The sequence below is a fragment of the Pseudarthrobacter sp. MM222 genome (genome assembly GCF_947090775.1).
Lineage (GTDB): Bacteria > Actinomycetota > Actinomycetes > Actinomycetales > Micrococcaceae > Arthrobacter.
In genome coordinates this window covers 3,840,627-4,071,312 of record NZ_OX352321.1, presented here as the reverse complement: position 1 = coordinate 4,071,312, position 230,686 = coordinate 3,840,627, and the positions used below count along the sequence as shown (strand labels likewise).

At 66.2% G+C, this 230,686-nt stretch carries 205 protein-coding genes, 1 tRNA gene, 6 pseudogenes and 3 riboswitches (2 of these 215 only partly in view); of the genes and pseudogenes, 112 read left to right on the top strand and 100 right to left on the bottom strand.

Going from position 1 to position 230,686, the window contains the following annotated elements:
* Positions 1–798, top strand: the 3' portion of a protein-coding gene (locus tag OM977_RS18650) for a right-handed parallel beta-helix repeat-containing protein (protein WP_264355362.1). It extends 582 nt beyond the left edge of the window; 798 of the gene's 1,380 nt are visible here — the last part of the coding sequence; the start codon falls outside the window, past its left edge; it ends in the stop codon at positions 796–798.
* 137 nt (positions 799–935) lie between these two features.
* The gene (locus OM977_RS18645) at positions 936–3,563 is read left to right on the top strand and encodes a trehalase-like domain-containing protein (protein ID WP_264355361.1); all 2,628 of its coding nucleotides are present in this window, start codon (positions 936–938) and stop codon (positions 3,561–3,563) included.
* Here the strand turns inward: OM977_RS18645 and OM977_RS18640 are convergent.
* The 5 genes from OM977_RS18640 to OM977_RS18620 all read right to left on the bottom strand — a co-directional run bounded on the left by OM977_RS18640 (position 3,560) and on the right by OM977_RS18620 (position 7,951).
* Complete coding sequence (locus OM977_RS18640) at positions 3,560–4,264, bottom strand: HNH endonuclease family protein (RefSeq protein ID WP_264355360.1); 705 nt, start codon at positions 4,262–4,264, stop codon at positions 3,560–3,562. The genes OM977_RS18645 and OM977_RS18640 overlap by 4 nt on opposite strands.
* A 38-nt stretch (positions 4,265–4,302) precedes the next feature.
* Complete coding sequence (locus OM977_RS18635; RefSeq protein ID WP_264355359.1) at positions 4,303–5,433, bottom strand: FAD-dependent oxidoreductase; 1,131 nt, start codon at positions 5,431–5,433, stop codon at positions 4,303–4,305.
* A 56-nt stretch (positions 5,434–5,489) separates the two neighbouring features.
* Positions 5,490–6,416 (bottom strand): AEC family transporter, encoded by a 927-nt coding sequence (locus OM977_RS18630; RefSeq protein WP_264355358.1) that lies wholly within the window; start codon positions 6,414–6,416, stop codon positions 5,490–5,492.
* 120 nt (positions 6,417–6,536) lie between these two features.
* Positions 6,537–6,968: an aspartate 1-decarboxylase gene (panD, locus tag OM977_RS18625; protein WP_264355357.1), complete on the bottom strand. Its 432-nt coding sequence runs from the start codon at positions 6,966–6,968 to the stop codon at positions 6,537–6,539.
* 59 nt (positions 6,969–7,027) lie between these two features.
* On the bottom strand, positions 7,028–7,951 hold the full coding sequence (locus OM977_RS18620) for a LysR family transcriptional regulator (protein ID WP_264357478.1): 924 nt from the start codon (positions 7,949–7,951) through the stop codon (positions 7,028–7,030).
* A gap of 140 nt (positions 7,952–8,091) precedes the next feature.
* Here OM977_RS18620 and OM977_RS18615 point away from each other — a divergent pair, with 140 nt between their 5' ends.
* Together OM977_RS18615 and OM977_RS18610 are read left to right on the top strand one after the other, a co-directional pair.
* The gene (locus OM977_RS18615; protein ID WP_264355356.1) at positions 8,092–9,555 is read left to right on the top strand and encodes an amino acid permease; all 1,464 of its coding nucleotides are present in this window, start codon (positions 8,092–8,094) and stop codon (positions 9,553–9,555) included.
* 315 nt (positions 9,556–9,870) lie between these two features.
* Complete coding sequence (locus OM977_RS18610) at positions 9,871–13,389, top strand: bifunctional proline dehydrogenase/L-glutamate gamma-semialdehyde dehydrogenase (RefSeq protein WP_264355355.1); 3,519 nt, start codon at positions 9,871–9,873, stop codon at positions 13,387–13,389.
* Positions 13,390–13,491: 102 nt separating this feature from the next.
* On the opposite strand, the gene OM977_RS18605 is transcribed toward OM977_RS18610, so the two are convergent.
* On the bottom strand, positions 13,492–13,788 hold the full coding sequence (locus tag OM977_RS18605; protein ID WP_264357477.1) for a hypothetical protein: 297 nt from the start codon (positions 13,786–13,788) through the stop codon (positions 13,492–13,494).
* Between the two features lie 284 nt (positions 13,789–14,072).
* On the bottom strand, positions 14,073–14,927 hold the full coding sequence (locus OM977_RS18600; protein ID WP_264355354.1) for a LysR substrate-binding domain-containing protein: 855 nt from the start codon (positions 14,925–14,927) through the stop codon (positions 14,073–14,075).
* 137 nt (positions 14,928–15,064) lie between these two features.
* On the opposite strand from OM977_RS18600, the gene OM977_RS18595 reads away from it, so the two are divergent.
* Complete coding sequence (locus OM977_RS18595; protein ID WP_264355353.1) at positions 15,065–16,438, top strand: MFS transporter; 1,374 nt, start codon at positions 15,065–15,067, stop codon at positions 16,436–16,438.
* A 90-nt stretch (positions 16,439–16,528) separates the two neighbouring features.
* Here the strand turns inward: OM977_RS18595 and OM977_RS18590 are convergent, their stop codons facing one another.
* The 3 genes from OM977_RS18590 to OM977_RS18580 all read right to left on the bottom strand — a co-directional run bounded on the left by OM977_RS18590 (position 16,529) and on the right by OM977_RS18580 (position 18,021).
* On the bottom strand, positions 16,529–17,689 hold the full coding sequence (locus tag OM977_RS18590; protein ID WP_264355352.1) for a N(5)-(carboxyethyl)ornithine synthase: 1,161 nt from the start codon (positions 17,687–17,689) through the stop codon (positions 16,529–16,531).
* Positions 17,686–17,835: a hypothetical protein gene (locus OM977_RS18585; RefSeq protein WP_192815748.1), complete on the bottom strand. Its 150-nt coding sequence runs from the start codon at positions 17,833–17,835 to the stop codon at positions 17,686–17,688. The genes OM977_RS18590 and OM977_RS18585 overlap by 4 nt, the downstream gene beginning before the upstream one ends.
* Before the next feature lie 112 nt (positions 17,836–17,947).
* A tRNA-Gly gene (locus tag OM977_RS18580) sits at positions 17,948–18,021 on the bottom strand.
* A 442-nt stretch (positions 18,022–18,463) separates the two neighbouring features.
* Here OM977_RS18580 and OM977_RS18575 point away from each other — a divergent pair.
* Complete coding sequence (locus tag OM977_RS18575) at positions 18,464–20,083, top strand: sugar transferase (RefSeq protein WP_264355351.1); 1,620 nt, start codon at positions 18,464–18,466, stop codon at positions 20,081–20,083.
* A 328-nt stretch (positions 20,084–20,411) separates the two neighbouring features.
* Positions 20,412–20,840 (top strand): acetyltransferase, encoded by a 429-nt coding sequence (locus tag OM977_RS18570; protein WP_264355350.1) that lies wholly within the window; start codon positions 20,412–20,414, stop codon positions 20,838–20,840.
* Between the two features lie 14 nt (positions 20,841–20,854).
* Here OM977_RS18570 and OM977_RS18565 read toward each other — a convergent pair whose 3' ends face one another.
* A complete protein-coding gene (locus OM977_RS18565) occupies positions 20,855–21,637 on the bottom strand; it encodes an SGNH/GDSL hydrolase family protein (protein ID WP_264355349.1) in 783 nt (260 codons plus the stop codon).
* A gap of 41 nt (positions 21,638–21,678) precedes the next feature.
* Between OM977_RS18565 and OM977_RS18560 the strand changes: the two genes are divergently transcribed.
* The 5 genes from OM977_RS18560 (at position 21,679) to OM977_RS18540 (ending at position 27,112) form a co-directional block, all read left to right on the top strand.
* A complete protein-coding gene (locus OM977_RS18560; RefSeq protein ID WP_264355348.1) occupies positions 21,679–22,527 on the top strand; it encodes a glycosyltransferase family 2 protein in 849 nt (282 codons plus the stop codon).
* A gap of 97 nt (positions 22,528–22,624) precedes the next feature.
* Positions 22,625–23,674 (top strand): glycosyltransferase, encoded by a 1,050-nt coding sequence (locus OM977_RS18555; RefSeq protein WP_264355347.1) that lies wholly within the window; start codon positions 22,625–22,627, stop codon positions 23,672–23,674.
* Positions 23,675–23,783: 109 nt separating this feature from the next.
* On the top strand, positions 23,784–25,097 hold the full coding sequence (locus tag OM977_RS18550) for a hypothetical protein (protein WP_264355346.1): 1,314 nt from the start codon (positions 23,784–23,786) through the stop codon (positions 25,095–25,097).
* A complete protein-coding gene (locus OM977_RS18545) occupies positions 25,097–25,855 on the top strand; it encodes a CDP-alcohol phosphatidyltransferase family protein (protein ID WP_264355345.1) in 759 nt (252 codons plus the stop codon). Before OM977_RS18550 ends, OM977_RS18545 begins: the two co-directional genes overlap by 1 nt.
* A 69-nt stretch (positions 25,856–25,924) precedes the next feature.
* On the top strand, positions 25,925–27,112 hold the full coding sequence (locus OM977_RS18540) for a hypothetical protein (RefSeq protein ID WP_264355344.1): 1,188 nt from the start codon (positions 25,925–25,927) through the stop codon (positions 27,110–27,112).
* A gap of 74 nt (positions 27,113–27,186) precedes the next feature.
* Here the strand turns inward: OM977_RS18540 and OM977_RS18535 are convergent, their stop codons facing one another.
* Together OM977_RS18535 and OM977_RS18530 are read right to left on the bottom strand one after the other, a co-directional pair.
* The gene (locus OM977_RS18535; protein ID WP_264355343.1) at positions 27,187–28,467 is read right to left on the bottom strand and encodes a glycerophosphodiester phosphodiesterase; all 1,281 of its coding nucleotides are present in this window, start codon (positions 28,465–28,467) and stop codon (positions 27,187–27,189) included.
* 202 nt (positions 28,468–28,669) lie between these two features.
* Positions 28,670–29,122 (bottom strand): adenylyltransferase/cytidyltransferase family protein, encoded by a 453-nt coding sequence (locus OM977_RS18530; RefSeq protein WP_264355342.1) that lies wholly within the window; start codon positions 29,120–29,122, stop codon positions 28,670–28,672.
* A gap of 382 nt (positions 29,123–29,504) precedes the next feature.
* On the opposite strand from OM977_RS18530, the gene OM977_RS18525 reads away from it, so the two are divergent.
* From OM977_RS18525 to dcd, 5 genes are all read left to right on the top strand, one after another.
* Positions 29,505–32,483 (top strand): LamG-like jellyroll fold domain-containing protein, encoded by a 2,979-nt coding sequence (locus OM977_RS18525; protein WP_264355340.1) that lies wholly within the window; start codon positions 29,505–29,507, stop codon positions 32,481–32,483.
* A gap of 334 nt (positions 32,484–32,817) precedes the next feature.
* Positions 32,818–33,240, top strand: coding sequence for a hypothetical protein (locus OM977_RS18520; protein WP_264355339.1), 423 nt, complete (start codon positions 32,818–32,820; stop codon positions 33,238–33,240).
* A gap of 54 nt (positions 33,241–33,294) precedes the next feature.
* The gene (locus OM977_RS18515; protein WP_264355338.1) at positions 33,295–34,746 is read left to right on the top strand and encodes a polysaccharide biosynthesis tyrosine autokinase; all 1,452 of its coding nucleotides are present in this window, start codon (positions 33,295–33,297) and stop codon (positions 34,744–34,746) included.
* Between the two features lie 176 nt (positions 34,747–34,922).
* On the top strand, positions 34,923–35,369 hold the full coding sequence (locus OM977_RS18510; RefSeq protein WP_264355337.1) for an SRPBCC family protein: 447 nt from the start codon (positions 34,923–34,925) through the stop codon (positions 35,367–35,369).
* A gap of 115 nt (positions 35,370–35,484) precedes the next feature.
* Positions 35,485–36,060 carry a dCTP deaminase gene (gene dcd, locus OM977_RS18505; protein ID WP_264355336.1) on the top strand — a complete coding sequence of 192 codons (576 nt, stop codon included), beginning with the start codon at positions 35,485–35,487 and terminating at the stop codon, positions 36,058–36,060.
* A 38-nt stretch (positions 36,061–36,098) separates the two neighbouring features.
* Here the strand turns inward: dcd and OM977_RS18500 are convergent, their stop codons facing one another.
* Genes OM977_RS18500 through OM977_RS18490 form a run of 3 tightly spaced genes read right to left on the bottom strand, consistent with a single transcriptional unit; the run spans position 36,099 to position 39,235 of the window.
* Positions 36,099–37,295 carry a cation:proton antiporter gene (locus tag OM977_RS18500; protein ID WP_264355335.1) on the bottom strand — a complete coding sequence of 399 codons (1,197 nt, stop codon included), beginning with the start codon at positions 37,293–37,295 and terminating at the stop codon, positions 36,099–36,101.
* A 5-nt stretch (positions 37,296–37,300) separates the two neighbouring features.
* Entirely contained in the window at positions 37,301–37,783 is a 483-nt protein-coding gene (locus OM977_RS18495) for a cation:proton antiporter regulatory subunit (RefSeq protein ID WP_264355334.1), read from the bottom strand.
* Between the two features lie 39 nt (positions 37,784–37,822).
* Complete coding sequence (locus OM977_RS18490; RefSeq protein ID WP_264355333.1) at positions 37,823–39,235, bottom strand: MFS transporter; 1,413 nt, start codon at positions 39,233–39,235, stop codon at positions 37,823–37,825.
* A gap of 127 nt (positions 39,236–39,362) precedes the next feature.
* Between OM977_RS18490 and OM977_RS18485 the strand changes: the two genes are divergently transcribed.
* Genes OM977_RS18485 through mnhG form a run of 6 tightly spaced genes read left to right on the top strand, consistent with a single transcriptional unit; the run spans position 39,363 to position 45,875 of the window.
* Entirely contained in the window at positions 39,363–42,437 is a 3,075-nt protein-coding gene (locus tag OM977_RS18485; RefSeq protein ID WP_264355332.1) for a Na+/H+ antiporter subunit A, read from the top strand.
* A complete protein-coding gene (locus OM977_RS18480) occupies positions 42,434–43,015 on the top strand; it encodes a Na(+)/H(+) antiporter subunit C (protein ID WP_264355331.1) in 582 nt (193 codons plus the stop codon). The genes OM977_RS18485 and OM977_RS18480 overlap by 4 nt, the downstream gene beginning before the upstream one ends.
* The gene (locus OM977_RS18475; RefSeq protein ID WP_264355330.1) at positions 43,012–44,652 is read left to right on the top strand and encodes a Na+/H+ antiporter subunit D; all 1,641 of its coding nucleotides are present in this window, start codon (positions 43,012–43,014) and stop codon (positions 44,650–44,652) included. The genes OM977_RS18480 and OM977_RS18475 overlap by 4 nt, the downstream gene beginning before the upstream one ends.
* A complete protein-coding gene (locus OM977_RS18470) occupies positions 44,649–45,194 on the top strand; it encodes a Na+/H+ antiporter subunit E (protein ID WP_264355329.1) in 546 nt (181 codons plus the stop codon). Before OM977_RS18475 ends, OM977_RS18470 begins: the two co-directional genes overlap by 4 nt.
* Positions 45,191–45,469, top strand: a complete 279-nt coding sequence (locus OM977_RS18465) for a monovalent cation/H+ antiporter complex subunit F (protein WP_264355328.1) — start codon at positions 45,191–45,193, stop codon at positions 45,467–45,469. Before OM977_RS18470 ends, OM977_RS18465 begins: the two co-directional genes overlap by 4 nt.
* Positions 45,459–45,875 carry a monovalent cation/H(+) antiporter subunit G gene (gene mnhG, locus OM977_RS18460; protein ID WP_264355327.1) on the top strand — a complete coding sequence of 139 codons (417 nt, stop codon included), beginning with the start codon at positions 45,459–45,461 and terminating at the stop codon, positions 45,873–45,875. Before OM977_RS18465 ends, mnhG begins: the two co-directional genes overlap by 11 nt.
* Before the next feature lie 57 nt (positions 45,876–45,932).
* Here the strand turns inward: mnhG and OM977_RS18455 are convergent, their stop codons facing one another.
* Positions 45,933–46,196 (bottom strand): DUF4235 domain-containing protein, encoded by a 264-nt coding sequence (locus OM977_RS18455; protein WP_264355326.1) that lies wholly within the window; start codon positions 46,194–46,196, stop codon positions 45,933–45,935.
* A 188-nt stretch (positions 46,197–46,384) separates the two neighbouring features.
* Positions 46,385–46,523, top strand: a riboswitch (TPP riboswitch).
* A gap of 67 nt (positions 46,524–46,590) precedes the next feature.
* On the opposite strand from OM977_RS18455, the gene OM977_RS18450 reads away from it, so the two are divergent.
* The 5 genes from OM977_RS18450 (at position 46,591) to OM977_RS18430 (ending at position 52,692) form a co-directional block, all read left to right on the top strand.
* The gene (locus OM977_RS18450) at positions 46,591–47,223 is read left to right on the top strand and encodes an ECF transporter S component (protein ID WP_264355325.1); all 633 of its coding nucleotides are present in this window, start codon (positions 46,591–46,593) and stop codon (positions 47,221–47,223) included.
* Between the two features lie 43 nt (positions 47,224–47,266).
* Positions 47,267–48,928, top strand: a complete 1,662-nt coding sequence (locus OM977_RS18445; RefSeq protein ID WP_264355324.1) for an ABC transporter ATP-binding protein — start codon at positions 47,267–47,269, stop codon at positions 48,926–48,928.
* Entirely contained in the window at positions 48,925–49,728 is an 804-nt protein-coding gene (locus tag OM977_RS18440) for an energy-coupling factor transporter transmembrane component T family protein (protein WP_264355323.1), read from the top strand. The genes OM977_RS18445 and OM977_RS18440 overlap by 4 nt, the downstream gene beginning before the upstream one ends.
* 132 nt (positions 49,729–49,860) lie before the next feature.
* Positions 49,861–51,384 carry a UDP-N-acetylglucosamine 1-carboxyvinyltransferase gene (locus OM977_RS18435; RefSeq protein WP_264355322.1) on the top strand — a complete coding sequence of 508 codons (1,524 nt, stop codon included), beginning with the start codon at positions 49,861–49,863 and terminating at the stop codon, positions 51,382–51,384.
* Between the two features lie 126 nt (positions 51,385–51,510).
* Positions 51,511–52,692 (top strand): glutamate--cysteine ligase 2, encoded by a 1,182-nt coding sequence (locus OM977_RS18430; RefSeq protein WP_264355321.1) that lies wholly within the window; start codon positions 51,511–51,513, stop codon positions 52,690–52,692.
* Between the two features lie 88 nt (positions 52,693–52,780).
* Here OM977_RS18430 and OM977_RS18425 read toward each other — a convergent pair whose 3' ends face one another.
* Genes OM977_RS18425 through OM977_RS18415 form a run of 3 tightly spaced genes read right to left on the bottom strand, consistent with a single transcriptional unit; the run spans position 52,781 to position 54,645 of the window.
* Complete coding sequence (locus OM977_RS18425; RefSeq protein WP_264355320.1) at positions 52,781–53,989, bottom strand: O-succinylhomoserine sulfhydrylase; 1,209 nt, start codon at positions 53,987–53,989, stop codon at positions 52,781–52,783.
* A complete protein-coding gene (locus tag OM977_RS18420; RefSeq protein WP_264355319.1) occupies positions 53,990–54,400 on the bottom strand; it encodes a rhodanese-like domain-containing protein in 411 nt (136 codons plus the stop codon). It abuts the gene before it with no gap.
* The gene (locus OM977_RS18415) at positions 54,397–54,645 is read right to left on the bottom strand and encodes a DUF1737 domain-containing protein (protein ID WP_264357476.1); all 249 of its coding nucleotides are present in this window, start codon (positions 54,643–54,645) and stop codon (positions 54,397–54,399) included. Before OM977_RS18415 ends, OM977_RS18420 begins: the two co-directional genes overlap by 4 nt.
* Before the next feature lie 91 nt (positions 54,646–54,736).
* Positions 54,737–54,852, bottom strand: a riboswitch (SAM riboswitch).
* 651 nt (positions 54,853–55,503) lie between these two features.
* On the opposite strand from OM977_RS18415, the gene OM977_RS18410 reads away from it, so the two are divergent.
* Together OM977_RS18410 and OM977_RS18405 are read left to right on the top strand one after the other, a co-directional pair.
* A complete protein-coding gene (locus OM977_RS18410) occupies positions 55,504–56,451 on the top strand; it encodes an ATP-grasp domain-containing protein (RefSeq protein ID WP_264355318.1) in 948 nt (315 codons plus the stop codon).
* A 4-nt stretch (positions 56,452–56,455) separates the two neighbouring features.
* Positions 56,456–57,544 (top strand): glycosyltransferase, encoded by a 1,089-nt coding sequence (locus tag OM977_RS18405; protein ID WP_264355317.1) that lies wholly within the window; start codon positions 56,456–56,458, stop codon positions 57,542–57,544.
* Positions 57,545–57,560: 16 nt separating this feature from the next.
* Here the strand turns inward: OM977_RS18405 and OM977_RS18400 are convergent, their stop codons facing one another.
* Positions 57,561–58,526, bottom strand: coding sequence for an aminodeoxychorismate lyase (locus tag OM977_RS18400; RefSeq protein ID WP_264355316.1), 966 nt, complete (start codon positions 58,524–58,526; stop codon positions 57,561–57,563).
* Between the two features lie 93 nt (positions 58,527–58,619).
* Between OM977_RS18400 and cls the strand changes: the two genes are divergently transcribed.
* Positions 58,620–60,095, top strand: a complete 1,476-nt coding sequence (gene cls / locus OM977_RS18395; protein WP_442960669.1) for a cardiolipin synthase — start codon at positions 58,620–58,622, stop codon at positions 60,093–60,095.
* A 7-nt stretch (positions 60,096–60,102) separates the two neighbouring features.
* On the opposite strand, the gene pabB is transcribed toward cls, so the two are convergent.
* From pabB to OM977_RS18365, 6 genes are all read right to left on the bottom strand, one after another.
* Positions 60,103–62,238 carry an aminodeoxychorismate synthase component I gene (gene pabB, locus OM977_RS18390; RefSeq protein WP_264355315.1) on the bottom strand — a complete coding sequence of 712 codons (2,136 nt, stop codon included), beginning with the start codon at positions 62,236–62,238 and terminating at the stop codon, positions 60,103–60,105.
* Positions 62,235–62,795, bottom strand: coding sequence for a low molecular weight protein-tyrosine-phosphatase (locus OM977_RS18385; RefSeq protein ID WP_264355314.1), 561 nt, complete (start codon positions 62,793–62,795; stop codon positions 62,235–62,237). The genes pabB and OM977_RS18385 overlap by 4 nt, the downstream gene beginning before the upstream one ends.
* Positions 62,796–62,959: 164 nt before the next feature.
* On the bottom strand, positions 62,960–63,583 hold the full coding sequence (locus tag OM977_RS18380) for a LysE family transporter (RefSeq protein ID WP_264355313.1): 624 nt from the start codon (positions 63,581–63,583) through the stop codon (positions 62,960–62,962).
* 50 nt (positions 63,584–63,633) lie between these two features.
* A complete protein-coding gene (locus OM977_RS18375; RefSeq protein ID WP_264355312.1) occupies positions 63,634–64,185 on the bottom strand; it encodes a dihydrofolate reductase family protein in 552 nt (183 codons plus the stop codon).
* A gap of 310 nt (positions 64,186–64,495) precedes the next feature.
* Positions 64,496–65,311, bottom strand: a complete 816-nt coding sequence (locus tag OM977_RS18370; RefSeq protein ID WP_264355311.1) for a class I SAM-dependent methyltransferase — start codon at positions 65,309–65,311, stop codon at positions 64,496–64,498.
* A 25-nt stretch (positions 65,312–65,336) separates the two neighbouring features.
* Complete coding sequence (locus OM977_RS18365) at positions 65,337–65,792, bottom strand: MarR family winged helix-turn-helix transcriptional regulator (RefSeq protein ID WP_264357474.1); 456 nt, start codon at positions 65,790–65,792, stop codon at positions 65,337–65,339.
* Positions 65,793–66,145: 353 nt separating this feature from the next.
* Between OM977_RS18365 and OM977_RS18360 the strand changes: the two genes are divergently transcribed.
* Positions 66,146–68,365, top strand: coding sequence for an MMPL family transporter (locus tag OM977_RS18360; protein ID WP_264355310.1), 2,220 nt, complete (start codon positions 66,146–66,148; stop codon positions 68,363–68,365).
* A 40-nt stretch (positions 68,366–68,405) separates the two neighbouring features.
* On the opposite strand, the gene OM977_RS18355 is transcribed toward OM977_RS18360, so the two are convergent.
* Complete coding sequence (locus OM977_RS18355; RefSeq protein WP_264355309.1) at positions 68,406–69,368, bottom strand: NAD-dependent epimerase/dehydratase family protein; 963 nt, start codon at positions 69,366–69,368, stop codon at positions 68,406–68,408.
* A gap of 123 nt (positions 69,369–69,491) precedes the next feature.
* Between OM977_RS18355 and OM977_RS18350 the strand changes: the two genes are divergently transcribed.
* The 11 genes from OM977_RS18350 to urtE all read left to right on the top strand — a co-directional run bounded on the left by OM977_RS18350 (position 69,492) and on the right by urtE (position 80,346).
* Positions 69,492–70,262 (top strand): TetR/AcrR family transcriptional regulator, encoded by a 771-nt coding sequence (locus OM977_RS18350; protein WP_264355308.1) that lies wholly within the window; start codon positions 69,492–69,494, stop codon positions 70,260–70,262.
* Between the two features lie 92 nt (positions 70,263–70,354).
* Positions 70,355–70,771, top strand: coding sequence for a hypothetical protein (locus OM977_RS18345; protein ID WP_264355307.1), 417 nt, complete (start codon positions 70,355–70,357; stop codon positions 70,769–70,771).
* A 252-nt stretch (positions 70,772–71,023) separates the two neighbouring features.
* Positions 71,024–72,886, top strand: coding sequence for a molecular chaperone DnaK (dnaK, locus tag OM977_RS18340; RefSeq protein ID WP_264355306.1), 1,863 nt, complete (start codon positions 71,024–71,026; stop codon positions 72,884–72,886).
* 2 nt (positions 72,887–72,888) lie between these two features.
* Entirely contained in the window at positions 72,889–73,560 is a 672-nt protein-coding gene (locus OM977_RS18335) for a nucleotide exchange factor GrpE (protein ID WP_264355305.1), read from the top strand.
* 147 nt (positions 73,561–73,707) lie between these two features.
* Positions 73,708–74,694, top strand: coding sequence for a DnaJ C-terminal domain-containing protein (locus OM977_RS18330; protein WP_264355304.1), 987 nt, complete (start codon positions 73,708–73,710; stop codon positions 74,692–74,694).
* Positions 74,695–74,709: 15 nt separating this feature from the next.
* Positions 74,710–75,132 (top strand): heat shock protein transcriptional repressor HspR, encoded by a 423-nt coding sequence (locus OM977_RS18325; protein WP_270103050.1) that lies wholly within the window; start codon positions 74,710–74,712, stop codon positions 75,130–75,132.
* A gap of 359 nt (positions 75,133–75,491) precedes the next feature.
* Positions 75,492–76,757: an urea ABC transporter substrate-binding protein gene (gene urtA, locus OM977_RS18320; protein WP_264355303.1), complete on the top strand. Its 1,266-nt coding sequence runs from the start codon at positions 75,492–75,494 to the stop codon at positions 76,755–76,757.
* Between the two features lie 43 nt (positions 76,758–76,800).
* The gene (gene urtB / locus OM977_RS18315; RefSeq protein ID WP_264355302.1) at positions 76,801–77,685 is read left to right on the top strand and encodes an urea ABC transporter permease subunit UrtB; all 885 of its coding nucleotides are present in this window, start codon (positions 76,801–76,803) and stop codon (positions 77,683–77,685) included.
* Positions 77,682–78,854 (top strand): urea ABC transporter permease subunit UrtC, encoded by a 1,173-nt coding sequence (gene urtC, locus OM977_RS18310; protein ID WP_264355301.1) that lies wholly within the window; start codon positions 77,682–77,684, stop codon positions 78,852–78,854. Before urtB ends, urtC begins: the two co-directional genes overlap by 4 nt.
* The gene (urtD, locus tag OM977_RS18305; protein ID WP_264355300.1) at positions 78,851–79,654 is read left to right on the top strand and encodes an urea ABC transporter ATP-binding protein UrtD; all 804 of its coding nucleotides are present in this window, start codon (positions 78,851–78,853) and stop codon (positions 79,652–79,654) included. Before urtC ends, urtD begins: the two co-directional genes overlap by 4 nt.
* A complete protein-coding gene (gene urtE / locus OM977_RS18300; protein WP_264355299.1) occupies positions 79,654–80,346 on the top strand; it encodes an urea ABC transporter ATP-binding subunit UrtE in 693 nt (230 codons plus the stop codon). The genes urtD and urtE overlap by 1 nt, the downstream gene beginning before the upstream one ends.
* 42 nt (positions 80,347–80,388) lie before the next feature.
* On the opposite strand, the gene OM977_RS18295 is transcribed toward urtE, so the two are convergent.
* From OM977_RS18295 to OM977_RS18285, 3 genes are all read right to left on the bottom strand, one after another.
* Positions 80,389–83,916: a DEAD/DEAH box helicase gene (locus OM977_RS18295; protein ID WP_264355298.1), complete on the bottom strand. Its 3,528-nt coding sequence runs from the start codon at positions 83,914–83,916 to the stop codon at positions 80,389–80,391.
* 101 nt (positions 83,917–84,017) lie between these two features.
* Entirely contained in the window at positions 84,018–84,608 is a 591-nt protein-coding gene (locus tag OM977_RS18290; RefSeq protein WP_264355297.1) for a DUF5655 domain-containing protein, read from the bottom strand.
* 65 nt (positions 84,609–84,673) lie between these two features.
* Positions 84,674–85,198, bottom strand: a complete 525-nt coding sequence (locus tag OM977_RS18285) for a COG4315 family predicted lipoprotein (protein WP_264355296.1) — start codon at positions 85,196–85,198, stop codon at positions 84,674–84,676.
* A gap of 182 nt (positions 85,199–85,380) precedes the next feature.
* On the opposite strand from OM977_RS18285, the gene OM977_RS18280 reads away from it, so the two are divergent.
* The 3 genes from OM977_RS18280 to OM977_RS18270 all read left to right on the top strand — a co-directional run bounded on the left by OM977_RS18280 (position 85,381) and on the right by OM977_RS18270 (position 88,474).
* The gene (locus OM977_RS18280) at positions 85,381–85,881 is read left to right on the top strand and encodes a sigma-70 family RNA polymerase sigma factor (protein WP_264355295.1); all 501 of its coding nucleotides are present in this window, start codon (positions 85,381–85,383) and stop codon (positions 85,879–85,881) included.
* Positions 85,878–86,564 carry an anti-sigma factor family protein gene (locus OM977_RS18275; protein WP_264355294.1) on the top strand — a complete coding sequence of 229 codons (687 nt, stop codon included), beginning with the start codon at positions 85,878–85,880 and terminating at the stop codon, positions 86,562–86,564. The genes OM977_RS18280 and OM977_RS18275 overlap by 4 nt, the downstream gene beginning before the upstream one ends.
* A 101-nt stretch (positions 86,565–86,665) precedes the next feature.
* Complete coding sequence (locus OM977_RS18270) at positions 86,666–88,474, top strand: hypothetical protein (protein WP_264355293.1); 1,809 nt, start codon at positions 86,666–86,668, stop codon at positions 88,472–88,474.
* A gap of 79 nt (positions 88,475–88,553) precedes the next feature.
* On the opposite strand, the gene OM977_RS18265 is transcribed toward OM977_RS18270, so the two are convergent.
* Together OM977_RS18265 and trmB are read right to left on the bottom strand one after the other, a co-directional pair.
* Positions 88,554–89,360 (bottom strand): DUF1206 domain-containing protein, encoded by an 807-nt coding sequence (locus tag OM977_RS18265; RefSeq protein WP_264357472.1) that lies wholly within the window; start codon positions 89,358–89,360, stop codon positions 88,554–88,556.
* 188 nt (positions 89,361–89,548) lie between these two features.
* Positions 89,549–90,472, bottom strand: a complete 924-nt coding sequence (gene trmB / locus OM977_RS18260) for a tRNA (guanosine(46)-N7)-methyltransferase TrmB (RefSeq protein WP_264355292.1) — start codon at positions 90,470–90,472, stop codon at positions 89,549–89,551.
* Positions 90,473–90,635: 163 nt separating this feature from the next.
* Between trmB and OM977_RS18255 the strand changes: the two genes are divergently transcribed.
* Both OM977_RS18255 and OM977_RS18250 read left to right on the top strand, forming a co-directional pair.
* On the top strand, positions 90,636–91,868 hold the full coding sequence (locus tag OM977_RS18255) for an MFS transporter (protein ID WP_264357471.1): 1,233 nt from the start codon (positions 90,636–90,638) through the stop codon (positions 91,866–91,868).
* A gap of 177 nt (positions 91,869–92,045) precedes the next feature.
* On the top strand, positions 92,046–93,479 hold the full coding sequence (locus OM977_RS18250; protein ID WP_442960668.1) for an MFS transporter: 1,434 nt from the start codon (positions 92,046–92,048) through the stop codon (positions 93,477–93,479).
* 48 nt (positions 93,480–93,527) lie between these two features.
* On the opposite strand, the gene OM977_RS18245 is transcribed toward OM977_RS18250, so the two are convergent.
* A complete protein-coding gene (locus OM977_RS18245) occupies positions 93,528–94,193 on the bottom strand; it encodes an SAM-dependent methyltransferase (RefSeq protein WP_264355291.1) in 666 nt (221 codons plus the stop codon).
* Between the two features lie 148 nt (positions 94,194–94,341).
* On the opposite strand from OM977_RS18245, the gene OM977_RS18240 reads away from it, so the two are divergent.
* Together OM977_RS18240 and OM977_RS18235 are read left to right on the top strand one after the other, a co-directional pair.
* Positions 94,342–94,782, top strand: coding sequence for a hypothetical protein (locus tag OM977_RS18240; protein ID WP_264355290.1), 441 nt, complete (start codon positions 94,342–94,344; stop codon positions 94,780–94,782).
* Between the two features lie 467 nt (positions 94,783–95,249).
* On the top strand, positions 95,250–97,133 hold the full coding sequence (locus OM977_RS18235; protein ID WP_264355289.1) for a DEAD/DEAH box helicase: 1,884 nt from the start codon (positions 95,250–95,252) through the stop codon (positions 97,131–97,133).
* Positions 97,134–97,248: 115 nt separating this feature from the next.
* On the opposite strand, the gene OM977_RS18230 is transcribed toward OM977_RS18235, so the two are convergent.
* From OM977_RS18230 to OM977_RS18210, 5 genes are all read right to left on the bottom strand, one after another.
* Complete coding sequence (locus OM977_RS18230) at positions 97,249–97,899, bottom strand: MBL fold metallo-hydrolase (RefSeq protein ID WP_264355288.1); 651 nt, start codon at positions 97,897–97,899, stop codon at positions 97,249–97,251.
* Positions 97,900–97,920: 21 nt separating this feature from the next.
* Positions 97,921–98,934, bottom strand: a complete 1,014-nt coding sequence (locus OM977_RS18225) for an aldo/keto reductase (RefSeq protein WP_264355287.1) — start codon at positions 98,932–98,934, stop codon at positions 97,921–97,923.
* 172 nt (positions 98,935–99,106) lie between these two features.
* Entirely contained in the window at positions 99,107–99,493 is a 387-nt protein-coding gene (locus OM977_RS18220) for a DMT family transporter (protein ID WP_264357469.1), read from the bottom strand.
* A 2-nt stretch (positions 99,494–99,495) separates the two neighbouring features.
* Complete coding sequence (locus tag OM977_RS18215; protein WP_264355286.1) at positions 99,496–99,819, bottom strand: DMT family transporter; 324 nt, start codon at positions 99,817–99,819, stop codon at positions 99,496–99,498.
* A gap of 9 nt (positions 99,820–99,828) precedes the next feature.
* A riboswitch (guanidine-III (ykkC-III) riboswitch) is annotated at positions 99,829–99,897 on the bottom strand.
* Between the two features lie 21 nt (positions 99,898–99,918).
* Entirely contained in the window at positions 99,919–100,593 is a 675-nt protein-coding gene (locus OM977_RS18210; RefSeq protein ID WP_264355285.1) for a HutD/Ves family protein, read from the bottom strand.
* 118 nt (positions 100,594–100,711) lie between these two features.
* Here OM977_RS18210 and OM977_RS18205 point away from each other — a divergent pair, with 118 nt between their 5' ends.
* Entirely contained in the window at positions 100,712–101,332 is a 621-nt protein-coding gene (locus OM977_RS18205; protein ID WP_264355284.1) for a phosphoribosylanthranilate isomerase, read from the top strand.
* A 61-nt stretch (positions 101,333–101,393) separates the two neighbouring features.
* Here the strand turns inward: OM977_RS18205 and OM977_RS18200 are convergent, their stop codons facing one another.
* From OM977_RS18200 to OM977_RS18165, 8 genes are all read right to left on the bottom strand, one after another.
* Positions 101,394–101,921 (bottom strand): LamG domain-containing protein, encoded by a 528-nt coding sequence (locus OM977_RS18200; protein WP_264355283.1) that lies wholly within the window; start codon positions 101,919–101,921, stop codon positions 101,394–101,396.
* A gap of 473 nt (positions 101,922–102,394) precedes the next feature.
* Entirely contained in the window at positions 102,395–102,772 is a 378-nt protein-coding gene (locus OM977_RS18195; RefSeq protein WP_264355282.1) for a hypothetical protein, read from the bottom strand.
* Entirely contained in the window at positions 102,762–104,642 is a 1,881-nt protein-coding gene (locus OM977_RS18190; protein ID WP_264355281.1) for a hypothetical protein, read from the bottom strand. Before OM977_RS18190 ends, OM977_RS18195 begins: the two co-directional genes overlap by 11 nt.
* Positions 104,639–106,747 (bottom strand): glycosyltransferase, encoded by a 2,109-nt coding sequence (locus OM977_RS18185; protein ID WP_264355280.1) that lies wholly within the window; start codon positions 106,745–106,747, stop codon positions 104,639–104,641. Before OM977_RS18185 ends, OM977_RS18190 begins: the two co-directional genes overlap by 4 nt.
* 11 nt (positions 106,748–106,758) lie before the next feature.
* Positions 106,759–107,403, bottom strand: a complete 645-nt coding sequence (locus OM977_RS18180; protein ID WP_264355279.1) for a hypothetical protein — start codon at positions 107,401–107,403, stop codon at positions 106,759–106,761.
* Positions 107,404–107,417: 14 nt separating this feature from the next.
* A complete protein-coding gene (locus tag OM977_RS18175) occupies positions 107,418–107,855 on the bottom strand; it encodes a hypothetical protein (protein ID WP_264355278.1) in 438 nt (145 codons plus the stop codon).
* A gap of 69 nt (positions 107,856–107,924) precedes the next feature.
* Positions 107,925–108,923, bottom strand: a complete 999-nt coding sequence (locus OM977_RS18170) for a glycosyltransferase family 2 protein (protein WP_264355277.1) — start codon at positions 108,921–108,923, stop codon at positions 107,925–107,927.
* 1 nt (position 108,924) lies between these two features.
* Positions 108,925–109,710: a glycosyltransferase family 2 protein gene (locus OM977_RS18165; RefSeq protein ID WP_264355276.1), complete on the bottom strand. Its 786-nt coding sequence runs from the start codon at positions 109,708–109,710 to the stop codon at positions 108,925–108,927.
* 622 nt (positions 109,711–110,332) lie between these two features.
* Here OM977_RS18165 and OM977_RS18160 point away from each other — a divergent pair.
* Positions 110,333–111,025: a glycoside hydrolase family 16 protein gene (locus tag OM977_RS18160; protein WP_264355275.1), complete on the top strand. Its 693-nt coding sequence runs from the start codon at positions 110,333–110,335 to the stop codon at positions 111,023–111,025.
* Between the two features lie 308 nt (positions 111,026–111,333).
* Positions 111,334–111,879: a YceI family protein gene (locus OM977_RS18155; protein ID WP_264355274.1), complete on the top strand. Its 546-nt coding sequence runs from the start codon at positions 111,334–111,336 to the stop codon at positions 111,877–111,879.
* A gap of 19 nt (positions 111,880–111,898) precedes the next feature.
* On the opposite strand, the gene OM977_RS18150 is transcribed toward OM977_RS18155, so the two are convergent.
* Positions 111,899–112,291 (bottom strand): hypothetical protein, encoded by a 393-nt coding sequence (locus tag OM977_RS18150; protein WP_264355273.1) that lies wholly within the window; start codon positions 112,289–112,291, stop codon positions 111,899–111,901.
* Between the two features lie 31 nt (positions 112,292–112,322).
* Positions 112,323–112,481 carry an LPXTG cell wall anchor domain-containing protein gene (locus OM977_RS18145; RefSeq protein ID WP_264355272.1) on the bottom strand — a complete coding sequence of 53 codons (159 nt, stop codon included), beginning with the start codon at positions 112,479–112,481 and terminating at the stop codon, positions 112,323–112,325.
* 132 nt (positions 112,482–112,613) lie between these two features.
* Here OM977_RS18145 and OM977_RS18140 point away from each other — a divergent pair, with 132 nt between their 5' ends.
* Positions 112,614–113,027 (top strand): YccF domain-containing protein, encoded by a 414-nt coding sequence (locus OM977_RS18140; RefSeq protein WP_264355271.1) that lies wholly within the window; start codon positions 112,614–112,616, stop codon positions 113,025–113,027.
* Positions 113,028–113,049: 22 nt separating this feature from the next.
* Complete coding sequence (locus OM977_RS18135; protein ID WP_264355270.1) at positions 113,050–113,568, top strand: SRPBCC family protein; 519 nt, start codon at positions 113,050–113,052, stop codon at positions 113,566–113,568.
* Here OM977_RS18135 and OM977_RS18130 read toward each other — a convergent pair.
* From OM977_RS18130 to OM977_RS18120, 3 genes are all read right to left on the bottom strand, one after another.
* Positions 113,527–114,453, bottom strand: coding sequence for a DUF4031 domain-containing protein (locus OM977_RS18130; RefSeq protein ID WP_264355269.1), 927 nt, complete (start codon positions 114,451–114,453; stop codon positions 113,527–113,529). The genes OM977_RS18135 and OM977_RS18130 overlap by 42 nt on opposite strands.
* 25 nt (positions 114,454–114,478) lie before the next feature.
* A complete protein-coding gene (locus tag OM977_RS18125; RefSeq protein WP_264355268.1) occupies positions 114,479–115,684 on the bottom strand; it encodes an AI-2E family transporter in 1,206 nt (401 codons plus the stop codon).
* Positions 115,685–115,785: 101 nt separating this feature from the next.
* Entirely contained in the window at positions 115,786–117,117 is a 1,332-nt protein-coding gene (locus OM977_RS18120; protein WP_264355267.1) for an FAD-binding oxidoreductase, read from the bottom strand.
* A gap of 158 nt (positions 117,118–117,275) precedes the next feature.
* Between OM977_RS18120 and OM977_RS18115 the strand changes: the two genes are divergently transcribed.
* From OM977_RS18115 to OM977_RS18100, 4 genes are read left to right on the top strand one after another with little or no spacing between them, the layout of a single operon-like run.
* Positions 117,276–117,686, top strand: a complete 411-nt coding sequence (locus OM977_RS18115; RefSeq protein ID WP_264355266.1) for a TOBE domain-containing protein — start codon at positions 117,276–117,278, stop codon at positions 117,684–117,686.
* Entirely contained in the window at positions 117,683–118,507 is an 825-nt protein-coding gene (gene modA / locus OM977_RS18110) for a molybdate ABC transporter substrate-binding protein (RefSeq protein WP_264355265.1), read from the top strand. The genes OM977_RS18115 and modA overlap by 4 nt, the downstream gene beginning before the upstream one ends.
* On the top strand, positions 118,504–119,340 hold the full coding sequence (locus tag OM977_RS18105) for an ABC transporter permease (protein WP_264355264.1): 837 nt from the start codon (positions 118,504–118,506) through the stop codon (positions 119,338–119,340). Before modA ends, OM977_RS18105 begins: the two co-directional genes overlap by 4 nt.
* Entirely contained in the window at positions 119,337–120,398 is a 1,062-nt protein-coding gene (locus tag OM977_RS18100) for a sulfate/molybdate ABC transporter ATP-binding protein (RefSeq protein WP_264355263.1), read from the top strand. Before OM977_RS18105 ends, OM977_RS18100 begins: the two co-directional genes overlap by 4 nt.
* A gap of 15 nt (positions 120,399–120,413) precedes the next feature.
* On the opposite strand, the gene OM977_RS18095 is transcribed toward OM977_RS18100, so the two are convergent.
* Entirely contained in the window at positions 120,414–120,857 is a 444-nt protein-coding gene (locus tag OM977_RS18095; RefSeq protein ID WP_264355262.1) for a carboxymuconolactone decarboxylase family protein, read from the bottom strand.
* Between the two features lie 812 nt (positions 120,858–121,669).
* Here OM977_RS18095 and clpB point away from each other — a divergent pair.
* The gene (gene clpB / locus OM977_RS18090) at positions 121,670–124,327 is read left to right on the top strand and encodes an ATP-dependent chaperone ClpB (protein ID WP_264355261.1); all 2,658 of its coding nucleotides are present in this window, start codon (positions 121,670–121,672) and stop codon (positions 124,325–124,327) included.
* Between the two features lie 80 nt (positions 124,328–124,407).
* On the opposite strand, the gene OM977_RS18085 is transcribed toward clpB, so the two are convergent.
* Positions 124,408–125,388, bottom strand: coding sequence for a septum formation family protein (locus OM977_RS18085; RefSeq protein WP_264355260.1), 981 nt, complete (start codon positions 125,386–125,388; stop codon positions 124,408–124,410).
* 289 nt (positions 125,389–125,677) lie between these two features.
* Between OM977_RS18085 and OM977_RS18080 the strand changes: the two genes are divergently transcribed.
* A complete protein-coding gene (locus tag OM977_RS18080) occupies positions 125,678–125,911 on the top strand; it encodes a DUF3073 domain-containing protein (RefSeq protein ID WP_264357468.1) in 234 nt (77 codons plus the stop codon).
* A 299-nt stretch (positions 125,912–126,210) separates the two neighbouring features.
* Positions 126,211–126,993 carry a VOC family protein gene (locus OM977_RS18075; protein ID WP_264355259.1) on the top strand — a complete coding sequence of 261 codons (783 nt, stop codon included), beginning with the start codon at positions 126,211–126,213 and terminating at the stop codon, positions 126,991–126,993.
* A 92-nt stretch (positions 126,994–127,085) separates the two neighbouring features.
* Here the strand turns inward: OM977_RS18075 and purM are convergent, their stop codons facing one another.
* The 3 genes from purM to OM977_RS18060 form a co-directional block, all read right to left on the bottom strand.
* On the bottom strand, positions 127,086–128,249 hold the full coding sequence (gene purM, locus OM977_RS18070; protein WP_264355258.1) for a phosphoribosylformylglycinamidine cyclo-ligase: 1,164 nt from the start codon (positions 128,247–128,249) through the stop codon (positions 127,086–127,088).
* Positions 128,246–129,937, bottom strand: a complete 1,692-nt coding sequence (gene purF, locus OM977_RS18065; protein WP_264355257.1) for an amidophosphoribosyltransferase — start codon at positions 129,935–129,937, stop codon at positions 128,246–128,248. Before purF ends, purM begins: the two co-directional genes overlap by 4 nt.
* 64 nt (positions 129,938–130,001) lie before the next feature.
* Positions 130,002–130,361, bottom strand: coding sequence for a hypothetical protein (locus tag OM977_RS18060; protein WP_264355256.1), 360 nt, complete (start codon positions 130,359–130,361; stop codon positions 130,002–130,004).
* A 125-nt stretch (positions 130,362–130,486) separates the two neighbouring features.
* On the opposite strand from OM977_RS18060, the gene OM977_RS18055 reads away from it, so the two are divergent.
* Positions 130,487–131,335, top strand: a complete 849-nt coding sequence (locus OM977_RS18055) for a class I SAM-dependent methyltransferase (RefSeq protein ID WP_264355255.1) — start codon at positions 130,487–130,489, stop codon at positions 131,333–131,335.
* Between the two features lie 20 nt (positions 131,336–131,355).
* Here the strand turns inward: OM977_RS18055 and OM977_RS18050 are convergent, their stop codons facing one another.
* Complete coding sequence (locus OM977_RS18050; RefSeq protein WP_264355254.1) at positions 131,356–131,790, bottom strand: DUF6855 family protein; 435 nt, start codon at positions 131,788–131,790, stop codon at positions 131,356–131,358.
* Positions 131,791–132,055: 265 nt separating this feature from the next.
* Between OM977_RS18050 and OM977_RS18045 the strand changes: the two genes are divergently transcribed.
* Positions 132,056–133,834: a sensor domain-containing diguanylate cyclase gene (locus OM977_RS18045; RefSeq protein ID WP_264355253.1), complete on the top strand. Its 1,779-nt coding sequence runs from the start codon at positions 132,056–132,058 to the stop codon at positions 133,832–133,834.
* On the opposite strand, the gene bcp is transcribed toward OM977_RS18045, so the two are convergent.
* On the bottom strand, positions 133,831–134,310 hold the full coding sequence (bcp, locus tag OM977_RS18040; protein ID WP_264355252.1) for a thioredoxin-dependent thiol peroxidase: 480 nt from the start codon (positions 134,308–134,310) through the stop codon (positions 133,831–133,833). The two genes, OM977_RS18045 and bcp, sit on opposite strands and share 4 nt — an antisense overlap.
* A 197-nt stretch (positions 134,311–134,507) precedes the next feature.
* Between bcp and OM977_RS18035 the strand changes: the two genes are divergently transcribed.
* Positions 134,508–134,747: a hypothetical protein gene (locus OM977_RS18035; protein ID WP_264355251.1), complete on the top strand. Its 240-nt coding sequence runs from the start codon at positions 134,508–134,510 to the stop codon at positions 134,745–134,747.
* A gap of 73 nt (positions 134,748–134,820) precedes the next feature.
* The gene (locus OM977_RS18030) at positions 134,821–135,771 is read left to right on the top strand and encodes a serine hydrolase (protein WP_264355250.1); all 951 of its coding nucleotides are present in this window, start codon (positions 134,821–134,823) and stop codon (positions 135,769–135,771) included.
* Between the two features lie 55 nt (positions 135,772–135,826).
* Here OM977_RS18030 and OM977_RS18025 read toward each other — a convergent pair whose 3' ends face one another.
* From OM977_RS18025 to OM977_RS17965, 13 genes are all read right to left on the bottom strand, one after another.
* Positions 135,827–136,663 carry an alpha/beta fold hydrolase gene (locus OM977_RS18025; RefSeq protein WP_264355249.1) on the bottom strand — a complete coding sequence of 279 codons (837 nt, stop codon included), beginning with the start codon at positions 136,661–136,663 and terminating at the stop codon, positions 135,827–135,829.
* 137 nt (positions 136,664–136,800) lie between these two features.
* Complete coding sequence (locus OM977_RS18020; RefSeq protein ID WP_264355248.1) at positions 136,801–137,925, bottom strand: phosphotransferase; 1,125 nt, start codon at positions 137,923–137,925, stop codon at positions 136,801–136,803.
* Complete coding sequence (locus tag OM977_RS18015; protein WP_264355247.1) at positions 137,922–139,028, bottom strand: aminoglycoside phosphotransferase family protein; 1,107 nt, start codon at positions 139,026–139,028, stop codon at positions 137,922–137,924. Before OM977_RS18015 ends, OM977_RS18020 begins: the two co-directional genes overlap by 4 nt.
* The gene (locus OM977_RS18010) at positions 139,025–140,287 is read right to left on the bottom strand and encodes a phosphotransferase (RefSeq protein WP_264355246.1); all 1,263 of its coding nucleotides are present in this window, start codon (positions 140,285–140,287) and stop codon (positions 139,025–139,027) included. The genes OM977_RS18015 and OM977_RS18010 overlap by 4 nt, the downstream gene beginning before the upstream one ends.
* Entirely contained in the window at positions 140,284–142,077 is a 1,794-nt protein-coding gene (locus OM977_RS18005; RefSeq protein WP_264355245.1) for an ABC transporter ATP-binding protein, read from the bottom strand. The genes OM977_RS18010 and OM977_RS18005 overlap by 4 nt, the downstream gene beginning before the upstream one ends.
* A gap of 110 nt (positions 142,078–142,187) precedes the next feature.
* A complete protein-coding gene (locus OM977_RS18000) occupies positions 142,188–143,366 on the bottom strand; it encodes a glycosyltransferase family 4 protein (RefSeq protein WP_264355244.1) in 1,179 nt (392 codons plus the stop codon).
* Entirely contained in the window at positions 143,363–144,583 is a 1,221-nt protein-coding gene (locus OM977_RS17995; protein ID WP_264355243.1) for a glycosyltransferase, read from the bottom strand. Before OM977_RS17995 ends, OM977_RS18000 begins: the two co-directional genes overlap by 4 nt.
* Complete coding sequence (locus OM977_RS17990; protein ID WP_264355242.1) at positions 144,570–145,817, bottom strand: glycosyltransferase family protein; 1,248 nt, start codon at positions 145,815–145,817, stop codon at positions 144,570–144,572. The genes OM977_RS17995 and OM977_RS17990 overlap by 14 nt, the downstream gene beginning before the upstream one ends.
* A gap of 109 nt (positions 145,818–145,926) precedes the next feature.
* On the bottom strand, positions 145,927–147,504 hold the full coding sequence (locus tag OM977_RS17985) for a sensor histidine kinase (RefSeq protein WP_264355241.1): 1,578 nt from the start codon (positions 147,502–147,504) through the stop codon (positions 145,927–145,929).
* 15 nt (positions 147,505–147,519) lie between these two features.
* Positions 147,520–148,185: a response regulator transcription factor gene (locus OM977_RS17980; RefSeq protein WP_264355240.1), complete on the bottom strand. Its 666-nt coding sequence runs from the start codon at positions 148,183–148,185 to the stop codon at positions 147,520–147,522.
* Positions 148,186–148,546: 361 nt separating this feature from the next.
* The gene (locus tag OM977_RS17975; protein ID WP_264355239.1) at positions 148,547–149,356 is read right to left on the bottom strand and encodes an SDR family oxidoreductase; all 810 of its coding nucleotides are present in this window, start codon (positions 149,354–149,356) and stop codon (positions 148,547–148,549) included.
* Positions 149,357–149,490: 134 nt separating this feature from the next.
* Positions 149,491–150,399 carry a class A beta-lactamase-related serine hydrolase gene (locus OM977_RS17970; protein ID WP_264355238.1) on the bottom strand — a complete coding sequence of 303 codons (909 nt, stop codon included), beginning with the start codon at positions 150,397–150,399 and terminating at the stop codon, positions 149,491–149,493.
* Positions 150,400–150,510: 111 nt separating this feature from the next.
* Positions 150,511–150,759, bottom strand: coding sequence for a hypothetical protein (locus OM977_RS17965; RefSeq protein ID WP_264355237.1), 249 nt, complete (start codon positions 150,757–150,759; stop codon positions 150,511–150,513).
* 404 nt (positions 150,760–151,163) lie between these two features.
* On the opposite strand from OM977_RS17965, the gene OM977_RS17960 reads away from it, so the two are divergent.
* On the top strand, positions 151,164–152,903 hold the full coding sequence (locus tag OM977_RS17960; protein WP_264355236.1) for an ABC transporter ATP-binding protein: 1,740 nt from the start codon (positions 151,164–151,166) through the stop codon (positions 152,901–152,903).
* Positions 152,900–154,939 carry an ABC transporter ATP-binding protein gene (locus tag OM977_RS17955; RefSeq protein WP_270103046.1) on the top strand — a complete coding sequence of 680 codons (2,040 nt, stop codon included), beginning with the start codon at positions 152,900–152,902 and terminating at the stop codon, positions 154,937–154,939. Before OM977_RS17960 ends, OM977_RS17955 begins: the two co-directional genes overlap by 4 nt.
* Positions 154,940–155,101: 162 nt before the next feature.
* Here the strand turns inward: OM977_RS17955 and OM977_RS17950 are convergent, their stop codons facing one another.
* Positions 155,102–156,355, bottom strand: a complete 1,254-nt coding sequence (locus OM977_RS17950; protein ID WP_264355235.1) for a hypothetical protein — start codon at positions 156,353–156,355, stop codon at positions 155,102–155,104.
* Positions 156,356–157,009: 654 nt separating this feature from the next.
* Between OM977_RS17950 and OM977_RS19780 the strand changes: the two genes are divergently transcribed.
* The 6 genes from OM977_RS19780 (at position 157,010) to OM977_RS17925 (ending at position 162,534) form a co-directional block, all read left to right on the top strand.
* Entirely contained in the window at positions 157,010–157,393 is a 384-nt protein-coding gene (locus OM977_RS19780; protein WP_442960667.1) for a homocysteine S-methyltransferase family protein, read from the top strand.
* Positions 157,291–157,803, top strand: coding sequence for a homocysteine S-methyltransferase family protein (locus OM977_RS17945; protein ID WP_442960735.1), 513 nt, complete (start codon positions 157,291–157,293; stop codon positions 157,801–157,803). Before OM977_RS19780 ends, OM977_RS17945 begins: the two co-directional genes overlap by 103 nt.
* 246 nt (positions 157,804–158,049) lie before the next feature.
* A complete protein-coding gene (locus tag OM977_RS17940) occupies positions 158,050–158,238 on the top strand; it encodes a hypothetical protein (RefSeq protein WP_264355234.1) in 189 nt (62 codons plus the stop codon).
* Between the two features lie 532 nt (positions 158,239–158,770).
* Positions 158,771–159,859, top strand: coding sequence for a hypothetical protein (locus tag OM977_RS17935; RefSeq protein ID WP_264355233.1), 1,089 nt, complete (start codon positions 158,771–158,773; stop codon positions 159,857–159,859).
* Positions 159,856–160,461 carry a hypothetical protein gene (locus OM977_RS17930; protein WP_264355232.1) on the top strand — a complete coding sequence of 202 codons (606 nt, stop codon included), beginning with the start codon at positions 159,856–159,858 and terminating at the stop codon, positions 160,459–160,461. Before OM977_RS17935 ends, OM977_RS17930 begins: the two co-directional genes overlap by 4 nt.
* 15 nt (positions 160,462–160,476) lie before the next feature.
* A complete protein-coding gene (locus tag OM977_RS17925; protein WP_264355231.1) occupies positions 160,477–162,534 on the top strand; it encodes a hypothetical protein in 2,058 nt (685 codons plus the stop codon).
* Positions 162,535–163,023: 489 nt separating this feature from the next.
* Here the strand turns inward: OM977_RS17925 and OM977_RS17915 are convergent.
* Both OM977_RS17915 and OM977_RS17910 read right to left on the bottom strand, forming a co-directional pair.
* Positions 163,024–163,577: pseudogene (locus OM977_RS17915) on the bottom strand (SCO1664 family protein); the annotation flags it as partial.
* A gap of 351 nt (positions 163,578–163,928) precedes the next feature.
* Complete coding sequence (locus OM977_RS17910; RefSeq protein ID WP_264355230.1) at positions 163,929–164,246, bottom strand: hypothetical protein; 318 nt, start codon at positions 164,244–164,246, stop codon at positions 163,929–163,931.
* 193 nt (positions 164,247–164,439) lie between these two features.
* On the opposite strand from OM977_RS17910, the gene OM977_RS17905 reads away from it, so the two are divergent.
* Entirely contained in the window at positions 164,440–165,042 is a 603-nt protein-coding gene (locus tag OM977_RS17905; protein WP_264355229.1) for a hypothetical protein, read from the top strand.
* A 173-nt stretch (positions 165,043–165,215) separates the two neighbouring features.
* Positions 165,216–165,845 carry a DUF1345 domain-containing protein gene (locus OM977_RS17900; protein ID WP_264355228.1) on the top strand — a complete coding sequence of 210 codons (630 nt, stop codon included), beginning with the start codon at positions 165,216–165,218 and terminating at the stop codon, positions 165,843–165,845.
* Between the two features lie 394 nt (positions 165,846–166,239).
* On the opposite strand, the gene OM977_RS17895 is transcribed toward OM977_RS17900, so the two are convergent.
* Positions 166,240–167,331, bottom strand: a complete 1,092-nt coding sequence (locus OM977_RS17895) for a type I restriction endonuclease (RefSeq protein ID WP_264355227.1) — start codon at positions 167,329–167,331, stop codon at positions 166,240–166,242.
* A 90-nt stretch (positions 167,332–167,421) separates the two neighbouring features.
* Between OM977_RS17895 and OM977_RS17890 the strand changes: the two are divergent.
* Positions 167,422–167,526: pseudogene (locus OM977_RS17890) on the top strand (short-chain dehydrogenase); the annotation flags it as partial.
* A 294-nt stretch (positions 167,527–167,820) separates the two neighbouring features.
* Here the strand turns inward: OM977_RS17890 and OM977_RS17885 are convergent.
* The 4 genes from OM977_RS17885 to OM977_RS17870 form a co-directional block, all read right to left on the bottom strand.
* A complete protein-coding gene (locus tag OM977_RS17885) occupies positions 167,821–168,513 on the bottom strand; it encodes a hypothetical protein (protein ID WP_264355226.1) in 693 nt (230 codons plus the stop codon).
* A gap of 173 nt (positions 168,514–168,686) precedes the next feature.
* A complete protein-coding gene (locus OM977_RS17880; RefSeq protein ID WP_264355225.1) occupies positions 168,687–169,454 on the bottom strand; it encodes an SCO1664 family protein in 768 nt (255 codons plus the stop codon).
* Positions 169,454–170,008: a DUF3090 domain-containing protein gene (locus OM977_RS17875; RefSeq protein WP_264355224.1), complete on the bottom strand. Its 555-nt coding sequence runs from the start codon at positions 170,006–170,008 to the stop codon at positions 169,454–169,456. The genes OM977_RS17880 and OM977_RS17875 overlap by 1 nt, the downstream gene beginning before the upstream one ends.
* A gap of 24 nt (positions 170,009–170,032) precedes the next feature.
* Positions 170,033–170,725 (bottom strand): MSMEG_4193 family putative phosphomutase, encoded by a 693-nt coding sequence (locus tag OM977_RS17870; protein ID WP_264355223.1) that lies wholly within the window; start codon positions 170,723–170,725, stop codon positions 170,033–170,035.
* 190 nt (positions 170,726–170,915) lie between these two features.
* Between OM977_RS17870 and OM977_RS17865 the strand changes: the two genes are divergently transcribed.
* Positions 170,916–172,217, top strand: coding sequence for a sugar phosphate isomerase/epimerase (locus OM977_RS17865; protein WP_264357466.1), 1,302 nt, complete (start codon positions 170,916–170,918; stop codon positions 172,215–172,217).
* A 31-nt stretch (positions 172,218–172,248) separates the two neighbouring features.
* Positions 172,249–173,727, top strand: a complete 1,479-nt coding sequence (locus tag OM977_RS17860) for a C-glycoside deglycosidase beta subunit domain-containing protein (protein ID WP_264355222.1) — start codon at positions 172,249–172,251, stop codon at positions 173,725–173,727.
* A 64-nt stretch (positions 173,728–173,791) separates the two neighbouring features.
* Here the strand turns inward: OM977_RS17860 and OM977_RS17855 are convergent, their stop codons facing one another.
* Positions 173,792–174,736, bottom strand: coding sequence for a LysR family transcriptional regulator (locus tag OM977_RS17855; RefSeq protein ID WP_264355221.1), 945 nt, complete (start codon positions 174,734–174,736; stop codon positions 173,792–173,794).
* 243 nt (positions 174,737–174,979) lie between these two features.
* Here OM977_RS17855 and OM977_RS17850 point away from each other — a divergent pair, with 243 nt between their 5' ends.
* The 11 genes from OM977_RS17850 to OM977_RS17800 all read left to right on the top strand — a co-directional run bounded on the left by OM977_RS17850 (position 174,980) and on the right by OM977_RS17800 (position 185,854).
* Positions 174,980–176,269: an ABC transporter substrate-binding protein gene (locus OM977_RS17850; RefSeq protein ID WP_264355220.1), complete on the top strand. Its 1,290-nt coding sequence runs from the start codon at positions 174,980–174,982 to the stop codon at positions 176,267–176,269.
* A 52-nt stretch (positions 176,270–176,321) separates the two neighbouring features.
* Positions 176,322–177,281, top strand: coding sequence for a carbohydrate ABC transporter permease (locus tag OM977_RS17845; protein ID WP_264355219.1), 960 nt, complete (start codon positions 176,322–176,324; stop codon positions 177,279–177,281).
* 3 nt (positions 177,282–177,284) lie between these two features.
* Positions 177,285–178,121, top strand: coding sequence for a carbohydrate ABC transporter permease (locus OM977_RS17840; RefSeq protein WP_264355218.1), 837 nt, complete (start codon positions 177,285–177,287; stop codon positions 178,119–178,121).
* Positions 178,122–178,240: 119 nt separating this feature from the next.
* On the top strand, positions 178,241–179,017 hold the full coding sequence (locus OM977_RS17835) for a sugar phosphate isomerase/epimerase (protein WP_264355217.1): 777 nt from the start codon (positions 178,241–178,243) through the stop codon (positions 179,015–179,017).
* Positions 179,014–180,573, top strand: a complete 1,560-nt coding sequence (locus tag OM977_RS17830; RefSeq protein ID WP_264355216.1) for a GMC oxidoreductase — start codon at positions 179,014–179,016, stop codon at positions 180,571–180,573. The genes OM977_RS17835 and OM977_RS17830 overlap by 4 nt, the downstream gene beginning before the upstream one ends.
* Positions 180,574–180,658: 85 nt before the next feature.
* On the top strand, positions 180,659–181,054 hold the full coding sequence (locus OM977_RS17825; protein ID WP_264355215.1) for a C-glycoside deglycosidase beta subunit domain-containing protein: 396 nt from the start codon (positions 180,659–180,661) through the stop codon (positions 181,052–181,054).
* On the top strand, positions 181,051–182,154 hold the full coding sequence (locus tag OM977_RS17820) for a sugar phosphate isomerase/epimerase family protein (protein WP_264355214.1): 1,104 nt from the start codon (positions 181,051–181,053) through the stop codon (positions 182,152–182,154). Before OM977_RS17825 ends, OM977_RS17820 begins: the two co-directional genes overlap by 4 nt.
* A gap of 19 nt (positions 182,155–182,173) precedes the next feature.
* Positions 182,174–183,232, top strand: coding sequence for a sugar phosphate isomerase/epimerase family protein (locus OM977_RS17815; RefSeq protein ID WP_264355213.1), 1,059 nt, complete (start codon positions 182,174–182,176; stop codon positions 183,230–183,232).
* An 8-nt stretch (positions 183,233–183,240) separates the two neighbouring features.
* Positions 183,241–183,639 (top strand): C-glycoside deglycosidase beta subunit domain-containing protein, encoded by a 399-nt coding sequence (locus OM977_RS17810; RefSeq protein WP_264355212.1) that lies wholly within the window; start codon positions 183,241–183,243, stop codon positions 183,637–183,639.
* Complete coding sequence (locus OM977_RS17805; RefSeq protein ID WP_264355211.1) at positions 183,636–184,838, top strand: Gfo/Idh/MocA family protein; 1,203 nt, start codon at positions 183,636–183,638, stop codon at positions 184,836–184,838. The genes OM977_RS17810 and OM977_RS17805 overlap by 4 nt, the downstream gene beginning before the upstream one ends.
* An 11-nt stretch (positions 184,839–184,849) precedes the next feature.
* Positions 184,850–185,854: a sugar phosphate isomerase/epimerase family protein gene (locus tag OM977_RS17800; protein WP_264355210.1), complete on the top strand. Its 1,005-nt coding sequence runs from the start codon at positions 184,850–184,852 to the stop codon at positions 185,852–185,854.
* 92 nt (positions 185,855–185,946) lie between these two features.
* Here OM977_RS17800 and OM977_RS17795 read toward each other — a convergent pair whose 3' ends face one another.
* On the bottom strand, positions 185,947–186,957 hold the full coding sequence (locus OM977_RS17795) for a sugar phosphate isomerase/epimerase (RefSeq protein ID WP_264355209.1): 1,011 nt from the start codon (positions 186,955–186,957) through the stop codon (positions 185,947–185,949).
* A 68-nt stretch (positions 186,958–187,025) separates the two neighbouring features.
* Here OM977_RS17795 and OM977_RS17790 point away from each other — a divergent pair, with 68 nt between their 5' ends.
* Positions 187,026–187,442 carry a C-glycoside deglycosidase beta subunit domain-containing protein gene (locus OM977_RS17790; RefSeq protein WP_264355208.1) on the top strand — a complete coding sequence of 139 codons (417 nt, stop codon included), beginning with the start codon at positions 187,026–187,028 and terminating at the stop codon, positions 187,440–187,442.
* Positions 187,443–187,468: 26 nt separating this feature from the next.
* Here OM977_RS17790 and OM977_RS17785 read toward each other — a convergent pair whose 3' ends face one another.
* Positions 187,469–188,731, bottom strand: coding sequence for an ROK family protein (locus tag OM977_RS17785; RefSeq protein WP_264355207.1), 1,263 nt, complete (start codon positions 188,729–188,731; stop codon positions 187,469–187,471).
* A 107-nt stretch (positions 188,732–188,838) separates the two neighbouring features.
* Here OM977_RS17785 and OM977_RS17780 point away from each other — a divergent pair, with 107 nt between their 5' ends.
* The 7 genes and pseudogenes from OM977_RS17780 to OM977_RS17750 all read left to right on the top strand — a co-directional run bounded on the left by OM977_RS17780 (position 188,839) and on the right by OM977_RS17750 (position 196,531).
* Entirely contained in the window at positions 188,839–189,879 is a 1,041-nt protein-coding gene (locus OM977_RS17780; protein WP_264355206.1) for a Gfo/Idh/MocA family protein, read from the top strand.
* The gene (locus tag OM977_RS17775) at positions 189,876–190,670 is read left to right on the top strand and encodes a hypothetical protein (RefSeq protein WP_264355205.1); all 795 of its coding nucleotides are present in this window, start codon (positions 189,876–189,878) and stop codon (positions 190,668–190,670) included. Before OM977_RS17780 ends, OM977_RS17775 begins: the two co-directional genes overlap by 4 nt.
* Before the next feature lie 256 nt (positions 190,671–190,926).
* Entirely contained in the window at positions 190,927–192,339 is a 1,413-nt protein-coding gene (locus tag OM977_RS17770; RefSeq protein ID WP_264355204.1) for an MFS transporter, read from the top strand.
* Positions 192,340–192,355: 16 nt separating this feature from the next.
* Entirely contained in the window at positions 192,356–193,924 is a 1,569-nt protein-coding gene (locus OM977_RS17765; RefSeq protein ID WP_264355203.1) for a GMC oxidoreductase, read from the top strand.
* A gap of 54 nt (positions 193,925–193,978) precedes the next feature.
* Positions 193,979–194,941 carry a LysR family transcriptional regulator gene (locus tag OM977_RS17760; protein WP_264355202.1) on the top strand — a complete coding sequence of 321 codons (963 nt, stop codon included), beginning with the start codon at positions 193,979–193,981 and terminating at the stop codon, positions 194,939–194,941.
* A gap of 131 nt (positions 194,942–195,072) precedes the next feature.
* The gene (locus tag OM977_RS17755) at positions 195,073–195,636 is read left to right on the top strand and encodes a DoxX family protein (protein ID WP_264355201.1); all 564 of its coding nucleotides are present in this window, start codon (positions 195,073–195,075) and stop codon (positions 195,634–195,636) included.
* Positions 195,637–195,748: 112 nt separating this feature from the next.
* A pseudogene (locus OM977_RS17750) lies at positions 195,749–196,531 on the top strand (SDR family NAD(P)-dependent oxidoreductase).
* Positions 196,532–196,539: 8 nt separating this feature from the next.
* Here OM977_RS17750 and OM977_RS17745 read toward each other — a convergent pair.
* The 8 genes from OM977_RS17745 to OM977_RS17710 form a co-directional block, all read right to left on the bottom strand.
* The gene (locus tag OM977_RS17745) at positions 196,540–197,316 is read right to left on the bottom strand and encodes an SDR family NAD(P)-dependent oxidoreductase (RefSeq protein WP_264355200.1); all 777 of its coding nucleotides are present in this window, start codon (positions 197,314–197,316) and stop codon (positions 196,540–196,542) included.
* 1 nt (position 197,317) lies between these two features.
* Positions 197,318–198,316 (bottom strand): fumarylacetoacetate hydrolase family protein, encoded by a 999-nt coding sequence (locus OM977_RS17740; RefSeq protein ID WP_264355199.1) that lies wholly within the window; start codon positions 198,314–198,316, stop codon positions 197,318–197,320.
* An 11-nt stretch (positions 198,317–198,327) separates the two neighbouring features.
* On the bottom strand, positions 198,328–199,407 hold the full coding sequence (locus OM977_RS17735) for an amidohydrolase family protein (RefSeq protein ID WP_264355198.1): 1,080 nt from the start codon (positions 199,405–199,407) through the stop codon (positions 198,328–198,330).
* Positions 199,404–200,528, bottom strand: a complete 1,125-nt coding sequence (locus OM977_RS17730) for an FAD-dependent oxidoreductase (protein WP_264355197.1) — start codon at positions 200,526–200,528, stop codon at positions 199,404–199,406. Before OM977_RS17730 ends, OM977_RS17735 begins: the two co-directional genes overlap by 4 nt.
* 52 nt (positions 200,529–200,580) lie before the next feature.
* A complete protein-coding gene (locus OM977_RS17725) occupies positions 200,581–201,630 on the bottom strand; it encodes a cyclase family protein (protein WP_264355196.1) in 1,050 nt (349 codons plus the stop codon).
* Positions 201,627–202,589, bottom strand: coding sequence for a fumarylacetoacetate hydrolase family protein (locus OM977_RS17720; protein WP_264355195.1), 963 nt, complete (start codon positions 202,587–202,589; stop codon positions 201,627–201,629). The genes OM977_RS17725 and OM977_RS17720 overlap by 4 nt, the downstream gene beginning before the upstream one ends.
* Positions 202,590–202,596: 7 nt before the next feature.
* Positions 202,597–203,616, bottom strand: coding sequence for a VOC family protein (locus OM977_RS17715; protein ID WP_264355194.1), 1,020 nt, complete (start codon positions 203,614–203,616; stop codon positions 202,597–202,599).
* 106 nt (positions 203,617–203,722) lie between these two features.
* Entirely contained in the window at positions 203,723–204,937 is a 1,215-nt protein-coding gene (locus tag OM977_RS17710; RefSeq protein ID WP_264355193.1) for an ROK family transcriptional regulator, read from the bottom strand.
* Between the two features lie 240 nt (positions 204,938–205,177).
* On the opposite strand from OM977_RS17710, the gene xylA reads away from it, so the two are divergent.
* From xylA to OM977_RS17680, 6 genes and pseudogenes are all read left to right on the top strand, one after another.
* Positions 205,178–206,368 (top strand): xylose isomerase, encoded by a 1,191-nt coding sequence (gene xylA / locus OM977_RS17705; protein ID WP_264355192.1) that lies wholly within the window; start codon positions 205,178–205,180, stop codon positions 206,366–206,368.
* A 19-nt stretch (positions 206,369–206,387) separates the two neighbouring features.
* Positions 206,388–207,901 (top strand): annotated as a pseudogene (gene xylB / locus OM977_RS17700) (xylulokinase).
* A gap of 209 nt (positions 207,902–208,110) precedes the next feature.
* Entirely contained in the window at positions 208,111–208,419 is a 309-nt protein-coding gene (locus OM977_RS17695) for a hypothetical protein (RefSeq protein ID WP_264355191.1), read from the top strand.
* Positions 208,420–208,622: 203 nt separating this feature from the next.
* Entirely contained in the window at positions 208,623–209,498 is an 876-nt protein-coding gene (locus OM977_RS17690) for an aminoglycoside phosphotransferase family protein (protein WP_264355190.1), read from the top strand.
* 184 nt (positions 209,499–209,682) lie between these two features.
* Positions 209,683–210,537: a phosphatidylinositol-specific phospholipase C/glycerophosphodiester phosphodiesterase family protein gene (locus OM977_RS17685; protein ID WP_264355189.1), complete on the top strand. Its 855-nt coding sequence runs from the start codon at positions 209,683–209,685 to the stop codon at positions 210,535–210,537.
* A gap of 46 nt (positions 210,538–210,583) precedes the next feature.
* Positions 210,584–211,624 (top strand): metallophosphoesterase, encoded by a 1,041-nt coding sequence (locus tag OM977_RS17680; RefSeq protein ID WP_264355188.1) that lies wholly within the window; start codon positions 210,584–210,586, stop codon positions 211,622–211,624.
* An 87-nt stretch (positions 211,625–211,711) separates the two neighbouring features.
* Here OM977_RS17680 and OM977_RS17675 read toward each other — a convergent pair whose 3' ends face one another.
* Complete coding sequence (locus OM977_RS17675) at positions 211,712–211,960, bottom strand: hypothetical protein (RefSeq protein ID WP_264355187.1); 249 nt, start codon at positions 211,958–211,960, stop codon at positions 211,712–211,714.
* Positions 211,961–212,562: 602 nt separating this feature from the next.
* Here OM977_RS17675 and OM977_RS17670 point away from each other — a divergent pair.
* The 7 genes and pseudogenes from OM977_RS17670 to OM977_RS17640 all read left to right on the top strand — a co-directional run bounded on the left by OM977_RS17670 (position 212,563) and on the right by OM977_RS17640 (position 221,121).
* On the top strand, positions 212,563–213,843 hold the full coding sequence (locus tag OM977_RS17670; RefSeq protein ID WP_264357465.1) for an ABC transporter substrate-binding protein: 1,281 nt from the start codon (positions 212,563–212,565) through the stop codon (positions 213,841–213,843).
* A gap of 65 nt (positions 213,844–213,908) precedes the next feature.
* Positions 213,909–214,796: a carbohydrate ABC transporter permease gene (locus OM977_RS17665; RefSeq protein ID WP_141139131.1), complete on the top strand. Its 888-nt coding sequence runs from the start codon at positions 213,909–213,911 to the stop codon at positions 214,794–214,796.
* Between the two features lie 50 nt (positions 214,797–214,846).
* A pseudogene (locus tag OM977_RS17660) lies at positions 214,847–215,763 on the top strand (carbohydrate ABC transporter permease).
* A 282-nt stretch (positions 215,764–216,045) separates the two neighbouring features.
* Complete coding sequence (locus tag OM977_RS17655; RefSeq protein WP_264355186.1) at positions 216,046–217,089, top strand: LacI family DNA-binding transcriptional regulator; 1,044 nt, start codon at positions 216,046–216,048, stop codon at positions 217,087–217,089.
* Between the two features lie 39 nt (positions 217,090–217,128).
* Positions 217,129–218,712 carry a glycoside hydrolase family 32 protein gene (locus tag OM977_RS17650; RefSeq protein WP_264355185.1) on the top strand — a complete coding sequence of 528 codons (1,584 nt, stop codon included), beginning with the start codon at positions 217,129–217,131 and terminating at the stop codon, positions 218,710–218,712.
* Positions 218,713–218,749: 37 nt separating this feature from the next.
* Positions 218,750–219,700, top strand: coding sequence for a carbohydrate kinase family protein (locus tag OM977_RS17645; RefSeq protein WP_264355184.1), 951 nt, complete (start codon positions 218,750–218,752; stop codon positions 219,698–219,700).
* Positions 219,701–219,780: 80 nt separating this feature from the next.
* On the top strand, positions 219,781–221,121 hold the full coding sequence (locus tag OM977_RS17640) for a NosD domain-containing protein (protein WP_264355183.1): 1,341 nt from the start codon (positions 219,781–219,783) through the stop codon (positions 221,119–221,121).
* Positions 221,122–221,155: 34 nt separating this feature from the next.
* Here the strand turns inward: OM977_RS17640 and OM977_RS19775 are convergent.
* From OM977_RS19775 to glyA, 8 genes and pseudogenes are all read right to left on the bottom strand, one after another.
* Positions 221,156–221,320: pseudogene (locus tag OM977_RS19775) on the bottom strand (pyridoxal 5'-phosphate synthase lyase subunit PdxS); the annotation flags it as partial.
* Positions 221,263–222,144, bottom strand: coding sequence for a formyltetrahydrofolate deformylase (gene purU, locus OM977_RS17630; protein ID WP_264355182.1), 882 nt, complete (start codon positions 222,142–222,144; stop codon positions 221,263–221,265). The pseudogene OM977_RS19775 and the gene purU, both read right to left, overlap by 58 nt.
* Before the next feature lie 3 nt (positions 222,145–222,147).
* Entirely contained in the window at positions 222,148–223,563 is a 1,416-nt protein-coding gene (locus tag OM977_RS17625; RefSeq protein WP_264355181.1) for an L-serine ammonia-lyase, read from the bottom strand.
* Positions 223,564–224,199, bottom strand: coding sequence for a sarcosine oxidase subunit gamma (locus OM977_RS17620; protein ID WP_264355180.1), 636 nt, complete (start codon positions 224,197–224,199; stop codon positions 223,564–223,566).
* On the bottom strand, positions 224,192–227,161 hold the full coding sequence (locus OM977_RS17615) for a 2Fe-2S iron-sulfur cluster-binding protein (RefSeq protein WP_264355179.1): 2,970 nt from the start codon (positions 227,159–227,161) through the stop codon (positions 224,192–224,194). The genes OM977_RS17620 and OM977_RS17615 overlap by 8 nt, the downstream gene beginning before the upstream one ends.
* Positions 227,158–227,487, bottom strand: coding sequence for a sarcosine oxidase subunit delta (locus OM977_RS17610; RefSeq protein ID WP_264355178.1), 330 nt, complete (start codon positions 227,485–227,487; stop codon positions 227,158–227,160). Before OM977_RS17610 ends, OM977_RS17615 begins: the two co-directional genes overlap by 4 nt.
* Before the next feature lie 14 nt (positions 227,488–227,501).
* Positions 227,502–228,722, bottom strand: coding sequence for a sarcosine oxidase subunit beta family protein (locus tag OM977_RS17605; RefSeq protein WP_264355177.1), 1,221 nt, complete (start codon positions 228,720–228,722; stop codon positions 227,502–227,504).
* On the bottom strand, positions 228,719–230,029 hold the full coding sequence (gene glyA / locus OM977_RS17600) for a serine hydroxymethyltransferase (protein ID WP_264355176.1): 1,311 nt from the start codon (positions 230,027–230,029) through the stop codon (positions 228,719–228,721). Before glyA ends, OM977_RS17605 begins: the two co-directional genes overlap by 4 nt.
* Positions 230,030–230,270: 241 nt before the next feature.
* Between glyA and OM977_RS17595 the strand changes: the two genes are divergently transcribed.
* On the top strand, positions 230,271–230,686 hold the 5' portion of the coding sequence (locus tag OM977_RS17595; RefSeq protein WP_264355175.1) for an aminopeptidase P family protein. Its footprint extends 841 nt past the window's final position; only the first 416 of its 1,257 coding nucleotides appear in the window; the start codon lies at positions 230,271–230,273; its stop codon lies beyond the right edge, outside the window.

Below are 230,686 nucleotides of genomic sequence, written 5' to 3'. Positions count from 1 at the left end.
ACCCTGACGGGCAACAACATCATGAACGTCAACACTCCTGGCGTAGGCTGCGGAACCCCGGGCGCCGTCTACTGTAATGACGATTCCGGCGCGTTCGGGGTGCTCATCAACGGTAGCGACAACGAATTTTCCGGCAATACCATCACCGGTTCCACTGCGAAGTCCAACGACTTCAGTCACGACGGTGCGGCCTTTGAAATCTTCAACGGCAGCCGCAACAAGATCCACCACAACGTGTCCGTGGATAACAACGTATTTTCCGAAATCGGCCGGTCCAGCGGAACGGCTGACGGCAACACGTTCAGTTACAACCTCATCCGCGCCAGCTGCGGCGTGGAGTGCTCCCAGGCGACCGGGCTGATCGCCCGCGGTCCGACTTCTTCCTTCGGCCCCACCAACGGCACCGTTTTTGAACACAACACCGTCTGGCTGGACGGCGCTGAATCCAAGGCCGTGGTCTGCCACGCATCCTGTCCCTCCTCCACGGTGATCAGGGCGAACATCCTGGTGGGAGTGAGCAACTCTTTGTGGATGGACGGCTCCGGCTGGACCGAGACGCAGAACGTCCTCAACGGCCCCACCAACATCTCCCCGAGCGCCAGCTCCAGCACTGCGGCGGCGCGGTTCGTGGACGCGCCCGCTGACCTGCGTTTGGCGGCGGGCAGCCCCGCAATCGACCGGGCCGGCCCAAACGCGGAGGGCCTCGACCTCTCCGGGCAGACACCGCAAAACGGTGACTGTGCCGGAACCAGCGCGGCCGATGCGGGCGCTTACGAATACGCCGCCCCGAGCTGCTAAGCCGGGCCGGCCGCAGACGTTACATAGCTGCAACAGACGGGACATCCGGCCGAAATGGCCGAGGGGAATACTCGAGATGTGTCCTTTTGCAGGACGATTCTCATGCTGGCATTGGGGACTATCGAAGGACTCCGCGCATGCCCACCCCGCTCAATCAGTCCCTCGCTGACTCTGCACTTTTGACGAAATCCTTGCCGTTGGGCCTGCTTCGTGCTTTCGTGCAGACGAACGCCTCCGACGACGGGCTGACCCCGCACTTGCTTGCGGAGCTCAAGATCCTGGCCCGCACGCCGGGACTCCTCGTGGCCTGCAACTACGGCGGGACGCTGTGCTCGGCGGAAGGAATTTCCACCGAGACACTTCCGCTGGGCAGCGCGGCCATTGCGCTGCGGGCGCTGGCCGCCCTCCCAAACACCCACGCCGCCGTCATCTCCGGCCGCTCACTGCGGGATCTGGCCGCCGTCTCCCGCCTCCCCGCGGAGGTGCACCTTGTCGGCTCGCACGGGGCTGAGTTCGACATGGGCTACGCTCACGGCCTGTCCCTTGCCACCGAATTGGTGCTCCAGCAGGCCAGCCAGGCGCTCGCCGAAACCGTCGGCGCCTACCGCGGCATCACCATCGAGCGGAAGCCGGTCGCCGTGTCCGTACACACCCGCCCGGCCGAACCCGCCGTCGTCGCGCTGGCCACGAGACAGGCTGAAGAGATCGCCCGGACGCACGGGCTTTCCTTTATTGTGGACGGCTCCGTCCTGGACCTGTCGGTGGTGGAACCGTCCAAGGCCTCCGCGCTTGAGCACCTGCGCTCCATGCTCGGTGTGAGCGCCGCGCTGTACGCGGGGGACGCCGCCAGCGACGAACTCGCCATGAGCACGCTCCGCGGTCCTGACATGGGCCTCCGTGTGGGGGAGGGACCGACTGCGGCCGCGCACCGGCTGCGGGACCCGGAGTCGTTCGCCCGGGTCCTTGCCATCCTGTTTGAACTGCGACGGGCCTGGCTGTTCGGGGAGGATGCCGTCGGCCTGGAACGGCATTCCCTGATCGGCAACGGCTCGTCCACGGCCCTCATCACGCCGGACGCCAAGATCTGCTGGATGAGCCACCCGCTGCCGGATTCGGGGTCGCTCTTCGCCCATCTCCTCGGCGGGGACGCGGCCGGGCACTTCTCGGTGGAACCGGTGAAGGCCTCGCAGGTCCTCGGCCAGCGCTATGTGGACAGCACCATGATCGTGGAAACCCGCTGGGCCGAAGTGACCGTCACCGACTATCTTGAGCCGGCCCCCGAGGGCATCACCAGCCTGGTGCGGGTGGTCTCCGGAACGGGCGCGGCGAGAATCGTTTTCGCGCCCCGGCCGGACTACGCGAACGCGCCCTTCAGCATGGAGGCCCGCGGTGCGGACCTGCACGTCGTGGGCACTTCCGATCCCATCATCCTGCTGGCACCGGGCGTCAGCTTCACCATCACGTCCGACGGGCGCCATGCGACGGCGACAGCCGACGTCGAGCTCGGGCACGGCCCGGTCGTACTGAACCTGCGCTGCGGCGACACCGAACCCCGGCGCGCTGCGCCGCCGGACGAAAACTCGCGCCGCGCCGCCGTTGCGCATCACTCCCGGCGCTGGGTGAATGGGCTGCAGCTGCCCGGCGTGAAGCCCTCGCTGGTGCGGCGCTCCGCGTTGGTGCTCCGCGCCCTGGTCCACGAACCCACCGGCGCCGTGCTGGCCGCGCCCACTACTTCGTTGCCGGAGGGAATCGGCGGCACGCGGAACTGGGACTACCGGTACTGCTGGCTGCGGGACGGGTCCATGACGGTCAATGCTCTCGTGGACCTAGGCTCCACCTCGGAGGCGGAAGGATTCCTCGACTGGCTGGGGCGGATCCTGGCGCACGCGCCAGGGCCCGAATGGCTGCACCCGCTGTACTCGGTGACCGGTGCACCGCTATCCACGGAGGCCATTATCGAGAGCCTCCCGGGGTATGCGGGCTCCCGCCCGGTGCGGATCGGCAACGCCGCGGACCATCAGGTGCAGCTGGACGTCTTCGGGCCCATCGCGGAGCTGATCGATGCCCTGGGCAAGCGGAACGGCGCCCTCTCCGACGCGCATTGGGAGCTCATGGTCCAGATGACCTCGGCCGTGCTGGCCCGCTGGCGTGAGCCGGACCATGGGATCTGGGAGGCCCGCCGGGCGCCACGGCACCACATCTACACCAAAGTCATGTGCTGGGTGACGCTGGATAGGGCGCTGCGGGCCGCTGCCCGGCACGGCCGCGCGCCGCTGCCCGCCTGGGAGCCGGAGGCCGCCGCCATCCGGGAGGAAGTCCTGCGCGAGGGCTGGGACGAAGCCGCGGAATCCTACACGGTGGCCTACGACAGCCCTGATCTGGACGCGGCCGTGCTGCACATCGGGCTCTCCGGGCTGCTCGATGTCAGCGACCAGCGCTTCCTGGACACGGTCACCGCCGTGGAACGGGAGCTGAGGGTCGGGCCCACGGTTTTCCGGTACCGGTACGACGACGGCCTGCCGGGACTGGAAGGCGGGTTCCACATCTGCACCACCTGGCTGATCGAGGCCTATGTGGCGGTGGGGCGGATCGATGAGGCCTGGGATCTCTTCGACCAGCTCGTGAACCTGTTCGGGCCGACCGGCCTGCTGCCGGAGGAATACGATCCGGGCACCGAAACGCACCTCGGCAACCATCCCCAGGCCTACTCGCACCTGGGCTTCATCCGCTGTGCGCAGCTGTTGGACGGGCTGCCAAAGGGCTAGGTCGCGCCGGGGCAGTCGCCAAGGACCCGGGCCATCGCATCATGCTCAGCCTGGGTCACCCATAGGGAATAGCTGGACTTCACTGAGATCTGGCGGGCGACGTATTCGCAGCGGAAGGATCTGTTGGGCGGCAGCCAGGTTGCGGCGTCGCCGTCGCTTTTCTGCTGGTTGGCGGGGCCGTCCACCGCCAGGAGGTTCAGGGGATCGTTGGCGAAGGCCGTGCGCTGGGCCGGGCTGAGCTGTTGGGCGCCCTTCTGCCAGGCGTCGCTAAGGGCCACGACGTGGTCGATCTGAACGGCGGTGCTGGTGCTGCTGCCGCGCTGGAAGTTGATCGCGGCCGCCGTGTAGGGGTCGTTCAGAAAGCCGGACAGGACGACGCAATCCCGTGTGCCGGGCTTGACGGCAAGGGAGGTGAGATCACGGCGGAGCATGTCATTCCGGGTGTCACAGCCGTTCCGGTCGACGTCGGCCCAGGCCTGGCCGAACTGATCCCGCGAATACCCCGTCTTGGGGGCCCGGCCCTTGACGGGCAGCGTTGCGAGCACGCCAAGGGCCTTGCTGCCAGAGGCGGGCTGGGAATGCGGGGCGTTCCCGGACGCCGCCGTCGCCGGCGGGCCCGCCGCGGAATCGCCGGAGCCCCCGCCGGCTGGTGACAGCGCGGTCCCGGGGCCGGCGCACGCGGTCGCGGATACGAGCAGCACGGCGGCCAGGCCGCGAACGATCCAGTCGACGGCGGCGATCAGCGCACTCCTGGCCGGGACGCCGAGAAGATGGCCGGCGCGGGGCCCTCGCCAGTCGCGAGGTCGGCAAGGATGCGTCCCATGACGGGCGTGAATTTGAATCCGTGGCCGGAGAAGCCCGCGCCGATTACGACGGGCCCGATGCGGTCAAGCACGAAATTCTCATCCATCGTGGTCGTATACGTGCAGCTGATGTCGGTCAGCGAATCCGCGTCGACGCCCGGCAGCCAGCGGCGGGCGTAATCCCGCAGGGCTGCCCGCTGCTGGGGCTCCGGCGCGAACGACCTCCGGTCCGGGTCCACCACGGGTCCCACCCCGTGCCAGCCCGCCTTGATCCCCTCGCCGGGGGTCGGCATGCCGTAGACCGGCGAGTACCAGCCCGCGAATTCCGCACCCTGGCCGGGGGCATGGTTGAATCCCGGCCAGACGGCGCCATCGTCCGTGACGGCGAAGTGTGCGGGCTGTTCCTGGGTCACGGTCAGCCGTGGCAGTCCCGCCACGCCGGCAAGCAGCTTCGACGTCCATCCGCCGGCGGTGACGATGACCTGCCGGGCGGTCAGTACTTCGGTGCGGCCGTCCGCGTCGGCCGTGAGCCGGACGCCGTCGTCGAGGATTGCCAGCTCCACCACCCTTGACCGGTGGCGGATGACGGCGCCGTTTCCGGCGGCGAGCCGCTGCAGGACCGGCAGGGCGACGTCGGGGTTCAACTGTCCGCCGTCGGGCATATGCAGCACGTGCTGGTCGAACCGGATGCCCCGCCAGCGCTCGGCCGCTTCCGCCGCGGCGAGGAATTCAGCCCGCAGGCCGGCAGCAAGCAACGCGGCCTGCACGTCGCCCAGCCGCGGATCGGTGCCATGGTTCACGACGCCGGTGCGGGCGAGGAGCCGCTCCCCGCCGTCGGATTCCAGCTCGTTCCAGAGCGCCACGCTCTCCGCCAGCATCGCCACATAATGGGGGTCGGAGTAGGCCAGATTGAGGTTCCGCGTGGCGCCGTGGGACGCGCCATTGCGGTGCCCGGGCCCGAACTGTTCCAGCAGGGTCACGTCGCGGCCGCGCCTCGCCAGCGCCCACGCCGCGGCGGAGCCCATGGCCCCGCCCCCGATGACGACAGTGTCCACGGTTGTTCTCAAAGGTCCTCCAGAGGGTCGGGATAGCAGGGGGAGTGGTGGTGCCAAGCGGGCCGGTGTCACGCCAGGAGCAGGGCCACCCCGATCATGGCCGGCACGGCCACGACTGTCGTGATCAGCACGGTGTCCTTCGCGACCGTGATGCCGGTCCGGTAGCGGCTGGCGGCGACAAAGACGTTCTGCGCCGTGGGCAGGGCGGACGTGACGACGGCCGCGAAGAGGGCCTGGCTGTCCAGGCCGAGCGCGAAGCGGGCGAACACGTACGCCAGCAGCGGGTGGACGATGAGCTTGAAGCCGCTGGCCAGGATGGTGTCGAGGCGCCGACCTCCGGCCGCTTGCAACGGGCGGGAGCCGTTGAGGCTCATGCCGAAGGCCAGCAGCATGGCCGGAATGGCAGCCCCGCCGATCAGGTGGATCGGTTCCAACACCAGCGCGGGCACCTGCCACCCCGTTCCGGCCACGAGCAGGCCCAGGCCGGAACCCACGATCATCGGGTTGCGCAGGATCATCAGCACGAATCCGAGCGTGGTGGTCCGGTGGGTGCTGGTGGTGGCGTCCAGGACAATCAGGAAGATCGGGGTCAGGAATGCCAGTTGGAAAATCAGCAGCGGCGCCACATAGCTGGCGCTGCCGAGCACATACACCGCGATGGGAATGCCCAGGTTGGCGGAATTGGCCAGGGACGCGCTCATCGACGAAATCAGCGCCTCCGGCAGAGGCCGCTTGAGCAGGAACCGCACGATCCCGAAGTAGATTGCCGCCGTCGCGACGGCGCCCACCGCCGCCACCAGCAGCGGCGCGGCAAAGACGTCCTGGAGTTTCGCCTTACTGAGCGTCTCGAACAACAAAGCGGGGCTGGCGACGAAGAAGGTCAGCGCACTCAGCACGGAGCGGGCGTTCTCGCCGAGGATCCCGCGCCGGCCCACGAACATGCCTACCAAGATGATGCACCAGACCACGAAGAAGCCCGCGAGCACCCCTAGCACGCGGCGGCCCGGCGTGTTCGGGGCTGGGGATGGGTGGGGATCACCCTCCCAGAATAATCAGCTTTATTTACTCTGGGCGCCTGTTACGCCGAAACCGGGCCAGTCTGCCCGGGGGTGGCGTCAGTTCAGGGTGGCGTTGTTCAAGGCGTGCGGCGGCCGCATCAGCCCCGGCGTGTGGCCATCTTCCGCGGGGTCACTGCCGATCTGCACAATCTTGTTGTCTTTATCCACATGGACCACGCGCGGCGTGTACGCCTTCGCCTCCTCCGTGGTCATCTGGGCATAGGTGATGAGGATCACGACGTCGTTCTCGTGCATCAGGTGCGCGGCCGCGCCGTTGATTCCGATCACGCCGGAACCGCGCTCGCCGGCGATGGTGTAGGTCTCCAGCCGCGCGCCGTTGGTGACGTCGACGATTGCTACGAGCTCACCGGGCAGGATGTCGGCGGCCTCCAGTAGATCCAGGTCCACGGTGACGGAACCGACGTAGTGGAGGTCGGCGTGCGTGACCGTGGCGCGGTGGATTTTGGACTTGAATATTGTGCGATTCATAACGGAACCAGTCTAGCGCCGGCGGGTGCGCCGCGCTGTGAGCCAGGGAACACGGCAGCTCATTCCGGTGCGGACACGGTGGCGGGGGAGATGGAGGCGGCAGTCTCGGCCAGGATTTCCCGCGCTGCCAAAATGGCGGGCCGTTTGGCGCTCGAGCGACGCACCGAGGTGAAGACGGTGCGGTGCGGATCACCAGGCAGGGGGATCAGCTGGGCCGTCGTTCCCCGGCCCGTCCAGACCAGATCAGGCATCAGGGCTACCGCATTGCCTGATTCGATCAGCCGGATCTGCGCCTGCAGGTCCGCAGTTTCGAAGCGGACGTCGGGTTCGAAGCCCGCGCTGCGGCACGCCTGTTCGGCCCAGTGGCGCGACGCCGCTCCTCGCGGCTCCATGACCCAAGCCAGTTCCGCCGTGTCGGCGAGGGATGTAATGTCCGGCCGGTCGGGCGACCGGGGCGGAACGGCGAGCCTGATTGCGTCGCCCGTCAGCCGGATGCGGTCCAGTTCGGCGTACCGCGGGGCCGCGTGGCCGGGATACTGCTCGGCGATGACCAGGTCGAAGTCCCGCGCCCAGGTCTCGTGGAGGGCGGTTTCGGGTTCGCGCTGCGTCATTTCGATCCGGACCTCCGGGTAGCTGGACGACATCCGGGTCAGCGCGTCGGGCATGAGGGCCAGGGCCGCCGACTGGAAGACGGCGATGCGCACGGTCCCGGTCACCGTGGTGAGCGACGCCGCAAGGTCCGCCTCCGCTTGCTCCAGTGTCTCCAGCAACTGGGCCGTGTGCGCCACTAGAACTTCGGCCTGGGGCGTGAGCTGGACGCGGCGCCCGGTCTTCCGCAGAAGCTCAACACCGGCCTCCTTTTCCAGCAGCGCCAGTTGCTGCGAGACCGACGACGGGCTGTACTGGAGCGCCTCGGCGACTTCGGCCAGCGTGCCGCGGATTTTCAGTTCGCGCAACAGGCGCAACCGGCGGACGTCGAGCATCATGGTCCTTTGTGAATTCTAATGGTTATTGATTAGGAGAATTCACTTTATCTAATGCAATTGGGCTTGCATACTGTTGTCTTGAGTAACCCCCATCACAGGGTGGATTGATGGGCAACATAGCTGAGCAGGAGACCCTGATGAGTGCACAAGATTTGACCAAGTCCATCATGCGGAAAAAGCCGATTGATGACATCGAGGTAGAAAACAAACATAGCGGTCTGTTCAAGAGCCTTGGCCTCTGGCAACTGACAGCGATCGGCGTCGGCGGCATTATCGGCGTCGGCATCTTCTCCCTCGCAGGCCTCGTGGCCCACGGCAGCGAGACGGAACCGGGCGTCGGTCCCGCGGTGCTGTTTTCCTTTTTGATTGCAGGACTGGCTTCCGCGGCGGCCGCTTTGTCCTATGCGGAATTTGCCGGCATGATCCCGCGTGCGGGGTCGGCCTACACCTACGGATATGTGGCCCTCGGCGAGGTAATTGGCTGGTTCATCGGCTGGGACCTGCTGCTGGAATACATCGCCATCGTCGCCGTGGTGGCGATCGGCATCTCCGGTTACTTCGGTGCGTTCCTCTCCGGCATCGGGGTCGATATGCCGCTTTGGATGGCATCGACGGCGGACGAGGGCCGGGGCGGCATCGTCAATATTCCGGCTATTGTCGTCTGCCTGATCGTGACCTGGATCCTCTCCCGCGGCACCAAGACCTTTGGCCGCTTCGAGCTGGTGGCCGTGGCCATCAAGGTCGTCCTGATCCTGTTCATCATCGGCCTCGGCATTTTCTACATCAACGCCGACAACTACAACCCGTTCATGCCCAGCGGCATCGGCCCGGTCTTCGCGGGCGCCGCTACGGTGTTCTTCGCAGTGTTCGGCTATGACGCCATGAGTACAGCGGCCGAGGAAGCGACCGATGGCAAGAAGCACATGCCCAAGGCCATCCTCCTCTCCCTGGTCATCGCCATGCTCTTGTATGTGGCCGCCACCCTGGTGCTCACCGGCATGCAGAACTATCGGGACATCGACCCCACGGCCGGGTTCGCCTCCGCCTTCACCGGCGTGGGCCTGCCCGTCATCGCCACGATCATCTCCGTGTTCGCCGTGCTCTCCATCCTCACCGTGATGCTGACCTTCCTCCTCGGCGTCACCCGCGTCTGGTTTTCCATGAGCCGCGACGGCCTGCTCCCGGGATGGTTCTCCAAGACGGACCGTCACGGTACGCCGCAGCGGGTTACGTGGATCGCTGGCATCGCGTCCGCGCTGCTGGCCGGCGTGTTCCCGATCAAGGCCGTGGCCGACCTGACCAACATCGGCATCCTGGCCGCATTCGTGGTCGTCTGCTTGGCGGTGATCGTCTTCCGTTACAAGAAGCCCGATGCGCCGCGGACCTTCCGCTTGCCCCTGATGCCGCTGGTGCCTGCCTTCGGTGTCCTGTCCTCGGCCTTCCTGATGTTCCAGCTGCACTGGGAGACCTGGCTGCGCTTCATCATCTGGCTTGTCATCGGCCTCGTGATCTACTTCGGATACGGCCGCAAGCACTCGCTGATGAACCCGAGCAGCCCCCGGCACGAGGAGGCCGTGGAGATGCACCGGCCCGTCGGCTGACCATCCCCGCACCAGGGTCCGGCAGGCTCAACGCCTCCCTCTCCCGGTTGCGCTATCACTCAGGGTCCTTATTCCGGGCTCTTGGGGGCTTTCGGGCACCGTAAGTGATAGGGCAACCGGCTGGGTGGGGGTTGGGCCTGCCGAGATCTGTTTAACCGCCACATTCCGGGGATTTTCTGACCGCTCGGACGGCTGCTGAAAGGTTCTCATTTTCTAATCTGTATTGCTCAGGAAACATCGCTTTATCTTATGAAAATCCGGTCGCATACTGATTCTAAGAACGGTCCCCATTTCGAGAAAGAACGAGAAGCCGCCATGACCAACATCTCAACGGAGTCCCGCGCGAACACCGGCACCGCCGCCGAGCACGCCGCCGTTTCGGAAGGCTCCCCGGTGCTGGAGGCCGCCGCCCTCGCGGAGGACAGCATCGCGCTGGTCCGGCGCTGGCTCACCGAAGCCGCGCAGGTCCCCGTTGATGCCTCTGCCGAGCAGCTCGCAGGCGTCCTGAAGGATCCAAACGGCCTCGACTTCACGGTCGGGTTCGTCGACGGCGTTGTCCGCCCCGAAGACCTGCAGGTCGCCGCCCGCAACCTCGCCGCACTGGCCCCCAAAGTCCCGGCCTTCCTGCCCTGGTACATGCGCAGCGCCGTCCGCCTCGGCGGCACCATGGCCCCGGTCCTGCCGCAGGTGGTCATCCCGGTCGCCCGCCGCGTGCTCCGCGAAATGGTCGGCCACCTGATCGTCGACGCCACCGACGCCAAGCTGGGCCCGGCCATCGCCAAGATCCGCAAGGACGGCATCAAGCTCAACGTCAACCTCCTCGGCGAGGCGGTCCTCGGCGAGCACGAGGCCTCCCGCCGGCTCGAGGGCACCCACACGCTGCTGTCCCGCCCAGACGTCGACTACGTCTCGATCAAGGTCTCTTCAACCGTGGCTCCGCACTCCGCCTGGGCGTTCGACGAGGCCGTGGAGCACGTCGTCGAGAAGCTCACCCCGCTCTTCACCCGCGCCGCCTCCTTTGCCGCCGGCGGGCAGAAAGCCAAGTTCATCAACCTGGACATGGAGGAGTACAAGGACCTGGACCTGACCATTGCGGTCTTCACCCGGATCCTGGACAAGCCGGAATTTAAGGACCTCGAGGCCGGCATCGTGCTGCAGGCGTACCTCCCGGACGCACTGGCCGCCATGATCCGGCTGCAGGAGTGGGCCGCCGTCCGCCGCGCCACGGGCGGATCGGCCATCAAGGTCCGCGTCGTCAAGGGCGCCAACCTGCCGATGGAGCAGGTCGAATCCTCCCTGCATGACTGGCCGCTCGCCACCTGCGGCACCAAGCAGGACTCGGACACCAATTACAAGCGCGTTCTCAACTACTCGCTGCACCCGGACCGGATCCGCAACATCCGGATCGGCGTCGCCGGCCACAACCTCTTCGACATCGCCTTCGCCTGGCTGCTGGCCAAACAGCGCGGCGTGGAATCCGGCATCGAATTCGAGATGCTGCTGGGCATGGCCCAGGGCCAGGCCGAAGCCGTCAAGAAGGACGTCGGCTCGCTGCTGCTCTACACACCCGTGGTCCACCCCGCCGAGTTCGACGTCGCGATCGCCTACCTGATCCGCCGCCTCGAGGAAGGCGCCAGCCAGGACAACTTCATGTCCGCCGTCTTCGAACTCAGCGAAAACGAAATACTCTTCGAACGCGAGAAGCAGCGCTTCCTCGCCTCCCTCGCCAAGCTCGACGACGCGGTCCCGCCGCCCAACCGCCAGCAGAACCGCAGCCTCCCGGCCGCGCCGATGCCGCACGACGCCTTTGAGAACACCCCGGACACCGACCCCGCGCTGCCGGCCAACCGGAACTGGGGCCGTGCGATCCTCGGCCGCGTTCCAACATCCACACTCGGCAACGCCGCCGTGGAAGCCGCCACGATCAATGACGAGGCGACGCTGAACCAGGTCATCGACACCGCCATCGAGAAGGGCAAGGCCTGGGGCGCCCTCTCCGGCGCCGAGCGCGCCGAAATCCTGCACCGCGCCGGCGACGTGCTGGAATCACGCCGCGCCGACCTGCTCGAGGTCATGGCCAGCGAGACCGGCAAAACCATTGACCAGGGCGACCCCGAAGTCAGCGAAGCCGTGGACTTCGCGCACTACTACGCCGAGTCCGCCCGCAGGCTCGACGACGTCGACGGCGCCACCTTCGTCCCGGCGAAGCTCACCGTCGTAACCCCGCCGTGGAACTTCCCGGTAGCCATCCCGGCCGGCTCCACGCTCGCAGCGCTCGCCGCCGGATCCGCCGTCGTCATCAAGCCCGCCAAGCAGGCCCGCCGCAGCGGCGCCGTGATGATCGAAGCCCTCTGGGAAGCCGGCGTGCCCCGCGAGGTGCTCACCATGGTCCAGCTGGGCGAGCGTGAACTCGGCCGGCAGCTGATCTCGCACCCCGCAGTGGACCGTGTCATCCTGACCGGCGGCTACGAGACAGCCGAGCTGTTCCGGTCCTTCCGCAAGGACCTTCCCCTCCTGGCCGAGACCAGCGGCAAGAATGCCATCATCGTCACGCCCAGCGCCGACCTTGACCTCGCGGCCAAAGACGTCGCCTACTCCGCGTTCGGCCATGCAGGGCAGAAGTGCTCCGCTGCCTCGCTGGTGATCCTCGTCGGCTCCGTGGCCAAGTCCAAGCGCTTCCACAACCAGCTCATCGACGCCGTCACGTCCCTGAAGGTCGGCTACCCCGAGGATCCCGCCAGCCAGATGGGTCCCATTATCGAACCCGCGAACGGCAAGCTCCTGGACGCGCTCACCACGCTCGGAGAAGGCGAGAGCTGGGCCGTCGAGCCGAGGAAGCTCGATGAATCCGGCAAGCTCTGGAGCCCCGGCGTCCGTTACGGCGTCCGGCGTGGATCCTACTTCCACCTCACCGAGTTCTTCGGGCCGGTGCTAGGCGTGATGACCGCGGACACTTTGGAAGAAGCCATCGCCATCCAGAACCAGATCGACTACGGCCTCACCTCCGGCCTGCACTCGCTGAACACGGATGAACTCGGCATCTGGCTGGACAGCGTCCAGGCCGGCAACCTCTACGTCAACCGCGGCATCACCGGCGCCATCGTGCAGCGCCAGCCTTTCGGCGGCTGGAAGAAATCCGCCGTCGGCGCCGGCACCAAGGCCGGCGGCCCGAACTACCTCGTCGGACTCGGCGAATGGACCAGCAAGGCAAGCACCGCCGGTGCAACTCCGGCGCACGCCGGGGTCCGACGGATCGAAAACGCCGCCAAGTCCTTCCTGGCTGCCGAGCAACTGCAGACGCTGCAGCGTGCGCTGGCCTCCGACGCAAAGGCCTGGGCCGAGGAGTTCGGTACCGCCAAGGACGTTTCCGGACTGAGCGCGGAGCGGAACATCTTCCGGTACCGCGCCTTGCCGGTCACGGTGCGGCTCGCCGAAGGTGAACCGCTGGGCCACCTGGTCCGGACCGTTGCCGCCGGCGTGCAGGCGGGCTCCGCACTGACGGTGTCCTGTGCCGCCGAACTCCCCGTCCCGCTGCGTACGGTTCTCCACGGTCTCGGCATCGACGTCACGGTGGAGAACGACGCCGAGTGGCTGGCGGCCGCCGGCCGTCTTGCGGACGCGGGCCAGCTGTCAGGCGGCCGGATCCGGCTTATCGGCGGGAACGCGAAGGCCCTCGCCGAAGCCACCGGCGGCCGTCCGGACCTGGCGATCTATGGCCACCGGGTCACCGAGGCCGGCCGCGTTGAGCTGCTGCCGTTCCTGCACGAACAGGCCATCAGCATCACGGCGCACCGCTTCGGCACCCCCAACCACATCTCGGACAGCCTGATCTAGGGACGCCTCAGCAGAACAAGATGAGCCGGGCGGCCACCCTCCAATGGTGGCCGCCCGGCTCAAGTCTTTAGGCGGGCTCGTAGTCCCGGGTTTGCCTCGGCGTCAGCCGAAGTACCAGCCGGGCGGAACCCAAGACGCGGGCACCGCGTGGGCGGAGAAGTCGTCGCAGCCGGAGCAGAAGTAGGTGACCTCACCGAGCCGGCTGACGGATCCGTCCCGACGGTGCGTGGCGGGCACAAATGTCTCCAGATAGATGAATTCGTCGGTACCGCAGCGTTCGCAGTAAGGGCTACTCGCGTAGTCGGCATCCGCCAGGGAGATCGCGTGCGCGTCGCGGCGGCCACGGCTCGGATGCTGGGCGGCGGCGCCGCGGTGCGTTGCAGGCGTCAGCGGACGCATCGGCTTCAAAGCGACATCCGAAGGTGCGGGCGCATGGGGGTGATTTATGGCTGGCGTCATTGTCGGCCTATCCCGAACGCTCCGGGGTGGTTGCCGGACGGCAATCGCCGCGGGGAGCGTGCGTTTTCGAATCGTTGTTGTGGGCCACTTCTTGACCTTCAACGTTCTTAGGATAGGCCACCCACTGCAGGTGATCAATGGCCCGCGTAAGTACACCCTCCAAGTAGCTGCAGCGCAAATCCCCAGAAGTCAGGTGTGGACGGCGCCCGGCGGGACGGCGGCGCTCAGGCTGAACGCTTGAGCGTCCGCCCGGCGATGGCCTGGGTGAGGGCGTCAATGACCTCGGCATTAGCCAGCGGGTTGCGGATGAGGGTGAAGTCGACGTCGCCAACGGGCGGCAAGTCGAAGCGCCGGGTGATGATCGTCAGGTCGTCCGGGACCAGCGAGGACGGCATCACGGCCACCCCGATGCCGGCGCGGACGGCGGCGAGCACGCCGCTGATCTGGCGCGTGGTGCAGGTGATGCGCCAGGTCCGTCCGGCGGACTCGAGCGCGTCGATGGCAAGCTTACGGCTCAGGCTCGGCGCCGGGTACGCGATCAGGGGCACGGGGTCGGCGGGGTCAAGGGCGGTCTGCTCCAGGCCCACCCAGGCGAAGGAATCCTGCTGCACCACGGTGCCGTCCTTGGCTCCGGCCACCCATTTGACGAAGACAAGGTCCAGTTGGCCCGCGTTAAGCCGCTTGTAGAGCTGGTCGCTTTGCCCCACCGTCAGTTCCAAATTGATCTGGGGGTAGATCTGGCGGAACTCCCTGAGGATCCTCGGCAGCCCGGTGATCGCCAGGTCGTCCGCCGTGCCGAAGCGCAACCGGCCGCGCATGGCCGATCCGGAGAAGTAACGCGCGGCGGCGTCGTGGGCGGAGAGGATGGTGCGGGCGAAGCCGGCCATGGCGTCACCGTTGTCGGTCAGGCTCACCTCGCGGGTGTCCCGCGCCACGAGGACCCGCTTCGCCGCGGCCTCGAGCTTGCGGACATGCTGGCTCACGGTCGGCTGGGCCAGTCCCAGCCGTTCTGCGGCCTTCGTGAAGCTTAAGGTTTCGGCCACGGCCAGGAAGGAACGGAGCTGGGCAGGGTCAAACATGCGGCCTCCCGGGGCAGTGGTCGTGTGCGGATCATTGCGGTCCGTAATGCGAGTTATGCGGTCAATAACCTTCCGCAATCTGTACGGTCGAGCCTAGCGTTAAGGCAACCCGCCCCCGCTTCCCAGAGGACTTTTTCGTGGCACCCCCTCCGCCGTTACAGGCCAACGTGACCGGCTCGCCCGACACGACCACCCAGCCGATCGCCGTCGTCCAGGAGCGCCTGCCCTGGCGCCACACGTTCATTTCCTTGAAGGTCCGGAACTTCCGGATCTTCGCTATTGGTCACTTCATCGCGGTGATAGCGCTGTGGATGCAGCGGATCGCCCAGGACTGGCTGGTCCTCCAGCTCTCCGGGTCCGTCACCGCCGTCGGGATCACCGTGGCGCTGCAGTTTCTGCCCTCGCTGTTTCTCGGACCATGGGCGGGGATGATGGCCGACCGCTTCGCGAAACGCAGGATCCTGATGCTGTGCCAGTCGGTGGCGGCATTGCTCGCGGCTGTCCTTGCGGTCCTGGCCCTGAGCCAGCGGATCGAAGTCTGGCACGTCTACGGGATTGCGTTGGCCCTCGGATTTGTCACGGTGTTGGACCAGCCCGCGCGCCAGGTTTTCGTCAATGAGCTCGTCGGTCCGCGGTACTTGCGGAACGCCATCAGCGTGAACTCCACAACGTTCCAGCTCGGAGGGCTGATCGGCCCGGCGCTCGCCGGTGTCCTGCTCACGGCAGTGGGCGCCGGCTGGGCCTTCGCCGCGAACGCCGTGGCCTGCTGTTCCACGGTCGCCATGCTCCTGACCCTGCGCAAGGATGAACTGCAGACCAGCGCCCCCGTTCCCAAGCGCAAGGGCATGCTCCGGGAGGGGTTGCGCTACGCCCTGGGCAAGCCGACCATTTACTGGCCCTGGCTCATGGCCGGCTTCGTCGCGGTGTTCGCCATGAGCCTGCCGGTGCTGCTGGCCGCCTTCGCGGACCAGGTCTACGACGTCGGCGCCGGCGGCTACGGCCTGCTGAACGCGTTGGTGGCCCTGGGTGCGTTGGCCGGGGCCGTCACTTCCGCCCGGCGGCGGACGCTGCGGCTTCGGTCGGTGATGCTGGGGGCAGGAATGTACGGACTGATGCTTTGCCTGTCCGCGCTCGCGCCGTCCCTCGTGTGGTTCGGTGCGGCCATGGTCCTGGCCGGTTTTTGGTGCCTGATGTTCCTGACCGCGGCCAACCAGCTCGTCCAGACCAGCGCCAACATGGCTATCCGCGGTCGGGTCATGAGCCTGTACATCATGGTGCTGATCGGTGGCCAGGCGATCGGCGGGCCCCTGATCGGCTGGCTCGCCGAGCACGTCGACCCGCACGCCGCCATCTTGGTGTCCGGCGGCGTGCCGGCACTCGCAGCCGCGACGGTCGCCGTCGTGCTGGCCCGCCAAGGCCAGTTGATGCTCAGGGTGGATCTGAAGGACCGGCGCCGCCTGGTGAAGATCGTCCGGGGCGGACGCAGCCGGCCGGCAGGCGCCGCATCGTAGCTTTCCGCCTCGTTTTCGGACAGCCGCTACGTGGATCCACGCAGCGGCTGTCCACTTTCGCAGCGGAATTCCGGGAACCGTGCGGAACCGTTAGCCCGCTGTGGGCAGGTGCGGGTACTCCGGCTGCCGCTGCTGGAACTGCAGAATGTCCGGGTTGAGGACTACGCCGTCGCGGATTTCAATAGCCCGGCGGATTGTCTCGTTCGACGTCCACGCCTCGGGACCCGACACCACGGTTTCCAGGAAGGGCAACAGTGCCTCGCTGATTTCCCAGCTGGAGGCGTTCCACAGGTAGGAAGGGCTGTGGTCCACCGCGTAGTAGTCGATGTGGTCGCCCACTTTGAACATGGGATCGGCGAACGTGGTGGTCTTCGCCCAGCTGAAGCCCATGCCCTCGTCGCAGGACACGTCCACGATCAGGCTGCCGGGCCGGAACGCGTCCAGGTCTTCGGTCCGCAGGTAGGTCAGCGGCGCATTGGGGTCCTGCAGCGTGCAGTTGACCACGATGTCGCTCTCGGCGAGGAACGGCGCCAGCGGCACGCGGCCGCGTTCGGTGATGACCTCGCTGAGGAACGGGGCCTTGTCGTCGTGGTCGAACTGCGCGATCCGCACCGAGTGGATGGGCGAGCCAACCGCGGCGACGCCGCGGTTGGTCAGCACCTGGACATCGTGGATGCCGTGGGCGTTGAGGGCCGTCACCGCGCCGCGGGCGGTGGCCCCGAAGCCGATCACGACGGCGCTCAGGCGCCGGCCATAGACGCCGGTGGAGCCGGTCAGCGCCAGGGCATGAAGCACGGAGCAGTAGCCGGCCAGTTCGTTGTTCTTGTGGAACACGTGCAGGCCGAATCCGCCGTCGCTGGCCCAGTGGTTCATCGCCTCGAAGGCGATCAGTGTGAGCTTCTTGTCGATCGCCAGCTGCGTGATGGCCCGGTCCTGGACACAGTGCGGCCAGCCCCAGAGGACCTGCCCGTCCCGGAGTTCGGCCAGGTCTTCGGGCTGCGGCTTGGGAAGGAGGACGACGTCGGCCTCCGCCAGCAGCTGCGCGCGCGGCACGATGCGCCCCACGAGGGGCGCCAGGTGCTCGTTTGAGACGCCGAAACGCTCGCCGTAGCCCTCTTCCAGGATCAGCTGGTGCCTGAGTTCCGGTGCGATGCGGTCCAGGTGGAGGGGGTGGATCGGGAGGCGCCGCTCGTCAGGCTTCCGCGTGCTGGCGAGGACTCCGAGGGTGAGCCGGCTCGAGGTGCCGCTCACTTCTTTTTGGGGCTCGCCGGCTTGGAGCTGGTGGCCTTGTCCAGGGAGCTGGGCGGCGCTGCAGCGGTCCTCTTGTCGGCACGCTTTTCCTTGATGGATTTGCCGGATTTCTTGGATGCTGCTTGACGGGGGGATTTGTCAGCCATGATCGCTCCTGTTGGCGGAACCGAAGGGGTTCCTGACTCCGAACGATACAGGTAGCAACCTAACGGGCTGCGGCTCGGGAGCTGTGCGGTAGCCAGCAGCCGAACCGGAAAATGGAGCGGCTGACGGGAATCGAACCCGCGTATCAAGCTTGGGAAGCTAGCGCTCTACCATTGAGCTACAGCCGCGTTGGGACCGGCCAGAATCCAGCCAAGTCCCGAACAACGAGATTCACATTACCTCAGTCTGGCCCGGTGGTTGAACACCTTCGTCCGCCGGCCCTGTTTCCCGGGCGGATTTGCTGCAGGCAACGACACTGTGGCCATCCCCGGCACAGGAATGGGTAGTTCCCTCTCGGGTCCGGGTAGTCCAGACAAGTAGTCAGCCCGCGGCGGCGTAGATGTCGAGTGGTTCAAAAGGCGAATGGGGGTAGGGCACACTCGTGCGCACTCGAAGGCCATCTAATTTACTAGGGGAGACCACAGCCAACCCAGTCGCTAGAAGGTCTCACGATGTATGACGAGAAGTTGATGGTGGTCCATCCCGTGTTGCCAAAGGGTGGGCTTCGCCGGCCAAAAGTGCAGGAACAAGACGGACTGAACGGTCCACAACGAGTCAGCGGCGGCGAGCATGAGTGAGCTCAAGCAGGGCCGCGCCGTCTATTCAGCATTTCCATCAGCGGGGACCGTCCGGATTCCTGCCCGACGGCAGGGAGCGGCCGGTCCGGTTGCCGGCACCCTGGCGCTGCCTGCACCCACATTCACGTTTCCGGACTTCAAGGCGGCGAAGCTGGGGCGCGTGACGAGCAGCTCGCGGCGTGAGGGGGTCCGCTGGGCTAACCGGTACCGGCACCTGCTCATCGGCGCTGACGCCGTGGTGATTGCCGCCGTAACCGCTGCCGCCCACCTCACCCGGTTCGGCCTGAGCACTGCGAGCGTGGTCGAACTCGGCACCTTCCACATTGACTACTTGCACATCTCCGTGGCCATTGCGGCCGCCTGGATGCTGGCGCTGGGTCTGTACAAAAGCCGGGATACCCGGATCGTGGGAATCGGCATCGACGAATACCGGCGCGTCGTCAGCGCCAGTGCAATGCTGCTGGGACTTATCGCCTTGGTTTGCTTTGTCCTCAACATCGACATTGCCCGGGGCTTCTTCGCCCTTGCCCTGCCCACCGGACTGATCGGCCTGCTGGCCGCGCGCTGGAGCCTGCGTCAGTGGCTATCCAGGCAGCGGATTCACGGCCATTACCTGTCCCGCGTAGTCGTGCTGGGCAGGCCGAAGGACGTCCGATACGTCGTCAGCCAGATCGAAAAGAAGTCCGGTGCGGCGTACAAGGTCGTAGGTGTCGCGCTGGCCGGTGCCCACGGCCCCGGCGCCTTCAGCCAAGGCGGCCAGATCTTCAAAGTGGTTGGCGATGAGCGAAGCGTTGTCGAAGCCGTGGCCTCGGTGGACGCCGACGCCGTGATTGTTGCCGGCCCCATGAAGGGCGGCGGCCGCTACATCCAGCGCCTGGGCTGGAAGCTCGAGCAGTCGTCCACCCAGCTGATCCTCACCACCGGGCTGACCAACGTGGCCGGTCCACGGATCCACTCCCGGCCAGTGGAGGGACTTCCGCTCATGCACGTGGAGCTGCCCCAGTATGCCGGTGCGAAACATGCCTTGAAGAGAATATTCGACGTCGTGCTGGCCGCCGTATCCCTGGTGGCGCTCCTGCCGGTGTTCATCTTCCTCGCGGTCATGATCAAACGGGACAGCCCGGGCCCTGTCATTTTCCGGCAGGAGCGGGTTGGCCGGGGTGGTGAGAAGTTCCACATGCTGAAGTTCCGGTCGATGGTCCAGTCCGCCGAGGACGACCTGGCCGGGCTCCTGGAGCAGAACGAGGGCGCCGGCGTGCTGTTCAAGATGCAGAACGATCCCCGCGTCACCCAGGTCGGCCGGTGGATGCGGAAACACTCGCTGGACGAACTTCCGCAGATCTGGAATGTCCTCAAGGGCGACATGAGCCTCGTCGGTCCGCGGCCGCCACTGCAGCGTGAGGTCGACAAGTACCAGCACAAGGTCCTCCGGCGGCTGTACATCAAGCCGGGCCTGACCGGCATGTGGCAGATCAACGGCCGGTCCGAGCTGAACTGGCGGGACAGCGTTCGGCTGGACCTGTATTACGTCGAAAACTGGTCTCTGGCCGGGGACCTGATCATCATCTGGCGCACCGCCAAGATGCTCATCAAGCCGGTAGGAGCGTACTGAAAGTCCGAAGGTCTCGGTTTTACGAATGGGAAGGCAAGGCAATGACCACACTTGTTTCGGGGACTAGTGGGTTTACGGAAGGTTCGAGCGAGCTGCGAGCCGCCATTGATGGGCAGCGTTTCGCCCGGACGCCGGAGGGGGTGTCCTGATGACCGCTCTACCATCTCAGGCTTCCGGAACGGGCCGGCAGCAACCACCGGTAATTGACCTGGCCCAGGCGCCAGGGGCAGGTGAAACATGGGACAAACCGCGGGCTGTGGTGTACGCGTGGCGCGTCTGTGAGCTGTTATTCGTCAGCAACCCCTGGCAGATAAGTTCGCGTCTGAGGGTGGCCGCGCTGCGTGCCTTCGGCGCGGAGATCGGGCCGGGCGTGACTTTCCGGCCCCGGACCCGTGTCAGCCTGCCGTGGAAGCTGCGCATCGGGTCCGGATGCTGGATCGGCGAGGGAGTCTGGTTCCACAACCAGGACGACGTGGTCATAGGGTCGAACGTCGTCGTTTCGCAGGAATGCTTCATCACCACCGGGAGCCACCGGGCTCGGACGGACATGGGACTGATCACCAGTCCGGTGCGGATCGACGACGGCGCCTGGGTCACCACGCGCTGCATGGTGCTCGGCGGCGCCCACATCGGCCGCTCAGCGGTGGTGGAGCCGCTCACCGTGGTCCGCGGGTCCGTTCCGGCGAACGCCGTCTACGGCCGGTCCGCCGGCCCCGCCGTCATCAGGGAGCGGTTCCGCGAAAACGAACTGCCGTGATGGCACAATGCACCCTAGGGGGTAGCCATGGTGGGCAGGGTCTTGGAAATCAGGGCAAACATCTTTTCGGCCATGTACTGATGGCCTGCATCGGTGGGGTGGACGCCGTCGGCGCCAATAAGTTTGGCGTCGGCGCCGAAGAACCAGCCCTCGCTCAGCGGGTTGACGAATGCGGCACCGGCGGCAGATGCGGCACCGGAAATCGCCTGCGTGTTCGCGGTGATGAAGTCCGGCACGTTCTCGTTGACCCACGCCGGCCCCACCACGATCAGCTTCGCATGGGGCGCACGCTCGCGGATCTTGGCATAGAGGTCCGTTGCAGCCGCAGCCATGGCCGAGGCGTCCTGCTTGCCGTCATTCCTGCTCCCGAAGACGAGGACCAGGTCGGCCGACGAGCGCAGGTTGCTGGTGGCGGCTTCGGCGAACGTGGCCTTGTCTGGTCCACGGGTGATGTATCCGGCGCCGGGTACTGCGGTGACGTTCATGTCGACGGGACGGGACTCCGAGTAAAAGCGGGACCCGACGATCTTTGTCCAGTTGGCCGCGCCGTAGCCGCCCTCATCGGAACCTCCGGTATAGGAGTCCCCGATGATGTCAACGTTCGGCACAGTGGGCCGGGTGGCTTGGGCGGCGGCGGAGGTCGGAGCCGGCGACGCGCTCACCCCGTTGTCCCGCATGGTCAGCGCCAGCACGGCGACAACAATTGCCGCCACGGCGAGCAGACCAAACCCCAGTTCCTTGGCGTATCGGAATGGGAAGGATGTTCTGTTCCGGTTTCTGCGCTTCAGAAAATCCATTTGCAAATACTATCGGCTATCCACTCCTGAGGGGGAAGTGCATGCAGAAGATACCAGTTTCGGTCCTGATTCAGACGAAAAATGAAGAGGCGAGCATCGAGAAGTGCCTGGCGGCGCTCAGTGACTTCGACGAAGTCATCGTTGTTGACTCCAACAGCACCGATCGGACCGCGGAGCTCGCCCGCTCCGCCGGGGCGACGGTTGTCAACTTCACCTGGAATGGCGAATTCCCGCAGAAGAAGCAGTGGCAGCTGCAGCACGCATCCACCCGCCACCCCTGGATCCTGTTCCTTGACGCCGATGAATATCCGAGCCGGGAGCTGCTCGCGGAAATCGCCGCGATCGTCTCGAACCCGTCGGAACACCGGGTGGCCTTTGACATCCCCATCTCCTATCACTTCGCTGGCAAGGAGCTCAAGCACGGCCATCAGGTCGTCAAACGGACCCTTTTGAAGCGGGGGTTCAACGAATACAAGGACACCGGATTGATGAAGCTTCCGGTGATCACGGAACTAGAAGTGCACTACCAGCCGGAGACGGTGGGCGACATCGGGCGGACCGAGGGCCTGCTCGCCCACCATGACCTCGACCCGGTGCGCACCTGGTTCGACAGGCACAACAAGTACTCCGACTGGGAAGCGTATATCCATGCTGACCCCGTCATGATGCGCACCGTCCGCTCCTTCAAGAGCGGCCAGGGGCAACGCTTTGACGTTGTCCCCTTCAAACCCCTCGCCTTCTGGCTTTACAGCTACGTCGTCCGCCGCGGTTTCCTGGACGGGCGGGCCGGGTTCGATTACGCCGTCGCGCTGGCTACCTATTACTGGCAGATCGGACTGAAAACACGTGAACTCAAGCGCAATGGCTGGCGGCTGGCTGACCATGCCTGAGCGCGGTGAAGCGGCTCGGTCACGCATTAGTGTGTTGCAGATCGGTGGCCTTGCAGGCCCGGGAGCTGTAGCGGGCGGAGTCTGGGCTGTCGCGCGCATGCAGAGCGCGGCCCTGATCCGCCGCGGCGCCGCTGTCGAGCTGGTCGGAGGCTGGCTCGGGGCCGTCCCCGCCGCTCGGCCTGGATCACACGAGCGGATCTTCCCGGTCCGGCGGCCGTTCCGCGGAGCCCGGCTCAGGGGTCTGATCGGCATCGGCCTCGTCCGCCACGTGTGGGACCGGAGCCGGGGGGTCGACGTCGTGCAGCTTCACCTCTGCCGGGACTTCATCACCACCTGCAGTGCCCTCCTGCTGCGCCGTGCGGCCGCTCCTGTCATCGCCCAGGCCCACGGCATGCTGGCGGTACCGGACTCGCGGGTGCTGCGCCTGTTCGATTCACTGGTCTTTAGGCGTGCGATGCGGACACCGCAATTGTGGTTGACGTTGACGGAAGCCGAAGAGAAGAACCTTGAATCCCTCGGGGTGCCACGGACGAAGATGCGTAGGGTGGTGAACGCCACCGCGGACCCCGGTACCGCGTGGGAAGACCCGCAGGATGCAATCTTCCTCTTTGTTTCACGCCTTGCGCCCCGAAAGCAGCCCACGGTGTTCGTCGAGGCCGCCATTGCCCTATTGCGGAAGGGAACGGAAGCCCGTTTTGTTGTCGCGGGCCCTGACCAGGGTGAACTGGGTGCCGTGCGCGCCCTGATCGACGCTTCCGGCTTCCAGGACCGCTTCGACCTGCCGGGGGAGCTGACCGAACCAGAGGTGCTCGAGGCACTGGCCCACGCGACAGCCGTCGTCTTGCCGGCCCGCCACGAACCGTATCCGATGGTGATTATCGAGGCAGCCGGCGTGGGAACGCCCATCATCGTTACCTCGGAATGCGGACTGTCCTCGAGCCTCCGGGAGGCCGGCGCGGCCATCGTGGCCGAGCCCACGGCGGCGGCGTTCGAAGCCGCCATGGCCGCGGTGGCGGCCGACCAGGATCTGCGGCACCGGCTGAGCGCGCGTGCCCGGGAGCTGCACCGGGGCCTGTGGTCCGCTGAATCACTCGCGGGGCGTCTGCTGGACTTCTACGCGGAGGCGATCGATGCCGGCCGGAACTGACTTCCGAAGCCCGGTCCGCCTGCCGGGTGAGGCCAAGCCCGGAATGAGGGCGGCTTTGGCCATTATGGCTTTTCTGTGTTTCGCCGTTGCCATACCGTTCATCCTTCGGGTGACTTCGGAGGCGGCTTACACCGATTCCGAATTCCTCATCCGCTATTCGGCCCTCCTCTATTCCGCCTTCCGCCTGAGCGTCATCCTGTGGCGGGACGAAGTGCGTCCGGTCGCAGGCGTCTTCTGGATGTTCGTATATATCTGCCTCGGCGTCGTCCCGCTGGCGCAGTTGTCGACTGGCGCGTCCACCATCCTGGCCGTCCAGGTGGACGACGCCACCCTCCAGGCCACGACCGCTATCACGCTGCTCGGCTGTATCAGCTTCGACATTGCCTACCACATCCGACTCGCCGCGAAAGGCGGAACCACGGCACCGGTGGCGACGCTGCGCAGCATGGACACCCTGCGGATCTTTGCGGGGATCGCGGTCCTGGGCGGGCTGGTCTACGTGGCGCAGGTCGGCGGCATCAGCGTGTTCTTTGCCAGCCGCCAGGAGGCCGGCCAGGCCCTCGACCAGGTGAGCCCCGACAGCGGGCAGGCCGCCCGCGCGATCATTTCCGCCTTCGGGTCGGTGGCCTGCCTGGTTGGGCTCATTTTCTACATCCACGCGGTGCGCCTGCTCCGGAGTTCCCTGAACCTTCTTGACACTGCGCTGATGGTCGCCCTGGTCGGGCTGAACGTGATCGTCAACAACCCGATCTCCAATTCGCGTTACTGGACCTTGGCTGTGCTCTTCGGCTTGATCATGCCGTTGATCGGGGCCCGCAAGTCGTTCTTCAACCTCGCGATAATCGGCGGGGTTGTAGCGGCGATTTTTCTTTTCCCGCTAAGTGACATCACGCGCCGCGCGGCCGGGACCGGGGCCCTGCTGCAAACGGACTCAGTGTGGCGGATGATATCCACCAAGGATTACGACCAGTTCAGTATGCTGGCGAACACTCTTGGCTTCACCCGGGACGAGGGATTTACTTGGGGAAACCAGTTCCTGGGCGCCCTGCTGTTCTGGGTGCCGCGTGTCATCTGGCCGACCAAGCCGCTCGACAGCGGGGTTGAGGTGGGCCTGTGGATGAACAGCGCCAACGTCAACCTTTCCTCACCCCTATGGGCCGAGGCCTGGATAAATTTCGGAGTAGCAGGGGTAATCCTCTCCTTTGCCGTGCTGGGGTTGCTGAGCAGGAGGCTCGACTCCGGCTTCGGGGCGGGCGCCTTGTCGGCCGGGTCGGTCGGCTACCTCGGCGTTTCCATCTTCTCCGGGTACATGTTCATCCTCCTGCGAGGATCCCTGCTGCAGTCCATGGGCCGGCTAATGATCCTCGCCCTGGCAATTGCCTTTCTGAGCGGAACCGTCAAACGAAAGCCTGGGGACAGCTAATGACCACGAACAAGCTCGAGCGTCCAGGCCAGGCAAAGCCCAATTTCTCCCAGTCCTTCAGGGAACTGAGCCTGGCCCAAAAGGGCAAGAAGGGCGTACCGGTGTACACCCTTTACATCAACAGGCCCGCTGGCCGGGTTGTGGCGGCCGCGCTCCGGAACACCCGGTTCAGGCCGAACCACGTCACGTTCGCCGGTGCCATCCTTACCTATGGCGCCCTGCTGTGGCTGGCGTTCGGGCCCGGCTCCGGGGCGGTTTACGCCCTCGTGGGTTTGATCCTCGCTGCCGGTTTTATCCTCGACTCCGCCGACGGGCAGCTCGCCCGGCTCCAGGGACGCAGTTCAAAGTTGGGCGAGTGGCTGGACCACGTGCTGGACAGCGGCAGGATCGTTGTGCTGCACGGATCCGTCTTTTGCTTTCTTCTGCGTGCCACTTCGATTCCGGCCCTGCCGTTGGCCGTGCTGTGCGGGGTGTTCCTCTTCGCGAGTTCCACGATCTTCTTCGCAGGCGCTCTCTTTGATCAGCTGAACCGGCACTCAGCGCCGCCTTTGCCGGGCGGCAGCCCGGATACCCGGAGCTCGCTGAAGCGGTCTGTCCTGACGTTGCCGGTTGACTACGGCACAACCTGCCTGGTGCTGGTGACAGTGCCCTGGGCCGGCATCTTCCTGCCGCTGTATGCGGCTTTGGCGCTCATTCATTGCCTGTTCTGCGCCGCCTACCTAACCAAGTTTTTCCGTACGCTGGCGAGGATGGGCTGAATGGCCCGGCTGAGCAGATACGTTGCAATTGGGGACCAAGCGGTATCGAGCATTTCAAATTTCGTAGCGGTGGCCATCACGGCCAACGTTGCGACCGCCGGCGAATTTGGCCAATTTTCCCTGGGCTACGCCGGTTTGCTCCTCTTTCTCGGCGCCCAGCGCGCCCTCATCGGTGAGACCCTGCTGGTCAAGTACTCCGCTGCGGGCGCCCTGGATCCCACCGCGAGGAAGGCCGTTCTGGGCGCCAGTGTCCTGGCAGCCGCCGCTGCCCTGCCTTTGCTGCTCACGGGCGCGATCCTGACCGATGAATCTTCCCGCCTCCTCTGGCTCGTGATCGCCGCGAGCCTGCCGTTTGTGCTCGTCCAGGACACGCTCAGATACCTGTTTATCTGCGAGGGCAGCCCGTCGCGCGCGCTGTTGATCGACGGCGTGTGGGCCGTGCTGTCCATCTCTTCGATGGTGTTCGTTGCGCTCAACGCCGGCACGGTGTCGGCCGTGGTGCTCTGCTGGGGCGGCGGCGCAGCTGCGGCACTGGCATTGGGCCTCGTTCTTGGCCGGGCGCTGCCGTCGCCCCGGGCCGGGACGCGCTGGCTGAGCGCAAACCGGAACCCCGGCTTGCGCTACCTTGGGGAGTTCTCCGCCCTCAACGCGTCCACCTTTGTTGTCCTCTACCTCCTCGCGATCCCCTTGGGCGCCGCGGGCGTCGGCGCGCTGCGCGCCGCACAATTGCTCTTCTCACCGCTAAATACCGCCTTCTCCGCGATCAAGATGGCTGTCATTCCTGAACTGGTGCGTTCCCGGGGAACCCGGGTGTTCCGGAACCGGCTTATTGAAACATTCGTCATAGTGGCAGCCCTGGCGGGATTCTGGGGCGCGGTGGTGATGGTCTTGCCGGCCTCGGTGGGAGCCCTGCTGCTCGGTGACACCTGGCAGTCGGCGTCCGAACTCCGCCTGCCGTACTTCCTGCAGTACGTGGCGATGGTGCCCTACACCGTGCTGCTCGCCTACTACCGGTCGGTCCAGGCGAACCGGCTGTCCACCCTCATGCGCGCGGTCCTGGCCGGCCTGACCCTCGTGCTGCCGCTTGCTCTGGCCTATGCGGGCGGGACCCCGGCGGCTGCATGGGCATTCACTGTCGCGGTGGCTGCCGCCACGGTCGTCGGAGGGATAGCCACGCTGCTGTCCAGGTCGAAGTCCCGGACGGAACACCCGCACCGGTCCGCGCCCACTGATGCTCGAGCTGCGGCCGGCCGCTGACACAAGGTGAGGGTGGGGAACTGAACGATGAAGCCGGCGGGGGTTTGTCAGGTCCCGGATTTGCCCGGTCCGGACTAAGTGATGGAGACGTTCCGGAACTGCACCGGGACAGGATCCGGGTAGTCCTTGCAGAGGCTGACGTAGCCGCCGCGATATTCCCGGTCCATGGTCATTCCGGACCAGCCGGTGCCATCCAGCCTGGAGAACCGGAGTGAAGCCGGCGTGACCTCGATCTTGAAGCGCATCCATTCTGCGGCGCGGACCGGGGCCGTCATGATCGACTGCAGTCGGGTGCCGGCTGGGTTTCCGGGATCCCGCCGGTAAAGGACCAGCTCGCCTGCCGGTCGGATGATCAGGTGATAGCCGCCGACGCTGCTGGGCAGCAGGACACGGTAGGGCGAGTCATCCTGCTGCCCGAAAGCTATTCCGGCATGAAGCAGTTCCGAGGGGAGCTCCTTCGGCCAACACATGTCGAAGGCCAGGCTGTGCATCTCCCGAGTGACGGGACCCATCGAGCCGAGCCGGTAACTGAAGTTCTGGTCCTTGTCCAACAATACGGAGGCAGAAGCGGCGTCGACCGTTGGCTGGGCATCCCAGCCCTGGTCCACGGTCCAGGGAAGGTCGCCGGCAGCCCGTTCGCCGGTGGAAAACCGATCTTGGGTTTCCGCAGGCCCAGTCGACATGACGTATGGCACGTTGGCACACATCACTCCCTGGACGCCGAGAGAGGTTACCCGGTCGCAAGCGGAGCGGGTGTGAATTTCCCAGCAAATGACGGGCTTGTTGTAGGACACGGCTTTGCTGATGGTCCCGTCATCTGCGCTGTGATGAATGCCGAGATAGTCGAAGCGGGTAGCTAACTCGTCAAGGCGAGGTTCGGTATCGGGCATGAAATAGCCCCAGGTCTTGTAGCCGCGTGCCGAGGCTTCCGCTACTTGAAGGGCCGGGGCGGGTTGCTTCCAGACGAAGTGCTCGGTGGAAGCCGGGTAGCTGTCCATCAGGTCCAGCAGTGCCACCGTGTTGGTTCCTTGTTTGTCCTCGATGAAAATCACATGGGAGCTGGCGAACCGGTCGAGGACTTCCCGCACCGTCGGAATCGGCTCCAGCCCTGTCGCCGGGCCGAGCCAGCCCCGAGCGTCGACCCGGAGGGCGCTCAGCTCCGCGTACGTGAGTTCGGCCACATCACGGTCCTGGCCAGTCACCCTGAGCGCGTTCTGGTCATGATGGCAGACCAGCACTCCGTCGCTCGTCGAGTTCACGGATACTTCAAGCGCCGGAACGCCGGCCTTCGTCGACTGCAGATACGCACGCATCGTGTGCTCAGGCCAGTTGTCTCCCGATCCACGATGTGCCACAAAGAAACGATCCTGGCTAAAGAGGCTCGCAACTGTATGTATGGGCGCGGCCTCGGCAGCCGGTTTCGCCGGGCTGCAGCCGGCAAGAAACAATCCCGACGCCCCCAAGGCGATGGCTTGGCGGCGGGAGAGGAATGTGGGACCAACCGAAGCAGCTCTTGGATTCGGCCCAGAAACTCTGGAGTTGTTATCCAAAAACATCTCAAGCCTCTAACGGCTCGTTATCTTCAAGACCGCCGCCAAGCAGGTTCAGGGCCCGGCGGAGCATGGTACTGGAGGTATGGACGGTGTACGGAAAATACACCACCTCGACGCCGACTTCCTGCATTCCTGCCTCAAGGCGGAGCCCCTTCTCGGTTCCGCGCCAATCATCACCTTTGAAAAAAACATTGAAACCAAAAGCGCGCCAGGCGTCCACCTTGTCGACGAAGTCGTCTACCACCACCTCGTCGACGAGTCGGATATTCCGCACGATCTCAAGACGTTCATGCAGAGGTACCACCGGCTCTTTGCTTTTCTGGCGCATGGTCGAGTCAGCGGAGACGACCCCGGCGATCAAATAGTCGCAGTTCTGTCGTGCGTGTTTCAGGAGATTGAGGTGCCCGATGTGGAACAGGTCGTAAACACCCGATGCGTAGCCAATGCGAACGGTCATGGCGGTCTCGATTCTTCACTGATGCCGAATAGGTGTAATAGGCACCAGCCGGCCGTCGAGGCGCGGGGCTGGTCCCCCCAAGTTCCATGCTGAGGGGGCAACCGCCCGGCGGAAAGCACTTTCGGGAGAAACGCGTGGGACAACGGAAAAAGCAGGTACTCGTTCCAGCAAGACAAGTAGGGCCTATTGAAAAGCTAGTAGGAGCAACCGTTCCCGCACTTGGGCTTTGCTGATTGGATCTTTGTAGTTTCAGCCCTGAAGCTCATGTTAAGTACGGGGGAACTCCATGCGTCAAAAGATCCCAGCTGTATTGGCAGGTATTGCACTTGCCGTTGCGCCGTTAATGGCGACTAGCAGTCCTGCGCTCGCCCTTTCTCCGGGAGTGGCGTTTTCCGCCAGCGAACTCCCGACCTGGCAGACCAACGGCGTTGCCTGGGCCATGGCCCAGTCGAACGGTGTTGTCTATGCCGGCGGAACGTTTACCCAGATCCGGCCTCCCGGCACCGCGGCCGGCAACGCGCAGTCCCGAAATGCCGTCAACTTCGCGGCCTTCGACGCCTACACGGGCAACCCGACCTCCTGTGCCCTGTCCGCGACCGGCGGTACCGGGACAACCGTGCGTGCGCTGGCAGTGACTCCGGACGGCACCCGGCTCTACATCGGCGGCCAGTTCGGAGCGATCAACGGCGTCAACACCACGCGGATCGCCGCCGTCAAACTTCCGGAGTGCACGGTGGACACCACTTTCCGGCCTGCCCCGGTCTCAGCAGTAGTCCGGACCATCGCGGCAACGAACACGGCCGTCTATTTCGGCGGTGACTTCCAGACCGTCGGCACGGACGCCCGCAGCCGCTTCGCCGCGGTGGACAACACCGGTGCGCTGCTGCCCTGGGCCCCGGCGGCCAGTGCGCCCGGCCGGGCACTGACCCTTCCGGCCGGCCGCAACGTCGCCGTCATCGGCGGCGACTTCGCCACAGTGAATGGCGTTGCCTCCCAGGCGATCGCGGTCGTGGACGCAACCACCGGCGCCAATGTGCGCGCCTACGGCGCCACTTTCATTCCGCGCACGTCGGTCACGAAGAGCATTGTTGACGACGGGCAGAGCTTCTTCATCGGCAACGAGGGCACGGGCGGCGGCGTCTTCGACGGCCGGGCACGCTTCAGCCTGGATACCTACGACCAGGTCTGGCGGGACACCTGCCTCGGCGCCACCCAGGCAGTGGACGTCTACCAGGGTGTCCTCTATGGCGCAAGCCACCTGCACGACTGCCCCGGCATGAACATGATGGCCGACGGTGAGCGGCAGCACCTGACCGCGCAGCGCGCCGACGACCGCACCCACCTGGGCTGGAGCCCGGACACGAACGACGGCATCGGCGAGAAAATTGGCCCGCGTGCGCTGACGCACACGAACACGGGCGCCGGTGACGTGCTGTGGGTTGCAGGCGAATTCACCATGACGAACGGCAGGAACCAGCAGGGTCTGACCCGGTTCGGTCCCGGCCCGGGAACGGCGGCGCCCTCGACGCCCGCCAACGTCACCGCGGCCAGCCTGAGCACCGGTGAAAACCAGGTCCGGTGGCGCGCGAGCCTGGACAACGATGATTCCGAGCTGACCTACAACGTGTACCGGAACGGCTCGGCGACTCCGCTGGGCACCGTCACCGCCAGCTCACTGTGGTGGTCCACCGGCCAGGTGTCCTTCACCGACAAGACGGCCGTACCCGGAACCCAGTACAGCTACCGCGTCCGGGCGACGGACGGCACCAACACGAGCGCGCTCTCGGCGACAGTTACCGTCGCGACGGCCCGGACCAATGCCGCCTACCCCGCTGCAGTTCTCGGGGCCGGTGCCAGCACGTACTGGCGGCTGGACAACGCCGGACCGACGGTGGGCGCCGACAGCTCACCGGGCAACAATCTCGAGCTGAGCTACGGCGGGCCAACCTTCGCCGGCGACACGGGAGCGGTCGCAAACGACCCCAGCCGGTCGACGACGTTCAACGGCACCAGCGCCTACGCCTACGGCCAGAACCGCGGCAATGCGCCCACCGTCTACACCGCCGAAGTCTGGTTCAAGACGAACACGACCCAGGGCGGGAAGATCTTCGGCTTCGGCAGCGGCCAGCCGAACCGGCACGGCACGAATCCCGGACTCAGCAGCAATTACGATCGCAACCTCTACATGACCAACGCCGGCACGCTGGTCTACGGCGTGTATGTCAACGGAACGCGGACGGTCACGTCGGTTCTTCCGTACAACGACAACGCCTGGCACCATGCGGTGGCAACCCAGGGCAGCGACGGCATGCGGCTCTACGTGGACGGAGCCCAGATCGGGGCACTGCCCACCCAGACCGCGGCGCAGCCCTACTGGGGATCGTGGCGGATCGGCGGAGACCAGCTCAACAGCTGGCCGTTGCGCCCTACGAGCAACTACTTCGCCGGCTCCATCGACGAGTTCGCTGTCTACCCCTCGGTGCTCTCGGCAACGCAGGTCACCGACCACTACAACCTCGGAAAGGGAATCGGGCAGCCGGTACCCGACACAGAGGCCCCCGCCGCCGTAACGGGAGTCACTGCCGCGGTCAACGCAAATGATGTGACGGTTTCCTGGAACGCAACCACCGACAACGTCGGGGTCACTGCCTACCAGGTCCACCGGTCGGGCACCAGCGGATTCACGCCGTCGGACGCCAGCCTCGCCGCCACCGTCACCGGGAGCACGCTCAGCTGGTCGGACACGGCCCGCCCGGCTGGCACTTACTACTACAACGTGCTCGCTACCGACGAGGCCGGCAATGTCAGCGGCCCGTCCAACGAGGCAGCCGCCACCGTGGTTCCTGCACCCCAGGCCGTCACGCTGAGGCTGGCTCCGACCGCCGACACCTACGTGAACGCGGGGGCTCCGACTGCCGTGGCAGGAGGCTTCACAACCCTGGCCACTCGGGGCACGTCGGCTTACATCACGTACATGCGTTTCAACGCGGCGTCCCAGGTCCCCGCGGGCCAGCGTCTCGTGTCGGCATCGTTGAACTTCTCGACGACTGCGGATACTTTCGCTGGCTCCAACGACCCGCAGCAAACGGTGGCGATGGCCGGTGATTGGTCGGAGGCAACCACCACGTACAACAACCGTCCCCAAACCAGCAGCACCACGCTGGGCACACTTACCGGTCCGACTGCACCCAACGCGTCGTATTCCATCGAACTCGACGCGGCGGCAATCTCAGCAGCGCTTGCGGGCGATATCAACTTCTCGATGCAGAGCTCAGGAACCGACAACATGTGGTTCTTCTCGCGGGAAGCCACGCTTGCCAAGCGTCCGGCGTTGGTCTTGAACTTCGAGCCCACCGCATAGACAAGAACAGCTCTCGAAAGAAAAACATCCCATGAATAACGGTCTCTCAAAACCCCTGGGATTGGTGCTTCTGGCGGCTGCGGTTTTCGCAGCCGCCGGTTGCACCGCCCCGGGAAGTCCAAATGCCACCCCCGCGTCCTCCGCCGCCGTCGCAAGTTCTGAATCTCCGACCTCCGGGCCGCTGGGGCCTTCCTCGGAACCGACTGACGGCGCCGCTGGGACAGCGGAACCTACCGACACCGCAGCCCCGCCAGCAGAAGCCCAGGCACCGGGGCCGCAGGCGGCACCCATTCCAACCTTTGCACCCGTCGAGCAGCAGTACCTCGCGTCGCGGGTGCCGGAGGGCACTGACCCCAACGCCGTCCTGCAGGTCGGCCAGGAGCGCTGTGCCGAACTCGAAGCTGTGAAGGCAGTGGACCAGAAGGCCGTGGTGTCCCAGCTGATCGAAAAGCGGGATGCCGACGTCGCCGACGTCATCACCGGTCTCTGCCCCGGACTTCAGCCGGAGCTCGATGCGGCCGGCCGAGGCTTCACCGACGGCGACTACACCATCGGCGACGCCGCCCCCAAGGAGGGTGCGGGTTCCATCTCCTCCGGCTCCTATGAGGCGTGGAACCCGTCACCGACCTGTCTGCTCACCGCTTTCGATGCCGCTGGCGGAACCCTTGCCGAATCCAACGGCACTTCCACTGTGACCATCCCGGCCGGCACCGCTCGCGTGGTGTCCGACGGATGCTACACCTGGCTCGCGGCATGAAGCCGCCGCGGCCCGTCCTCCCTTCAGCGACTTCCGCCCGCGAAAGGACACGCCATGGACGTCCGTGAACAATTGCTTATTCTGCGTCGAAGCTGGCGCCTGATCACCACCCTGACCCTGCTGGGGACGATCTTCGCCGGCGTCGCTTCGCTGCTCACCCCGACGTCCTACACCGCGTCGACAAGCCTCTTCGTGTCGACGCAGAACTCGGAGACGTCCGCAGAGCTGCAGCAGGGCAGCGTCTTCGCGCTCGCCCGGGTCCAGTCGTATGTCGACGTCACGTCGAAACCGACAGTTCTGCAGCCGGTCATCGACAAACTCGGCCTCGACATGACACCTGAGGCACTGGCGTCCAAGATCAAGACCTCTACCGCGCGCAACACCGTCATTATCGAGATCGAAGCACGCGACAGGTCTGCCCAGCGGAGCGCGGACATCGCGAACGCCGTCGCGGCGAGCCTTATTACCGCGGTTGCCGACCTGGAGCGGCCGACCAACGGGACGCCGACGCCGGTGCGGCTCAGCCCGGTGGACCACGCGTCCACGCCGACCGAGGCGTCCAGCCCCAATGTGAAGCTGGATCTCGCGTTGGGCCTGCTCTACGGACTCGCAGCAGGAGTCGCAGCGGCGGTCCTGCGGCATGTGCTGGACCGCAACATCAGGACCGAATCTGATCTGCGCAAAACGACCGAGCTGCCGCTTCTGGCCGGAATCACCGAACAGGGGGGCGGCCGGCTGCTCGGCGCGGCTCCCTCAGTGTTGGACGGAACGGGGGCGGAAGCCTTCCGAAAGCTGCGCACCAACCTGCAGTTCGCCGGCGTGAACCGGCCGATGCGCTCGATCGTCGTGACCTCGGCTTCGGCCGGGGAGGGCAAGAGCACCGTGGCGCTCAATCTGGCGCTGACTGTCGCCAAGGGCGGCCGCAAGGTCATCCTGGTGGACGCGGATCTCCGCCTGCCTTCCGTCGCAACCGCCACCGGCATTGAGGGCGAAATTGGGCTCACCACGGTGCTGGTCGGGACGTCGAGCCTCGAGGAAAGCATCCAGTACTGGGCTCACGATGGCCTGGCACTGCTCGCCTCGGGACCGCTGCCGCCCAATCCGAGCGAACTCCTCGGCTCGGCAGCCATGAGCAATCTCATCGAGGAGCTGCAGACGAAGTTCGACCTGATCATCGTCGATTCGCCGCCGATCCTCCCGGTCGCGGACGCCAGTGTCCTGACCCGAAGCACAGACAGTGTGCTGCTGGTGGTCGGCACGAAGAAGGTCAGCCAGCACAGCCTCTCAAAGGCGATCGACCAGCTCAACTTTGTGGACGCCAACATCCTGGGCGTGGTTCAGAACAGGATTCCCCGGCGGGGACCCGACGCCAACACGGCCTACATTGCCGGATATGGCGCCACCCACCCGGAGAACCATTCCCCCACGCCGCCCAAGCACGACGACGACGGGTCCTTCCGGCCCGCCCACGTCCGCCGGGGCAAGTTCGTGAGTGTGGAAATGTGAAGGATCCCGGGCGACCGGACGAGAAGGAGGCCGCTGGGGCCAGGGGCGCATAACTCTTCGATAAAGGCCCGCCGCATGACCGTGCGCGGCGGGCCGCACTGTCTATCCTGAAGGGGTTAGCTGCAGTTCGGGGGAAGCGGGCTACGCCGTCCGCTGTCCGCCGAGCAAGGATTTCCGTGGCATCCGCAGAGTACGACGTCCTCATCAAGAGCGACGCAATGAGTGTCTACAACTTCCTCGCTGACGCCCGGAATCTGCCGCGCTGGCGGGTCGGAATCCGCAGCGTCGAACTGCAGTCCGGTGCTGAGGGGGCCAAGGGTGCCGTATACCGGCAGCTTCTCACCGGCCCGGGGGGACGCACGGTGGCCGGGGACTTCGAGATCATCGAAGCGCGCCCGGGGGCTGAGATTCAGTATCGGGTCATCGTCGGCCAAACCCGGCCACGAGGTGGCTACTACCTGAGCACCGAAGGCCAGCGCACGCGGGTCCGCTTTGCACTGGAGTGCGAACCGAAAGGGATCCTGGACCGGTTGAGGAACCCGTTCCGGCGGGCGATGAAAGCGGAAGTTTGCCAGCTGGAACGTCTCAAAGCAGTGCTGGAAGATATGCCGCACCAAGAATAGACGTTCCGGACGCGCTCTCCCGGCGACCTGTTTCGGCGGGCGTCGCAGCGGCATCGCCGGGCGTCATACAGGCCGCCGGCGACCCGGCCGGCACGGGATACGGTATTTTTGATCTGTGCTGATCTCAGACCGCGACATTCGTGCCGAAGTAGACTCCCAGCGGATAGTGCTGGAGCCGTTCGACCCTGCCATGGTTCAGCCATCGTCGGTGGACGTCCGGATCGATAGGTTTTTCCGGCTTTTCGACAATCACAAGTACGCCCACATCGATCCGGCGGAGGACCAGCCCGAGCTGACTCGTCTCGTGGAGGTGGAGTCCGGAGAACCGTTCATCCTTCATCCGGGGGAGTTCGTCCTCGGTTCCACCTACGAGACCGTGACACTGCCGGACGACATCGCCGCCCGGCTGGAGGGCAAGTCCTCGCTGGGCCGGTTGGGATTGCTCACGCACTCCACGGCGGGCTTCATCGATCCCGGATTCTCGGGCCACGTAACGCTGGAGCTGTCCAACATGGCCACGCTGCCCATCAAACTGTGGCCGGGCATGAAGATCGGCCAGCTGTGCTTCTTCCGGCTCAGCTCGGCCGCCGAGTTCCCCTACGGTTCCGGCGAATACGGCAATCGTTACCAGGGGCAGCGGGGCCCCACGGCGAGTCGCAGCCACCTGAATTTCCACCGCACGGAGATTTGACCCCGCACGTTTGCTCGGAACGCTGAGCCTGGCGGCTGCTAGATTCCGCCGGCCGTGCGTACAGCCGGCGGATTGGCCGGCCGGCGCAGCATCGCAACTACGGGTTCCACGAACTTGGCTGCGAGCGGGCCGGTGATGGCCATGATCAGCACGTAGGCAGTGGCGAGGGCCGCGAGCTCTGCGGGGACCACTCCGGAGGCGACGGCCAGGCCCGCGATGACTATCGAGAACTCGCCACGCGCGATCAGGGCGGCGCCCGCGCGGAAGCGGCCCGGCACGCCAATCCCGGCCCGCCTGGCGGCCCAGATTCCGGTGAGCATCTTGGTGGCCGCCGTCACGAGGGCCAGCAGAAGGGCCCAGCCCAGGACGGGCGGGATGGTCGAGGGATCCGTGTTGAGGCCGAACACCACGAAGAAAATGGCCGCGAAGAGGTCCCTCAGGGGCTCCAGGATGCGCGTCGCACTGTGCGCCGTGGCGCCGGAAATGGCGATCCCCAGCATAAAGGCGCCCACGGCCGCGGACACCTGCATGGCGGCGGCAAGCCCGGCCACTAGCAGGGCCGCGCCGAGCAGGTTGAGCAGGAAGACCTCGGAGTTTTCGCTGTGCACCGCCTTGGACACATGATGCCCGCCCCGCAGGGCCACGACCAGGACCACCGTGACCACCGCAAGCGAGATCGCCACCGTCTGCAGCCCGGTCACAAAGCTGACTCCCGCCAGCGTGGCCGTGAGGACCGGGAGGTAGATGGCCATGGCGAGATCCTCGAACACCAGGATGGAGAGCACCGCCGGCGTTTCGCGGTTTCCGATCCGGCCCAGGTCCGTGATCACCTTGGCGGCAATTCCCGAGGAGGAGATGTACGTGACTCCGCCCATCACCATTGCCCCCACCGCGCCCCAGCCGAGCAGAATCGCCAGTCCGGCGCCCGGCAGGAAGTTCAGGACCAGGTCCACGATGCCCGCCTGCCACGACCGGCGAAGACCCGTAACGAGCTCCGCTGCCGTATATTCCAAGCCAAGCATTAGCAGGAGCAGGATGACGCCGATCTCACTCGAGAGATGCGCGAACTCGTGCATGCCCTCAAGCTTGACGAGTCCGCCGGCCCCGAAAAATAGCCCGCCCACAAGGTACAGCGGGATGGGTGACATACCGATCCGCCCGGCCAGCCTAGCCAGCAGGCCGAGGCAGAACACGACGGCCCCCAGCTCGATCAGGGTCAGTGCGAGCGGATCCATGCCGCTTATCCGTTGCGCAGGATGCTGGCCGCTGTGTCCAGTCCTTCTTGCGTTCCCACCGCAACGAGCAGATCACCGGGATGGAGAACGACGTCGGGCCCCGGGGAGGGGACGACCTCGCCTTCGCGCATGATGGCCACGATCGACACGCCGCTGCGGGTCCGGATACAGGCCTTCCCCATCGGCTGGTTGACGAACGGTGAGTCGGCGGCGATGGAGAACTGACGCGTGACGATTCCCGGGATCTCCCGGTGCTCCTCGAAAAGCTGCATGGCAAGGCGCTGCCCGCCCAGGAGGTTGCCCAACGCAGCGGCTTCTTCGGCCGTCAGCGGGATGGACGCCTGGCAGGTGTCTGGGTCGTCCCACGTGGAGACGATCAATTCTGTCTGCCCCTCGCGGTACTCCACGACGCCGATGCGGCGTCCCGAGGCGGTCATGAAGTCCTTGCGCCGGCCGAGGCCGGGGAGGTCTGTCTCATCCACGTTCATGCTCCCAGCCTAGTGCGCGGCAGCAGGTTTATGGCAGCTTCAGGCGGCGGGGACCACGGCGATTTCTGACTTGCCCGGCGCCTTGCCCGGCGCCTTGACCGGCAGCAGCACCAGCAGCCCAGCCAGCAGCACCAAGATGATGCCGAGGATGCCCCAGCGCTGCGCTTCTCCGGGTGCCACGAGGGGGGCGGCGACGGTAATGCACAGGGTAAACAGGGCGGGGGCGAGGAAGCTGACGGCACGGCCGGTGGTGGCGTAGAGGCCGAACAGTTCCCCGGACTTGCCGTGCGGCGCGAGCCGCGCGAGGTAGGCCCGGGAGGCGGACTGAGCCGGTCCCACGAACAGGCACAGGAACAGCCCGAATATCCAGAAGGTGGTTGTGCCCGCCCAGTCCATGCCGAAGAAGACATGGTTTCCGCCGCCGAGGATGAGGATCACTGAACCCGCGACCAGGAGACCGGTCAGGGACCCGACGATGACGGCCTTCGGGCCCACCTTGTCGTCGAGGAAACCACCGATTATGGCGCCCGCGGCAGCTACGACGTTGCCGAAGATCGCAAAGACGATGACCTCCTTCAGCTCGAACCCGAAGGTGCCGGCGGCAATGATCCCGCCAAAGGTGAAAACTGCAGCCAGCCCGTCACGGAAGACCGCGCTCGCCAGCAGGAAGTAGATGGTGTGCGGGCTGGTTCTGTAGATCGCTTTGATGCGCCGGACCAGCAGGCCATAGGATGCCAGAAAGCCCGGGCCGGCGCCCTGCTTGGTGCTGGGCAGCTCCGGCACCGCGAAGAGCACAGGGATCGCGAAGATCGCCAGCCACAGGGCCGAGAACACTGCTACGAGGCGGATGTTCAAACCGTCCTCGGTGGATGCCCCGAACCATTCGAAGCTGGGCTGGACGAACAGCTGCAGCACGATCAGCAGGGCCACGATTCCGCCGAGGTACCCCATGCCCCAACCGAAGCCGCTGACCTTGCCAATATTCTTCGGGGTGGAGATCTGGGCCAGCATGGCGTTGTAGTTCAATCCGGCGAACTCAAAGAACACGTTCCCGAGCGCAATGAGTGTCACGCCGAGCAGGAGGAACTCCGGCCGCGGCAAAACGAAGAAGCACAGTCCGGTCAGGAGCGCGACGGCGGCCGTGTTGACCCCCAGCCACAGCTTGCGCCGGCCGCCAGCGTCCGAGCGCTGACCGGTGACCGGTGCCAGCAGTGCGATGGCGGCACCGGCGATGGCCAGTGCGCCGCCGAGGACGGCCGACGCATGGTCCTCCCCGCCGAAGGCGCTCGAGGTTAAGTAGACGGTGAAGACGAAGGTGGTCATGACGGCGTTGAAGGCTGCCGATCCCCAGTCCCAGGCCGCCCAGGCGAGGACCCGTCCCCTGGAAACCCCGTTTCCGGACTCCACTTCCGAGGCAGGTTGAATGGCCTCGGGGGCAGCAGCGGAGTTCATAGCCGAAATAGTATCCGCACCGGGAAAAGAATTTGTCCCCGCTTGGTAAACTGGCCGCACCGAACCCAACGAATACCCGCCTGCTCCAACTTTTGACCATCGAATGCCTGACGTTGCGGAGTTACCAGTGATCACAGTCCTTGCCGTGCACTTTGCGGTGGCTGCCGTGGCGCCGTTTCTCTTCCGGAAGTTCGGCCGCAACTCGTTCTACGCCCTCGCCGCGGTGCCGGCGGGATCGTTCATCTGGCTGGTCCTGCAGTACGGCGCGGTCTATCCGGACGCTGGTGCGGACCCTGCGCACGCCGGAACGGCAGAGGTGCTGCCGTGGATACCCGGGCTGCAGCTGGAGCTCGCCTTCCGCATGGACGCCCTGGCCTGGGTGATGTCCCTGCTGATCCTGGGTGTCGGCGCCCTGGTGCTCGTCTACTGCGCCCGGTATTTCAAGACCACGGATGACTACCTTGGCGGCTTCGGCGCGCAGCTGCTGGCCTTCGCGGGGGCGATGTTCGGGCTCGTCACCGCGGACGACCTACTCCTGATGTTCATCTTCTGGGAACTGACCACGGTCCTGTCGTATCTGCTGATCGGCTATGCACGGACCCGGCTGTCGGCCCGCCGCTCGGCTTTGCAGGCCCTGATCGTGACCACCGCGGGCGGGCTGGCGATGCTCGTGGGCCTGATCATGCTGGGCTTCAGCGCCGGGACTTACCGGATCTCGGACATCCTGGAGCAGGCTCCGGACCTGGTAACGGGACCCGCCGGAGCCACGGTGGGCGCCGCCGTCGTTCTCATTCTGATCGGTGCCATCACCAAGTCGGCGCTCGTCCCCTTCCATTTCTGGCTTCCCGGCGCCATGGCAGCCCCGACGCCGGTCAGTGCCTACCTGCACGCCGCCGCCATGGTGAAGGCCGGTATCTACCTCGTGGCACGGCTTGCCCCGGGGTTCGCCGAAACGGCGTTCTGGCTGCCGCTGGTGCTGGGCCTTGGCCTGGCCACCATGCTGGTCGGCGGGTACCGCGCGCTGCGCCAGACGGACATCAAGCTCATCCTCGCCTACGGCACCGTCAGCCAGCTCGGCTTCCTGACCATGGTGGTGGGGCTGGGCAAACCGGACGCAGCCCTCGCCGGCCTGGCGCTGCTGCTGGCGCACGGGCTCTTCAAGGCGACACTCTTCCTGGTGGTGGGCATCATCGACCACCAGGCCGGAACCCGCGATATCCGGAAGCTCTCCGGAGTCTTTGGGTCCGCCCGGGCGCTGGCCATCGTGGCCGCGATCGGCGCCGCGTCCATGGCGGGCATTCCGCCGCTCGCCGGGTTTGTGGCGAAGGAGTCCGTTTTCGAGGCGTTCGTCCACTACGGCACCGATCCCGCCACGGGGCCGTGGGGTCCGGCGCTCCTGGCGGGGCTCGTACTCGGCTCCATTCTGACGTTCGCCTACAGCGCCCGCTTTATGTGGGGAGCCTTCGCGGTGAAGCCCGGTGTCGAGGCCACCCCATTCAAACCGATCAAGCCGGCATTCCTCGCCGCCCCTGCCGTCCTGAGCCTGCTGACCATTGTTTACGGCTTATGGCCGGACCCCGTGGACGGCTGGATCCAGCCCTACGCCGCCCTCTTCGCCGACGGAACAGCGGCCGACGGCGGAGCCGCAGCGGCCGCCGCGGGCCATCTGGCACTGTGGCACGGCTTCACGCCGGCGCTCGGTCTGACCGCCGTCACCTTCCTCCTCGGCCTGGCCATGTTCTACGCCCGCAATGCAGTGGCCCGGCTTCAGAGCCTGGTCCCGGGCTGGATCGACGGGGACCGCAGCTACCAGCTGGTCATCGGGGCGCTCGACGACGCCGCCGTCTGGGTCACCGGCCGGACCCAGCGTGGATCCTTGTTCTTCTACCTCTCCGTCATCCTGACCGTGGCGTTCGTCCTCCCGCTCACGGCGCTGGTCGCGGCGCGGAAGCCCCTGCCGGAGGACCTGTACTTTCTTGATCCGAACTCCCCGCTGCAGCTGGTTGTCGGTGCCGGGACCGTGATCGGCGCATTCGCCGCGGTGCGCGCCAATAAGCGCTTCCTCGCCGTGCTGATGGTCTCCGTCACGGGCTACGGCATCGCCCTGATGTTCGCATTGCAGGGCGCGCCGGACCTGGCCCTGACCCAGATGCTGGTCGAAACCATCATCCTGGTGGCGTTTGTCCTGGCCATGCGGAGCCTGCCCGCCGAGCTGCGGGACCGGACCGGCGGCAAGTACCGCGTGGTCCGGGTCATCATCGGCGTCGCGTTCGGCATCACGATGGTTTACGCCGCGATCTACGCCCTGGGGGCCCGCGTGGCCAGCCCGGTCTCGCTCGAGTTCCCGAGACTGGCCTACGAAGGCGGCGGCGGGCTGAACATCGTCAACGTCACGCTGGTGGACATCCGCGCGTGGGACACCTTCGGGGAGATCTCCGTGCTCGCCCTGGCGGCCACCGGAGTTGCCAGCCTCATCTTCGTCCGCGGGCGCGGGGACGGCATCCGGGCGTCCTCCACTGTCGCCGAAGGAACCGTAGGCCGCCTCCGCGGGGCGCGCGGCAACACCCGGGACGACGCCGCCCTTGCCATGAGCCGCCGCTTTGCGGCCTCCAGCCGCGACGCCTGGCTCGTGGCGGGCCGGACCCTGGCGCCTGAGCGGCGCTCGATCATCTTCGAAGTGGTCACCCGGTTGGTCTTCCACACCATGATCGTGTTCTCGGTCTACCTGCTCCTGGCCGGCCACAACCTCCCCGGCGGAGGCTTCGCCGGCGGACTCACCGCCGGGCTGGCCCTCACCATGCGCTACCTCGCCGGCGGCCGCTTTGAGCTCCGCGAGGCCACGCCGGTCAGCGCCGGCGCCCTGCTCGGCATCGGCCTCGCCACGGCCGCTGCCTCCGGCGTCGCACCCCTGCTGCTCGGCGGACAGGTGTTCCAGAGCGCCATCATCGAACTCTGGCTGCCGGTCTTCGGCGACATCAAATTCGTCACCTCGACCCTCTTCGATATCGGCGTCTACATCGTCGTCGTCGGGCTGGTGCTGGACGTGCTGCGCAGCCTCGGCGCGGAAATCGACGAACACTTCGAAGAACATCCGGGAGCGCCGCCCGAAGACCAGGAGACGGGCCAGGTCCCCGCCGAAGACCAGGAGACCGACCAGGTCCCCGCCGAAGCCACCGGCTCCACCGCCAGGAGGCAGGCATGAGCGTCAACCTGACCCTGCTGACTGTCATGGGCGCCCTGTACGCCTGCGGCATCTACCTGATCCTGGAGCGCAGCCTCACCCGGGTGCTCCTCGGTCTGATGCTGCTGGCGAACGCCACCAACCTCCTGATCCTCGCCACCGGCGGCTACGCCGGGCTCGCTCCGCTGTTCAACAAGGACACCAACCCCGAGGACTACAACGACCCGCTGCCGCAAGCGCTGATCCTGACCTCGATCGTGATCTCCTTCGCGGTTACCGCGTTCATGCTCGGCATCATCTACCGCACCTGGGTGCTGGCCCGCCAGGACGAGATCCAGGACGACGCCGAAGACCGCCGCGTCGCCGAGACCCCCAGCTTCGACGCTGAGGATGACGCCGTGATCCCGGTGGAGACCTCGGAATTTCCGCTCACCATGATCGGCTCGGACGGTGAAGGGATCACCGACACCCCCGCCGCAAGGACCGCCGCCACCGTCAAGGTGGCCGACCGCACGCTCAACGCCGAAAGCGTCGCCGCGGAAGAACAGCCGGGCTCGCCCAGGGTGACCGCACCAGGACTGGAAGGAGGCGGACAGTGAACCTCGCCAGTTTCGCCCCGCTCGCCGTCGTACTTCCCATCCTCGGCGCCGCGCTGACCTTCCTGCTGATCCGGCACTCCCGGGCCCAGCGCGCGGTCAGCATCGCGCTGCTCTCCCTGACATTGCTGCTGGAATGCCTGCTGCTCGCCTCCGTCTGGCAGGGCGGCACCGCCGCCGTCAATATCGGGGGCTGGCTGCCGCCCTGGGGCATCGTGATGGTGGTGGACCAGTTCTCCTCGCTGATGCTGGTGGTCTCCTCCACGGTGAGTCTCGCGGTGCTGGTCTACGCCACCGGGCAAGGTATGGCCGACGGGGACCGGGACGCGCCCGTCTCGATCTTCCACCCCACCTACCTGATCCTGGTGGCCGGGGTGTCCAACGCCTTCCTGTCCGGGGACCTGTTCAACCTCTACGTGGGCTTTGAGATCCTCCTGACCGCCAGCTACGTGCTCATGACCCTGGGCGGGACCGGGCCGCGGATCCGGGCGGGGGTGACCTACGTGGTGGTCTCGGTGGTCTCCTCCGTGCTCTTCCTGATCGCGATCGCGATGGTCTACGGCGCCACCGGAACCATCAACATGGCAGACCTCGCCATCAAGCTCGCCGACCTTGACCCGGGCACGCGGAACCTGCTGCACGTCATGCTGCTCGTCGCCTTCGGCATCAAGGCCGCCGTCTTCCCGCTGTCCTTCTGGCTCCCCGACTCCTATCCGACGGCGCCGGCCCCCGTCACCGCGGTGTTCGCGGGGCTGCTGACCAAGGTGGGCGTCTACGCGATGGTCCGCACCGAAACCCTGCTCTTCCCCGGGGACACGCTCAATACGCCGCTGATGGTCGCGGCCTTACTGACCATGGTGGTCGGAATTTTGGGTGCCCTCGCCCAGAGCGACATCAAGCGACTTCTGTCCTTCACCCTGGTCAGCCACATTGGCTACATGGTCTTCGGGCTCGCGATGTCCTCCGTGGCCGGCCTGGCGGCGGCCGTCTTCTACGTGGCCCACCACATCACCATCCAGACGAGCCTGTTCCTGGTTACGGGCCTGATCGAACGCCGGGGCGGAAGTTCCTCCATGGACCGCGTCGCGGGCCTGGCCAAGCTCTCCCCGGTGCTGGCCGTGCTGTTCTTCATTCCGGCTATGAATCTGGCGGGGATTCCCCCGTTCTCCGGCTTCCTCGGCAAGCTCGGGCTGCTGCAGGCCGGTGTCCAGCTGGGTACCCCGCTGGCCTACGCCCTGGTGATCGGGGGAGTGCTGACCAGCTTGCTGACACTGCTGGCGATCGCAAGGGTTTGGAACCGTGCCTTCTGGCGGAAGCCCGAGGACGCCGAATATCCCGACCCGGTACTGCTGGCCTCCCCCGAGGACTCGGCCACCGGCGACCGGGGCGGCAAGACCAACGTCACCCTGCTGCCGCGGACCATGGTGGGCTCCACCCTGGGGCTGGTGGTCTTCGGCGTGGCGCTGACCGTGTTCGCCGGTCCGCTGTTCCGGGTGGCGGACCAGTCCGCCGAGGAGATGCTGGACCGCACCGGCTACATCCACGCGGTCCTCGGCGGGGACGCCCCGGTTCCGCCCCTGGCCCAACCCGCGCCGCAGCCCGACCAGGCGCAACCGGCTTTGCAAGGCGGCCAGAAATGAGCCGGAAACGGATTTCCCTGCGCCAGGAGCTTCCGCTGCTGGTCTGGCTGGTGATCGTCTGGGGTGCCCTCTGGCAGGATTTCAGTCCCGGCAACCTGCTGTTCGGCGCCCTCATCGCAATCGTGGTGGCCAGGCTGTTTTATCTGCCGCCGGTGGAGCTGGGCGGGCGCTTCAACGTACTGCGCGCCGTTCCCTTTGCCCTGACCTTCCTGGCCAAGGTCGTGGCGGCGAGCTTCCAGGTGCTGTACCTGGCGGTGGCCAAGGGGCCGAAGGTGATCAGCGCCGTCGTCGCTGTCCCGCTGCGGAGCCATTCGGACCTGCTGGTGACCGCGACCGGGCACGTGCTCTCACTGATTCCGGGTTCGCTGGTGGTTGAGGTGGACAGGTCCACCTCAACGCTCTACGTCCACGGCGTCAACGTCCGCAACCCCGAGGACGCCGCCCGGCTGCGCAAGGAGGTCCGGGACACCGAGGCCGGGCTGATCCGGATCATGGGCACCAGGGATGAACTGTCCGCACTGAAGCAGGAGGTGGGCGCATGATGCAGCTCGTCCTGACCGTGACCGCCGTCGTGCTGTCCTTGGCCGCCGCCGGTGCGATCATCCGGATCGCGAGGGGCCCGTCGCTGCTGGACCGGGTGCTGGCCGCCGACGTGCTGCTGGCCATCGTGGGCGCGGCGCTGTGCATCGACATGGCGGTGAACCGGCACCTCAACAACCTCATGCTGCTCGTTGCAGTATCCATCATCGGGTTCATCGGTTCGGTCACCGTTGCCCGGTTCGTCGCCGACCGGCGGGAGCAAGCCCGTGAATCCTGAAGCATTCTCCGGCGACGCCGTGATCGACGCCGTCTCGGCGGTGTTCATGGTGGTGGGCGCCCTGATGTCGCTCGGCGCGGCCATCGGCCTGCTGCGGTTCCCCGACCTCATGAGCAGGATGCATGCGGCGACGAAGCCGCAGGTACTGGGGCTGTTCCTGCTGCTTTGCGCGGTGGGGCTTCAGATGCGCACCTGGTGGGTCTGGCCCGTCCTGGTGGTCGCCTGGATCTTCCAGCTGCTCACCGTTCCGGTGTCCGCGCACATGGTGGGGCGGGCCGGGTACCGCACCAAGCACCTCCACCGGGAGCTGCTCAGCGCAGATGAGCTTGAGGCCGTGGTGCAGCAGGCGGCGGGCGCGAGCGGATTTTCGGACGACAGCGACGACGAGGCGAGCCGCCGCCGGTAACGGGCTCCGGCAGCGGCGCCGGTGACGGGTGCCGCCGGCGTCTGCCCGCGCTCCGGCCTAGACGATGTCCTGGGACTTGGCGAAACGGGTGATCGCGCGCTGGGTGCCGCGGTTGGCGAGGACCTGGATGATGGCGCTGACCGAGGCGGAGACCAGTGCGAAGGTCAGGGCCGAACGCAGGGTGGTGGGGATGTCGTCGTCGTGGCCCTTCGGCGGCTTGTTGCCGGTGGACTTCTCCCAGACGGTGTCGACGATCTTGGTACCGACAAACCCGGCGAGCAGGCTTATGCCGGTGCCGAGCAGCTTGATGAAGATGTTCATTCTTCGGACTCCTTCGGGGAGGGAACGGGGCTTCCCCTAGCCTAGCGTCCCGTCCCTGACGGGAGGACCGACGGTACGGGCCCGCTCCGGCGGAGCATCTCCGCCTGAGGGCCAGCGTGAATGTGACACCCGCCCAAAGGAAACCCCGCCGGGCGGGTGTAAACTGACACCGCCCACAAGGGTGATCTTAAATACGACAGGGGAGCGCCGCCGTCGGCAGCTGGAGGAATCCAGGGACCATCGGTGGGCGCTGAGAGTGCGGACAGCCGCAGACCCTCGAACCTGATCCGGTTAGTACCGGCGCAAGGGAGTCGAGTTCTCAGAATGCACGGCGGGGTGGCGGAAGCCGCGGCCGGCCGGTGCATTCTCCCCTCCTGTTCCTCAGGAGGACGACATGACTGATATTTCTGCCAAGCAGGGCCTGGCCCGGCGCAGCTACAACTGGCGCGTAGTGGACATTGTGGTGGCCGCCTTGATTGCGGTCGCCGGAGGCATCATCTTCTGGGCCTGGTCCCAGGGTGCCAACCTGATTTCCGCCCCGGTCAACGCGCTGTATCCGCCGCTGACGGGGCTCTACGCCGGCGGCTGGATGATTCCCGCCGTACTGGGCATGCTCATCATCCGCAAGCCGGGCGCGGCCCTCTTCTGCGAAACCGTAGCGGCCACCGGCGAGCTGATCATGGGGTCCCAGTACGGCACGACGGTGCTGATCTCCGGCGTCCTGCAGGGGCTCGGCGCGGAGCTCGTGTTCGCCGCCCTGGTCTACAAGAAGTTCAATCTGCCGGTGGCGTTGCTGGCCGGTGCCGGTGCGGGCCTCTTCTGCGGCCTCAATGACTCGTTCCTGCCGTGGGGCTGGAACATCGCTTACGCCGGCGGCGACAAACTCGCCTACATCATCTTCACCGCCGTCTCCGGTGCCGTGATCGCCGGCGGTCTGTCCTGGCTCGCCACCCGGGGACTGGCGAAGACCGGGGTACTGAGTTCCTTCGCCTCGCGCAAGGCCGCCACGGAGCCCGTGTTCTCCTGAAGACCGCACCGCTGACAGAATTCCCGACGACGGGCCACCGCGCATGAGCGCAACCAACTCCGTCCGCCCCGCCCAGGTCACGGCACGTGGCTGGGGCTGGCGGCACGCTGGAAGGTCCCGGCCCGCGGTCAACGGGCTGGACCTGGACATCAGCCCCGGGGAGCGGGTGCTGCTGCTGGGGCCCTCGGGCTCGGGCAAATCGACGCTGCTCCACGCCCTGGCGGGGGTCCTCGGCGACAACACCGCCGGCGACAATTCCGCCGGGGCCACCCCGGAGGATTCCGATGAGACCGGCACGCTGCTGATCGACGGCGCCTCACCGCGGGCGCAGCGGGGCCGGGCCGGGCTTGTCCAACAGGACCCGGAAACCCAGGTGGTGCTCTCCCGGCTTGGCGATGATGTCGCGTTCGGCGCGGAAAACCTGTCGGTGCCCGCGGCCGAGATCTGGGTCCGGGTGAGGGAAGCGCTCGACGACGTCGGACTGGGCCACCTGCCGCTGAACCATCCGACTTCGGCCCTGTCCGGCGGGCAGAAGCAGCGTTTGGCCCTCGCCGGGATCCTGGCCATGCGCCCGGGGCTGATCCTGCTGGACGAACCCACCGCCAACCTCGACCCGGCCGGCGTCCTGGAAGTACGGGACGCCGTGGGCCGGTGCCTGGACAAAACCGGGGCCACCCTCGTGGTCGTGGAGCACCGGGTCTCCGTGTGGAAAGACCTCGTGGACCGGATTGTGGTCCTCCAGCCCGGCAGCGCGACCGAACCGGCCGTGCTGATCGACGGTCCGCCGGACAGGGTCCTGGCGCAGGCACGGGACATGCTCACCGCCGCGGGCGTCTGGGTCCCCGGCTACGTACCGCAAACGCGGGCCCGTACGGCGCCGGCAGTCCCGGCGGGGGCCACGTCAACCGCCCCGCCCGGCGGACACCCGCCCGGCGGGCACCCGCCCGGCGGACACGGGGCCGGGGGACACAGGCCCGGGACGCTGCTGATGGCAGCCGAGAACCTGGCCGTCTCCCGCGAACGCGGCCGCCGTTCGGGGCTGCGCGGGGGCTTCCGCACCATCCCGCCCCTAGCCGTGCAGTCCGGCATCACCGCCCGGGTCCGCGCCGGCGAAGCCCTGACCATCACGGGCCCCAACGGCTCGGGGAAGTCGACCTTCGCCCTGACCTTGGCGGGCCTGCTGGCGCCGGTCTCCGGGGCCGTTTCCGCCACGCTGGAGCTGAGCGACGGTGCGGGGATCGATCCCTACAAGTGGAAGGCGCAGCAGCTGATTGCCCGGATCGGAACGGTCTTCCAGGAACCGGAGCACCAGTTCGTCACCGGCCGGGTCCTCGACGAGTTGCTGTTCGGCCCCCGGCACCTGGGGCGCGGGGAAGAACGGGTGGACGAGCTGCTGGAGCGGCTGCGGCTGACCGAACTGGTGGACGCCAACCCCTACACGCTCTCCGGCGGCGAAAAACGCCGGCTCTCGGTGGCCACCGTGCTCGCGGCCCATCCGCAGGTGCTGGTGCTGGACGAGCCCACCTTCGGCCAGGATGCCAACACCTGGTCCGAACTCGCCTCCTTCCTCTCCGAACTCCTCGACGCCGGCACCGCCGTTGTGTCCGTCACGCACGACGCGGAATTCAGTGCCGTGCTCGGCGGCACCGAACTCAGCCTCAACACCCCGGACCGCCGGGGCACGGATCCGGTGAAGGCGCCATGAGGGATGCTTTGAGCCTGCGCGGCAACCATGCGCTGCTGACCCGGGCGAACCCTCTGGCCAAGTTCGCGGCCGTCGTCCTGATCACGCTGGTGCTGGCGCTGTCCATTGACTGGGTTTCCGCCTCGGTGGCGCTGGCCTGCGAGGTGGCTCTGTTCCCGCTCGCAGGGCTCAGCCTGGCGCTGCTGTGGCAACGCGGCTGGCCGCTGGTCCTGGCGGCGGCACTGGGCGGCTGGAGCACCGCCATCCTGGCGCCGGACAGCGGCCGGATACTGCTCGACGCCGGTATCTGGTCCATCAGCGAAGGTTCCCTTGAACTCGGGCTGGGGTTCCTGCTCCGCGGGCTGGCGATCGCGCTGCCCGCGGTTCTGCTGATGAGCTGCACGGACCCCACGGACCTGGCCGACGCGCTGGCGCAGAACGCGAAACTGCCGCACCGCTTCGTCCTGGGCACGCTGGCCGCGATGCGGCTTGTCGGGATCATGGCCGAGGAATGGCAGACCATCGGGATGGCGCGGCGCGCCCGCGGTGTGGGCTCGCGGGGCAACCCCTACCAGCGCCTCCGCTCCACGCTCGGGCAGAGCTTCGGCCTCCTTGTGCAGGCCATCCGACGCGCCTCCCGGCTGGCTGTCACCATGGAAGCACGCGGCTTCGGCGGCGCCGAACGGACCTGGGCCCGGCCCTCGACCTTCAGCGGCATGGACCTGTGGGTGCTGCTGGGCGGTGCCGGGATCGCCGCGGGCGCCGTGACCGCGGCCTTGGCGGCCGGGACTTGGAACCTCGTCTTCCTTACTCCGCAGTAGCCAGCATCCGGCCCTCTCCGCCGGACACGGTGCGTCGCTTGTTTATCGCACAGCATGGATATTCCTGTGAGCTAATCCGCACTTCTGCGGCATCTGCCTACCTTGATAGCTCATCCGTGATATTTTTTGGGTATGACTCAAGAAACTGCTGAACACGTAGGCGCCCTCCTGCGGGATGCCCGCGGCCAGAAGGGCTGGACCCAAGGGCAGCTCGCCGCCGAGCTGGGCACCAGCCAGAGTGCGATTGCCCGGATGGAACAAGGGAAGCAAAACCTGAGCCTGAAAATGATCCAGCGGCTGGAATCCATCTTCGGCCGCAGCATCGTCAAGGTTGGCCGCCCGCAGATGACCCACCTGCGGGTCGAGGGCGGCCGCACGCTGTCCGGATCGGTGGATGTCAACAGCAGCAAGAACGCCGGCGTCGCCCTGTTGTGCGCCAGCCTGATCAACCGCGGCACCACGACGCTGCGCCGGCTGGCCCGGATCGAGGAGGTCAATCGGATCGTTGAAGTGCTGACCAGCATCGGCGTCGAATGCACCTGGCTCAACGCGAACGATCTGCAGATCCGCCGCCCCGCCGTGCTGGACCTTGATTCCATGGACGTGGAGGCAGCCCGCCGGACCCGCAGCGTCATCATGCTGCTCGGCCCGCTGCTGGACGAATCCAGCGAATACCGCCTGCCGTACGCTGGCGGCTGTGACCTCGGCACCCGCACCGTTCAGCCCCACATGCAGGCTCTTCGCCAGTTCGGTCTCAGCGTGGAGGCGACCTCCGGGTTCTACGTGGTGCAGGCGCCGTCGTCGGACGGGAACGACCGGTCCTTCGTGCTGAGCGAACGCGGGGACACCGTCACCGAGAACGCGATCATGGCCGCGGCCCACCGCCGCGGCACCACCATCATCCGCAATGCCAGCCCCAACTACATGGTGCAGGATCTGTGCTTCTACCTTCAGATGCTCGGCGTGGAGATCCAGGGTGTGGGAACCACCACCCTGAAAATCACCGGCCTGCCCTCCGTCGACGCCGACGTCGAGTACTTCCCCTCCGAGGATCCGATCGAGGCGATGAGCCTGATCACCGCCGGCATCGTGACCAACTCGGAAGTCACCATCCGCCGTGTCCCCATAGAGTTCATGGAGATCGAGCTCGCGACGCTTGAACAGATGGGCCAGCGTCTCGAGGTGTCGGGCGAATACCTGGCCCGCAACGGCCGCACCCGGCTGGTGGATGTGACCACCAAGCCCTCGGAATTGCGGGCACCGGAGGACAAAATCCACCCTATGCCGTTCCCCGGCCTCAACATCGACAACCTGCCCTTCTTCGCGGTCATTGCGGCCAACGCCACCGGCCAGACCATGATCCACGACTGGGTGTACGAGAACCGGGCGATCTACCTGACTGAGCTGAACAAACTCGGCGCCCAGGTGCAGCTGCTGGATCCGCACCGGATCTACGTCAACGGCCCGACCAAGTGGCGGGCGGCCGAAGTGGGCTGCCCACCGGCACTCCGCCCCGCAGCCTGCCTGCTGCTCGCGATGCTCGCCGCCCGAGGCGTCTCGGAGCTGCGCAACATCTACGTGATCGAGCGCGGCTACGAGGATCTGGCCGAGCGGCTCAACACTATTGGCGCCAAGATCGAGTACTTCCAGGACTGAGACGATCCTGGAAGTGGCGGTTCTCCGGACCCGTGCCGAGGGGCTCCGCAAGGGTCGCTCCGCGGGCGCGGAGAGACCCCGTTCGGGGGTAGCGCGTTTCCGCAGGTCCTGACGCACAATAGATTCATGCGCACCTTTGGTGTCGAGGAAGAACTCTTGATCGTGGACCCGGAAACGGGGATGCCGCTGGCCTTGGCGGACGTCATCCTGCCCGGCCTGCTCCCGCCGGCGCCGGAAACCGGGCGGGTGGTCGCAACTCAGCGGCCGGTCCACGAGGACGCCGGTTTCAGCTTTGAACTCAAGCTGGAGCAGATCGAAACCCAGACGCCGCCCTGTCTGGACTACACCGAGTTGCTCCGGCAGCTCCGGCAGGGCCGCTCCCTCGCGGATCAGGCCGCCCGGGCGCACGGCGCCCGCGTCGCGGCGCTGGCCACGTCGCCCCGCGGCTCTGCAACGCACACCACGCCCTCGCCGCGTTATGTCACGATGCAGGAACGCTTCGGGCTCACGGTCCGGAACCAGCTCACCTGCGGCTTCCACGTGCACACCTTCGTGGAGTCCGCCGAGGAGGGTGTGGCGGTGATGGACCGGATCCGCGACAAGCTGGCCGTACTGATAGCCCTCAGCGCCAATTCCCCGTACTGGAACGGTGCGGAGACCGGGTTTGAGAGCTACCGTACACAGGCCTGGAACCGCTGGCCTGGCTCGGGTCCCACGATGATCTTCGGCAGCCTGCCCGTCTACCGGCGGGTCGTGACCCGGCTGGTGGAGAGCGGTGTGCTGCTGGACGAGGGGATGATCTACTTCGACGCCCGGCTGTGCCGGCACCACCCCACGGTGGAGGTCCGGGTCGCCGACGTCTGCCTCCGGGCCGAGGACGCGGGGCTGATTGCCGTGCTGGTGCGCGCCCTGGTCGAGTCCGCCGGCCGGGAGTGGGCCGACGGTGTGGAGCCGGCCCCGGTGCCGACGTTGTTGCTCCGGATGGCCGCCTGGCAGGCCAGCAACTGCGGGCTTCGCGGCCAGCTGCTGGACTTCGGAACGTTCCTGCCGACCCCCGCTGCCCAGGTGGTCCAAGCGTTCGTGGACTATCTGGCCCCGGTGCTGGCCGAGCAGGGCGAGCTCGAACTGGTCCGCGAGGGGATCGCGCGGATCGTCGCGGAGGGGACCGGGTCCCAGCTGCAGCGCCAGCCGTTCAAACACGGCGGGCTTGTGGCCGTCGTCGACCGCGCCGTCCAGGTGACCACGCAGGGCACGGAACCCTCGCACCGCACCCACCAGCCGTCGCTGCGGCGGGTCCGCCGGGTCTGAGCGCGAAGCCGCCGCCGAGATGACAGTTCGCGGCAGTTCCGCGTGCAAACACTGCCGCGAACTGTCATCCCGCGGACGGGAAGACGCCCTAGACCTGCTTGAGCGCTTGGCCGAGGTCGCGGATCAGGTCGTCGACGTCTTCCAGGCCCACGGAGAGCCGCACCACCCCGTCGCTGAGACCAATCGCCGCGCGGCCCTCCGGACCCATGGCGCGGTGCGTCGTCGTGGCCGGATGGGTGATGAGGGACTTGGCATCGCCCAGGTTGTTGGAGATGTCGATGATCCGAAGCGCATCCAGCAGCGCGAACGCTGCCTCCTTGGCGGAGCGCCCCGGGGAAGGCGACAGCTCCAACGTCAGCACGGTGCCGCCGGCCTTCATCTGCTTCGCCGCCAGCTCGTACTGCGGGTGGGACGGCAGCAGCGGGTACAACACCGCTTTCACTGCGGGTTGCACCTCGAGCCATTCGGCCAGCCGCAGCGCCGATGCCGAGGAGTGGTTCACTCTCAAGGCCATGGTCTCCAGGCCCTTTGTGAGCACCCAGGCGTTGAAGGCCGAAAGCGCCGGGCCGGTGTGCCGCATGAGCTGCTTGACCGGACCGTCAATGAACTCCTTGGTGCCGAGGATCGCGCCGCCGAGCACCCGTCCCTGGCCGTCGATGTGCTTCGTGCCGGAGTACACCACCACGTCGGCGCCGAGATCCCCGCAGCGCTGCAGCAGCGGAGTGGCAAAGACGTTGTCGACGACGACGGTCGCGCCCGCGGCGTGCGCCAGCTCGCTCACGGCCGCGATGTCCACGATCTCCTGCATCGGGTTCGACGGCGACTCGAAGAAGACCGCCGTCGTCGGCTCCGACAACGCCGAACGCCACTGTTCCAGATCCGGCCCGTCGACGAAAACGGTCTCCACGCCCCAGCGCGGCAGGATCTCATTGAGGATTACAAAGCAGGAACCGAACAAAGAGCGCGCAGCGACCACACGGTCGCCGGCGCCGAGCAAGGCGCCGAGCGCGGTGAACACGGCGGACATGCCGGACGCCGTCGCAAAGCACGCCTCGGTGCCTTCAAGCAGACGGAGCCGTTCCTGGAAGGTCGCGACCGACGGGTTGCCGTACCGGGAGTACACGAACCGCTCGTCCTCGCCGGTGAAGGCCCGCTCGGCGGCGGCTGCGGATTCGTAGACGAAGCCCGAGTTGAGGAAGATCGGCTCGGTGGTTTCCTGGAAGCCGGTACGGTCGAGACCGCCGCGGACAGCCTGGGTTTCAGCGCTCCAGGCGGCGGCGTCGGGATTGAAAGTCACTTAGTTCTTCCCGAGGTTGGTGGGCAGGCCGCGGTTCTTCCAGCCGTTGACGCTCCGTTCGCCGTACTGGTCCGGGGCGCCTTCGAAGCCCTCAAGGACGTTGTAGGAGACGAAGCCGGCCTCCGTGGCGGCGTTCGCGGCGGCGATGGAGCGGACACCGGAACGGCAGAGGAACACGAGTTCGGTCCCGTCGGCCTCCGGGGCCTGCTGCTTCAGCTGTTCAATGAAGTGCGAATTGGGGATGCCTCCGGTCAGGTTCCACTGGATGAACAGCGGATCGTTCTCCGTGCCTTTGGTGTCCGGGATGCCGATGTGGGCCCACTCGGACTCCGTGCGGACGTCAACCAGGATGGCGCCTGCTTCGAGCTTCTCCCACGCCTCCTGGGGGCTGAGGTCTCCGGCGTAGCTCACGCGTGGCCCCCGATGGTCTCTTCGTAGCCGAAACCGTCGATTTCGAGGCCTTCCACCGCATCGGCGACGGCGGCGTCCGCACTGGCAATCGCGGCCGGCAGCACAACGGCCTGGGCCACAATGACGGTGCTGCCGTTGAATGTGGCGGACGGGCTGCCGTGCAGCACGTATCCCTCGGCCAGTGCGGTGGAAACGCGCTCACAGAAGGAGCGGTCGTCGGGTCCGGTGAAGAGGCGGTAGGCCAGTCTTTCCGCGGCGCCGGGAACGGCCGGGGAGGGGGCAGTTGCTGTCTCCGGGACAGCGGGGGCGGAAGCGTCGGGCACGACGGGGCTCCTTCTTTCACGCTTGCAGCTCGAATGGTCGATATGCCGAGTATTCACCTGAGGCACCCCGCCGCGAAGAGGGAGGGTTGCCGACCGGCCAGTCAGGGCTTGGCGCCGGTTCTCATTACTCTCCAAAAACGTAACACCTGCTGCGCCCGGGCGCACCGCCGTCGTCGTCATGTTCCGTAACCGGCGCGTGCCTCCACCCGGCCCGGACGCCGGCGCGCAGCGATGCAGCCGGTGTCCGTCCGGGGTGTCCGCGCCGACCGGTGGACATGCCCTTCGGCCGAGCGGGACCAGCGCGGGACATGCCCTCCCTTGGGCGGCAGGGATGGACCTGTAGCCACTATGTCCATCCTTAGGCGCGGCCGCGGGGCATGCTCTGCGGTGGAGCGGGACCAGCGCGGGACATGCCCTCTCTTGGGCGGGAGGGAAGGACATATAGCCACTATGTCCTTCCTTAGGCGCGGCCGCGGGGCATGCTCTGCGGCGGAGCGGGACCAGCGCGGGACATGCCCATTCTTCGCGGTGCAAGCGCGCCTCGAGCGGACCCTCTGGGTAGCCGGGAGCCGAATTCGCGTATCGCGAGTGCGCCCAACGTGGGCGCCTGAGCCAGTTCCGAGTATCGGCTACTCGGGCCTTGTGATAGGGCGCTCGCTTTTACTTGTAACGAGGCTGCCGCACCCCGGCGGCCTCAGGGTGCAAGCCGCCGCTCATGAGGGGTGTCGCGCAGGGTTATGACACGCCCCGGATGCCGTCTCAGAATTGAATGGAGAAACCGTGAAACCCCGCGTCCTGATCACCGGTGCCGGCGGACGTGCCGGCCGCGCGCTAGCCGTGCAGTTGAAGTCCAGAGACATCCCATTCCTCGGAGCCGACGTCCGCGAACTGCCGGCCGGAGCGGGCTTCACCGCCGTCCGCGTACCCCCGGCCACCGATCCGGAAATGGTCCCGGTGCTGCGGCGCCTCGTCGCCCGCGAGGGCATCAATCTCGTCATTCCGACGGCCAGGGCGGAACTTACTCACCTCTCGGCCGCCCGCGCCGGTTTCGGACGGGACGTCCGCGTCATCATCGGGGACCCTGGACCCGTGGCACTGGCCAACGACAAGCTCTTCACTGCCTGGCAGCTCCGTTCGGCCGGCGTCCCGGTTCCGCGCTTCGGCGTTCCCGGTGATTTCGCCGACGCCGACGATGCCATGGCGGCGCTGGACGGCCCCGTGGTGGTCAAGCCGAGGGTTTTTCGCGGCAGTGATTCCGTGATCTTCATCGACGGTAGCCGGCACGTCGACTGGGCAGCGCTGCCCGACGGCCAAGTTCTCCAGGAATACATTCCCGGTACGGAATATCTGTCCATGGTCTTTGGCACCCCCGCCCACAACGGAACCGCTCCGTTCGTGATCGTGACAGAACGGACAGCATCGGCAGGGGGAAACCCGGTAACGGCGCCGGGATCCGTCCGCAGGGCCGAGGCCGGAGAGGCAATGGACGTCGGCAACCTTGGGATGGCCGCCGTCCGTTCGCTGGGACTGACGGGCCCCGTTGAGCTGACGGTCCGACGCCGGGACGACGGGACCCCGGTAGTACTGGACGTAAACGCCCGCTTCGGCGCCAGCAGCGAATCCGCACCGGAACTGCTCGATGCCGTCCTGGCTTCCTTCAATCTCCCGTCTTTCAACCCCGCCTCGTTCCGGCAGGGCAGCGGGGCCTTCGCCTATGCCGTGGTCTGACGTAATGGACCCCGGCACGCCGCTTTTCCTGCTGCTCATCACGGGCCTGCCGATCGCTGTCTTTGGCCTCGTCCAGCTGCTTGCGCTGCCGTTGGCCTTGGGCTTGGAACTGCGTGCAGCCAGCCGCCGGCGCCAGGGAGCTCCGACCCTGTGGGATGAATGGCCAAGCGTGTCGATCGTTGTTCCGGCCTGCAATGCGGGCACCGTCATCGACAATTGCCTCCGGTCCATCGCACGAACCCGGTACGCCCGGTATGAGGTCGTCCTCGTCGACGACGGCTCCACGGACGGCACTGCGGAACTGATGGCCTCCTGGGCAGCGGGGGATCCCCGGATCAAAGTCCTGCGGCAGCCCGGTGGAGGAGAGGCAGCTGCCCGGAATCTGGGCGCCCGGCACGCGGCGGGCGACATCCTGATGTTTGTCGACGCTGATGCGACCTTTTCCCGGTCCACCGTCGACCGCATGCTTCAGGGCTTTGAGGACCGGCGCACCGGGGCCGTCTATGGCGACGACTGGCCGGCCCGCTGGAACCAACTAGGCCCGGGCGGGCTGCTGGCTTCGATCAGTTCTCTTGGCACCGCCATAACCCGGCGGGCATTGGCCGCCGTCGGGGGACTCCCGGTCCTTCCCGGCCGCCTCGAGGCGTTCCCCAGCAAAGTCCTGGCCGAGATCGGGCCGTTCCGGGAGGGCGAGGCAGGCTCGGAGCTGGAGCTTGCCTGGCGCGTGCGTGCAGCCGGCTACCGTGTCGCCTTCGCGCCGCGGGCCGGGATCCAGGCCGCGTGTCCGTCGACTCTGCGGGACCTCTGGCGGCTGCGCTCCCGCCGGGCGCTGCACCTGCTGACGGCCCACGGCTGCATGACCGGCACCCTGTGGACGGGATTTGTGCTGCGCCACCAGTGGCTCGCGGCGCTCGTCCCGGTTTATTCCATATTCACGGCCTTGCTCTTGCTCGCCGGGCTGGCGCGGCACGTCCGGCGCCCGGCTGGACGCCCGGCTGGGCGCCGGGGCAAGCAAAGCCTCCCTGCGTCAGTGAGTTCCGGCGCGGCCCGGGACGACGACGCCTGGCGGGCGCTCCGGGAGGCCTGGGCCTGAGTGCGCCGGGAGCCGGCTACTCGATGGTGGCGTAGAGCGCATTCAACTCTGCCGTAAGCTGCTTCCGCAGCTCCGGAGTGCCGATCTCCTTGCCGTCAATATGGTTGACCGGGGCCAGCAGCCTGATGCTTGAGATGAGCCACACGGCGTCGGCGTCAAGCAGGTCCTTCGGCTCCAGCGGCCCGTAGCCCAGCTCCCAGCCAGCCGCCTTGGCCGCGGTGAACAAGGCGCCCTGGGAGGTTCCGGGCAGAATTCCGCTGTCCAGCTGGGGTGTGATGAGCCGGCGGATCGTGCGGACGCCGCCCTGGCCGTCGTCGGACGTTTCCAGGTGCGCCAGCAGGACTGTCGACGTCGGACCCTCAAGGACACGCCCGTCCGCCGAGATGAAGATGACATCGTCCGCGCCCTGATGGTGGGCGTAGCGCAGCGCGGCCATGTTGACTGCGTAGGAGAGGGTCTTGGCGCCGAGCAGCAGCCACGGTGCGCGCTCGCCGATCTCACTGTCGTAGCCGCGGTCCAGAAGCAGGACGTCGATCCCGGTCTCGCGCTGGCGGCGGCCGGCGGCGCCGGGCGCGGAGGCCTGCACCCAGCAGGTGGGCCTGCCCTCGCCTTCCACCCCGCGCGTCACGAGGAGTTTCACCACCAGCTCGTCGGCCGGGGCAGGGGCCTCCGCCGTGTCCGGAGCCTGCGGGCCCCGGAACTCGCGGATCGCTGTCTCAATGGCACGCCGCCATTGGTCCTCCGCCGGAATGTCGAGCTCCAGAACCCGCGCGGAGCCGGCCAGCCGGTCCAGATGGGCCTGGAGCTTGCGGGGCCGGCCGCCGACGGCAAGCAGCGACTCGAACACGCCGTCGCCGCGGGTCGCGCCCTGGTCGGTGGCCATCAACTGCGGCTTGGACGCGTCAGCGACCCGGCCGCCTTCAAGCTCGGGGTCCAGAAACACCAGCACAGCGGCGGGGCCGGCAACAGAGGCAGAAGTCATGGTTTCAGCTTAGTGCGGCGCGGGCCGCGATAGGATTTGAAGATTGCCCGTTCCGGAAATGCTCCGCGGGTCTGGAACATGAGGGGTTCGCCTGTGCTGTGGCCATTTCCGCTGGTGGGAACGCTCCCGTCCTGGGCGGTCCTCATCCTGACCTTCATCGACTTTGCGATCCGGGTGCTGGCCCTCGGCATCATCCCAGGAAACCGCCGTCCCACCACCGCCATGGCGTGGCTGCTGGGCATCTTCTTCGTCCCCGCCGTGGGCCTGGTGCTGTTCCTGCTCTTCGGGAACTTCCGCCTTTCCCGCAAGCGCCGCGCCCAGCAGGAAGCCGTGAACATGCGCGTCCGGGAAGGGACACTGGAACTGGCCAGCCTGGAGAGCCATTACGACGGGCCGGAGTGGGTGGCTTCCGCCGCGGAGCTGAACAAGACCCTGGGCTCGCTCCCGATGGTGGACGGCAACAAGGTGGAGCTGTTGCCGGGTTACCCGGATTCCATCAGAGCGATGGCGGCGGCCGTCCGCGAGGCCAAGGACTTCGTCAACGCGGAGTTCTACATCATGAGCACGGACCATGTGACCGACGAACTGCTCACCGCCCTGGAGGACGCCGCCGAGCGCGGCGTCGAAGTCCGCGTCCTGTTCGACCACCTCGGCACGTTGCGGATCAAGGGCTATAGCAAACTCATCGCCCGGCTCAAGGCCAGCAAGATCAGCTGGCGGCCCATGCTGCCGCTGCGGCCGGCGCGCGGGCAGTGGCGCCGTCCTGACCTGCGCAACCATCGCAAGATCATGGTGATCGACGGCGAGGTCGCCTTCACCGGTTCGCAGAACCTTATCGAGCCCTCCTATAACAACCCGCGGCACCGCAAGGTGGGCCGCGAGTGGGTGGAGCTGATGGCCTGCCTGCGCGGCCCGATCGTCACCACCCTCAATGTGGTTTTCGCCACCGACTGGCTCAACGAAACCGACGAGTCGCTCGAGCACCAGCTGGGGCACCGGCCCGAGCTGCACGCCGGCGACATCACCGCCCAGGTGGTTCCCAGCGGTCCCGGCTTCATCACCGAGAACAACCTGCGGCTCTTCAATACGCTGATTTATTCGGCGCAGCATAAGGTCTCGATCTGCAGTCCGTATTTCGTTCCCGACGACTCGTTGCTCTACGCAGTGACGACGGCGGCACAGCGGGGCGTCGACGTCGAATTGTTCGTCTCGGAAAAAGGCGACCAGTTCCTGGTCCACCATGCCCAGCAGTCGTACTACGAGGCCCTTTTGGAGGCCGGGGTGCGGATCTACCTTTACAAGGCCCCGTTCGTGCTGCATGCGAAGCACTTCACGATCGACGACGAAGTAGCGGTGCTGGGCTCGAGCAACATGGACATGCGCTCCTTCTCGCTGAACCTGGAGGTCTCGGTGATGCTGCTGGGCGAGGATATCGTCCAGAGGCTCCGCGCGGTGGAGGACACATACCGTGACATCTCGCACGAGCTGGTCCTCGAGGACTGGATGAAGCGTCCGATGCTGGTCAAATACGTGGACAACGTGGCACGGCTGACGGCGACGCTGCAGTAACTCGCCGTTAGGAATCGCCGGCCCGTCCGGCCGGGAATTCGGCGCCGACCGCGGAGAGCACACCAAACGCCTTTGTCCGGATCTCCTCGTATTCCTCCTCCGGAGAGGAATCCGCCGTGATCGCGCCGCCGACGCCGAGACTCAGCCGGGTTCCGCCGACCCCGTCGGCGGATTCATGAATCACGAGGGTACGGATCGCCACGGCGAGGTCGGTGGCGCCGTTCAGCGAGAAGTAGCCGATCGCCCCCGAGTACACGCCCCGGGCGGCGCCTTCCAGCCGGTCCAGGATGGCCATGGTGCTGACCTTCGGCGCGCCCGTCATCGACCCCGCCGGGAAGCAGGCCGCCACGGCTTCCGCCCGCGGCAGTCCGGGCCGAAGCCGCGCATCGATGGTGCTGACCATCTGGTGGACGGTGGCGTAGCTTTCAATCGTGCAGAGCCGGCTGACGGACACGGATCCGGGTACAGCGAAATGGCTCAGGTCATTGCGCAGTAGGTCCACGATCATGATGTTTTCGGCGCGGTCCTTTGCTGAGGCTTCCAGTTCCTGCCTCAGCGCCGCGTCCCGTAAAGGGTCAGTGTCCCGTCGCCGGGTGCCCTTGATCGGCTCGGCCCGCATGCCGCCGTCGGCCGAAATCCGCAGGAAGCGCTCCGGCGAAGTGCTGGCCACGCTGAGTTCTCCGAAACGCAGGTAGCTGGCGAACGGCGCCGGATTGCGCCGCCGGAGCGCTTGGTACGCCTGCCAGGGGTCCAGGCCGCCGGCCGGGACGCGCGCCGTCAGGGCCGTGGTGAGGCAGACCTCGTAGCTGTTGCCTTCGGTGATCTGGTACTGCGCGTCGGCGATCTTGGTCTTGTAGGCGAGTTCCGAGTCCCGCGCGGTGAAGTCCGGCCCGGCAGGCCGTTCGACGGCGGCAGCTCGGCCGGCCTGCGCAGGCACCGCCCCGGTTTGCGACCGGGACTGGGCCCCGGACTGAGCCACGGCCAACCGGGCCGCGGCCAGCCACTCCTCGGTGTCGGCGGTGTCCAGGGCGAGAAGCCACACCGTGCGCTCCAGATGGTCCAGCACGACGGCACGTCCGGCGAAAAGCAGGCAGGCGTCGGGGGTATCCGAGGGAACGTCGCTTCCGCCGGTCTCGCGTTTGAGTTCGTAGCCGAGATAACCCAGCCAGCCCAGCGCGAACTCGCCCGGGTAGCCCTCGGGGGCGCGGAGCGCATTGCGCCCCCAGGCGCCGTCGAGCCAGCGGAAAAATGGTCCCTCGGTTCGGACAGTGGCGTTTCCGACGCTAACGGTGGTTTCGCCCGAGCTGTGCCGGACCGTCTGGCCGAACCGGCCGCCGTCGTCCGCCAGGATGCTGAACCGGCTCCTTTCGGCCGCGCCGTGGGGGTCTGCGCCGTCCGGGTCCATGCGACGTGCACCGGGCGCATCCCGTGATTCCGGCGGGAGGGAGGAGTCCAGCCATACTGCGTTGGCAGAGCGGCCGAAAAGTCGCTCGAACAGCACGACGGCGTCCGGCGCCGCGTCGATCCGTTCCGTCCGGAGCTGCAGCCCGCGGCGGGCCGCGAGTTCCGGCATGAGCACCGGGGCCAGCGCGGGCAGGTACTGGAGGGATTCCAGCACCTCCGCCGGGGCGGCACCGTCCGCGAGGTTGACCACCCGGACGTCGGCGTGGGCCGGGACGTCATCCGCGGCCAGCCATTCCTGCTCCTGGGCGGCCCACTGATCCCAGTAGGGTTCGTAGCTGGCACCGTCACGCTGCATTGCCCGGCTGCGGCGGTCCTGTTCCGGAGAGTCCGCCCAGATCACGGCGGTCAGGAACGGGCGGGCGGCTTCGGCCGCTGCGCCCACGCCTTCCACCAGGACAATTTCGGCGGGCTGGGTGGTGCGGGTTTCGCCGTCGTAGTGGCGGTTCCAGTCCCAGCTGACCCATTCGGCAGGGTTGCCGTGCTGCAGCGGCTGCAGGACCGTGGAGACGTAGCGTTCTATGCCTGCCGCGAGGCCGTTCCAGCCAGGATAGATATCCTCCAGATGGAAGAGCGAGACCTTGTGATGCTCCCGCAGCCGCGCGGCGAGTTCGATTGCCAGGGTGGTTTTTCCTGCGCCGGACCGGCCGTCGATGGCAATGATCACGGGTGCGGGGGTCATGAAATAGAGCGTACCCGCTGTTCGGGACGCTGCCCTTGCAGCGGGCCCTGGTGGGCCAGCTGGGCGCGGACGTGCTCAACGATGCCGGGCAAGGCGGCATGGATCAGGTTCCAGGTCGTCTCGAAGTCCGTGTGTCCGCCGTACCAGGGGTCCTCGATGCCCTGGTCCAGGAGGTCCTTGCCCGCTACTGCCGGATCGAAGCTGCGCAGCATCCGGATCTTGGACAGCGACGCTTGGTCCGGTGCCGCCTGCCGCAGCCAGCCGTAGTGGTCTACGTCCAGGGCCAGGATCAGCTGGTAGCTCTGAAACCATTCGGACCGCCATTCCCGGGCGAGGTGGCGGTTTGATGAAATGCCATGGGCCAGCAGCGCCCGGGCTGCGCGGGGATCGATCGGCCGGCCTACCTCATAGGCTGTCGTTCCGGCCGAGTCCACTGCGGCCGCGGCTAGCCCCTCCGCGGCGAAAACCTCCGCGAGCATCAGCGCGGCCATCGGGGACCGGCAGATGTTTCCGGTGCAGACCGCGATGATCCGGTACTGGCTCGACAATGAGGTCATGCTGCTAAGCATGAACGATCCGGGCACTTCTTGGCTAGCGGCAATTACGGCGATGTTACAAGGGTGTCATTTACGGTGTCACGTTTGTCATTTAGAGGAGGCGAGGCGGGCAGCCGCTGGGGACGCTGGCGGGGAGGCGTCGAGGCCCGACCCCTCGGGCGGATTCAGTGGAGCAGGGCCAGCAGAACACCGACCGCAACGAACAAGGCACCAAAAGTCCGGTTGAGGACCATCTGACCGCGGGCGTCGCGGGTGAACCGCTGGAAGGTCGTGGCTGCTGCGGCGAAAAAGAGCCACATGACGAGGACGTCGATCACTACGACGGTGGCGGAAAGGACCACATATTGCGGGAGCAGCGGCTGCTCTGCGCGGATGAACTGCGGCATGAAGGCCAGGAAAAACACGATGGCTTTGGGATTGAGCAGATTGACCCACAGCCCCCGGCGGAACATGGAGAGGGCGGGCTCGTCGCGCAGGGCTGCGGCCTTCTCCTGATCCAGATCCGGTTTCTGCAGGAACTGCCGGATACCGAGGTACACGAGGTAGGCGGCGCCGGCATAGCGGATGACGTTGAAGGCCGTCGGCGAGCTGGTCACGAGCACCCCGACGCCCAGGGCCACAATCAGGATGTGCACGATCAGGGCGGCCTGCTGGCCGAGGATGCCCCAGATCGACCGACGAAATCCCGAGTTCAGTGAGTTGCTCATCGTGTTGATGGCGCCTGCTCCGGGAGTGAAGCTGATCAGGACGCCGGCGCTGGCGAGGGCCAGCCAAAGGGAGGGTTGCACCAGTCAAGTTTACGGTCCCGGCAGTGGCGGACTTGATTGGATGACGGGAGTCACTCGCCGCGACGGCTGTAGCTGAGAATCATGTTGCCTTTGCTGGTCTGCTGGGATGACTGCAGCTCCAGCCGGGTGAGGGGATCGCCGTCGTTGAACAGCCGCCGCCCACTGCCCGCGATCACGGGATGGACAATCAGCATCAAGGTGTCGAGCAGCCCGGCGAACAGCATCTGGTGGACCAGCGAAATGCTGCTGAAGATCCCTATTTCGCCGCCGTCGCCGTTCTTCAGGCCCGCTACGAAGTCCTCCAGCGGGCCCTGGATCAGACGCGAATTCTGCCACTCGAGCTCTCCGGCCAGGGTCCGGGACGCGACAAACTTCGGCAGCGGATTGATGAACCCCGCGAAGTCGCCGTCGCTCTCGGCCTTCGGCCAGTACTCTGCCCACTGCTGGTACCCGACGCGGCCCAGGAGCGCGGTGTCGATCCGGCCCATCATCTCGCCCATTCCGGCGCCCAGCTCTTCGTCGAAGCTGTCGAATTGCCACAGGAACGGGTCTTCAACCACGCCGTCCACAGAGCAGAAAAGTCCGGCCGTCAATTTGCGCATGCGGTTCTCCTTACCCGGGGTCTCTAGTGCACCCTATCCGCAGAACCGGACGGACGGAACGGCTGCCGAAAACTTGCGGGCGGCCGTCCCAGATGGCTGGCTGTCGTCAAGACCGCGGGACCGCGACGAGCATGATGGCCGCTGTGGTCTTGTTTATCTTTGCCATAGTGGTACTCCTTTTGCTGGGACCCGAGAACCGGGCCGAGGTTTCGGCCTGGCTCAGTGGCGTGCCTACGGACGCCGCCCGTTCGCCGGGGACGGCCGGAATGTCGCGTCCTTTCCGGCCTGTTTCGGCAAATTTGTGGCTCTTTCAGGCGCGGGCGATGACCTCGCCGTTGGGGATGAGGAACCAGCCGTCGTCGGTGGAGCCCCAACGGTGCCAGCCCGCGGAGATCCGGGCCAGTTCGGCGGCCGTGGCGAAGCCGTACTCGAGGGCTTGGTCCGCGAAGGCCGAGTGCAGCACCCGCTCACCCCACACGCGGGCCTGCCACCGCCGCTGCTGGCCTGTGGCGTACAACCAGTTGCTGCTGGTTGGTGCGACGTCGGTGAACCCGGCGGACTGCGCCCAGGAGACCAAGCGGCGGCCTGCGTCGGGCTCCGCACCGTTCCGGCGGGCGATCCGCTGGTAAAGCTCCATCCACTCATCGAGCTCCGGGATGGCCGGATACCAGCTCATGCCGTGGAAGTCCGCATCGCGGACCGCGACGATTCCGCCCGGCCGGGCCACCCGGCGCATTTCCCGCAGTGCGGCCACCGGATCGGTGAGGTGCTGCAGCACCTGGTGCGCGTGGACGACGTCGAACGTCTCATCCTCAAAGTCCAGATCGTAGATATTGCCGGCCGCGAATTCCACATTGGTCACACCGCGCTCCGCGGCGAGAGCAGTGGCATGGGTGATGACGTCGGGGGAACGGTCCAGCCCGGTGACCTGGCCGGGAGCGACCAAGGCCGCAAAATCGCAGGTGATGCTGCCGGGCCCGCAGCCGACGTCGAGGACCGATACGCCGGGCGTAAGGTATGGGACCACGAACGCAGCGGAGTTCTCCGCCGTCCGTGAGGCGTGGGCGCGGACCACCGATTCGTGGTGGCCGTGGCTATACACATCGTCCGGCTGCTGTGCACTCATAATGAAACGCTACCGCCTGGCGGGCTCAAACGGCGGCAGCGTCCGACGGCGGTGCTGCCGCCGCCTCCCGCCCGGCCCTGATCGTTGCCTCAATCATCGAGGTCAGGAACCGGGTGGCGATCTCGAGTTCCTCGGGAGTGAACTCTGCCATGGCCGCTCCCATCTGGCGGGCGAGCGGGAGGAACATGGCGCCGCCGTCGCGGTACGCCTTCGGCGTCATCCGCAACTGCACCTGACGGCGGTCCGTCCCCTGGCGTTCCCGGACGACGTGGCCGGAGCCGTGCAACCGGTCGATCAGCGCAGTCGTGGCCGGCGAGCTGAGATTGAGTTCCTTGCGGAGCACCCCCGGCGTGACGATCTGGTTTCTCGCTGTGTGCGTCATGATCACCGACAGCGCAGTCAGGTCGGTCCGGTGCATGTTGTTGCGGCCGCCGGCAGCATCCACGTAGCGGTTGGTTTCGAGGCTGAACTCCTGGAGCAGCCGGACAAGCGGCGGGGTGGCCGACGAATCAGGAGTGGCCGAAGAATCAGATGTGCCGGAAGGACCATGCGTGCCCGAAGAATCAGGCGTGCCGGAAGGACCATGCGTGCCCGAAGAATCAGGCGTGCCGGAAGGGGGCAGTGGTCGCGCTGCTTCGGTGGGCACTGCGCACGCTCCTTTTCCCTGGTTCTTGACGGTTTCGCCCCGCAGGACGCCCTCCGGAGTTTACTGCAGGGCCCCTGCGGCCGAAGCCGCTCTGGAATGGCCCCGCCCAGAAAGGGTTTATCTCTACTATGGAGATAGTCTACGATTGACTCAATTTTACTCCTCCCTTGACCGCACCTGAAGGACTCATGAAGAAGAACCGACAACACAGCGCGCGCGTGCCGTTCTGGCTGCGCTGGCTGGTTCCCGTGCTGCTCGTCCTCGTCTGGCTGGCCGTGGCCGGCATCGGCGGGCCCACCTTCGGCCGGTTGAGCGAGGTGTCCTCCAACGACCAGGCATCCTTCCTGCCCGCTGGAGCGGAGGCTACCCACGCCCAGGACTGGCAGGCCAAGTTCAGGGACTCGAGCGAAATCCCGGCCGTCATCGTGGTCGAAAACGACTCGGCCTTCACACCGGCGCAGCTGAGGGAGGCCGCAACGCTTAAAGGCAGGCTGGAGGCCTTGCAGGCCGGCAGTGCCGTGATCGGCCCGATCCCGTCCCAGGATGGCAAAGCCGTCCAGTTCGTGGTGCCGATCGACTCCGCCGGCGAGGTTAAGAACAACGTCGCCGAGCTACGGGCCGAACTGGAAGCCTCCGCTCCTGCGGGGATGCAGGCCTTCGTCACGGGCCCTGCCGGCCTGACCGCGGACCTGGTCGGCGCCTTCGCCGGCATCGACGGCATCCTGCTGCTCGTGGCCCTCGGGGCTGTATTCGTCATCCTGCTGATTGTCTACCGCTCGCTGCTGCTGCCGGTCGCGGTGCTGTTCACGTCCGTGTTCGCCCTGTGTGCCGCCATTCTGCTGGTGTTCGGCATGGCCAAGCTGGGCTGGATCCAGCTCAATGGCCAGAGCCAGGGCATCCTGTCGATCCTGGTGATCGGCGCCGCGACCGACTATGCCCTGCTCTACGTGGCGCGGTTCCGGGAGGCGCTGACGCACACCACCAATCGCACTGCAGCCGCGCTCTCGGCCTGGAAGGCCGCATGGGAGCCGATCCTCGCCTCCGGGGCCACCGTCATCATCGCCCTGCTCTGCCTGCTGTTTTCCGACCTCAACTCCAACAAGGCCCTCGGTCCGGTGGCGGCCGCGGGCATCCTGTGCTCCCTCTTTGCGGCACTGAGCCTGTTGCCAGCGATGATGGCACTGCTGGGCCGTGCCGCCTTCTGGCCGTTCCGGCCCAGACTGCTCCCGGAAACCGGACGTGAACCCGAGTTGGCCACCGGGCTCGAAGGCCAGAAAGGCCTGTGGCGGGCCACCGGTTCCCTCGTTTCCCGCCGGCCGCGGACCGTCTGGGTGGCTTCCGTGCTGCTGCTGGTCGTGGCGTCCGCCGGAGTCCTGCAGCTCAAAGCCCACGGCGTGCCGCAGACCGACGTCATCCTGGCCGCCTCCAACGCGGTGGACGGCCAGGACGCCCTGGCGCGGCACTTCGAGGCGGGCTCCGGCAGCCCGGCCGTGATAGTCGCGGACGAAACGAAATCCCGGCAAATACTGGACCTGGTTCAAGCCAGCGACGGCGTCGGGAACGCCTACCTGCTCGCCGAAGGCGGCGCCCCCGTCCTCGCCGAAGGCGGCGTCCCCATCACCGCCGAACCGGCCGCGCCGGCGGTCCGTGATGGCAAGGTGCTGATCAACGCGACGCTGAACTTCGCCGCCGATTCCGGTCCGGCCGAGGACGTGGTGAAATCGCTCCGGCGCGAGGTGAAGAAGCTCGACGCCGGCGCCCTCGTCGGCGGCGTGACGGCCACGGCACTGGACACCAACACCACCGCCCAACGCGACCTGGTCACGATCATCCCCGTCGTCCTGGCCGTCATCCTCGTGATCCTCATGCTCTTGCTGCGCGCCGTGCTGGCGCCGGTCCTGCTGGTCGCCTCTGTGGTCCTTTCCTACGGCGCATCCTTGGGCGTCTCCGCCGTGGTCTTCAACCAAGTGCTGGGCTTCCCGGGAGCGGACGCCACGGTGCCGCTGTTCGGCTTTGTCTTCCTGGTGGCCCTGGGCGTGGATTACAACATCTTCCTGATGAGCAGGGTGCGGGAGGAGTCCCTGAAGCACGGCACCAGGGCCGGCATTCTGCGCGGGCTGGGTGTCACGGGCGGGGTGATCACCTCCGCCGGCGTCGTCCTCGCGGCGACGTTTGCCGCCCTCGGCGTCATTCCGATCATGTTCCTGGTGCAGCTCGCCTTCATAGTCGCTTTTGGCGTCCTGTTGGACACCGTGCTGGTCCGTTCACTGCTGGTCCCGGCGCTCGCCTACGACATCGGACCCCGGATCTGGTGGCCGAGCCGGCTGGGACGCCCCGAGGCGGACGGGCCGGCGCGCGGCCAGTTGTCGGCCGAGGAGTCCGAGGCCGCGGAGGCCGCGGTCCGATAGCCCCGCCGTTCAACGCCTCCTCCGCGGAGCGCGGCCGCCGTCACTCTCGCTGGTCCCCCCACCAGGCGACGGTGGCGGCGGCTGCTTCATGCAGCGGGGTCGGCGCCAGTGACAGGGCGGCCTGGCTGGCGCGGGAGTCCATCACGAACGGCCGATCGAACTGGTACAGCGTCTCCGCCAACTCCCGGATGCCGGGGGAAAACATCCCCGTCGCCTTCAGCGCCCATCCTGGTACCGCAGTGACGCGCGGGGCGCGGGCTCCGGCCGCCTTGGCGAAAGCCTCCGCAATCCCGCGCTGGGTTACCGCAGGTCCGGTGGGTGCATGCCACACCCGGTTCCACAGCTGCGGACTCTCCGCTGCGGCAATCATGGCAGCCGCTAGGTCCGGAACGTAGGTGAAGGAGTGCAGCCGGTCCGCCCGTCCGATCACCTGCATGTGCCGCCCGGCCGTGACGGGACGGAGCATGCGCTCGCCAGCGTGCGCATTACGGACCCGCGGTCCGAAGAAATCGCCAGCAACCACGCTGACCGTGGCAGTGGCGGACGCCGCGCGGGCCGCGAGCAGCGCGGTCCGGATCCCGCGCTTGCCGCCCTGGGCCTGCCGCGGGCTGTCTTCGGCCATGATCTGCTCGGGCTCGCTGTAGGAGTACAGGCTTTCCGGGAAGACGACGACGGCGCCCGCCTCGCCCGCCGCGGCCAGCACGCTCAGCTCGGCCGCCGGTAGCTCCCGCGCCCAGACGCCCGCGTCATACCGCGACCCGTGGATGCAGTGGAACACGGCGGCGGCGCCTGAGAAGGCCTCACCGAGCAAGGCGGGGTCCGAAACGTCGAGGGCAATTTTTTCGATCAGCGGGTGGGTGGGTCCGCTTCCGGACCGCGTCAAAATCCGCACGCGGCGGCCCGTTGCGGCCAGTTGTTCCGCGACCGTCCAGCCCACCGGGCCAGCTCCTGCGACGACGTAGCACCGGGATGATCCGCTCCCGGCGGCTTCAGACTGGGACATTCAGATCTCCTTTAGACGTTAGCGAGAGCAGTGCTCTCTGCTTCAGCATGGAACACCGCGCAGGCCTAGTCAAGAGCGCCGCTCACATTTGTTGACAGTGCTCTCGTCTGTAAAGCTGGATCCATGCCAGAGGACAGCACTGAATCTCCCGTCGGCCCCGCCGCCGCGGCTTCCCGGCCCCGCACCCCGCGCGCGCGGGCCCGCGACCGCACCGTCGCCGACATTATCCGGCTGGGACGGGAGCACCTCGCGCTGCACGGGGCCGCCGCGCTGTCCCTCCGCGCCGTTGCCAGGGATCTCGGCGTCGTCTCCTCGGCGGTCTACCGCTATGTGGACAACCGGGAGGAGCTGCTGACCCTTCTCCTGATTGACGCATACAACGAGCTTGGCGATGACGTGGACGCCGCTGTCGCGGCGGTGCCGGAAGCCGATTTCCGTGGCCGCTTTGAGGCGCTGGGCCGTGCCGTGCGGGACTGGGCACTGCGCGAACCGTCCCGCTACAGCCTTCTCTTCGGCAGCCCGGTGCCCGGGTATCGGGCTCCCGCCGAGCGCACCACCGGTCCCGGGACGCGGGTGGTCATTGCCCTCATGGCGATTCTCGACGGGGCGTTCCGCGCCGGGCGGCTTTCGATGGAAAGCCGGCGGGCTCCTGCCATCGCCACCGGGCTGGGCGGGGATCTGGCGAAAATCCGGGCCGAGTTCGGTTTGGCCGTGCCGGACGACCTCTTGGCCCGCGCCGCCCTCGCGTGGACCTCGCTCTTCGGTACCGTCAGCTTCGAGGTCTTTGGCCAGTATGGCGGGGAGACGTTCACTGCCCGGGAGGAGCTTTTTGATCACCATCTCGCCGTGCTCGCCGAGGTCGCCGGTCTGTCGCCAGGCGGCATTGACTCCTGAGCCGGGTCCCTCTGTTCCCTCTCCCCGGCGCTCGATAGACTGCCCCTGCACCCGTGCGGGCGCACCCGATTCTTCCAGGAAGGATTCACAACATGTCCGAGAACAGCGAGTTCGATCGAACGGCAGCGGACGCCGAAACCGAGGCCGTCGAGGGTGAGGTTTCCGAAGGCCAGTATGTCGAAGGCGACTACGGCAAGGCGGGCACCGCAGGCGAGAATCCGGCGACGGCCGAAGAGGGAGAATACGCTGCCGGGGACTACGGCGAGGCAGGCACTGCCGACGCCTCCACGGTCGGTGACGAGGAAGGCGACTATCCCGAAGGCGACTACGGCAAGGGCGGCGCTGTGGGCGGCGAGCCGCTCACATCGGAGGAGGGCGAATATCCCGAAGGGGACTACGGGACTGCGGGCGCCACAGGTGCCGAGGGCTCCGACCGCCCGGCTCCCGGCGAACGGAAGACGGCAGCCGGCGGCGACCCTGCCCCGGATCCCAACCGCGACGAACGCTGAGCCCGGAGGGACTTCGCGCACAGCGAAATCTGCGTCCCGAAAGGCAAACTTCTCCCGGAAAACCGCGCAGTTGAGGCCTAAGGATCGGTGCTCACCGCCGCCCCAAATCCAAACTTGAGCCAAGTCCGCTCAACTTTGGATTGACATTGAAACCGGCTTGGGTAAAGTTGAGTCCAGATCGCTCAATCACGACCGGATCCCCGCGATCCGCAGCCAACCCAGCAAGTTTCTCCGGAAAGAAGGAAGCAACACATGTCACGTGCAGTAGGTATTGACCTCGGAACCACCAACTCCGTCGTCTCCGTTCTCGAAGGTGGCGAGCCCACCGTCATTGCCAACGCCGAGGGTGGCCGCACCACGCCGTCGGTCGTTGCGTTCTCCAAGTCCGGCGAGGTGCTGGTCGGCGAGATCGCCAAGCGCCAGGCGGTCAACAACATTGACCGCACCATCGCCTCCGTCAAGCGCCACATGGGCACTGACTGGAGCGTCGCCATTGACGACAAGAAGTACACGGCGCAGGAAATCTCCGCCCGTATCCTGATGAAGCTGAAGAACGACGCCGAGTCGTACCTGGGCGAAAAGGTCACCGACGCCGTCGTTACCGTGCCGGCGTACTTCAACGACGCCCAGCGCCAGGCCACCAAGGAGGCCGGCGAAATCGCGGGCCTGAACGTGCTGCGCATCGTCAACGAGCCCACCGCGGCCGCTTTGGCCTACGGCCTGGACAAGGGCAAGGAAGACGAGCTCATCCTCGTCTTCGACCTCGGCGGTGGAACCTTCGACGTTTCCCTGCTGGAGGTCGGCAAGGATGAGGACAACTTCTCCACCATCCAGGTCCGCTCCACCGCCGGTGACAACCACCTCGGCGGCGACGACTGGGACCAGCGCGTCGTCGACTACCTGCTGAACCAGCTCAAGGTCAAGGGCATCGACCTCTCCAAGGACAAGATCGCCCTGCAGCGCCTGCGCGAGGCGGCCGAGCAGGCCAAGAAGGAACTTTCGTCCTCCACCAGCACCAACGTCTCGCTCCAGTACCTCTCCGTCACCCCCGACGGCCCGGTCCACCTGGACGAGCAGCTCACCCGCGCCAAGTTCCAGGACCTCACCAAGGACCTGCTGGACCGCACCAAGAAGCCGTTCCAGGACGTCATCAAGGAAGCCGGCATCAAGCTCTCCGAGATCGACCACATCGTGCTCGTCGGCGGTTCTACCCGCATGCCGGCTGTCTACGAACTGGTCAAGGAACTCGCTGGCGGCAAGGAGCCGAACAAGGGCGTCAACCCGGATGAGGTCGTCGCCGTGGGCGCCGCACTGCAGGCCGGCGTCCTCAAGGGCGAACGCAAGGACGTGCTGCTGATCGACGTCACCCCGCTGTCTCTCGGCATTGAGACCAAGGGCGGCGTCATGACGCACCTGATCGAGCGCAACACGGCCATCCCGACCAAGCGCTCCGAGACCTTCACCACCGCCGACGACAACCAGCCGTCCGTGGCCATCCAGGTCTTCCAGGGCGAGCGCGAGTTCACCCGCGACAACAAGCCGCTGGGCACGTTCGAGCTGACCGGCATTGCTCCGGCACCGCGCGGCGTCCCGCAGGTCGAGGTCACCTTCGACATCGACGCCAACGGCATCGTGCACGTTTCGGCGAAGGACAAGGGCACCGGCAAGGAACAGTCCATGACCATCACCGGCGGCACCGCGCTCTCCAAGGAGGACATCGACCGCATGGTCCGTGACGCCGAGGAGCACGCAGCCGAGGACAAGGCCCGCCGCGAGGCAACGGACACCCGGAACACGGCCGAGCAGCTGGCGTACTCCGTCGACAAGCTGATTGCAGACAACGCCGACAAGCTGCCCGAAGAGGTCAAGACCGAGGTCAAGGCCGACGTCGACGCCCTCAAGAAGGCCCTCGAAGGCACCGACGACGCCGCCGTGAAGACCGCGTTCGAGAAGCTGCAGGCTTCCCAGACCAAGCTCGGCGAGGCCATCTACGCTCAGGCCGGCAACCCGGACGGTGCCACCGGCCCCCAGGGCACCCCGGCCGGCGAGCAGGCTGCGGGAGCGGACGAGGACATCGTCGACGCCGAGATCGTTGACGAAGACGAGAAGAAGTAATCATGCCGCACCACGGTAACGAAGAAGAGCACGTATCTTCGGAGAACCCGAGCCAGGGCAGCGAGCAGGAGAACCAGCCGCAGAAGCCGGTCATCCACGACAACCGCAAGGTTGATCCGAAAACCGGCCAGGCCCGCCACCCCGACCAGGAGCCCCACGTAGCAAGGGACTCCGACTCCGGGGACGCGCTGACCCAGGCGGAGGACATCCTGAACAGCGTCGAGGTGCCTGCGGAGGACTCCGTGGCCCAGGGCGTGGACCAGGCCGAGGCGGAGGAGCTCAGGAATGATCTCCGGCGCCTGCAGGCCGAGTACGTCAACTACCGCAAGCGCGTCGAACGCGACCGTGCCGTGGCGGGGGAGATGGCCGTCATCGGCGTCCTGAACTCCCTGCTTCCAGTACTGGACGACGTCGACGCCGCACGCCAGCACGGCGACCTGACCGACGGCCCGTTCGCCGCGATCGCCGCCAAGCTGGAAAACGCGTTGAAGACGTACGGCCTGACCCGCATCGATGAGACCGGCGTGGAGTTCGACCCCACAGTCCACGAGGCCCTCATCCAGCAGCCCGGCGACGTCGAACTCGACACCGTCAGCCAGGTCCTGCGCTCCGGCTACAAGTCCGGCGACCGAGTGCTCCGGGCAGCACAAGTCATCGTGGCTGTACCGGCGTAGGGTTGCGTCCGGCGCTACGCCGGATATGGGGCGGTGCCCGCTCCGCGGTGCCCTCCACACCGCCGCCCCATATCCGGCCTCCGCGCCGGCAGGTCATCTCGCCTAAGGTGAGTTGCCACCGAGAACAGAACTAGAGAGGAAACGCCATTGGCTAGCCAGGACTGGGTGGACAAGGACTTTTATAAGATCCTTGGTGTCGCCAAGGACGCTTCCGACGCTGACATCAAGAAGGCATACCGGAAGCTCGCGCGGCAGCACCACCCGGACACCAATGCGGGGGACACCGCTTCGGAGAAGAAGTTCAAGGACATCTCCGAGGCCTACTCCGTGCTCTCCGACCCCGATGAGCGCCAGCAGTATGACGCCATCCGGGCCATGGGCGGAGCACGCTTCGCCCCGGGCGGCGCCGGCGGCGGAGCGGGCGGTAATGCTGGCTTCGAAGATCTCTTCGGCGGCCTCTTCACCGGCGGCGGCACACGGCACTCCGGCGGCTACGGCGCCCCCGGCGGCATCCCGCCCGAGTTCGCCGACCTCTTCGGCGGAGGCGGCGGCGGTTTCGGCGGCGGCCAGCCCTACCAGCGGGCGCCGCAGAAGGGCGCTGACCGCACGGCGTCCACCAGCATCTCCTTTGCCGGCGCGATCCGCGGCACCACCATCGGGCTGCGTGAACCGGACGGCGAAGTCATCGACGTCCGCATCCCGGCCGGGATCAAGGACGGCCAGAAGGTCCGCGTGCGCGGCAAGGGCCAGTTCGGCCCCGCAGGCAACGGCGACTTGATGGTCACAGTCGCCGTGAAGCCGCACGATTTTTACGTCCGCGATGGCGACAATCTCCGCATCCACGTCCCGGTCAGTTTTCCGGAGGCGGCCCTGGGCGCCGACATCGAGGTCCCGACGATCGAGGGCGACACCGTCAGGGTCCGAGTCCCGGCCGGTACCCCCTCGGGCCGCACACTCCGCGTCAAGGGGCGTGGCGTCAAGCATGCCAAGGCAACCGGGGACCTGCTGGTGACAATCGACGTCGCCGTTCCCCGGAAGCTAAACAAGGAAGCAGAGGAAGCCGTAAAGACCTTCGCGGCCGCGACGGCCGGCGAGGACGTGCGCGCCGGCCTGGCAGCCAGGGCCCGGCTCTAGGAACGGGCTCCTGCCGTGGACATCGAGTTCGACCAGCCCATCTTCGTCATCTCCGTGGCCGCGGAGCTGGCCGACATGCACCCGCAGACCCTGCGGCAGTATGACCGGCTGGGCATCGTCTCGCCGAGCCGCGCCCCGGGCAAGTCGCGGCGGTATTCGCAGCGGGACGTCACGATGCTCCGCGAGGTGCAGCGGCTCTCGCAGGAGGGCGTTTCCCTCGAGGGCATCAAGCGGATCCTCCAGCTGGAGAACCAGGTTGCGGCGCTCCAGCGCCGGGTGACCGAACTGACGGAGGAGCTGGGACGGCGCCGTCAGCCGCTGGATGCCCGTGTTTTCGCGGCCGGGACGGCCGGGGACGTCGTCAGCCTCGCCCGCGGCAAGCGGCCCCGGCCGCGCTCCCAGGCCATCGTGGTGTGGCGCCCGCGGACGCCCGAGTAGGCGCCCTTGTCTGTGTCCACTGCGGCGTCCAGACTTGGGCTGACTCCCGGCACACTCACCCCACAGCAGCCACTCCCGGGGGAGACGCGCCGGCCTTTCATGTCGCCGTTAATCCGAACATGACGGCCGAGAAGTTTCCTACAGGTTAACTTTGCGGCCGTTGTTTTCCGCGGCCTTTCCGGTGAACTTCGCCTCGCGACCCGGTCTTCGCGCTCGGCCGGGACCTGCGGAAACGGGGCGGAAATATAACCAGCGCGTCCTGAAACAATTCGCTCCTACATTGAGCTCGTTGGGTCCGCCACCGGACCCGGGAGACCAGACGCTGCCTTATGGCAGCGCGGAGCGAGAAGCAGGTAAACATGAAGGTTTCGGTAATCAAGCGCGCTTTCATCCACTTGGCCGCGGCAGCCATGGTGACGGCCCTGGCCGGCTGCGGCAGCCAGGTCTCAAATCCGGCAGCGGCCGGGTCCTCCACGAGCGGCGGCGCTTCCTGCGTCGACACTTCAGGCAGCAGCGTCAAAGTCGGCTTCATCAACTCGCTGTCCGGGACGATGGCCATCAGCGAAAGCACCGTGTTCGATTCCCTCAGCCTGGCGGCCGAGGAGATCAATGCGGCCGGCGGTGTGCTGGGCAAACAGCTCCAGGTCATCAGTGAAGACGGCGCCAGCGAACCCACGAAATTCGCCGAACGTGCCGGAAAGCTGATCCAGCAGGACTGCACCGCGGCGGTGTTCGGCGGTTGGACATCCTCCAGCCGCAAGGCGATGCTGCCGGTCTTCGAAGCCAACGATGCCCTGCTCTTCTACCCGGTGCAGTACGAGGGGCTGGAAGCGTCGAAGAACATCTTCTACACCGGGGCAACCACCAACCAGCAGATCATCCCGGCGCTGGACTACCTCGCTGAGCAGGGCACGAAGTCGATCTTCCTGGTCGGCAGTGACTACGTCTTCCCCCGCACGGCCAACAAGATCATCCAGGCCTACGCCGCCGCCCACGGCATGGAGGTCCTGGGCGAGGAGTACGCTCCGCTGGGTTCCACCGAATTTTCAACCATCGTCAACAAAGTCCGCGATTCCAAAGCCGATGCTGTCTTCAACACCCTCAACGGCGACAGCAACGTGGCATTCTTCCGGCAGTACAAGAGCGTGGGGCTGACGGCCGAGTCGATGCCCGTGGTGTCTGTGTCAATCGCCGAGGAGGAAGTCCCCGGCGTCGGACTCGAAAACGTTGAAGGCCAGCTGACTGCCTGGGACTACTACCAGACACTGGATACCCCGGCCAACAAGAAATTCGTGGCGGCATTCAAGGCAAAGTTCGGCGCCGACCGCGTGACCAGCGACCCCATGGAAGCGGCCTACACCTCGCTCTACCTCTGGAAGGCCATGGTGGAAAAAGCCGGATCCTTCGAAGTGGACAAGGTCCAGGCGGCCGCGGGTGGTGTGACGTTCGAAGCGCCTGAGGGGACAGTCACCGTGGACGCGGAGAACAACCACATCACCAAGACCCCCCGGATCGGGAAAATCACGTCCGACGGCTTGATCGAGACGGTCTGGTCCTCGCCCGCCGCGGTGGACCCGGACCCCTTCCTTGCCAGTTACGACTGGGCCAAGGGCCTGGCCAAATAGCCGCAGTCATCCCTGCAGGTAAACGACGGAAGGGCCCGCTGGAATGGAAATGCTGATTGGACAGATGTTCGCCGGATTAAGTCTCGGCTCGGTGCTGCTGCTGGCGGCGCTCGGGCTGTCGCTGACCTTCGGCCAGATGGGGGTCATCAATATGGCCCACGGCGAGTTCATGATGGCCGGTGCGTACACCGCCTTCGTGGTGCAGCGGAGCATCTCCGACGCCGGCATCTCGCTGCTCGTATCCATTCCAGTGGGCTTCCTCGTGGGCGGGCTGCTGGGGCTGGTCCTCGAAGCGGTCCTCCTGCGCAGGATGTACCACCGCCCCCTGGACACCCTTCTGGTCACCTTCGGAGTGTCCCTGATCCTGCAGCAGGCCGCCCGGGATATTTTCGGGGCGCCCAGCGTGGACGTCCGCGCCCCCAAATGGCTGCAGGGCAATATCGAACTGCTGGGCGCACCCATTCCGCTGACCCGGCTGTTCATCCTGCTGCTGTCGTTGGCCTGCGTGGCCGCAATTGTGGTGGTTTTGAAGCGCACCCCGTTGGGTCGCCGGATCAGGGCAGTAGTCCTGAACCGGGACCTCGCTGAAACAAGCGGCGTTTCCACCCGCCGCACGGACCAGCTGACGTTCTTCATCGGGTCAGGACTCGCCGGTGTCGCGGGGGTGGCCGTCACCCTGATCGGGTCCACCAGCCCGTATCTGGGAACGAACTACATCGTGGATGCCTTCCTGGTGGTGGTGGCCGGAGGCGTCGGCCAGGTCAAGGGCGCCGTCATCGCAGCGTTCGCGCTGGGCGTGCTGCAATCCGTCTTTGAATTTTCGACGACGGCGAGCATAGGCAAAGTGCTGATCCTTGTTCTCGTGGTCGTGTTCCTCCAGCTCCGGCCGCAGGGCATCTTCAGCCTCAAAACAAGGAGCCTGGCATGAACACATTCCTTTCCAGCCGCTGGGGCGTGCTGGCCGGCTTCGGCCTGGGCGCGGGGCTCCTTCTAGTGGTGGCGCCCGCTGCGCTGTCCGTCTTCAACCTCGCCCTGCTCGGGAAATTCCTCTGCTTCGCGATCGTCGCGGTGGGTATCGGCCTCGCCTGGGGGCGCGGCGGGATGCTGACCCTGGGCCAGGGCGTGTTCTTCGGCCTCGGCGCGTACATCATGGCGATGCACCTCAAGCTCGCGGATGCCTCCCTCTTCGGCGGTTCAGGGGTTCCGGATTTCATGTCGCTGTACGGCACCGGCGATGTTCCGGGGTGGTGGGAGCCGTTCCGCAGTCCCGTAGTGGCCCTGCTGGCTGTTGTTGTGGTGCCGGGACTGGTAGCGCTGGTTCTGGGCCTCGCCGTGTTCAAGCGCCGGGTCAAGGGCTCCTACTTCGCGATCCTCAGCCAGGCACTCGCGGCGGCCTTCGCCGTATTCCTGATCGGCCAGCAGGCGACCACCGGCGGCTCCAACGGCTTGAGCGGCTTCCGGTCCTTCTTCGGCCTCGACCTTAAGGACCCGTCCAACAGACTGATGCTTTACTCGGTCGCGGCCCTGGTGCTGCTGCTGGCGCTCGCCGCGGCGCGGCAGCTGATGCACAGCCGGTTCGGCGAACTCCTCGTCGCGGTGCGCGACCAGGAGGAAAGGGTGCGGTTCCTTGGCTACGACCCCGCAATCATCAAGACCGTCACCTATGTGATCGCCGCGGTGATGGCCGGGATCGCCGGGGCGTTGTTCGTTCCCATCGTGGGGATCATCTCCCCGGCGGACGTGGGAGTCATTCCGTCCATCGCATTCCTGATCGGCGTGGCCATCGGCGGCAGGGCCACCCTGCTTGGTCCGGTGCTTGGGGCACTCAGCGTGGCCATCGCCCAAACCGGCCTGTCCTCCACCTTCCCGTCCTTCTGGGTCTACTTTCAAGGCCTCCTGTTCGTCCTGGTCATTGGTTTCATGCCCGGCGGGCTGGCCTCCCTGCCAGACATGATCGCCCGGCTGCGGCGCCGGCGTGCAGCGGTGCAGGAGCCCAAGACCGCCCGCCCAGCGCGCCAAGACCCGCCAGAGCAGCCGGGACCCCCGATGCCTTCACCACCCGGCCCTGCGACCATTCCGGAAGAGGCTACGCGATGACCAGACCCCTTTTGCTGCCCGGCGGCTCGCCCCGTGCGGGCGGACTCAGGCACGGCCGGCCCAAATACCTTGAAGTGCGCGGACTGACGGTGTCGTTTGACGGCGTGGTCGCCGTGGACAACGTTGACCTCGACGTAACCCAGGGCGACCTGCGGTTCCTGATCGGACCGAACGGTGCAGGCAAGACCACCATCATCGATGCGATCACCGGGCTGGTCGCGGCCACCGGCTCGGTAAACCACACCGGTACGGAGATCCTTGGCCGCAAGGTACACCAGGTCGCCCGGCTGGGCGTGGGGCGGACATTCCAGACGGCGAGCGTCTTCGAAAACCTCTCGGTCCTCCAGAACCTCGACATCGCTGCCGGCTCGGGCCGCAAAGCCCGCGAGTTGCTGCGCCGGCGCAGGGGCGTGGACCCGGCCGTCCAGGAGGCGTTGGAAATCATCGGGCTGGAGAGGGTGGCGGACAATCAGGCCGGAACGCTGGCGCATGGGCAGAAGCAATGGCTGGAAATAGGCATGCTTCTGGTCCAGAACTCGGATGTACTGCTCCTGGACGAGCCGATCGCCGGGATGAGCCAGGACGAGCGCGACGAAACGGGGCAGCTGCTCCGTCGGATCGCGGCGGACCGGATCACCATCGTGGTCGAACATGACATTGATTTCGTCCGGGCGTTCGCCACCTCAGTTACCGTCCTCGCCGCTGGCACGGTGCTCAGCGAAGGCAGCATGGCCACCGTTCAAGCCGACAAAAAAGTGCAGGACGTCTACCTGGGCACTGCTGGAATGGAAGAACACTGATGCTTGAAATCACGGACCTGCAGACCGGCTACGGCCGCACTCAAGTCATCTCCGGGGTCAACATCACCGTCCCCGATAACGCGCTTGTCTCCATACTGGGCCACAACGGTGCCGGGAAAACCACCCTGCTGCGTGCCGTCGTCGGGCTCCTTAAGCCCACCCGCGGCAGCATCCGCTTGGACGGAGAGGACATCTCGAAACTTCACCCGCATCAGCGGGTGGCGCGGGGGATGGCCTATGTTCCGCAAGGCCAGCAGTCCTTTGGGCAGCTAACTGCCCAGGAAAACCTCCAGCTGGTGGCCGACGGCCGGAAGTACGGGAAGGAACGCGTGGCGGAGGCCCTGGACATGTTTCCGGCGCTCCGGCCGCTGCTGGCCCGCCGCGCCGGTCTCCTCTCCGGCGGTCAGCGCCAGCAGCTGTCGATTGCCCGGGCCCTGATCACGGAGCCGCGGATCCTCATTCTGGATGAGCCCACGGAAGGAATCCAGCCCAATGTGGTGGCCGAAATCCAGGAGACCATTCTTACGCTGTCCCAGCGCAGCGGCATGCGCGTGCTGCTGGTGGAACAGCACGTCGGCTTTGCCCTCAAAGCCGCCGACAGCTACCACGTGCTGGCCGCCGGCCGGATCAGTTCCTCCGGCCAGGGCGGCGTCGAATCAGAGGGCGAGGTGCGGGAAGCAATGCTCATCTGAGCAGATGCCCGGCCGCCTGGCCCGGCCGGGGATGTCCGGACCTCAGTCGTTGAACAGCCCGGCCAGGTCCTCGGCCGTCAGCGCGCCTCCGGAGAGCGCGTCGCCCTGCATGACGTCGGCGAACAGCTGGGACTTCTTGGCCTTGAGTGCCATCACTTTCTCCTCGATGGTGTCCTTGGCCACCAGCCGGTAGACCATCACGTTGCGGGCCTGGCCGATCCGGTGAGTGCGGTCCACGGCCTGCGCCTCGGAGGCCGGGTTCCACCACGGATCCAGCAGGAACACATAGTCCGCCTCGGTGAGGTTCAGGCCGAAGCCGCCGGCCTTAAGGCTGATCAGGAACACCGGGGCAGCGCCGTTCTTGAACTCGTTGACCACGTCCGTGCGGTTCCGGGTGCTCCCGTCGAGGTAGCAGAATTCGATGTTTTCCTCGACCAGCCGTTCCCGGACCTTGCCCAGGAATCCCGTGAACTGGCTGAAGATCAGCGCCCGGTGGCCCTCGGCCACGAGGTCCTCGAGCTGTTCGAAGAGCACATCGAGTTTGCTGGACCGCACGCCCGAGAGGGACGGATCAATCAGCGAGGGGTCGAGGCTGAGCTGCCGCAACAGGGTCAGCGATTGGAAGATCGTGAAGCGGTTCTTGTTCACGTCGTCGATCAGGCCGAGGATCTTCTGGCGCTCCCGCTGCAGGTGCGTCTGGTAGACCTTTTGGTGCCGCGGATTGAGCACAACCTCAAGGATCTGCTCTTGTTTCGGCGGCAGATCATGGATGACCTGTTCCTTGGTGCGGCGCATCATCAGCGGCCGGACCCGGCGCCGCAGCTTGTCCAGTTGCGCCTTGTCACCGTTCTTTTCCACTGGCTTCTGGTAGTACTCGGCGAAGCGCTTCGGGCTCGAAAAGAGGCCCGGCGCCACGATCGACGTCAGTGCCCAGAACTCCATCAGGTTGTTCTCCAGCGGGGTGCCGGTGATGGCGAGTTTGAAGGCCGCAGGAAGTTTCCGGGCGCACTGGTAGGCCTTGGACTGGTGGTTCTTCACGAACTGCGCCTCGTCCAGCACAAAGCCGGCCCACTGCAGCGAGGCGTAGGCGTCGTAATCGATCCTGAACAGCGCGTAGGAGGTGATGACGATATCCGCCCCGGCCATCGCCTCGGCAGGGCGCGAGCCGCTTTTCGCGAAGGTTTCGCTGATGGCCCGCACTGTTAGGCCCGGCGCGAAGCGCGCGGTCTCCGCCTCCCAGTTCCCGACGACGCTGGTGGGGGCAACCACCAGGAAGGGGGCAGCGCCGGGTGCCGTCCCGGACGGGGACGGTGCCGCGGTGTCGGCAGGTTCCGTCTCGGCCTGTCCGGCGGACGTTGCGTCGGACGCTGAATCTGCCTCCGCGGCAGGTTCCGTCGCGGCCTCCTTGGCCGCGCAGATCAGCGCCAGCGCCTGCACGGTCTTGCCGAGGCCCATGTCGTCGGCCAGCACCCCGCCAAGTCCGTGCCGGTAAAGGAAGCTGAGCCAGTTGAAGCCCTCGAGCTGGTAGGGGCGCAGATCGGCATTGAGGGTGGACGGCAGAGGCAGGCCCTGCACCCCGCCCTCGAGCAGGCCGCCGACGGCCTGGCGCCACGCGGCCGCCTGCTCATCGACAATCCCCAGCTGGGCCAGTTCATCCCAGAGGCCGGCCTGGAAGCGGCTGATCTGCAGCGGCGCATCCTTGTTGTCCTGCAGCGAACGGGCTTCGTCAATCAGCGCCCGGAGCTGGTGCAACTCCGGCAGATCAAGGGAAAAGTACGCCCCGCTGGGCAGCAGCATGCGGGTCTGCCCGGCAGCCAGGGCGGAAAACAGGGCCGCAAAGGAGACCGGCTGACCCTCCAGGGTGATGACAATGCCAAGATCAAACCAGTCACGGCTGTCGGTGGCCTTGGTCGAAATCGCCACCACGGGAGCTTCTTCGGCTTCGCGGTAGTCGGCAATCTCGCCGGCCGTATCCACCGTGATCCCGGGCAACTCGCGGAGCCGGGGGAGGACCTCCTCGGTGAAGGCCAGCGTGTCCAGGCCGCTGAGTTCGGCCGAGGCGGCCAGACGCGGTGTACCCCAGCCGCCGGTGGCGGATTCGCCCAGCGCCGGAACCACATCCCAGGGCTGGCCCACGGTCTCCAGGATGCCGGCTTCCGCGGGGTCGTCGCGGTAGCCGTGATCGCCGGGATGCCGCCACAGCGGCTGGGACGTGACGAGTTCCCCGGACTTGTAGTGCCATTCCCAATGCAGCCGTACGCGGTGGTCCGCGCCGTAGTTGGCCAGCAGGGACAGGGTGGGTACGGCCAGCGCGGGCAGCTCGACCGACTCGTCCGAGGCCGTCACCCGGGCGGACTGCTTGAGCTTGGGATAAAACCCGGTCAGGAACCGGTTCTCATCCCGGGCCGGGATGTGCAGGGTGCTCCCGGCGGTCACGAAGGTCAGCAGTTCCTCGCTGAGCCCGGCTTCCAGCGGAGCGAGGGTGATGATGGGGTCCGACGGCGCAACGCCGGGCAGGGCGTCGTCGTTCGAGGTCAGGAAAATTCCGTGCGCTGGCCGTCCGATGGTGCCAACCTGGGCAGGGTCGATCACGGCGCCCTCGACCGTAATGGTGGGCGCGAGCGACAGCCCGCCGCTGTCGTCGCCGCCGGCGCTCGTGTCGTCGTCGCCGGCGCCCGTGACGTCCGGGTTGCGCCCCTCGCCGAAGCGGGTGAGGTTGAGTCCGACGGCGGCAGGGGTCTCCACCACGCGCACCGGCTCCTGGCCGCGGCCGTGGACCAGCACGACGCCGATCTTGCGGGCCTGGGCCAGGAGGCTCCAGAGGTTCTTGCCGGCGTAGGTGTTAAGCCCCAGCCAGGGCGCAGAGCCCGAGTGCTGGCGGTTGGCAAGGGCGGTATGCGATGCGAGAAATTCCTGCATCCACTCGACGTGGGCCTCGTTGCATTCCCGCCGATAGTTCAGGTAGCTCAGGGTGTTCCAGGAAACGTCCCCCCGGATCCACTTGCCCTTGGCGCCCATGATCACGGGCCGGGCCTTCAGTTGCCGTACGCTACGCAGCGGGTCCCGGCGGCCGGTGTAGGAGAAATGCGGGGCGGGCTCTTCGATTTCGAACTGGAGCGCGAGCGAAATTCCGTTGGTGGACTGGGTGATGCCCGGGCGGGCGATCAGCGGGCTGAGGGCCTGTTCCCAGTCCGGTACCTCGAGGACCGGAGCCTGCCGGGAGAGCCGGGAGGTATCGGCGGGGGCCAGCAGCTGGACGCGCGTCGCGGGGTTGTCCTCGGCCGCGAACAGCAGGGCCGCGACGTGCTTGCAGTCCTTCCGGACCGGGCAGCTGCAGACACCCACGGTGCAGCTCCAGCCGCCCGCTTTCCGGACCAGCTTCGCCGTCGTCGAATAGGGCACCTCGGAGCCACCCCGCACTTTGCCGAGCATCAGCCCGGTGGCGGCGTCGAAGGAGATCCCGGAAACGCGGCTGCCCATGGCGTAGGCAAGCCCGGCCGCAAGGGAGCGGTCGTTAATCGCGGGAGTCTGTATTGCCAGTGCCGCACTCTCGTCCGGATGGGATGGCATGTGCGCACTACTTTCAGCAGTTGGTCATCTGATCCATCTTAGCGAGCCTGGGGACCAGACGATCACCCGTGAGTTTGCAGGGTTCGCCCTGCTGGAGGCGCTTAGCTGTTCTGGTCCAGCGCCTGGGTCAGGAAGGCGAGGACGTCTGGTTTGACCGGGGTGTCGGCGCGCAGCCGGATCCGCCGAGTGAAGACGTCTCCCGCGCGGACCTTAACGGCTTCGAGCCCTCCCTCGGCCGGCGCATCGATCCGGAGTGTCACGTCGACGCAGCTGTTCGTGGCGCGGGTGATCTGGGCGAACTTCCGCCGCGTACTGTGGAGCGACACGTAACCTTTGCGGAGCTGGATTTCCACGCCGTCGGTTTCCGCCGCCCAGGCCAGGAGGGCGTCCGCGATGCGGCGCAGCTCCGGGTGGTTGGCGTACTGCGCCTCGAACAGCTCGTCGGCATCGCGCAGCATGAAGTCCGGGTAGCCGAACATCTCCCAGGAAACGGCGTACTGGGGGTAGCCGGTGATGCCGTGCTGGTCCCGCATCCACGCGCGGAGCTCGGCGTCGTTGGCAAGCCCGGCGGCGCGGCCCTTCTCCGCCCACCAGGCTGTGTCATGCCCCGACTTCCGCAACAGCAGCGCCTGGTTGTTCTCCACCATGAATCGCCAGGTCCTCGCCGTGGTCTTCAGATCGATTTTGCCCATGCGCTGATCCTAACGCCGGGTCTGCCGCCCCCAGCAGCGGCAGGAGCCCGGCGGGCCTACGGTCCCTAGGATGCGGGGGCGGTGGTGATCATCTCGCCGGAGGGCGCCACCAGGTACCAGACTTTGTTAACGTCCTGGCCCGTGATGTCCCCTGCTGCCTTGTCCTTTGCGTAGTAGTAAATGGGCATGCCGTTGATGGTCACCTGCTTCTTGCCGTCGGGGGTCGTGATGGTCCCGAGGGTGCCCGTGACGCCTTCTACGGACGGTGTGGCGGAGGTGGTGAAGACGGGGGGCCAGGCGGCGAGGCATCCGCCGGTGCATGCACTGGTCCCTGAATCCTTCGTGTCCTTGGTGAAGTAGTAGACGCTCATGCCTTTGCCATCGACCACGATCTTGCCAAGCTTGGAGTCCGCGACCATGAGCTCTGCGGCCGAGGCAGGAGCCGAGCTGGCCGGTGCAGACGACGCAGGAGCGGAAGTTGCCGCCGCCGCGCTGGAGGTGGTCGTGGCTGTGCCGCCTCCGCCGGCACAGCCGGAAAGCAATGCTGCAACTGCGAAAGCGGACAGGCCAATGCTGAGGTGCTTCTTCATCTGTAGCTCCTTGACTCGTACCGGCCAACTCGTCAGGCCAGCGCTAACCCCTAAGACGCCGTCCGGTGAAGAATGGTTCAAGGCGGGGGCAATGAACTTTTGTGCGGTCCCGTACGTCGTAGGGGGCAGAAGGGCGCAGGGCGCGGGTCACAGCGTAGGGCACAAGGCCGGGGAGGCATCTAATGTCGCTAGACGAAGACGTGGTGGCCGCGATCTACCGCGATCACGGCACGGCCCTGAAACGCTTTGTCCTCAGCGCATGCCGGGACCCGCAGCTGGCGGACGACGTGGTTCAGGAGACCGTTCTGCGCGTCTGGCAACAGGCGCCGGAGATCACCGGCAGCCTGCGCAGTTACCTGTTCCGGACGGCCCGCAACATCATGATCGACAATTACCGCAAAGCCCAGCGCCGGCCCCGCGAGGTCACGGAACGCGATGCGGCGGACCCCGTGGACCCGGCCGAGCGCGTGGACGAACTCCTCAACAGGGTCCTCATGGAGGAGGCGCTGCTGCGGCTGAGCACCGAGCACCGCGACGTCCTGGTGGCCCTCCACTACCGCCGCTACACGGTCCAGGAGGCCTCGAAAAGTTTGAACATTCCCAGCGGAACAGTGAAGTCCAGGGCGTTCTACGCGGTCCGGGCGCTTCGGACGATCCTCGACGAAATGGGGGTGCAGCGGTGAACGGAAGGGAGCCACACCAACTGCTCGGCGCCTATCTGCTGGGCGGACTCGAGCCAGCCGACGTCGCGTCCTTCGAGCGGCATCTGGAATCCTGTGCGGAGTGCCGGGCGGAGCTGGACGAACTGGCCAGCCTGCCGGCGCTGCTGGACGCGGTACCGGTGAGGGACGCCGTGGCGCTCACCGGCGTGGCTGCTGCGGCCGGTCCGGTGCACGCGCCGCAGGGGGGCAGCATCGTTCCCGTCCCCAAACGGCTGCTGGATGAGTTGGCCCTGCGCCGCCGTAGGGTGCGCCTCCGCTGGTCCGCAGCGGTGGCGGCCGCAGCCGCGGCCTGCCTCGCCGTCGGTGTCCTCGCGGGGCCGCTGCTCAGCCCGCCGGCCAAGCCGGACGCCAGCTACTCCGTGCAAGCCGGCGACGGGATTGAGTTCACGGTCGGCCTGGTCAAGAAGACCTGGGGTACCGAGCTCGCGGTCGATGGCCGGAGCCTGCCGGTGGATGGCACGTTCTCGCTCTGGGTGAAGGACCGCGACGGCGGCGAAGACCGGGCCTGCGCCTGGACGGCCACCCCCAGCGGCCGGGTCAGGATCACGGGCGCCACGCCGGTCCAGCTCACCAGCATCACCAGCGTCGAAATGCGGAACGAGCAGCAGCAGACCGTGGCCGTAATCGCCGTGCCGCGCGGATAGCCGCCCCCTCATAATGTCGGCCCCTCCTGCTCTACTGATGGCGGAGAGGTCCAGCGCTTCTCCATCACTTGCATTTCCGCGCCGGCGAATGGGGACCCGTAATGGAACAGGGATATGAAGTAGTCACCTCTGGGAGGGAGCTTGCGCTCCGGATCACGGCGGGACGGCGGACTAAGCCCGCTGCCGTAGTCTCCTGGCATCCGGAACAGCGGCACAACCGCATCGACGTGGCACACATTGCCCGGGAGGTCGGCGGTCTGGCGGACATCTTCTGGCTGGAGAACGGTGCGGAAAGTTACGCCTTCGGCGACAACCTGCCGCCCGGGGCACACGTCTTCGGCAATGCCGCGCGGGTGTACTCGGAGGACCTTCGATGGATGAAGGACGTCCAGCAAAGCCCGCTGCGGATGGCCCGGGACCGAGCGGCCGCAGCCCGTGCGGCGGAGGACATCATTGAGGACGTCCTGAGCCTGATCCGTGAAGTTCCGCTGAAGTCAACGGCGGCCCGCGGAGCGCCGCGGCGCGTCCACGGCACGGTCAAGGCCTTCGCCAGCGCCGGATCGCGGGCAATCGTCGAACTGCTTGACGGGACGTGCTGCACCATCCAGCGGGAGCACGTGGTCCCGCCCGTCCGCCTCGACTGGATGCTGTCGCTTGGTCAAACCGTCGAGGGCGACTTTGACCCTGAAGACAAGACCCTGGACATCAATGGACTCAAGACGGTCCCCCGGCTCGCGGAGCTCTACGGCGCCGGCGACCTTGTGCTGGCCCTCGCCGAGCAGGTCACCGCCAGCAGCGCCAAACTGACCCTATTCCCGGGCTACAGCTGGCCCGTCGCTGCTGCGCGGATCTCCTCCAATCCGCTTGACACGGTGGAAAGCCTGGTCACCGAAGGCGAGGTGGTGGTGGCACGGTTCCTGCGCGAGCACGGCGCGGTGGTGCTCTCCCTGATTGACGTAGATGACGACGCCCCGGTCAAGGAAGCGCCCGCGCTGCTGCAAGGCGGAACCCCATGGTTGCAGCCTGGACGCCATCTGGCGGAGCAAGCCACCGCCGGGCGGACGTTCGCCGCCTCCGGCCCTGACGCCGGCGCCGACGATCGCTCCGGCGCCGCGCCAGGCGCCGCGCCCGGCGCCGCGGCATTCCGGTCCCCGGGCGGTGCCTCCGAGGATCCCTCTGCCTCGACGGTGCGGCCTTCGGCGGTCCTGCGCTCCGTCCAGCTCCAGCTTGAGTCGGAGCGGCGAAGAGTCGCCGCACTCCAGGAACTCGTATCCGCAGCCAGCGAGGCGGGGGCTGAACTGGTCACCGCGCAAAAGGAACATGCCGCGCTGATCCTGCAGCTCGAAGCAGAGCGCGAGCTCTCGGCGGAACTGCAGGAGGCCCTGGCAGCGGCCGGGGTCCGGACGGAACGGCACCGGCAGGAGCTGCAGGGCCTCCGCACCCGCAACCGGGAGGCGCAACAGGCGCTCAGGCGCGCGGCCGTGGGCTCGGACGGGCTCTTCGGAACTCCGGGCGAACGCCTCCGGCACGATGTGTACCTCGCCTGGGCGAAGCACATTCCTGCCGCGGATAAGGCCATTCACGCCTTGCCGGCCGTCTGGAAGGCGGGACCGGAGTTCGCGGCCTCCCTGTATTCCTTCACGGAGCCAGGAGTGACGGCGAAGGCGCTGAAGGCCGCCGTCGAGGTTCTGACCGGTGCTGCGGAGAGAAATCCGGCGCGCGAAGTCCACGCGCTCCGGGAAAACGCAGGGGGCGAAGCCCCGCAGGTTCGCCGGGAGGACGGGGCGAGATGCTTCCGGGCCGCGATCGAACGGAACGTCGCCGGGGCTAGGCGCCTGCATTTCTGGCGGCTGCCGGACGGAACCATCGAACTCTCCAGGGTGGTTGTGCACGACGACTGCCGGCCCTGACGGGAGCGGGTGCCAGGCGCCGGGACCGGAAGCACCACTGACGGGACAGGAGCGGCCGCAAGCCCGCCGCCAAGGCACGCTACATTTTGGCGAGCTTGGCGCGCACCATCATGAAAACGCCGTAGCAGATCAGACCGGCGCCCACGGCGGCCAGCATATACACGCCGTACGGCTGCTCGCGCAGGCCTTTCAGTCCGCCGTCGATTCCGGTTGATTCCTCGGGGTGCGCCGTCACAGTAGCGACGATGATGAGCACGCCTGTCAGGAGCAGGGCGATGCCCTTGGCGGCGTAGCCGGCCACGCCAAGGGCCGTTACCGCCGTCCGAGCCCGCTCCGACGACGGCAGCCGGAGGTACTTCTTGAAGGACTGCCGGAAACCGCGGATGGCGTAGATGATCCCGGTGACGGCAACGGCCGCGCCGATGGCGACCAGGAGGGCGTACCCTCCTGGGGCCTTCATCACGGACACTGTGAGGTCGCTCGTGGAGGCGGTGTGCTCCTTGCCAGCGCCGTTGGCGAACGATGCCAAGGTCAGGGCGAGCCCGGCGTACACCACGGCCTGAAGCGCGGCCTTGAGCTTCTTCCCCAGCTTTTTCTTGGCCGGGAGGTGTTCAAAATCGAAGATGGCATCGCTCGCCTGCCAGAGCGCCAGTGCGACGCAGGCCGCGAAAGACGCCCAGAGGAGCGCCGGTCCGGCCGGCTGGCTGGCGAGCTGCGCGACTGCACCGCTCACGTCCGCCTCGCCCTGGCCGCCCATGGCGAGACGGATCGCGACCAAGCCGATGAGGAGATGCAGGATGCCGCTCACGGCAAACCCGGCACGGGCCACCAGCTCAAGTGCCCGGGAGTTGGTAATGTCCTCGGCGGCGTCGGCGGCGCCCTTCAGTTCTCTTTTGATGTTCGGTCCCTCAACTGTCTCGGTAGTTCCGCCGAGCACATTCCTGCCCAGCGGATGCGCCTCCCGTAATCCTGCCACGCCGTGCTTCTTGGGAACAGGGCTGCCGGTTCCGGACCGGGCAGGGAATCTGCGGCGGGCTGGTCTGTCGGCAAGCTTCGCTACCCGCCGTCGTGTCCCTAGCGCCGCCGGTAACTGAGGTCGAAGATGAGCCGGCCAGCCTCGTGTGCCTTGTTCTCAAAACTGGTCAGGACCCTGCCCTCGAACCGCGGAGCCCAACCACCGGCCTCATCCGTGCCTTCATTGGGACCCGTATGTTCCGTGCTTACGGGTGCCCGGCCCTCCTTGACGGGCGCCCCGCCTACCAGCGACTCGACCCCGGATTCCCAGACCTGGGTGAGGGGGCTTTCGCCGCCGCTGCGCTCGCCCTCGTGCAGGTTCTCGAAGTCCGCGGAGCCGGCCAGTACCTCACGCACGTGGACTGCATAGTTGGACCAGTCCGTCGCGATCCGCCAGATGCCGCCGGGCTTCAAGGCGCGCGCGGCGAGCTCGGCGAACGCCGGCTGGATGAGCCTGCGCTTGTGGTGCCGGGACTTGTGCCACGGGTCCGGGAAAAAGACCCACAGCTCCGTGACCGAGCCTGCCGGGAGCATCGTGGCCAGCACTTCCGGGGCGTTCGCCTCCACGACGCGGACGTTGCTGAGCCCGCGGCTGTTGATCTTGATCAGCGTGTTGGCCAGGCCTGGCGTATACACCTCGACTGCGAGGAAGTCCTTGTCCGGGTTCTCCTCGGCGGCGTGGCAGACGGCGTCGCCCAGCCCTGAACCGATTTCCACAATCAACGGGGCCGCGCGTCCGAATTCGGCCTCTACGTCGAACTCGTAGTCCGGGTGGACAGAGGTGTTGGCTATATGCCGCGGAACCTCGACCGCCCAGCGGTCGGAATGCTCTTCCCAGGCGGCCTGCCGCCGGCCCTGCAGGCGTGTGCCGCGGCGGACGAAGCTGACCGGCCGGCCGCCGTAGGTGCCGAAGGAGGCCTGGCTGCCGGGGGTCACCGGGCGGGACGGCTGCGGCATCTGGGGGGATTCTGGGGTTTCACTCATCCCTTCCAGAATAGTGGAGTTCAGCGGGTTTCCGCGGGCCGGCCTGACCGCTGCTCTTGACAGGGTGGGCGCGGTGCGGCCTGCCAGAATAGGGACCGTGACATCACCGCAGAACGCCCCGGACTCCACGTTCGGGAGCAGTCCCACTGCCGGGGACCGCTCCGTGCTGGTCGACGCCGAGATCGACGACATCCCCGCGGCCGCGCCTACCCGCGTCGGCAGCCGCCGCGGGCTGGTCTATCTGGGACTCTGTCTGGTCCTGATCGGCCTGAACCTCCGCACCGTGTTCTCAAGTTTCTCCGCCGTGCTTCCCGAGGTAACGGCCGACGCCGGGCTGCCGGGCTGGGCGGTGGTGGTCCTCACCACGGTGCCGGTTACCCTGCTCGGGGTGTTCGCCCCGCTGGCCCCCGTGCTCGCCCGCCGTTTCGGCGCCGAACGCGTGTTGCTCTGCGCCATGGCGGTGCTGACCGCCGGGTTGCTGCTGCGTCCCTTGGACGCCGCGGGCGCCGGGCACCTTCCCGCCCTGCTGGCCGGGACGGCCGCCTGCGGTGCCGCGATCTCGCTCTGCAACGTACTGCTGCCGGGCCTGGTCAAGCGTGACTTCCCGCACCGGCTGGGGCTGATGGGCGGGCTTTACACGACGGCGATCTGCGCCTCCGCGGCCCTCGGCGCCGGGTTCACGTACCCGGTGTTCGCCGTGACGGGGGAGTGGACGGCCGCACTCTGGTTCTGGGCGTTGCCCGCCGGCGTCGTCTTTATGCTGTTCCTTCCGTTGGCCGTCCGGCAGCGTTCTGGCCGGCACCAGCAGGCCGCCGACGGCGTCAACGTGTGGCGCTCGGCCATTGCGTGGCAGGTGACGATCTTCATGGTCCTGCAGGCAATGATGTCCTTTAGCGTCTTTGCCTGGCTGGCACCCATCCTGCGTGAACGCGGGGTGGACGGCGGCACGGCCGGGCTCATCGTCTCCGCCTCGATCGTGCTGCAGATGCTCGGTTCCCTCTTCGCCCCTGCCCTGGCCGCCAGTTTCCGGGACCAGCGCGCCATCGGCGCCGTGGTGGCGCTGATGACGGGCGGGGGATTCGCCCTAAGCATCTTCGGGCCGCTGGAGCTGATCTGGCTGTGGACCGGGCTGCTGGGCCTGGGCCAGGGGAGCCTGACCGCCGTCGCGCTGACCCTGATCATGCTCCGCACCCGCGACGGCCACACCGCGGCCCACCTGTCCGGCATGATGCAGGGCGTGGGCTACGGGCTGGGCTCCACCGGGACGCTCCTGGTCGGCCAGCTGCACCAGTCCACGGGGTCCTTTGCTTCGGCGGGGGTACTCTTCCTTGCGGTCGGCGCGCTGGCCGCGGTGTTCGGCTACCGCGCAGGGCGGGACCGCTTCATCGGTGGCTGACCGGCCGCCAATCCTCAAGAGTGGTGCACGCCACGCACCCGCTGTGGCATGCTTCCCCTTTAGCCTTCCGCACGCTCCACCGACAGCTCTCCATCCAACCGCAGCAGGACGCGCCGGGGCCCCAACTTCGGATGAGGCCTTGCGGCGGCGTCCGGAACTACCGATCAGGCCCCGCCCGTGCCCCGAACCGCCCCTGCCCCGGCCCCGGAATCAGCCGGTCTCTTCCACCGCAGCTACCTGCTGGTGACCCTCGGCGCCTGCGCCCTGGTGTTCCTCGCCGCCTTCGAATCCATGGCGGTGACCACCATCATGCCGCTCGTCAGCCGCGAGCTGGACGGGGCGGCCCTGTACGCGCTCGCCTTCGCCGGCCCGCTCGCTACCGGCGTCATCGGCATGGTAGCGGCGGGCAACTGGTCCGACCGGCGCGGCCCGGTGGGTCCCCTGTACGCTTCCGTGGCCCTGTTCGTGCTCGGCCTGCTGATCGCGGGAACGGCCCAGAGCATGCCCGCCCTGGTCGCCGGCAGGCTGGTGCAGGGCCTCGGCGGAGGTGCCATGACTGTGTCCCTCTACGTGGTGGTCGCCAGGGTCTATCCGCCCGTGCTGCATCCCAGGATCTTCGCCGCGTTTTCCGCAGCGTGGGTGATTCCCTCGCTCGTGGGCCCTTTCGCTGCCGGGCTCGTGGCCCAGCTTGCCAGCTGGCACTGGGTCTTTCTGGGCGTGGTGGGGCTGGTGGTTCCTGCGTTGCTCATGATCGTTCCGGCTGTGCGCGGGCTGCACGGGACCGCAGGGCGGGAATCCCGGAAGTCCTTGGACGGTGGCACCGCGGGGGACAAGCCCGCCGCTTCGGAACCGGCCCGCCCTTCCGGAGGGTATAGGCGGCTTGCCTGGGCAACCCTGGCCGCGCTCGCCGTGCTGGGCCTGAACCTGTCCGCCGAGGTCCCTGTCGCCGGTGGTGTGCTGGCGGCAGCCGCCGTGGCCTTGGCGCTCCTGGCCGTCCGACCGCTCGTCCCGCGCGGCACGCTTACAGCGCGCCGCGGGCTGCCCAGTGTGATCCTCACCCGAGGGCTGGCCTCGGCGGCATTTTTTGGCACGGAGGTGTACCTGCCTTATCTGCTGGTGGAACGCTACGACTTCACACCGACCTTTGCCGGCCTCACCCTCACCGGAGGAGCCCTCGCATGGGCGGCCGGCTCGGCCGTCCAAGGCAGGCTCGGGCCCAGGCTGGATCACCGCCGGGCGGTCCGGATCGGGGCGGCCATGGTCCTCGGCGCCGTCTTCCTTACCCTCACGACCACCACGCTTGGCTGGCCGGCAGCAGTCGCAATTGCCGGCTGGGTGTTTGCCGGCGGTGGCATGGGACTGCTGTATCCGCGCCTCAGCGTCATGACCCTGGCCCTGTCCACCAAAGACACTGAGGGCTTCAACAGCTCCGCCATGTCCATTTCCGATTCCCTCGGCGGCGCGCTGGCCTTGGCCGCCACGGGCATCGTGTTTGCAGCCTTCCCGACGACGGCGGCCTCCTTCGCCGGCGTCTTCGCGCTCACCGCCGCCATCGGGGTCGCCGCCGTCCTGGTCGCCCCGCGCGTCGCCAGGACGTCTGGCGGCAGCTGACCCCCGGCGTCGGGCCGGTTGGGCGGCCGGTAAGGGCAGGACCGGAGGTCAGTGTTCCGCGAGCCGGGTGGCGCGCAGTACCGCGTCCGTGAGCTCCGCTGGCTCGCCGTCCGGGCCGGTCGCGCTGCGCCGCCGGCTGTCCAGCACGTCAAGGTGCCACTCGGGTGCCTCGATGCCGAGTTCCCGGGCCACTTCCTCGGCAGTGAAGTACTTCTCGGCCGACTGGTGGTTCCCCCAAGCCGGCAGCCCCTCGGGGTGGTGCCCGACGATGAGCAGGGTCCCGCCGATCCGCACCGCGGCGGCGGCCAGGCGCAGGGCCTGCTGCCACGGCAGCAGGGTCGAGTGCAGGAACTGGGCGCTCACCAGCTCGTACTGTTCTTCCGGAACCCAGGTGCCGAGATCCTGCTCTACCCACTTGATGTTGCTGTCGTGCCCCGTCCCGCGGGCATGCGCGGCCGCCCGTTCAAGCGCGACGGCGGAGACATCCAGTGCCGTCACGGTCCAGCCCCGGCTGGCCAGCCAGAGAGCGTCCGCGCCCTCGCCGCAGCCCAGATCGAGGGCGTGGCCCGGCTTCAAGCCGGACGCTTCTGCCACCAGCTGCGGATTGGGCCGCCCGCTCCAGACCTTGGGCCTGCTGCGGTATCTCTCGTCCCACAGCTGCGCGGCCGTGCTCTCTTCCGTGCCGCCGGGGGTGTGATGCTGGTGATCCGTCATGATTCTCCTCCTCGTGGTTCCCTCATTCTGGCAGGCCGCCCTGAGAAGGACACAAAGAAATCACCGCATGGAAACGCCTCCGAAACGTTTCAGCGGCATGCTGAAGGCGACAACAAAAAGCGCTGGAATTTAGGGGGAGGAGCAGGCCATGGCTGCAGAGGAGGCCCGGCGGGTCCAATCAAGTGCGGAGCTGTCGGTGGGGGACGAGATCGAGGCCTGGCACAACGGCAAACTGTTCCACCGGGGACGGGTCAACCAGACGGTTGCATCCATGGATCTATTTTGGATCGTGGACTCCAGGACTGGGGCCAGGAGGCTGATCGACGTCGAAGCGCTGGTCATCCTCCGCACGTCGGGTCCGGCGGAGACGTCCCCGCACGGCACCGCGACTGCCGGATCCGGAATGAGCGGAACCGCCGCCGCACCGGTCGGATCCGCCGCCGGAACCGCACCGGTCGGATCCGCCGCCGGAACCGCAACTGCCGGTATTGCCTTGGCGGGCAGCGGTTCGGCGAAGGCCGGATCGGGGGCCAGGGCACGCCCGACGTCGCACGTTCCCCTGTTCCAGGCGCCCAGCCTCGCCCTGTAGCCAGGGGCGTGGCGGAACGTGGCGCCGATCTTTGGTAGCGTCGCCGGCCCGGCCCGGCCCGACCCTCCCCCGGACCCGGCGGGAGGGTCGGCCGGGCGCCAGCCAGGTCCCGCGACGCGGCATCTGGGGGCAGCCGTGCCGCCGGAAGCGGGCCAAGGCCGGACCGGATGGTAGACTGGTGGAACTTGATGTGCAGTGATGCCCACTATGGTCTTGATTGACCGGTTCCGGTTCATCCACCGGTTCCCCTGCTGGATTCCTCCGGAATCCGTCCGCAGGGAGTGGGTTTTTTCATGTGAGAGGCACATCCTGCGTCGATGAACGCGTTCTATTTGGTCCCGGCCGCCACTGCCGCAAGGTTGTAGCAGCCCGGTTGATCACCTGACTTTTCTTCGGCGAACCCCTGGGCCAACCGGCACCGGGGGCCGATATCCGCATGGATACCGCCTGAAAGACCTTTGAAACATATGACTACTTTTGCTGCCCTCGGCACGCCCAAGGCCCTCGCCGACACCCTCACCGCCCAGGGGATCGTGGAGCCGTTCCCCATCCAGGTCAAGACCCTCCCGGACACCCTGGCTGGACGCGACGTCCTGGGCCGCGGCCGCACCGGTTCCGGTAAGACCATCGCGTTCGCCATCCCGCTTGTGGCACGACTCGCCGAGCGGGAAGCCAAGCACTTCCGCAAGCCCGGCCGCCCCATGGGCCTGGTCCTCGCGCCGACCCGTGAACTGGCCACCCAGATCAACGCCACCATCGAGCCGATGGCCAAGGCCATGGGCCTGACCACCACCGTGATCTACGGCGGCATCTCCCAGGCCCGCCAGGAAAAGGCCCTGCGTGCCGGCGTTGACATCGTCATCGCCTGCCCCGGCCGCCTGGAGGACCTGATCCGCCAGCGCATCCTGACCCTCGAAGGCGTCGAGATCACCGTCCTGGACGAGGCGGACCACATGGCCGACCTCGGCTTCCTGCCGGTGGTCAAGAAGCTCATGGACATGACCCCCAGCCAGGGCCAGCGCCTGCTCTTCTCCGCCACTCTCGACAACGGCGTGGACAAGATCGTCCAGCGTTACCTGTCCAACCCGCTGACCCACGCCGTGGATGAATCACAGGCCGCGGTCACCACGATGGAACACCACGTGCTGGTCGTCAACGACCAGACCGTCAAGAAGCAGCTGATCGTCGAGCTCGCCTCGGGCGCCGGCCGCCGCGTGCTCTTCATGCGCACCAAGCACCACGCCCGCAAGCTGGCAAAGACCCTGACGGACGCCGGCATCCCCGCCGTCGATCTGCACGGCAACCTTTCGCAGAATGCCCGTGACCGCAACCTGGCCGAGTTCTCCTCCGGGGAGGTCCGCGTCCTGGTAGCCACCGACGTCGCGGCCCGCGGCGTCCACGTCGACGACGTCGAACTGGTCATCCACGTGGATCCGCCCACAGAGCACAAGGCCTACCTGCACCGCTCGGGCCGTACCGCCCGCGCCGGTTCCGACGGCACCGTGGTCACGCTGACCCTGCCCGAGCAGCAGTCCGACGTCAAGAAGCTGATGAAGGCTGCCGGCGTCGAGGTCAACTTCGAGCGCGTGACCGCTAACTCGCCGCTGGTCGCGGAACTGGTCGGCGAAATGGCAGACAAAATCGATCCCCGCACCCGCGCCGCGCTGTTGGCCGCCAAGTCCAACCAGGGCGGTGGCAGCTCCACCGGTGCAAACGCCGAGCGAAAGCGCGCACGCCGCACCACCCAGGCTGCGCCCACCGCGGGTGGCCGTGGCGGTCGTGGCGGACGCGGACGCGTTGGAGCCGAGGCTCCCCGCACCGACCTGCCCCGTGCCGAGCGCCGTGCCGTGGCCTATGAGGGCCAGGCCGCGGCCCGCAACGCCGCAGAACGCGTCATCGAGCGCAACGAGGACAGGCTGGATGCCGAGCGCGCCGAGCGCCGCAGCGTCCGCAGCCGCTCCACCTCGTATGGCACTCACCGCAACGATGTTCCGGCTGCGGGTGGCCGCGCCTCGGCCGGCCGCGGCTCGGATGGCCGCGCCGCAGAAGGGCGCAGCGACGCCCGGGGCGCTTCGGCTCCCCGCAGCGGTGCACCCCGTTCCGGCGGTGCACCCCGCACGGGTGGCGCAACCGGCGGCCAGCGCGGCGGACGTCCGGCAACCGGCCAGCGCGCCGCAGCCGGTGCCAAGACCGGAGCAAACGCCGCTGTCTGGTCCTCCAACACCGGCGGCACCTCGGGCGGATCCTACGCAGGCGGCGGCAACGGCCGCTCCAGCGAAGGCCGTCCGGCACGCACCGGCGGCCCCCGCCGCGCGTCCGCTCCGGCGTCGAACGAACGCCGCAGCCGCTAAGGTTCCGGTTTTCCGCTGCGCAAACGGACGGCCGCTACGGGGATCCCCGTAGCGGCCGTCCGAAAGCGCAGCGCAAACCACGAAGCGCAGCCCAAACCACGAAGCGCGGCGCGGCCTACCAGCCGCGGGCGCGCCACTCTTCCAAGTGCGGGCGTTCCGCGCCCAGGGTCGTCGGCTTGCCGTGGCCCGGATGCACCACGGTGTCATCCGGATAGACCGCGAACAGCCGCTCGCTCACATCGGTGATGAGCTGGGCGAACCGTTCCGGATCCTTCTGGGTGTTGCCGACGCCTCCCGGGAACAGCGAGTCGCCGGAGAAGATGTGCGCCGGACCGTCGGGATCCCGGTACACGAGGGCGATCGAACCCGGAGTATGCCCGCGCAGGTGAACTGCGGTCACGTCGAAGCCGTCGAAGTTGCCGACGTCCCCGTGATCCAGCAGCACATCCACCGGCACCGGCAGCTCCGGAGCATCATCCGTCCCGGCCGCCGTCTTCACCCCGGTGGCCGCCACCAGGGCTTGCAGGGCACGGACGTGGTCCCAGTGCTGATGGGTGGTGGCAACCAGCGCCAGCTTCGGCGTCGCGGCAGTATCCGCGGCGGCGTCCGCGAGCAGCTTCTCGATGGCGGCCAGATCATCGGCCGCGTCGATCAGCAGCTGCGCGCCGGATGCCTTGCTGGTGAGCAGGTAAACGTTGTTGTCCATCTCGCTGACCGAAATCCGGCGGATGGTGATGTTCCGTAAAGAGTGAATGAGCGAGTCCATGGGCTTCAGTCTACGGAGGCGCTATTCACGGCCCTCGGACACCCAGTTGGGGTCCGCGGAGCGTGACCCGACGACGGCGTCCGCGGCGGCGTCGAGCCTGCCGAGTTGCGCTGGAGTGAAGTCGAGCGCCAGGGCGCCCAGGTTCTCGTCGATCCGGACCGCCTTGCGCGTGCCCGGGATGGGAACCACCGGCAGCCCCAGCTGCTGGCCCTTCGCCAGCAGCCAGGCCAGCGCCACCTGGGCGGGAGTTGCAGCCTGCCCAGCAACGCTAAGCTCCGCAGCGACGGACCGCACGGCGGCCACCACACCCTGGTTGGCCCCGGCGGCGTCGTCGGCAAAGCGCGGGATGTTGCGGCGGAAGTCGTTGCTGCCCAGCGTCGAGGCTTCCACGGTGCCGGTCAGGAATCCGCGGCCCAGCGGCGCGTAGGGCACGAAGCCGACCCCGAGGTCGGCCGCGGCCGGAACAACGTTGCGTTCCACGTCGCGGCTCCAGATGGACCATTCGCTCTGGACGGCGGCGATCGGGTGGACGCTGCTGGCTTCACGCAGCTCCTCGGCCGTCACCTCGGACAGGCCAAGATGCCGGACTTTGCCGGCCTGCACCAGCTCCGCCATGGCCTCCACGGTTTCCACAATCGGAACGCGGAGGTCGCGGCGGTGCATGTAGTACAGGTCAATAGTGTCGGTGCCCAGCCGTTGCAGGCTGCGGTCCACGGCTTGGCGCACATAGGCGGGGTCGCCCTGGACGTCCGAGTAGCCGGTTGCCGGTGTCCCGACGAGGCCAAACTTGGTGGCGAGCTGGACCTCCCCCCGGCGCTCCTTGAGCAGCCGGGCGATCAGTTCCTCGTTGCTGCCGCCGCCGTAGACGTCCGCAGTGTCAATGAAACTGACACCGGCATCCACAGCATGGTGCAGGGTCCGCAGGGCCTCGGCGGGATCCACTGCGCCATACACCGGCGTCAGGGCCATGCCGCCGAAACCCAGGGCGCTGACCTGCAAGCCGTCGCCGAGCCGGACTGATGCTGCTGCGCTCATCTGGATCCCCATCCTCTGTGCTGCCGGGAAATGTCGTCCCTGCCAAGAACTCCAGCCCGGGCGCGAGTATTCCGGCTGCCGGTCGCGCGCCTCGCCGGCCGATTCTCCCCACCTTTGATTGCGGCGTGGCCTGTACGACGGCGCGCCCCGTGGGACGCGCCGCCGTAGTGGCTCAAACCCGGGGAGGCTCGGCGCCTGATGCCGGCCGCGGCGTCTCCGCATTCCCGGCCGGCAGCAGTTTCAGCCCGGCAGCGCAGCCGACGATCCCCGCGATGAAGAGCAGTTTCAGCGGACTGGCCGGTTCGACGCCGGTCGCCATCGCCCAGCCGACCGTCAGGGCCGCACCGATCCCCACCCAAACCGCGTAGGCGGTGCCGAGCGGGATGCGTTTCACGGCCATGCCCAGCCCCACCATGCTGAGGGCGGCGGTGACGGCGAACACCATGGTGGGCAGCGGCCGGGTGAAGCCGTCGGAAAGCCCCAGTGCGGTGGCCCAGACTGCTTCCAGCACAGCTGAGGCCAGCAGGATGGTCCATGGAACGGCGGACGGCCTGGACATGGTCACGCCACCACTTTCAGGCCGGCCACACAGGCTGCGATCCCGCCGAGCAGCAGGATCCGGGCCGCCGTCGCGCGTTCCACCTTGGTGACGATCGCGTAGCCGGACGTCAGCACGACGCCGACCCCCACCCACACGGCATAGGCCGTTCCGGTCGGGATGGACTGCATGGCGATGGCCAGGCCTCCGGTGCTGGCGAGGACGGAGATCAAGAAGACCAGGGCCGGGGCCAGCTGGCGTCGGCCCGTCGCCTGCGAGGTGCGGTGCAGGGCGGCGGCCCAGACGGCCTCCAGCGCCCCGGAAAGGATGAGAATTAACCACGACATGTTGGCTCCTGTGGCCAGTCTTGTCGTGTGCCGGGTACTGAACCGTCGTCCGGAGGCCGCGGGGAGGTGAGGCCTTGGGTCCAGTTTATCCCAGACGGATCAGGGCTCGCCGTCCATCCTGTCGATGGACACCACGGCCAGGAAGCCACGGCCCAGGATTTCCGGTGAGGCAGTGTCGGAGCCGACGACCGCGTCGTAGCGGTCAAGCGTCACGGGCTCGGCGACGGCAGCTGGCGCCGTGGCGGCGGCGGTCCCGACCGCTGGCGCCGTGCCGGGCTCCGAACCCGCAGTGCCGGCGCCGACCGTTGCCTGGCCCTGCAGCAGGATGCCGAGCTGGCCTGCGAACACGGGATGGGCCCGCTTCTTGGAAAGCTCGATGATCGAGGTGTACCCCTTGAAAACGCCCCTGCGGGTGATCACGTTGAGGTCGCGGATGTCACCGGTGGGCAGGGCGCCGGCCGAGTCGGCATCCCCGGAGAACCGGAAGGGGCGGTATTTCTCCAGCGGATGTTCGACGCCGTCGACGCTCAGCAGCAGCAGCTCGCCCTCGAGCACGGTCAGCACGCGGTCCATGCCGGGAAATGCGGAGAAGGCGCCGGCTTTGGAGACCTCGGCGATGCTGACCCGCCAGTCCCAATCGGGATCCTGCGCCGTGCCGGCGGGGGTTGTGCTAGCCTCTGCCCCGGGCGAGTAGCCGCTGGCAACCTCGCGGGTCACCCCGCCGCCGTTGCGCCAGGGGTGGGCTTTGAGCGTGGCATAGCGGATAATGTCCATCGGCCCAGCCTATCCGGACGTCGCGGAAGGCCGTGCCGGGCTGCCAGGGGACATAACGTCCGCACGCTCGGCAGCAACTTGCTAACGTCGACGTCAGGAGCGCTGCAGAAGGAGCCGAATGTTTGTCAAAGTGTGCGGGCTCAGTACCCCCGAGTCCGTGCTGGCCGCGGTCGCGGCCGGCGCCGACGCCGTCGGTTTCGTCCTGACGCCCAGCCCGCGTGAAGTGCCCCCGGCCCGGGCCCGGGAGCTCCTGGCCCACGTTCCCGACGGCGTTGCCGCCGTCGGCGTCTTCCGGCATGAGCCGGCAGTGGACGCCGTCGCGCTGGCCCGCGCTGCCGGGCTGGCCTGGGTCCAGTTGCATGGCGACCGCACCCCCGCGGATGTGTGCACTGTCCACGACGCCGGCCTGAAAGTGATCCGCGCCGTGACCATGGAAGCCGGGAAGGAGGCCTTCGACAGTTGGGGCGAGGAACTGCTGTTGATCGACGCCGCCGTACCCGGATCAGGCGAGGCGTGGGACTACGCGTCGGTCCGGGCCAAGGGGCTGTCGGGCCGGGACTGGTTGCTGGCCGGTGGGTTGGATTCCGCCAACGTTGCGGACGCCGCGGGGCAAGCCGGGGCGTGGGGCGTTGACGTGTCCTCCGGGGTCGAGTCAACCAGGGGCGTTAAGGACCTGGCCAAGATCCGCGATTTCGTGAACGCCGCCAAGTCAGCGCAGGGCTCCGGCCGCTTGTCATAAGCACTGGCCTCACCGGTGTTCCGGCGCAGCGTCCAGGCCCCTGGTCGGCTGCCTGGTGCGCCTATGAGGCGCGGGTGGTGATGAGGACGTCATCGATGTATTCGTCGCCCTTCTGCCGGCTGTGCTCGGCGCCCATCTGGACTTTGCTCAGGCTGGTCGCGTTCATGTTGACCGCGCTGCTGGAGTATTTCAACGCCCCATCAAGCCACACCTGGATCGTTGACTTGGAGCCGCTTGGCGTGACCCGCATCACGACGTGATGCCAGGCGTTCATGGTGACACTCCCGGCAGTCAGCTTTGTGTAAACAAACGACCCGGAGGGGGAAGTGACGCGCAGCCACATCTGCCCGTTGCTGTTGTACCGGTAAACGTCGGCGATCCGGGTGGAACCGGAGAAGAAGCGGAAGTACGGGACGTTGTTGCCGGCGACGCCCGCTGTGGTGATGTTGAACCAGCCGTCGGCGTAAGCCGTTTTGGTGCCGGACGGAAAAGCAGGCGTGGAAAGGTTCGCGAGGGAGCCGGCTGTGTCCGTTACGTGCAGCTTGGCTGAGTGGGTGCCGGTTCTCCTCTGCGAGGTCTGAATGGTCACGGTACCTTTGCCCGTTCCGGTTCCCCCCACCTTGGGTATGAGGCCGCAAAAGCCGGTGATCTCAAAGCTGGTAGCAATACGGGTGGTCGTCCCCGAGTAGGTGTTTGACGGTGCGGGACTGCAGGTCGCAGCCGTAGCCGTTTGGGCGGAACCGAAAACAAGGGAGCCGGCGACGAGCAGCCCTAAGGTGCCCGCGGAGCCGAGCGCTTTTAGTGTTCTCATTGATTTACCTCAGAAATTGTTGGAAATTACTTCAGTAGTCCGGCTAATACGGACTCGCCCAGCGGCAGGGCAGTCTGGCGCCGCTTACACAAGGCGCATTAGTTGCGCTATAACCGCGACGCCGACTACCGAAAGTAGAGCCGCCGTCGTATATACCGCGGCCCGTGGGAGCGGCTTTTCGGGGTTCAGTACCCGCAAGACATCGCAGGTCACGAGCGAGGTGACGACAGCCAGCCCGGTGAGGAAAACCATCACCGCGCACCTGCCAAGGAGCCACTCGAGCGCTTGACCTCAAGTGCCAGCAGGCCAAGCGTGACAAGGGACAATATGCAAACGCCGACCGGAGGTGACCAGAGGCGTGCGTAGATCATTGCTGTCGAAACGAGCGTCGACATCGCGAGGCTGAAGGCAATTGCGACGGCGATAGCGAGCGGGACCGTTCCACCGCTCTGCGCGGTGGGAGGGGGGCCGAACCGGAGCAGCAGAACCAGAGCCGTTCCCGGGCCGGCGAGCATCAGCAGCCCGATGACGGCCAGGCGGAGGCCTTCGGGCCCGAAAAATGACAGCGGCACGGCGGCTATGGCGATAGCTGCCGTCGCGTAGCTTAGGTAGCGGCGTTCAATTGCCATTTTTTGCTCCTTCAATGCGGAAGACCACGCCGTCGTCATTCTCGGCGATTCTGGTCCAGCCGGGGTTGGTGCCGCACGTGGCGACAAAGTTCCGAAGGTCCCCGGCAGGTGTTGATCCGCGAAGATCTGCGGCGTGAAGCTGGCTCACTGTAACGATCAGGTAGGCCCCGGAACGGGCTGCTATCTGGTTGGCGGCATCACATGTCAGCGGGCTGGCACCAGGCCTCGGTTCTGCCGGGACCAGCGACCGGTAGTCGTAGCCGGAGTAATGCTGGAACTTCCAGGGGGTGTTGCGGACCGCCTCGATCAGCTTGGACCCAGGGGGCGCGGCCTCGTAGAGCCGGTTCACCAGGGCAATTTCGTCCGTGCTAAAGCTCTCCATGATGTCGTTGCCGTACCTGGTGACGATGGTGGTGACGGAGAGAACGGCGCCCAGCACCAGAAGGGCGATGCCACGCCGCAGCCCGGGGCCGGAAGGTTTGTCCGACATCAGCGGCAGCACTGCCAGGCACACTGTAAACGGCAGGCTGAACAGGTAAATCCGCAGCAGCAGCTCGCCCCCGTAAGGCTGGATCGGGATGAGGACGAACAGTGCCAGCGCCCCGACCGCGGCCGTAAGCCAGGGCGCACGCCGTCGGTGGCCCACCACGGCCCCTACGGCAGCGAGTATCCACAGCACAGCCACCTCGGCCAGGCGGGTGTAAACCACAAACTGGTGCGAGTCGCTGCCGGACACCCTCGAGCTCAAACTCCCGAAGGCGTTGGTGCCGATGTCTCCGAACGAGCCGAACAGCTGGTCCTGATGGCCCTGCAGGTACGTCGACGCCGCAAACACCAGCCACCCCACCGGCACCACGACGGCCAGGACGGGCAGGAAGCGCAGCCGCAGCCGGCCCGTCAGCAGCAAGGCGGCCAGCATCGGGATAGCCGCAAACGGTGTCAGCTGATGGGAAACGGTCATGGCGAGGAGGAATACCGCACAAACCACGACCAGGACGGCACTGTCTCCCCTGGGCAAACCAATCAGGCCTTGCTGCGGAGCGGGAGCGTCCAGTTTTCCGACGATCCGGGCCAGGGCGGTGCTAAACCGGTTCCGGTCCGTGTGCCATGCCCACCCGGTAAAGGTAGACAGGATGCAAGCGATGAGGGTGATCAGCAGGATGAAGGCGTAGGCCTGTGGCGCCAGGTAGTCCTGGCCGACCCAGCTGGTCAAGTAGAAGAGCCAGACGGCGGCCCAGGCATGTCGTCGATGGGCGGTGAGCCGGGTCGCCAGTGCCAGCAACGGGGCCAGGAGGAGGACGTTGACTCCGAGCGGGGCCCACGTCGCCACGCCCATCAGATCCTTCACCCCGGTCGAGCCCGAAAGCATTCCCAGCAGGTCGAAGAAGCCCGGCCAATTGAAGTAGGCGTCCAAGGTCGGATCCAGCTGGCCGGACTGGGCGAGGTTATCGGCGATCCCGAGATGCCGGTAGCTGGCCTCGAGCCGGGGGAGTCCGTGAATGATGGGATCGGCGCCATGGATGATGAAAACCGTGACCAGTATCTGCCAGATCTGAAGAGCTGTATTGAACCGCGGCAGGCTCAGCGAGGCAACGAATCCGACCAGGCTCAGGGCAAGAGCCACGAAATAGACGGGCGGCAGGGCGCCAATGAGACCGGAACCGCCGATCTGCCGGGGATCGACACTGAGTGTGCCCCAGATCGCGAGAATGAGGGCCAGCCCGGCGAGGGCTGCGAGAGCGCCGCCCATCCACACCGGCATCGCCCCGGCTCCGCTGCGGGGAGGCGGTTCGCCTCCGGAACTCCGAACAATGTCCTTCAGGCCGCGCCCCGAGGTGACGCGTGCGGTGGTGGCTGAATCGTTTGTCATGGTGTCTCCATCCCGGTCGGCTCCTGGCTCGCCGACGAAGGAAGTTGGACGGCCGGGGAGGACGCCTTGGTATGGGTCAGTGCTATTAGGCGCCAGCTGGCGATCAGGGCCACCGCGCATTGCGCCAGGGACCACAGCATGGAGACGCCCGTAAGGCCGAACGAATGGGCAACTGCCGGAGCCGGCCCCAGGACCAGGGCCGCGGCCACTACGGCGACGGCCGTGGATTCAACGAGGCGCCCTTGCGCCCGGCACAGCCCGTAGTAGACCTGAGTGATGCAGCTCAGGAGTAGCGCCGGCACGAGAATGGGTATCAGCACCCACGCGGAGGCATAGTCCGGACCCAGGAATCGGAGCAGCCAGGGCCCGACAAAGACGAGAAGCCCGCCGGTCACGAGCGTAAGCAGGAGGCTGATGCGGATGGCAGACGCGACGAGCCCGGGCCGCGAACGCGTTCCGGCCAGGGCGGTCTGGAGCGAGAACCCGGCGGACTGGGGCACGAAGAACACAGCCGAGGCCATCATCCAGACGATGTACCAGGCGGCTGTCGCTGCGGGGCCGAGAGTCGCGGCGACGATGAGGGGGAGCAGGTAGCCGGGAGCGCGGTCAGCGAGCATCAGGGCGTGGTTAGGCAGTCCGGGCTTCAAGAGCTTCAGGGCGTGCCCCGGCCGCAGTCCATGCCGCCAATCCGGGGAGACCCGGGCGCGGCGGAGCTGCCGCAGCCCCACCAGCACGCTGGCAATGGCGCCGGCAGCGACCGCGGCCACCACGACGGACAATTCGTGGATTCCCAGGAGGAAAGCGAGGGCAACGACGGCGAGCTGGACGATGCTCTGGATGATGCTGCGGATGAGGGCGCGGTCCGCCCGTTCCTGGGCCAACCCGACGTGGTCCAGCTGATAGGCGACGGCGGCGAAGACGGCAGTGATGAGGAACAGCACCGTGACCAGGGGATTGTTCCATGCCTCCCCGACGCCCGACTGGAAGGAGTTAGTGATCGCGGCGAGCCCGACGGCTACGGCGAGTGAAAAGGTCCCCACGGTGAGCAGGCTGGTAGCGATGAGGCGGCGGCCGCCGTCGGCTTCCCCGGGCAAAAGCGTCAGCGTGGCGGGTCCCACGCCGAACATGCCCAATTGAACCGTGAGGAGCGCGGCCGATATCACCACGGACCCCAAACCGGTTTGGGTGGGGGGCAGTACCAGGGCCACCAGCGCCCAGAAGAGGAAACCGGTGACCATCGGGGCCACCCTTGCCGCAGCCAGCCACGCAGCGTTTTCGCCCAGGGAGAGCGGTTGGCCTGCGGGGCGAAGGATCTCGCCGATCATGGAGCGGTAGTTGAAGAGGAGGAATCCGGGCCAGTAAGCCAGGAAGCGGGGTGCCCGGAATAGTGACATCGCAACGCCGCGGACGGTGGCCAGCAGGGGCAGCACGACCATCCACCCGGCCCGCGCGGGATGTTTGCGGATCGTCCGAGCCATTCCGGCGCCGTCCTGCTCCCATTGGTCGCGTGCGCCGGCAAAGCTGTCGGCAAACCGGTGCCGCACCACGGTGGTGGGGGACACGCCAAGCCGGTAGCCGGCCTTCTCCAGGCGGATCCGCAGCTCAACGTCTTCGCCGGAAACGAAGGAGTCATCGAAGCCGACGGACAGCAACAGGTCGCGGCGGATGAGCGTGGCGCAGACGCCGAACCAGGAACGCACCCGGCTGTGGTTGTGGTGCCAGGCCAGGGCCGATCCCCAGTAGCCGGGCCCGTCCGCCTCGCTGGCCAACCCGAACTGCAGCCCGTCGAAGCCGCCCGTCTCGAATTCGCCCAGGAGCTTCTCCAGGCTGCCGGGCGGCAGGACGACGTCGGCGTCGATCAGGGAGACGACGTCGCACTGGGCGCTCTGGACTCCGAGCATGCGGGCTGCAGGCAGTCCCCGGCCTTCGTCGGAGATAATGTGCGCGCCGAAGGAACGAGCAATGGCGACAGTGTCGTCGGTTGAACAGCCATCGACCACGATCACCTCGCGGGGACCCTGTCCGGTGATGGACTCCAGGCACTCGCGCAGCCAGGCTGCGGCGTTTCGGGCCGGAACAATCACCGACACCTCGAGTTGGGGCACGTCCGCTCACCTCACCCGTCGAGCTTCGAGCGCACCAGGTTCGCGACAAAGTCTGAAGCCTGGTCCGCGGACCAGGAGACAGGGAGACGGAGCAGCGAGCACGGCACGTCTTCGAGGGCCCGCCGCACGACGGCGGCCTTTTCGCCGAAGTGTTCCGCTAGCGGAACCAGACCGGACGCACCCAGCGCTTCGACGAGACGGCGGGAGACCATGGGGAGCTCGGAATGGAAGTTGCCGACAATCCGGGACGTCATCCAGTCTGGACTGCGGGGTTCTAGGCGTGCTTTGGCGCCGTCGTAGCGCTCCAGGAAGATGGCGAGCTGGGCCGGTGCCGCCGATGAAATCCGGTGTGCGCCGAAGACCTGTTCCGGGTGCACCATCCGGTGCTCCGGAGACCAGCGTCTGGTGAAGGCGGCCGTCTTCGGGTAACGCACAATCACCGGGTGGACAGCGGTGGCGAGGTGGGCCACCGGAGTCGTGAGCCACCCGGGGGCAAGAGGCTTACGGGTTCCCTGGAACAGCTGAGGATAGATGGCCCGGTGATGGGGTTTGATGAACATCGGCTTGGCGTAACCCATGAGCATGCCGCCGCCTCCGAGGAAAGCCCAGTCGTCCGCCATGAAGCGCACTTCCGGCATGGCAACGAGTTTTGCCACGGTACTGGTCTTGCCTACTCCCCCCAAGCCGGGAGCAAAACGCCGGAACCACGGAAATCGACGACTGCGGCGTGAATCATCGCAGTCTCTTCCTGGACGCAGAGCCTGTCCAGCAACGGGATCACGGCGGTCAGCAGTTCACCGCTGCCCCGAATCTGGTATCCCTCCGCCGTTTCAATGATCTGGACGCGGTCCGCGGGGAGATAGAGCGAATTCTCAGTGAATCGATAGGCGTCTTCCGCATGGGACTGACCGGAAACCGGCAATATCTCTTCGCTGACGGAGATCCACCGGGAGGCCACGGATTTCCCGAGAAAGGGGGCAAGCATGTCCCGCAATTGCGACTCACCGGGCGTACCCGGTGCGACATCAATTCCGACCACACCATGAATGTCGAAGCCGGCACCGCTGGCGGCGCCGGACTGGACGACGTCACGTTCAGACTGACTCATGGCGGAAACTTCCTGACGTCATGACTGCCGGAGCGGCAATCTTCGGAGCCCGGGGCTCGTGCCTCAGCTTCATTGGACTTCCCTCCACAGTTCGTCCTGCGGCAGCACCGCTGTTTCCGCTTGCAGGGAACCGGCAGGCAGCCGGCGGCCACGTAGATAGCCGGTTGCGGTGGCTGCAAGCACGGTGAGGATCGCGCCCGCACGGCTCAGGCCTGCGGGGTCATTACCCCGGATCCAGCCGCGGATCCCGGCAAAGACTGCCCGCGGCAGCACCTGCCGGACGTAGCGCCGCTCCGGGCCCAGCGCACGCTTGTGGCCCACGATCCGGCTGACCTGGGCCTTCGACAGGCCCTCAGACCAGGAGCGTGCCAGCATGTAGCGCCAGGTGCCGCGCTCGGCGGGAACGTGGTGGTGCACCAGGGCTGCAGGTTCGTAGACGACCCGGGACCCGGGGGCGCCCATCACGGCCCGGATGCAGAGTTCCGTCTCCTCGCAGCCGAGCGGAAGTCCGTCCTGGCGGCCCAGCGACGGGTTGAACCCGCCGACCCGGTCCAGGACTTCGGCGCGGAAAGACATGTTCGCGCCGATCACGTTGCGGACCTCTGCGGCGACCTTCGGCATGCCCCGGTAAGTGCAGCCGACGATCCAATCCACCTCCTCGGCGAAGTACCTTGGCCGGCTGGCCTCCCAGCGCGGCTCGACGCGTCCTCCGACCGCGAGGACGTCAGGATCGTCGTACATCGCGGCGAGGCGTTCGAGCCAGTCCGGTGCGGCCTCGGCGTCATCGTCGAGGAAGGCCACCACCTTCGCCTTCGCGACCCCGGCCCCGGTGTTGCGGGCGCCCGAGAGACCCTTGGGCCCGCTGTTTTCAACGATCACCACGTCGGGGACCGTGAAGATAAGGCGCTTGTAAAGATCCATGTTGTAGTCGACGACGACGATCGTCTGCTGCGGGGGATGCGTCTGGGCCCGGACCGAGTCCAGAGCGCCCATCAGCCTGTCCCAACGCTCCTCTGTGTAGGAGCAGATAACAACGGAAATGGTCGGGAATCCTGCGGTGGGGGACATCTCAGGCTCCCGGACGCAATCCCAGAACGCTCTGGGGATCCGTGGGAATGTGCGGAAACATGACGCTCGGATACTTGTATTTGACCCGTCGCAGGGCTTCGGGTCGGGCGCCGGCGGTGGGGGCCTCCCACGCGATACGCTCCCTGGCGAGGGTCCGAAGCACCCGCCAACCATCCCGGAACGTGTGGAGGTTGGACTTCCCGGAAATGCGGCACAGCTCATGGCTCGGGACTTCGGCTATCCGTAGGCCCGCCCTCGAGGCCCGGACAATCAGCTCCGTCTCGATTTCAAAGCCGTCGGACTGCAACTCCAGGATCTCCACGCATTCGCGCCGCAGCGCGATGTATCCGTAGCAAAGGTCGGAATAGTCGCTGCTTAGGACAGCGTTGGCCAGCCATGTCAGCATCCGGTTTCCGGTGTTCCGCAGCCTGGTCAGGTCATCCGAACCGCCGCCGGTGACGTAGCGCGAGCCCTTCACAAAATCGTATTCGTGCTGGAGCGGGGTGACGAGCCAGCCGATTTCCTGCGGGTCCATGCTGCCGTCGCCGTCGAGCATGACGATGATGTCGCCGGAGGCGGCTGCAAAACCGGCCCGCACGGCGTTACCTTTGCCGGGACGCGGCTCTGCAACAACGACGACGTCCAGGCGCAAGGCCCGGGCGACGTCGACCGTGCTGTCCAGGGAACGGCCGTCGACGATTACAACTTCGTCCACATATGCTGGCATCCGGCGGAGCACCCACGGCAGGTTCATGGCTTCGTTGAGGGTGGGGATGACCACGCTCACTGACGGGCCAGACTGCGAAGGAGTCGTTTGGGGGCGCAAATTTGGTTTGAGATTTGGGATGGACATCAGCCTCACCACTCAATGACGTAGTCTGCTGCCCCAACCACAGCTTGCCCCGAGCGCGAACCGGTAAGCACAGCCAGTTAGGCTGCTTGATTGTGGGCATTTAGGTATATTTTCCCCTAATAAATACTGGTCCCGGGACCTTTCGTAAACCTTGGGTTAACTTGAAGCTTTGAGTTTCCGAAATCCGCGGAATTCCGCCCTGCTCCTGGGGGCGAGCGGGGCCCGGCAAAATCTGTTGATTGCCCGGCTCGGTACGTGCGACACTGACCGAATGCGGACATCCCCTCAAGGGGGCGCTGAACGAACTCGCCTCTATAACCCACGGTTCATGCTTGTCCCTGCCGTGGTCCTGGTTCTCCTGGGTTGCGGAACCAATCCGACTCCCCGGGCGGAGCGGCCGTTCGGCGTTGCGTCCGCCTCACCTCCCGGTACAACTGCGGCCACCCTCCCGCCCCTGACCCCGGCGGCCCCCCGGTCGCGTGTTCCGTCTCCCAATCCGACCCGAACCACTGATGTGAACCCGGTGGGTGATCTGCCCGGGTGGAAACACGTCTTCATGGAGGATTTCACCGCCGGCGACGTCCCGCTTGGCGCCTTCCCGGGCCCCTTGTACCGGGAGCGGTGGAGTGCGGGCTACAAGGACGGGACGCCGGATACGGCAGGCCAGGTTAGCGGTGGCAAGTCTGGCTACTATCCGACCAAAGTGCTCAGCGTACAAAACGGAATGCTGGACTGGTTCCTGCACTCGGAAAACGGCATCTCCATGGGGGCGGCGCCGGCACCCAGGATTCCCAACGCCGCCAAGAACCCGCCGCGTGATAACAGCCTCCTCTACGGGCGATACTCGGTCCGCTACCGGGCTGACTCGATGCCGGGATTCAAGACGGCGTGGCTCCTGTGGCCGGACAGCGGCATCTGGCCACGGGACGGTGAGATCGACTTTCCCGAGGGGGATCTCGGCGCCACCCTCACCGCGGCGGCTCATTTCATGTCTTTGGACCCGAAACGTTTTGAACAATTCTTCACGGATAAGTTCTCCAAGGATTGGCACGTGGCCACGACGGAATGGAGTCCCGGCCAGGTCGAGTTCTTCGTCGACGGCGTGTCCATTGGTGTCAGCACCACCGGCGTGCCGTCCAACCCTATGCACCTGATCCTGCAGACCGAGTCCTGCCTGCCGAACTGTCCGGCCCCCACAACGCAGGGCCACCTCATCCTGGACTGGATCAGCATCTGGGTGCCCGCGTAGCCGTCGCCGGAATAGCCGTCACCAGCCATGCCGTCGCCCCCCCGCCCGACGTCGAGGCCCATGATGCCTCGCAGAATTTGATGAATCGGCTTCTAGTAATACCAGGTGATTTTTCAGGCCAGACTAACGTTGCGCCGGGTTCCAAACCAGATGGCACGTCACGTGGTTCCGAGAAGCACGGGACAGGTACCTCTGGCGTTCCTCCGGAAGGTGCTAGCCGGGGATCGGCCACGTCGTTAGCATGCTCATTAGGGGAGCACCCCGATGACCGGCGGGTCTCATCCGCCACCCTCTCGAAGGAGACCGTTGTGACTCTGCCCGAAGGTTTGACCCCCGGCGTCTGGACGCTGGACACCTCGCACAGCGAAATCGGATTCAGCGTCCGCCATGCAGGCATAAGCAAGGTCCGTGGCCGCTTCAACGAGGCCTCCGCCGAGGCCCGCGTGGGGGATTCCCTGGCGGACTCCAGCCTGCACGCGAGTGTCAAGACCGCAAGCTTTGACTCCGGCGACGCCAACCGGGACGGCCATGTCCGCGGCCCGGACTTCTTCGACGTCGAGAACTATCCGGAGATGAAATTCCGGGCCAAGTCCATCCGGGGCGACGGCGAGGACTACGTCCTGACCGGCGACCTGACCATCCGCGGCATCACCAAACCCGTAGACCTCGAGGTGGAATTCACCGGCGTTGCCGTGGATCCTTTCGGCGCCACCCGCGCGGGCTTCAGTGCAGAGGCGGAGATCAGCCGCAAGGAATTCGGGCTGACCTGGAATGCCGCGCTCGAGGCCGGTGGCCTGCTGGTCAGCGACAAGGTGAAAATCAACGTCGAGGCGGCCATGGTGAAGCAGGCCTGACCGGCATCCCGGAACGTGCTCAGAACAGCAGCAGGACCACTCCACCGACCGTGGCGAGGACCCCTACGGCAGTGAAAATGGAGCCCACGATCCAGGCCGCGTGGTCCCGTTTGGGCGGCGCCACCGCCCAGCGGGACGGATGGCACACGTCGTAGAAGAGGACGACGTCGGCCCCGACCACCAGCCCGTGGGCCTCGGTCGCGGGAAGCAGGGACCGGTGGTCGGCGTCGTCGCGGTCGGTCCAGCGGTAACCGGTGAACCCGCCGGCACTGATCACCTTCCCGGTGGTCTCGGCCCACTCGCACCGGCGCCGCAGGGAGATCCAGCCCCAGGCAAGAAGCGGCAGGCCGACGACGAACCCCACCCACGTCATGACCTCGAGGATGGGGCCGAGAATGTCCCCCACGTTCATCGGTTCGCCCCCAATTTCGTCAGCAGCGCTGTCAGCGCAACGAGCGCGAACGGCGCAGGAAGAACAGGACGCCGGCGCCTACCAGGATCAGCAGGCCGATGTAGAGCAGGAACTGCACTGCCTCCACCACAAATCCCACCACCAGCAGGACGAGGGCGATGATCAGGGCAAGCTTCAGGAGTGCAGGCATGATCCCAGTATTGTGCCGATCCCTGCGTTCGCAAAGCTCGCCGGACCCAGGCGGCGTCTTGGGGAGCAACTCAGGGATTGTTCAGGGCCAACCCCTAGGCCGGATTGGCTCCGGACGGGAGAGAATGGAGCCATGAAGACACTGCTGAACATCATCTGGCTGCTCTTTGGCGGGCTTTGGCTCGCGATCGGATATTTCGTGGCCGGGATCGTCTGCTGCCTGCTCATCATCACCATTCCCTGGGGGCTTGCCTCCTTTCGGATCGCCTCGTATGCGCTCTGGCCGTTCGGCCGCACGGTGGTGGACCGGCCCGGCGGAACGGGCGTGTTCTCGCTGCTCGGCAACGTGGTCTGGCTCCTCGTGGCGGGCATCTGGATCGCCATCGGGCACGTGGTGACGGCCTTCGCCATGGCCATCACCATCATCGGTATCCCGTTGGCCATCGCCAACCTCAAGCTCATCCCGGTGTCGCTGATGCCACTGGGCAAACAGATCGTCCCGAGCGACAGGCCCTTCGTAACCGCGTACAGCAAGGCCTACCGCTAGGCCGACAAGGAGGAAGACCGCAATGTCTGAACAGGCCAGCTCTGATGCCGCCAGCCCTGCGCACCAGGAACAGCGTCCGGGGGTGATGACGGATGACCTCATGCTCGTCATCAGCCGCGAATTCCAGGTTCCGATCGACAAAGTGTGGTCGGCCTTGACGGATCCGGACCAGGCTCCGGCCTGGTGGGGGCCGCGCGGCTTCCACACCCCGCGAGAGAGCATTGACACTGATCTGGAGATCGGCGGCTTCTACCGCGCCTGCATGATCCAGAGCAACACTGGACAGGAGCACTGGTGGAGCGGCGTCCACACGGACATCGAGCCGCCGAACCTGTTGATGTTCACCCACGCCTGGGACAAACCGGACGGTACCCGCGGCTTCGAAACCGAGGTCACCTTCCAGCTGGAAGAGATCGACGGCGGCACCCGGATGACGTTCACGCAGGGCCCGTTCGACACCCTGGACAACCGGGACGGCAACGGCGTCGGCTGGCGGGAATCATTCGACCGCCTGGCCGAGCACCTCCGCCCGAGGGTGTGACGGGCGGCCTGCCGCTCGGGCGAGCTCGCCGCGCAAGTTCCGGTGGGCCGCCTCCAGCCAGAGCTCCCTGGCCCGGCTCGTGGAGAAGAGCGGGTCGAGCTGCAGCAGCCCGCGGACGACGGCGGCGCGACCCGCCGCGAAGTCCTCGTCACCGATGTGGGCAAAATCCTGCCGGACGGCCGCCAGGTAACGGGCGTAGGCGGCCGGTTCCCCGCCGAGCACGGACAGGTCCGCGTCGCTGAGCAGGGCTCCGGCGTCGTCGCCGGGCTCCGGGCGGTGGTCTGCCGTCAGCCGCACCAGCCTTGCAACCTCGTCCACCTCGACGGCGGACAGCCCCGCGTGGCGGAGCCGGTCCTCCGCCAGGCGAGCTGACTCCTCTTCATCCTGGCCGGCGATGCCGCGGTAAATGGCGTCGTGGAACCAGGCGGACAGGACGACGGCGCGGGGCGGCCGGGCCGGCTCCGCCAGCAGGTCAAGCGCTTCAAGGACGGCGAGGAGGTGCGTGCGGCCGTGATAGCGTCGGTGCTCCTCACCCCAGCGGTCCAGAAGGTCCAGGAAGAGCGCGTCGTGGCCCGGGAGCACCTCGTTCCAGCGGGTCAGCAGCGGGAGCTTCAGTGAACCGCTGCGCTGCCGGGCGGGAATCCGCAGCCCGCTGGCGATCAGTTTGCGCACCAGGACCCGCGCCTCCACCGGGACCGCGCCGGCCCTCACGAGGGCGTCGTACCGGGCCTCGGCGACGTCGTAGTGGTCGCCGTCGAACGCCCGTTCCGGAATGCCCGCCGCCGCCGCGAAGGCGTGCAGTTCCTCGAGCGAGGTGTCCGAAATCAGGTGCGAGAAATGGGTGCCGTGGGCAGGCCAGAGCGGCGGGTCAAGGTAGACGGCCATGGTTGAAGTCTAATCCGCGGCCGGTTCAGCCGTGCCGGGCGTCGCCGGCCGTCGACTCGGCGTGCTCCTGCTCCAGTTGCTCCTCGGAAGTCCGCGCGGCCCGCGGCTTGGAGCGAACGCCGCCGCCTTTTTCGTTCAAGCGCGTCTCGTGCTCGGCCTCGGCAATTGACGCGGGGGTGATGGGGTCATCGGAATTCCAGGCCTTGATCGCGGCCCAGGCGACTGCCACCAGGGGCACGGAGAGGATCGCCCCGATGATGCCGGCCAGGATGGTGCCGGCGGTGAGAGCCAGCAGGATGACCAGGGCGTGCACATTGAGCGCCTGGCCCATGACCACCGGCTGCAGGAAGTTCCCCTCCAGCTGGTTGACGACGATCACCACGATGATGACGATCAGCGCGCTGGCCGGACCGCTGGCCACGAGGGCTACGAGCGCGGCGAGGACACCCGCCAGGGTGGCGCCGATCAGCGGAATGAATGCGCCGATGAAGACGATTGCCGCCAGCGGCAGGGCAAGGGGGACGCCCATCAGAACGAGTGCCAGGCCGATGAAGAACGAGTCCACCAGCGCCACGATCGCCGTACCCCGCACGTAGCCGCCGAGCACGTTGAGGCTTCGCTCGCCGACGCGGCGCGCTTTGACCAGGTTCGGGCCCTTGAACGCCCGCAACACGAAGGCCCAGATGCGCTCGCCGTCCTTCAGGAAGAAGAACAGGATCACCGCCATGAGCAGGGCGCCGGTGATGAAGTTGCCCGCCGCACTGAGGCCGGAAATCGCCCCCGCACCCACGGTGCTGCTCGTCGCGAAGTCCACGACGGCGTCGCGCGCCTGCTGGATCTGCTGGTCATCGATCGGGAAGGGACCGTTCCGGACAAAACCGTAGACTCGGTCGAAGCCCTCGCTGGCCCGGCTGGCCAGCTCGCCGGCCTGGCCCATGACGGCGAAGACGATGCCGGTGATGAGGCCGCCGAAAGCCAGCAGGAGCAGGAGGAAGGAGGCGGTCGTCGCGATCGAGCTGGGCCATCCCTTGCGGCGAAGCCAGTGCACGAACGGCGCGATTGCGGCGGCCAGGATCAGGGCCAGCAGGGCCGGAATTACGACCAGCCGCACCTGGATCAGGGCGTAAACCACTACGACCGCCAGCACCACAAGCAGGAGGACCTGGGCGGTCCTGGTGCTGGCCCGGCCGAGGCCGTCAGTCCAAGGGGTTGTCTTTTCCGGACTGCCCATGTTGTTGCGTCTCCCCGTGCTGGTGGTCTGTGCTTACCAACCAACCGTCTCACAGGCGCGGGCAAGCGCCGCACTGCCTCCCCGGGCAAGGCGGGGATCCGTCAGGTGGCGGGCAGGATGTTCTGGTTGCCGCGGAAGGTGTTGTCCGGATCGAATTCCCGTTTCACCCGCGCCAGCCGCTCGTAGTTTTCGTCGCCGTAGGCCGCGCGGATCCGGCCTTGCCCCTCGTCGCCGATGAAGTTCAGCCAGACCCCGCCGGTTGCATAGGGGGCAATATCCTCGCGGAACCGTTTGACCCAGGCTTTCGCCTGCTGCCCGCCCTCCGGGGTGTCGCCCAAGCCGAACGGGTGGCTCACCCAACTGGCACTACGGTTCAGCAAGGGCGTAGCCGCCGCGGCCGGGCCTCCGACCGCCCCGCCCCAATGGGCTACGAGCTGCTGGGAACTCGGCCCGGGCAGGTTCCGGGCTGAGTCGATGATGATGTCCAGGGCGGCGTCGGACAGTTCGTCGTGATAGTCGGCGCTCCAGTAGTTGTATTTTCCGGGCGGGTCATCAAGGGAGCACTGGAAGTCTGCGTAGGCCGTGTCCTCGACCAGGTCCACGGCGGGGCCCAGCGCCCGGTAGGCCTTAGCGTGTTCCGCACCCTCCGCGGCGTCTCCGGCGTACACGTAGACCAGGAACACCGCCATCTTGCCCGCCAGGTTCGGGGGCACAAAGGATTCCGCGGGGGCGATCCCGTAGATCAGGGTGGCGGATTCCTCGTTGGGAGCAGCGAGGGCAAGTTCCCGGTAGGCGCGGCTGACTTCGGTGGCCGCGTCGCCGGGCCACATGAGCAGTCCCGCGTGAACCATCGGTCCGAGCCGGTGCAGACCGAAGGTGAACGATGTGGCGACGCCGAAGTTCCCGCCACCCCCGTGCAGGGCCCAGAACAGCTCGGGGTTCTCCCGGGCGCTGGCCGTGACCACTTCCCCGGCAGCCGTGACCAGGTCCACGGAGACCAGATCGTCGCAGGCGAAACCAAAGGCGCGCTCCAGCCAACCGGACCCGCCGCCGAGGGTGAAACCGGCGAGGCCTGTGGTCGAAACCCGGCCGCCGGTGAGGGCCAGGCCGTGCTCCTGCGTGGCGCGGTCAAACTCCCCGCACGTGAGGCCGGTTCCCACCGTGGCGGTGCGCGCCTCCGGATCCACCCTGACGGACTTCATCGGCCGCACATCCACCACCAGGCCGCCGTCGTTCAGCGACATGCCGGCCACGGAATGACCGCCGGCCCGGACGGCTACTTCCAGGCTGTTGGCACGGGCATATTTCAGCGCCTCGGCCACCTCGGCCGGGCTGCTGCACTGGGCGATGACCGCCGGGCGGCGGTCGATCATGGCGTTGAACAGGGTCCGGGACTCGTCATAGTCCGGGCTGTCAGGTTTGATCCACTTCATGGCCCGCTCCTAGGCGACCGAGGCTCCACCCCTCCCAAAAATGGTACGGCTGAAGCGGCGTGAGGGCTATGGTGCACGCCAACGGGACGATGCGCCGAAAGCCGGATATGCCGGGTAAGTGGGTGCAGCGACCCGCAAATGCGGTCTATTCTTAGGCCATGGCTAATATCCGCGTTTCCGAAGCGGCCCGCTTCCTGGGCGTCAGCGATGACACTGTCCGGCGCTGGACCGAGAACGGAAGCCTGACGCCTGTCAGGGACGACGCCGGACGGCTCGCCGTGGACGGCCTGGAGCTCGCACAACTTGCCCGGGAGCAGGCGCAGCTGCCGGATGATCCAGCCCGCGTGGGCAGCTCCGCCCGGAACCGCTTCGTCGGGCTCGTCACCGCCATCACAGCGGACAAGGTGATGGCGCAGGTGGAGCTCCAGTGCGGTCCCTTCCGGGTGGTGTCGCTGATGAGCAGCGAGGCCGTGCGGGACCTGGGCCTGGAGCTGGGCTCGGTGGCGACCGCCGTCGTCAAGGCCACCACAGTGATCATCGAAACACCGAAGGGCAAGGGCGTCGCATGAGAATTCCCTGCAAAAGCATTCCGGCATTCCTACTCCTGGGCGTCCTGGGCGCAGGCCTCGCCGGGTGCGCAACCGGTACCCCCGCTTCGACGGGCAGCTCAACTTCCGCCGCTGCCGGCGCGTCGGAGAGTGCCAAGCTCTCGGGAACCATCACGGTCTTCGCCGCGGCCTCCCTCAAGTCCACCTTCACCAGGCTGGCCGGGGATTTCGAGGCCAGGAATCCGGGAACCAAGATCATGTTCAGCTTCGCCGGGTCCTCAGACCTCGCGACCCAGATCAGCCAGGGCGCACCGGCAGACGTGTTTGCCTCGGCCGACACGAAGAACATGGCCAAGGTCTCCGACGCTTCGCTGCTGGAAAGCGCGCCCACGGACTTCGCCACCAACGTGCTCACGATTGCCGTCCCTCCGGCCAACCCGGCGTCTATTGGCTCCTTTGCGGATCTCGCCAAGCCGGGCGTCAAGGTTGTCATCTGCGCGAGCCAGGTTCCGTGCGGCGCGGCCACGAAGACGGTCGAGAAGGAAACCGGCATCACCCTGACGCCGGTGAGCGAGGAATCGTCCGTGACCGACGTCCTGGGCAAGGTCACATCCGGTGAGGCCGATGGCGGGCTGGTTTACGTCACGGACGTCAAGACGGCCGGGGACAAGGTGAAGGAAGTTCCCTTCGCCGAGTCGGCCAAGGCCGTGAACACCTATCCCATCGCCGCGGTCCGTACCAGCAAGAACATGAACCTGGCGGCGGCGTTCATCGCGGAGGTCACCGGTCCCGAGGGCCGGAAAGTCCTCGGCGACGCCGGTTTCGGCACCCCCGGCGCGTGAATCTGCGACGGCTTAGAACGTACAGCGGCATCCCGCGGTGGGTTCTGGCGATTGCAGGCGTCGGGGCCCTGTTCGTGCTCCTGCCGCTCGCGGCCATGGTGGCCAGGGTCAACTGGCCGCAGTTCATCCCGCTGATCACGTCGGACGCGTCGCTCACCGCCCTGGGCCTTAGCCTCCGCACGGCCGCCGCAAGTACCGTGCTCTGCGTGCTGTTCGGAGTACCACTGGCCCTCGTGCTGGCCCGCGGCGACTTCCCCGGGCAGCGCCTGCTGCGTTCCTTCGTCCTCCTGCCGCTCGTGTTGCCCCCGGTTGTTGGCGGGATTGCCCTGCTGTACACCTTCGGCCGGCAGGGGCTCCTGGGCAAGGGCCTGGAAGTGGCCGGAGTCCAGATCGCGTTCTCGACGACGGCGGTGGTGCTCGCCCAGACCTTTGTCGCGCTGCCGTTCCTCGTGGTCAGCTTGGAGGGCGCCTTGCGCTCGGCCGGCAGCCGGTACGAGGCCGTGGCCGCGACCCTCGGGGCGCGCCCCACCACGGTGCTCCGCCGGGTCACGGTGCCGCTGGTCCTGCCCGGCTTAGCCTCCGGGGCGGTGCTGTCCTTTGCCCGGAGCCTGGGCGAGTTCGGCGCCACTCTTACGTTTGCGGGCAGCCTGCAGGGCGTCACGCGGACCCTCCCGCTGGAGATTTACCTGCAGCGGGAGACCGACGCCGATGCCGCCGTCGCGCTCTCCCTGGTGCTGGTCGCCGTCGCGGTGATTGTCGTCGGGCTCTCCTACCGGCGTCCGGCGGCCGCCGGTATGCGCAGTTCGGCCCCCGGCGAGCGGGTGGCTGCGTGACGTTCTCCGTCGACGCTGCCGTCGCCGCCCGCGGCTTCGAGGTCTCGCTGAGCCTGGGCCCGGCGGAGACAGTTGCCGTGCTGGGCCCCAACGGCGCCGGAAAGTCCACCCTGCTCGCGGTGATCGCTGGCCTGCTCCGCCCGGATTCCGGCCGGGCCGAGGTGGACGGCAAGATCCTGTTCGACCTCCGGCAGGAGGCGTCGGCCCGGACCGGTACCTGGACGGCGCCGCACCGGCGGGGAACGGTCCTGCTGGCACAGGAGCCCCTCTTGTTCCCGCACCTGACTGCGCTTGAGAACGTGGCCTTCGGGCCCCGCAGTGCGGGCGTTCCCAGGATAGAGGCGCGTGCCGCCGCCCGTCATTGGCTGGCCGAGGTCGACGCCGGCGAGCTGGCCGCACGTCGCCCCGAGGAGCTGTCCGGCGGCCAGGCCCAGCGCGTGGCGGTGGCCCGGGCGCTCGCCGCCAGCCCGGAGGTTCTGCTGCTGGACGAGCCGATGGCTGCCTTGGATATCCACGCCGCACCGCTGCTGCGTCGGCTGCTCAAGCGGGTCCTCGCGGGCAGGCGGGCCATCATCGTCACCCACGATGTGCTGGATGCCTACATGCTGGCGGACCGGGTGATCGTGATGGAGCAGGGCAGGATCACTGAGCAAGGCCCAACCCGGGAGCTGCTCCGGCGCCCGCGCAGCAGCTTCGCCGCCGGACTGGCCGGGCTGAACCTGGTCTCCGGAACGGTGACGCCGACAGGAATTCGTTCCCCCGGGGGCCTCGAGTTCGCAGGCCTGCACGATGCCCCGCTCGTTGCCGGACAGGCCGGCGTGGCGGCCTTCCCGCCGTCGGCCGTGTCCGTGTTCCTGAGTGAGGCGCACGGCAGCCCCCGGAACTCGTACAAGGTGACCGTTACTGATCTGGAGCCGCACGGGGACCAGATCCGGGTCCGGGCCGGGGAGTTGTCTGCGGACGTCACACCTGCAGCCTCTGCAGATCTCGGCCTGGCGCCCGGGCTGGACGTCTATTTCGTGGTTAAGGCCGCAGCCGTGGCCATCTATCCGGCGTAGCGGCCAATGTGGTGCCTAGTCGCGGGCAGGCCGGACCGGATGTTGGCTTACGATCGAGACCCGGTTGAACGCGTTCATCGCGATGGCCAGCCAGCTCACGGCCGAGAATTCCTGGGCGCTGAGGTGTTTCCGGGCAGCGGACCCTTCGCGCTCACGTGCGTGGGCATCCGAGATGTTGGTGACTGCCTCGGCCAGGGTCAGCGCGGCGCATTCCTTTTCGCTGAAGAGCTCCGTGTCCCGCCAGGCGGAGAGGACCGCGAGGCGCTGGGCGGATTCGCCATTCTTCACCGCATCGATGACGTGAAGATCCAGGCAGTAGGCGCAGCCGTTGATCTGGGAAATGCGGACGTTCAGCAGTTCAATGAGGGTCTGGTCCAGGCCCGCCTCCTCGGCGGCTTCCTTGGCTTTCAGGCCCAGCCCGTTCAGGGCCCGCCAGGCCGCGGGGTGTTCCTTGTCCAAAAAACGCTGCGCGTGTGCTGGTGTGCTGAAATCTCATCCATAAACTCCAGACTACCGACGACACCTGACCGCCGTCCGCGTCCTTCGTGACAAATCTGTCAAACGTATGACAGAATTTCCGGGTAGCAGTTCTTCGATCCGGCGGTCGGTTCCTTGGGGGAGCCGACCACCGGATCGCTTCTTTCCGGCGCCGCGCACCCTTCCCTCCGGCTGCGGCCCCTTCACGCGGCGGCGGCGGCCCGCGGACCACGCCCTCCCACCGCGACCCTTCCGTCCCGCAGGGACATGCCATCCCGCCGGACATGCCCAGTCCCCGCCTTGAACATTGGACATATTGCCTTGATGCTCATTGCTCGGGCGGTGCGGGGAGCATGTCCAGTGGTGCGATCCAGGTTCAGGGAGCATGTCAAGTTTTGCGATCCAGTGCAGGGAGCAAGATCACCAGAGGGTTGGAGCGGGGAGGGAGCATGCCCATCGGCGGACTTGGATTCCGCCGGACATGTCCAGTCCGCGCCCTGGCCAATGGACATGTGGGGTTGATGCTCATTGCTCGGGCGGTGCGGGGAGCATGTCCAGTGCTGGAGCCCGAGTCCGGGGGGCATGTCCAGTGCTGGAGCCCGAGTCCGGGGAGCATGTCCATTGCTGAGACCCGGCGCGGAGCATGTCCAGTTGAGCCAGCGCTGGCCACCTGGCACCGCCCGCTCTGGACAGCCGTTTCGCCGTGGGCAAACATGGAGCCAGGGGTGTCCCGGGCGGAGTTGAGCGGGGTAGACTCAACTTTGACACCAGCACCATTCCGGAAGGAGCTCTCTTTGGACGCCAAATTCACCACCAAGAGCCAGGAGGCTCTTTCGGCCGCCGCGATGAACGCCTCGACGGCAGGGAACCCGCAGCTCGAGCCTGCCCACTTACTGAAGGCGCTCATGGACCAGCGGGAAGGTGTCGCCGTCGCGCTGCTCCGGGCCACCGGGACGGACCCGGATACGGTCAGTGTCCAGGCCAGCACCGCTATCAAGGCACTTCCATCCTCGTCCGGCAGTTCCGTGCAGCAGGCCCAGCTGTCCCGGACCGCCATGCAGGCCATTAAGAACGCCCAGAATGAGGCCGAGCGGCTCGGAGACACCTTCGTCTCCACCGAACACCTGCTGTTGGGGCTCGCTGCCGGGAGCGACGCAGTCGGCAAGCTGCTGCGTGACGCCGGTGCCTCCCACGAGGCGCTGCTCGCCGCCCTGCCCGGGGTTCGTGGAGACCGCAAGGTGGATAACGCCGACCCGGAAAACACCTTCCAGGCATTGGAGAAGTTCGGTACCGACCTCACGGCCGTTGCCCGCTCCGGGAAGCTGGACCCGGTGATCGGCCGTGACTCCGAGATCCGCCGCATCATCCAGGTGCTTAGCCGGCGCACCAAGAACAACCCCGTCATCATCGGCGAGCCCGGCGTCGGCAAGACCGCCGTCGTCGAGGGCCTGGCTCAGCGGATCGTGGCCGGCGACGTGCCGGAGAGCCTGCGCGGGAAGACGCTGATCGCCCTGGACCTTGCCTCGATGGTGGCCGGAGCCAAGTACCGCGGTGAATTCGAGGAACGCCTCAAGGCCGTGCTGGAGGAAATCAAGAACTCCGAAGGCCAGATCGTCACCTTCATCGATGAGCTGCATACGGTGGTGGGTGCCGGCGCCACCGGTGACAGCTCGATGGATGCCGGGAACATGCTCAAGCCGATGCTGGCCCGCGGCGAACTCCGCCTGATCGGGGCGACCACACTCGACGAATACCGCGAGAACATCGAAAAGGACCCGGCCCTGGAGCGCCGCTTCCAGCAGGTGTACGTCGGAGAGCCGAGCGTGGAGGACACCATTGGCATCCTCCGTGGGCTGAAGGAACGCTACGAGGCCCACCACAAGGTGACCATCTCGGACTCCGCGCTGGTGGCCGCCGCGACGCTGTCCAACCGCTACATCTCGGGCCGGCAGCTGCCGGACAAGGCGATCGACCTCGTGGACGAGGCTGCCTCGCGCCTCCGGATGGAAATCGATTCCGCGCCCGAGGAGATTGACCAGCTGCGCCGCCAGGTGGACCGGCTCACCATGGAGGAGCTGGCGCTCGAGAACGAGACGGATCCCGCCTCGGTGGAACGCCTGGCCGCGATCCGTGCGGACAAGGCTGACAAGAATGAGGAGCTGTCCGCGCTCAACGCCCGCTGGGACGCCGAGAAGGCAGGCCTGAACCGGGTGGGTGACCTGAAGGCGAAGCTTGACGAGCTCCGCTCCGCCTACGACAAGGCCGCGCGCGAAGGCGACCTGGAAACGGCGTCGCGGATCCTCTACGGCGAGATTCCGGCATTGGAGCGCGAATTGAACGCGGCTGCCGCGGCGGAAGAAGCCAACACGGACAAGTCGACGCAAATGGTCGCCGAGCAGGTCACTGCGGATGATATTGCAGAGGTGATCTCGGCCTGGACCGGCATCCCCGCCGGGCGCATGTTGCAGGGCGAAAGCCAGAAGCTGCTGGAGATGGAGAGTGTGCTGGGCCATCGCCTGATCGGCCAGCAGAAGGCCGTCGCCGCCGTGTCCGACGCCGTGCGCCGCGCCCGCGCGGGCATCAGCGACCCCAACCGTCCCACCGGTTCCTTCCTGTTTTTGGGCCCGACCGGCGTCGGCAAGACCGAACTGGCCAAGGCCCTCGCGGACTTCCTGTTCGACGACGAACGCGCCATGGTGCGGATCGACATGTCCGAGTACTCCGAGAAGCACTCCGTGGCACGGCTGGTCGGTGCTCCTCCAGGCTATGTTGGCTACGAGGAGGGCGGCCAGCTCACCGAGGCGGTCCGCCGGCGGCCGTACTCGGTGCTGCTGCTCGATGAGGTCGAGAAGGCCCACCCGGAGGTCTTCGACATCCTGCTTCAGGTGCTCGACGACGGCCGGCTGACCGATGGCCAGGGACGCACCGTGGACTTCCGCAACGTGATCCTGGTTTTGACCTCCAACCTGGGCAGCCAGTTCCTGGTGGACCCTAACCTGGATCCGGCAGCGAAGCGGGAGGCCGTGATGGCTACCGTCAATGCTTCGTTCAAGCCCGAGTTCCTGAACCGGCTGGACGAGGTGGTGCTGTTCGATCCGTTGACCGTCGAAGAGCTGTCCCGGATCGTGGAGCTGCAGGTACAGGAACTCGGCGAACGCCTAAAGGGCCGCCGGCTGACCCTGGAAGTCACCGAGGGTGCCCGTGCCTGGTTGGCCGTGACGGGGTTCGACCCGGCGTACGGGGCCCGGCCGTTGCGCCGCCTGGTCCAGCGCGAGATCGGCGACCGGCTGGCGAAGGCCATCCTCGCTGCCGAGATCACGGACGGGGACACCGTGGTGGTGGACACCGCCCCGGACCTGATGGAGCTCACCATGGGCGGCGCGGAATCCTCGGACCGGCCCGACGGCCGTGCCGCCACTGGTGGAGGGCTGTCCGTGCGCCGCAAGGGCTAGCCGGATAAACACAAAGGAGGCCGCCCGGGTGACGAACCCGGGCGGCCTCCTTTGTGTTCCACCGTTTAGCGACGTCGCGACTACCGCAGCAGGGACTCCTTGATCACGTTGCCGGTGTTCGCGGTGACATAGCAGTCCACCCGGCGGTCGCCCTTTTCCCAGCTGGAGGAGCTTGGGTAGGCGAGCTTGTAGCTCAGGTCGTAGTCGTTGGACTTGTCCGCCAGGGGAGAGGCCTTGCAGACGGCACGGGCCCGCTGTTTCAGCTCGTCCCGGCCGGGGTAGGCGTCCGGCGCGGGGTACTGCTCGATTGCGATGAGCTGTGCGGAATGGCCGGTGTCGCAGGCTACCACCGTGGATTGCGGCGCGTCGGGGTCGAAGTCCTTGAAGCAGTCGCCGAGTTGGAAGTCCAGCGGGCTCACGCTTTCCAGCGGGAGCGGCCCGCGGTTGGCGGGGGCGGACGACGCCGCGGCCGCAGCCGGGGAGCTTGCCGCCTCGGACGGCTTGGGGCCGCCCAGCGTTGAGGCAAGAAGCCAGACCAGAAGGCCGACGACGACGAGCGCCACCGCCGCAGCGCCGATCCGCGGCAGGCTCTGGCGCCGGACCCATCGGCCCAGCCGGGCAGTATTTGCGGAAACCAGCTTCGCTGCACCGGCCATCCCGGCCATCCCGGCGCTGGAGATGGCGCTGCTCCCGGCCTTCGCCTCAGCGGGTGTTTCGGGACCCGTCGCGGTTGCGGGCTCCGGGGCGTCCGCCAGCGGGGGCTCGGCTGCCGCCCCAGCGGCCGGAATCGCACCCGACGCACCCGACACGCCCGCGTTCCCGCCGGTCGCCGCAGGCGGGACGATCGGCGTTGCGGAGGTGGGCGGCGCCGACGGCTTGGGTGGGATGGCCCCAGTCGCTTTCCCGGACCCGGCGGGAGCCGCAGAGGGGGCCGGGTCATCGGCGGAGCCGGAACGGGGCGGCGGGGGCGGAGCCGCAGGCGTGGACCGCTCGCCGGGATTACCGGCAAGGGGAACCTCAGGCGTGCCGGCGTCGCCGTGCCTTGCGTTCTCTTCGGTCACTGAGAATTCACCACTTTCGTGCGTCTTTGCCGCGGCGGAACGCCCGGCGATGTGGTTGTTTTCTGGAAGTCCACTCCGAAACTCTATCTAAGAAGCGGGCCCGGCGCGGTGCCTCCGCTCGCTGGCGGCGGTTGTCGCCGGCGCCGCGCTGTCCACGGCAGTGGCGCTGGCGAGCAGTTGGGGCCGAAAGCATGTAATCTAGGTGTACGACAAATTGACCAAACATTCCGGGGCCTCACTAACGCCAATGGTGACCACCTCCGGTCCGAGTACAAAAGGGGGTCACGCCATGGGGCGCGGCCGTCAAAAGGCAAAAGCTACCAAGCAGGCTCGGGATATTAAGTACTATTCCCCGAACACTGACTACTCAGCGCTTCAGCGTGAGCTCAAGAGCTCTGAGGGTCGTGCACCGAGTCGTTTCTCGAGTGAGCCGATTGAGCCGGATTATTCGGCTTATGTGGATAAGTACGCGGACGATGTGGAAGAGGACGACGACGAGGTAGATTCCCGTCGGATAGGTTAGTCGACACTTCTTTCCGGCATGCTCTTCCGTCCGCGGATTGCCGACCACATTATTTCAGGCCCGCGGGTCGCGCCCTACTGGGTGTGGCCCGGGGGCCTTTTTTCTGTCCGGACCCGGACGCCCCCAACTCAGTGAACGCCGCGATCCCACACCCGCCCGCCGCCGCCCGATGCGGCCCCACACCCGCCCCCGCCGTTTAGGGTTCCGTGCCTACTGTGTTGTCCACGTGCCCGGCGCCGCGCTAGGGTCGGTTCTGCCGGCAGCCCGGCATTCCAGCAGGTTTTCGCGGAAGGAACACCATGACCAAGCGCACAGGATTCTCTGAAGGCGAGGTCTGCTGGACGGATCTGCAGACCAAGGACGTGGCGGCCGCGAAGGCCTTCTACGCGGAGGTCTTCGGCTGGCGGTATGAGGACCTGCCGACGCCCGACGGGCGGAGCTACGCGCAAGCATTCCTCGGCGACGCGCTGGTGAGCGTCATCGCCCCGCAGAACCCGCAGCAGGAAGCCGCCGGAGCCCCCGGCCAATGGAACGTGTACTTCGCCGCCAACAATGCGCGCGAACTTGTCGACAGCCTGGCCCATTCCAACGGCACCGTCGAATTCGGTCCGGAGCCCGTGGGCGACACGGGCGTGATGGTCTTCTTTGCCCCGCCCGGCGGCGGCACCACCGGCGCATGGCAGGCCGGGACGCACTTCGGCACCGCCCGCACCGAGGAAGCCGGCGCCTTGGCCTGGGCGGAACTGCTCACTCCGGAGCCGCAGGCCGCCGTCGGGTTCTTCCAGCAGCTGTTCGGCCATGAGGTCACCGAATACCCGCAGGACGACGGCGGCACCTACACCACGCTGATGGTGGACGGCACCGAGGTCGCTGGCATCGCGACGGTGCCGTCGGAGGCTGAGGGCGCCCTTGCGCCCGGCTGGCAGGTGTACTTCGGCGTGGCCAGCGTCGCGGACGCGGTGGCGGCTGCGATGGCCGCGGGCGGCGTCGTGCTGATTGAGCCGGACGAGGCCGAGGAAGCCGGCACCATCGCCACCCTGGAAGACCCGCAGGGCGCCGTGTTCAGCCTGCTCGAGGTCTAGGAAAGCCGCCTAGACACATCGAGTGCTCCGCAACTGCCGTTATCAGGTCTCAAAACGGCAGTTGCGGAGCACTCGATTGGGGTTAGGAACCCTTAGGCGTAGGCGTTGACCAGGCGGACGGCGCCGCCGTCGACGCCCTTGGCGCCTTGGACGTAGTCCGGTCCGGTCTTGAGGATCGAGTCGGAGTTCTGCTCCACGGTGCCCATGATCCAGGCCGGCAGGCCGCGGTCGTTGAGGCGGTTCACCGCGGCGTCAGCGATCTCGGGGGACACGATCGCCACCATGCCCACACCGAGGTTCAGCGTGCGTTCCAGGTCCGCCAGCGGGACGTTGCCGAGTTCGGCGACTAGCTTGAAGATGGCCGGCAGTTCCCAGGTGGCGCGGTCCACGGTCGCGATCAGGCCCTGCGGGAGGACCCGGGCCAGGTTGGCTGCGAGGCCGCCGCCGGTGACGTGGCTGAAGCCGTGCACGCCGTGGGCCGAGTTCACCGGGAAGGTGCGGGCCAGGTCCAGGCAGTCGGCGGCGTAGACGCGGGTAGGCTCGAGGAGCTCTTCGCCCAGGGTGCGGCCGAGTTCGGAGACCTGGCGGTCCAGGGCCCAGCCGGCGTGGTTGATGACGCGGCGGACCAGGGAGTAGCCGTTGGAGTGCAGGCCGGAGGAGGCCATGCCGATCACCACGTCGCCCGCGCGGACGCGGTCCGGGCCCAGCAGGTCGGCGGCCTCGACTACACCGGTGGCGGCACCGGCGACGTCGTACTCATGCTCGCCCAGCAGGCCCGGGTGCTCCGCGGTTTCGCCGCCCACCAGGGCGGTTCCGGCGATCGAGCAGGCGGCCGCGATGCCGCGGACGATGTCCGCGATGCGCTCCGGCACCACCTTGCCGCAAGCGATGTAGTCGGTCATGTAGAGCGGCTCGGCACCCACCACCACGATGTCGTCCACCACCATGCCCACCAGGTCGAAGCCGATGGTGTCGTGGATGTCCATGGCCTGCGCGATGGCCACCTTGGTGCCGACGCCGTCGGTGGAGGTGGCCAGCAGCGGGCGCTTGTAGGTGAGCAGCTTCGAGACGTCGTAAAGTCCGGCGAAGCCGCCGACGCCGCCGATCACCGAGGCGTTGTGGGTCGCCTTGACGGCGCCCTTCATGAGTTCGACAGCGCGGTCGCCCGCTTCGACGTCGACGCCTGCGGAGGCATAGGTGATGCCGGCGGCGTTCTGGGCGGCGTTCATGTCAGCGGCCGGGGAGGCGGAAGTCATACGGGCTCTTTCTTGTCGGCAGCAATGGAACGATCGGCGGCGGAGACGCGATCGGCATCGGTGAGCAGTTCTTCAAACTCGGCGTCGGGCCCCGGATCACAACCGGTGGCGCCGGCCTTCTCGGCCGGATCGTCCTGGGGCGAAATGGCGGAGGCGGCAGAGACCGGGACAGCCGCAACGGGTGTGCCCAGGGGAGCGGCGACGGCGGCGGGGAGTCCGCCGAGGTCGGTGCGTTCCAGCAGGTTCTTGCCCAGCTTGTCGGCCCCCGGCAGCTCAATGGGGTACTTGCCGGTGAAGCAGGCAGTGCAGAGCCGTTCGCGCGGCTGCCGGGTGGCTTCGATCATCCCGTCTTCGGAGATGTAGGCGAGCGAATCGGCGCCGATGGCCTGGGTGATCTCCTCGATGGTGGCGCCGTTGGCGATCAGCTCCGCCCGGGACGCGAAGTCGATGCCGTAGAAGCAGGGCCACTTTACCGGCGGGGAGGAAATCTTGATGTGGACGCTCGCGGCGCCCGCTTCCCGGAGCATCCGCACGATGGCGCGCTGGGTGTTGCCGCGGACGATCGAGTCGTCCACCACCACGACGCGCTTGCCGCGGATCACGGACTCGAGGGCGTTGAGCTTGAGCCGGATGCCGAGCTGGCGCAGGGTCTGCGAGGGCTGGATGAACGTGCGGCCCACATAGGAGTTCTTGACGAAGCCGTGCGCGAACGGGATGCCGGATTCCTCGGCGTAGCCCACGGCCGCAGGCGTACCGGATTCCGGCACCGGAATGACGATGTCCGCTTCCTGGGTGTTTTCCCGGGCCAGCTGGCGGCCCATCTCCACGCGGGATTCGTATACCGAGCGGCCTGCAATGGAGGCGTCCGGGCGGGCGAGGTAGACGTATTCGAATACGCAGCCGGCCGGCGTCGCCTCGGCGAAGCGCTGGGACCGGACGCCGTCCTCGTCGATGGCGATGAATTCGCCCGGTTCGATCTCCCGGATGAAGCTAGCGCCGACGGTGGCGAGGGCGGACTGCTCGGAGGCAACCACCCAGCCGCGTTCCAGCCGGCCGAGGCAGAGCGGGCGGATCCCGTAGGTGTCGCGGGCGGCGTAAAGCGTGCCTTCGTCCATGAAGACAAAGCAGAAGCCGCCCTTGATCTTGGGCAGGAGCTCCATGGCAGTCTGCTCGAGCGACTTGCCTTCCTCGCCCTCCAACAGCGCCGTAACCAGGGCGGTGTCCGAGGTGTTGCCCTGCTTCATTTCGCCGCTGAGCTGGGCGCCGTTGCGGGCCTCGATCATGGCCTTGAGTTCGGCGGTGTTGGTCAGGTTGCCGTTGTGGGCCAGGGCCACGGTGCCTGTCGCCGTCGCGCCCAGGGTGGGCTGGGCGTTGGCCCAGTGGCTCGCGCCGGTGGTGGAGTAGCGGCAGTGGCCGACGGCCAGGTGCCCGGTCAGGGTGTTCAGCGTGGTCTCGTCGAAGACCTGGGATACGAGGCCCATGTCCTTGTAGACGTTGATCCGCTTGCCGTCGCTGGTCGCTATGCCAGCGGACTCCTGACCGCGGTGCTGTAGTGCATACAGCCCGTAATAGGTGAGTTTTGCTACCTCTTCGCCGGGAGCCCAGACCCCGAAGACGCCGCAAGCGTCCTGGGGGCCTTTTTCGCCAGAAAGAAGGTCATGAGAAAGTTTTCCATCGCCGCGTGCCACTGGTCGATTATCTCACGTTGTGCGCTAAGACTTTTCCGGCCCCCGCTTTATGACCTGTGCGGGCTCAGGGCCGGGGCTGGCTGCCCGTACCGCCGTCGAGCCGGCCGTCGTTTTCCGGCCCCGCGTCGGGGACGCTGTCCGGGACGGCCTCGACGACGGCGTGCTGTGCGCGGCGGAGGCTGAGGCGGTCCAGCAGAAGCGCGACGACGGCGCCCAGGATGGCGCCGCCGGCGGCGCAGGGAACCAGGAAGAAGCCGAAAACGGTGCCGGGGTCGTAGCTCTCGTTTCCGGGGGCACCGTAGGCGAGGAAGGCCGCGAGTGCGAAGCCCAGCAGCCCGCCCAGGACCAGGAACGGCACGTATTTCGGTGCCCGCCGGACGGTGACTTCGCGCCGCTCGGGCGCCGGTGTTTCGGGGGAAGACATGGCATTAAGCCTACTGCCCAGACTCCTTGCTTCGTGCCGTGGGGCGAACTCATTGATCAGCCCTCCTGACGGGCGCAAACTAGGGGATGGGGGACCGTCAGGTACGGACAAGCTTAGGAATCGCCATGTCAGCCTCCGCCGACGAGATCCGGGACCAGCAACGAATCATCTGGGATGAGTTCTCGGCCGGGTGGAGGAAATGGGACGCCGAACTGCTCGGCTGGCATGCGCCGTTCGGGGACGCCCTGCTCCAGGAAGCCGAGCTGCGGCCGGACGCGGCGGTGCTCGACGTGGCGGCCGGCTCGGGAGAGCCGGGGCTATCCGCTGCCGCTCGGGTGCCGCGCGGCAGCGTGGTCCTGACGGACATTTCCGAGGGCATGCTGCGGGTGGCGCAGGAGAAAGCGCTGGCCCGCGGCCTGGACAATGTGCGCTGCGTTGTCTGCGACGCGTCCGCTTTGCCGTTCGACGACGGCACGTTCGATGCGGTGTTCTGCCGGTTCGGCTTCATGTTCTTCCCGGAGATCTCGGCGGCAGTGCGCGAGATGGTGCGCACGGCCAAGCCCGGGGCACGAGTCAGCGCCGCCGTCTGGGGCCGCGCGGCGGAAAACCCGTGGGCGAGTCTCATCCTGGGAACGATCGCCCGGCACACGGAGCTGCCCCTTCCGCCAGCCAACACGCCGGGGCTGTTCCGTTGCGCCGCAGCGGGCTCCATGACCCGGCGGTTCAAGGACGCCGGCCTGATCGATGTCCGGGAGCGGAAGGTCAGCACCGAACTGGTGCACGAAACCCCCGGGAGCTACTGGGAATTCATGACAGACATCGCCACCACGGTGTCCATGCGGCTGGCCAAGGCCGACAAGGCGTCACAGGAGCTGATCCGTGCGGACGTGTTCCAGATGCTCGGCCGCTATGAGCACGACGGCGCCATCCGGCTGCGGTCCACGGCCACGGTCGTGACTGGGACCCGGACGTAGCCGGGCCGGGGACCGTGTCCTCAGGCCGGGGTGCCCGGCCCGGATGCGTCCGCGATGATGGCCCGGACACTGTTGTTGCGCTTGTCGTGCGTGAGTTCCACGAGCCCCAGCGCCTCCAGGAGTGGTGGCAAGTACATGCCGAAGCGGCCGCGGTAGCCCTTCCGCAGGCCATACCAGCCGCCCACAGGGTTCTCGGGGTCGCGGCCCCAGGCCTCGACGCTGCCGTCGGCGGCGGGCTTGTTCTCGTCGGCGGCGCCCAGCGGCACCCAGTCCACCTTTTCCATCAGCCACAGGTGGAGATCCTCCAGGGCCCGGAGCTGGTACTTCAGGGTGGTGGAGCCCACCTGGCAGACCAGCGCGGGAGGATCTGACGCCTCGTCGCGGTACATCGAGTACTCAGACGTTCCAGGGGCTGTCTTCAGTACCCAGGGGTCCTCTTTGGTTCCGTTTGCCACGAGCTAGCCGCCTTTGGTCCGGCCGGTTTTCCGGCGCTGTTGGACCGAGCCTACCGAGCCCTGCGGCCACGGGCGAGCCATTGGGACGCGCAAATCCACGCGTCCGCGGACTGATCGCAGTTTTCCAGTCCCTGTTAGCGGCGTGCCATGCTTGTCCCAGACTGGTCCGGCGGGGATCTCCCATCCCAAAGGCCACAACGCACATCGGGGGCTCCACCAGGGCCGGAACGAGCCCCGGAGGCTACAGCACGGATTGGATTTGAACATGCCCGCAGGTCCGACCGCCGAGCACACCGCCGCCGTCGACCCTCAACCGGACGCTGGTGCCGGCCCCGCTGAGGACCGCCAGTTCAGGACGATCCTGAACGCCATTCCTGCCACGGCGGCTTACTGGGACCGGGACCAACGGAACCGGCACGTCAACGATGCCGTAGCCACGTGGACCGGGCGGACGCCGGACCAGATCCGCGGGCGGCATATGCGCGAGGTCCTGGGAGCCGCCCTCTACGAGGAAAACCTCCCGCACATAGCCGCCGTGCTGGAAGGTGAACCGCAACTGTACGGTCGGACGCTCGTCAACGTTGCGGGGCAGCGACGCCAGGTGCAGATTTCCTACGTTCCGGATATGCGGGACGGCGGGGTCCAGGGTTTCTTTGTCCTCATCACTGACATCACGGAGCGGGTCCTGGCGGAGCGCCGCCAACGCGATGACGCGGAGCTGTACCGTGCCCTGGCCCGCAGCGTTCCGAGCGTCTTTGTGCTGCTTTTCGACTCCGATCTGCGGTACATCATTGCCGAAGGCCAGGAACTCGCTGCCTTCGGGTACACCTCCGCGGATCTGGAAGGCAGAACGATCCATGAGGTGCTGCCGCCTGCACTTGCCCAGGAGCTGGAGCCGTATTACAAGGCCGCATTGTCCGGGCAGGAGGTGGGCTGGACACGCATCATCGGACCGCAGATCTTCAGCCTTAGGGCCCGTCCCGTGCATTCGCAGGACGGGATCTCCGCCGGCATCGTCGTCGCCGTCGATATCACGGAAAGGCAGCAGCGGGAACATACCTGGGCGGCGCTGCACGAGATAGCGACGGCGGTGGCGCGTAGTGCTGCCCCGTTGGATATCGCCGAGCGGGTGGCCTCGGTCCTGAAGGATCTGTTCTCCGTGGATTCGGCGGCTGTCGTGCGGTTTTCTGAGGGGCTGCAGGGTGAAATCGTCGCCATGGCGCCGGTCCTGCCGCCGGAGATCAGCCGTATGCAGACCTTTGCGCCCGGAGATTCGTCGGCGTCGGCCATGGTCGCGTTTACCGGGAAGCCAGCTATCGTCACCTATGAGGACGAGGGAGAGGTCGGAGCTCAGCTACTCGCCGGCGGCTTCCGCTCCGGACTGGGTGCGCCCATCCGGGTCCACGGCGAGCTGTGGGGAAGTATCGTGCTGGCGTCCCGGTCAGCCGGCGGCTTCTCGCAGGCCATGCTGGACCGGTTGACGGAGTTCGCGGAGCTCGTCGAAATTGCCATCGGCAACACCGAGGCATGGTCGGCGTTGGAGCACAGCGCGAGTACGGACCCCTTGACCGGGCTCCTGAACCGCCGCGCCTTCGAAGCCGGACTGTCGCGTGAACTGGCGGCTGCTGACGTCCACGGTTCCCGGCTGAGCGTCGTCGTCCTGGATATCGACCACTTCAAGAGGGTCAACGACTCATTCGGCCACCAGGTGGGCGACGAAGTGCTCGTTGAGGTGACCCGCAGGCTCGGGCGGACGGCACGACGCGGGGAGCTCCTGGGCCGCCTCGGCGGCGAGGAATTCCTGTGGCTGCTTCCCGGAAGTGGCGGCGAGGACGCCTGGCGGGCCGCCGAACGGGCCCGCCTGGCTATAGAGTCCGTGCCGTTCGACGGAGTGGGAACCCTCACGGTGTCGGCCGGGGTCTGCGAACTCGCCGACGCCGATGCGAACCGCCTGATCAACTGCGCCGACCAGGCCCTGTACCGAGCCAAACAACTGGGCCGCAACAACAGCGTCCGCTATCGGAACCCCGGCACGGCTGGCTAGACGCCGAGTTCTTCCTTGAGCGCCGCGACATGGCCCTGGGCCTTGACCTGGTACTGCGTCAATTTCACTTTGCCTTCGGGGTCGAGGACTACCGTGGAGCGGACGATGCCCTCGGTGACCTCGCCGTTGACCAGCTTCTCGCCCCAGGCCCCATAGGCGAGGGCCACGGCATGGTCCTCGTCGGCCAGGAGCGGGAAGGTCAGGGCGAAGTCGCCGGTGAACTCTGCGAGGGCTCCGGGGGCGTCGGGCGAGATCCCCAGGACCTCGTAGCCGGAGCCTTGCAGGGAGGAGAGGCTGTCGCGGAAATCGCAGGCCTCGGTGGTGCAGCCGGGCGTCGCGGCCTGCGGATAGAAGTACACGATGACGTTCTTGCCGCGGTAATCGGCGAGGGACACCTTCCGCCCATCAGCGTCCGGCAGGGTGAAGTCCGGTGCGGGCGTGCCGGGCTGAAGCTTTACGGTGACATTCTGGCTCATGGGGATCCTTCGGAAGATGGAAAACGGGGCTGCCATGCACAACACCGCTGGCAATTGCCGTATTCCGGCGCTGGTGCGCGGCGCGCGGACCGGGGCGGGTTGGGGCCTGTCGGGCTCCTCGAACCGTCGGCCGCCCAGTCCGCAGGGTTCACGTTACTGTGGGAAAGTGACCCGTTCCCCTCGCGAAAGGCAGCCCCATGAGTGATCCGCAGGACAGCAGCAACGACCCGGCCGATCTTCGCGGACCCGGTGACCCGGACGCCGTCGAAGCCCCGCACCCCCACGCGGAAGCCGGACAGGCCGGGAATATCCGCGAGGAGCAGCTGACCCAGGCCGCCGGCACAGTTCCCGCCGCCTACGTGGGATCCGGCGACCCTGATGCGATGGACAAGCCAGAAGACGCGGCCGATGCCGGCATGTGGGACGAAGACGCCTGAAATCGGGCTCGGCCGGCCGGTGACAGCTGGTTCATAGCCCGGGCACAGCCGGACCGGCTAGCTTGAAAGCACCATGGAAGAACCCGCACTCCACCAGCCAAGCCGCCGGCAGCTCACCCAGGGCACCTCGCCCAGGCCACCGCGTTCCCGCCGGTTCCGCTCCCTTCGCACAGCCCTGCTGACGCTGTGCGCTGCCGTCCTGGCGGTTGCGCTTTCCGCAGGCATCCACTCCGCCGCGGACGCCCGCTCAGCGGCAACCAGCCCGGTGGCCAGTGTTCCCTCCGCCACGGCTTCGGCGGCGGAGGCGATGCCGGGCCCCGTGGTGTCGTCCGGACCTGTCGACGCTGAGCTGGACACGGAAATCAGCAGCATCATTGACGCCCACGGCGAATACCAGATCGGCGTCGCCCTCCTTGACCTCTCCGGCGGAACCGTCCACGAGTACGGTGTGCAGGAGGCCTTCGTCGCGGCCAGCACGGCGAAGGTCCTGGCCGCCGAGGCGTACTACAACCTGACCGAATCCGGCGCGGCCTCCCTGGCGGATCCGCTGGGGGACTACACCGCGGAATTCCAGCTCCAGGAAATGATCCAGCAGAGCGACAACGACTCCTGGTCGCTGATCATGGACGCGGTAGGGCACGCGGAGCTGACGGACTACGCGGCCTCGATTGGTGTGGACTATGACCCGGAAACCAACACCCTGACTGCCTCAGAAATGGCCCGGATCCTGGCGGGACTCTACGGCGGAGACTTGCTGGATGGGCAGGACACCGCACAGCTGCTGGGCTTGATGCAGGACACTAACTACGAGACGCTCATTCCCGCCGCTGTCCCCGCCGGCGTCAGGGTCTTCCACAAGTACGGCCTGCTCGGCGGGGAACTCCACGACGCGGCCATCCTCGAGAAGGACGGCCGCGCCTACGCCTTCGTCGTCTACACCAAGGGCGAGGACCTGTTGTCGGTGCCGGACCGCACCGAGGTCATCCACCAGCTCACTGCGGCCGTCACCGACGCCTTGTTCTAGGCAGGTTGGGGCCGGTACCAGCGGCGGGCGTGCGGTCCGGGGCGGGAGGTTGACGCTACTTGGCGAGGAAGCCGAGCAGCGCCTCGTTGACCTCGGCCGCATGGGTCCACAGCATCCCGTGCGGGGCGCCCTCGATCTCGAGGTACTCGGCGGCCGGCAGGGCCTTGGCGAACTCGCGCCCGGTCGAGTCGATCGGCAGGATGTTGTCCGCCGTGCCGTGGACAATCAGCGCGGGGACATCGATCTTCGGGATGTCCTTGCGGAAATCGGTCAACCAGGTGGGCTGCGCCGCCACCGAGGCCGTGGGACCGCCCGAGGTGGCAAGGTTCCAGCCGGCACGCATCACTTCCTCGCTGAGCCGCGGAGTGCCAAGGAAGGTGTCGCTGTTGTAGAAGTTCTTGAAGAAGTCGGTGAAGAAGGCGTACCGGTCCGCGGTCACAGCCTCCGTCAGGCCATCGAAGACCGATTGCGGGACGCCGGTGGGGTTGTCCTCGGCCTGCAGCAGGTAGGGCTCCAGTGAGCCGAGGAACACGGCCTTGGCCACCCGGGCGGAGCCGTAGCTGCCGAGATAGCGGCCCACTTCGCCGGTGCCCATCGAGAAGCCGACCAGCACGACGTCATCGAGGTCCAGGGCGGTGAGGAGCGTGTTGAGGTCGGCCGTGAAGGTGTCGTAGTCGTAACCTTCGGTGGGCTTGCTGGACTTGCCGAAGCCCCGGCGGTCATAGGTGATGACGCGGTACCCGGCGCCCAGCAGGGCCGCGGTCTGCTTCTCCCAGGAGGATCCGTCCAGCGGGTAGCCGTGGATCAGAACCACCGGCTGCCCGGCCCCGTGGTCCTCGTAGTACAGCTCGACGTCGGTGCTGTTCTCGGTGCCAACCTTGATGTAAGCCATGTAAGCAGTCCTCTCGGTACGGTCTGAAGTCGGTACGTGCGCGTCCCAGCGATGGGGCCACTAAAAGGGCCAACGTCTCCGTCCGGTTTGGTGTTCCCGGCCACGCGAACCCCCGCAGATAGTTACCCCGCAGGCAGTCAGCCCCGAACCGATGCCACCCCGGCGGCGGGGAGCGGCTCACCGTCTTCTGCAGGGTGGCTCAGGAATTCCTCGGCAAGGGTGCCCCACGGCGGCCGGAAGGAATAGAGGCAACCCAGCCGCAGCCGTGTCGCGTTCGCGTAGGCATTGAAGCGCGCCGGGGTGACCCGAAGTTCGTCGACAGCCGCGAGAACGTGGCGTTGGGCGGCCTGGTACCGCGCGGCGGTCAAGCGGCCCTGACCCAGGCGCAGCTGAAGATGAACGGAAAGGTTAGCGAGGTCGGCCGCGGCTTCGGCGCGCGCCGCCTCGTCGAAGTCCAGCAACGCCAGCGAAGCTTCCGGGCCGGCAGCGAAGATCTGCTTGTCGTGGAGGTCTCCATGGGACCACACGGGGGGATCAGGTTCGGTCCCGAGCAGCTGAGCAGCGATCTGCCTTGCCGCCGCGCGGACGGCATTTCGCTGGGCTTCGGCCTCCGGAACGTTCTGGGCGTGCAGCAGCCACAGGTGCACCAGGCGTTGCATGTTCTCCAGCTCGACGGCGGCATTGCGGGGCGGGAGCGCCTCGAGGGCGGGACGGTGCGCGGCAGAGCCGGCCCGGCATTGCTGCCGGACCCAGGCTTGGGACCATTTTTGCCAGGCTGTTTCGAACCAGGTATCGCTGACCGCGGAGTCGTTTCCGAGTTCAAACAGGGAGCGGCCGGGGAGGCCGCTGAGGGTGAGGCAGCCCGGCGTGAAGGAGACGATTTCGGGTGCGAGGAAGTCCTCAGAGTCCAGGAGTTCAACCGTCCCGGCGTGCCGGGCCATGGAATCGACGGACCTGCTGGACCGGAAGATCTTGGAATAGCGGTCGCCGGCCCGGACCACGGCACGCATGTGGGCACGGTGCACCACCACCTCGCCGTTCCGTGCCAGTTGTGCCAAAGCGTGCAGGCGGGGGTCCCTGCCTTTTGGCAGCAGCTCCAACTGTCCGGCCCGGAGGTGGGCTGCCCGGACCCCTGCCCGGTCCGGTGCCGTCAGCTCCAAGACGTAGTGGCCTGCGGTTTCGGCGGGCCAGGCCCGCCGGACCAGCAGGCTTGTGCCGTTCTTGTCCGGTACGGCGACCGGAACCGGGGGGTGCCAGCTCATGTCATCAGCTCCTGAGCCCGGCGGCCACGGTGCACGGCGCGTGCGGTGAGAATGTCGAGGGCCATGGACGAGCGCCGGGGCAGCGGGGAACATGCCTTACGCAGCCAGACGACGTCGGAATAGGTCTGGAACCGGCCCGGACTGACGTGCAGTTCTTCGGCGGCGGCCAGAATCTGATTGTGCACCGTCAGGTACCGTGCCGGCGTTATCCGGCTCTTCCGCACGCGAAGTTCCAGGAGAACATCCATATTGGCGAGGTCCCGGGCGGCCTCGGCTTGGGCCGTGTCGTCAAAATCCAGCAACCCGAGCGGCGCCGCACCGCCCGTGGTGAGGATTTGGTTGTCGTGAAGATCCCCGTGGGACCAGACCAGCGGATCGGGTTCCGCTTCGAGCAGGTCCCGCGCCACCTCTTCCGCCCGGGCCCACAACGCCTCGCCTTGCGCCGACGCTTCGGGAACGTTTTTGTAGTGGCGCAGCCAGCGGTTCACCCACCGCCACAAATCCGACACTTCGGCCTCCGGCGGATGAAGCGGCAGGGTGCCGAGGGCTCGCCGCCTGGCGGCGTCGTAGCGGCCGCCCACCTGGGCGGTCCAGGCCTGCGTCCATTTGTCCCACGCCCGGGCCAGAGCTTCGTCGCTGACCGTCGTCGTATCCAGGCCCAGGTCCCCCAAAGTCCGTCCGGGGACAGTACTGAAAACGAGGACGTCGGGGGAGCTGCGAAGAATTTTGGGTACGTCGAAGATATTGGGTGCCAGGACAAGGTCCGTCTGTGCGCAGCGTTCGGCGGGGACCACGGCGGCGCCGGGCTCGAAGATCTTGATGTAGCAGCCGTCCGCCCGGATGACGGCCCGTTTGTGGGGCCGGTGGCAGATTACTACACCTTGCCGCGCCTCCTCCTGGAATGCCGGCAGTCCCGGGTCGTAGCCGGACAGGAGCTCAAAGTGTCCGGAGCGGAGCTGGGCTCCGCGGACGCCCGGCTGTCCGGGCGCCACGACCTCCAGGGCGTAGTCGCCCGGTGTCCGGTCCGCCCACGCCCGGTGGATGTGCCAGGTCCGGCCGGACCCGTCGACGGCGGTCTGCGGGACCGGTGGAAGCCAGCTCATGGGATCAACTCCTGGGCCCGTTCAAGGTGCCGGGACATTTCGCCGGCCCACTCCGGCCTCCGGTCCCTGAACGGATCAACGATGTTCGCGAAGAACCGGACCGCCGCCCACGCGTCCACTGCCGGGGGCGTGAACCGGCCGCCCGCCTCGATGTAGCCTTCCATCAGATGTTGGGTGTGCTGGGTGGTCAGCGCGGTCCCTCTCCAGTGGCTGATTTCCTCGACCGCTGCAAAGGAACCCAGATCGGATTCCGGGGTCCCAACGCGCGCGCGGTCGAAGTCGATCAGGCGGATGTCGGTTCCGCTGACCAGCACCTGGTCCGCGGAGAAATCCCCGTGGACCTGGGCGGCGGTCCCACCATCCGGGGCTCCATCCAGCTGGCGGCGGATCCGGTCTGCGACCTTGGCGGCCGGCGGCCCGAGCGCGGGCAAGAGGGAAACGACCATAGAGCAGGTTGCCTCCAACTGAAGCCGAAGCGCTTCGGACTGCGTTGCAGGGCCGGACTCAACCTCGGAGGGCATGCCATGGAGCCGTGCGAGGGCCTCTCCCGCGAGGCGGGCACCTTCCGGGCCGGCGCTCGCGGTCAGGTCCCGATCGCCCCACACGGGGCTGGCGCTGGTGCCGTGTCTGGCCAATCCTTCCCCGCTGAGCCGGGGAAGCACCGGAACCCCGTGCCGCCGCAGCCGCTGATGGAACAGCAGGTCCGCATCCTCGTCGGCGGGCAGGGCCGCGGTCTTGATCACAACGGGAGCATCCGGAGAACCTGCCAGCAGAACCAGCCGCCGCTCGGGCTTGTAGCGCAGTACCCGGGTGGTGCCGCTAAGCAGTCCTTGTCCGGGTGCGTGGGCCACGCCGAGCCGTTCGAGTCCGTGCTCTCCCAGCCACCGCAGGTTCTTCCGTAAGGCCCAGTCGTCCTCGATGCCGCCCACGGCCATGATCGCGTCCGTGTGCGGCAGGGGTAGCCGGATGAGGCGAACGCCTCCGCCACTCCGCGCCGAGGAGCGCGCACGGCCTTCCAACTTGACGTTGCTCGCCGTGCTGAGAGCCCAGCCGTAACTTCCCCCGCCTTTGCCGGTGCGCAGGAACGCAACCAGCAACGAGGTGTGTGGCTTGTACCGGACCCGGGTGACTTGGAGTGCTTCGCCCACCAGCTCGGAGAGGGCGTCGTCGTCGAGCATGGCTGCAAGGCAGGGGAGTTCCGCGTCGCGGCCGGCGAGCGCGAGGTCGGCGTGCCGCCATTGCGTCCGGAGTGCGTTCACGTCCTAACCTCCAGGCCGGATGTGGCCGGCCCTACCCGGCGGGCCGGGGCGGGGGCAGGCGCGGTTCCCATCCATTTGGCGAAGTGGCTCCCGGGGTCCTGGAGCAGCTCCAGCGGGCGGCCCTCTTCGATAATGCGGCCTTCCTCGAGCCAAATCACCCGGTCGCAGGCGCGTGCGGCGAAGGCATCGTGGGTGATGGTGATCGTCGTCCGTTCCCGGGTCAGGACCTCGAGGGCGTCCAGGATGGATTCGCGGGACGCCGGGTCCAATCCGGCCGTCGCCTCATCGAGGATGACGATGGGTGCCTGCCGGAGGATCGCGCGGGCGATCGCAAGCCGCTGGCGTTGGCCGCCGGAGAGATCCTTGGCGGCTTCTGCCAGAAGGGTGTCATAGCCTTTGGGGAGTTCGCGGATAAAGCCGTCCGCCTGGGCCAGCCTGGCGGCCTGTGCAATGTCCTCGTCGGAGGCCTCGAGGCGCCCGAACTTGATGTTCTCCTTGACCGTGGTGCCGAAGAGCACGGAGTCCTGCAGCAGGATTGAGACGTGGGAGCGCACGGAGGCGATCTGGAGTTCCCGCAGGTCCTCTCCCCCCACCCGGACCACGCCCGAGGTGGGGTCGATCATCCGCAGGACCAGGCTGGCCAACGTCGATTTCCCGGCCCCGGACGGGCCAAGGATGGCCAGATGCTCCCCGGCCGGGATGTGCAGGTTGATCTTCTGGAGCACGGTGGTCCCCTCGCCGTGACCGGCGAAGACGTTCTCGAACGTGATGTCCGGGTTCCGGCTCTGCAACGGACGGGCGTTCGGGGCCTCAGGCAGGTCGGTCTGGGCCTCGAGGAGGTCCGCGACGCGCTCGCCCGAGGCAGTGGCCTTGGCGATCCGGCTGGTCTGCTTGGCCAGGTCCTTCAGCGGCCGCATCCCGGTCTTCAGGTAGGTGAGGAAGATGATGAGGTCCCCGGGGCTGAGCGAGTGGTTCAGTACGCGCCAGCCGCCTCCGGCCAGCACAATCGCGGTGGCGAGGCCGATCAGGACATCCGTGCGGCGCGACAGGCTGGCGGTCAGCCGCATGGCGGCAACGCCCGTGCCCGTGGCGGCATTGTTGGAGTGCCGGAAGCTGGAACTGATGGTGTCCTCGAGTCCGTAGGCCTGTACTTCGCGCATGGCTCCGAGGGTCTGGCTAGCGGTGGTGGCCAACGCGCTTTCACCCTTGCGGGACTTGCGGGCCGCAGCGGTGATCGGTCCGGAACTCCGGTGGGAGAGCACGGCGAATATCCCGGTGGATACAAAGACGACCAGGGCCAGCAGGGGATCCAGCCAAAACATGATGAGGGTCATGGCGACGAGCGTCACTATGTTTCCCACCATGGGCAGTCCCGCGTGGACCGCCACGTCCTGGAGGCGGGAGACGTCGCTCACGAGGCGCTGGACGGTGTCGCCGGACGAGGCCCGTGTGTGGTGCCGCATGGACAGGCCCTGAACGTGGCGGAAGGTTTGGGCTCTCAGATCGGCTGCGACCTTGGATCCGATCGTGGCGAACGCGATGGCGGACCAGTAATTGGCGATGGCCCGCAGGACGCTGATGACCACAATCGCGCCCCCGCACAGCAGCATGGTCTCCAGGCTGGCCTCCATGGTGGGCCCGGGCCTCTTGATGGTTGCGCCCAGCGAACGTGACACCGAATCGATCACCATCTTCACCGGCCACGGCTCCAGCAGGCGGAGCAGGACGCCTACCATCATGGCCACGAATCCCCAGGTCATCAGGAGCCGGTGCCCGCGAAGATGCGGCATGGCACAGCGAAGGGTGCGGCGCAGCCCGGATTCAGGTTTACTGCCGTGCCGCCGGCGCAGGTGCCAGGCGCGGCGCGTCCCGTCTGGCGGTGAAGGACTGGACTTCTTGCTCACTGGGTGGCCGCCCTCCGGATCGGGGGCAGGCAGTGGGTGATGCGAGTGAGTACGCCGTCCCAACTGAAATGCTGCTCGGCGTCTGCGCGTGCGGACGTGCCGAGGCGTTCGCGAAGGGCGGGATCCCCTGCGAGCAGGATGAGGGCCTCAGCCACTGCGGCTGGTTCTCCGGGCGGCACCAGGATCCCCGTTCGCCCGTGTTCCAGGATGGACGGGATCTGGCCCACGGCACTGGCGATGATGGGCAGCGCGGCCGCCATGTATTCATAGACCTTCAGCGGAGAGAAGTAATCGTCCTGGCCGGCGACGTCGGCGGGGTAGGGGGCTGCCCCGGCGTCGGCGTCGTCGAGGAGCCCTGGCACGGCGTCAGGTGGCACCGCCCCGGTGAATCGGGCTTCCACGCCAAGCGTGGCGGCGAGCCGTTCGAGGTCCTCACGGACCGGTCCGTTCCCTATCACCAGCGCCCGCCAGCGGTTAGCGGGGTCCGGTGTCTGCGCATTGGCCAGGGCCACTCCATGCAAAAGGCCCGGTACGCCGTGCCACGGCTTGAGCGTGCCGACGAAGGCGACAGTGAGGTGGTTCGGGCTGCGCCGGCCGGGCTGGCGCGGGGTGATCCGGTGGATGTTGACGCCGTTGGGCACCAGCACCGTCCGTGCGGACGGTACCCGCTGCAGAACCCAGCGGACCACAGGTTCGGAGACGCAGGCGACGACGTCGGCCGTTCTCGCATTTCGCCGCAAAACGGTCTCGGCCTTCTTGACGTCCACCAGTTGGCGGTACCGCTGCTGCTCCTCGATCAGCGGGGCGTTGATTTCGAGCACCGACGGGATGTCCAGCACGGGGGCAAGCACGGACAGTGCCGGGCTGAACAGTGAATAGCGTTCGTAAATCAGGCCGCAGCCGCGGTGGAGCACTTCGTCAACGAGGGCCAGCGCGGCGTCCTCGATGGCCTGCTCCCTTGCGGCACCGGCCGTGGCCGACTTCGGGGTGACCTCGACGACGTCGAGATCGGCCAGATCGGCGGGCCGGTCCGTTCCGCGGCGCGCGCAGTAGACCGTGACGTCGGCACCGGTGCCGCGCCACGCCCGGACGATCTCCTGGACGTGGACCGAGGAGCCCTTCGTGCCGAAGACCGGCACCCCTGGGTCTGCGCAAAAGTAGGCCACGCGTGTCATGCGACTTGCCTCTCCGGGCGGGAGAGGGACCTGAGGAGTTCGGCCTGGCGGCGGACGTCGTAGTCCTCCTCGACCAGGGCGCGGGCATTGCGGGCCAGAGCCGCCCTGTCGGTGCCGGGGGAAACGAGGGTGCGGACAGCACGGGCCAGCGCGTGCGGGTTTCCCGGCCGGACGAGGACCCCGGTGGAGCCGTTGCGGATGGCCTCCGGAATCCCGGTGACCGACGTGCTGACGCAGGGCACTCCCGTGGCCATGGCTTCCAGCAGGACGGTGGGCATGCCGTCGGCGTTGCCGTCGGCACCGACGACGCAGGGCGCCACGAAGACATCGGCGGAGTCGAGCAGTTCGTGGATCTGGTCCTGGGTCTGGGGCCCGATCAGGCGGACGTTGTCCTGGAGCCGGAGCTGCCCGATGCTCGCCTCCAGCTCCTCGGCCAGAATGCCGGTCCCTGCGATGCGCAGCTCCAGCTTGACGCCCCGTTCCAGGAGTTCGGCGGCGGCCGGCAGCAAATGCTGGAACCCCTTCTTCTCCACCAGGCGCCCCACCGCGGCGATGCGCAGCGTGGTGCCGGGCGGGCGAGGATCCCGGTACGGGAACCGCTCCAGCTCCAGTCCGTTGCGCACCAGGTGCAGCCGGGACGTGGAGGCCGGGAAACGGCGGCGCAGGTAGCGCAGGTTGAAGCGGCTGATGGTGACGGCGTGGTGGGCCTTCTCGAGCTTCAGCTGCAGGTCCTCGTCGCGGACCGACTCATGGAAAATGTCCACCGCGTGCGCGGTGAAGGAGAACGGGATGCCGGTGATGGCCGAGGTCAGCCGTGCCACCGTGGCGGCGCCGGACGCGAAGTGTACGTGCATGTGCCGGATGTTCCGGTTCTGCAGGGCCGTGGCTAAACTGACGGCCTGGATGGCGTCGTCCGCAGTGGCGGCGGCAAGTTCGCCAAGGTTGCGGCTCAGGGCCGGCATGAGTCCGGCTGCCGCAGCCTTTTGCAGGCAGTCCCACAGGGCCACGGTCTTAATTGGCCGGTCGATGTAGGTCACAGGAGCCTGTACCCGGGCGAGCTCGGAGTGGAACCGGGCATCGGTGGTAGGCCGCAGGGAGAAAATTTCGATCCGGTCCCCGGCGGCTTCCCGTGCCAGGATCTCGGAAACGATGAACGTCTCCGAGAAGCGCGGATACATCTTCAGGACGTAGGCCGTCCCAGGTTCAGACGGCAACACGGGCGGCACTTCCCTTCGCGGCTGCGGGGACCTCGACGACGTTTGCCTCCGCTTCGTCCGCGGCGACGCCCGCGGCCACTGCCGTCTGCAGCAGACCGGCGGCCAGCTGCGGGACCCGGATCAGCCCGTCCAGGACCGCCCGCCGCCGGTCCACCGTGGTACCGAGGCGCGAGGCCCACCAATCGGCCAGGATCTCCGGGGTCAGGGTGTCGATCTCGTGCTGTTCCAGATAGCCGGCCTTGGCGAGGGAGTTGGCCCGGATGCGCTGTTCGGCCCGCGACTCGGTGCGGGGGACGATGAGGGCGGGGACGCTGGTGCTCAGAATTTCGCACACCGTGTTGTACCCGCCCATCGCCACGACGGCGGCAGCGTGACGGAGGTGGAAGACGATGTCGTTCAGGGCAGGGACCACCTTGACCCCTGGGCGGGCATGGCGGGCCAGGTCCTCGAACTCCTCAACGGGCATCTGCGGGCCGGCCACAACCAGATGGCCCAGCCCGGCCGGGACCGGTGCCGCGACCGCGAGCCGCGCGAGGGCGTGGCCGTCCGAGCCGCCGCCCACTGTGGTCATCACGTAGGGGCCGTCCATACAACTGGTGCCGGAGACCGAGGGACGCCCGGTGGCCAGGTAGCCGGTGTACCGAATGAGCTTGCGCAGCGAAAACGGGATCTCGCCGGATGCCACCGGATCGTGGATGGCAGGGTCGCCGTAGACCCAGATTGCGTCGAAAAGAGACTTGACCATCCGTGCTCCACCGAAGCGGGCCCATTCGGTAAAGGCTGGGTCCGGGGCATCGAGGACTTCACGAAGGCCCAGCACCACGCGAACCGGGCCCTCGGCCCGGGCATGCCGCAGGGCACTTTCCAGTTCCCGGTGGACGCCGGTGGCATGGCGGTCCACGATCACCAGGTCGGGGCGGAAGCCCGCCAGTACCCCGTGCAACAGCCTCGAACGCAGGGACACGAGCTCGGCCATGGGCAGGCTGAGATTCCGGGGCAGGTAGCCCTCGGGGCTCTTCCCGATGCCGGGAAGCAGCACCCAGTCCCAGCCCTCGGGGGCAGGGAACCCGGGGGCGTGCGCTGTGCCGGTGATGAGGATACCGGTGACGGGGCGGCCGGTCAGCCCCGGGAGTTGATTGGCAAGCGCGTGGGCCAGCACCAGGTTTCGGCGCACGTGGCCCAGGCCCACTGAATCATGTGAGTAAAGCACTATCCGCAGTGGCTCCACGGTCATCCTCCCCGCTTCTTCTTAGCTACAGCTTGGAGCCGCAGGGTGAGGAAACGATGAGGGGAAGATTAATGATTTTTCATCAACTGCGCGGTGCTGCTCTGCGCGGTGCTGCTCAGAGCCGTGCACCGACAGGCTGGAGCGGGATCCGGACCAAGAACCGGGATCCGTGACCGTACTCGGATTCGACGCCGGCGTTCCCGCCATGCGCTTCGGCAATGGCGGTGACGATTGCCAGGCCCAGTCCGGATCCCTCCTGTCCGCGGCCAGGGTGGGCTCGGCCGAACCGCTCGAAGATCCGCTGCTGGTCCTCCGGAGCGATTCCCGTCCCGGTGTCACGCACCCACAGCAGCAGCGTGTCCGCTTCTGGCAGCGGCGAGCCGTCGAGCGCCGCCGTGCCGTCAGGCAGCGGCGAGCCGTCCGGCGCCGTCGAACTTTCCAGCCGGCTGCCGAGGGCGATCGTGGAGGACGGCCCGGTGTATTTGACCGCATTGGCGGCCAGCTGGACCAGAGCTTGGGTGATCCGCTGCGGGTCCGCCTCCAGCATCACCTCGGCCGACTCGTCCAGTTGCCAGTGGCGGTCCGCGAGGACGTGGACTTTCTCCATCACCTGATGGAGGAAGTCGGGGAACCGGACGGGCTGCTTCCTGAGGAAGTCGGGGCGGCCGGCGTTGGCCAGCAGGAGCAGGTCGTCCACGAGCCGCTGCATCCGGTCCACTTCCTCGAGCAGGACGTCCCTCGTGGCCGTCACATCGCCCGGGTCGTCCACAGCCACGAGTTCCAGGTGGCCACGGAGGATCGTCAGCGGAGTCCGCAGCTCATGGCCCGCGTCGTCCAAAAACTTTTGCTGCTGCTGCGCTCCCTCGTCCAGCCGTTCCAGCATGGTGTTGAAGGTCTTCATGAGCAGCGTGACATCATCCGCGCCGTTGCGGACTTCCACCCGCTGTGTCATGTCCTCGGGACTGACCACCCGGGTGGCTTCGCGCAGCCGGCGCAGCGGGTAAAGAAGCCTGCCGGCCACCGTGCCTCCGAGAAGGGCGGCAGCGAGCAGCGTGCCGGCAGCGACCAGGACGTAGGTGTGGATTGAGGACACGAGATGTTCCTGTAGGTCCCCGGTGTCCCGTCCGACCAACAGATAGGTCACCGGTCCGGGCGGTCCCTTTACCGGCACGACGGCGGCCCGGAAGTGCCGCCCTTCGGCGCCGAAGTCGCCGAAGGCCGCGTCGCCAGCACCTGTCAGGGCCACGGCCGCGACGTGCATGTCCTCGTTGAGAAGGTTCTCTTCGGGGCTGCCGTCCACGGTCCATTCGATCTTCCCTTCGGTGATGCCGGCCATCACCTCGTTGCTGCGGGGCTCGATATCCTCGGCGGCCTCATGGAGCCCGTGCTTGAGGGTCTCCCGGTCCGACCGCTCGTTGCTCGGTACCAGCTTGACCACGGCATGGGCCTTGTCCAGGAGGGCCTGGTCCACTCTGGTATCAGAGTCCTGGAACTGGACCGCAAAGGTGATGAACCCGGCGACCACCAACCCTGCGAGCATCATGAGCAGCATTGCCGCGACCACGCGGAAGCGCACGGAATGCGCCCGGGCGCTCCAGCCGGACCGTTCCGGGTCCCGGCCGGGCGGTGGAGCAGGCGGTGTGGCCCGCGCGGCCCGGGCGCTTTCCCGCAGCCGGCTCAAGGTGACGGTCACTGATTCATCTTCTTTCTAGCCGAGGCGGTATCCGGCGCCGCGGGTGGTGACGATATGGTCGGCGCCAAGCTTCATCCGTAGCTGGCGCACATACACATCCACCACGTTGGAAGTGCCGTCAAAGTCGTAGCCCCACACGCGGCTCAGGAGTTGTTGCCGGCTCAGGACCTGCCCCGGGTGGAGCAAGAACATCTCGACCAGCGCGAACTCGCGGGCCGAAAGTTCCACGGTTTTGTCCCCGATGCTCACCGAGTGGGTGTGCAGGTTGAGTTCCAGTGCGCCGTAGCGAAGGACGTTGCCCACGGGCGGATCCCCGTTTTCCCCCGGCCGCAGCCGGGCCCTGATCCGGGCGACGAGTTCCTCAAAGCGGAAAGGCTTAACCATGTAGTCATCCGCGCCGCCCTCCAGCGCGGCCACGGTGTCCGCGGCGGAGCCGCGGGCTGTCAGGAAAATCACCGGGATGCCAATCTGCGCCTGGCGCAAGGTCGACAGGACCGTGAAGCCGTCCAGACGGGGGAGCCCGACGTCGAGCAGCAGGAGGTCGAATTCGCCACTTGACGCGTAGTCCACGGCTTTCACGCCATCCGCGACGACTGTGGGCGCGTAACCGGCCGCCCGCAGCCCCTTCTCAATGAACCGGGAGATACGTTCTTCGTCTTCGGCAATAAGTATTCGGATCACGTGACCCCCTGGAAGGCCCGGGTCTCCGGCACCGGCCGGAGGTTCGTCGTTCTCGCTCCTGGCACTATTTCCGGATTCTCAGGCCGACTCCAAAACTGCGGCGTCTCCTGCACGTGAGCTGGGAGGTATCCCGAGGCCCCAGCAGCCTCGATGCGCCCGGGTTGCGGGCGTGGAGCGGACACGGTTAGTGTCCGTGTACGATTTTCCGGCGTCCGTTATGAGCGTTGGATCCGGTTCCCTTATCTTGCTCCTAGATGCCTGCGGGCGCCACCCTTCACGGAAAGCTTTTCGGAGGACTGGTGCGGCACGGAAAGGCCTGCCGAGGGCCGGCCCCGGCTAGCACCCGCCGCGGTAGGTCGACCTAACCCTTCCGCCAGTCGTGGCCCGTGATGTGCGAACCGGCCTGCGGGCCCATCTGCAGCATGCCGCCGTCCACTGCCCACGAAGCGCCCGTGACATAGCTCGAGGCGGGGGAGGCCAGGAACGCGATGACGGCCGCTACTTCCCGGGCGTCTCCCGGCCTTCCCAGGGGAACGCCGGGCCGGTCGGTCTTCGTCGGGTCCTGGTCCGTCTGCCCGGTCATGGGAGTGGCGATCTCGCCTGGCGCCACGTTGTTGGCCGTGATGCCGTACTCGGCGAGCTCCAGGGCCATGGTCTTGATCAGCCCGCCCAGACCGTGCTTGGACGCGTCATAGGCCGCGGCGCCGACCCTCGGCTGGAACTCATGGACGCTGGTGACGGCAATGATGCGTCCGCCCCGGCCCTGCTGGACCATGCGCCGGGCCGCGGCCTGCAGGCAGACGAAGGCGCCGTTGAGGTTGGTATCCAAAGTCCGCATCCAGGTGTCGACGTCGAGGTCCAGAAACTTCACGCCGTCGCCGGTGCCGGCATTGTTCACGAACACGTCCACCCCGCCCAGCTCGTCGGCCAGCTCATCGATCGTGGCCGCGGCGCCGCGGACATCGGTGGTGTCCAGACGCCGCACCACGGCCCGGGCTCCCAGGCCGCGGACCTCATCGGCAGTCTCCTCGGCGCCCTGCTGGTCCGAATGCCAGGTGACCCCCACGTCCAATCCGGACTTCGCCAGGGCCACGGCCGTGGCGCGGCCTATGCCGGAATCCGAACCGGTGACGATCGCCGTGGCGGGCAGGAAGCTGGTGGTGTCTTCCATGGGGCAGCCTTTCGTGAGGAAGTTTCCGGAACCGGGAACGCCTTCACGCTAGGGGCATTGGCCCGGGGGACACAAGAGACGGCAGCAGTCAGTTCCTGCGCCGTTGACTGCCGGCTCCGTTAGCTTCCGAACCCTTAGCTACCGAATAGCGTCCCGCAGACGGTGCGCGTCAGCTCGTGGATGACGGCCAGCCGCTCCTCGCTTTCGACCGCGTCCTCGCCCCACGTGTAGATGACCAAGGAGTAGGAGCGGCCATCGGCGCTCAGGATGGACGCATCGTGGACGTACCCCTCTACCTCGCCGTACTTGTGCTGCACCGTGATCTCCGGGTCCACCGCGGCCGGGATGAGGCGCTCATTGTTGGTCTGCTGCATGTAGCCCAGCAGTTCCTCAGTGTGCTCCGGGTTGAGCAGCGTCCCGGTTGAAAGCTGCCGGAGCAGGAGCGCCATGTCCCCCGGTGCCACAAGGTTCTGTTCCGGGTCGTACTGCAGGCCCACCGACGCCGCGTACTCGATCAATCGGGGGTAGCCGATGTCCTGCATGAGCAGCAGCCAGGAATCGTCGCTGCTGGTGTTGATCATGGCCTTGAGCTGGAACGCTGCGTCGAAGCTGCCCAGCGGCACGTCGAGGGACTTCTCCCCGGTTTCCACCAGATGGTAGTAGGCGGCAGCGGTGATGATTTTGGCGGTGCTGGCCGCGGAGTAGGGGGTGGCATCGCCGTAGACCGTCGGGTCCCCGCCGCCGTTGTCCACCAGCGCGACGCCGACCCGGTACCCGCCGTGCTCGCTTATGATCCGCTGGATCTCCGCGTCCAGGGCCGCGGAGTTCATGGGATTGGCCGGGACCGGGGCCTCCGCCGCCGCCGGGGCCGGCTGGAACTGGCTCTCCACGGAGGCCAGGAAGTCCGTACGGGGGTCCGGTCCGGTGCGGACGACGGCGGTAGTCAGGGCGGCGAACAGCACAAGGGCGGCGGCAACCCAGACAAGCGGGGCGCGGCTGGAGCCTCCCGACGTCGGGGGCTGCTGCGGTCCGGAGGTGGTCATTGAGTTCAGGATCTTCCGATCAGCGAGGGAGGGGTTTCCTGAACCGTATGCCCCAGCTATTGGCATGTCCAAGCCACACGCGGGTCACTGTTCCAGATTCATCTGAATCCCTCAGTGCGGAAGCAGCCTCTCGCCACCCGGGCCGCCGTGCAGGCGCCTGGTAGGGGTACGGAGCTCCCGCGCCAGGAACCGGTACAGCCCCACCGTCACGGCCTTGAGGAGGAGGAGCACCAGACTGACCGAACCTGCCAAGAGCAGGAGCAGGCCGATGCCGATAAGCAGCGGGAGGTACAAAAGAAAAACACCGAACACCGCCGCGATGTAGCCCGCGGCGTAGGCAATGAAGGTGGTTTGGTCCACCGTGATCCCATCTACAGCCGGATAAGTGGCTCCGGATGCCTGCTGCCGTTCCCCGTTGCAGCGTTGGGTGATGGAAGTCCCGGCCGCTTTCGCTGCCGGAAACCCCTGTGCGGGTGGGTGGCGTGGGTGCATCCCGTCCCGGATCGATATAGGCCGTGAGCTGGTGTCGATGACCTCTACGGGCCTCCCTGGATCCTTGAAGGGGACGGTGCCGGCCGGGGTTGTACCGGCCGATATGGGATTTATAGCACCGCCCTTGTGGACCCGCAAGGGCCTACTGGCCGCCGGATAGGCGGCCTTTGGTACGCGCCGAGGCTCATGGCAAACTCCCAGCAACTGCACGGCAACAGCGGACGTAGACTGGCGTTCGGATCGCTTCGTGAGGCACGTGGCTGGGAGTACGGATGCTCTGGAAACTGCTCGTCGAATATCTGGGGCCGCAGCGGCGGCTGCTGCTCGCCGTCGTCGTCTTCCAGCTGGCGCAGTCCATTGCCTCGCTGTACCTGCCCACCCTCAACGCGGACATCATCGATGAGGGCGTCGCGAAGGGCAACACCGGCTACATCCTGGGCACCGGCGGCGTGATGCTGCTGGTCACCCTGCTGCAGATCGCGTGTGCGATCGCCGCCGTGTACTTCGGCGCGAAGGCCGCAATGGGGATGGGCAGGGACCTGCGCGGCTCAATCTTCAGCCGGGTGGCGGAGTTTTCTGAGCAGGAGGTCACCCGCTTCGGCGCCCCGAGCCTGATCACCCGCTCCACCAACGACGTCCAGCAGGTCCAGCAGCTGGTGCTGATGTCCGCGACCATGATGGTGGCGGCGCCCATGCTCAGCATCGGCGGGGTGATCATGGCGATCCGGCAGGACGCGCAGCTGTCCTGGCTGATCGCGGTGAGCGTGCCCGTGCTGATTATCGGCATCGCGCTGATCATCACCCGGATGGTTCCGCTGTTCCGGCTGATGCAGACCCGGATCGACACCGTGAACCGGGTGCTCCGCGAACAGCTCACCGGCATCCGCGTGGTCCGCGCCTTCGTGCGGGAGGAGATCGAGACCGCCCGCTTCGGGAAAGCCAACGCGGACGTCTCGGACACGGCCCTGCGCGCCGGGCGGCTGATGGCGCTCGCGTTCCCGGTGGTGATGCTGGTGCTGAACGTCTCCAGCGTGGCGGTGATCTGGTTCGGCGCGTTCCGGATTGAGGACGGCTCCATGCAGGTGGGCACCCTGATCGCGTTCCTGAGCTACCTCATGCAGATCCTGATGTCCGTCATGATGGCCACCTTCATGGCGATCATGATTCCGCGCGCGGCGGTCTCGGCGGACCGGATCGGCGAGGTGCTCGGCACCGAGTCCAGCGTCCGGCCGCCGGAGCATCCGGTCAGCTTTGCCGGCCGCACCGGCCGCGGTGAGCTCCAGATGCACGACGTCGGGTTCGCCTACCCGGGTGCCGAGGCCCCGGTCCTCGCCGGGATCAGCTTCACCGCCCGCGCCGGGCAGACGACGGCGATCATCGGCGCCACCGGCTCCGGCAAGACCACGCTAGTGAACCTGATGCCCCGGCTTTTCGACGCGACGGCTGGCGCCGTGCTTATTGATGGCGTGGACGTGCGCGAGCTGCACCCAGACCTGCTCTGGGGGCACATCGGCCTGGTCCCGCAGCGGCCGTACCTGTTCTCCGGCACGGTGCGCAGCAACCTGCTCTACGGCAAACCCGACGCCAGCGAGGACGAACTCTGGCGGGCGCTGGGGATAGCGCAGGCGGAGGACTTCGTCCGGGAGATGGAGGGCGGGCTGGACGCGCCCATCTCGCAGGGCGGCACCAACGTCTCCGGCGGGCAGCGGCAGCGGATCGCGATAGCCCGCGCACTGGTGAAACGGCCCGAGCTCTACATCTTTGACGACTCGTTCTCCTCGCTGGACACCGCCACGGACGCCCGGCTCCGGCAGGCACTCAAACAGCACACCGCCGGCGCCACCCTGGTGATCATCGCCCAGCGGGTCTCCAGCATTCTCGACGCCGAGCAGATCCTGGTGCTCGACGACGGCAGGATCGTCGGGCAGGGCACGCACCTTGAGCTGCTGGAGACCTCGCCGACGTACCAGGAGATCGTGAACTCGCAGCTCGCGGCGGAGGAGGCGGCATGAGTGCCACGGATAGGGCCACCCCCGCGCCGGTGCCCTCGCGGCCCGCCGGCGGCGGGGGCGCCGGGGCGCCCGGCTCGGCGCCCGCCGTCGAACGCATTCCACGGCCCGCAGGTGGGCCAGGCCGCGGCGGACCCTTCGCCGGGATGAACATCCCCGCGGAGAAGGCGATGAACTTCGGGCCCTCGGCCCGGCGGCTGCTGGGCCAGCTGCGTCCGGAACGGCTGTGGCTGGTACTGGTCCTGGTGCTCGCCGTCGTGAGTGTGGCGTTCTCGGTGATCGGGCCGCGGCTCCTAGGCGAGGGCACCAACCTGATCTTCGCGGGCGTCGTGTCCAAGGAGCTGCCGCCCGGGGTGAGCCAGACGGAGCTGATCGCGCAGCTGCGCGCCGCGGGGGAGAACCAGAAAGCGGACATGCTCAGCGCCATGACGCTGACGCCCGGCACCGGGATCGACTTCACCGCCCTGTCCAACGTGCTGCTCTGGGCGCTGGCGCTGTATGTGCTGGCCTCCGCGTTCGGCTGGGTGCAGGCCTATGTCCTTAATGGGGTTGTGCAGCGCACGGTGTTCCGGCTGCGCGAGCGGATCGAGGAGAAGATCAATAAGCTGCCGCTGCGCTACTTCGATTCGATCCAGCGCGGCGAGCTGCTCAGCCGGGTGACCAACGACGTCGACAACATCTCGCAAAGCCTGCAGCAGTCCATCAGCCAGGCCGTGACCTCGCTGCTGACCGTGGCGGGCGTGCTGGTGATGATGCTCCTGCTCTCGCCCACGCTGGCGCTGATTGCGCTGGTGACCATTCCGCTGACGCTCGTGACCACGGCCGTGATTGCCAAGCGCTCGCAGAAGCTGTTCGTGGCGCAGTGGAAGCACACAGGTGAGTTAAATGGGCAGATCGAGGAAACTTACACCGGGCACGCGCTGGTGAAGGTGTTCGGCCGCCAGCGGGAAGTGGAGGAGCGGTTCCGGCAGAAGAACGCGGAGCTGTACCAGGCCAGCTTCGGCGCGCAGTTCATTTCCGGGCTGATCATGCCGGCCATGACGTTCATCGGGAACCTGGTCTATGTGGGGATCGCCGTGGTGGGCGGGCTGCAGGTGGCGTCCGGGGCGATGCAGCTGGGTGATGTGCAGGCGTTCATCCAATACTCGCGGCAGTTCACCCAGCCGCTGGCCCAGCTGGGCTCGATGGCCAACCTGCTGCAGTCCGGGGTGGCGTCGGCGGAGCGGGTGTTCGAGCTGCTGGACACAGACGAGCAGTCGCCGGACCCTGCTGCTGGTGTTGCTCCTTCCGGGGGCCGGGGCCGGCTGGTGTTCGAGGACGTGTCCTTCTCCTATTCACCGGACAAGCCGCTGATCTCTTCCCTGAGCCTGGTGGCCGAGCCGGGGCAGACCGTGGCCATTGTGGGCCCGACCGGGGCGGGCAAGACCACCCTGGTGAACTTGATGATGCGCTTCTACGAGATCGACGCCGGGCGGATCACCCTTGACGGCGTGGACGTCACCGAGATGACCCGCAACGAGCTGCGCTCGCGGATGGGCATGGTGCTGCAGGACACGTGGCTGTTCGGCGGATCCATCCGGGACAACATCGCCTACGGCCGGCCTTCCGCCTCGGAGGAGGAGATCCTGGAGGCGGCCCGCGCGACGTACGTGGACCGCTTCGTCCGGTCCCTGCCCGAGGGCTACGACACGGTGCTCGAAGACGAAGGCTCCAATGTCTCCGCCGGGGAGAAGCAGCTGCTTACGATTGCCCGGGCGTTCCTGGCCCGGCCGTCCGTGCTGATCCTGGACGAGGCCACGAGCTCGGTGGACACCCGCACCGAGGTGCTGGTGCAGAAGGCGATGAGCGCTTTGAGGAGCGACCGGACCAGCTTCGTGATCGCGCACCGTCTCTCCACCATCCGCGACGCCGACCTCATCCTGGTGATGGACGCCGGGCAGATCGTGGAGCAGGGAACTCATACTTCGCTGTTGGCCGCGGGTGGGGCGTACGCGGCACTGTACGCGGCGCAGTTCGCGGCCCCGGTGGCGGAGGTTTGAGCTAGAGTTTGGTTCCAGCCGCTGTTCGTTCGAAAGGCGTTTCGGCTGGTATCGCACTCAAATGCGAGAACGGTAATGCCGACACTAACAACCAAGCTCCCGCTCGTGTTTCCTCACATTGTCGTTGAAGGATCATGCGCTACCTTCAGAGTCCGGCTCGCTCTAAGCCTTGGGTAAGCGCTCTACAACCGTACTGAGAACGTCAAGGGCCTTAGCCCCGAAGGCAGCCTCCGAATTGTCGTTGCTGCCGTTTCCCTCTGACCTACCAAAAGTTCGCTTCAAAAAGTCAACTTTTGCTTCCTCGGCCATCGCCTTGTTGCCAATGTCCGATAGGAACGGGCCAATAGATCTAAGTTCAAGCTCGGTTCGCTTGTAGGTCCGCGCGCTTGTAAGTGCCTGCTGTCCCTTTCTAATCAGGATGGTAGCCACACCTCCGAGTGCCACAGCCAACGATATTTTTAGACCGAGCCAGTTCCAGTTGAAGTCAGATCTGTCGCCGAAAGTCAGAATGGCTACGATTACCAGCCAGGCGACTCCTGCTAGCGCTACCCCAATACCGATCCAAAATGTGCGATTTCCAGAATCCAGCTCTGATTGGGATGAAGACTCAAACTTTTCGGCCAAGATGTGACCTGTAGTCTGTCCTGCGGCGACCTTTGTCTGATCACCGAGGCTGCGGATTTCTTTCAGAGTCTCCTCGCCTGAGTCCTTTTGGTTTTGCAGATCTTCAAGAAAAGGCTCTGTCTGGTTCGATAGTGAATCCAGCTGGTTCTTGATCCATTTTGTGAACTCAGAATCTCGACTTGCCTGGGCCCTGCGGAAGATTTCATCGTGGTTTGTAAAGGCCTCCTCCAGCCGCTGTTTCTCGACGCGGAGCTGCTCCTGCACATTCTTGAGGTCCTGATGTGCTATTTTAGCCGCACTCTCCAACATCTCAATAGAACCAGCGGTTTCCGCTGCCCTCCTACTTGCATTGGTTTGCTCAAACTCAAGCTGCCTGCGAAGCTCCGAAATGACATGCTCAGACTCTTTACGCAAGCTGGAGTACTCCTGCTTTGCTTGTTTTGACAGAGCATTGCTGGACATGGGCGGGCGGTGCCAGGCGCCCATCTGTTCAAAACACCTCTCGGCCGCAGATAGTGCCATCAGCACATACTCGTGCATCGGGGACTCTCTGTACTCGATCAGATGCGAATACACGTCCTGCCAGAGTGCCGCAGCCTCGTCGATCTGCCTCATCGAGTAGAACCTAGGATCGAAGGCGCTGAAGGCTTGGACCTGCTGAGCAATCCAACGAGTTGTCTGGATCGCTTCCAGGGTGTCCAGGCTTCGTTCGTGTTCGGGCGCATCGGTGAGAGTGATGACGTCCTGAACGATCCGCCACAGACGATGGGCGCTAAACTCGGATTCCTTCATATTCTCTATATCTAATCAGTGTCGGGACTAAGCAATTAGCCTGTGACGGAGTTGGTGTCGCTTCTGCGCGAACAAGTGTTGTGCATAATTCGTTGGCTAGCTGTGGTACAACCCCGATAGGGCTGACCTGGCGATTGTGCGCAGCCGGTCAGTTGGATCCTGTCGTGCCCTGGGTCCGGCGGGAACACAGCGGAGTAGTTGGGCTTCTGCCGCGCCATGGGGAGAGGGGATTATGCGCTGGTTCTAAGGGGATCGTTCACTGGTCCCCGGTATTTGCAGATTCTGAAATTGATCACTTCTACTTTACATAAGGCCCATTGGTATTCGGTCGTGTAGACCTCCCCGGAAGGTCTCAGATCCACCCATCGTCGTAGTATACGGAAACACGACGCAATGTTAGGCCCCGCCCGTAGTCTGTTTAGACGCCTCGTTTTGCGCTTGATATCGACTCCGTCCCCCGCCCCGTCCGTTCGCAGGAGCTGCTGGGTGCGGTCTACTACCGGGTCGTGATTTGCCGATGGGGCGATGGGCACCATGCCGCAGGGCCGGGACCTGCCGCTCGAGGCCGACTTCCTGGAGCTGGAAGGCTGCAACCAGATCCTTACCGCCACGTGAGCTCATGTCCTCGCGGACATCCATGACGCGTACTTCGCCGTGGGAATCGACGCGGTCGAAACCAACACCTTCGGCGCGAACTGGTCCAACCTTTCCGACACGGCATCGACGACCGGATCGAAGAGCTTCGGAAGGGCACGGAGATCGCCCGTGAGCGCGCCGAGGCGGCAGAAAGAAGACGGCCGGATGCGGTGGGTTTTGGGCTCGATGGGTCCGGGCACCAAGCTCCCCAGTCTCGGCCACACCAGCTACGACTACTTCAAGCAGACCTTCGCCCTGCGGGCCGAGGGCCTCATCGGCGGAGAGCGGACGCATTTCTCATCGAAACCAGCCAGGACGTCCTGCAGACCAAAGCCGCCGTCAACGGCTGCAAGCAGGCCATCGCGAACCGCGGCATCCGGCTCCCCATTTTCGTCGAGGTGACCGTCGCAACCACCAGAAAGGTGCTGATGGGACCCGAGATCGGCGCCGCGCTCACCGCGGTCGATCCGCTCGGCGTCGACGCCATCGGGCTGAACTGCGCCACGGGACCGGACGAGATTAGCGAACACCTCCGCCACCTGTCCAAGCAGTCCTCTGTGGCGATCGTCTGCATGCCCACCGCCGGCCTGCCCGTCCTTCGTGCCAGCGACGCGCACTATCCGCTCTCGCCCACCGGAATCGCCACCGCGCACGAGGAGTTCGTGGGCGAATGCGGCCTCGGTGTGGTGGGCGGCTGCAGCGGTACGAGTCGGAGCACATGGACGCCGTCTTCGAGCGCTTTGCGCACCATTGGCGCGGTCACCAACGGCGGGAGGGGCGCCGACGGCGGCCGCGTTCCCGCCGAGCGTTAAGCCAGCATCGCTTCCTTCTACCATCATGTGAATTTCGACCAGAAGTCGGCGTACTTCGCCATTGGTGAGCGCACCAACGCGAACGGTTCGAAGGAGTTCCGTGCAGCTGGTCACCGCCGGCTCCAAGATCGATGAGGTGACTGGCGAGCCGTTCAAGGGGGAGTGAGGCGGGCATTTCCGTTGCTTGACGCTCCTGCATATGCCGCAATTATGGATGCTCCAACGCGCCGTTACTAGACTCATGCCATGACCACCTATACACCCATTGAACTCGAGTACAAGCTGGGCTACACCGAGGAAACTCGGCCGGGCCGCGTCGTGCGGGCCTATCTCCGCGAGAAGTACCCGCACCACCCTCATGGTCAGCGTTGGGTACTTGATGCGGGCCAAGCGGCTGATGTTCTAGCCAACGTTCCGCCTAACGACGCGCGATGAAGGGTAATTGTGTTGAGCTGCGGAGGAGTGCCTTGGAGAGGTGGGCCGCCGTCGCTCATTTTGCCCGGATGATGGCGGACTTTATGAGGCAGACCCGTGAACCGCTTCCTGGCTCTCCGCTCGCTCAAGTTGATGCCGCTTGCTCGTACGAGCGAGGACGGACTGGTGTAGAAGTTTTCTCTCTGCCGCACTCGAGCACCTGGAATTCTGGGGAGATCAGGTTGCACCGTTGAAATTTCACCCGGAGCTAGAAATACGGCACTCATTTTTGTCGAGCGCCGCGATTGAGTCTTCAGTCCTTCCTGTTTGGGTGCTTGACGCACAGGCAGCGCAGGAATGTACTTGGCGCCACTTGTGCCTTGTGGTGCACGACTTTGAGGAACAACGAAACGGAGACGGGCGGAACCTGATTTCAATTTCCGCCGCGCTTCTACGACACAGCCCCGATTTTCGACCCGACATACAGACTGATCTGTGAGTTCGGTGGCGATGAGAGGGTCGGCGTAAGCACCACCGCAGAATATGCGGTCGCATGGGTTATGGATATGCTGATGCTTTCGAACGGGGCTTGGGGGGCTGGTTGTCAGATCAAATTGCTGTGGTGGGCTCCGGCGACATCGACTTCCGGTTCCTTGAAACGCGATTCGCTGGCCCCGCGGGTGCTCGCGACGCGTTCGAACGACTTATTGCAGACATTGTCGGGATCGTTCATCCCGATGTCCAGGAGGTTCAAGCGAACCCGGGCGATTGGGGCATCGACGCCTACGTCGGCGATCTCGGAAAAGAAGGTGAAGTCCATATCTGGCAGTCGAAGTACTTTATCGACGGGTTCGCTAAGACCCAGCAGGGCGATGTTCGAGACTCGTACAGTTCGGCCCAGAAGGCTGCCCAGGAGAACGGCTACAACATCGCGTCCTGGACGCTCTGCATCCCCTGCGAACTGGATGGTCCGATGCTCACCTGGTGGGAAGGGTGGAAAAAGCGAATGTCCAAGGCGGACACCCTCACGGTGAGCCTTGAGACCGCAGGGCGGCTGCGGCGACGACTCCAGGCATCGGCTGCGGCGGACGTTCGGAACCACTACTTCTCGCCTTTGTTTACGCTGCCGCCGACAACCGCTGACCCCGAAGAGCCACGGGGACTGGAGGAACTTGTCGACAACACCAAGTACGACGGCGCTCTCTTCGTGCGTCAGATGGACGAAGCCGGATTGCCAGAGACTTTCGCTGCCCGAGAGGCGTTCTTCAACGCCGAGATCTTGGAGCGCGAGGTCACCGACAAGGGTATCCAGCTCGAAGTCTCGGCGCTCTCGACATGGCGTGTACGGGTTTCATCGACCTGGTCGACAGCCTTCAACACGGCATGTCAGATGTCGGGGGACCGGCGCTTCCCGCAACTGTATGGCGAGGTACTCGGAGGAATCGAGACAAATCACGCGCAGGAGGCCGCGAGCCTCCGAGCGCACGTCCTCCACGGCGTTGGCCTGCTCCATCAAGCCGTGGACAATGGCCGCGCGGGATGGGTTCGGGACTGGCGTGATGTCGCCAAAGTCCACCTTGCACGGGCCCCGAACAGCGCTTCCAGCCCAAACAACGAGGAAGGAATGGAGGAGGAACCGTGAGCGCCCAGGTTGACCCCAACAACAACGCAGCTTCGACGCTGCGCGCGGAGTCCGTACCCGCTTTTCGGATGGCCCAGATCATTCTCGTCCTGGTGGGCGCACAAGCCCAGGAGAGCAAGCTGGATCTCGAGCGGCTTTCGGTGATTGAGTTCCTATCGGCGAACCCGTACCTCGTGTTGGACACGGATTCTCCCGCCTCTAATGAGTTACGGCTGCAAGGATTTGGCCGCCACTCCATCACCTACGCCTCGCCGAGCCAGCGCTTCGTTTCTCGGCGGGAACGAGTGACTTCGGACATCGCCCAACTGGTCGCTTTCGGGCTTGTGCGACTCACCGTACACGAGGGACAGAGAGTCTTCACCGTTACCGCACTGGGACAGCAATCAGCGGACAGTCTAAGCTCCGTGTACGCCGACGCATACCGGCTCAGTGTCGCGACCGTCGCTCCTCTCGTGATGAAGCTGTCTTCGCCGAAGATGCGAGAGCACCTCGAAACATGGCTTCGGGTGGACCCGATGCTCTTTGACCTCATCGACAGTCCGACAATCGACGAGTTCGGGGCTGAAGCCTCCGGGTTCGCATCGCGCTACATGCTCTTCTAGGAAACGACAACCCCCATGACGAATCTCCCCGCCTTCAATATACGAGCGCTCCGCTTGGTCGGCCCAAATCACTCGTACCGCGTCGACTTCACGGACCCACGCGACGAGGAACTGGTCCGGCCGCTGTCGATTATCGCCGGCGAGATCAGCACTGGTAAGACCACCGTGCTGGAATTCGTCGACTGGTGCCTTGGCGCGAAAGAGCATCCTGAACATGATGAGGTGATGGCGAACGTACGATCCGCTCAGCTTGCCATCGACGTCACGGGACCGGGCGAGGCTAACCCCGCACAGTACGTCGTCGAGAGAGCGCTTGGCACGAAGACAACGAGTGCCTACCTTTACACCGGTAACCTCGACACGATGTCTGGCACACCAGTTCGGTCCTTCACTTCCGACCCCGCCGACGCCGGCTCTCTTTCCCACTATCTCCTGCAGCTGTGTGGTCTCAGCGGACTCCGCCTGGACCAGTCGCCGTCTCAGGCAGACTCGAAAACCAGCGCACTGAGTTTCAGAGACCTCCAGCCGCTCTGGTTTCTCACCAATCGAAGGCTCGACAACGGCGACCTCGCGTACGAAAGACAACCGCACCGTTCCATCAAGCTCAACCAGGTCGTGAATATCCTGTTCGGCGTCTCGGACAACGAGCAGTCGACGCTGTCCCGCGCCGTGGAAGAACTCGGCGCGGAGGAACGGGAGCTCGCGCGAGCTGTCCAGACGCTTCGGACGTTCATGACAGATGCTGGGTTCACCACCATCGAGGAGATCGACCGCGAGTCGGACCGGCTCAGAATCCGGGTAGCTGAGCTTAACGCACAGAAGCGGGCCATCGACGGCAACATCTCCGCCCGCGGCGACTTCACCGCCGAGCTACGTGCGAACTACGCCCGGAGCGAGAAGCAAGCACAGCGCATCCAGACTGAGTTGCGAGACCGGGACACCCTTGCGCGGCGGCTTGAACCTCTCCGCGCTCAGTATGCCGACGAGATCCGACGACTAGATCTCGTCGCTGAATCGCTGAACCTCTTCGACTCGCTCACCGTGGTGACATGCCCGGCATGCCAGAGCAAGCTCCAATCACCGCCCACGGTCGTCGGGAACCAGTGCTCACTGTGCCACTCCCACCTGACCGCAGACGTCACCAATGGCCAGAGCGTTCCCGACCTCAGCACGGAACGACGAAGTCTTGTGCGCCGCCTGAACCAGCTCCTCGAGTTCGCCCTGGAAGTGCGCGCAGAGGGCGACAAGCTTCGGAGGAACCTGGGCGCCGCGAACGCAGCGGTACGAGAGGCGCAATCAGCGCTCGACCGGATCTCCGGCGAAATTATATCGCCCTTCTTGATGCAACGCGACGAAATCCAACAGTCACTCGGTGACACTCGCGTGGAGCTCGCGACGATGCTTCGAGCACGGCAGATGCTGCTGCAGCTGCAGCAAAAGGAAGTGGAACTCCTGCAGACGTCAGCCGCCCTCAAGGAAGCGAGAGCGCGCAAGGCGCGATACCTGAAGAATGCGACGCCTCGCGACACGACCCTCGCCCGCATCGGCGAACGCCTGTTCAACATCCTTGAAGACTTCGGCTATCCGAAGGTTAATCTCGTGCACGTTGACAGGAACCTTGTGCCGTTCGTTCGCGGGCGCCGCTATGACAAGGTGGGTTCTTCTGGGGCCATGACGCTCATCGCACTCGCCTGGGAACTCGCGCTCTTCGAGTTGGCGTTCGAGCAGGGTTCGGGTCATCCCGGATTCGTCATCGTCGACAGCCCCCAGAAGAACCTCGTCCCCGGAGCTGTCACTGCCCCGACTACGCCGGATCCCGGCGCGGACGATGGTGGTGCCGAAATCGGCCTGCTCATCACCGCTCGCAGCCGCAACATCGTGGAGAATATCTACCGCCACGTCGTGAGTTGGCTCGCCAAGCATCCCGGCGCGCAGATTATTTTCGTCGATAACCAACCGCCGTCTGTGGCCGATCAGCACATCGTCGTCCGGTACTCGCAGAGCCCCGATGACCCGCCCTACGGTCTCATCGAGAACGAAGACGGTCACGCTTGGGAAGCCGAGAATCGCTGACAGGTGTTGTGGCTAGTCTGGATCCCGAGGTGTCCATACACACGTGCCCGAAGGCGACTTGGTCATGCCCCAGTAATCTGCAGGCATTGATCTCGCGCGGAAGCTCGAGCTGCTTGACGAGAAAATCAATCGGTCACGGTCGCGGCCCAAGTGCAGCGCGGCAGGGTATTCATCCTCGGTGCGGAACGCCGCCCACGTGCCTGCGGGAACCTCGATCGTGTCGAGATCGTCGGGCGCCGGGGGCGTGCCGGAGACGCTGTCGACGTCGGCGCTCACCTGCAGCAGGCCGGCAGGTTCGGTGTCGCTCAGCCCTTTGAGACGCGTGCTTTGCGCCGGCAGGGAGGCGATGTGGGCTTAAATGTGCGGGTTGATGCCTAAAGTTGCACTCGTACTCGGAAGATAACTCGGCACCCAGCGCTTCCGGTACTCGCCCCGACATGCGGTCCATTATTGGCGTGGGCGGCACATGGAACCGGTGTCCCCTCGCCCTTACACCAGCGGCCAGGGGTAACGCCTGCCGGTGGGGTCAACCGGCAGCACGCGTGTGTGCAGCAGGCGCCGGACGCGGTGCTGCAGGGCGGCGGCCTCTTCGACATCGAGGAGAGCGGCCACCTCTTGAGGCGCGTCAGCTGCAAGCGGTGCGATGTCTTCGAGCAGGGCATCGGGGATGGGATCGCCGGCGAAGTCCCAGATCACGGTGCGCAGTTTGAAGCTGGCTGAGAAGCAGAGGCCGTGGTCGATGCCCCACACCCGTCCGTAGTCGCCGCGCAGGACGTGGCCGCTTTTACGGTCCGTGTTGTTGGCGATGTAGTCGAACAGGGCGATTAGGGCAAGTTCGCGGTGGGTCTCGGGGGCGTCCTCGTGCAGGGTGAAGTAATGCTCCTGGAAGTCGCACTCGATGAACCACTGCAGCGAACCGATCCCCAGGGGGCATCATCGCGAATGACCGTCAAAGGCACGATTCCCCACGCCAGGGACTCGCTGAGCAGGTAGGCGGCGCGTTCCCGCCGGTAGAGCCCGGGCTCAAAATCCGAGAGCGGCCTCCAACTGCTCAACCACGCGCTGCACATCGGCTGGGCCATGGTTTCCGGACGCATCGCCGGACGCAACGCGGCCCATGTCCCGAGCCGGCGTGACCTGAGAGTCGCCGCGGGAGTGGCCGTCGGCTGAGTGCTGCCAGGGATTTAATCGGTCGGTGTCACCAGTCGATTCGCTGGTGCGGTGACGTCCACGTCCACCGCGGCGGGCGAGGGAACCTACTTCTCGTCGGCGTTGACGCCCCAGTGCGAGCTGAAGCGCACTGGGGCGTCAATCTTCGTATACCGGATCGCGGCGAAAGGCCAGAGCGCTGCCAGGGGTTGTCAACCGGCCCCAAGCACTAGGAAGCTGCCCGCTCAGACGTCCGTCCATCCTTCACCCTCGTTGAAGACGGAGGTGAGCTTGCCACTGCCGGACTCCAGGCGGCCCTCTTCGTCTTCGAACAACTTGGCCTCTTTGGCCTTGCTGTGGCTGAGGACCAATTCGGCAGCGGTCTTGGCTCCGTCCAGGTCCGCTCCGGTCACGGAACTTCTGGCCGGAAGCTGGTTCACCCGAACCACCGGAGCATCTGTTTCGGTTAATGGAACCGTGTACCCGGACTCCTGGTCACTGACAGGGATCTCCGCTCCCTCTTGTCCTTCCGTGGGGATGCTGTATTCGATGTAGAAGGTCATTCCTCCACCCTTCCAGATCACGTGTGCCACGCCAAGGGCCACCGTGAAAGGGTCGGTAGGAACCTATTCCGTATCTTCTGAGTTTTCCAGTAGTCCCCGCTGGCGAGATCAGCTGACTTGGAGGCTTCCGGCGGAAGCGGGTCAGTGGCCGGCGGAACGTCGCTCGGGCGTGAGGGAGTCAGGGCAACGGGAGATGCGATCCAGACTCCCGGCACGCCGTCGTCGGCCTGACCAAGAACTCGTCCGTGATGTACGGGTCCAGGGCCTGCGCTTCAAAGCCGTGGCGCCCGGCCCCTCTATCACCAACATCGTGGCCAACTGGGGATCCCAGCTCGCGGCGGAACGCCTCGGCCCGCTGATGCAGGCCACCGTCCCCACGCCGGCCACCGCTGCGCAGCTCGCCGCCTCCATCACCTTCCTGCTCAGCGACGACGGCACCAACATCAACGGCGCCATCCCTGCCTCCGACGGCGACTGGTCGGCACTGTTGGGTAGCGGCGCCCCAGGCAAGCGGACGACGGCGGGAAGTCCCGCCGTCGTCTGCTGGTGTGAACCTGCTTCTGGTTGCGTGGAGTCTGGCTGGCGGAGGGGATGGCGCTACAGAGCGCCTGTGACCGTTGGGCGGGAGGGGGAGACGTGCTCTCTCCGCTCCCGAAGTGCTGACGATCCAGTTGGGCACCGGATCGCGTGGCGCAAGGGAACCCACAAGTTCCCGGGGCATCCGGTAACCTCTCGGATCGCTCTGGTCCTCCAAGCGGATTGCGAGCCCATCACTTACTCATTGAAATCATCATGAAGGACCCGGGCATGTCCGCGTACAATCGGGGGCAGTGAACCGCCCGGTTCCTTGTGCACACAAAGGCGTCCGTAGGTCCTGAGATATGCCGTGATGTTTAGATTCGCTCTGACCCAGGCGGCAGGCCAACGGACCCCTTCATGGTCAATCGAGGCTGGAGGGAAACTTCTTCAATGTCGCACTTAGATCGCAAGGCGCTAGTCTCGGCCGTTATCGGCCTCGTTATCGCACTCGTTCCGGCGTTGCTCGGTGCTCCCGAACTCGCGCCCTTGGTCGGATGGGCTGTCGCCGGCTGCGTCTTCATGGTCTGGGCGTGGACTAAGGCGTGGCCCGCTGGTCCAGAGGCTACGGGAGAACTCGCCGTCCAGGAAGGTCGGTCTCGACGGCTCGTTGACTCCCTCATCATTGGCGCGACATTCGTCAGTCTCGTGGCGGTCGTCTTTGCATTGATCCGCAGCCAGCAGAAGGACACTATCGGCGTGGCCGCGGCGATCCTGGCGGCTCTCGGCGTGGTGGTCGCCTGGGCTCTCGTCAACACTGTTTACGCGTTCAAATACGCTCGGATGTACTACCACGACGACCGCCATCGCTTCCGCTTCAACCAGGACGAGGACCCGTCGTACAGCGACTTCGCCTACGCAGCATTCTCTGTCGGCATGGCATACAACGCGAGCAACGTGAACGAGTCATCCACTCCCTCCCGCAGGATCGCCCTGGGGCACGCTTTGCTCTCCTACTTCTTCGGCACCTTCGTGGTCGCAGTGGCGATCAACCTCGTCGTCAGCCTCGGCCAGTCCAGTTGACCGCGACACCGGGTGGGTGATGTGCTGCGACGCCGGATCGCTCGACGGCGGCCCCGGACGTTCGGATCAGTGCAGCACGGATTGTGGTCCACGACAGGCAGCGAAAACCACAAGGCCGTGTCGCATCCGCCTCGGAACAGTCGTCGTCGATCCATTCGCCGACCACCTTGTGATCGCGTTGCGCCACAGTCGCGCTCCGAGGTAGAGAAGTCGGCCGGGGCGAGCGCGTCGGAGGAGTGCAGGAATCCCGGCACTCGGCGAGGGCTGGTCCCGCGGCAAAGGAGCGGCACCCAACGCAAGCGGACGACGGCGGAAGGTCCTCCGTCGTCCTTATTCGCCCAGGCTGAGGAAAATTCCCAGAGTGCGCAGGTGCCGGGCCAAGGAGCGGTAGCGTTTAGAGGTAGCTCTTTACGCTCGCGCGGAGGGCTTCCGTGTGCTCGTAGATCTCTTCCAGTGAGCTGATGGGCACCCGCGTCTCTTCTTTGCTTTCGTCGAAGATGCCGATGTACTTCTGCGTGCGGTTGAAGTGCAGACGCGCGATTGGCTTGCGGTTGTTGTCGTCCAGCAGCACCGCGAAGTAGGACTTGGCATCCCTCTGAACCACGCGAGCCGGCTTGACCTCGCTGCAGACGATGGCGCGGACGATCTGATACCCCTCAATTTCCTCCAGCGTCGTCTCCAGGCCGTCCGCCTCAGCCAGATCCGCTTCCGCCACGGGCGCACTGGTGACGCTGGCAGCCGCGGCTGCGTCGTCATTCTGCGGAAAACTCGGGGCGCCAAGGGCTTTCTTCAGGCGCTCGTTCACCTGGTCGTTCAGGAACTGTTTGGACGCCTTGGTTACCAACGAGGTGAACTGCTCACGGACTTTCTGTGTGTAGGGACCGGGGTAGACGCGGCCGGTCAGGAACTTGATCCACTCGTCCTCCGGCTCCTTGAACTGTGCCGCCAAGGTCCTCTTGAGTTCACCGATGTATTTCAGTTCGCCGGCCGCGCTGATGATCGAGTCGAGATCAAAGACGTCTTTGGACAGTTTCTGCAGTTCCGGAATGAGGGACTCGTCGATGTCGCCGAGATCGAGCACGAGGAAGGGCTTGGCGTCCATGCGGTTGGGAGCGTCGAGGTCCGTGAAGAACTGGTACACCTCACCGTTGGTAAGGATTGCGATCCTGGCGTTGGTCACGGCGAAGTACCGGAAGAGCTGGGATGCGTGCTCGATTTTCACTGGTTCCGTGGACTTCTTGCACTCGATCAGGATCTGGACCTCGCCGTCCTTGACGATCGCGTAGTCGATCTTCTCGCCCTTCTTGAGCCCGACATCCGCGATGAACTCGGGAACCACTTCCATGGGGTTGAAGACGTCATAGCCAAGAATTGTCGAGATGAAGGGCATGACAAAGGCATTCTTTGTTGCTTCCTCCGTTTGGATCACCCCTCGCTGTTGGCGCACCTTTGCTGCCAACGCTGAAAGCTTTTCTGCAAACTCCAATTGTCCCCCTATGAATTGATCGTGCTGCCAACCGTAGCGCAGCGCTGTGCCAATTTAGCGAAATAACCGTCGAGGTCGGTTTGAGGCGTTACCGCGGCGCACCTCGCCGCCTCCATCACTTTCCAGCTCAGCGACGACCGCACCAACATCAACGGCGCCATCCTCGCCTCCGACGGCGGCTGGTCCGCGCTGTAGGGGAGCGGCGCCTAACGGAAGCGGACGACGCCGGGGGAGTTCCCGGCGTCGTCCGGCTCGTTTGCCTCTGCTGTCCCCGGGGAAGACCGGCTCCACCGGGTGGGTTCCCGCCGGCGCGGAGCCGGTCACTTCAGTCGCTCGACCGGATTTAGTCCGTTCCGGGCCGGTGCAAAAGTATCAGTCGTCCGTGCCCTGAGCCTGCACGTATTCATCGGTGCTCTCCTTCCGGACCGGGTCGTTTCCTGTGGCAACAGCAGTATCGAGATCCCGCGGTTCGACTCGGACCCTCGCGTGCTAGCGGTACGGCGGGTAGTACAGATCCTGAGCGCGCCGGGTGCGCACGCCGTCGCGATGCGGTCCGCTGACGACGTCACCGTCAGGAGTTAGAAGTTGCGAGGACCGACGTCTGCTGCGAACGATACCGCCCCTAACGACTAACTGCTCGATCACTTTCCACGCTTCAGCACTGCCATCGGACCAGAAGTCGCCCCCGAAAGTCCACCACCCCAGGTGGTGGCTTTCGACGACGATGAGATGGCCGCTGATGATGTGGACCTTGAGCGGTATTGAACCGGAACGCCGCGGCCGCACCGTCAGGCTCAGATCAAACTCTGGCTGCTCCGTTGCCACATCGATCTCACCATCGCTTCCCACCAGCGCGATAAGTCGGGCCGCGAAAACATCCCCAACACTGGGAGCCAGCAAGAACCTTTCCTGATATCTCTCGAGCAAAGCGATCGCCTCATCAACATCGGAGTCCCAGTCAAACTCCCACCGCCAGGGGTAAACATGTGGATACGGGCCGGGTGAAATTGCGACCACCAGCCACTGTTCACCGATCACAGACAGATCGCCCACCCGGAAGCTGGGTAGTCGATAGGTATCCGGGGCGATCAGTTCCTCCGTAACGGCAGCACCGAAGAGTTGCCGCGCCCGGAGCATCAGGCGATTGAATGCTGCCAGGTGGGCATCAGGAATAGGGGGCACATGCCCATTCTTGCCTACGCACTGGGCGTCTACATCGGAACGGCCTCCTCGATCCTGGCTCCTAGGAAAATCGGCAGCCGAGCTCGCGGACAGGAATGATGGGCTCCGTCGCTACCTTAGGGCCCATGCCATCAACGTGACCCAGCGTGCGAAAGCCCGTAGCCGTAATTCCCTTAGAACAGGGGCCAGGGCACCGCCGACAACTCACCGCTCGGAGCCGGAAACCGCCCTGCCAAGCGCAGCCGGGCGCAGCGCGCGGCGAGCGCTGCGATTTCTTCGGCGCTGAGCAAGTCCGCCAGGTCACGGCCCAGCCCACCGTGCAGTCCTTCGCTGACACGATCGATGCCGTCGCGTTCCTCGGCGGTCAGAGCGTCTCCCAGCCATCCCCACAGCACCGTGCGCAGCTTGTGGTCACGGTGAAAGGTGAGCCCATGGTCCACGCCGTGCCGGTGTCCGTCCGTCATGGCAAGAATGTGGTCGCCTTTGCGGTCGGCGTTGTTGACGACGATGTCGAACACCGCCATGCGTCTGAGGGCTGGCGAGTCTTCGTGAATGAGGGCGACCATTCGTCCGTTCTCATCTCGTCCCTCGAGAACGTGTTTCCAGCCCGTCTCCGGCACGTGTTCCGTCGCGACCAGGTCCACGGCGCTTTGGGCGGGGTCTTGCTCCTGCCAGAGCTGCACCATTCCTTCGCCCATCGGACCATCGCGCAGCCAGGTGTGCGGTACGACGTCCCCGCCGAAGACCTGCGAGACCTGGTAGGCGGCCACCTCCCGGTGAGCCAGGGTGCCGTGGGGAAAATCCCACAGCGGACTTTCGCCTGCTATCGGCTTATAAACGACCATCACGTCGCCGATGCTGCCCAGGAATGTAGCGTTTGAAGCCGTCGTGATCCGGCCGGTGAGCGTCAGCTCGGCGGTCACTAGGTCCGGCGCTGGCATCAGACCTCGGGAAGGGTGCAGATGTGCCCGTCGGCATCTATGGGGTAACCGCAGAGCGGGCACGTCGGACGCCCGGCGCCCACGATCTCACGGGTGCGCTTGGCGAATGCGCGGGCGGTGCCGACCGGCATTCGCACCAGCAGCATTTCGGGCTCGTTAGCGCCGTCCTCATCAAGCGACTCGTCGTTGTCATCAGCATCGACATCGGTGATGGGGTAGGCCTCTATTACGACCTGGGCCGTGGTTGGGTCCCAACCTAAGCTCATGGCGCCGGCGCGAAACTGCTCCTGAACGGCCTCGAGCTGGTCATTGTCGACAAGTTCAATGGGAGTACTCGTGGGAACGCTGAAGGGGTTGCCCTCGACGGTGATGAGCTGGTCGAGAATTTCGTCGATCTTCTCCGCGAGCAGAGCAGACTGCTGCTTCTCCAGGGCAACACTCACGATCTGCGTCCCGGCGCGGACCTGCAGGTAGAACGTCCGCGCCCCCGGAAGGCCGATGGTGCCAACGACGACCCGATCAGGCCAGGCAAACTCGTGAACACGTGTAGGCATGTCAGTATTTTAGGCACATGAGGTTCATGGCGCCCTTTGCCCTGCACCGCCGCCCACCGGCGCATCGCCAGAGTGGATGCCGTTCGACAGCCACGACAGATCACCCGCGTCGGTGTTGGTCGCGTAGACGCTCGGCCGACCGGCGCCGTAGCGCACGATCGATACGGAGGCGGGGCCAACGTTAATACGCTGGAACAGGTCAAGGTGCATGCCGAGCGCGTCGGCGAGGATTGACTTGATGATGTCACCGTGACTCACCGCCACCCACACGGCATGTGGCCCGTACTCGGCTTCGAAGACAGCATCGTGGCGTCGAATCGCTGCCACCGCCCGAGCCTGCATCGCGGCCATGGATTCACCGCCGGGGAAGACGACGGCGGACGGTTGGGACTGCACAACCGGCCACAAATCCTCGGTCGCGAGATCACTGAGCGTGCGGCCCTGCCACTGGCCGTAATCGCACTCGGTGAGATCGAGCTCGACGGGTGCGTACGGCGTGCCAGTCTGGCGATCGAGGATGAGCTGGGCGGTCTGCTGGCAACGCTCAAGAGGGCTCGACACCACCCCGACTACGGGCACGGCCGCGAGCCGGTCTCCGGTCAGAGCCGCCTGGTCGCGCCCGGTCTGGTCCAGGCTGACGCCGACGGCCCGACCGGCCAGCAGCCCAGTGGCATTGGCTGTGGTGCGGCCGTGCCGCACGAGAATAACTGTCGCCATCCACCCAGCCTAACCACCCGCGCGATGGCGGGCTGAACCGTATCGGGTCGACGCTGTAGGCAGCGGGAGTACTTAACGGCCGCGGACTGGATAAGTGCTTGCGAGTTTTGCCGGTTACGTGCCTACTTAGGTGTGAAAGCGACGGAATGCTTGCTACTCTGGATTCTGCACCTAGAGAGAGTGAGCAATGATGCTTCTCGAAAGAGACCTCATCCAGTCCGTCGGCTTCCGCAACGTAACGGATGGCGGACGTGTAACCGGCTTTCAGTTCCGGGTCCGGATGCCTTCCTACCGGGGCATGGCCGCGTCCCTCATCGATGGCATCGCCGTTCGCATCGGCGACATTGTCGACATCGTCGACGTCGGGCCCGAAGTTCCGCTCTGGACCTTCGGCGGGCGGACCTACACCCTGCGGCAGCTCTGGGAGAGCGACGGGGTGCGCTGGCCCCTGGAGGAGGCGGCCGTGGTGACCGTCCCCCTCGACGGCGGCCTGCCGCAGGGCGTCCACGAACTCTCCATCGAGTTGCGGCTGCGCATGTCCTATATCCCGCTGGAGCACCAGCCCAGCGTGTACCGGACCAGCCGCAAAGTGACGTTGTCGCCCGAAGGCGGCGAAGGCTCCTTCCGCTACGGCGTTTCCCTGTATAGCTTCATGGGCGACTACGGCACGGTCATGGACCTGGAAACGGCCCTGGCGTCGGTCGCGGACGTCGGCGCTACCGGCGTCGAGATTCTGGGGGAGGGGCACATCCCCAACTATCCGGAACCGTCCCCCGCCTGGATTGATAACTGGTTCGGACTCCTCGAGAAGTACTCCCTGGAGCCCACCAACTACGGCTCCTGGATAGACACGCGCCTCCACCCGGGACGGACCATGACGGTGGTGGAGGGTGCGGAGGCCCTGCAGCGGGACCTGCGCCTGGCCAACCGGCTGGGGTTCGGGTTCGTGCGCCCCAAGATCGGCGTGGTGTCCAGCGATCTGGTCCCGGACCCCATCTGGACCGAGTCCGTGGAGCGCTCCCTTGATCTGGCCCACGAGCTGGGGATCATCATCTGCCCGGAGATCCATTCGCCGACGCCCATCAGACACCCCGTCGTCGAGGACTACATCTCCCTCATCGAACGGACCGGAACCAAGAATTTCGGCCTGCTCATCGACACCGGAATCTTCCAGGACCGGCCCATCCCGCTGCGCGAAGGTGAGACCCGCGAGACCCGGCCCGCCTTCCTCGACGGCATCGGCGTCGACCCCGCCGACTTCGCCGATATCGCCAAGTACGTGGTGTTCGTCCAAGCGAAGTTCCACGACATCAACGAGCAACTGGAAGACGGACAGATTCCCTGGCTGCCCGTCCTCAAGGCCCTCAAGGAATCCGGCTACACCGGTTATCTCTCCAGTGAATATGAAGGCGAACGCACGCCATGGCGCGCCATTGAGCAAGTGCGGCGCCAACACGCCCTGATCCGCCGCATCACCGGCGAACTTACCTGACCCATCCCAATTCCCAGTAAAGAGAACAACAATGCCCAACGGACTTCTTGACGATGCCAGCCTCCGCACCCACCCCGACGGCCTCGCGCTTGCCCTGACTCTGCCGTGGTACCGGAGCCTGTGGCTCTCCTCGGTCTCCAGCCTGCGACTCACCGTCGACGGCAACGAAATCCCCGCCGAGGACTTGTCCCTGGAACTGGGGGGTGTCCGCTATGCGCTTCCGGACCTGCCCGCTCAAAGCGAAACGCTCTGGTACCTCCAGGAACATCCCTTGCTTATCGCCAAGACGGAGAGCCCTGTTGCCTTGGGCGAGCAGCACACCGTCCGGCTCATCGGTGAGCTGCGCCTGCCGTACATGCAGATTGCTCCCGGCCAGGACGGCGGTCCCGGCGTGTACGTTCCCAACTTCGTGAACCAGGCACTGGAGCTGACTGTCACGGACAGGGCTGCGGTGGCACCGGAACTGACGACGGCGGTCACGCCGCCGCCGGCGAAAGCGGAGGACGATCCGTTCTCGCTGGGGCTCACCCTGTACTCGGCAAGTGCCGAATTCCGGGCCGGCTGGTACGACTTCGACGGTCTGCTGAACCGCGTGGCCGAGCTGGGTATCGGCCCCGGGATCGAGATTGTGGCATCGCAGGTCCTGCCTACTTACCCCAACGTGACTGACGACTTCGTGCGCTCGTGGCAGGAGGCCTTCGACAAACACGGCTTCACCGCCAGCTCTTTCGGCGCCAACCTGGACATGGGACGCCGCCGTGACCGCGACATGACCCCGGATGAGGAATACGAGTTCACGCACACACTCTTCCGCGGCGCCAAGAAGCTCGGGTTCCCGCTCGTCCGCATCCAGAGTGCGAAGCCGGAGCTGCTTCGCCGGCTGCTGCCGCTCGCCGAGGACCTCGAACTCAAACTTGCCTACGAGATCCATGCACCGCTGGGGCCCAACTCGCCGGAGATCATGAAGGTCCGCGACGTCTACGCTGAGCTTGATTCACCGCTGTTGGGCTTCGTGGCTGACTTCTCCTCAACCATGCACAGCATGTCTCCCACGCTCCTGCGCGCGGTTCGCCGTGCCGGTCTGGACGATGAAGCTGTGGAAAGGCTGCAGGCTATCTGGGGCACTGAGGCCCCGATGCGGGTGCGGCAGGAGGAGTTCATTGCCTACCTGCGGGGACGCGACTTTGATCCTGCACGGCTTGGGTCCTTCGCACACCTGGCCTTCAACATGCACGGCCACGTCAGCCCGAAGGAGTGGGCCGACATCATGTCGCAAATCATGCACGTCCACGCAAAGTTCTACGATATTGATGAGCGGGGCAACGAGCCTGCCATCGACTATCCGGAACTGGTCCGCGTATTCGTCGAAGGCGGCTACCGCGGCTACTGGTCCAGCGAGTGGGAAGGCCATGCCTTCGCCGAGCTCGGTGAGGTGGATCCGCTGCTGCTGGTCCGTCAGCAGCACGACCTCATCCGCCAGAGCATGCGGACGGCGCTGGCATCAGCCTGACCTGCAAGACCGAAGCCTCATAGCCTCGGTGCCCGTCCGTTTAGCCGGCCGGGCATCGGGGCGTTTAAGGGGCTTCCTTGGTTGCGGCGGCTGCCACGATGTCAGCAGCGTCTTTGAAGAGGCCCCGCATCCACTCATGCTCGGAGTCGCGGTTGTGCACGGGGTGCCACCACAAGGCATTAACCAGCGGCGTGGCATCGAAGGGCAGCGGCAGGATCCGAACCCCGCCCACGCGCAGAGCGAACGGCACCAGTGCCGCCTGGATGAGCGCGATCCGGTTGGTTCCAACCACAAAATGCGGCAAGGACTGGAAGCTTTCAACAACCACGTCCACCCGTGGCTCAACGCCCAGCTGCTGGATCTGCCGTTCCGCGGAGGTTGAGGCTGAGCGGGTCTGATACGTCATCACCCAGGGAAGTTCAGCGATGTTCTCCATAGTGATTTGCTCGCCGACGGCTTCATTGGACGTGGAGACCACGGCCACCCATCCGTCCCTCCACAGGTCCAGGTAGGGCAGCCCTGTGAGGAATCCATGGGGAATTACCATACCGTCCACCGATCGAAGGCGGTTGGCCGCGTCCTCCACCACCATCGGATTGTGGAGCATAAACCGGAACCGGACTCCTGGGGCGCGCTCGGCTGCAAGCTCGGAAGCAACCCGGCCAATGGTAGTGAAGCCGTAATCCGAGCCGTAGATGGAGAACTCACGCTCAGATTCGCTGGGCTCCCAGGTGGCCTGGCTTTCGAAGACGCGGCGTGCGGCCTCCAGCGCGGTGGTGGTGTGCTCCGCGAGGCGGAGGGCGAAGGGGGTGAGCTCATAAGCATTACCGCGGCGGGCCAGAATCGGGTCCCCAAAGTGGGATCGGAGCCGGGCGAGCGAGGCGCTGAGCGCCGGCTGGCTTAGGTGGAGCCGCTCGGCCGCCCTGGTAACGCTTCGCTCGGTAATCAGCGCGTCCAAAGAAATCAGCAGGTTCAGGTCAAGCCGGGAAAGCAGGGCATGATTCGCCACGACGCAACATTTCCTCTGGGAGGGGATCGGTTGGCACAGTGTATCAGCGTCGTAAATATGGCGTTAGAGTTTCATCATTTTGTTGGATGAACAACTACGGCCCCCGCTTCCGCAGGCCTCCAGGGGACTTATGTCCACTATAGGAAACACTTATGTGTCTTTTCGGCACATGTCCCGCATACTGGTGAGTGACCGGGGTCACTGCCCCCGAATTTTTCGACAATGAAGTCAGAAAGGCTGGATATGACACAGCACCGTCGTTCTTCAGGCCTCAAGGCCGGCATCCTCGCCGTCCCCACGGTCGCAATCCTTGCCCTTACCGGTTGTGGCGGCTCCGCCAGCGGTAACGCCGCCGCGGGAGGGGCCAAGGAATTTTCCCTGTCGTTTGCGACCTCCAACACGATAGAGAGTCCCTTCCAGAAGCTGGCCGAGGACTACATGAAGTCGCACTCGGACGTGAAGATCACGTTCAACCCGCAGCCTAATGACTCCTACGACCAGACGCTTCGCACGCAGCTGCAGGCGGGGAACGCCTCGGACGTTGTGGTTACTTCTCCCGGTGCGGGTACCGGACGCAGCATCCTGCCGCTGTCCCAGGCCGGTTTCCTTGAGCCGCTGGATGAGGCCGCCAAGAAGCTGCTTCCCGAGGGAAGTGACAGCACCTTCGGAGCGGACGGCAAAGTTTACGGCCAGGCTACGGAAATTACTGTCGCTGCCCTGGTGACCAATGAAACGGCTATCAAGGGTGCCGGCGAGTTCCCCGCCGATTTCGCTTCCCTGGAGCAGCAATGCAGGACCCTCGAGTCCTCCGGTAAGTCACTCTTTGCCCTTGCTGGGGCGGCGCCTCCCAACACCGGGCTGATGGCGATGTCCCTGGCCGCTTCGCGGGTGTACGCGGAAGATCCAAAGTGGAATGACAAGCGAGCTGCCAAAGAGGTGACCTTCGCCGGCTCTGACGGCTGGAAGTCCGCCCTGGAGGCCGTGGCCAAATTGAAGGACGCGGGCTGCTTCCAGAAGGGTGCCGCAGGCGCCGGCTTTGACGCCATCACCAAGGGCCTCGGCAGCGGCTCTGCCGTCGCCGGCTTTATCCCCGGTCCCAGCTGGAAGCAGCTGCAGTCAGCCGCAGCCGGCTCCGAATTCGCCGTCCGCGCGTTCCCGGCCGAACAGGGCGCCGACAAGAGCTACGTTTACGCCAGCGCAAACTACGCCTTCTCGATCAACGCAGCCTCAAAGAACAAGGATGCCGCCAAGGCCTTCCTTGACTGGGCGGCCGAGCCAGAGCAGACCAAGGCATTCGCCGAGATCGACGGTGCACTCCCGGTCAGCGGGCTGGACAAGTACGACTTTGCAAGCGGCGCCTACAAGAACGTTGGCGACCTGATCAAGGACGGGAAGTACGGCCCCCTGCCGAACATCCAGTGGCCCAACTCCGCCGTCTACGACGCACTCGCGACGGGCGTCCAGGGCATCATCACCGGCCAGAAGAACCCTGACCAGGTCCTGCAGGCCATGGATGCTGCCTGGGGACAGTAGCCGTTCTCACTATCAAAGTTCCGACCACTCAAAGGGACAGCAAGGAAATACCATGACTGCGACGATGCAACCGAAAAGCGAAGCAGCTGAAGCATCCCGGCGAGGCATGCGTACTCCGGGGGCGGGCCAGAACGCCCGCCCCCGGGGCCACGCCATGCAGTTCGGACACTGGTGGTGGGCGCTGCCCGGAATTGCACTGGTGTTTGCCATCCACTACGTGGCAACCGGCGTCGGGGGGTTCTTCGCCTTTACCAACTGGACGGGCATTGGCTCGTTCAAGATCACGGGCTGGGCAAATTTTGAGACCATTTTCAAGGACCCTACAAAGCTCGGAGCACTCTCAAACACTGTCTTCCTGGCCTTCGGCTCGGTCCTCCTGGGCAACATCGCCGGGCTGATCATTGCGCTGGGGCTGAACCGGGTGGTCAAGACGCGCTACATTCTCCGGACCCTCTTCTTCATGCCGGTAGTCCTCAGCCCGCTGGCCACGGCCTACATCTGGAAGTACATCTTCGAGTTTGACGGTCCGCTCAACGCATTCCTCACGGCAATAGGCGCCGGCGACCAGGCCAAGCCCTGGCTGGCCGACCCGCAGTGGGCCATCTGGACCGTCTTGGTGGTGCTCGTCTGGTCTTCCACCGGGTTCGCCATGGTCATCTTCATGGCCGGCCTGGCCGGCGTACCCGTGGAAGTGGAGGAAGCGGCGGCCATTGACGGCGCCAACCTGTGGCAGCGGTTCCGCAACGTGACCCTTCCCGCGATCCGCCCCGCGGTCGCCATCGCCACGACGCTGGGAATCGTCCAGGGACTGCGCGTCTTCGATCCCATCATGGCGCTGACCGGCGGCGGGCCGGCCGGAGCCACCGAAACGCTGGCCACGCAGGTCTACAAGCAGGCGTTTGCGCTCGGGAACTTCGGCGGCGGCGCCGCCCTGGCCCTGGTGCTGGCCGCCATCATCCTGTTCTTCGCCGTAATCCAACAGCGGCTGATGCGTTCGAACCCCGAGGACTAAGCCATGTTCCGCTACACAAAGCTCACCCTGCTCCGCGAAGTCGGCCTGTGGGGCCTCGCCCTGCTGTTCCTCGCACCCTTCTACTTCCTGGTGACAACGGCGCTCAAACCCGACAATGAACTACTCACCACCTCGGCCCTGGCCCCGCCAACCAGCCCCGACTTCAGCAACTTCGTGGCTGTGCTGTCCGCCAAAGGAAACTCCAACGTGGTGATGGGCTTGGTCAACAGCAGCATCATCACCGCCGGAAGCATCCTGGGGCTTGTGGCCCTCGGTTCGGTCACGGGCTACGTCATCTCGCGCAGCACCAGGCGCTGGAGCAAAGGCGCCTACTACCTTTTCCTGATCGCCATCATCCTTCCGGGGCAACTCGGTGCAGTGCCGCTGTACATGGGTGCGCGCGCCATGGGTCTTACGGGTTCGGCATGGGGCCTGATCGTGCTGTACACCGGAATGCTCCTGCCGCTCTCGATCTTCCTCTATGCCAACTTCTTCCGCGGGCTGGGCACGGACTATGAGGAAGCTGCCACGATCGACGGCGCCAGCAAGTCCCAGATCTTCTCCAAGGTGGTGTTCCCCATGATGGCCCCGGCCACCGGTACCGTCACCATTTTCGCGGGGCTCATCGTGTGGAACGACTTCTTCACCTCTTTGATCTTCCTGGGCGGCTCCGCCAACCAGACACTGCCGGTGGCCATGTACTACTACATCGGTTCCCTGGTTTCCAAGTGGAACTCGATTTTCGCCATCGTGATCGTGTCCATGATCCCCATCCTGGCGCTGTTCCTGTTTGCGCAGAAACGCTTCATCCAGGGCTTCTCCGGCGGCCTTAAAGGCTGACGCTCACCCCGAACCACGCACCGCGCAGTACCCGCCCTGGTTCCGTGCGCCCGAAAACGGCAGCCCCGGCACTGCAACCCATCGTTCTGTCCCATTGATTCGACTCGCAGGAGACCTCCATGTACCAGCTCGCACCCAACATTGACCTTCTCTTCGCCGAAGCAGGCGCCAGCGCCGCGGACCGCGTCCGGGCCGCAGCCGCCGCCGGCTTCGACGCCGTGGAAATGTGGGGTCCCACCGGCAAGGACATCCCGGCGCTCAAGGACGCCCTCGAGGAAACCGGGCTTCAGCTCACCGCCCAGCTGGCCGAGCCACGCATGCAGTTCATGATCCCGCCCAAGAACCACGAGCCCTTCTACGCCGGCCTCGACGCCGGCGTCGAGGTTGCCCGTCAGCTTGGCTGCCCCCGCATCGTGGTGGGCAGCGGCACCGGCTTCGGCGGCCGCAAGCGGCAGGACCAGCTGGACGAACTGATCGAGATCTTCACCAAGGGCGTGGCGCACATAGAGGGCTCCGGCATTACCCTGGTCCTCGAACCGGTAAACATCCGTGTTGACCACCCCGGAGCCCTGCTGGACCGGACCTCGGAGGCCGTCTACATCGCCAAGGGCGTCAACTCGCCCAACTTCGGCGTCCTCTACGACCTCTACCACTCCACCGTAGAGGGCGAGGATGTGGCCGCCGAGCTCGCCAATGCCGGAGACCTCATCAAGTACGTGCAGATCGCCGACGCCCCGGGCCGCGGGGAACCGGGCTCGGGATCCATCGACTGGGCCGCCCGCCTCGCGGACCTGCAGAATAGCGGCTACACCGGACCTATCGGCCTCGAGTACTACCCCACCATCGACTCGGCAAAGTCGGTGCGCCGCATCCAGGAACTGGTGGCGGGGCGGTGAGGGGGAACCGGTATCCCGCCGCGGTTGACGTCGCGATCGTCGGCAGCGGCCCCACAGCATCGGCCTATGCGCGGATCCTCAGCGAGGAAGCACCCGGTGCCACTATTGCCATGTTCGAGGTGGGCCCCACGGTCAGCAATCCGCCCGGGGCGCACGTTAAGAACATCGAAGATCCCGATCGCCGCAGCCTGGCCCAGCGCGCCTCGGAAGGCCCCGGTGCAGGTGCCGCAACGGTGAACTCACCGGGCGCCGTCAAGAGCGGAGAGCGGCGGGCCCGGCCCGGAACCTACCTGCTGCAGGACGGCTACGCCTTCCCCGGCGAAGACGGGATGCCCGTCGCAGCAATGTCCAGCAACGTGGGCGGCATGGCCGCCCACTGGACCGCTGCCTGCCCGCGCCCGGGCGGCAAGGAGCGCATTCCGTTCCTGCTGGACCTGGAGCAGCTGCTCGACGAGGCAGAACGCCTTTTGGGCGTCACTACCCACGCCTTCGACGGCGCCCCCTTCTCGGACCTGGTCCGCGAACGCCTTGCCGCTGTGGTGGATAGTGGCCGAAAGGCGGACTTCCGCGTCCAGCCCATGCCGCTTGCCGTGCACCGGCGGGAGGATGGCGGCCTGGTCTGGTCCGGTTCCGACGTCGTGATGGGGGACGTCACCCGCGAAAACCCCCAGGTTGAACTCTTTGATGAATCGCTGGTGACCCGTGTACTGGTGGAGGACGGCATTGCTGCCGGCATCGAAGTCCAGGACCGCCGCAGCGGTGAAACCTATCAAGTGGCCGCCCGTTACGTTGTGGTGGGAGCGGACGCCCTGCGTACACCGCAGCTGCTGTGGGCTTCCGGAATCCGGCCCGACTCCCTGGGCCGTTACCTCAACGACCAGGCGCAGGTGGTGTTCGCCAGCAGGCTTCGCGATGTCCAACCTGAGAACGCGCCGGTGGCCGCCAACGGCGCGCTCAGTGAACAGAGCGGAGTGGCCTGGGTTCCCTACACGGACGAGGCGCCCTTCCACGGCCAGATCATGCAGCTGGATGCATCCCCGGTTCCCCTCGCCGATGACGATCCCGTTGTCCCGGGCTCCATCGTGGGGCTGGGCCTGTTCTGTGCCAAGGACCTGCAACGCGAGGACCGGGTAGCGTTCGACGACGATACGCGTGACTCGTACGGGATGCCCGCCATGCGCATCCACTACCGCCTCACAGAGCGGGACCACGAGGTCCTCGACCGCGCCAAGCACGAAATTGTCCGCCTGGGCAAGGCCGTAGGGGAACCACTGGACGAGCGTCCCTTCGTTATGCCGCCCGGTGCCTCGCTGCACTACCAGGGCACCACGCGCATGGGCGAAACGGACGACGGCGAAAGCGTCTGTTCGCCGGACAGCCAGGTGTGGCAGGTCCCCGGCCTCTTCGTGGCCGGCAATGGCGTCATCCCCACCGCCACAGCCTGCAACCCCACACTGACATCGGTAGCGCTCGCTGTGCGTGGGGCACGGAAAATCAGTGAAGAAATTAACAGCTCTTTACTTATGTCCGAATCAGACAATAGAATGACTAAATAATGAAGAAGTGCCGCGAGGCGGCCAATTCGTTCCAGCACAGGCATTTCACTCAGAGGCAAGGCATGCCGCAGACAAGGAGGTCTCGATGATCGCCGACCGCATAATCGAGCAGGGAACACTTACCACCCAGGACGGCCGCACCGCCGTCGAAGTCCGGATCCCCTGGTACCGCGCCCTTCCGGGCTCGTGCATCGCCGGTGCAGCGCTGACGGTTGACGGCGTTGCCGCGCCGGAGGACACGCTGCGTTGGACCATGAACAACCGCACGTTCAGCTTTGAAGAGCTCGTGGATGAGACCGGCGAATGGTGGTTTCCGCTCGACTCTGCCGTGCTTTCCGGTGAGCTGCCCGTCCAGGACGGCCAGGCCGAGCACGAGGTCCGGGTGGACCTGAAGCTCTACATCCCCTACATCATCACCGACCACGGCGTGCTGCACATCGAAGAGCACGACACCAAGACCATGAAGGTGGCACAGCGATGACCAGCCTCGGCACGCCGATCCAGGGCGTCACTCTTTACAGCTTCACCCGGGCCTCCCATGCCCGGCAGTACGACCTTGACGGCCTGATCCGCAAAGTGGCGGCCGAAGGCTTCGGCCCGGGGCTTGAGGTCATTGGCTTCTCCAGCCTGCGCGGCTTCCCGGACCGGATCGATGACAACTTTGTGGGGCAGTTCCGCGATCTGGTCGAGGAAGTGGACCTGGTGCCCACGTCCCTTGCAGTCAACGTTGACACGGGCATCCGCCGCGACCGGCTGATGAACCATGACGAGCTGGTCGAATACATGCGCAAGCAGATCGAGGTGGCCGCCCGGCTCGGCTTCCCGATCGCCCGCGTGCAAATCTCGCTGACGCCTGATGCCATGGAAAGCCTGCTGCCAGTGGCCGAGAAGTACGGCGTGACCCTGGCCCTGGAGGTCCACGCGGACCAGCACGGCGCCCACGAACGGGTCCTTGCGCTGCGCGACCGGTACGAGAAGCTCGATTCCCCGCTGCTTGGCTTCACCGCTGACTGGGGTGCGACCGTCACCGGCTTTGCCCCGTCCCTGCTGGAGGCCTACCGCCGTCGTGGTGCTTCGGAGGACCTGCTCCGGCAGGTGGTTGAGCTGTGGGACGGCTTCTATGCCGAAGGGCCGCCGAACACCCAGAAGGTCCACGGCGAGCGTTTCGGCGCCTTCATTGGCCTGGCCGCCCGGAATGGCCGGCCGGACCTCGGCATCGACTTCGGCATCAACGGAACGGGACTGTTCGGTCCTGCGCCGCTGGACACCTGGCTGGAAATCATGCCCTGGGTCCGCCACGTGCACGGCAAGTTCTTCGGCATCGACGAAAACGGTGAAGAGCCCTCAGTGCCGGTGCGCGGCCTGGTCCGGCAACTCGTGGAAAACGGCTACTCCGGTGCCATCTCCAGCGAATACGAAGGCTGGCACTGGAACAACTGGCAGGACCCGTTCGAGATCATCCGCTGCGAGCAGGCCGTCCAGCGCTCAGCTGCGGGTGACGCCGGTTCTGCCATGATCACCGACGCAACCGAAGCGCGCCGGATCCTCAACAGCCACCTCGCCCAGCCCGTCCGCGGCTGAAACAAAAGGAACTAAAGACATGTCAGAAGGCATCGCAGGCTCGGGCATCGAGCTTGGCATTACCCTCTATTCGCTCACCTCCGAATTCGCTGCCGGGCTCTACACCCCGGAAACGCTGATCAAGGCCGTCGCCGATGAAGGCCTCGGCCCGGGCGTCGAGTTCAACATCGCCCAGATGCTGCGCACCTACCCCGACGTGGACGAGGACTTCGTCCGCCTGTGGCGCGACAGCATGGACCGCTACGGCCTGACCCCCAGCGCTGTGGGCACCAACCTGGACATGGGACGCCGCAAGGACCGTGACATGACGCCGGACGAGGAGTTCGACTTCTTCGCCAGGCAGCTGCAGACCGCCAACACGCTTGGCTTCAAGAAGATCGTCATCCGCTCCGCCGGCAAGGAACTGCTCCGGCGCCTCCTTCCCCTGGCCGAGAAGTATGACCAGAAGCTGGGTTACGAGATCCACGCCCCACAGGGACCCAACGATCCCAAGATCCTGCAGATCCGCGAGATGTATGAGGAGCTCGGCAGCGACCGGCTGGGCTTCACCGCCGACTTCAGCTCCACCATGCACAGCCTGTCGCCGACACTGTTCCGTACGTTCACCCAGATGGGCCTGCCCCAGGAGCATTTCGCCGTTATGCAGGACATCTGGCGCAAGCCGCTGCCGATGCAGGAGCGGAACCAGGAGTTCGAGGATTACCTGCGGGAGAACAACTTCGATCCCGCGCAGTTGGGCCCGTTCACCCGGCTGGCGTTCAACATGCACGGGCTGGTCCCGCCGGAGGAATGGCTGGACATCATGCCGCAGATGTTCCATGTCCATGCCAAGTTCTACGACATTGACGAGAACGGCAACGAGCCTGCCATGGACATCCCGCGGATTGTCCGGCAGTTCGTCAAGGGCGGCTACACCGGATTCCTCTCCAGCGAATGGGAAGGCCACGCCTTTGCCGACCTTGGCGAATCGGATCCGATCGACCTGGTGAAGAAGCAGCACACGCTGATGCGCCGCGCCATCGAAGAGTCCGTTGATGCAACTGTTTCCAACCCGACCCTGGTCGAGACTGCGAAGTAAGGAAAGCCATGGCAACTCATAACTCCCTGTTCCAGGACGCCGACGTCCGCAGGCACCCCGAGGGCATTTCGGTGTCCGTGCAACTGCCCTGGTACCGCAGCCTCTGGCTGTCCGCCGTGGACGATGTTGCGGCAACAGTCAACGGCGCGGCGATCCCCAAGGAATCCCTCCGCTTCGAACTGCAGGGCACGTCATACTCCATCGCAGAGCTGCCCGAGCAATGGGAAACCCTGTGGTTCGTCGCGGACAAGCCCGACGTGATCATCCCGCTGGACCGCGTTCCCGATACCGGCGAAGAGATCGACGTCGAGGTCATCCTGACCCTCCGCCTGCTCTACATGCAGATCGCGCCCATGCGCTACGTCGGAAACCGGGTGGCGGTTGAGCGAAAGGTAGTGCTGGCATGACAGCCCTGCGGGTGGCCATGATCGGTTACGGCTTCATGGGCGCGGCCCATTCACAGGGCTGGCGCACGGCGCCGCGGGTCTTCGATCTCCCTGCAGAGCCGGAAATGGCGGTCATTGTGGGCCGGAACGCCTCGGCCGTTGCCGCAGCCGCCCAAAAATGGGGCTGGGCTGAGTCCGCCACGGACTGGCGCGAAGTCATCGCCCGGGACGATATCGACGTCGTCGACATCGTCACGCCAGGCGACTCCCATGCCGAGATTGCGATCGCGGCGCTTGAGGCTGGAAAGCATGTCCTGTGCGAAAAGCCTCTGGCCAACACCGTGGCGGAAGCCGAAGCGATGGCCGAAGCGGCCGAATGCGCCGCCGCCCGGGGCGTCCGCGCCATGGTGGGCTTCACCTATCGGCGCGTTCCGGCGGTAACCTTCCTGCGCAACCTCATTGCCGAAGGTGCCGTGGGGACCATCAACCAGGTGCGGGCCTCCTACCGCCAGGACTGGCTTGTGGATCCCGCCATGCCGCTGGCGTGGCGGCTGCAGAAGGAGCATGCCGGCTCCGGGGCGTTGGGGGACATCGGGGCGCACGCGATTGACCTGGCCCAGTTTGTGACAGGAATGAACCTGGCGACGGTGTCCGGGGTCATCGACACCATCGTGAAGGAACGTCCGCTGCCCGATTCCGCTGCCGGACAATCCAGCACAGGCCTGTCCGGCACAGCCGGTGCCGGCAAGGGCCAGGTGACGGTGGACGATATTGCCATCTTCACCGGCCGGTTCGAATCCGGTGCGCTGGCATCGATCGAGGCCTCACGCTTTGCCACCGGCCGCAAGAACGCCCTGCAGATTGAAGTCTCGGGGGACAAGGGCGCACTGGCGTTCGACCTCGAGGACCTTAACAGCGTCCAGTTCTACGACCGGACGGCACCACCGGACCGCCAGGGCTTCCGGAAAATCCTGGTCACCGAAGCGGAGCACCCCTACGTTTCGGCCTGGTGGCCGGCAGGGCACATGCTCGGCTACGAGCACGGGTTCTCCCACCAGGTCAAGGACCTCGTGGAGGGCATCGTGAACGGCAGCGATCCGCATCCGACGTTCGCTGACGGGTTGCGGGTGCAGCGCGTGCTCGAGGCCGTTGAACACAGTTCCGACAATGATTCGGCTTGGATGCGCGTCGCCGCCGGCGTCTCTGTCCAGGCAGTGTAGGAGGGAAAAACGTGGCACGACCGATCACTTTGTTCACCGGCCAGTGGGCCGACCTGCCGTTCGAGGAGGTGGCCCGGCTCGCCGGCGAATGGGGCTACGACGGGCTGGAGATCGCATGCTGGGGTGACCACCTGGATCCCTGGCGCTGGGACGACGACGCCTATGTGCAGGGCAGGCTGGACATCCTCGAACGCCACGGACTCCGGGTATGGACCATCTCCAACCACCTTAAGGGCCAGGCTGTCTGTGACGACCCGATCGACGAACGGCACCGCGGCATCCTGCCGGACCGCGTCTGGGGCGACGGCGAGCCTGAGGGGGTCCGCCGTCGTGCCGCCGAGGAGTTGAAGAACACTGCCCGGCTCGCCGCCAAGCTCGGAGTGAAGACGGTGACCGGGTTCACGGGATCGTCCATCTGGAAGTACGTGGCGATGTTCCCGCCGGCTTCCGAAAAGATGGTCGACGCCGGCTATCAGGACTTCGCGGACCGGTGGAACCCCATCCTGGACGTCTTTGACGAGGTCGGTGTCCGGTTCGCCCATGAGGTCCACCCCTCCGAAATTGCCTACGATTACTGGACAACGCAGCGCACCCTTGAGGCGATCGGGCACCGCGAGGCCTTTGGGCTGAACTGGGACCCGAGCCACATGGTGTGGCAGGACATCGACCCCGTGGGGTTCCTGTGGGACTTCAAGGACCGCATCTACCACGTGCACTGCAAGGACACGAAGAAGCGGCTCACCAACGGCCGCAACGGCCGGCTCTCATCCCACCTGCCCTGGGCCGACCCGCGGCGCGGCTGGGACTTCATCTCCACCGGTCACGGCGACGTGCCGTGGGAGGACGCCTTCCGGATGCTCAATTCCATCGGCTACCGCGGCCCGTTGTCCGTGGAGTGGGAGGACGCCGGAATGGACCGCCTGGACGGCGCCCCCGAAGCGCTGGCATTCGTCCGCAGGCTCTCCAGTTACGAGCCCTCGGCAGCGGCTTTCGACGCAGCCTTCAGCACCAAGTAGCAGCGCCCGCAGTAGCTCCAGTACAGCAGAACGGCCAGCCCCTCAGGGCTGGCCGTTCTTTGTTTGTTCAGCTGTGACTAAGCCGGGCGACGTCAGCTCTGGACAGGCTCAACCAGCGCTGCCTCCGCGAGGGCTATCTCCGCCAAGGCAAGGTGCCGGCGCGTCATCTCCGTGGGATCGTCCTGGAGCCACTCGTGGCCGCCCCACTCACTCGTTAGCGTGCCGCTGAAGCCGTTGCTGCCCAGGAGGCCGCCCAGGTCCCGCAGCGGCTGCGAAACCCGCCCGCCGTCGTCGTGCAGGTCCCAGAACTTGAGGTGGAAGGCGCCCACTATGGGGAGGATGGCCTGCAGGTCCGCCGCGTCACTGCGGCCAAAGCGGATGAGCAGGTTCATAAAGAGGGTGTGGATCCGCGGCGGCACGTTTCCTGAGCGGAGCACGGCGGTCACGGCGTCAAGTGTGGACGGGTCGCGCCAGTCATTCTCCAGGCGCCCCATGAAGTCCTGGGGCATGCCACCCCGGCGCAGTTCTTCAAGGTAGGTGACGGGAAGGGCGGGCATCAGCATGCTGATGTCCACGAGCACCCGTACGTGGTCATCTCCGAGGGCGCCTATCGCTTCGAGGGCCGGTTCGACGGCGGCGCTGCCGGGGGCCTGCTGCCCTTGGATTTCCTCGTACAGCACCAGGTCGAGCTCGTGCAGGAGAGGCTGGACCAGCGTGAGCAAGTCCCTCCCCGCCTGCCCGATCGGAAGCCGGATTCCGCTGGCTCCAACGCGGTGCGCGGCATGGATCTGGGGGACCAGGAAATCCAGGCGCTCCTGAACGGAACGTGGTCCCGCAGGCGTGAAGTCGTCCAGGCTGGCCCCGACGATACTGACAGCCCCGCCCTTTGACGCCAGGGCATTCCGCAGCTCATCGACCTCGGCATCGTGCGGAGCCGGGAAGGACCGCCACACCAGCCCGGGCTCGAGCTCTATCGTCTGCACCACTGAGTCCGCGATGCCGGTGACTATGTCCCGGGCCGTCCGGCGGGCGGCGATGATGTCCGGGGTCCAGTTGAAGGAGCTGGCGCAAAGCGTCCAGCTGCTTGGAATTTCGGAAGCCATACGGCGTCTTCCCCTTTATGCTTGTTAATGACAAACTTATGTCAGTTTCAGGATAAAGGACGGAAGCCATGTTGGAAACCGCTTTGCGCGAAGATGCGCTGACCGCCACTCCGGGAGGTTTTGATCTGCGGCTTGGCCTGCCGTGGATCCGCTCGATGCCCCTGTCCAGCGTGGCTGGCCTCGCGGTGGAAGTGGACGGCGTTCCGGTCGCACCGAGGGAGTTGTGCGTGGTGTTGGGTGACTGCACTATCCGTGCCGACGCGCTGCGCGAGGAGTCCGGGTGGTGGTTCGTGCAGGACAGGCTTGTCTTGGCGTGCCGGCGCGAGCTGTCACGCGGGGCGCACGCCGTCGCCGTCGACTTCCAGCTGATGGTGCCCTACCTGCAGGCGCGGCCCGGCTCGCCCCTGGTCCTGCCGTTCCATCTGGAGGCCCGGCTGGAGCGTGACCGGGCACAGGTACCGAGTGTGTCCCGGGACGTGGCCTGAGCGGGCGCGCCCGGCGGTGCCGAATCTTAGGCGGGAACTGCGACCCGCTCCGGTGAGGGGCGGCCGTCAGCAAACCAGCGCGGGAAGGTGACATCGAACAGCTGCTCGCGCGCCAGTTCGGCGCCGCCGCGGAGGGGTTCGCGCTCGTCAGCCACGGAGAGGGTGATTGTCAGATCGCGCGTGGCAAGCGGCAGCGACAGTTCATAGACCCGCTGCCGGACTTCGGCCAGGAACACCTCACCGGCCGACCCCATGGCGCCGCCGATGACGATGACGCTGGGGTTGAACATGTTCACCAGGGCTGAAATGGTCTCGCCCGCTACCCGCGCCGACTTTTGAATCAGGGTGATGGCCAAGGGGTCACCGGACCGGACTGCCAGGGTGATCTCCTCAAGGGTCAGTGCTCCCTTTTTCACTATCGGAGCCATGGAGCTGTTTGCGCCATCCTTGATGGCCTGCTCCGCATCCCTGACAAGGGCCCAGCCGCTGGCCACGGCTTCCAGGCAGCCGATCTTGCCGCAGCGGCACTGGGCAGTGGAATCCAGGACCCGGACATGGCCGATGTCACCGGCGGCGCCGTTCGCGCCCCGGTGGATCCTGCCCTGGGACAGCAGTCCCGCACCGATTCCGGAACCGATCTTGCAGTAGATGAGGTCCGCAAGGGAGTCCCGGCGGCGGGCACGTTCGCCCAGGGCCAGCAGGTTGACGTCGTTATCCACCCAGACCGGGGCGTTGAAGCGCTCCTCGAATGGGGTTCGAACGTCGAAGCCGTTCCATCCGGGCATGATAGGAGGCGACACGGGTTGCCCGGAGGCAAAGTCGACCGGACCGGGAAGGCCTACCACCACGGCCCAGACGGGCACTTTGGAGTCCTTCTTCAGCACGTCGTCCACGAGGGCCATGACTGCCTCAATGGTCTTCTCCGGGCCCCGGGAAATATCCCAGGTGCGGTGCGTATGCTCCAGGACGTCGCCGTCGAGTGCCGTCAAACCCACCCTGATGTGGGCCGCTCCGAGGGCGCAGACGATGATCCGCCCCCGCTCGGCGCGAAAGCGCAGGGTCCGGGGCGCACGGCCGCCGGAGGAGGCGCCGAATTCTCCCTCGCCCAGGAAGCCGAATTGGATGGCCTGATCCACCCGCTGGCTGACAACACCCCTGCCCAGGCCGGTGACCTTGCCGATTTCGGGGCGGGTGGTTGCCTCACCCGTCCGCACCAGGTTGACGATCCTCAGTAGGCTCGTCACTTCATCGGTCTGGGCTCCGAAGCGGAGGGTGGACTCTGTCGTCATAGTTCACAATTCTCACACATCAAAGCCCACTAACGCGCGGTTCGCGGGGACTATAGCCAGATCATTCCCTACTTATGAATAATAGTGACAGAAGAAGGAGGGCGACGATGCCTTGGAACGTGGGGATTATTGGCGCGGGGCCCGGTGTTGCGGCGCTTCACCTGCCGGTGCTGGGGCGGCTTGCGGAACTGTTCAAGGTGGTGCACGTTGCCGATGCGGGAAGCGGGCGCGCCCGGGCGCTGGCTGAAGGGCATGATGCCCGCTGGTCGGAAGGGGAGGCGGACCTGCTGGCCGACCCGGCCGTGGACCTGGTGGCAATCTGCAGCCCGCCCAGTGAGCACGCCCGCCAAATCCTGGCGGCACTCAGCGCGGGCAAGCGCGCCATTTTCTGTGAAAAGCCGCTGGCCACCAGCAGGGAGGAAGCGGACCGCGTTGTCTCCGCCTGCCGCGAGGCAGGCGCCACCCTGTTGGTCGGAACGAACCATCTGTTTGACCCCGCATGGGAGCGCGCGAAGCACCATCTCGTTGCACTGGAGGGCCGGGTGCGGGCCATCTCCGTGACGTTGGCGCTTCCGCCAAATGACAGGTACCACCGGCTCGTTGGCGAGGGCGGTCCTTTCCAGGCTGCCGGGCGGGCACGCCCGGACCTTGGCAACCCTGCCGTGGCGGCAGGCATTGTGAGGCAGCTGCTGACCGGCCTCGCAATTCATGATCTTCCGGCGGTGAGGGACATCGCGCCCGGCATTGATGAGGTTGTCTACGCGCGGGTCGTTTCCCCCATTGGCTACTTGGTGGGGTACCGGGCCGGCGCGGTCCTGGTGCAGTTGGCGCTGACCATGCTTCCCGAGGGGGCGGACGCCCTTTGGCGGATGAGTATCGCCACCTCCCATGACCGAATCGAGGTGAATTTCCCGCCCGCCTTTGTCCATGCCGGAAGCGCTGCCACCCGGGTGCGGAGCATCGATGGATTGTGGACGGAGTATCCGCGGGATGACGAGGATGGCTACGTGGCCGAGTGGCGCCTGCTGGCCTCGCTCCTTGAAGGGGATGCCCCTGTGGAGTACGACGAACTGTTGGCTGACGCCCATTATGCAATTGACCTGGCCGATGCTGCTGCTGCGAAGGTTCTTGAAGGGGCGCAGCGATGAGTCGGGACCGCGCATTCAGCGTCTTCACCGCGTTGCCTGCCTACACGGCCGCTGTCGCCGAGCTTCCGGTCAGTGCCGCACTCACCGATGATATGCGCGGTGCGGTGGCGGTGGTTCCCGGAACGGGCGACTGGTGGCAGGGGATGCTGGCGGCCCGCGGCGGCGGAGCGTCGGCGGTGGTGCTTGCGGATCCTGGGGTCCTTCCGCGGGAAGCCTTCGAGTCCGGGCGGTGGCCGGGAGACATCCCGGTGATCGTTGAACGGCCCCGCCTGCGCCCCGATGTTGCAGCCGATGCGGTTGCGGCAAGACGCGGGAGCCCCGCCCGGACCATAACCGTTGAGTGCGCCGCCCCCGCTGCAGGCCTTGGTGTTCTCATCTGCGACGGCTTTGGCTGGATGCGGTCCCTCGCCGGCGGATCCCTGGCGCTTCGGTCAAGCATTGCCACTGTGCACAGCAGGATCGCACTCCTGGAATCGGGCAGCTACAACGGCGAGACGGTTCCCGCCACCCTTTCGGCAACCGCAATCGGTGGTCTCCATGCCGGCGGCCTGCTCCAGGTGCTTGCCCTTGGCGAGGTGCGGACCGAAGTCACCGTCGACCAGCCCGCCGGGCTGGCCCGGGTGGAGACCTTCACGAACGAGGGGGTGTTTCGGGCTCCGGGGCGCTATGAGTCCTCCGCGCGCGTGGCGCTCCGCCGGGCGATCGAGGCCTCGTTGTCCGGTGGGTTGGCAGCCGACCTGGAGGATCTGCTGCAGGACATGGCACTGACCCGTGCCCTGCTCGATGCGTAGGGAGAGGGCCGACCATCATGTCGAATCTACACATTCTTATGTTGCATTCAGACTAAAGTGCAGTATCATGGGTAACGGCGCCGGGGTTCCTTCCGGACCCGTTCTCCGGTGTGATGGTGCGCCGGAGGCACACCACGTCGCGTCGACGGCCCGATCGTTCGGGTAGATCACTATGCCACTTTCGCCTCTTAGACTCCGTCTCCTTGTTGTCTCCCTGCTTTCGGTCTCCTTCCTCGGTGCCCTGGACCACACGGTAGTGTCCACTTCCCTTGCCACCATTGCGGGTGAACTCGGCGCGTTAACCCTGATGAGCTGGGTTGTGGTGGGCTACACCCTCGCCAGTACGGTGCTGCTGCCGGTTCTCGGCAAACTGGGCGATGTGCTGGGCGCGCGCCGCATCTTCATCTTCTCGCTGGTGATGTTCCTGGCCGCCTCACTGGCCTGCGGCTTCGCCACGGACATGGCCTGGCTGATTGCCGCGCGCGTCCTGCAGGGCATGAGCTCCGCGGGCCTGCAGTTGATGTCCCAGACGATCATTGCCCGCGTCACCACCCAGCGGGAACGGCCCCGCTACATGGCCATAATTGGCGCCGCTTTCCCCATCGCGATCCTGGTGGGCCCGGTGCTCGGCGGCGCCATTACCGATTACTGGGGCTGGCAGTGGGTCTTCTGGATCAACATCCCGGTGGGTGCAGCGGCCCTGGGCCTCGCGCTCGTGGCCGTTCCGCACCTGGAGCCCGGCCCCATGCCCCGCCACTTCGATATTGCCGGGGCCTCGGTCTTCACCACCGCCTTGGTGGCGCTGGTACTCGCCGTTACTTGGGCCGCCGAACGGAGCGCCGGCCCCGCCACTGCTGCCGCGCTCGCGGTGAGCATCGCCGGCTTCGCTGCCTTCTTTTTCATCGAGCGGCGTGCACCCGAACCCATCGTGCCGCTCCACTTTTTCGCCAACCGGACCATCGCGGCAGGCACGGCACTCTCGGCGATTATCGGCGTCGGCCTCTTCTCCATCACTGCCTACCTGCCCACGTACTTCCAGATGGCCTACCAGACCAGCGCCACCGTGTCCGGCCTTGTCCCCATCGCCACGGTGTTCGGCATGCTGATCAGCAATCTGCTGACCGGATGGCTTGCCAGCCGGACCGGGCAATACCGGATTTTCCCGATCCTGGGAACCTCGATGGGGGCCGCCGGGCTTTTGGTGATGGCCATGCTGCCCGCGGGCCTTCCGCTGTGGGTTCCCATGATGGTGATGGCCGTGGTGGGCATGGGCACGGGAGCGTTTATGAGCCTGATCGTCGCGGTGGTCCAGGGCGCCGCCCCGGCCAGCCAGACCGGGACCATCACGGCCACCATCAACCTGGTACGGCAGGTGGGGTCCACAGTGGCGACGGCGGTCATCGGCGGAGTGATCGGCTTCGGCGTCGCGGCTCTTTTGCCGGCAGGCCTTGACGCTTCCACTCTAACGCCGCAGCTGGTCCACGGGGCCGGGCCGGCAATCCAGGCCACCGTGGCACAAATCTACAGCTCGGTTTTCACGCCGATTTTCATTGCCCTGGCGGCCACCTACGCGGTGGGGATTGTCGCGGCGGTCCTTCTGCCGCACGGCCGCCTCTCCGACGAACCCGTTCCCGCTCCCAACACCACTTCCGAATCCCTCTCGGCCTGATTTCAAAGGAGACATCATGTCCAACCCAACTATTGCCATCGTCGGCAGCGGACCCATCGGTTCCACTTACGCACGGGTGCTCCTGGAGCAGGTCCCGAACGCGCGGGTGGTGATGTTCGAGGCCGGGCCGCAGCTCACCCACGTCCCCGGCGAGAGCGTCCGCAACATCCCCGACCCTGCAGAGAAGGCGCGTGCCCGGGAAATGTCCCAGGGGCCGCAGGCCGGCGCCTACCGGGAATCGCTTGGCATTCCGGCAGCCACCGTCGCCGAGGGCATGTTCACGGCCCGCCAGGGCACCCACCTCCTCGACTTCGGCGGCGCAGGCTCCGCCCACGCTTCCTCCTTCCCGGCCGCGGCTGCGGCCACCAACGTTGGTGGCCAGGGCGCCCACTGGACCTGCGCGACACCGTCGCCCGCCTTCAGCGAAAAGATCCCCTTTATCGCCGACGACGAATGGGACGGGCTGATTGAGGACGCCAAGCAGCTGCTGCACGTCCACAGTGCCGCGTTCGCGGATTCCGCCGTTGGTGAGGCCATTCGGACCCTCCTCGATGAAGAGTTCGGCGCCGAGCTGCCGGATGGGTACGGCGTGGGCACCCTTCCGGTTGCCGGGGACCCGCAGCCCGACGGGTCAGTGCGCTGGGCCGGGGCCGACGTCGTCCTCGGCCCGCTGATCGAAAAGGACAGCCCGCTCGCGAAGCAGTTCGAACTGCGCGACCTCACCCTGGTCCGCCGGGTGGAGTTCGACGGACACCGCGCCACCGGCGTCACCGTCCAGGACCTCCGCACGGGGGAGACCTCCTTCGTGGCAGCGGACATTGTTGTGGTCGCCGCCGATGCCTTCCGGTCCCCGCAGCTGCTGTGGGCTTCGGGCGTCCGCCCGAAGGCCCTGGGCCACTACCTGACCGAGCATCCGGTGGTCATCTCCACGGTGGCATTGGACGCCGAGAAGATGGGACGGTTCGCCACGGAAGAAGACCTCGGTGCGGAGCTGGCCCGGCGGGCGCTGAATTCCGCCGATCCGGTGGCGGCAGTGAACCGCATCCCATTCTCCGAGCCGGAGCACCCTTTCTCCGTCCAGGTGATGTACACCGAGACCACGCCGTTCCCCATGGAGCCGGGCGCGCCGTATTCCGAGAACCGCTGGGGCTACGTCAACATGGGCTACGGCCTGCGCAAGCACCCGCGCTATGAGGACGCCGTCACCTTTGACGAGAACGAGCCGGACTACCGCGGCTTCCCGAATATGACCATCGAGTATGCGCTCACTGAACGGGAGGAAACGGAGATCGCACAGGCCACCGAGCGGCTGCGCCGCGCCGGTAAGGCCCTGGGCGTCTTTGTCGCCGAGCCGCGGCTGATGCCCAACGGTTCCAGCCTGCACTACCAGGGCACCATGCGGATGGGCGCCGCGGACGACGGAACTTCGGTGGCGGATCCATGGTCGCGGGTGTGGGGTTACGAGAACCTCGTGGTGGGCGGAAATGCCCTTATCCCTACGGCGACCGCGATGAACCCCACCCTGATGAGCGTTGCCATCGCGGTGCGCGGCGCCCGGAGGGTTGCCGAGGAACTGGGTTCCTGACAGGCATCTGGTCCAGTGGAAAGGCCGCACCGCGCGCACGGATAACCTGTAAGCATGAAGAACCTGGACCTGAACCTGCTGCCCCAACTTCAGGTCCTGTTGGAATTGCGCAACATCTCCCGGGCGGCGGAGCGGCTCCAGCTCAGCCAGCCGGCCACCAGCGCGGCGATGGCCAGGCTCCGGCGCCATTTCGACGACGAGCTCCTGGTCCGGAACGGCCGCACCTATGACCTCACCCCCTTTGCCCAATCCCTGGTCCCGCTGGTTGATGAAGCCATGCTTCACATCCAGCGGGCCACGCGCGTGCGGTCCGGGTTTGATGCGGCCACCAGCGAGCGGGAGTTCATTATCGCCGCCTCGGATTATGCTGCGGCGCTGATCGTGGGACCGTTGCGGGGGATCCTGCGGGAAGAAGCACCGGGGGTGTCCGTGGACTTCGTCCCCACCGCCGGCTCCGGAATCCAGGGCCAGATGGCCGACTACTCCAAGATCGACCTGCTGGTGGGGCCCACGGGGTACCAGATGCAGGGAGCCAGCAAACAGCTCTTCCGTGACAGCTTTGTGGCCGTGGCCGACGCCGGCAACCCGCTGCTCCAGCAGCCCCGCCTGACCCTCGAAGACCTGACTGCGGTGCCGCACGCCGTCGGCTACTTCGGCGAGGGCATCAGCACCCCGGCGGACAAGCTGTTCGAGTCGCGGGGCATCCAGCGCCGGGTAGCGGCCGTGGTGGCCGGCTTCCTGTCCCTGCCGCTCCTGGTCGAAGGCACTGACCTTGTGGCACTCGTCCCGCGGATGCTGGCCGGGCGGGCCCAGCGCGGCGCGGATATCGTGGTGCTGGAGTTCTCCGGCGGAACCGAGGCGTCACTGGTGGAGGCCATGTACTGGCACCCGTCCCAGGCGGAGGACCCGGCGAGCGTGTGGCTGCGGTCCGTGGTTCAGCGCTCCTGCGCCCGGCTCCACGAGCTCTTCCCCGTCAACGCCCATCCGGTGGCGATCCACGCGGCGGATACCGCTTAAGGCCAGGCTTGTTCCCTCCCGGCGGCGGTGTCCTGCCTAGTATTCCCACCCGTGACCGGAAGATTCCGCAGACGTACAATCGTGCTCACAGCGAGCCGGGCAGCGACTCAGGCAACCCAAGGAGGACTGACATGAGCAATGTAACCACCAGCCCTGAGGCGGCGGCCGCCGCGCAGACCCTGTTCCGGGCCAGTCTGGGAGGGGTGCTCATCGCGCACGGAACCCAGAAACTCTTCGGCTGGTTCGGCGGGGGAGGCGTTGAAGGCACCAGCAAGGGAATGCACGCCATGGGGTTCCGCCCCGCAAAACCCAGCGCCGTCCTTGCGGGCCTTGGTGAAGCAGGAGCCGGTCTGGCCTTGGCCCTGGGGATGGCCACCCCTGCCGCCGGCGCCGCTGCCGCAACCACGATGGGCGTCGCAGCCAGCGTCCATGCCCCGAACGGTTTCTTCGCCCAAGAGGGCGGTCTCGAGTATCCCGCCGTGCTCGGCCTGGCAGCCGTGGCCTTCACTATTGGCGGTTCTGGCCCCTACTCCCTGGATGCACTCACCGGCCATGTCCTGGACCGGCCCTGGATGCGGATCACCGCTTTGGCCGTGATCCCCACAGCCATCGCGGTCCAGGTTTACCGTCGGCGTAAGGCCCTGGCCGCAGACGCTGCGGCACCGGCCGCGGGCGCTGCTGTGGAAGAGGGCTGAACCCGTCCCCGTGAGTATCCACGCGGCGGATACCACCTAGACCCGATACGCCGTTCCCCTTCCGGCCCATCCCTGCGAAAGTCGAGGAAACACGCCTTCGGAAGGAATTTCCATGTCCGCTTCAAGCCCGCGCCTTGCCGGCAAGACAGCCGTCATCACCGGAACGGCCAGCGGCCAGGGCAGGGCGGCCGCGCTCGCCTTCGCTTCGGAAGGGGCCTTAGTTGTTGGGTGCGACATGGACGACGACGGCGCCGCAGCCACCGTTGCGGCGGTCGCCGACGCCCGTGGCCGGATGAGCAGCAGCCGGGTGGATCTTACGGACGAGGCCGCGGTGGCGGCCTGGGCTGCGGATGTCGCCGCCATGCACGGGCAGGTCCATATCCTGTACGCCAACGCTGCCGTCACGCGCTTCGCCCCGGTGGGGGAGCTCACCTTCGATGACTGGAAGTGGAACATTGAACACGAGATGGACGTGGTGTTCCTGCCGGTCAAGTACTTCTAGCCGCAGCTGATCCAGGTTGCAAACAGTGCCATCGTCCTCGTCGGGTCCACAGCGGGGGTCACCGGTTCCATGACCAACGGCCGGCTGGCCCACACCGCCACGAAAGGGGCCGTGGTGGCGATGACCAAACAGCTCGCAGCCGAAGGTGCCCCGCACGGTCTGCGGGTTAATGCGGTCAGCCCGGGAATGATCCGTACCGCGGCAACGGAGGGCAACCTCCTCGCTCGCGACCATCCGATGCGGACCATCGCCGGCAGCATCCCGCTGGGCCGGATCGGCGCGCCCGAAGAAGTGGCAAAGTGCGCGCTGTTCCTGGCATCGGACGAGGCCTCTTACGTCACCGGCGCCAATTTGATGGTCGACGGCGGCTGGTCGGCTGTGCTGCCCGGCTAGCCGTTTGGTTAACGCAGGGCGTCGGAGACTGATTTCGCGCCGCCGTGGGATGACTGCCCGCCGTCCACCGGGATCTCCGCGCCCGTCACGAAGGACGAGAGCGGGCTTAGCAGGAAGAGCACGCCGCCGGCCACCTCCTCCACGCTACCGGTGCGGCCCAGCGGGGTTTCGGCCAGGGTGGCCTGCCGAAACTCCGGCCTGGCGCCCGAGGTCATGGGGGTTTCGATGAAGCCCGGATGGACGGTGTTCACCCGGATCCCGCGCGGGCCAAGTTCCATGGCGGCCACCTGGGAGAGTCCGCGCAACGCCCACTTGCTCGCGGTGTAGGCGACCGGATAGTGCGCGGTCAGGCCGGCAACGGAGCCGACATTAACAATCGATGCCCCGCCGACCATCAACGGCGCGAGCGACTGGATTCCCAGCAAGCTGCCGGCAACGTTCACCTCATAGACCCTCTGCAGGTCGGCCACCGTGGCATCGAGAAGCCGGCTGCGCTGGGTGATGCCGGCATTATTGACCAGCCCGTCCACTTGCCATCCCCGGGACTGCATCCAGGAAGCGAGTGCCGACCAGCCGGAGGCATCGCTGACGTCCAGCCGCCGATACATCAGCGCACCGCCTGAAGCCGATGACAAACCCCCCAGCCCGGCCGGCATATCCGCCGCCAAGTCGGTGGCGATGACCCGGGCCCCGGCCTCCACCAGCAGGCGCGCCTCTGCAGCGCCCTGGCCCTGGCCCGCGCCGGTGACCAACACAGTCCGGCCCTCGAGCTGAAGGGACACCACCCTAGGTACCGGACGGAACCGCAGCAGCAACCCGGTTGCGTGGACGGGGCCGGGACGGAACCCGGGTCGCGGCTTCGCGTCCGGGACCCACGGTGTTCTCGATGCTGCCGATTCCCTCCACTGTCATCCGCACCACGTCGCCGGTCTTCAGCGGCGGGGGAGTCTTCGCGCCGTTCCGCCCCCAGAGCTCCGCGAGGCAGCCACTGCCGCAGGTGCCGGAGCCCAGCACATCGCCGGGCCGCACCACGGAATCCTGCGAGGCGTAGGCCACGAGTTCGGCAAACGGCCACCCCATGTTGGACAGCAGGTCCTGCCCGATAGCTTTCCCGTTCACCTCCACGGCCATGGAGATCGGCAGGAACCCTTCGGCGTCGTGCCGGTCCTCGAACTCGTCGGCGGTGACAATCCAGGGTCCCAGGGTGTTGGCAAAGTCCTTGCCCTTGCACGGCCCCAGGCTGACTTTCATCTCCCGGCGCTGCAGGTCACGCGCCGACCAGTCGTTGAGCACCGTGTAACCGAAAATGTGCCGGTGGGCCTCCGACGCTGTCAGGTTGCGGCCGTCACTGCCGGGAACGCGTCCGACGACGGCGGCGACTTCCGTTTCGAAGTCCAGGTCCGTACAGCCCGCCGGAATACCGATCAACTCGCCGGTGCCGGTCACCGTATGCGGATTGGTGAAGTAAAAGGTGGGCGCCTCGTACCATTCGGGCACTACGCCGGCCACGCCGTCGATGCTCTTCCGCACGCCTTCGACGTGTTCTTCGAACGCTACGAAATCGCGGATGGAGGCAGGCGCCAGCGGGGCGAGCAGGTGCACGTCCGCCAGCGGAACGGCAGCAGCGGAACCAATGACCTGGCGGGCAAGTGCCAGCGTCTCCTCGAGTCCGGCGTCAAGCAGTGCCTGGACGCCCTGGCCTGCCGGCAGGGCGTAGCAGTTGACGCCGTCCACGAAGCCGGACTGCGTCCCGCCGTCGTCATTCCAACGGGCAATCTTCACCATGTGAGTGTTCCTTAAGCATTGCGATGGGCGGTCAGGGCGGCCGCCGCGGTGATGCCCAGCGTGCGTGCATTGCTGCCCAAGACCTGAGCCTCGTCGTCGGCAGAGAGTCCGGCAGCCCGAACCTCGTCCACCGGCCCGTCCGAACCCATGTCGAAGGGATAATCCGAGCCGAGCAGCACCTGTTCCGGCCCCGCGACGGCCAAGAGCGCCCGCAGTTCAGCGGGGCTGTGGACGAGCGAGTCGAAGTACAGTTTCTTCAGATAGGACGACGGCGGCTGGGCGCAGCCGTGTGCCTCCGGCCGGACCCGCCAGGCGTGGTCCGAGCGGCCCAGGGTGGTGGGAAGGTAGCCCCCGCCGTGCGCGGCCAGTACCTTGAGGTCCGGGTGCCGGTCCAGGACTCCGCTGAAGATCAGGTGCGACAGTGCCACCGCGTTTTCGGCGGGCTGGGAGACGGTGTTTGCGAGGTAGAACTGGTCCAGTCGCTCATCCAGCGAGCAGCCGAAGGGGTGCAGGAATACCAGGGCACCCAGCTCTTCGGCCCGGCTCCAGAATTGTTCCAGCCGGGGGTCGGAGAGCTCAACGGTGCTGCGCTGCGGGTCGGCGGGAGTGGCGGCGAACGAGCCGATTTCCACGCCGAGCAGGCCGCAGTCCAACACAGCGTGCTCCAGGGCTTCCACCATCAGGGCGGGGTGCTGCAGCGGGACCAGGCCCAGTCCGTTGAGCCGCTCCGGGGCGCGGTCCACGAACTCCCGCACCGCCTGGTTGGCGGACCTGGCCACCTGCAAGGCCAGCTCAACACCTGCGAAATAGTAGAAGTGCGACGGCGACGGCGAGACCAGCTGCACGTCCACACCTTGGGCGTCCATGTCCGCAAGACGGCGGTCCAGGTCCGTCAGCTGCGGCCAGCGCTCCTTGATCATCTTTCCCGAAGCGGCCATCGACTCTGGTCCGTTGCGCCGGACTTCCAGGGCCTGTTGAGCGCCGAACCCCTCAGGATCAGCTTCGGCCACCAATTGCTGCAGGGCCGGAAGCAGGATGTGGGCGTGGACGTCCACGGTGGCGGTTTGTTCTTGAGGACGGTGGGCGCTCATGCGGGCTCTTTCAGCATCGTGGAAAGCGAGTGCATCAGGCCCGGCACATCGGCGTCGCGGACGCCGTCGAGCATCCACTGGCCGAGCTGGACGGAGGCCTTCACCACTGCGTTTGCCCGGTCCAGCCGGCGGTCGGTGAACTCCTTCCACAGGGTCTCGGTGACGTCGTCCGCATTGATCAGCAGTTCAGCCAGCACGGCCGCGTCCTCCAGGGCCATAGCCGCACCCTGGGCCACCGTGGGCGGGCAGCTGTGGGCGGCGTCGCCGATGATCACGATGCGGCCGCGGTTCCACGGGCCGTCCACGAGGTGCGTGGTGAACCACGTGTAGTTGATGCGGGCACTGTGGTCCAGGTTTGAGCGGATCTCGTTCCACGGACCGCCGTACGCTGCAGCGAGTTCAGCCATGATGCGGGGGCCGTCCTCGTGCCTGCGTTCCTGCGCCTTCTCCACCAGGTAGGCGTAGATGGTGTCGGGCCCGGTGGGGCAGTAGCCGGCGATAAAGCAGGGGCCGCCGTAGGTCAGGTCCGTGCGGACCACGTCCTCGGGCCGCTCCACGAACGCGCGCCAGATGCCCATGCCGGTGGGCGCGGGCTCCACGTCGATGCCGATGGCCTTACGGACCGCGGAATGCAGGCCGTCCGCGCCGATCAGGAGGTCGTACCGGGCGGTCGAACCGTCGGTAGTGTTGACGGTGACGGAATCGCCGTCGTCTGTTATGTCGGTGACGGTCTTGCCGTAGCTGATCCGGGCACCGGCCTGCTCGGCGCGTTCCCGGAGGATGGCCGTGAGGTCGGGGCGGTACATGCCCAGGGTGGCGGGGAGGTCATCGCCGCCGGTCCGGATGTCCTCAAGGACCGCGAGTACGGTGCCGGCCGGGTCCGGGGCGCGCAGACCGAGCGTGCTGAACCCGTAGCCTTTCGCCTCCACCTCGTTCCACACACCGAGCTGGCGGAGAATCCGCAGGGCGTTGCCCTGCAGGGTGATTCCGGATCCCAGGGTTTGCGGAGCGCCCGCCTTCTCCAGGACTTCCACCTGGACTCCGGCGTCCGACAGGAGGATGGCGGCGGTCAGCCCCGCGGCTCCTGCCCCCACGATTCCGACGTTCTGTACTGCTGCCATCGCTGACTCCTTTGTATTGACGGCGCTACTGCTGGCGGTTGTGCTACTGAAGCTACCGGACTGCGATCGGGTTGACCGGCGATCCCACGGCACCGGTGATGGGAAGCGGCGCGGCCGTGAGCAGGAAGTCGTACCTGCCGTCCGCAGCGCATGCCTCCGCCAGGCCGTCCGGGTCCCACATCTCGCCGAGGAACAGCCCGAGGTTGGGGATGGCGATTTGGTGGAGGGGCTGGAAGGCGCCGTCGAACTCGTTCGGGCGGACCTCGAAGCCCCAGGTGTCGGTGGCGATCCCGGCGATTTCACTGCGGTGAACCCAGGGCGCGGTGCTGAAGGACAGCCCTGGCGCGGAGCCACCGGCGTAGTCGCCCCAGCCTTCCCGGCGCACCCGGGTGTACTGTCCGGTGCGGATCACCAGGATGTCGCCGCGGCCCACCTTTGAGCTGGGGCCCTGCAGGTCGATGGTCCGCTGAAGGTGCTCCGGGGTGATGGCGAAACCGTCCGGCAGTTCGCCGTCGGTCCTTCCCAGTTCGGGTCCGATGGCGCGTCCGACGTCCAGCAGGACGCCGCGGGTGACGATCTTCGCGGCCGCGGTCTGGATCCCGGTCACCAGGTCGCCCTCGGAGGTGACCACGTCTCCGGCGGCTCGGCCGTTCCAGGCCTTGCCCTGGTCGAAGATGTGGCCCAGGCCGTCCCACTGTGTGGAGCACTGGAGAGGCATGGCGATGACGTCATCCGCCCCACCGAAACCATGGGGGAAGCCTTGGTTGCCGCGCTCGGCGTCGACGCCGGTGTCCGTCATGGTGTGGACGGGGTTGGTACGGCGGCGCCAGCCCTTCTGCGGTCCGTTGGTGTCGAACGGCTGGGACAGCGAGTAGGCCTCGCCCGTCCGAACCAAGGCAGCGGCTTCGACGCGCTTGGCGGTGTCGATGAAGTTCAGGGTCCCCAGGACGTCGTCGTCGCCCCAGCGGCCCCAGTTGTTGTGGGCTTCGGCCATTGCGCGGATGCTGCCGAGCGGGTCTTCACGCCGGATCACCGGGGACTCGATGGTGGCTGATTCCCCGGTGCCGGTGACGCGGGCGGGCGCGGTGTTCCGGGTGGTCACTTTTGGCTGCCTTCAGTTTGAACTTCGTCCTTGCAACGGATCAGTTGGGTGCCCAGGCCCGTGATGGTTCCTTCCATGACGTCCCCGTCCTGAAGCAGCCGGCCCCAGTGCTGTCCGTTGCCCGCGGGGCTTCCGGTGAGGACCAAGTCACCCGGGCGCAGCGGCATGATCTGGGAGGCCTCGCTGACCAGCTTGGCGACGCCGAAGATCATGTCCTGCGTGGATTCGTCCTGCATGGCTTTACCGTTGAGCTTCAGCGTCACCTGGACGTCCTGCGGGTTGCCGAAGAACTTGGCCGGCACCAGCAGCGGCCCGGTGGGCAGAAAGCCTGGCGCGTTCTTAGCGCGGTACCAGTCCGAGCCGATGGCAGGCATGTCCTTCCGGAAGACGTACTCCCGCGTGGTGATGTCGTTGACCATCGTGTAGCCGAACACGTATTCCAGGGCTTCTTCGGGGGTGACCCGGAAGGCCGTTCGGCCGATGACCGCCGCCAGTTCCAGTTCCCAGTCGTGGGACTTGCTGTAGGAGGGCAGGACGAGATCGTCGGTGGCCGACGCGATCGCCGTCGGCAGCCCGATGAAGAAGTACGGCGTGCCCTGGCCTGCACGCTTATCCATCATGGCCCCGGTCTTAGCGCGTACTTCGTCTTCGTCCTGGTCCGGTTCGCGGTGCGCCGCGGCGAGGTCGATCACGTGCTTGCGGTAGTTCGCGCCGGTCTGCAGGACCTGGGCGGGCTCCACCGGGGCAAGGACTTCCACGTCGGTCAGAGCAAGGCCGGTGTCCTCACCGGCGGAGGCGGCCAGCGCGTCCAACTGGCTCTCGGTGCTGTCCCAGTGCTCAATCAGGGAGTTGATGTCCCCATCCAGCGGCAGGACGCGGTCTTCCACCAGCAGGCCCACATGGGCCTTGCTGTCGCCGGCTTCCTGGAACCGGATGAGGGAATACGCAGTGTCAGTCATGGCGCCGTTAGCCCCGTCCCTGCTTGGCGTAGGGGTTCAGGAGTGCTTCCTTCATTTCGGGCGAGGCGCCCTCTTCGGTGGCGGTGAAGCCGTCGGCGGGAGGGAAGGACTCGGTCATCGAGTGCGGCATGGCGCCGTTCTTGTAGAAGTTGTTCGAGCCCTCGGAAGGCTTCCAGGTGTTGGCGTCCCAGTCCGGGACGTAGTTGCGGTAGCCACCGGAGTTGAGCTCGACGCGCAGGCCGGAGGGATCGCGGAAGTACAGGAAGTTCTGTTCACCCACGCCGTGGATGGAGGGGCCGTACTCCATGGGGGTGCCATTTTCCATCATGACGTCCGCGGTGCGCAGCAGGTCCTCGGTGGCGTCCACCCAGAATGCGATGTGGTTGACGCGGCCCTGGCGGTCGGAGGTGTCCAGGACCACGCCGAGGTCGTGTGATTTCTCGTTGGTGGTCAGCACGGAGAAGACGGTGATTGGTGCTTCGTCCAGGTCCACGAATGCCATGACGCGGAAACCCAATGCCTCGTTGTACCACTTGGCGAAACCACGGACATCGGAGGAGGCCACGGTGACGTGATCCAGGAAGCGGGGCGCTGCGGCGTGGCTGCTGCGGCGCTCCGGACGATCAGGATAGATGGATTCGAAACCGGGCTCGGCCACGAACTTCTCAACGTCGAAGAAGATCCGCATGTGGTGTCCGTAGGGGCCGGTGAATTCATAGGCCTTTCCGTAACCGTGGCCACCGGTGGTCCAGGTGCCCTCGACCCCCGTCGCCTCAATGCGCTGGGCTGCCGTTTCCAGGGCGTCCTGAGAGTTGGTGCGCCAGGCCATCCGGCCCAGGGAGGCTTCCGGACCCTCGGTGATGACAAGGCTGTAGCGGTAGTAGTCGCCCCAGCAGCGCAGGTAGACGTTGCCGTCCACTCGGTCGACGACGCGCATGCCGAACTTTTCCTCGTAGAACCGCGCGGATGCTTCGACGTCCGGGGCGGTGATCTCAAGGTGGGCGAGATGGGAGAGGGGAGTTTCCACGTTGAATTCCTTCTGAGTACAAGTAGCTGTGAGGGGGTCCCTGCAGGTCTAATGACCAGCCTGAGGCACCGGCGCTATTTGGTGAAGGGGCGTTTCCTGATGCCAGCTATTTGCCTGGCGGATAGCTGACGGAACGGAATCCCGCCGGGTCGGCCAGGAACCGGGAGAAAGCCAGTTCCGCAGCACCGATCATCATCAGGTCGGAACCCAGGGCTGCGCGGCTTATGTTGACCTGAGCGGCGGGACCGTCCAGCGCCTGAGATAGCAGCGCGTCGTTAAACGATGTGGGTGCCGCTGCGTGCAGGGCGCCCAGAAAACCGTCCAGGACTACGGCCTCGGGGTTGAAGATGTTTACGGCATTGCGCAGGGCGATGCCTAGATACCCGAGCTGGCGGGCGACTTCGTCGCTGAGCGCCGCGCTGCCCGAGTTCGCCAGTGCTTCGTCGAGGTCGGCGGTGTTGCCGCGGCGCAGGCCGGCAAGTTCCAGGAGCCGTGACTGCGAAACCTCGGTTTCCAGGCACCCGGTGGCTCCGCAGTGGCAGGTTGTTCCCCCGGAGCGGACGAAGGTGTGGCCGAGTTCCCCGGCGTAGCCTGATGCGCCGCGGAGAAGTTGGCCGTTCGCGATGATTCCGCCGCCGATGCCGCTGGCGCCGCCATTGAGATAGATCAGGTTTTGTTTTCCCGCGCCGGCGCCGAAAATCAGTTCAGCTTCGGTTCCGAGCGAGGCGTCGTTGGCGGCTTGGCACGGGTAGCCGGTGGCTTCGCCCAGCATCCGGGCGACCGGCTCGTTCCGCCAGCCCAGGTGTGGCGCGTGCCGCACCGTGCCGTCGTCGCGATTGACCAGGCCGGGTACGGCCATGCCGATGCCTGTGATCCGGTAAGTGGCGTCCAGCTCGGAGCGCATTCCGGCGATGACTGCCGAGGCGATATTCACCGCTTCCCGGGCGCTTGGTATCCGTTCGGTGTCGAAACGGATTTTCTTTTGCACCTGTCCGCCGAGGCCGACCAAACCAATGGTGACTGCGTCGATCTCCGGGTTCACCGCCAATGCCGCGATCGACGGGCTGGGGCGCACCTCCGGACTCGGCCTGCCGACCTGCCCCTCCCCGGCGGTTGCCGTCTCGTAGACCAGTCCCAAGGAGGCGAGCTGTCCGATCAACGTCCCGACGGTGGAGCGGTTCAATCCGGTGCGCCGGGTCAGCTCGGCACGGCTGAGGACACCGTGGTGGTGGATGAGGGAGGTCAGCAGCGACAGGTTATTGCGGCGAGACGGATCCGGTTCGCCCGCCCGGCTGCTTCCGGCTACGACCCGGTCGATCACGGTGGATGGATCTTCTCCTTGGAAGCCTCGAAGCCCAATTTAGGTGCTTTTGCTGTCCGCTACAACATAGCAGGCGCAGGTACGACTCCCGGGTTTGTCCCGAACTTTTAGGGGGACCTGTGGGGTCGTGTGGTTGACACCGTGGGAAATGGCAATATGTTTGTGAGCAGAACATTTCAGTTCAGTAGCGCACATCACCCCGCGCACCCCCAGCAATCACGCAGACCTTCGGAGCATTCAATGGCGATTCAGCCCACCCGTGAAGACAAGTTTTCCTTCGGCCTCTGGACGGTGGGCTGGGAAGCCCAGGACCAGTTCGGCTCCGCCACCCGCCCGCCGCTGGACACGGTGGAGGCCGTCAACAGGCTCAGTGACCTCGGCGCTTACGGCATCACGTTCCACGACAATGACCTCTTTCCATTTGGCTGCTCCGCCGCCGACCGCCAGCGCGAAATCGACCGGCTGACGGGAGCGCTGAAGTCCACCGGAATGATCGTCCCGATGGTCACCACGAACCTGTTCAGCCACCCCGTCTTCAAGGACGGTGGCTTCACCAGCAACGACCGCGGCGTCCGGCGCTTCGCCCTCCGCAAGGTGCTGGACAACATCGACCTCGCCGCCGAACTCGGCGCCGAAACATTCGTCATGTGGGGCGGCCGCGAAGGCAGCGAATACGATGCCGCCAAGGACATCCGCGGCGCCCTGGAACGCTACCGGGAGGCCGTCAACTTGTTGGGTGACTACGTCACGGACAAGGGTTACAACATCCGGTTCGCGATCGAGCCCAAGCCCAACGAACCCCGGGGCGACATCCTTCTGCCCACCCTGGGCCACGCCCTGGCCTTCATCGAAACGCTCGAACGCCCCGAACTGGTGGGCATCAACCCCGAAACCGGTCACGAGCAGATGGCGGGCCTGAACTTCACCCACGGCATCGCCCAGGCGCTTTACCAGGGCAAGCTTTTCCATATCGACCTTAACGGCCAGCGCAGCATCAAGTTCGACCAGGACCTGGTGTTCGGCCACGGCGACCTGCAGAACGCATTCTCCCTGGTGGATCTGCTCGAAAACGGCGGCCCCGACGGCGGTCCCGCCTACAACGGTCCGCGCCACTTCGACTACAAGCCCAGCCGCACCGAGGACATCGACGGTGTGTGGGACTCCGCTGCCGCCAACATGCAGACCTACCTGCTGCTGAAGGAACGCGCCAAGGCTTTCCGTGCCGATCCCGAGGTCCAGGCGGCGCTGCAGGCCTCGCGGGTCGCGGAAATCAACGAGCCCACGCTCAACCCCGGCGAAAGCTACGAGCAGCTCCGCGCGGACCGCGCCTCCTACGAGGACTTCGACGCCGACGCCTACTTCGGCGGCAAGGGATTCGGCTTCGTGAAGCTGCAGCAGCTCTTCATTGAACACCTGCTCGGCGCCCGCTGATCCCGTGATGGCTGCTCCCATGAAACTCGTCGCCGGCGTCGACTCCTCCACCCAAAGCTGCAAGGTGGTGGTTCTGGACGCCGGCAACGGCACGCTGGTCCGCGAGGGCCGCGCCGCCCACCCGGACGGCACCGAAGTGCACCCCGACCACTGGTGGCGGGCTTTGTCCGAAGCGTTCGACGACGCCGGAGGGCTGGTGGGCGTCAGCGCGCTCTCGGTGGCGGGCCAGCAGCACGGCATGGTCCTGCTGGATTACGCCGGCAACGTCGTGCGGCCGGCGCTGCTGTGGAACGACACCGCTCGGCGGGGGCCGCGGCGGCCCTGACCGAGGAAGTGGGGGCGGAAGAGTTGGCGCAAAGGACCGGTCTGGTCCCGGTGGCCTCCTTCACCGTCACGAAGGTCCGCTGGGTCCGGGACCATGAGCCGGAACTGGCGGACCGGGTGGCGGCCGTCGCTTTGCCGCATGACTGGCTGACCTGGCGGCTGCGCGGGTACGGCCCGGCAGTCTCCAGCCCACTGGGCCCGGACCTGGAACAGCTTACGACGGACCGCTCAGATGCCAGCGGAACCGGCTATTGGAGCCCCTCTGCCGGGGAGTACGACCTTGACCTGTTCAAGCTGGCCTTCGGCCGGGACGCCAGGGAGGCCACCGGCAACGCCGGGACTAGGCAAGCAGGAACCGTGATTCTGCCCCGGGTTCTCGGTCCCGGCGACGCCGCCGGAGAAATCCACCCCGGCTGCTTCGGACCCGGCAAGGCGGAACTGGCCGGTTCTACTGGATCCGGGCACCGGGTCCTGCTCGGTGCCGGCGCCGGGGACAACGCGGCAGCCGCCCTGGGTCTGGGTGCCGGGCCCGGAGACGTGGTGGTGTCCGTCGGCACCAGCGGCACGGTGTTCTCGGTGGCCTCGCTAGCCGTTGCCGATCCCAGCGGCACGGTGGCAGGTTTCGCGGACGCCAGCGGCGAGTACCTGCCGATTGCTGTCACACTGAATGCCGCGCGTGTGCTCAGCTCGGTGGCGGGCCTCCTGGGCGTGGACTTAGATGAACTCTCACGCCTCGCCCTTGAAGCTGAACCCGGCGCGGGCGGAGTGGTGCTGGTGCCGTACTTCGAAGGTGAACGCACACCCAACCTGCCCCACGCCAAAGCCAGTTTCCACGGGCTCAGCATTGCCTCCAGCACCAGGAGCAATCTGGCCCGGGCCGCGATTGAAGGCATGCTGTGCGGGCTCTCCGGCGGTCTGGATGCCCTCCGCGCGCAAGGCAGCCCCGCAACCCGGCTCCTGCTGATCGGCGGCGCCGTGCAGAACCCCGCAGTCCAAGCCATCGCGGCGCAGGTCTTCGATCTGCCGGTGACCATCCCCCGCCCGGGAGAGTACGTCGCCCGGGGTGCGGCACTACAGGCGGCTTGGGCCCGCAGCGGCCATCGCCCGGACTGGCCGGTCGCGGTGGACGCCGCGCCCGCCCCGGACTTCCACCCGGTCATTAGGCAGAACTACCAGCGGGCGAGCAGCCGGGTTGACCCCGGCAACTGAGCCGGAGCTCATAAATGCCTTTGCTTCAGCGCGGCAACGAAACAACGGGTCAACTCACAACTCGTGGCTGCTGACGCCGGACCGGACCTGGTCCCGAATAAACGCGTCAGGAGGGCAGCGGAGCACCGGATCAAGGCCGCCCTCCGGCACTACCGGGATAGCGTCGGACGGCCTATCGTGGTTCTGACTCAGCCCGAGGGAAAGGAACGATGATGTTCACCCTGCAAGTTAGCTATCCGGTCCGGGACTACGAGGCCTTCAAGAAAGTCTTTGACAGCGATCCCGCAGGCCGAGCCGCCTCGGGCGCCCGGTCTGTCCGCTTGTTCAGGGATACCGAGGACCAGAACAGCGTGGCCGTGCTCCTTGACTTCGACACCAAAGACGCCGCGACCGGCTTTCTGGAAAAGTTGCGCAGCCAGGTGTGGGACAAACCCGAGGTGATAGGGCAGCTTATGACGGCAGCGCCGACAGCCAGGATTCTGGAAGAGATGGCGCGCGAGGGTCAGGGCGCGGGCTGACGGCTGAAATCCGGCGGTCCCCACTGGATTGGCTAGCCGCAACTTCATGCTGTCCCAGGACGACGGCGGAAAGTCCCGCCGTCGTCCCTTTCCATGTCCTTTTGCACCCCGTCCGCTCTCGGGGTCTTGAACTATATTCGGACAAGGGAAAGGGACCGGACTGCACTGCAGGGACGAGAAAGGCGGATTTCTGAATGGCGCGAATGCCGCCAGCCACGGTGGAAGTGAGCAACACCGTCGTCCAGCGCCTCGTACGGGACCAGCGGCCCGACCTCGGCGATTGTCCTTTAACGCGGGTTGCGAACGGCTGGGACAACGCGACCTTCCGGCTCGGTGACGGCCTGGCCGTCCGGCTGCCGCGCAGGGCGGAGGCCGTCCCGCTGATACTGCATGAGCAGCGCTACCTTCCCGACATAGCCCGCCGCTCCCCGGTTGCGGTTCCTGTCCCCGTCCATGCCGGCAGGCCGACGTCGGACTTTCCATGGCCGTGGAGCATCGTGCGGTGGGTCCCCGGAACCGCTGCGGCCGACGCCGGCCCGCCAGGCCGCGGGCCGGCGGCTAAAGACCTGGCAGATTTCCTGCTGTCCCTTCACGTGCCCGCCGAAACCGGCGTCCCGGTGAACCCTTTCCGAGGCGTGCCGCTGACAGACAGTGGCACTGTGCTGGTGGAACGGCTCGGGGACCACGAACGCTACCCGCAGGCGGCAGCGCTGAGAGCAGTGTGGGCGCATGCCTGTGCCGCCAAACCCTGGGATGGTCCGCCGATGATGCTCCACGGGGACCTCCACCCCGGCAACATCCTGCTGGCGGACCGCGGCTCCCTGGCCGGCGTCATCGATTTCGGCGACGTCGGGGCGGGGGACCCGGCTGTCGATCTTGCGGTGGGGTGGCTGATGTTCGACGCCGGCACTCGCCACCGCTTCATGGGCGCCTTTGGCGCCGCAGTGGAAGCCGACACCTGGATGAGGGCCCGTGGCTGGGCCCTCATCCTGTCCACCGCCATGCTGAGCAACTCCGACGACAATCCGCGGATGTTCAGCGTAGGAAAGTTCGGGATCGGGCAGATCCTGGATGGCTGACTTAGGGCACCACTGGCAGGGCCTCCCTCAGCCCCGCCACGCCAATGGTCCTTCCCAGTTCACCCACCAGCCACCAACACGCCCTCCAGCGTTCTCCCACGACCAGCAGTCTTTTCACGCCCCCTTACGCCCGGCACGTTCCCATGTGCCGCGCGGAGAATCCCCTGCATTCAAGGAGTACTGCGTGTTCGTGAAAAGCACCCTTGCCGCCGTCGCCGTCCTTGCCTCCCTGGCCGGGACAGCAGCAGCCCCTGCCCCGGCAGAGGCAACCAAGCCGGCTCCCGTCGTCGGCCAGCCGCTCGCCCAGGCACATGCGCACAACGACTATGAGCACGACCGTCCCCTGTTTGATGCGCTGGAGCATGGCTTCACCAGCGTGGAAGCGGACGTGTGGCTGGTGGACGGCGAGCTGATGGTTGCCCACGACCTGGAGGATGTCCAGCCCGGCGTTACGCTCGAGAGGCTCTACCTCGATCCGCTCCAGGATCTGGTCCGCGGCCAGGGCAACAGTGTCTACCCGAAGTGGGATGGCAGCCTGCAACTTCTTATCGACATCAAGAGCGACGGCGAATCCACGTACGCCGCAATCGAGCAGGAACTGGCCGAGCACCGCGACATCATGAGCCGCTACAGCCACGGCACCACCAAGAACGGCCCGGTCACCGCGGTCGTCAGCGGAAACCGGCCGCTGGCCACCATGCAGGCGCAGGAGAAGCGCTTCAGCTTCTACGATGGCCGCTCCGCAGACCTCACCTCCGGAAGGCCTGCCGGCCTGATGCCGCTGGTCAGCGACAACTGGACCAAGCTCTTCACCTGGCAGGGCGTAGGCCCCATGCCGGAGGCCGAGCACGCCGAACTGCGCGCCTACGTGGCCGACGCGCACGCCAATGGCTTCCGTGTCCGCTTCTGGGCCACCCCCGACATGCCCGGCACCGCACGCGAAGCCATCTGGAACGAACTCTTCGACGCCGGCGTGGACCACATCAACACGGACGACCTCGCCGCGCTGCAGCAGTTCCTGACCGCCCGCGGGGCCTAAGCCGCACACCTCAAGCCCCAACCCCGCAAAGAAGTGGAACACCGTCATGCCTTCAATGACCATCAAAACGACGACGGCGGCAGCCGTCCTGGCGCTCGGACTCCTTGCGTCCCAGCCCGCCACTGCCGCCAACAACACCGCCGACAGCCAGGCGTTCACATTCGGCGTGATCGGCGACATCCCCTACGGCGAGGCCGAAATCGCGAAGTTCCCCGCGCGCATCCAGGACATCAACGCCGACAGCGCGCTGAAGTTCGTCACCCACGTGGGCGACATCAAGAACGGCTCCTCGGTCTGCTCGGACGAGTACTTCGAGACCATCCGCGCACAGTTCGACACCTTCGAGCACCCGCTGGTCTTCACCCCGGGCGACAACGAATGGGTGGACTGCCACCGCACCAACAACGGCGCCTACAACCCGCTGAAACGGCTCGACAAGCTGCGGGATGTCTTCTTCAACGAGCCCGGCAAGACCTTGGGCGCCACCATGCCTGTCAGAACCCAGGCGGACCTCGGGCTGCCGGAAAACGTCCGCTTCACCCAGAACCGGGTGGCGTTCTCCGTGCTGAATATCCAGGGCAGCAACAACTCGCTGCAGCCGTGGACCGGCCTGGGCGAAACCACAGCCACGCCCGAGCAGTTGGCCGAAGTTGAGCACCGGACGGACGCCGTACTGGCCCAGATCCGCGACACCTTCACTGACGCCGAACGCCGCAACGACCGCGCCGTTGTCCTGATGACCCAGGCCGACATGTTCGACCCGTCCCTGCTCGCCGCCGCGACCGCCAACCCGGACACCATGTCCGGCTTCCGCGAAATTGTGCAGGCCATCATCGACGAGACCAATAGCTTCGACGCCCCGGTTTACCTCATCAACGGCGACAGCCACGTCTTCGCCGAGAACCAGCCGCTTGCGGAGGGCTCACCCTGGCTGGAGATCTACGGCCGGCCCGCCGCCGATGACCTGCAGCGCATCACCGTGGACGGATCCGCCAACGCCACCAACTACGTCAGGTTCACCGTCGCCGGCAACAGTGCCGATGGCGCGGACGTTCTGGCCTGGGAAAAGGTCCCCTTCCGCCAGTAGGCACCCGACGGACGCGGACGACGGCGGGAGGTCCCGCCATCGTCCGCTTGGCAGGTCCATTCCTGGGCGGCTGAGCTTATGACCGAGTCACGGCTCGACCAGCGTCAGGATGGTTTCCGGACGGACGCCGTCGAATTTCATCGCTTCGGCTGCCTCTCCGGACTCCATCATTCGCTGGAAAGTTTCCATGTCGGGGACCTGGACGATCAGGCCTACACGGTTGCTCTTCGCCGGGTCGATAAACGTCCGAACCGTGATGCCCAGAGGCCCAAATACCTCTTCCCTTTTTGGTGACCTGAGCCAGCGCTTAACGTCGTCGACTTCGTGGAAAATCATTAGTGTTGGCATCATTGCCTCGGCTTTCCGGGGTTGGTCCAGGAGCCGGGCTGGATAGCAGCCGCGTGCGGACATCCTGATGACGCTGAACGTACCACTGCGCCAAATTCAGCGGTAGCAGTGAAAATTGTCCGGCCTCCCCCGGCACCGTGTCTGCCTTCGCTGTCTCAGGCGGAGGTCGGCACGATGTTGTGGTTGAGGCGGAACAGGTTGTACGGGTCGAAGCGGGTTCGGCCGGGCCGAAGGCGTCGGAGGCGTGAAGAATTTCGCGGTCGCCGGTGAGTGTCAGTCTTATCCCTTATGAAGGGGCTGCTGAAACTTTGCGGCTCGGCATCCTCCAACCGCCCGCGTGCCGTTGAGAACCATGCGGGACGCTGCCAATCTGCCAAAACGATTGGTCCTCAGCCGTGGCTTACGTGGTGGCGGCTGCCAATAGCGTCGCCAAGGATCCGCAACATTTCGATGTGATGCTTGACACGCATCTCCCGACGGCCCTAATGTGTTGCCAAGTCGATTTGGCAAAACGATTTTTCACCTAGACGTGAAAGTTTCCTGCCCCACCCCAACCGTAGATTCCGTTCAAAGAAAGGGAGTCGACAGTGATGTCCTCTCGAACCACGATTTCCCGGATCACCGCCCTTGGCGGCCTGTCCACCGCGGTGCTTCTAGCCGTAACCGCCTGCGGCGCGGGGGGCCCGGCAGCGACGTCGGGTAGCGCCGCGAGCACCGTCAACGTCCTCGTCGAGGCCGGCGGCCACGCCGAACTGACAGGCGTCGCCGAACAGTGCAAGAAAAACGCGGGAATCGACGTCAACTTCGTCGAACTGCCCTACGACGGCATGTTCAACAGGCTCTCCAGCGAGTTCTCCTCCGGCAACGTCTCCTTCGACGTCGCCGCGCTCGACTCCGTCTGGCTGCCCAGCTTCAAGGACGCTGTCCAGCCCATTGACGAGCTCTTCACCGACGAAGCCAAGAAGGACATCTTCCCGGCCCTCGTCAAAGAAGCGAACGTGGACGGGCACTTTATCGGCATGCCGGCCTGGACCAACGCCGAAATCATCCTTTACCGCAAGGACCTCTTCGAGGACGCCAAGAACAAGGCCGACTTCAAGGCCAAGTACGGTTACGAACTCGCCGCTCCGACCACGTGGAAGCAATACCAGGACATCTCTGAATTTTTCACGAAGGACGGCATGTACGGCACTGACGTGAAGGGTGGCGTCGAGACCGAATGGCTGGCCCATGTCCTCCAGGCCGGTTCCCCGGTGGTCCTCGATGAGAACAATAACGTCGTGATTGACAACGCGGCCCACAAGGAAGCACTGGACTTCTACACCAGCCTGACCAGCTATGCGCCTCCGGGTGCGGCGCAGGTGGACTGGGCAGCAGCGCAGAACCTGTTCAACCAGGGCAAGACCGCCATGACCCGCTTCTGGGCCCACGCTTACCGCCAAATCCCCAAGGACGCACCGGTTGCCGGCAAGGTTGGCGCGGCTCCGATGATCGGCGGCAGCGCAGGCGTGGCCGGTGTTCCCGGCCCTTGGTACCTCTCGGTCCCCAAAGCCACCAAGAACACGGACAACGCCAAGAAGTTCGTCAAGTGCGCCTACGACTACAACAGCCTGGGCATCGAGTCCAGCCTGGGCCTCGCCTCGCGCATCTCGGCCTTCGAGAAGTACCAGGACAAGGCCGGCTACGAGAGCTTCGGCCCGCTGATCAAAACGCTCAACGGTGCCGCCACGGCCACCCGGCCGGCAACCGAAAAGTGGCAACAGATCGTGGACACCGTCCTGGTGCCGCTCCTGCAGAAAGCCGTGGCCGGCGGGGACTCCGCGGCCCTCCTGGCTGACGCCAAGAAGCAGATCCAGGACCTCCTCAAGTAAGACTCCGCGGCCGGCACCTGCCCAACCGGTGCCGGCCGCGGCCCCAACAAACAGAAGAGAAAACCGTGCGCATCTCCGATCGCCGCTTCGCAGTGTTTCTGATGGCCCCGGCGGCTTTGTTCCTCGCCATCTTCGTGGCCTATCCGCTATTTCGCCTGGTGGCTGACAGCTTCTTCAAAATCTCGCCCATCGCCGGCGGACCCCGCGACTTCGTGGGCCTGGACAACTACTTCCGGGCCTTCGCCTCGGAGGCGTTTATGGGCGCCGGCTGGCGCACCCTCGCCTACACGCTGGTGGTGGTCACCCTCGAATTCGCCCTCGGGCTGGGCATGGCACTGCTCTTCACGATGCTGGGCCGCAACTCCCAGATCTGGCGGACCGTGTTCCTGTACCCGCTCATGATTGCGCCGATCGTGGCAGGCCTGCTGTGGAAGTTCCTCATGATCGACAACTTCGGCCTGATCGGAACCCTCATGCACCAGGCCGGGCTGCTGGCCAACCCCAACCAGATCGGCTGGTTGTCCGACCCCAACATCGTGCTGTTCTCGGTGGCCATTCCAGACATCTGGCTCACAACGTCATTCATGTGCCTGGTGCTGTTTGCCGGGCTGCAGAACATCCCCGGCGACCTGATCGAAGCGGCCCGCCTGGACGGTGCCCGTGCGCCCGCCATGCTGTTCCGCATCATCCTTCCCCTCCTGCGGCCCGTCATCGCCGTCGCGCTGGTGGTCCGCGGCATCGACGCAGCACGGGCCTTCGACACCATCCTCATCCAGACCAACGGCGGCCCCCAGTCCGCCTCCGAAACCATGAGCCTGCTGATTTACCGCACCATGATCCGCTTCGGCGATCCCGGACTGGCAAGCGCCATGGGCACCATCTACCTGCTGGCCATGCTCGCCGTCGCCTTCTTCGCGGTTTCCACCATCTGGCGGCCAGGAAAGGACAACTGATGAGTCTCGCAGACCCCCGCGTTCAAGGTCCAGCCGCAACGGAGACCACCATGCCAACCACAACGGCGCTTCCCGCGCTCCCCACCAAGGTTTCAGGAGGCAACGGTGCGCGCCGCCGTCGCCACCATGCCGAGGGCCTTGAGGCCGGCAAGCGCAGCACCCGCATCCTGCTGTGGATCCTCCTCGCGGCCGCGATGATCTTCTACGGCTTCCCGTTCCTCTACCTGCTGTTCACTTCCTTCAAAACGCCGATCGACACAATCGCGGTGCCGCCCACGGTCCTGCCCAGGGAATGGACGCTGGAGAACTACATTAACGCCCTGGGCCGCAGCGGAGTTATGGCCTCGTTCATCAACAGCGCGCAGACGGCGGTCATAAGCACGGTCCTGTCCCTCGTGCTGGCGGTTCCGGCCGCATACGGCATCACGCGTTACAAGACGCCGAGCGGGCGGGTGTTCATCATGGCAGCGCTGGTGACCCGCATGGTGCCGCCGGTAGCTATCGGCATCCCGCTCGCTTCGATGATGGCCTCCGCCGGTCTGGCCGATACCCTATCGCCCTCTCCATCGCCCACACCACCATCTCGTTGCCGCTGTCCATCTGGCTCATGTCCAGCTTCTTCGAAGCCGTTCCCAATGACCTTGAAGAGGCCGCGACGGTGGATGGGTGCAGCAGGCTCGGTGCCTTGTGGCGGGTGGTGATCCCGGTGGTTTCCGGCGGCATCGCGGTCACCGCGATCTTCGCCTTCCTCGCCTCCTGGAACGAGTTCCTTTTCGCCCTCCTCATGACCGCCATCCGGTCCCAGACAACCCCGGTGGTGATCGCCAACTTCCAGACCCAGTTCGGCCTGGACTGGGGGTCCATGACGGCGCTGGCCGCCGTGTACTCCATCCCGGTCATCCTCCTCACGCTTCTTTTGCAGCGCAAGATCGTCGCAGGCATGACGCTCGGTGCCGTCAAGGGCTAAACCACCAACAAAGAAACGAACAACAACCCGCACGGGAAAGCGCCGAAAGGTGTGCAGGAGAACATGGAATTTTGGCAGCCCAACGGCCCGCCGAACGGCTTGGCGCAAGGGCAACGACTATTCCTCGGTAGCCTACTGATAACAGGCCGGCAAGCACGCGCACGACTAAGAGCTGCCTCCGGTCGAGGAACGGCTTCCTCGCCGCTGGCCCGAACACGGCCGCCGGGACGAGTGAACCCGGCCCCTCAAGAGCATTACCAACCATAAGGACGTGGGAGAAAGATGAGCAACAGGAACATCGGGATCAAGGACGTGGCCGTCGCTGCCGGCGTCTCCGTGACCACCGTCTCCCACGTCCTCAACGAGGTTTCCTACGCTCGCATCAGCCCCGAAACCAGGGACAAAGTCAGGGCCATTGCGGAGGAACTTGGCTATGGCCCCAACCGCCTTGCCCAGGCCCTTCGCACGCAGAGGACCGGCATGCTGGGTCTGGTCAGCGAGGAAATCGCCACCACGCCCCACGCCGGCCGGATCATCCTGGGCGCTGAGGAGGCCGCCAAAGCCCGGGGGTACAACCTCATGATCATCAACACCTCCGGCTCAGCCAGCCTCGAATCCCGGCAGGCCGACGTCGAGGCGCTCCTGGAACGCCGGGTGGACGGAATCCTCTACGCCACCATGTACCACCGTAACGTGGAGCTGCCGGCCAGCCTCGGCAGCGTGCCCTCCGTCCTGGTCGACTCGGTGGCCACCGGCGGAAACATCACAGCCGTGATCCCCGACGAGGAAGGTGGGGCGCGCGCCGCCGTGGGCGCGCTCCTCCAGGCGGGCCACACCCGGGTGGGCTTTATCAACAACACCGATGATGTCCCCGCAACCCGTCAGCGGCTCCAGGCCTTCCGGGCCACGCTGACTGAAGCAGGGCTCGACGGCGACGCGGCACCTGTCGAGTCCGAGGTCTCCGAGGTGCAAGGCGGCTATGAAGCGGCCCGGCGGATCCTGGCACGCGAGGACCCGCCCACCGGCTTGTTCTGCTACAACGACCGGATGGCAATGGGAGCCTACCGCGCCGCTGCTGAGTTGGGGCTCACCATCCCCGCTGACCTTTCAGTCGTCGGCTTCGATGACCAGGAACTGATCGCCGCCAACCTTTACCCGGGCCTCACCACCGTGGCCCTGCCTCACTACGAGATGGGTGCTTGGGCCACCGAGCACCTGATTGACGCCGTCGAGGGGAAGACCGACCTTTCCCTCATGGCACTTCACCCGACCATTCTGAGTTGCCCCCTGGTGCGCCGCGATTCCATCGCGGCTCCCCGGCAATAGGCAGCCAGCCCCTTCCACGTCCCAAGAGGAACGCCACACATGTCCAGTTGCCTTGATGCCGCACACCCGGAAACAGCCCCGGCCGCAACCTCCAGGTTCCGGCCTGCCATCCACTTTTCGGCACGGGATACCTGGCTGAACGATCCCAACGGCCTAGTCTTCTACGACGGCGTGTACCACCTTTTCTTCCAGAACAACCCGTACGGCAACGTCTGGGGCAACATGTCCTGGGGTCACGCCACCTCCCGTGACTTGCTGCACTGGACGGAACATCCTGTTGCCCTTGCCTGCGACGAGACAGAGGACGTCTTCTCGGGAAGTGTCGTAGTGGACCATGGCAACACGTCCGGTTTCGGCACGGCGGAGGCACCTGCCCTCGTAGCCATTTACACCAGTGCCTACAAAGCCGCGTCCAAACACAGCGGCACGCAGGCCCAGTCGCTTGCCTACAGCACGGACGCGGGAATGACATGGCGAAAATACGAGGGAAACCCTGTCCTCACCAGACACTCCGCGAACTTCCGCGATCCCAAAGTCTTCCGCTATGAAGGGGACCAGGGTGCCTGCTGGATCATGGTCGCCGTCGAAGCGCAGCACCAAAAGGTGGTCTTCTATCGTTCGGAAGACCTCAAATCCTGGGAATTTCTGAGCGACTTCGGCCCGGCCAACGCCGACGCCGGCGAATGGGAGTGCCCCGATCTCTTTCCCCTGGCGGTGGACGGGGACCCGGACAACATCAAATGGGTGCTGATCGTAAACATCAACCCCGGCGCAGTGGCAGGAGGTTCCGGCGGCCAGTACTTCGTCGGGCACTTCGACGGCGTCCGATTCCTCCCCGACGCCGGTTCACTCGTGGCGCCAGCAGGGGTCAGCGCCCTGGGCGATTCCTCCGCGGCCGCTGCAGCGCTGCAGCAATGCCTGTGGCTGGACTGGGGGCGCGACTGCTACGCCTCGGTGTCCTTCAGCAACGCCCCGGATGGCCGGCGCATCATTATCGGCTGGATGAACAACTGGGACTACGCCAACCAGCTGCCCACCGCCCCCTGGCGGTCCTCGATGACCCTCGCCCGCGAACTGCGCCTCACAGCAGGAAACGGCTCCGCCCGCCTGACCCAGCAACCGGTCCTGGCCGGCCTCTGCGCAGGAGAAGAGTTGCCTGCGGCCGACGAGCAAATGCAGTCAGGCACCTTCGAGCTGCGAAATTCATCCGTCCGGTTGCCGGAGGCGGTACCCGGCAGCGCCCAAATCATCGAGGCGGAGATACTGCCTCAAAGCGCCGAAGAAGTAGCCTTCCATCTCTTCGGAAATGATGAAGGAAGCGCGGGGACAGTGCTGAGCTACAACGCCGCCACTGCCGAACTCGTCCTGGACCGCAGGCGGTCAGGTAACACCGGCTTTCACGAAGAGTTTTCATCCGTGGAGTCAGCCCCGCTGGTCCTTGAGGACGGCGTACTCAAGCTGCAGATCGTCGTCGACCATTGCTCGGTGGAGGTTTTCGCGCAGGACGGCAAGGTGGTCCTGACCGACCTTGTTTTTCCTGACCAGGGATATGCGGAGAACCGGCTGAGGGTTGAGGGCGGGCTGGCAACTGTCCGGACGCTCACTGTCACGGCGCTCGGCTAGAACGCAACCACCAACGGATACTCATGAAAGGTCCAGAATGCCAACAGTCCAGCACACCGACAATGATCCCAAACCGGGCGTGGATGTCCTTGTAGTCGGTGAAGCCCTTGTGGACATAGTTGTCTCGCCCCGAGGCACTGTGGAGCACCCCGGTGGATCACCCGCAAACGTTGCCTACGGACTCGGACGGCTGGGTGCGGACACCGCATTGTTGACCTCGATCGGCGACGACCACTATGCCGCCGCTATCGAGAAGCACCTTCGGAGCGCCGGTGTTAAGCTCTTGCCCGGTTCCAAGGTCCCTGGCGGGACTGCTACGGCGACTGCGGTTCTGGCTTCCGATGGTTCGGCACATTATGACTTCGACATCCGATGGGACCTCCCGCGGATCGCTCCGGCAACCCTTCCCAAAGTCCTGCACACCGGCTCGATAGCTACCTTCCTGGCGCCGGGAGCGGCAGTCGTAAGAGAGCTTCTCGAGCAATCACATAAGCGCTGTGTGGTCACCTACGATCCCAACATCCGGCCTGCACTGCTCGGCAGCCAATTTGAGGCGAAAACCATCTTCGAGGAACTCATCCCGTTCACGGAGGTTGTTAAACTCAGCGACGAGGACGCACTGTGGCTCTATCCGCGGCTGTCTCTGGACGACGTCTCAAAACGAATCCTTGAACTGGGGGCCGGACTCGTCGCCGTCACCATGGGAGCGGAGGGATCCCTGCTCACAACGGGAGGCACACGGGTAGCCGTTCCCTCGGTTAAGTCTGCCGTGGTCGACACCATTGGGGCCGGCGACTCGTACATGTCCGCCCTGATCTACGGACTCCTCATGCGCGGAGCGGATGGGCTGGCACCGTCGGTGCTGGAGTCGCTGGGCCGCATGGCATCCAAAGCAGCGGCCATCACAGTTCGCCGCCCAGGAGCTCACCCGCCAACGTCAGAGGAACTGCGAGCGGAGCTCCCGGAGTATCAACCAGTGGCCCAGTGAAGCCCTGCAGCGCCACATCACGGCTGGCCTGACTCTCGGCGCCGCCAAGTGCTGAGGAACCACAACACAAGGAAGAACCTATGCATAGCAACAACTGCTACGACGTGACGACGTGGCCCGTCGGCAATCCGTTCAAGGACGTCGGTGAAGTAATCAACAGCATCATCGCTGACATCAAGGACCGGCAGACCGTCACCGATGCGAACAACGGAGGAAAGCCAGGCGCGGTGATCTACATTCCGCCCGGGGACTACCACCTTCGGACGCAGGTGGTGATCGACATCAGCTTCCTCAAGATCCATGGCTCGGGACATGGCTTTACGTCCTCGAGCATCCGGTTCAACGTTCCCGAAGACCAATGGCCCGATTTGCATGAGCTGTGGCCCGGAGGGAGTCGCATTCTGGTCGACATTCCCGTCGACGGTCACGGTGAGGAATCCCAAGGAGCTGCCTTCTACGTTGAGCGAAGCGGGAGCCCGCGGATCAGCTCGGTTGAGTTCTCCAACTTCTGCATCGACGGCTTGCACTTCAACTCGGATGGCTCGGATATGCATCCGGAGAACACCTACGTCAACAGCAAGACCGGTATCTACGTCGCGAACGCCAATGACTCATTCCGCGTATCAGGCATGGGGTTCGTCTACCTTGAGAACGCCCTCACTATCTACAACGCGGACGCGCTTTCCATTCACGACAACTTCATCGCTGAATGCGGAAGCTGCATCGAGCTGCGCGGGTGGGGACAGGCATCCAAGATCACCGACAACCTGGTCGGAGCAGGCTTCAAGGGTCACTCGATCTACGCCCAGAACCATGGCGGGCTCCTGATAACCGCGAACAACGTATTCCCCCGTGGTGCGAGCAGCGTCCATCTCGACGGCGTCACCCGTTCAAGCGTCACCAACAACCGTCTGCATTCGTTCTACCCCGGGATGCTGATTCTCGCGGCCAATAGTTCGGAAAACCTCGTGGCCACGAATCACTTCCTGCGTGACCACGAGCCCTGGACGCCCTTCCTGGGAGTCGACAACGGGCTGGACGACCTCAACGGACTTCTCTGTATCAGCGGCAGCAATAACTCTGTCATCGGCAACCACTTCTCCCAGATCATCGACTCACAGAGCATCCGGCCCGCAGGTGCGACGCCTGTCATCATCCGGCTGATGGCGGGGGTTGGCAACTTCGTCTCCACCAACCACGTGGTGGCGATGGACGTTCACGCCAAGTCAAGTGACTCCTGCTTCTCGGCCCAGGTGGACGCTCTGTTGACGACCGAGGCTGCGGACGGCCTCGCCGTTACGGCCGTTATGGTCGATTCCGATTCAGCCCGGAATACCATCCTTGATTCCGGAAGTGACGCCCAAGTTCTCGCAGACAGGGCTGTTAACGCATTGAGGGCCACACCCACGGTCGGTTTCTAGGCGACAGATGCACTTGTACCAGGGGTGAGAACCTTTGGGCGCGGATATCCGCGGGAACGCGTTCCAACGCCATCACAGCCACGGCGCCGGCGTCTTCGGCGGTGCGGCAGCGTGCCAGTGCTCGCACCGGGCTGACAGGTGCTAGCGCAGTACGACCGTCCTGTTGCCCTGCAGGAATACGCGTCCCTCGCAGTGCCAGCGGACGGCGTTGGACAGGGCTTTCCGCTCAGTATCCCTTCCGGCGGCCACAAGATCGTCGGCACCGAAGGTGTGGTCCACCTCCACCACCTGCTGGGAAATGATCGGGCCCTCATCGAGCTCTGCGTTGACGTAGTGGGCGGTGGCGCCGACGGTCTTGACGCCGCGGGCGTGCGCCTGGTGGTACGGCTTGGCGCCCTTGAAGCTGGGCAGGAAGGAGTGGTGGATGTTGATGGCGCGGCCGTCCATCCGGCGGGTCAGGTCGTCGCTGAGGACCTGCATGTAACGGGCCAGGATGACGAGCTCGACATCGAGCCGGTCCACCAGGTCCACGAGGGTCGCTTCGGCTGCGGGTTTGGTGTCCGCTGTGACGGGCACATGGAAGAAGGGGATGCCGTGCCATTCCACGATCCCGCGGTGGTCCGGATGGTTCGAGACGACCCCGACTATCTCGATGGGAAGTTCGCCGATGCGGGCGCGGAACAGCAGGTCGTTGAGGCAGTGCTCAAATTTGGAGACCATGATCAGGACCCGGCGTTTCGCCGCGTGTTCGCGCAGTTGCCACTGCATGCCGAATTTATCGGCGACCGGCACGAAGGCTTCACGGAGCGACTCAACGCCGGCCGGTCCGCCGGTCGAGTCTCCGGCCGCCGCAAAGTGGAGGCGCATAAAGAAGTGGGCGTCGTCCTGCGAGTCAAACTGCTTGCTTTCCAAGATGTCGCAACCCTGTTCGAGCAGGAACCCGGACACGGCGTGGACGAGTCCCCGAGTCTCCGGGCAATCGAGGGTTAGGACATATTCAGCGCTGCTTTTCGGAGTATCCACGGCTCAGCACTCGATCACATTCACGGCGAGGCCGCCGCGGGAGGTTTCCTTGTACTTCGTCTTCATGTCAGCTCCAGTTTCACGCATGGTTTTGATGGCCTTGTCCAGCGACACTTTGTGGCTGCCGTCGCCGTGCAGGCACAGGCGGGCGGCGTTGATGGCTTTGACGCTGGCGATGGCGTTACGTTCGATGCAGGGAATCTGCACCAGTCCCCCGACCGGGTCGCAGGTCAGCCCAAGGTTGTGTTCGATGCCGACTTCGGCGGCGTTTTCCACCTGCGCGGGGGTGCCACCCAGTACTTCGCAGAGCCCTGCTGCAGCCATCGAGCAGGCCGAGCCGACTTCGCCCTGGCAGCCGACCTCGGCTCCCGAGATGGAGGCATTGATCTTGAACAGGATCCCGACGGCGGCTGCCGTCAGCAGGAAGCGGATAACGCCGTCGTCGTTGGCTCCCGGGACAAATTTGACGTAGTAGTGCAGCACGGCCGGCACGATCCCGGCGGCGCCGTTGGTCGGGGCGGTGACGATCCGCCCGCCTGCGGCGTTTTCCTCGTTGACGGCGAGGGCGAACAGGTTCACCCACTCCATGGCGAGCAGCGGGTCGGCGGGCACCTGGACGGGGGAGGGGTTGAGGGCTTCCGCATCGGCGCTCTCCGCTGCTGCTGCCAGCGTCCGGAACAACGCTGGGGCGCGCCGTTTGACGTTCAGCCCACCGGGCAGGATGCCCTCCGCCGCGCAGCCGTTCTCCACGCATTGGCGCATGACAGCCCACAGCGCCAGGAGCTTGTCCCGGAGTTCGGCTTCGCTGCGCCAGACAAGTTCGTTGGCCAGCATGACGTCGGAGATGGACATATTCTCGCGGTGACAGATGTCCAGGAGTTCGTCGGCCGTGGTGAAGGGGTAGGGCAGAACGGTGTCGTCGGCCACCACCTGGTCAGCGCCCTGTGCCGTGCCGTCCACGACGAAGCCGCCGCCGATCGAGTAATAGCTGCGTTCCCTGAGCACTGCCCCGGTGTGGTCCAGCGCCCGGAAGGTCATGCCGTTGGGGTGGGCCGGCAGGGACTTGCGGCGGTGCAGCACCACGTCCTCGTCCCAGTTGAAGTCCACCCGGTGGTCCCCACCGATTCGGAGTTCGGCATCCAGCGCAGCTGCCGCCACCTGGTCATCGGCGGTTCCCGTGTCGACCGTGTCCGGGTCCTGGCCCTGGAGACCCAGGACCACGGCCTTGTCCGAACCGTGTCCCCGGCCGGTGGCGCCGAGGGAACCGAACAGCTCGGCCTGCACCCTTGCCGTGGAGCCCATTTGTCCGTCGCTCTTGAGTCCGTCCGCGAACCGTTTGGCTGCCCGCATCGGGCCGACCGTGTGCGACGACGACGGCCCGATGCCAACAGAAAACAGGTCAAGGACGCTCAGCGCCATTTAGGGGACCTCTGGCGATGCGTATTCGCGCATGGCGTCGAGGAGCCAGCTGCCCAGGAACTCGGCAAAGGACGCTCGGGGAAATATCCGGTAGGACTCTTCGGCGGTCTTCCACAGCACGGCGGGGATGCCGCCGATTTCGGTGGACAGGGCCGTCCCGGTCTTGAAGACGCGGGGATGCAGATCCAGGGAGCAGCCCTTCTCCAGGACGGCCCGCGCCCGGGGACCCGAGAGTTCGAACGTGGTGCGGTTGGCGGAGAGATCCACCACCTGGCCGGCGTCGTCGCCGAGTGCCTCAAACAGCGCACCGGGAAGGTCGCCGCCCAGGCTCTCATGAGCTTCCGCCGGGGCCACGAGCAGGAATTCGGCCGGCCCGAGCCACAACACGGCGGTTTCGCCGCTGCTTCGGACCTCCCCGGAAGCGGACGGCAGGCCGCCGGTCAGGGTGCCCAGCCGCTTCCGGGAGTCGCCGGCCGGATCGACCCGGAGCCCGGCCATGGTCAGGAACGGCACTTCCCGGATTTCCACGGTGCCCGCCACGGATCCGGCTTCAAAAGCTGTCCGCAGCGGCGATGCCGGGCTCATCCGGAGGGTTTGGATCTTCTTGGAATTTTCGAGTGCTGCGGTGTCAGCCATCTTTGCGGGTCCCTTCAGGGTCAAAAAGTACGGTTTCGGCGACGACTACGTCCACCAGCTGGTCTCCGGCGGCGGCCACCAGAGTTTCGCCGATTCGGTTGCGGCCGTTCTTGATCAGGGCGAGGGCAAACGATCTGCCCAGCGCTGCGCTGTGGTAGCTCGAGGTCACGAACCCCTGCATGGGGACGGGACCGTAGGCGGGGTTGACGGTGATGCCCTGCTCCACCAGCTGGGTGCCTTCAGGGAGCCGGATGGTGCCGTCCACGGGCAGGACGCTTACCAGGTGCTTCCGGTCGGTGCGGCCGGCGTCCTTGCGGGCATAGGACCGCTTGCCGATGAAGTCCTTGACCTTGGAGACAACCCATTCCATCCCGGCGTCCTGCGGAGTGACGGTGCCGTCGGTGTCCTGGCCGACGATCGGGTAGCCCTTCTCGGCCCGGAGCACGTGCATAGTTTCGGTGCCATATGGGGTGATGTTGAATTCCGCCCCAGCGGCGGCCACGGCTTCCCAGGTGTTCAGCCCGTACCAAGACGGGATGTTGATTTCGTAGGCAAGCTCACCGGAGAACGAGATCCGGCAGATCCGGGCCTGGATGCCGGAAGCCAGCGTGGTTTCCTTGAACGTCATGAAGGGGAAAGCGTCGGCGTCGAGGCCGCCGTCGGCCGCCAGTTCCGGGGCCAGCTTCGCCACGACGGCGCGGGATTTGGGTCCGACGACGGCGATGGTGGACCACTGCTCCGTGACGGAAGTGCAGTGCACATCCAGGTCCGGCCACTCGGTCTGCAGCCATTCCTCCAGCCAGTCGAGGACCTTTGCTGCGCCGCCGGTGGTGGTGGTCATGAAGTACCGGTCCGGATCCAGGCGCAGAGTGACGCCGTCGTCGAAAATCATGCCGTCGGGGGTGCACATGACGCCGTAGCGGGCCGAACCCGGGGCGAGCTTCTTGAACGCGTTGGTGTAGATGCGGTTCAGGAACTCGCCCGCGTCCTTGCCCCGGATCTCGATCTTGCCGAGGGTGGTGGCGTCCATGAAGCCCACGGATTCGCGGACGGCGGCGCATTCACGCAGCACCGCTGCGTCCATGTCCTCGCCGGCCTGCGGGTAGTACCAGGGACGCTTCCACTGCCCAACGTCTTCGAAGAGGGCACCGTGGGCGACATGCCAGGAGTGGATGGAGGTAAGTCGGGCCGGGTCGAATAGTTCTCGGCGCTGGCGTCCGGCAAGCGCGGCGAATGCGACGGGGGTGAAGGGGGCGCGGTACGCGGTGGTGCCGATTTCACCGATGCCCCGGGACGCTTCGCCTGCCTGACGGAGTGCCGCGGCGATGACGCCGATCGCGTTCACCCCGGAAGTCTTGCCCTGGTCGTTGGCGGTGCTGATCGAGGTGTAGCGCTTGATGTGTTCTACCGAGCGCATCCCTGCCCCGGTGGAGCGGAGGACGTCGGCCACGGACTGGTCGCGCTGGAAGTCGACGAAGTGGTGGTGCCAGTCGTCCGGGCCGCCGTCCTGGCCGGGGACCAGCCAGAGCTGACGGGTAGGGGCCGACGCCTTGGGCTCAGCCAGGACGGACGTCTCGACGACTGGGCCAGAGTTTTCAGTGTCGAAGCCGATGGCACCGACCGCGGCGGCGCCGGCGGAGATGCCTTCGGCGAGGCAGTCGTCAAGTTCGAAACTGCCGCGGCCGGAACCTGCCACCTGCTGGTTGGGCACCACGCTGCTGGGGACGAAGGCCGCCAAGTCCTCGTCCCAGCGGATCTTGCCCTGGCGCTGGGAGTGCAGGTGTACTACGGGGGACCAGCCGCCGGAGACGGCCAGCAGGTCGCAGGCGAGCTGTTCGACGCCGGAGGTGAGCTCGCCGTCGTAGTTGATGCTCCGGACGGTGACACCGAGGAGCCGGCCGTCGCCGGACACATCAGCAGTGGTGTTGGCAACGGCGCTGCCTATCAGCACGCGGATTCCGGCCGCGGCGGCTGCGGCGGCTGTTTTGCTCTGCTTCGGACGGGCGTCCACGACAGCTTCGACGCGGATGCCAGCGGCCTTCAGGTCGGTGGCCAGGGCGTAGGCGCTGTCGTTGGTGGTGCTGATAACGACCCGGTTTCCGGCGGCGACGGCGTAGCGGTTGAGGTAGCTGCGGACCGCGGAGGCGAGCATGATGCCGGGGCGGTCGTTGTTTTCGAAGACCAGCGGGCGTTCGTGGGCGCCGGGGGCCAGGATGACCTGGCTGGCGCGGATGTGCCAGATCCGCTGCCGTGACACCCCGGGCGCGGCCGGGCTCGAAAGGTGGTCCGTGCGGTTCTGGGCCGCTATGACGTAGTTCGAATCGTAGGACCCGAACGCGGACGTGCGGTTCAGCACCGTGCACTCGGCCGCTGAGATCAGTTCTGTTTCGACATTGGAGACCCAGTCCAGGGCGGCGACCCCCTCGATGGTCTCGGCGCGGGCCGGGTCGGTGGAGCCGGACAGCAGCGAGCCGCCAAGTTCGGGCTGGTCGTCGATGAGGATGACGCGGGCGCCGCTTCGGACGGCTTCGCGGGCCGCGGCTAGGCCAGCGGGGCCGCCGCCGACGACGAGGACGTCGGTGTGGACATACTTCTTGTCGTATTCGGCATGGTCCTCGTCGGGGTCCAGCTTGCCGAGCCCGTTGAGCAGTTCGGCGCTGAGTCCGTCCACGAGGGTCACCGTGGTGGCGGGGAGCATGGATTCGGCCACGTGGCCCGGGAACCGGGGGGCGACCTTGACGAGGGCGTTGGATTCCTCGACGCCGGCGGACAGGATGCCGCGGGACCGGTCCTCGTACAGGGAGTTGCGGGCGGCGATCCGGCCGTTGGCGAGCAGGGCCGAGGCGAGGGTGTCGCCGGGGTGGCCGGTGAATTCCTCGCCGTCCAGGGTAAAGCGCCAGATGACGCTGCGGTCAATGCGTCCGCCGGTGGACAGACGCGCGGGTTGCGGCTGAGCGGTCATTTGATGGCTCCTTCCGGGGAGACGGGGCTGGGGACGGCGGGCGCTGTGGTTCCCGAGGCAGGGCGCAGCTGGCCCATCGGGTAGACGGCCTGGATGTCGTAGGTGAGGGTGTCGCGGAGCATGTTGAACCATTGCCGGCAGCCGGTACTGTGAAGCCAGCGCTCGGCGAACGCGCCCTTCGTGTTGTCGCGGTAGAACAGGTACTCGGCCCACTGCCGGTCGGTAAGTTCTGCCGGGTTCTCGGGATATGGCACGTGGGCCTGGCCGCCGTAGTGGTATTCGGTTTCGTCCCGGGGGCCGCAGTTGGGGCAGGGAATCAGGAGCATGTCCGTTCCTCTTTCTAGTGGGCCACGGCGGCGGCGCCGTGTTCATCGATTAGGGCGCCGGTTTCGAAGCGCTCGAGGGCAAAGGGTTTGTTCAGGATGTGGGGTGTGCCGGTGGCGATGGTGTGGGCGAAGGTCAGCCCGGCGGCAGGGGTGCCTTTGAATCCGCCGGTTCCCCAGCCGCAGTTGACGAACATGTTCTCCACCGGGGTGGTGCCCACGATCGGGGAGGCGTCCAGGGTGGTGTCCACGATCCCGCCCCAGGTCCGGAGCACGTGGGCGCGGGCGAAGATCGGGAAGAGTTCGACGGCGGCTGCCATCTGGTGCTCGATCACGTGGAAGGAGCCGCGCTGGCCGTAGCCGTTGTACGAGTCGACGCCGGCGCCCATCACCAATTCGCCCTTGTGCGCCTGGGAGACGTAGACGTGGACGTGGTTGGACATCACGACGGTGGGGTGAACGGGTTCGTGGAGCTCCGACACCAGTGCCTGGAGGGGGTGGGACTGGATGGGCAGCCGGAAGCCGGCCATTTCGGCGAGCACGGAGCTGTGTCCGGCGGCGCAAAGCCCGACCTTTCCGGTGTGGATGATGCCTTGGTTGGTTTTGACGCCGACGACGCGGTTGCCGTCTTTGAGGAAGCCGGTGACTTCGCAGTTCTGGATGATGTCCACGCCGAGCTCATCGCATTTGCGGGCGAATGCCCAAGCGACGTGGTCGTGCTTGGCGATCCCGGCCCGGGGCTGGTAGGTGGCGCCCATCACGGGGTAGCGGATGTTGTCGTTGATGTTGAGGATGGGGCAGAGTTCCTTGACCTGCTTCGGGTCCAACCACTCGGCGTCCACACCGTTGAGCTGATTCGCCCCAACCCGGCGCATGCTTTCGCGCACATCGCCCAGGGTGTGGGCGAGGTTCATCACGCCGCGCTGGCTGAACAGGAAGTCGTATTCGAGTTCCTCCGGCAGGATCTCCCACAGCTTCAGGGCGTGCTCGTAGATCGCCGCGGACTCGTCCCAGAGGTAGTTTGAACGGATGATCGTGGTGTTCCGGGCCATGTTCCCACCGGCCAGCCAGCCCTTTTCCAGCACGGCGATGTTGGTCATCCCGTGGTTCTTGGCCAGGTAATAGGCGGTGGCGAGGCCGTGCCCGCCGCCGCCGACAATCACGGCGTCGTACGAGGACTTCGGCTCGGGGTTGCGCCAGAGGAATTCCGGGTGCTCCGGAAGCTGTTCCGTGCTCATTGTGCAACTCCGTTCGGGGTGGTTCCGGCAGTTCCGGAAAGATTCGGGTAAAGCGGAAATTTTTCGGCGAGGACCGTGACCCGGTCGCGGAGCAGGACGGCCGACTCGTCGCTGAGCTCGCCCTTGATGGCCTCGGCGATGATGTCGGCAACCTCAGTGAATTCGGCCGGGCCAAAGCCGCGCGTGGCCAGGGCGGGGGTGCCGATTCGCAGCCCGGAGGAGACCATCGGCGGCCGGGGGTCGAACGGAACGGCGTTGCGGTTGACGGTGATGCCGATCCGGTGCAGCCGGTCCTCGCCCTGCTGCCCGTCCAGCGCCGAGTTGCGCAGGTCCACCAGGACCAGGTGCACGTCGGTGCCGCCGCCCACTACGGAGATCCCATATTCGGCGACGTCCGGTGCTAGCAGGCGCTCGGCCAGGATCTTGGCCCCATCCAGGGTGCGTTGCTGCCGGTCCTTGAACTCATCGCTTGCGGCGATTTTGAAGGACACGGCCTTTGCAGCGATGACGTGTTCCAGCGGCCCGCCCTGCTGGCCGGGAAAAACGGCGGAGTTGATCTTGCGCGCCAGGGACTCGCGGCTGAGGATCACGCCTCCGCGCGGACCGCCCAGGGTCTTGTGCGTGGTTGTGGTTACGACGTCGGCATAGGGCACCGGGTTGGGATGCAGCCCGGCGGCGACGAGGCCGGCAAAGTGCGCCATATCGACCATGAGGTAGGCGCCCACGGCGTCGGCGATGCGGCGGAACTCCGCGAAGTCGAGCTGGCGCGTGTAGGCGGACCAGCCGGCCACGATCATCCTGGGCCGGTGCTCCAGGGCCAGGGCCTCGACTTCGGCCATGTCCACAGTCATATCGGATTCGCGCACATGGTACGGAACTACGTTGTAAAGCTTCCCGGAGAAGTTGATGCGCATCCCATGGGTGAGGTGCCCGCCGTGCGCCAGGGCCAGTCCCATGATGGTGTCGCCCGGTTCCAGCAGCGCAAACATGGCGGCGGCGTTGGCCTGGGCGCCGGAGTGCGGCTGAACGTTGGCAGCTTCCGCACCGAACAGGGCCTTGACCCGGTCGATGGCGAGCTGTTCGATCACGTCAACGTGCTCGCAGCCGCCGTAGTAGCGCTTGCCCGGGTAGCCCTCGGCGTACTTGTTAGTCAGGACCGAACCCTGCGCCTCCATGACCGAGGCCGGCGCAAAATTCTCCGACGCAATCATCTCGAGAGTGGACTGCTGGCGTTCCAGCTCAAGGTCAATGGCACGTGCGATATCAGCGTCGGCGCTGGCCAGGGGTTGATTCAGGGTGCCCGTCATGGCGGCCTCTTTCGGGTTCAAGAAAACTTATAGACGAATGCAACAGTGTTGCGTTGAGTGCAACTGTAGGGTGCCACCGGTGTTACGTCAATCACTTTTTATCCCGCAAGTCTCCGCCAGAAGTATCGCGGAGAAGGGCAGGGCTTGGTCTTGACTGTGCGTCAGGTCACGCATAATCTGTTGCAACAGTGTTGCTTTGAACGCAACTGTTCGAGTTCTATCGAAGAAAGGCACACCCCAAATGACCAGCACGCAATCCGAAGCCGCCACCGACGTCACCAAGCTGGAGCGCCTCAAGGTCCTGAACAACGGCAAGAAGGTCAGCCTCACGTTCTCCGATACCGAGATTGAGCGCCGGCTGGCAGGGCTACGCGGCATTATGACGGAGAAGAGCCTGGACGCCGTCGTCCTGACCAGCTACCACTCCATTAAGTACTACTCAGACTTCCTCTTCACCTCGTTTGGCCGCTCCTACGCCATGGTGGTCACCAAGGACGACACCGTGACCGTCACGGCCAACATCGACGCCGGCATGCCGTGGCGCCGCAGCTACGGCGACAACGTGATCTACACGGACTGGCGCCGGGACAACTACATCTTCGCCATCCAGGAGGTCCTGCGTACCCGCGGCATTTCCCCGCGCCGGATCGGCGTGGA

Excerpts from the sequence above, each read along its gene's own strand:
- purM (WP_264355258.1), bottom strand. The coding sequence starts at position 128,249 with ATGACTTCCGCCTCCCCGGCCGCTGACATGAACGCCGCCCAGAACGCC.
- OM977_RS18175 (WP_264355278.1), bottom strand. The coding sequence starts at position 107,855 with ATGAGTCAGTCTGAACGTGACGTCGTCCAGTCCGGCGCCGCCAGCGGT.
- OM977_RS17780 (WP_264355206.1), top strand. The coding sequence starts at position 188,839 with ATGCCTTGGAACGTGGGGATTATTGGCGCGGGGCCCGGTGTTGCGGCG.
- OM977_RS18585 (WP_192815748.1), bottom strand. The coding sequence starts at position 17,835 with ATGGCTGACAAATCCCCCCGTCAAGCAGCATCCAAGAAATCCGGCAAA.
- OM977_RS17925 (WP_264355231.1), top strand. The coding sequence starts at position 160,477 with ATGACGAATCTCCCCGCCTTCAATATACGAGCGCTCCGCTTGGTCGGC.
- OM977_RS18350 (WP_264355308.1), top strand. The coding sequence starts at position 69,492 with ATGCCAGAGGACAGCACTGAATCTCCCGTCGGCCCCGCCGCCGCGGCT.
- OM977_RS18130 (WP_264355269.1), bottom strand. The coding sequence starts at position 114,453 with ATGGCCGTCTACCTTGACCCGCCGCTCTGGCCTGCCCACGGCACCCAT.
- OM977_RS18170 (WP_264355277.1), bottom strand. The coding sequence starts at position 108,923 with ATGTCCCCCACCGCAGGATTCCCGACCATTTCCGTTGTTATCTGCTCC.
- OM977_RS18405 (WP_264355317.1), top strand. The coding sequence starts at position 56,456 with ATGGACCCCGGCACGCCGCTTTTCCTGCTGCTCATCACGGGCCTGCCG.
- OM977_RS18140 (WP_264355271.1), top strand. The coding sequence starts at position 112,614 with ATGAAGACACTGCTGAACATCATCTGGCTGCTCTTTGGCGGGCTTTGG.
- OM977_RS18435 (WP_264355322.1), top strand. The coding sequence starts at position 49,861 with ATGACTCAAGAAACTGCTGAACACGTAGGCGCCCTCCTGCGGGATGCC.
- OM977_RS17765 (WP_264355203.1), top strand. The coding sequence starts at position 192,356 with ATGTCCAACCCAACTATTGCCATCGTCGGCAGCGGACCCATCGGTTCC.
- OM977_RS17880 (WP_264355225.1), bottom strand. The coding sequence starts at position 169,454 with ATGCCAGCGCCGGACCTAGTGACCGCCGAGCTGACGCTCACCGGCCGG.
- OM977_RS18245 (WP_264355291.1), bottom strand. The coding sequence starts at position 94,193 with ATGACGGATCACCAGCATCACACCCCCGGCGGCACGGAAGAGAGCACG.
- OM977_RS18230 (WP_264355288.1), bottom strand. The coding sequence starts at position 97,899 with ATGGACTCGCTCATTCACTCTTTACGGAACATCACCATCCGCCGGATT.
- OM977_RS17650 (WP_264355185.1), top strand. The coding sequence starts at position 217,129 with ATGTCCAGTTGCCTTGATGCCGCACACCCGGAAACAGCCCCGGCCGCA.
- OM977_RS17735 (WP_264355198.1), bottom strand. The coding sequence starts at position 199,407 with ATGAGCGCCCACCGTCCTCAAGAACAAACCGCCACCGTGGACGTCCAC.
- OM977_RS18080 (WP_264357468.1), top strand. The coding sequence starts at position 125,678 with ATGGGGCGCGGCCGTCAAAAGGCAAAAGCTACCAAGCAGGCTCGGGAT.
- OM977_RS17695 (WP_264355191.1), top strand. The coding sequence starts at position 208,111 with ATGATGTTCACCCTGCAAGTTAGCTATCCGGTCCGGGACTACGAGGCC.
- OM977_RS18470 (WP_264355329.1), top strand. The coding sequence starts at position 44,649 with ATGAGCCGGAAACGGATTTCCCTGCGCCAGGAGCTTCCGCTGCTGGTC.
- OM977_RS18545 (WP_264355345.1), top strand. The coding sequence starts at position 25,097 with ATGACCACGAACAAGCTCGAGCGTCCAGGCCAGGCAAAGCCCAATTTC.
- OM977_RS18035 (WP_264355251.1), top strand. The coding sequence starts at position 134,508 with ATGAGTGATCCGCAGGACAGCAGCAACGACCCGGCCGATCTTCGCGGA.
- OM977_RS18335 (WP_264355305.1), top strand. The coding sequence starts at position 72,889 with ATGCCGCACCACGGTAACGAAGAAGAGCACGTATCTTCGGAGAACCCG.
- dnaK (WP_264355306.1), top strand. The coding sequence starts at position 71,024 with ATGTCACGTGCAGTAGGTATTGACCTCGGAACCACCAACTCCGTCGTC.
- OM977_RS17955 (WP_270103046.1), top strand. The coding sequence starts at position 152,900 with ATGAGTGCCACGGATAGGGCCACCCCCGCGCCGGTGCCCTCGCGGCCC.
- OM977_RS18280 (WP_264355295.1), top strand. The coding sequence starts at position 85,381 with ATGTCGCTAGACGAAGACGTGGTGGCCGCGATCTACCGCGATCACGGC.
- OM977_RS18120 (WP_264355267.1), bottom strand. The coding sequence starts at position 117,117 with ATGAAGTGGATCAAACCTGACAGCCCGGACTATGACGAGTCCCGGACC.
- OM977_RS18205 (WP_264355284.1), top strand. The coding sequence starts at position 100,712 with ATGTTTGTCAAAGTGTGCGGGCTCAGTACCCCCGAGTCCGTGCTGGCC.
- OM977_RS18345 (WP_264355307.1), top strand. The coding sequence starts at position 70,355 with ATGTCCGAGAACAGCGAGTTCGATCGAACGGCAGCGGACGCCGAAACC.
- OM977_RS18220 (WP_264357469.1), bottom strand. The coding sequence starts at position 99,493 with ATGTCCAGGCCGTCCGCCGTTCCATGGACCATCCTGCTGGCCTCAGCT.
- OM977_RS17950 (WP_264355235.1), bottom strand. The coding sequence starts at position 156,355 with ATGAAGGAATCCGAGTTTAGCGCCCATCGTCTGTGGCGGATCGTTCAG.
- OM977_RS17835 (WP_264355217.1), top strand. The coding sequence starts at position 178,241 with ATGTACCAGCTCGCACCCAACATTGACCTTCTCTTCGCCGAAGCAGGC.
- OM977_RS17815 (WP_264355213.1), top strand. The coding sequence starts at position 182,174 with ATGTCAGAAGGCATCGCAGGCTCGGGCATCGAGCTTGGCATTACCCTC.
- OM977_RS18555 (WP_264355347.1), top strand. The coding sequence starts at position 22,625 with ATGCAGAGCGCGGCCCTGATCCGCCGCGGCGCCGCTGTCGAGCTGGTC.
- OM977_RS18005 (WP_264355245.1), bottom strand. The coding sequence starts at position 142,077 with ATGCCGCATCTTCGCGGGCACCGGCTCCTGATGACCTGGGGATTCGTG.
- OM977_RS18465 (WP_264355328.1), top strand. The coding sequence starts at position 45,191 with ATGATGCAGCTCGTCCTGACCGTGACCGCCGTCGTGCTGTCCTTGGCC.
- OM977_RS17610 (WP_264355178.1), bottom strand. The coding sequence starts at position 227,487 with ATGCTCCTGATTCCCTGCCCCAACTGCGGCCCCCGGGACGAAACCGAA.
- OM977_RS18190 (WP_264355281.1), bottom strand. The coding sequence starts at position 104,642 with ATGACAAACGATTCAGCCACCACCGCACGCGTCACCTCGGGGCGCGGC.
- OM977_RS18355 (WP_264355309.1), bottom strand. The coding sequence starts at position 69,368 with ATGTCCCAGTCTGAAGCCGCCGGGAGCGGATCATCCCGGTGCTACGTC.
- OM977_RS18055 (WP_264355255.1), top strand. The coding sequence starts at position 130,487 with ATGTCAGCCTCCGCCGACGAGATCCGGGACCAGCAACGAATCATCTGG.
- pabB (WP_264355315.1), bottom strand. The coding sequence starts at position 62,238 with ATGACCCCCGCACCCGTGATCATTGCCATCGACGGCCGGTCCGGCGCA.
- OM977_RS17785 (WP_264355207.1), bottom strand. The coding sequence starts at position 188,731 with ATGACGACAGAGTCCACCCTCCGCTTCGGAGCCCAGACCGATGAAGTG.
- OM977_RS17900 (WP_264355228.1), top strand. The coding sequence starts at position 165,216 with ATGTCGCACTTAGATCGCAAGGCGCTAGTCTCGGCCGTTATCGGCCTC.
- OM977_RS18015 (WP_264355247.1), bottom strand. The coding sequence starts at position 139,028 with ATGAGCTGGCTTCCACCGGTCCCGCAGACCGCCGTCGACGGGTCCGGC.
- OM977_RS18530 (WP_264355342.1), bottom strand. The coding sequence starts at position 29,122 with ATGACCGTTCGCATTGGCTACGCATCGGGTGTTTACGACCTGTTCCAC.
- OM977_RS17820 (WP_264355214.1), top strand. The coding sequence starts at position 181,051 with ATGACCAGCCTCGGCACGCCGATCCAGGGCGTCACTCTTTACAGCTTC.
- OM977_RS18115 (WP_264355266.1), top strand. The coding sequence starts at position 117,276 with ATGGCTAATATCCGCGTTTCCGAAGCGGCCCGCTTCCTGGGCGTCAGC.
- OM977_RS17875 (WP_264355224.1), bottom strand. The coding sequence starts at position 170,008 with ATGCCTACACGTGTTCACGAGTTTGCCTGGCCTGATCGGGTCGTCGTT.
- OM977_RS17935 (WP_264355233.1), top strand. The coding sequence starts at position 158,771 with ATGGGTTATGGATATGCTGATGCTTTCGAACGGGGCTTGGGGGGCTGG.
- OM977_RS18045 (WP_264355253.1), top strand. The coding sequence starts at position 132,056 with ATGCCCGCAGGTCCGACCGCCGAGCACACCGCCGCCGTCGACCCTCAA.
- urtC (WP_264355301.1), top strand. The coding sequence starts at position 77,682 with ATGAACACATTCCTTTCCAGCCGCTGGGGCGTGCTGGCCGGCTTCGGC.
- OM977_RS17645 (WP_264355184.1), top strand. The coding sequence starts at position 218,750 with ATGCCAACAGTCCAGCACACCGACAATGATCCCAAACCGGGCGTGGAT.
- OM977_RS17640 (WP_264355183.1), top strand. The coding sequence starts at position 219,781 with ATGCATAGCAACAACTGCTACGACGTGACGACGTGGCCCGTCGGCAAT.
- OM977_RS18150 (WP_264355273.1), bottom strand. The coding sequence starts at position 112,291 with ATGAACGTGGGGGACATTCTCGGCCCCATCCTCGAGGTCATGACGTGG.
- OM977_RS18445 (WP_264355324.1), top strand. The coding sequence starts at position 47,267 with ATGAGCGCAACCAACTCCGTCCGCCCCGCCCAGGTCACGGCACGTGGC.
- OM977_RS17805 (WP_264355211.1), top strand. The coding sequence starts at position 183,636 with ATGACAGCCCTGCGGGTGGCCATGATCGGTTACGGCTTCATGGGCGCG.
- OM977_RS18125 (WP_264355268.1), bottom strand. The coding sequence starts at position 115,684 with ATGGGCAGTCCGGAAAAGACAACCCCTTGGACTGACGGCCTCGGCCGG.
- OM977_RS18600 (WP_264355354.1), bottom strand. The coding sequence starts at position 14,927 with ATGTTTGACCCTGCCCAGCTCCGTTCCTTCCTGGCCGTGGCCGAAACC.
- OM977_RS18210 (WP_264355285.1), bottom strand. The coding sequence starts at position 100,593 with ATGGACATTATCCGCTATGCCACGCTCAAAGCCCACCCCTGGCGCAAC.
- OM977_RS17730 (WP_264355197.1), bottom strand. The coding sequence starts at position 200,528 with ATGGCAGCAGTACAGAACGTCGGAATCGTGGGGGCAGGAGCCGCGGGG.
- OM977_RS18620 (WP_264357478.1), bottom strand. The coding sequence starts at position 7,951 with ATGCTCGACGTCCGCCGGTTGCGCCTGTTGCGCGAACTGAAAATCCGC.
- OM977_RS18025 (WP_264355249.1), bottom strand. The coding sequence starts at position 136,663 with ATGGCTTACATCAAGGTTGGCACCGAGAACAGCACCGACGTCGAGCTG.
- OM977_RS17760 (WP_264355202.1), top strand. The coding sequence starts at position 193,979 with ATGAAGAACCTGGACCTGAACCTGCTGCCCCAACTTCAGGTCCTGTTG.
- OM977_RS17810 (WP_264355212.1), top strand. The coding sequence starts at position 183,241 with ATGGCAACTCATAACTCCCTGTTCCAGGACGCCGACGTCCGCAGGCAC.
- OM977_RS17755 (WP_264355201.1), top strand. The coding sequence starts at position 195,073 with ATGAGCAATGTAACCACCAGCCCTGAGGCGGCGGCCGCCGCGCAGACC.
- OM977_RS18400 (WP_264355316.1), bottom strand. The coding sequence starts at position 58,526 with ATGACTTCTGCCTCTGTTGCCGGCCCCGCCGCTGTGCTGGTGTTTCTG.
- OM977_RS18290 (WP_264355297.1), bottom strand. The coding sequence starts at position 84,608 with ATGGGCAAAATCGATCTGAAGACCACGGCGAGGACCTGGCGATTCATG.
- OM977_RS18610 (WP_264355355.1), top strand. The coding sequence starts at position 9,871 with ATGACCAACATCTCAACGGAGTCCCGCGCGAACACCGGCACCGCCGCC.
- OM977_RS17740 (WP_264355199.1), bottom strand. The coding sequence starts at position 198,316 with ATGGTGAAGATTGCCCGTTGGAATGACGACGGCGGGACGCAGTCCGGC.
- glyA (WP_264355176.1), bottom strand. The coding sequence starts at position 230,029 with ATGACGGGCACCCTGAATCAACCCCTGGCCAGCGCCGACGCTGATATC.
- OM977_RS18135 (WP_264355270.1), top strand. The coding sequence starts at position 113,050 with ATGTCTGAACAGGCCAGCTCTGATGCCGCCAGCCCTGCGCACCAGGAA.
- OM977_RS18370 (WP_264355311.1), bottom strand. The coding sequence starts at position 65,311 with ATGAGTGCACAGCAGCCGGACGATGTGTATAGCCACGGCCACCACGAA.
- OM977_RS18020 (WP_264355248.1), bottom strand. The coding sequence starts at position 137,925 with ATGAGCTGGCACCCCCCGGTTCCGGTCGCCGTACCGGACAAGAACGGC.
- OM977_RS17680 (WP_264355188.1), top strand. The coding sequence starts at position 210,584 with ATGCCTTCAATGACCATCAAAACGACGACGGCGGCAGCCGTCCTGGCG.
- OM977_RS18430 (WP_264355321.1), top strand. The coding sequence starts at position 51,511 with ATGCGCACCTTTGGTGTCGAGGAAGAACTCTTGATCGTGGACCCGGAA.
- OM977_RS17970 (WP_264355238.1), bottom strand. The coding sequence starts at position 150,399 with ATGACCACCTCCGGACCGCAGCAGCCCCCGACGTCGGGAGGCTCCAGC.
- OM977_RS18160 (WP_264355275.1), top strand. The coding sequence starts at position 110,333 with ATGGAGGATTTCACCGCCGGCGACGTCCCGCTTGGCGCCTTCCCGGGC.
- OM977_RS17960 (WP_264355236.1), top strand. The coding sequence starts at position 151,164 with ATGCTCTGGAAACTGCTCGTCGAATATCTGGGGCCGCAGCGGCGGCTG.
- OM977_RS17840 (WP_264355218.1), top strand. The coding sequence starts at position 177,285 with ATGTTCCGCTACACAAAGCTCACCCTGCTCCGCGAAGTCGGCCTGTGG.
- OM977_RS18195 (WP_264355282.1), bottom strand. The coding sequence starts at position 102,772 with ATGGCAATTGAACGCCGCTACCTAAGCTACGCGACGGCAGCTATCGCC.
- trmB (WP_264355292.1), bottom strand. The coding sequence starts at position 90,472 with ATGAGTGAAACCCCAGAATCCCCCCAGATGCCGCAGCCGTCCCGCCCG.
- OM977_RS18285 (WP_264355296.1), bottom strand. The coding sequence starts at position 85,198 with ATGAAGAAGCACCTCAGCATTGGCCTGTCCGCTTTCGCAGTTGCAGCA.
- OM977_RS17825 (WP_264355215.1), top strand. The coding sequence starts at position 180,659 with ATGATCGCCGACCGCATAATCGAGCAGGGAACACTTACCACCCAGGAC.
- OM977_RS18515 (WP_264355338.1), top strand. The coding sequence starts at position 33,295 with ATGGACGTCCGTGAACAATTGCTTATTCTGCGTCGAAGCTGGCGCCTG.
- OM977_RS17940 (WP_264355234.1), top strand. The coding sequence starts at position 158,050 with ATGACCACCTATACACCCATTGAACTCGAGTACAAGCTGGGCTACACC.
- OM977_RS17775 (WP_264355205.1), top strand. The coding sequence starts at position 189,876 with ATGAGTCGGGACCGCGCATTCAGCGTCTTCACCGCGTTGCCTGCCTAC.
- OM977_RS17850 (WP_264355220.1), top strand. The coding sequence starts at position 174,980 with ATGACACAGCACCGTCGTTCTTCAGGCCTCAAGGCCGGCATCCTCGCC.
- OM977_RS18000 (WP_264355244.1), bottom strand. The coding sequence starts at position 143,366 with ATGACACGCGTGGCCTACTTTTGCGCAGACCCAGGGGTGCCGGTCTTC.
- OM977_RS17790 (WP_264355208.1), top strand. The coding sequence starts at position 187,026 with ATGTTGGAAACCGCTTTGCGCGAAGATGCGCTGACCGCCACTCCGGGA.
- OM977_RS18235 (WP_264355289.1), top strand. The coding sequence starts at position 95,250 with ATGACTACTTTTGCTGCCCTCGGCACGCCCAAGGCCCTCGCCGACACC.
- OM977_RS18450 (WP_264355325.1), top strand. The coding sequence starts at position 46,591 with ATGACTGATATTTCTGCCAAGCAGGGCCTGGCCCGGCGCAGCTACAAC.
- OM977_RS18605 (WP_264357477.1), bottom strand. The coding sequence starts at position 13,788 with ATGCGTCCGCTGACGCCTGCAACGCACCGCGGCGCCGCCGCCCAGCAT.
- OM977_RS18500 (WP_264355335.1), bottom strand. The coding sequence starts at position 37,295 with ATGGATCCGCTCGCACTGACCCTGATCGAGCTGGGGGCCGTCGTGTTC.
- OM977_RS18560 (WP_264355348.1), top strand. The coding sequence starts at position 21,679 with ATGCAGAAGATACCAGTTTCGGTCCTGATTCAGACGAAAAATGAAGAG.
- OM977_RS17655 (WP_264355186.1), top strand. The coding sequence starts at position 216,046 with ATGAGCAACAGGAACATCGGGATCAAGGACGTGGCCGTCGCTGCCGGC.
- OM977_RS18360 (WP_264355310.1), top strand. The coding sequence starts at position 66,146 with ATGAAGAAGAACCGACAACACAGCGCGCGCGTGCCGTTCTGGCTGCGC.
- OM977_RS18075 (WP_264355259.1), top strand. The coding sequence starts at position 126,211 with ATGACCAAGCGCACAGGATTCTCTGAAGGCGAGGTCTGCTGGACGGAT.
- OM977_RS18645 (WP_264355361.1), top strand. The coding sequence starts at position 936 with ATGCCCACCCCGCTCAATCAGTCCCTCGCTGACTCTGCACTTTTGACG.
- OM977_RS18215 (WP_264355286.1), bottom strand. The coding sequence starts at position 99,819 with ATGTCGTGGTTAATTCTCATCCTTTCCGGGGCGCTGGAGGCCGTCTGG.
- OM977_RS17905 (WP_264355229.1), top strand. The coding sequence starts at position 164,440 with ATGCGATCCAGACTCCCGGCACGCCGTCGTCGGCCTGACCAAGAACTC.
- urtD (WP_264355300.1), top strand. The coding sequence starts at position 78,851 with ATGACCAGACCCCTTTTGCTGCCCGGCGGCTCGCCCCGTGCGGGCGGA.
- OM977_RS18030 (WP_264355250.1), top strand. The coding sequence starts at position 134,821 with ATGGAAGAACCCGCACTCCACCAGCCAAGCCGCCGGCAGCTCACCCAG.
- OM977_RS17605 (WP_264355177.1), bottom strand. The coding sequence starts at position 228,722 with ATGAGCACGGAACAGCTTCCGGAGCACCCGGAATTCCTCTGGCGCAAC.
- OM977_RS17795 (WP_264355209.1), bottom strand. The coding sequence starts at position 186,957 with ATGGCTTCCGAAATTCCAAGCAGCTGGACGCTTTGCGCCAGCTCCTTC.
- OM977_RS18270 (WP_264355293.1), top strand. The coding sequence starts at position 86,666 with ATGGAACAGGGATATGAAGTAGTCACCTCTGGGAGGGAGCTTGCGCTC.
- OM977_RS18495 (WP_264355334.1), bottom strand. The coding sequence starts at position 37,783 with ATGAACGTGGATGAGACAGACCTCCCCGGCCTCGGCCGGCGCAAGGAC.
- OM977_RS18225 (WP_264355287.1), bottom strand. The coding sequence starts at position 98,934 with ATGAGCGCAGCAGCATCAGTCCGGCTCGGCGACGGCTTGCAGGTCAGC.
- OM977_RS17865 (WP_264357466.1), top strand. The coding sequence starts at position 170,916 with ATGCTTCTCGAAAGAGACCTCATCCAGTCCGTCGGCTTCCGCAACGTA.
- OM977_RS17845 (WP_264355219.1), top strand. The coding sequence starts at position 176,322 with ATGACTGCGACGATGCAACCGAAAAGCGAAGCAGCTGAAGCATCCCGG.
- bcp (WP_264355252.1), bottom strand. The coding sequence starts at position 134,310 with ATGAGCCAGAATGTCACCGTAAAGCTTCAGCCCGGCACGCCCGCACCG.
- OM977_RS18615 (WP_264355356.1), top strand. The coding sequence starts at position 8,092 with ATGAGTGCACAAGATTTGACCAAGTCCATCATGCGGAAAAAGCCGATT.
- OM977_RS18490 (WP_264355333.1), bottom strand. The coding sequence starts at position 39,235 with ATGAACTCCGCTGCTGCCCCCGAGGCCATTCAACCTGCCTCGGAAGTG.
- OM977_RS17910 (WP_264355230.1), bottom strand. The coding sequence starts at position 164,246 with ATGACCTTCTACATCGAATACAGCATCCCCACGGAAGGACAAGAGGGA.
- OM977_RS18375 (WP_264355312.1), bottom strand. The coding sequence starts at position 64,185 with ATGCGCAAATTGACGGCCGGACTTTTCTGCTCTGTGGACGGCGTGGTT.
- panD (WP_264355357.1), bottom strand. The coding sequence starts at position 6,968 with ATGAATCGCACAATATTCAAGTCCAAAATCCACCGCGCCACGGTCACG.
- OM977_RS18440 (WP_264355323.1), top strand. The coding sequence starts at position 48,925 with ATGAGGGATGCTTTGAGCCTGCGCGGCAACCATGCGCTGCTGACCCGG.
- OM977_RS17625 (WP_264355181.1), bottom strand. The coding sequence starts at position 223,563 with ATGGCGCTGAGCGTCCTTGACCTGTTTTCTGTTGGCATCGGGCCGTCG.
- OM977_RS18385 (WP_264355314.1), bottom strand. The coding sequence starts at position 62,795 with ATGACCTCATTGTCGAGCCAGTACCGGATCATCGCGGTCTGCACCGGA.
- OM977_RS17860 (WP_264355222.1), top strand. The coding sequence starts at position 172,249 with ATGCCCAACGGACTTCTTGACGATGCCAGCCTCCGCACCCACCCCGAC.
- OM977_RS18295 (WP_264355298.1), bottom strand. The coding sequence starts at position 83,916 with ATGCCATCCCATCCGGACGAGAGTGCGGCACTGGCAATACAGACTCCC.
- OM977_RS17615 (WP_264355179.1), bottom strand. The coding sequence starts at position 227,161 with ATGACCGCTCAGCCGCAACCCGCGCGTCTGTCCACCGGCGGACGCATT.
- OM977_RS18145 (WP_264355272.1), bottom strand. The coding sequence starts at position 112,481 with ATGCCTGCACTCCTGAAGCTTGCCCTGATCATCGCCCTCGTCCTGCTG.
- OM977_RS18575 (WP_264355351.1), top strand. The coding sequence starts at position 18,464 with ATGAGTGAGCTCAAGCAGGGCCGCGCCGTCTATTCAGCATTTCCATCA.
- OM977_RS17620 (WP_264355180.1), bottom strand. The coding sequence starts at position 224,199 with ATGGCTGACACCGCAGCACTCGAAAATTCCAAGAAGATCCAAACCCTC.
- urtE (WP_264355299.1), top strand. The coding sequence starts at position 79,654 with ATGCTTGAAATCACGGACCTGCAGACCGGCTACGGCCGCACTCAAGTC.
- modA (WP_264355265.1), top strand. The coding sequence starts at position 117,683 with ATGAGAATTCCCTGCAAAAGCATTCCGGCATTCCTACTCCTGGGCGTC.
- xylA (WP_264355192.1), top strand. The coding sequence starts at position 205,178 with ATGGCGATTCAGCCCACCCGTGAAGACAAGTTTTCCTTCGGCCTCTGG.
- urtA (WP_264355303.1), top strand. The coding sequence starts at position 75,492 with ATGAAGGTTTCGGTAATCAAGCGCGCTTTCATCCACTTGGCCGCGGCA.
- OM977_RS17990 (WP_264355242.1), bottom strand. The coding sequence starts at position 145,817 with ATGACCGTGGAGCCACTGCGGATAGTGCTTTACTCACATGATTCAGTG.
- urtB (WP_264355302.1), top strand. The coding sequence starts at position 76,801 with ATGGAAATGCTGATTGGACAGATGTTCGCCGGATTAAGTCTCGGCTCG.
- OM977_RS17675 (WP_264355187.1), bottom strand. The coding sequence starts at position 211,960 with ATGATTTTCCACGAAGTCGACGACGTTAAGCGCTGGCTCAGGTCACCA.
- OM977_RS17720 (WP_264355195.1), bottom strand. The coding sequence starts at position 202,589 with ATGACTGACACTGCGTATTCCCTCATCCGGTTCCAGGAAGCCGGCGAC.
- OM977_RS17870 (WP_264355223.1), bottom strand. The coding sequence starts at position 170,725 with ATGGCGACAGTTATTCTCGTGCGGCACGGCCGCACCACAGCCAATGCC.
- OM977_RS18455 (WP_264355326.1), bottom strand. The coding sequence starts at position 46,196 with ATGAACATCTTCATCAAGCTGCTCGGCACCGGCATAAGCCTGCTCGCC.
- OM977_RS18240 (WP_264355290.1), top strand. The coding sequence starts at position 94,342 with ATGGCTGCAGAGGAGGCCCGGCGGGTCCAATCAAGTGCGGAGCTGTCG.
- OM977_RS17690 (WP_264355190.1), top strand. The coding sequence starts at position 208,623 with ATGCCGCCAGCCACGGTGGAAGTGAGCAACACCGTCGTCCAGCGCCTC.
- OM977_RS18060 (WP_264355256.1), bottom strand. The coding sequence starts at position 130,361 with ATGTCTTCCCCCGAAACACCGGCGCCCGAGCGGCGCGAAGTCACCGTC.
- OM977_RS17975 (WP_264355239.1), bottom strand. The coding sequence starts at position 149,356 with ATGGAAGACACCACCAGCTTCCTGCCCGCCACGGCGATCGTCACCGGT.
- OM977_RS18565 (WP_264355349.1), bottom strand. The coding sequence starts at position 21,637 with ATGGATTTTCTGAAGCGCAGAAACCGGAACAGAACATCCTTCCCATTC.
- OM977_RS18480 (WP_264355331.1), top strand. The coding sequence starts at position 42,434 with ATGAGCGTCAACCTGACCCTGCTGACTGTCATGGGCGCCCTGTACGCC.
- OM977_RS17670 (WP_264357465.1), top strand. The coding sequence starts at position 212,563 with ATGTCCTCTCGAACCACGATTTCCCGGATCACCGCCCTTGGCGGCCTG.